This is a genomic window from Guptibacillus hwajinpoensis (assembly GCF_020524165.1).
In the GTDB taxonomy this organism is placed as follows: Bacteria; Bacillota; Bacilli; order Bacillales; family Guptibacillaceae; genus Guptibacillus; species Guptibacillus hwajinpoensis_D.
The window spans coordinates 575,037-805,103 of sequence record NZ_JAIVKU010000005.1 but is presented as its reverse complement, the minus strand read 5'-3'; the positions used below and the strand labels follow the sequence as shown (position 1 = coordinate 805,103).

The following is a 230,067-nucleotide window of genomic DNA, read 5'->3' as shown; positions in this document are numbered from 1 at the left end:
TACGATTTCATTTCCTCCAGCATACTTCGAATCCAACAGCTTTTGTTCATTGAGAATGGGGGTTTCGATCGGTAGACAGTTATATCGAATAAACGTATTTTCAAGCGTTCGCCTTACTATACGACGGATCTGCTCATCTTCAGGCAAATAATCCATTGTTCCTTTTACATTTTGATTTTTAAGCTTTTTCATAGCGCTCATCCTTTCGATTTTTGAATACAAAAAAACCGCATGAATGGGAGAAGATTTCTTCTCAATTCATGCGGTTACGAGTAATAGCCTTCCTATGCGCGATTTTTTATTTCAATCGGATAGCAAGGCTAATTGTGATGATGAAGTTGTACGATGCATAACTGTCTCATATCGCTCACCTCTTATTTCTCAATATAGTAGCACACGAAAATTGTTGAGGCAATCTTTCTTTTCTTCTGAATATTTGGTAGGATAATATTTCCTTTAGAAAGGGGAGGAAGAAATGCAAAACCTTACAGAAGAGAAAATGAACACTTTGATCCCTGAATTGACTGAAGCGACACTCATTCCAATTACAAAAGGGTATTCGTTTGATTTAAAATACGTAACCCAATGGAATGGAAAACGAGTATTGCTTCGAATATATGAATTAGCTTTAAGTGGACGAGTACAAGAAAAAGTAGCAAAGATGCATGCGTTCAGAGAGATGGGTGTTCGATGTCAGGAAGTCTTTGCTTTTGGTATCCTTCCAGAAGAAAACTTCTGTTATACAATCTTTTCTTTTCTTGAAGGAGAAGATGGGGAGGTGGCTTTACCACGCTTAACAGTCGACGAACAATACGCAGCTGGGTATGAGGCAGGAGTAGATCTTTGCAAAATGCATGATATGTCCATTGAGGCCTCTAAATCTCAACATATGAATTTTGTGAAAACTAAATTTGAGAAAGCGGTGGAGCGGTATTCGAAGCTTGGAACACGCATTCCAAATGATCATAAGATCATTGATTATGTCAGGAGAAACTTGCTACTTATTGGAGAGAGTAAGCTTGTATTTGCGCATCATGATTATCATGCAGGAAACCTGATTATTCAGCATGGAAAGTATGCTGGAGTCATTGATTTTAACCGATGTGGAGTCAACACGGCTTATTCTGAGTTTGATAAGCTTGAATTGTTTTCGAGTCGCTTGAGCATTCCTTTTTCACAAGGGATGATTCAAGGCTACTTTTCTGATGAAGTTCCTGATCTTTTCTGGAAAATTCGTTCGGTCCACATGGCCCAGCTCCTGATCTATCATATGAACTGGGTTACGGATTACTTTCCGGATGACCTTCCGCATGCTAAAGAGGCAATCGCGTATGTATGGGAAATGTACGAAGGGTTTAATCGAACAACTCCAAAATGGTATGAAGAAAGCCAGGCATAGGCCTGACTTATCACATTGCTTCTTTTATCCCTTTTTTAACTAGCCACCAATTCGCAGGGTAGCTTGTCGCAAATCCGAGAATCATGGCAATTTGCATCATAAACCAATAGACAGCTGAGTCAGGTTTGGGTGGCTCAGTAAATAATACAAAATGAACAATCGCCATCCATCCAAACATACCGACTTCAAATGCAATTAAAGAAAGCGTGTCTGCTTTCGCAGCTTCTTTAATTGCATTCCATGCCCCTTGATCTTTGTTCATCGGATAAATCGCATAGAATTGGAAAAGGATACCAAACCCATACGCGAGTAAGAATTCAACTAGGTAATGGGTATAGAGAATAGATCCAAGAAGCGCAAATCCGGTTAATGCCACAATTGGAACGCCAACAGCATCTCCTAATGTGCAGCCAGCTGAGCAATGACTTGTAGACATAAACACTTTTGCTGGTTTTCCTCGATTGTCTTCATAGTCGAGGTTTTTGGCTTTTAATCGCCCCCATTTAAAATACGCCCAAATAGCAAAGGGTCCGAGGAACCACCCGTTTATTGGCCAGACCACATTCATGATCTTCATCATTTGGGGATGACGTATGATGTCAATAAGTATGACGAGTGAGGAGAGCAAACCAATTGAAAGTGCGAAAATAGAAATAAGCTGTAAGGTTGTCAAGAAAATCACCCCTGTCTTTAATGTATGTACTTATGCTTTACCCACTAGGGGTATTTCTAAAACAGGAGTAACTTTTCTCAATAAAAAGAACCGCTCTATTGAGAGCGGTCCTAACAAGCTATTCGCTAATTTTAGTCACAATTTTACCAGTCACATGGCGCTCAGAAAGCTCAATTAACGCTTGTGGCACCTCTTCAAGTGCAATGGTTTTTGTAATCATCGGATCGAGATTCCCACCTAGAAGAAGTTGAATCATTTCATCGCCCATCATCGCCAGGTCCGCTTGTTCTGCTAAGTTGGACGATTGATACACGCCTCCAAGAGCGATCTGGTGGAAAGAAAGTGGTCGAGCGAAAGAGACACCTTGTTGAAAGTCTGGGGCACCCGCAATATAGGCAATTTGCCCGTTAAATGTAAGGGTATCTAGTGATTTTGTTGCATTATCTCCGCTAACAGCATCAAGAACGGCGTGAACGCCAATTCCATTTGTTAGTTGAAGCGTTCGTTCAACGAAATCCTCTTCTTTGTAATCAATCGCATAGTCAGCACCAAGTTTTTTTACGAAATCATGGTTATGACTTGAAGCGGTCGTAATGACGGTTAGACCCATGTACTTCGCCATCTGAATTGCAAAGCCACCAACACCTCCAGCACCAGCGTGAATAAGTATGGTTTGCCCACGATGAATATGAAGCTTGCGGAAAAGGGCTTGATAAGCAGTATAGCCTGCTGTTGGAAGCGCAGCGGCATCAACGAAGGAAATAGCTTCAGGAAGTTTTGAAATCGTATGAGCTTGTGCAATGGCATATTCAGCAAATGTTCCCTTTTTCATTAGATCGCCATGGTATACAACTCGATCCCCGGGTTTCCAATCGATCACTTCTTCTCCAACTTGTTCGATCACACCAGCACCATCAAGTCCAAGGATATGCGGATACTCCCAATTAGGGTTACCGTTCGTTGCGGTTTTATAATCAACAGGGTTTAATCCTGCGGCGTGAATCTTTACTAGAACTTCTCCTTTTTTTGGAGAAGGGGTTTCGATCTCTTGTACTTCCATGGAACCCCATTGATTTTTTTCTTTAAGTAACAAAGCTTTCATTTTGGCTCCTCCTTTAATATGAATGAATATGGATATGATTCACTTCGATACGTTTTTATAAACCTACTCGTTTTGACATTATAAAATAAATTATTTTTTTTAATAAGTAGGCACTTTTTAGTAACTATGTGAAACAAAACAGCTTCCAAAATCGTAGAAGGAGTAGAACATTTAAATAAGGAGTGAGTAGATGACTCTAATTGGATGGTTTTTTTGGGGATCGATTTTCGCGATTCTCATGATTGGTTTTCTATTTCAAAAAGTGTTTGGAACGAAACCACCAATTCGACCGACTAATGAATTAGCGGAAGAAGAAGTGAAAAGTCATACAAGTCAATACGTTCATAATGATTGAAATAAAAGGGTGAATGATTATGCAGGAATGGATTGGGGCAGCGGCAGTTTGTACGAATGATCAGGGGGATTTGCTGATGATTCAAAATGAGAAGGAGGAATGGGCCGTACCCTCTGGAGAAATTGAAAAAGGTGAAACGCCTGAGATGTGCTGCATTCGTGAAGTGAAAGAAGAAACAGGCTATGACGTTGCGATTGAAAAGCCATTATTTGTGAAAGATCAAAATGTAAATGGTTTTCATGTCACCACGTATTATTATGAAGTGAATGTCGTCGGAGGAATGATTTCCCTTCCACAGGCTGATAACGAAGTAAAGGAAATTGAGTGGAAGACCATCAATCAAGTAGAAAATATCTCTCATGCCTATCCTGAAGATGCTTCCTATTTAACGAATTACTTATATGAAAAGACTCCGTAGGTAGCGCTTACGGAGTCTTTTCTCATTATTTTACGACCATGACTGGGCGGTTAGATTTGTGGATGACCTGATGGCTAACGCTTCCCAGCACCAATTCTTGAAGAGCATTCACGCCTCGGTTTCCCATGACAATGACATCCATGTTTTGCGTTTGGGCATAATCACAAATTGTTTTTGCAGGAGAGCCGTGGAGCATGCTCACTTCATATGGAACTGCTGTCTTTCTAGCCAACTCTTCAGTCGAGCGAAGTTTGCCTCTTCGTTCGAGCTCGATCTCAGGGGAATTAGCGTGACGTAGCACATCATGCTTTGACGTTTCACCATCAATGACGTATACAATTTCTACACGACCTCCGGATAATTTCGCCAGCTCAAATGCTTTTTCTGCTGCTTTTACTGCGTTATCGGTTCCATCTGAAGCAAGCAGTATTTGTTGATACATTGTCTAAAACCTCCATTGCCATTTAACAGTAGATGCTAGTTATCATTACCCTTATAACAGGGGATTAAATCAAGTTTCCATTAGTGAAAGTTGAAAGGAGAATGAGGGAGAATAAATCTTGAAAAAAGGGTGTGAAGCGAATTTGAAGCGAATGATCATTTTAGTTTCTGTTTTCCTGATGCTTGATCTTGTCTCAAAACGATGGATGGATCATGTGTTAGAACGAAATGACCGAGTTGAAGTGATTGATGGCTTCGGGCTTCAGCTCTATTATAATGCTGGAGCTACTATGGGGTTGTTAGAAGGATATACGAGCTTATTACTTTTTTTACAAGCGAGTATCGTCCTTCTTTTGATCTATGGGTACAAACTGGCGACACCAAAACGTTTTGCAATGCAGCTTGCTTTTAGTTTGCTCATTAGTGGCGGAATTGGCAATTTGGTGGATCGGATTCAATATGGTTACGTCATTGATTTTCTTTCGGTGAAATGGAGTTCAGGGATTTTTAACGTAGCTGATATGGAGATTCGATACGGTTTTATCTTAGTCGTTCTTCTTTATTTTATGAAAAAATTTACGGTGCCTGGTTTGGATGAAAATTCAAATCATAAGCTACAAAAAAGCGAGAGAGGATAACTCCTCTCTCGCTTTCATTTTATTGTGCTTCTTGAAGAATCTGTTCAAGCTGAAATGCACGTACTTTTCTCGGTAGAAAGCTTCTTATTTCATCTTCATGAAAACCAACCTGAAGGCGTTTGGTATCAAGTAGGATCGGTCGTTTCAAAATGCCTGGGTTTTCTTTAATCAGACTGTACAGTTCCTGAAGGGTTAGCTCATCAAGTTCTTTATCGAGTGCTTCAAATGCTTTTGAGCGCTTAGAGATGATTTCTTCTGTTCCTTTTTCAGTCATACGTATAATCGCTTTAATTTCATCTTCAGATAGTGGTTTAGCAAACATGTTGCGCTGTTCATACGGAAGATTGTGTTCCTCAAGCCATGCTTTAGCCTTTCTGCAAGATGTACAGCTTGGTGACGTATAAAGTGTAATCATGTGTTTGACCTCCAAACGGATTTTACATGGTTCATCTCCATGTTAAGTATACTAAAAAAAGTGTTTCGCTGACTGTAAGCTATGTTACACATTTTTGACGATTATCTATGTTTGATTTGCGAAAGTCGCAAATAGTGAAAGTGGTCGTGTTAGATTGAGATAGCCAGGTTTTACTAAGGTATACCCACAAACGAGTGCAGGCAAACTAGAGATGAAGTGCAGATGTTAATGGAGGATGCTCATGGACGATAAAAAAAAGTGGGATTTGATTTCTCTTGCTTCAATTCCACTTGTAATGACTCTTGGAAATTCAATGCTTATTCCAGTTCTACCACTCATTGAAAAAAAGCTTGGCATCACATCCTTTAAAGTATCGATGATAATCACAGTTTACTCAATCGCCGCTATCTTGCTAATTCCAATCGCCGGCTATTTATCTGATCGGTATGGAAGAAAAAAAGTCATTATTCCCAGTTTATTTATTGCAGGAGTTGGTGGGCTTGTGACGGGATGGGCATCATGGTCTTTAAAGGATCCTTACATGATGATTCTAATTGGAAGGGTTCTGCAAGGGATAGGGTCTTCAGGAGCAGCACCAGTTGTTCTTCCGCTTGTAGGAGATTTATTTAAAAGTGATAAGGACGTAAGCGCAGGATTAGGATTAATCGAAACTTCAAACACTATCGGAAAAGTTCTTAGTCCAATTTTGGGGGCGCTTCTTGCATCTTTTCTATGGTACTTACCGTTCTTATCCATTCCGGTTTTCTCTCTTATTTCAATCATTCTTGTCATTTTCCTTGTTGAGTCACCAGAAAAAAAAGAAGAGCCGCAAACTTTTTCATGTTTTTTGTCGTGTTTAAAAAACATTTTCCATAAAGATGGGAAATGGCTGACGGCGATATTTGCAATTGGTGGCGTCATTATGTTCGTTCTTTTTGGTATTCTTTTCTACCTCGCTGGTTTTTTGGAAAAGGAGTTTCAAATTGTAGGGGTTAAAAAAGGGGCGATCATTGCGATTCCGCTCGTTGCTCTCTCTTTGACGTCCTATATCGCAGGAAAACGAATTGGCGAAAACAAAACGATAATGAAATGGTGTATCTTTGCGGGTCTTTCTTTGCTTGCTGTTGCCACAATAGGTGTATCTTTTACCGAAAGACTTTGGTTCATGTTACTCATATTGTTTGTAGCAGGGATAGGGATTGGCATGTCCTTGCCGTGCCTTGATGCGCTTATAACAGAAGGGGTTAAAAAAGAAGAGCGTGGTACGATCACATCGCTTTACAGTTCAACACGTTTCCTTGGTGTAGCAGCAGGACCACCAATCTATGCCATTCTGATGAAACAATCCCACGAAACTGTATTTTATACGTCAGCAGCTGTGACTGCTGTAGCTATTCTTCTTTGTTTTGTTTCGATTAAACCAGAATCGGATGTTTAGAGTATCGAAATAACGGGTAACTATGTACTCCCCCCAGTAAAGATTGACAAGGGAACCGAAAAAGAGTTTAAAGAGAGGAATGAAAGAATGTCTTTCGAATTAATTTTACAATTTTTAATGTTAAGTATAGGCTTTATTGCCGTTGCAGCACTGTTTCTTAATGTGGATAAAAAACGAACTCAGAAACGATTGGAAGTTGAGTTAGCGGAATATAAACAGCATCAGCTTCAAAAATACGAGAACAACAAATAAGGTGGAGACTCTGAAACGGGTTTTCATCTTTTTTTTGTGCTTTTAGAAGTGATTTTGATTTCAAGAAAGTTTGATATTTGAACAGGGTGGAATGTAAAGGTTAGCTAATTCATTCCGCATCGGAACAACTTAATGACAAAGGAGAGTATTCGCCATGATCGATATAGACCATTATTTTGCAAAAAATTACGTAGAATCGCGTGAGGCTTTTCGCAGTCATCTCGATAACATTCAGAAGAAGTGGCCTCAAGCAACCTTAACGACAAAAAGCATAGGAAAAGAAGAGGATAATACGATTGATATGATCTATTCAGAAGCACTGTCTTCGAACGATCGCGTGCTTTTTTTTACGACAGGTGAACATGGAATTGAAGGGTATGCAGGGGCAGCGGTGGTCCAGTATTTTGTGGAAAACTACTTAGATCAAATCGATCCATCAACAACTGGAATTTGCCTCATTCATGCCCTTAACCCATGGGGCATGCGCCACTTTCGTCGAGTAACTGAAAACAATGTCGATCTTAACCGTAACTATTTCTATGATGAAAATTCAGTTCGAAAAGATGTGAATAAAAATTACGCGAAGGAAAGTGATTTGTTTTTACCTAATGGAAAAATAACAAATTTGAAAGAAGAAAGGCATAAGCTTTATGCCCAGCTAATTAAAGGACTCGCAAAAGAAGGATACGCGGGACTTAAGAAAGCAAAAGGAATGGGGCAATTTCAATTTGAGCGAGGGGTCTATTATGGAGGGGATACGGCTGAAGAATCCGCTGAGTTCTTAAAAGGAATTCAAAAAAAATTGTTAGGAACGTATCCAAACGTGATTCATATGGATTGGCATACGGCTCTTGGACCAACAAATGAGGTCACAATGGTCATCTCTGAACATGATGGTAGAAGTGTTGATGAATTAAAAGAAGCCTACCATCTTAAGAATGTCGAGAAATATACCCCTGAAAAAGTAAAAGGAGACTCCACGAATCATTTTTATAAATTAAAAGAAGAAGCGTATCCAGAAACCTATCTTCTGTCCGCCTTATTTGAGTTTGGGACGTTTGGAACAGACAAACAGGCAGAACTGCGGGAATTTATGACGATTATTTTAGAGAATCATTTGTATCACGAAGGAGCAGAATCTGTCGATGATATCCAATGGATTCTTGGAGAATTTGAAGCGATGTTTTATCCGAATGATTCAGAGTGGAAGCAGTCCGTATTAAACGAAGCCCGTACTGGAATAGAAGGTGTATTAAAGCACGAAAGAATCTTAAAGTGAAAACAGGAGGTAGCGCTACATGCGCTACCTCCTTCTTAGTGACTATCCAATTGAACTTCGTACTTCATTTACCTGGCCATTAATTGTAAGCGCTTTGTCTTCACGATCTTCAATTTTAATGTTTGTTATCACGCGATCACTCCCTTTCCGAAGAGCACTCGTGTGAATGTCTCTTGCTAATTCAAAAAGTTCATCTACATTTCCTTCAAAGACAGTAGAGGTAGGTCCTATATGATAGGTAAAGCCTTCTTTTTCAGCGAGTCGAACGGCCTCTGTGACAAAATGACTCATGCTCGTTTGACTTGTCCCAACGGGTGTTACGCTGATTTCTAATAAAGCCATAAACAATCTCCTCCAGTTTATTCATGATAGTAGTCTATTGACTGTTCTTGCTTTTTCCAAACGTGCAATAACTGAACTTACTTCGAAAGTACTAATCGAAATTCCTTATTTTACAAAAAGTGAAACGTGATAGAGCCTTTCATCGTATTAAGAATATAAGCTGCTGGAGGGATGCTATGTGCTGAATTTTTTCCTTATGATTGCTGTTATCGTTGCCTCTTTAACTGGATTTAATTGGCTAATGGGGTATCGGAAAAACCATATTCAGATTGATTTGGACGATCGCTATATTGATTACAATGAGTATGTGAGAGCCTTGAAAGGTGAATTGCGCGCACAGGGGAGAGAGGTCGACTACTTAGGGGATCGTAGATTTAAAATCGATGGCAAAACGTACATGTTTATTGAACGGAATGTAACGATGAGTGGAGTGCCACTGCAGCGAACGATTTTAAAACCAGTAAAGTCATAAGCATATAAATTGCTTTGATAAGATCATGCTTCTATGCTTATCCTATTCGTAAACAAGCATTGGAGGTAGAAACAAATGGATCAAATCGCTGTTAATGCTATTTTGAAGCCAAAAAAGGGACAAGAGGAAGACGTACTGCGTGTTCTTCAGGAAGTGCTCAGAGGGTCACGTAAGGAAGAGGGGAATATTCAGTATGATGTTCACCAGTCGATAGAAGATACGACGTTTGTGATCTATGAAGTGTGGAAAGATCAGCAGGCGATCGAGACGCATATTCATTCGGAGCACTATGAAAAATATCGCCAGGATATAGGCTCTTTGATTGATAGTAGAGAAGTTTACAAAATGAAGAAGCTGGATTAACTTGATTGTAGATCGCTCTTCATTTCCGCGGAAATAACTGTGGAATCGTGGGTAAAATACGATTTTCGCGGAAAAAATCTCGAGATTCGCAGAATAATCTCGACGATCGCGTAAATAACAAAAAATGGGTTAGAAAAAGGCACGCTGGATGACTATCCACCGTGCCTTTTTCCTGTATTAGCGTCCTTCTTTCGCAAAACGTGCAATACGCTCTTCAATTTCATCGCGTACACGCTGGAAGAAAGCCCATTTTTCTTCTTCTGATCCTTCTGCTTTCGCAGGGTCATCAAATCCCCAATGATCGCGTTTAACATGAGGAGGTGTAACAGGACATTTGTCATTGGCATCGCCACAAAGCGTGACAACAAAATCTGCGTTGTTTAAAAGCTCCATGTCAATCTTATCAGAAGTCTGGTTAGAGATATCGATCCCAGATTCCTTCATCGCTTTCACGGCATTTGGATTAAGACCATGAGCCTCAATTCCTGCAGAATAAACATCGTATGTTTCTCCGAGGTGTTTTTTTCCAAAACCTTCAGCCATTTGGCTTCGGCATGAATTTCCTGTACATAAGAAATAAATTGATTTTTTATTAGACATAATGTGCTCCTTTTGAATCGAATTTTAGAGGATAAGTAGCCAGATATAGAGACCAAGTAACGTAATAAGCAACGTTGGTACAGTTAAGATGATCCCGATTTTGAAATAGTATCCCCACGAGATTTTAACGCCTTTTTGTGAAAGGACATGAAGCCATAACAAAGTGGCAAGGGATCCGATTGGGGTGATTTTTGGTCCTAAATCAGAGCCAATAATATTCGCATAAATGAGCGCTTCTCGAAGCGTACCAGAGGTAGTTGTTGCTTCAATAGCAAGCGCATCTATCATAACCGTTGGCATATTGTTCATGATTGATGACAAGATTGCAGCAATAAAGCCCATTGAAATTGTTCCAACGAGTAATCCCTGGTTGGCTGCAGCTTGAATCACATTTGCAAGAATATCCGTTAGTCCTTGGTTCCGAAGACCATATACAACGACATACATGCCAATTGAGAAGAAAACAATAGCCCAGGGTGCCCCTTTAATCACTTTCTTCGTTTCAACAGCGCTACTGCGTCTTGCCATTAATAGGAAGAAAATAGCAACGATGCCAGCGATTATGGAAACAGGAACACCAATAAACTCACTTGCAAAGTAACCAATCAGAAGCACGGCAAGAACAATCCATGAAAGTTTGAACATGCGTCGGTCCTTAATCGCCTCAGTTGGAACACGGAGTTCATGAACATTATAGTTTCCCGGAATATCTTTACGGAAGAAGAGATAGAGCACGAGAATGCTTGCCCCTAGTGAAAAGAAGTTCGGGACAATCATCCGTGAAGCATATTCAACGAATCCAATGTTAAAGAAATCAGCCGAAACGATATTGACCAGGTTACTAACGACAAGTGGAAGCGAGGTTGTATCGGCAATAAAACCACTCGCCATAATAAACGGAAAAATCATTTTTTCCTTAAAGTTAAGGTTTCGCACCATGGCGAGTACAATTGGTGTTAAAATTAGTGCGGCTCCATCATTGGCGAATAACGCAGCGACAACAGCTCCAAGTAAGGATACGTAAATAAACATCCGTAGGCCGTTTCCTTTTGCAGCTTTCGCCATATGAAGAGCGGCCCATTCAAAGAAACCAATTTCATCGAGAATGAGTGAAATGAGGATGATGGCAATAAATGCAAACGTGGCATTCCAAACAATCCCTGTCACTGTCAGGACATCCTGAAAGTCTACCACCCCAACAAGTAAAGCAAGAATCGCTCCCCCACAGGCAGACCAGCCGATGCCGAGGTTCTTAGGTTGCCAGATAACAAGCACTAAGGTAAGTACAAAGATAAGTATAGCTAGTGTAACGGTCAAACAAATTCCCCCATTAATCGCAACAAATGCGCAATCCTTTTTTTTCTAGCTCACTGAGTTTTTCCTTTTGTTCAGGAATGAAGGTTAAAATTTCTTCAATCATTAGAAAGGCGTCATGATCTGAATTTAATGAATAGAATACCCACTGTCCTTTTTTTCGTTCCTTCACTAGCTCGGCGTCTCTCAATTTCCTTAAATGTTGACTAACCGATGGTTGACTCATTTGAAGAACTTCGACAAACTCGCAAACGCAACATTCGCCATCTTTTAGAAGTCCAATGATCGTTAAGCGGGTTTTGTCTCCAAGCAATTTTAAAACAGAAGCTGCAGGTTCTATATCAATAACTGTTTTCTCCATCATGTCACCTCCAGACATCATTATATAAGCATGCACTTATGTATGCAAGGGGATGAAATGAATTCCAAGACAAAAGGGAGAAGATTGGACTCATAATGAACAGAAGGAATTGAAAAGTATCTAACAAAACTAAACAATCGCCCATCCATCAAATTGTTTTTTGCATAGTATGTATTAAATCCATGATGGAAAGGAGGTCATACTCCATGGGATACGGTTACGGCAGTGGGTTTGCTCTAATTGTAGTGCTGTTTATTCTCCTTATCATCGTAGGTGCAGCTTTTGTTGGAGGAGGCTACTAATTCTCAAAACATAAGCTGTATTCAGCAGACGAAGTCTGCTGAAAGAGCATGGGTTGAATAATAAACGCGCAAGAAGGCTGACATCCGTAGATTCAGCCTTTTCTTGTAGGTTTATGTAGGACAGACTTCTTTATGGAATCGCTGTTCCGTGAAATATAGTTCAGGTTATTACCAAGAGAGCCGTACGTTTTTTTGTTTTTTGGATCAATGAGGTTTGTCTGCTTTTGATAAACTCGAGGTGTTTGCCAGAGTGCATGTAAGGCTTTCATCATCGGCATTTCATGGTAACGTTCAGGCCACATCGCTTTGATATGCTGTTTCACACTTGGATAATATTTGGGGTTCATTCCAGGGAATAGATGATGTTCCGTGTGATATGAGAAATTAAAGTGAAGAATATCAACGATTTTCGGCACTGTTACTGTCAGGCTGTTTGCAAGGGGGTCATTGACTGGTGTTAACGGATTTAATCGATGATTGGTTGAAATGTAAGCCATGACAATAAAGTTCGCGATCAAAAGTGGAATGAGATAAGCAAAAACCCACTTGCGAAACCCGATTGCAAAGATGAGGCTTAGCCAGGAAACCCACGGTAAAATCATTTGTAGCCAGAGGTCTCTTTGTTTCTTACGATTGAATTCTTTTACATAAGTAAAAAACATTTTCATAGAATGAGCGCTAAATTGTACAGTAAGTGATGCAAAAGCAAAGAATGAGCGGATAAACAAGGGAAGGCCGTAGATCCATTTAAACCAGCTCAATTTTGAAATGCGTTCCAGTGTTGGCCAAGCGTCAGGATCGTTTTCGTCATGCTGTGTATGTACGTGGTGATTTAGATTGTGCCATTTTCTCCAAAGTGTCGGTCCCGTATTTAAAGGCCAAAAAGCAATTGCGCCTAATAGATCACGAAGCCATGCTTTTCGTATGACGGTACCATGCAAAATCTCATGTCCGAGAAACCCAAGGCCTGCAAAACACGCGCCAAGGATAGCTGAGAAAAACAGCAAAATAATCGGGTGAAAATCGTTGAAGTAAATCAGCAAAAAAGCGGTGATCGTGATAAAGAGATAGGTAAGTCCGCCATATAGTCTAGCTGGGACGGGCTTAAAGGCTTCAGGTGGAAGGTGTTTTTTTAGTTTAGCAGCATACCAGCTAAATGAGTGTAGGTCGTCCATCTTATTCCTCCTTATAGTTGAAAAAGTAGTGTTGTCCTAATGTAGGAGCAAAAAGTAAAAATGAGTGAGATAAACTCACATTCTCCGGGAATGTGCTTTCTATCTTTTACATTTATTAAGCATGCCCAATTTATTTTGAAATAGCCTTATCTCCTTCAGTTTATGGGAGACTCCTCCAGTAAAAGGCGATCATTTACATTAAATTTTGGTATATGAATGATTTTAAAGAAGAAAAAGATCGAAAAATCATACTTTTTCGCAAATTTCAATATTGTTATTATAAAAGCGTTGTGTATAATTTAAAATATTAGAATATTAAAAAAATAGAGCTGGGGGGATTTTTAATGAAAATGTTCACGAAAGGGTTATTGATTACTGTATTAGCCTGTTTATTGGCACTTACGACTGGGTGCGGTCAGAATCAAAGCAGTTCATCAAGCAGTTCTGATGCCGATAGTGAAAAGAAAGAAAAATTAATTGTTGGAACAGATGCAGCATTCGCTCCATTTGAATACATGGATAAAGGTGAAATCGTTGGATTTGATATGGATTTTCTGGATGCTGTTATGAAGGAAGCAGGATATGAATGGGAACCGAAAAACATAGGGTGGGACCCGTTATTTGAAGCTGTGCGTCAAGGGAAAGAAGTAGACATGGCTATTTCAGGAATTACGATTAATGACGACAGAGAGAAAACATTTGATTTCTCAAACCCTTATTTTGAGTCAACACATATGGTGATGTTTAAAGAGGGGACAGATATTCAAACGGCAAAAGATATCGAAGGCTTGACAGTTGGGGTTCAAAACGGAACAACTGGACAGGCGGCGGCAGAGAAAATTATGGGAGACAAAAGTTCAAATATTAAGAAGTTCGAAAACAATGTGGTAGCCATTATGGCATTGAAGAACAATGATGTTGAAGCGGTAGTAACAGATAACACGGTCGTCAATGAGTATGTGAAGAATAACCCGGAAGATAATTTCCAAACAATTGAGGATCCGGAGAATTTTGAATCTGAGTTTTACGGATTAATGTTTCCTAAGGATAGTGAGTTGAAATCAGAATTTGATGCAGCAATCAAAGAAGTGATCGAAAGTGGAGAGTACGCTAAGATTTATGAAGACTGGTTTGGAAAAGAGCCCAATACAGATAATTTGCTTGAGCAAGCAAAATAAACAAATAAACCGACTTACTACGGTCTAAGCGATACAACGGTCGTCGTTCATCGTCGGTTAACCATCGTAGAAAATCAAAAAGGAGATCGAATATGGGCGTATTTTCAATTGAAATTGTTCGTGAGTATCTTCCTTTCTTTCTAAAGGGAGCTATGGTTACGGTTGGGGCTTCGTTAGCTGGGATTCTAATTGGAAGCATTTTAGGGTTATTTATGGGAATTGGACGAATTTCAAAATCATGGTGGATTCGCTATCCGTTTATCTGGTATATCAATGCATTTAGGGGAACACCGTTATTTGTACAAATCCTTCTGATTCACTTTGGATTAATCCCATTAATGATGGAATCCGTTAATCCGCTTGTTTCACTTATTGTCACGTTATCCTTAAATGCCACGGCGTATATTGCTGAAATCTTCCGTGCTGGGATTCAATCGATAGATCGAGGGCAAATGGAAGCAGCTCGATCGCTTGGAATGACGCATGTACAGGCAATGCGTCACGTGATACTGCCACAAGCGTTTAAACGAATGATTCCTCCACTTGGAAATGAATTTATTGTGCTATTAAAGGACTCTTCTCTTGGAGCGATTATTGCTGCACCGGAATTAATGTATTGGGGAAGAGCGGCTCAAGGCCAATATTATCGTGTTTGGGAACCGTATTTAACCGTAGCCATTATCTACCTTATCCTAACCCTTTCGTTAACGTATTTATTGAATTACATCGAGAGGAGATTGGATACAGCATGATAAAAGTCGAGAGTCTTAAGAAATCATTCGGTGATTTAGAAGTCTTGAAAGAGATCAGTGTCGAAATTAAACCACAGGAAGTTGTGGTTGTTATCGGACCTTCTGGTTCAGGGAAGTCTACCTTTCTAAGGTGTTTAAATCTTTTAGAATCGATCACTGGTGGAAAAGTGATGATTAAAGATCAGGACTTAACAGCAAAGGGAACGAATATTAATCAGGTTCGAACAAATGTAGGAATGGTTTTTCAACAGTTTAATTTATTTCCTCATAAAACCGTTCTTCAAAATATTATGTTGTCCCCTATGAAAGTAAGAAAGTGGCAGCGGAAGCAAGCAGAGGAAAAGGGACTCGAGCTTTTACGTAAGGTGGGGTTATATGAAAAAGCGCATGTCTATCCAGACTCCTTATCTGGAGGACAAAAGCAGCGTGTTGCCATAGCGAGAGCACTTGCAATGGAGCCTGAAATTATGTTGTTTGATGAACCAACTTCTGCTTTGGATCCGGAAATGGTGGGAGAAGTTCTTGAAGTGATGAAAGATCTAGCCAAAGAGGGCATGACAATGGTAGTGGTTACGCACGAAATGGGATTCGCGAAAGAAGTAGGAGACCGCGTTTTGTTTATGGACGGTGGATACATTGTCGAGGAAAATGCGCCAATCGCGTTATTTGAAAATCCACAGCAAGAGAGAACAAAAGCTTTTTTGAGCAAGGTGCTGTAACATTCATTGAGAAACTCTTGCTCTTTTTCATCTAAACAAGTAAGATAAGAAAAAATAACCTGGCAATGAGGAAGAAAAGTAATCTTGCGTGGCACTTCAGAGAGCTGATGGTGGGTGAGAATCAGCGTGCGCGAATGATGAATGGGCTTCTGAGCTTCCGGAACTGAACCATTTAGTAGGATTCGGCGGAGCGTCTTACCGATACAAGAGACACCTTATTGAATTTTGTAAGGGGTAAGTGCGTTTACGTTTGTAAACGAATAAAGGTGGCACCACGGGGTCTCTCGTCCTTTTTTAGAGGATGAGAGGCCTTTTTGGTTGTCTAAAAACTGGAGGGGAATTATGAAGACGATCGTAACGGGAATTAAGCCAACAGGACGAGTTCATCTGGGGAATTATATTGGTGCCATTAAACCCGCGTTAGATCAAGCAAAAAATAAAGAGCTAGAAGCTGTTTATTTTGTTGCCGATTATCATGGATTAACAAAAGTTCGAGATCAGAAAGAGATGCAAGAACTATCCTACGGAATTGCGGCCACGTGGCTTGCACTTGGTCTCGATCCAGACCATTCGATCTTCTATCGCCAGTCAGATGTACCTGAAATCTTTGAATTATCATGGATTCTAGCCTGCTTTAGCCCAAAAGGATTGATGAATCGAGCTCACGCCTATAAAGCGATTGTTGAAAAGAATCGTATGGAGAATCGCGAAGAAGACGAAGGGGTGAATATGGGGTTATTTACTTATCCGATCTTAATGGCCTCAGATATTTTGTTATTTCAATCCAATTACGTTCCTGTTGGGAAAGACCAAATTCAGCATGTAGAAATTGCGCGGGATTTGGCATCAGCTTTTAATCATCAGTTTGGAAGAACATTTACGCTGCCGGAACACATAGTTGATGAAAACACGCCCATACTGCCAGGATTAGACGGTCGGAAAATGAGTAAAAGTTATCATAATACGATTCCACTGTTTGAAGAGCCGGATAAGTTAAAGAAATTGATTAATCGCATTACAACGGATTCCTCTGGTCCTAAAGAGGCGAAAGATCCGAATCATTCCACTGTGTTTGCGTTTTATAAAGCATTTGCAAGTGAAGAGCAAACGATTGAAATGAGAAGGAAATTCCAGGAAGGGATTGGATGGGGCGATGCGAAAGAAGAGCTTTTTCATGTAATGAATGATTTCTTCGCTGAACCACGTGAAACGTTTCACTACTATTTATCTCATACAGAAGAACTTGATCGCATTCTTGAAGCAGGAGCAAAGAAAGCAAGGGCAAAAGCGATACCTTTATTAAAAGAAGTAAAAAGAAAGCTTGGTATTCTGGTGCACCCTTAATTTCTTTTTCATTTATGCCGATAAAGAGACTATACTGATTTTCTAACGTCGGAGGCACAGAATCATGATTGAAATGTCAGGACAGTACAATTGGTGGATTGTTTTACTGTCGTTAATTATAGCGATCTTTGCATCTTATAGTGCATTAGATCTTGCAGGACGGGTCGCCTATTCAAAAGGGATACGGAAATGGATATGGGTAGTTGGAGGGGCCGGTACAATGGGAATTGGTATCTGGTCGATGCATTTTATTGGCATGCTGGCTTTTTCAATGTCGATGCCAATGACTTACAACATTCCGCTTGTCTTCTTATCGATAGGAGCTGCGTTCTTGGGTTCATTGATTGCTCTTGTGGCTGTTGGGGGAAAACAACTATCCATAAGAAGACTAATTGTTGGAACAATTTTTATGTCAGGCGCTATTATCGCGATGCACTATATTGGGATGGAAGCGATGGAAATGGTCGAGATTACCTATAATCCCTGGTTGCTAAGTCTATCGGCTCTCATTGCGATTGTTGCCTCATTTGGCGCACTGAAATTATCATTTACCTTTTCAAGACCAAAGAAAATTCGTCATATCATCTTATTGAAATTAGGTAGTGCAAGTGTGATGGGAATGGCGATTGCAGGCATGCATTATGTTGGGCTAGAAGCTGCCAGCTTTTACATGGCACAATATCACAATCCTCTCATTAACGGATTAGATACGTCGGCCCTATCGATTGTGATTGCGATTGGCACACTTTGTATCCAGGCTATTTTAATTTTCGGGATTGTCACTGAACGTAAGTTTATTAAGCAGGAAACGGAGTTGAAGGGAAATGACTACCGCTTACGTTCTCTTTTAACTCATAGCATCGATGCGATCTTAACGCTTACAGTAGACGGTAGAATTCGTTCGCTAAATCCTGCTGGAGAAGCGTTGTTTCAAGTGAAACGGAATCAGCTTAGTCATATCAATCCCATTGATTTTTTTGGAGAAGAGGAACTTGAACGTGTACGTGAATACTTTCTCACTGTTCATAGAACGAGGCAGGCAGTGAGTTTTAATACAAAGGTTGTGACGCTTGATAAAGAGATGAGTGAGCTAAATGTCACGTTTGTTCCGATTTATTTAAATGAAAAACTCGATCGGATTTATGCGATGACAAAGGATATTACTAGACAACAAAAAGCCGAAAGACAAACGCATCACATGGCTTATTACGATGCCTTAACTTCCTTACCGAATCGTCGTTCGTTTGTTGAGCATTTAGAAAGCTTTCTTCAAGATGATAAAGGTGATGACCTGGCTGTCATGATGCTTGATTTGGATCGATTTAAAGTAATTAATGATGCACTTGGTCACAATACAGGTGATTTGTTTCTCTGTGCAGTAGCAGAGCGTTTGCAAGCGTGTATTTCTCCTTATGGTTTTCTTGCTCGCCTTGGAGGAGACGAATTTGTCATTGTATTAAGTCACTTTGATCACATTTATCCCGATGAATTGGCGAACCAAATTATTGAGGCTTTTGATACACCATTTCAAGTAGGTTCACACGACCTCTCAACTTCTGCAAGTATCGGAATTGCTGTAACTCCATCTGATGGGAACGATGTGGAATCATTAATGAAACACGCTGATATTGCCATGTATTCAGCAAAAGGACGCAACCGTAAGAAATACCAATTCTATTCGAAGTCGATGGGGCAAAAAAGTGAATTACGACTCGTAGAAGAAAGCTCATTGAGAAATGCTCTTGTTAATCAGGAATTTATTTTACATTATCAGCCTCAAGTGAACTGTCAGGATGGCTCCCTATCCGGGGTCGAAGCACTTGTGCGCTGGCAGGTAGGGGAAGGGGAACTTCGCTATCCTGGTGACTTTATTTCTCTTGCAGAAGAGACTGGACTTATCGTAGAACTTGGGAGACAAGTTTTGGATATGGCCTGTCAGCAGGCAAAGAAATGGAGTGATCGAGGACACCCACTGCGCGTTTCAGTGAATCTTTCTCCCAAACAGTTTCAAAGTGATGAACTGATTACTACTGTTAAAGAAATGTTAGAGTTATACAAGCTTGATCCAGCTTTAATTGAGCTTGAAGTGACTGAAAGTATGACGATGGAAAATTCAACACGCTCATCTTGGATGATTACGTCGCTTCGAGACCTTGGCGTTAGTATTTCAATTGATGACTTTGGGACCGGACATAGCTCTTTAAGTTATTTAAAAGACTTTTCGATTAATCAGGTGAAAATCGATAAATCCTTTATTGATGAACTGACGCAAAATGTGAAATCAGATCAAATTACGAGTGCGATTATCGCAATGAGCAAGCAGTTGAAGTTGCACGTCATTGCGGAAGGCGTTGAGACGAGTGAGCAAGTTGATTTTCTTTCGGAAAAAGGCTGTGATAGTATACAAGGCTATTTCTACAGCAAACCCGTTTCTTCTCAACAAATTGAAGAAAACTATCTAACATTCGACCAGGCACCCGCATAACTCATTATGACCTCTCAGTAAACCATACGATGAATCGTGTGGTTTTTTCTTTCTCCTATTCTATTATTGACAGTTTGTTAACCTGGTGATAGTTTAATGTTAACTGATTATTTATTTTAGTTAACATATTAGCGGGAGGCGTATGATGCAAAAAGTAAAGGAAGGTACAGTGGTGAACTGGGCGTATTTTGCTGATTTAGCACTTGCGGGAAAGCCCTTAACAAGGGAACAGGCAATAACGGTTCTATCATCACCGGATGATCAATTATTACCGCTCTTATATGCTGCTTTTAAAGTAAGAAAGCATTACTATGGTAAGAAAGTGAAGTTAAATATGATTATCAACGCAAAGAGTGGGTTATGTCCTGAGGATTGTGGATACTGTGCTCAATCTGCATTCGCTCATACAAACGTAAGTAAGTACCCTCTACTGGATCAGGAAACGTTGATTAATGGAGCAAGAGAAGCGATGGCTCGTAAAGCAGGTACATACTGTATTGTGATGAGCGGGAGAGGGGCAACAAATCGAGAACTAGATAAAGTGATTGATGCTGTGGAGCATATAAAGTCAGAAATGCCGTTGAAGATTTGTGCCTGCCTCGGTATTCTTTCTGAAGACCAAACGAATCGCTTAAAGGAGGCAGGGGTAGATCGCTATAATCATAACGTAAATACGAGTAAAAGCTTTCATGAGAAGGTAACCTCCACACATACATATGAACATCGTGTGAGTACAGTAGAAAATGTGAAAAGATCCGGGATCTCACCATGTTCTGGTTGTATCATCGGCATGGGAGAATCTTATGAAGATGTGTATGAAATGGCAGAAGAGCTTCGTCAAATGGATGCTGATTCAATTCCAGTTAATTTCCTCTACTCTGTCCCAGGGACAAAACTCGAGAAGATGGATGAATTGAACCCGCGCTATTGTTTAAAAGTATTAGCGCTTTTCCGCTTCATGAACCCAACAAAAGAAATTCGGGTTTCAGGGGGACGAGAAGTGAATCTCCGCTCTCTTCAAGTGATGGGGCTTTATGCTGCAAATTCTATTTTTGTTGGAGACTACTTAACAACGGATGGTGCAGATGCGACAGCTGATCACCAAATGATAGAAGATCTTGGCTTTGAAATAGAGTCATAACCAAAAGAAAGGACCGCAGCTGCGGTCCTTTCTTTTAGTTTTTAACGAGCCTATACCCAATCCAGTTCAAAGCCTGTTGTAAATTTGATTTTACGACAATTTGATCGAAATCATTTGTGGCATGAACAGCTTTCATCGCAAGGTCGGGACGAATGCCGGTTATAATCATTTGAACACCGATCAGTTTAAGGGATTGGCCAATTTTCAAAAGGTTATTAGCACTTTCACTATGGATATTTACCAACCCTGAAAGATCAAAAATCAGATAATCAAGCTGATTCTTAGCACTTTCAGCTAGCGCTGTCTCCATAAGTTGTTCCGTTCGTAACTCACTTACATTACCGATAATTGGAAGGATGGCGACTTCATTTGAAATAGGAACGATGGGAACTGAAAGAGATTCAATTTCTGAATTGGCACGTTCTAATTCAAGGACATTTCCTAACAGGTTAGCCATTGCTTTAAATAAGTCAATATGGTTCTGAGTATAATGAAATGGCTTTGTATCAAGGCCACATAGCGTACCATAATTATCACCGTTTCGGTAATGGATTGGTGCACCGATTAACGATCCTCCACCGAGGTTTTTGGTAACTTCCATATCCTTAGTAGAATGGTGAGTAGCTAAATTATCAATGATAAGGGGTTCACGACCGCCTTTAACAATGAATTGTCAGTAAGAGTCTCGATACAGGGTTTCAAAACCAGATTCGAGTAGGATTTCATCTCGATTAAAAGAAGAAATAATGTCGACATCGGTTTTATCATTTTTCGCGATAAAAAATGTATTGACTCCAACGAATTTACTGATAACTTCAAGTACATCCTTTGAAGCATCCTCAATTGACGTATAGGTCGGGATAGTTGATTGAATCAATTCATTCACCTCTTTTTAAAACGACATTAAAACCATTCTATCTCTATAGTATCGTATCATTGAACGGATAGATATGAAAAAATAAACCATTATAGAAGAAGAGAGTTTATAAATGAAGAGAAAAGAGAGAAGGAATCGACTTGAAAAAAATTTTCATTCTTTTAAAATTTATAGCTTAAATCTTTTTGATTAGGGTAAATGAAGAAAAGGGATTTTGAACTTATTTACATAAGGAAAGAAAAAGTAGTTACAAATGTGAAGGGAGATCGAGATCGTTTCATACTACATATAGAAAAAAGTGAAATTTTTAAGAGGTGAGTTAATGAAAAATGCAACACTCGTTTTTTGGTACAGTCTTATTATTTGTGGATTCGTAGTATTATGGGGGGCAATATGGCCAGAGCACTTACAGTCAGTAACCTCCACAGCGACAACGTTTATATCGAGTCGATTTGGATGGTATTATCTTCTCCTCATTATGGGGATTCTTGTTTTTTGTGTTTACTTGATTTTTTCAAGATTTAAAGATATTAAGCTGGGTGGAAAAGACGATAAACCCGAGTTCAGCTTGCCAACCTGGTTTGCCATGCTTTTCAGTGCAGGGATGGGAATGGGTATGGTATTTTGGACGACAGCAGAGCCCATTTCGCACGCTTTCAAAAGTAGTCCGAGTGGAGAATTAGGAACAGATAAAGCGATAGAAGAATCGCTGCAATATTCCTTTTTCCATTGGGGTGTTCATGCATGGGCAGTTTATGCCCTTGTTGCCCTTGTGTTAGCATATTTTAAATTTCATAAAGGTTATCCAGGGTTAATTAGTGCGACGCTAACCCCGTTGTTTGGAGAAAAACGAATGCAGGGAACACTTGGATATATGATTGACACGCTTGCTGTTGTTGCAACAGTGGTAGGGGTTGCGGCAACACTTGGGTTCGGATCGGCTCAAATTAATCAGGGACTTAAGTTTTTGTTTGATACGCCAGCGAACTTCTCTGTTCAACTGCTTATTCTCGTTATCTCAACTGTCTTGTTTATTGCATCTGCATGGTCAGGGTTGAAAAGAGGCATTAAATATTTAAGTAATATTAATATGATTCTCGGATTTGCCCTTATGATTCTGCTTCTTATAGTAGGGCCGACGCTTTACATTATGAATATGTTTACTGGATCTTTAGGAGGCTATATTTCAAACTTTTTCGATATGAGTTTTCATATTGAGCCAATAAATAATGATCAAAGATCTTGGGTTGATAGCTGGACGATTTTCTACTGGGCATGGTGGATCTCTTGGTCACCATTTGTTGGTATTTTTATTGCTAGAATTTCAAGAGGTCGAACAATTAAAGAGTTTATGCTTGGTGTTTTATTTGTTCCATCAATTGTTTGTTTCATCTTTTTTGCAGTCTTTGGTGTATCGGCTCTCGATTTACAGCAAAGTGGCATTGCGACGATTTCGGATTATTCGATCGAAACAGCTACCTTTGCAGTTTTACAAGAATATCCTCTTGGTACCCTGATGTCTTTTATCACGATTTTCGTTATCGCCATTTTCTTTATCACATCAGCTGATTCAGCAACGTTTGTATTAGGAATGCTGAGTACAACAGGATCATTGAATCCTTCAGCACTGATTAAGATTGTATGGGGGTTAGCTCTTTCTGCGATGGCAGCCATCATCGTCTACTTTGGAGGAACACAGGGGCTGCAAAATATGTTAATTCTCGCAGCTTTACCATTTTCAGTCGTCGTGCTTTTAATGGGGTACTCCTTCTATCGAGCAGCAAGTAAAGAGGTATTATCGAAAAGAAAAAGAACGAAAGCACAACAAAAAGCGGTTTAATGAGATGGAGAGCTGTGTCCCGATGAGGGGCACAGCTTTTTTTGCAGGAAAAAAAGAAGTGGTAGGGAATTGCTAATGGAAGAGGAAAGGGGATGAGTGAAAGGTGAAACAGATTATTGCAATGGGTGGTGGAGGGTTTTCGATGGAACCTGACAACCCGTTATTAGATCGTTACATCTTAAATCAAGCAAGCAGCAAAGAACCAAAAATCTGTTTCATTCCAACTGCGAGTGGAGATGCAGAAGGATACATAGCGAAATACTATGCTTTTTTTGAAAAACAATTATGTGTGCCATCGCATCTGTCGCTTTTTAAACCACATGTACAAGATATTGAAGCCTTTTTGTTAAGTCAGGATATTCTCTATGTAGGTGGAGGAAACACCAAAAATCTCCTCGTGCTTTGGAAAGAGTGGGGACTTGATGGAATTATGAAAAAAGCATGGGAACAGGGCATTATTTTAGCAGGAATTAGCGCAGGGGCAATCTGCTGGTTTGAAGAAGGAGTCACCGATTCATTTGGAGATGAGCTTCATGCTCTTAAGTGTCTTGGGTTTCTTTCAGGCAGTAGCTGTCCTCATTTTGATGGTGAAGAAAAGAGGAAATCTGCTTATCATCAATTGATCGATTCAGGTCAACTGCAACCGGGGATTGCGCTCGATGATGGGGCTGCTGTTCATTACATTGGTGAGACGATGAAGCGGATTGTGAGTTCGCGTAAAGAGGCATATGCCTATAAAGTTGAGAGAAATCATGTAGGAGAAGAGCGGTTGGAAACGATTTATCTTGGAGATGAAGAGGTGCCAACATAAAATGAAATTCCTTACAACACAAGCTGTGTCAGAGCTTGACTTGATTAATCAAGCTTTAATAAATGAAGGGTTACATCCCCTTTCGGATCAATCAGAAGTTCTCCTTTTAGGAGAAGGTGCCTGGCACTTCGCTTTTTTGCTAGAGAAGGAACAGCTTGTCCTTCGTTTGCCAAAGAAAATTGCCTATGAAAAAGAGATTCCATTTCATCGGAACGAGTTAACGACAGAGTATGCTGCAACAAAGGCGTTTTATGCTCATGCTAATAGGGCGAAAGAAGGCGTCTGCCCCGAATATTTCACATTTTCAGTTCAAGAAGAATTAACTTATACACTAGAATCGTATTTAGGGAAATCTAGTGAAATTGGCGATCTGTCAACAAACGAATCATTTCACTATGGAGTTGAAATAGGAGACTTTTTTCTTGCCTTAGAAACAATGGAATCTCCTTATAAAGGAATTGGATACCTAAAGGGTGATGAGAATGGTAAGTTAAAAGGTGAGCTAGATATGAACCAAAAAGAGTTCATGTCTGAAGAGACGAAGGAGTATGGTGAGGTGTTAACTCGTTTACTTGCGAGCGGTTATGAATTTGATAAGGAAAGGGTGGAAGCAGTTGGGAGAAAGCTCATCTCTGCTCGTTCCCTGGAGGGTGAGAGAATAACGTTTACGAATCAAGATACCTCTCCCGAGAACCTGATCTTTTCAGAACGGGGCTTTAAAATGATCGATCCTTATCCGCTTCTTTCTCCCGGAGTTTCGCTAGCTGCCAATCACGTCTTTAATTATACCTATCTGTTTCCTTTGTTTTATAATACGATCAGATACCAGAAAGGACATTATCAACAATCTCTTCTGCAATTAAAAGCAAACGCTACAGGATTCGTAAAAGCATATTCTGCTCATTCAAGGAAGAAGGAAATTGATTTACACATTGAAGTGTACTTAAAGCTTCTTACGATGACGCATGATCATCATCAATTAATAAACGCCAAAACATTGAGCCGTGAACAGATGATCCGATATGGGACGAGAGAGCAAATTGAAGAACGTTTCTTTCATTTTCTAAAAAATCTAGCACAATATTCAGTTGAAAGCCCTTCTGTTTGTTATTAAATCTGTAAGAAAAAGAACCACACTGAAATGTGGTTCTTCGTCATCCTTCTATCATGCCGAGAGACTTTAATGCTCCTTCTAAATTCTGTTTAATTGTAAGGGATTGCAAATCGAGACCTAAGGAAACAACGCCGATGGCAACTTCAGAACTTACGCCTGTGACAATGATGTCTACACCCATGACCTCAAGGGAATCGACAATCTTAAAGAGGTGCTGGGTCATCATTGTATCAAGTGTAGCCACACCCGATAGGTCAAGAATGAGGGTGCGAATCTTCTTGGCGCTTGACTCCATCACGGTACGTTCAAGAATGAGATCGGCACGCCTCTCATCAATTTCTCCGATAATTGGACAAATCGCTACACGTGATGAAAGCTTAATAATGGGTACGGATGAAGCATCATCCTGGTAATTTTCAGATTGAATGAGAAGTGTTTTTTGCTTCAAATAGCTTTCTGTATAAAAATGAATGTAATGATCAACTAACGGATCGGTTAATTTTGTGACGGTCAGAACGTCCGAAGCAGTTAGCGAGAGGGTATGCTGCTTCTCTCCGATGTAGCTAAGCAGAGACTGTTTGATGGCTGAAACGCTCATTAACATTGTATCTAAATAACCAGGTATCACATCTTTTTCGTTAACCTTCGGAAGTTCCTCAGTTGGATAAGAAATTTCACCCGCTTCAATCGATTCACCGAGTATTTTGATGAACGTTTCAATGAAATGAACAGGCACAATGGCTGGGAGATTTTGTTCTTTGACGGAAATTTCGATATGATGTCGCGCGTTTGCTGTAATTTGATCGATGTTTTGTATGATGGATTGCCCTAAAAGTTGGACAGTGTGTGAAATGTTTTCGGACATAGAAACTCCCCTCTAACTTTGTAGTCTACTTATGATAATATAAGAGTATTATATGCTTATCTTACTACAATGCACGTTTTTGTGAAGAAGTATATTACTATATACCTGGAGGTGCAGGGGAAATTTGAATAAATCCGTAGAGGATATGAAAACGACGCTTGATGTTGTCTGTGGGAAGTGGAAAGCTGTTTTGTTGCTAGAATTAGTGGAGACGCCTCTTCGATTTAGCGAGATCAAAAAGGCGATTCCGCGCATTCCTCATCAAACGTTAATTAAACATTTGAAAGAACTCGAGCAGGATGGGTTGATTAACCGGATCGAATCGGATGATGTACCGCCGAAAGTCGAGTATTCGTTAACTTCATATGGTTATGCTCTTGAACCATTGCTTCATGAAATGGAAAATTGGGGCAGAAGTCACCGCTCTCGTTCAGAAGAAACGATTGCAAACTAAAAGGAACGTGCATCTGCACGTTCCTTTTTGTATATTTATCTTGACTCTCTTAGTGGAATATCTGGATTTTTATCCTGGAACCATCGTAGCGCAAAGTCATTTTGGAAAAGAAGGACGGGACGCTTCAGCTGATCATAAACAAGCATATTACGAACGCTGTCTACTTTCTCTTCTGGGTTATCTGTCTCAATCCAGCGCGCATGCTGGTGTGGCATTGTGTCGAATTGAATATCAACATTGTATTCACCTTTCATGCGATATTCAAAGATTTCAAATTGAAGGCGTCCAACGACGCCGATGACAATTTCATCCCAGTGAGCAGTACGGTAAACTTGGATCGCGCCTTCTTCTGAAAGTTGTTGCACTCCTTTGTAGAAGTGCTTCTGCTTCATCGCTTTTTGGGCACGTACCTTCGCGAAATGCTCTGGTGGGAAAGTTGGTAAAGCACCAAAGGAATAAACGTTTTTCGAACCAACAAGCGTGTCACCAATTTGATACGTTCCTGAATCATAGAGGCCAACAATATCACCAGGGTATGCTTTTTCTACATTGCCTCGAGAGGATGCGAAGAAAAGCTGACCTTGAGATAACTTCAAACTCTTACCTGTACGCTCAAGCCATGCTTCCATTCCTTTTTCGAATGTACCTGATACGATACGTAAGAATGCTACGCGGTCACGGTGAGCTGGGTTCATGTTTGCTTGAATTTTAAAGATAAAGCCTGAAAACGTTTCTTCATCTGGTTTCACTTCCCCTTCAGAGCTCTGTCGAGGTGCTGGGGATGGAGCTAAATCAAGAAAGTGGTTTAGAAATGTCGGTACACCAAAGCTTGAAATGGCACTTCCGAAGAAGACTGGCGTTTGCTTACCAGATTGCAGGGCTTCTTCACTATAAGTAGCTCCGGCTTCATCAAGTAGCATCACGTCTTCTTGAAGCTGGTTCACTAGGTCTTCACCAGCTTTTTCTTTTAGAACAGGATCATCAAGATCTGAAATTTGCATCGCCTGCTTGTTATCGCCTTCAGTATCATAGAATTCAACAGCTTTTTGATGACGATCGTAAACGCCCTGGAACGATTGACCGATACCAATTGGCCAGTTCATTGGATACGATTCAATCCCTAGAACATCTTCAATTTCTTCTAGAAGTTCAAGTGGTTCACGACCCTGGCGATCCATCTTATTAATAAAGGTGAAAATCGGAATGCCATGCTCACTAACAACTTTAAAGAGCTTTTTCGTTTGTGACTCGACCCCTTTAGCAGCATCGATAATCATGACAACACTGTCAACAGCAAGGAGCGTACGGTACGTATCTTCACTGAAATCTTCATGTCCAGGTGTATCAAGAATGTTAATCGTATGTCCTTTGTAGTTAAAGTTCATCACACTGGAGGTTACGGAAATTCCACGCTGCTTCTCGATTTCCATCCAGTCAGATGTGGCGTACTTGGAGGATTTACGAGATTTAACGGTTCCAGTGGAACGAATCTGGCCACCGAGGAACAACAGTTTTTCAGTTAATGTCGTTTTACCAGCATCGGGGTGAGAGATGATCGCAAAGGTCCGTCTTTTCTTTATTTCTTCTTGTAATTCTTTATGGTTACTCATTATGTCATTTAGTCCTTTCAATATCACTTCTTATGTAATATAACATATTCTTACGGTTGTTCCTATTGCGTAAAGGGCAGGAAAAGTATGAGAAGGAATTACTTGAACGGATCTAGAAATGGAAAGAGAAAGGAGAGAGATAGCTATGAGCGGATTTCAAGAATTTTTAGATGATTTTCTAACGAGTTGGCAGAACTCTTCGTTAGATGAGATAAAGGTTAGAATAAGCGATACGTATCAGGCTAGAGAGATCTCAAGTCAATCAGAATTATACGATTTTGGATATGAGGAATCAATTCAAGGCTGGGATCAAGCGTTTACCTCTTTTCAAAAAGATGGGACGAAATGGATCTTAAAGAAGCTTACTGTTACACCGCTTCGACGAAATGAAATGCTTGCCATTATATTTGCTTCTATTGAAGTAGATGGGAAACAAAGTGAAACAGGGAATGTCTTTTTTAATACGTTTCGAAAAGAGGTTCAGGGCAATTGGAAGCTTATTAGAAGTTATATTGAAGCTGGAATTCCGAGTGACCATGTTGAAACCCTCTCTTTTAAAAAAGAATAAAAGTGGTATTCCAAACTCCCGCTAAACGATAGCGGGAGTTTTTTTGTGTGTAAAGCTATTGATGTGACCCATTAGGCACTTGTAGGTGCCTATATTACGGCAAAGTGCGTACTTTTCAGATAGACTGAACGAGCGCATAATCAGAGTCAGCTTGTTCCTATTGGTTTTAACTGATGGGATGGGCACTAATAAGTACCTATCGTACTTTTTAGGTACTGCGTTACAAAAAAGTACGTACTTCCAATATTGTCTAGAAGGATGCATAATCAGTTGTACCGCCGAATGGGGAGGCGCCTCCCTTTCATTTCGGTACTAAAAAAATTTCAAGGAGGAATTCGCTTTATGAGTTCTCAAACACATACAATGTCAAAATCGAAAGAAAAATCAAGCGGTACTCTCGCTCTTTTAGCACTTGCGATTAGTGCATTTGGAATTGGGACAACCGAATTTGTTCCTGTAGGACTTCTATCTTCTATTGCAGATGACTTATCGATTTCAATTACACTGGCTGGGCTGCTGATTTCAGGCTACGCCATTGGGGTAGCGATTGGTGCTCCGATACTAACGGCTTTAACTGGAAAGATGAATCGGAAAACGCTCTTGATGTCATTAATGGTCGTTTTTATTATTGGTAACCTTGTTGCAGGAATATCGACATCATTTGGCTTGTTGCTTGTTGCGAGATTTATTACGGCTTTCTCACACGGTATTTTCTTCTCAATCGGTTCAACGATTGCGGCAGATCTCGTTCCGGAAAATAAACGAGCAAGTGCGATTGCCTTTATGTTTACAGGATTAACCGTTGCTACCGTAACAGGTGTTCCGCTTGGTACATTTATTGGACAAGCGTTTGGTTGGAGAGCAACATTTCTTGGGGTCGCCATTCTTGGTGTCATTGGTATTATCGCAAGTGCGATTCTCGTGCCAAAAGATTTGAAAGAAGCACCACCAGCCAAATTTAGTGAACAGTTGAAGATTTTAAAGAATGGAAAATTACTCTTAGCATTTGCCATTACAGCACTAGGTTATGGTGGTACGTTTGTTGCTTTTACGTATTTAGCACCGCTTCTTGAAGATGTAACAGGTCTGAGTGCCAAATTTGTTAGTGTCATTTTACTTGTTTATGGTGTGGCCGTTGCGATTGGGAATGTGATTGGCGGTAAAGCATCGGATAAAAATCCATTAAAAGCGTTGTTCTGGATGTTTGTCCTGCAAGCGATCATTCTGTTCGTGATGACATTTGCCATCCCGTTTAAAGTGGCAGGTATTATGACAATCTTCTTTATGGGATTGTTTGCTTTCATGAATGTTCCTGGTTTGCAAGTACTAGTCGTTAATCTTGCTGAAAAATATGTACCATCAGCGGTAAACGTAGCATCAGCTTTAAACATTGCCGCGTTTAATGTGGGAATTGCCATTGGCTCTTTTGTTGGTGGTGTGATCGTAGATTCCATTGGTCTTATTCACACTCCTTGGATTGGTGCGATTATGGTCGTAGGAGCCGTTGCCCTTACAGGCTGGCTTCGTGCGATGGAAAGAAAAGCGTAGGAGGCTCTGAATATGACTGTATTTGAAAAGCATTATGCCTACAATAGAACGTATCAAAAAGATGAACTAACGCTTGGTCTTCATATTCCGCTTGAAAATTATCAGTTCAGTACACCGACGATGGAAAAGCAGGTAGAGCTCGCTCAGGCTGCAGAGGAGTATGGCTTCACGGCATTGTGGCTACGTGATGTACTTCTCAAGGATCCGCAATTCGGTGATCCCGCGACCGGTCAAATTTACGATATGATGATCTATTTAACCTATCTCGCATCAAACACAACAAAGATTGGTCTTGGTACTGCAGCGGCTGTACTGCCGCTGCGTCATCCATTGCGGGTAGCAAAGGAAGTAGCGACAATCGATCAACTTTTCCCTGAAAGACTGTTTCTTGGTGTATCGTCAGGAGACAGGCAATCTGATTTTCGTGGGTTAAATGCTTCCCATGCCAATCGTGGTCAAAGCTTTGTGGAAGCTTTCCATTATTTAAATGATGCCCTTTATCAAGAATTTCCGTCGATTCACTCTGAACAAGGAACGATTCATGGTGGGAATTTGGTACCGAAACCGGCTCAACGAGTACCCACATTTATTACAGGATTTGCGCAACAATCGATGGAGTGGTTCGCGGAACATGGTGATGGATGGATGTACTACCCTCGAGGTCCAGTTCAACAAAGAGAAGCGATTTCAGCTTGGAGAGAGCTCTCAGAAAAATATCATCCCGGTGTTTTTAAACCATTTAGCCAACCGATGCACCTGGATTTGGCGGAAGATCCGAATGAACAGCCAACACCAATTCGATTAGGTTTTCGTATTGGAAGGAACGTGCTGATCGATCTTCTGAATATTTATAAAGAAGCTGGAGTTAATCATCTCTTCTTTGCGCTCTTTGATAGCAACCGTCCCGCAGACGAAGTGATTCAAGAGCTCGGGGAAGAAGTTGTCCCTCATTTTCCAGCCCGATAAAACGAAAGCCGTTAGGGAAGTTCCCTAGCGGCTTTTTCGTGTGATAGTAGCTGAGCTAAATACTGCTCACCTTCCAATGTAATTTGTGTGCCTGCGCGTCCACGTCCTTTTACAACATATCCTTTGTTTTCAAGATCGTTTAAGCGTAATCGGATTTGCTGTGGGGAAAGCTCATGTGAAAAAGTGGCACTTTCCTTTGAAAGAAAATCACGACTTGCTGGTTTCCCTTCATCATTTCGGGTTTTCATGATCTGCAGAATCACGTAATGATCCTTTGCATCGATGCTACTTACCGGGAGGGGGATCTCTTGTGTTCTGGATTGAAGTCGCTGGTGTGGGAGGTCATCCATTGTAATCGTAGAACCACTTGCGACGACAAGCGCATAGTCGATCATGCTTTTTAGTTCTCGTATATTCCCTGGCCATTGATGCTTGATAAACGCTTCAATGACTTGTGGATCTACTTTCATCCAGGTTCCGCTTTTTGTCACAAAATAGTTTGTCAGTAATTGAATGTCGCTTTTACGATCACGTAGTGGGGGAATGGAAAGTTGGAGAACATTTAACCGATAAAATAAATCAGAGCGAAACGTGCCTTCGATGATTTTTTGTTCAAGGTTTTTGTTCGTCGCAGCAATGACTCTCACGTTAATCGGAGTAATTTTCCTTCCCCCAATTCTTCTAATTTCTTTTTCTTGAAGAACGCGTAATAAGTGCGCTTGAACGGTTGCGCTAATATCGCCAATTTCATCTAAGAAGATCGTACCGTTATCCGCAAGTTCAAACAATCCTTTCTTTCCGCCGCGCTGTGCTCCTGTAAAGGTGCCTTCTTCATATCCGAACAGTTCACTTTCTAAAAGCGTTTCGGTTAAAGCGCTGCAATTAATCGCAATAAACGGCCCATTCTTACGAAGAGATGACCGGTGAATGGCGTGTGCGAAAAGCTCTTTGCCAACACCTGTTTCACCATTTATGAGCACTGGATGCTCAGCGATGGCAAGTTTTTTTGCGATGCGAACGCGTTCGAGAAGAAGTGGATGTTCACCGAGAATGTCATCAAAATCATATTTGGCAGCAAAACCTTTTTTATGTTGCTCTCGCTGGGCAGTTTTTTCAATTTCGAATGCTTGGTTTACGCTCTTAAAAGTGACAACGGTCGATACTTCATTTGGGATCGATTGACGAAAAGCGACCACATCTACTCCGTTCATGGAGACAAATTTATTTTCTTCTGCTCCATTTATCATAAATTCTTGAAGATCTTGATCGACTACATTCGAAATGGGGAGGCCAATCACATCGTTCGCCTGAAGTTGGAACAGGGCTTCAAGCCTCTGGTTAAATAAAGTGATCTTCTTTTCTTTATTAATTGCTAATATGCCATCGTCCACGGTATTCACAACGTTCTGGTAATGCTCCGTTGTTCGTAATGCCTCTTGCTCAGCGACTAGAATCTTCCGATGTAAGGCAATCATACTTCTGATATAGCGCTCTGAAACTTTGGAAGAAACAGAGTCGTCTAGTTGAAAATAATCCATCACATTAATGATGGTCGCCATATCAAAAGGTCTTACCCCGATATCAAGGATCGTTGGGATATAGGAGGGACATAAGTGCGTTTCGCCTGGAGAAACGGCAACTTCAATATTATCGTAATACATTTGCCCTCGTTTAAATGGAAGAAACGTCACATGATTAATCCCCAGTTGGTAAAGAGATTCGATCACATCAATGGTAGAGGGATCATCATCATTTACCATTAATACTCTTTCCCCTTGTGGAATCGTAAGAAGGCGATCGATGTAGTCATGACGGATTGTTCGTTTTCCAACAATGGATTCGACTCCTGTTATGACGCTTAGTGAAGCAGCTTCCTTTTTGGTTGTTTCCGAAGAGTATAAAATAACATGATCATCAATCTGATGAGGTAATGTTTCGTCGATCGCAAAAGCTCTTACGGCTATGTAGTCGCCTGCTAATTGTTGCAATTGATCATAAAGCACTGTTTTCGTTTGCGTGCTCCCGGCTATGAGCGTTAAGGTCGGTCGTTTCAAGTTATTCACACCTTTTTCAATCTTATTGGTTCTATATTAACACCAAAAAAAACTTAATAGAACCAATTGGTTGTTTATTATCATGATTTTTCGGACAATTCGAGTGTTGGTAGAGTTGGCATGAAACTTGCGTGTTTATTAGATAGGAAATCATGATTAAAACGGAAGGAAGGGGAAAAATGGAACAAGAAAAGAGAAAAAGAGAAATGAAAATGCCTCATACGTTTGTGATTGTGTTTTTTGTTGTATTGGCTGCAGCCGCTCTAACGTACTTTATTCCAAAAGGAACGTTTGAAACAGAGGATGTCACCTACGTCCAGCAAGGGGAGGAACAAACGAAAACCGTTCTTATTCCGGACAGCTTTAAATATGTAACGGATGATGGTGGAGATGCAGTTCGTGAAGGGATTTCATTATTTGAACCTTATGGTGGAACAGGTTTTCTGAATTATGTTTTTGAAGGATTAGTATCCGGTGATAAATGGGGATCTGCTGTCGGGGTTGTCGCCTTTATCTTAATTATTGGTGGGGCTTTTGGGATAATTATGCGCACAAAGGCTATCGATCAAGGGATCCTCTCCATTATTGATAAAACCAAGGGCAGAGAAGTACTCATTATTCCCATTATGTTCTTTTTATTTTCACTCGGTGGAGCTGTTTTTGGAATGGGAGAGGAAGCGATTGCGTTTGCAATGATTCTGATCCCACTTGTCGTAGCGCTCGGGTATGATGCCATTACTGGCGTGATGATCACCTATGTTGCGACGCAAATTGGATTCGCAACTTCGTGGATGAACCCGTTTAGTGTAGCGATTGCTCAGGGAGTATCGGGTATTCCTGTATTATCAGGGGCACCATTCCGAATGGTGATGTGGATTGTTTTCACGATCATTGGAATTGCTTATACGATGTGGTATGCGAATGGTGTTCGGAAAGATCCGAGAAAATCCCTTAGTACAGATGCGAATCGCTACTTCAAAGAGTACAATCAGAACCAGGATTTAGAAAGCAAATTCACGCTTGGCCATGGATTGGTTGTTTTAACCCTTGTAGCGGGAATCGGATGGATTATTTGGGGTGTGATTGAGCATGCTTACTATATTCCAGAGATCGCCACTCAGTTCTTTACGATTGGGCTTGTTGCAGGTTTAATTGCCGTTATTTTTAAACTAAACGGCATGAAGGTAAATGATATTGCGGAAGGTTTTACAGAGGGTGCAAAAGATTTATTACCTGCAGCATTAATTGTTGGGATGGCCAAGGGAATCGTCATTATTCTTGGTGGTGATGCAGCAGGTGAACCTTCAGTCTTAAATACAATGTTATATAGTGCGGGAAATTTAGTTGATGATTTCCCGGCTGCTATGTCAGCGTGGTTTATGTTTGTTTTTCAGTCTGTCTTTAATTTCTTTGTCGTTTCTGGAAGTGGGCAGGCAGCCCTCACAATGCCGCTAATGGCCCCGCTTTCTGACATCGCTGGCGTCACGCGTCAGGTTGCCGTACTTGCGTTCCAGCTTGGTGACGGGCTTACAAATATTATTGTGCCGACATCAGCTGCTCTTATGGGGACGCTTGGGGCAGCTAGAATGGATTGGGGCACATGGTTTAAATTTATTATCAAGTTTCAAATATTGCTGTTTGTTCTTGCGTCTGTTTTTGTGATTACAGCGTCGCTCATGAGCTTTCAGTAACAACCGTTTGGAGGAAAGACAATGCTTACAGTCATCAGAAATGCCGAAATCTATAATCCTGATTATTTAGGGAAGAAAGATCTATTACTAGCTTTTGATAAAATCGCGCTGATCGAGGAGGGAATTGAACTACCTGATACCCTTCCGCATGAGGTGATTGATGCGAATGGGAAGATCATTTTTCCAGGATTCATTGATTCTCACGTTCATATTACAGGGGGTGGTGGTGAAGGTAGCTATCGCACCAGAACGCCAGAATTGATGTTATCGAAAGCGACGCGTGCTGGGGTAACGACGATTGTTGGGGTAATCGGGACAGATGGCACAACACGTACAATGCCTGACCTCATTGCCAAAGCCCGCGGACTAGAAGAAGAAGGCATTACGTGTTATGTGCATACAGGGAGTTATCAAGTACCGGTAAAAACGTTAACAGGGAAAATTGAAGATGACATTATTTTAATTGATCGCGTCATTGGAGCGGGCGAGATCGCGATCAGTGATCATCGTTCTTCTCAGCCAACGGTAGAAGAGATGGCCAAGATCGCTTCCGCTGCAAGGATTGGTGGGATGCTTTCAGGAAAAGCAGGCATTGTTAATGTTCATTTAGGAGACAGTCCTTCCAAACTGTCGCTCCTTGAGCGAGTAGTTGAAACAACCGATATCCCGATTAAGACGTTTCATCCAACTCATATTAATCGGACGGAAGAGCTTTTCAATGCCGGAGTCGCTTATGCGAAAAAAGGTGGGAACATTGATTTTACAACAAGTACGATTCCTCAATTTCTTGAAGAAGGGGAAGTGAAGTGCAGTACCGGACTAAAGCTTGCTCTTGCAGCGGGTGTCCCGGTGGAACGAATCACCTTTACTTCTGATGGGCAGGCGAGCTTACCTGCTTTCAATGCTTCAGGTGAGTTTGAAGGATTACAGATCGGTTCTGTTGCTTCGCTATATAAAGAAGTGCGAGATGCAATCGTTGAAGATGGGGTACCGATTTCGGATGCTGTTAAAGTGATAACGAAAAACCCAGCGTCGTTATTAAGGTTAGGTCAAAAAGGCGAGATTGCAGTCGAGAAGGATGCAGATCTGGTCATTGTAGACTCAGATTTTCAGATTGATACCGTGTTTGCTCGAGGAAGAAAGATGGTAGAAGCTAGAGAGTGTCTTGTGAAAGGAACGTTTGAATAGGATCGAAATGAATCCCCGTCACTTCAAAAGTAACGGGGATCTTTATTTTCTTCATTGATACTGACTTAACCCTTTCTTAAATGCAGCAAGATGGTTTTTTGAAGCGTCTCCAAGCCTGACCATGACGGTTCGTACATCCTCTGGGAGATCAGGCAAATCAGCTAACTTTTGATACATCGCAATGTTATCAATTTCCCCTTGTACGCCAGCTTCGAACGCTTCTTTTAGCGTTTTTGGTGTGGTTGTATACTGACTAGCATTATTTTCTGGAACGCTAATGTTGTATCTTGTAAATAAGGGAAGAAGGGCAGTGATGTGCCTTTGTTCGGCTATTTTGATTTGAGAGAATGGCCTGATCTCACCAAATTCTTTCATAATCGCATCGTACCTTGCCTGAGCGAGGTATTCATCCTCTATGGCGTAGGTTAAGGCTTCCTTTAATGAAATGGAGGTGTCTTGAAGTGCGCCTTTTGCTCCATAGTCTTCGGGAGGTGCTTCGGCTTTCACTTCAATGTGACTAAAGTTGAGAAAAATGAAGCTGATAATCGCAATAATGATCCCTTTTTTCAATGTGCTCATCCCTTCTTTTCTTTATGTTGATTAAGCTTCCTAAAAAGGGAGAGTTTTATGTGAATTTTTTCTCGAGTCATTTTGTTTGATTTCACTTTAAGAACCGATTATGATTTAAACTGTAAAGTAAATAATTACAGTAGGAGGAACAGTCATGAGCAAACGAATATTAATGGTTGTCACAACCGCAGATACAATGAAAGAAGGACATAAAACGGGTCTATGGTTATCCGAATTTGGAGAAGCGTATATTGAATTTGAAAAGAGTGGCTATCAAATTACAGTAGCAAGCCCACTAGGAGGAAAAGCACCAGTAGATGAACGGAGTCTAGAAGGTGGAGAAACGCCTCAGGAAATTCTTGATACGGCGAAGTACCTCGAAGATACAGAAAAGCTAGAAAAGATTGTGGGTGCAATGACATTTGATGCGATCTTTATACCTGGTGGCCATGGAACGATGTTTGATCTTCCAGAAAACGATAAACTTCAGCACCTGATTCGTGAATTTTATGAGTCCAATAAAATTGTTGCTTCTGTCTGCCACGGTCCTGCTGGACTTGTTGGCGTAACGCTTTCAAACGGAACACCGCTTGTTTCCGGTAAAAGGGTTACGGCTTTCACAGATGATGAAGAAAGAGAGACAACACTTGATCAATTTATGCCTTTCTTACTTGAATCCCGTCTTCGTGAACTTGGGGCAGAGTTTGTAACGAAAGAGAACTGGTCAGAGCATATGCAGGTTGATGGAAAGTTAATTACTGGTCAAAATCCTCAATCCACAACAATCGTTGCGAAGGAAGTTACAAAAATTCTTGGCTAATCATCAGTTAACTGATGATTAGACCTTTCAGAAGTGACAGAAAAGAAAAGGACTCCGAATTCGGAGTCCTTTTCTTTTATTCCTACTCTTTCTCTTTTTTCTTTCCAAAAACCTTTTTAGAGGCTCCTTTAAGTACGTTCGAAGCTGTATCCACAGATTTCCCAACCACTTTATTTCCTGTTTTACTTACATTTTTCACAAAATCTGTTGAAGCATCAGCGGCTTTACCGACAAGACCGCCTTCTCCGCTAACTGACTTTACAATATCGTTCGCTGTGTCAGCGGATTTATTCACAAGGTCACTTGCGGTTTTTGATGTATTCTTTACGATGTTATCTTCTTTCGTTGAGTTTTTTTCAGACATCGCAATCCCCTCCTTAGCGAATTTTAATACACCACTATGCTTATGAGAGGATTGGTTAGATTATGAATTGGACCCAAACTGAAGTTTGTTTCTAGGGCTAATTGTTGATGAACTTGCAGATGGTAGTCTGCAGATGATGGTTTTAAAATGAGAGGTTTTGTCCGTCTTTTGGAACAAGAATTTTAGTGGATAGCTGTTTCTTCTCAATAAACTGTTTTAACTCCTCACGTGTTAAAAGACAGTGGTTGAGTGCTTCCATATGAATGGCGACAATAGTCGCATTTGGTGCCTCTTGATAAGTTTGTACGACATTTTCCTTAGTCATTGTAATTGGTCCGCCTTCAAGAAATTGAGCAGCACCAGCATTCACCACAATGACCTCAGGGTGATGTTTCTGGATCGCTTCCTGAACATCCTCATTGAAAAGGGTATCTCCAGCGATATAGAGTGTTTTTTCATGGGGATGAGATAAGGCAATACCTGAAACTTTCCCTGTTTGCTTTAAGATTTCACCTTCTCCGTGCTTCCCTTCTGTTCGGGATAACGTAACATCTGCAAAGGAGGACTGTTTCTCAAGCGAAATGACATTCTGAAAACCTTCTCCTTTTATCACTTCTACATCTTCCTGGTTTTGTGCGAAGATGGTGATCTCTTTAGAAAGAACCTCTTTCGCCTTCTCATCAAAGTGGTCAGGATGGAGATGAGTGACAATGACCGCGTCCACATCAATGATTTTCTGGATTGAGGTTGATAATCCAACAGTCGGGTTGGAGAGATGTTGATTTGTGGTATTTGGGAAAGGGGGCATCGCTCCTTTTTCGGATAGAAATGGATCGATTAGAAACTTCTTATCTGCATATTCAAGAACGAGTGTTGCGTTACGAATAAAATGAATATTCATTGTTTTCCTCCCTTTGATCTGATTCATCTATAGGATAATATAAATGATAAGAAGAAATACAGGGATGAAATCAAGTGTTTTGGGGAATACGCTTGAATTGTGAAAGGAAATGGTCACATGTTAGATAAAACCGATCGAAAAATCATTGAAGAGCTAACGAACAATGGACGAATGACGATGAAAGAGCTAGGTGAAAAGGTGCACTTAACAGGTCAGGCAGCCTCCTCTCGAGTAGCTCGTTTAGAAGATGAAGGGATCTTAGAAGGCTATACAATTAAGGTTAACAAGCAAAAAATAGGATATTCTGTTCACTGTTTTATTAACATTTACACACGAAATATTCAGCATCAACCTTATCTTTCTTTTCTGGAGGGGGAAGGCGAATATGTGCTAAATAACTATAAAATTAGTGGCGATGGTTGTTATTTACTAGAATGCCGTTTTCCTTCTAATAAAGAGCTGGATGCGTTTCTTGTTCAATTAAATGCGTACGTGAATTATAAGCTTTCAATAGTGATAAATACAAAGTAAGTTTGAAAGTTGCTAACTAGTAGTCCTTTTTTTTTATGAAGTTAGTGGGCGTTTTTGGTTGTTTAAATCAACCCATTCTCAAATAGCTAAGTCTATTTCCCTTGTTCTCACGTCTTTTCTTAGTTGGAACGAAACTTGCATAATAGTTTGACAACTATTGAAAAAGGGAGTGTAGGAGATGGGGAAATGGAAATATGCTTTAGGTGTTACAGCTATGCTGGTGTTATGCGTGGGGGTGCTCTTTCAGGAGATGCAGGTCGAACCGAGGACAACTGCTGAAAATGAAATAAAAGGATCGCTGGTTATTGTTGGAGGAGCGTTAAATCCAGATAATGAAGAAGTGTACGATTCCTTTCTCTCGTTAGCGATGGATTATCGCAACAGGAAGAAAGAAGAAGTGAAAATAGCCATCATGCCAACAGCGAGTGCGACGCCTGTTCAAAGCGCATCTTCTTACAAAAAAGATTTTATTCATTATGGAGCTAATGAGGAGAATGTTGATATCCTGCCGATTGCCGTAAGCGACGATCCCTCTACTGAAGAAGATGAATCAAAGTGGGTGGATGGGGCTAATAATGAAAAACTCGCTGAAAAAGTGAAGCGGTATGATGCGATCTGGTTTGTTGGAGGCAATCAGTTAGATTATACGGCAACCCTTTTAAATAATGGCAAGGATACGCCAGTTTTAGCATCCATTCGAGAAAATTATACGAACGGAGCCGTTTTAGGTGGGTCTAGTGCTGGGGCTGCGATTATGAGTGACCCGATGATCGGTGCAGGGACGAGCATCGGTGCGTTGAGTCAGGGTGTGACGTATGAAGATAATTACGGTGATGCAGATGATAATCGCGTCTTCCTTACTGAAGGACTTGGCTTTTTTGAAGATGGTATGGTTGATCAGCACTTTGTGAAGCGTGGCCGTTTTGGTAGACTGGTTGTTGGGGCATGGGAGTCTGGTAATGAAATGGGATATGGCATAGATGAGAATAGCGCGATGGTTGTACACAATGACGATCAATCAATAGAAGTGATTGGCGAAAGTGGGCTTGTGATCGTTGACCTTTCAAATGCAAAGAAAACAACAGCGTTTCCGACAGCGATGAAAGATGTTAACATTAGCTACATTGAAAAAGGAGATCGGTATTTCTGGGAGTCGAAAACCTATCAGATCACAGACGACAAACCTCTGATAGAGCAACCTTACTATCCTGAAAGTTCGACGAATACAGGGGTGTTTGGTGAGGATGCGCTTAAACAAGTTCTGACGTATGATCTTGTAGATAGTGACTCCAATGAAGCAGTAGGTCTCGCATATGAACTGACCGACGAGAAAAAAGGAGAAGGATTTAAGTTGGTTTTCTCCGAAACGGATCATACAAAAGGATATTGGGGCAAGATCGACGGCCTTGAATCGTACGCAGCGATTAACGTTTCGCTTGATGTCACCCCAATGGAAGTGAAGTTGAAAATTGATAAAGTAAACGAAAAGAAAATGGAAACATTCTAGTCGTTAGATCATGAAAAGAAGGGTGTGCACAAGGCACATCCTTCTTTAGTATTCTACACGGTCTCCATATTTGTGCCAGTCTTGAAAAGGCTCGTTCTTTTCTTTCATCTCAATATGATGGAAAGGAATCTTTCTTTGTTCAGACTTTTTCTCAATTTCTTCATAAATGACTGCATCGTCAAAGCCCGCATCGGCTGCTTCATGCCTTGAAGCTGCGAAGTATACGCGATCAGGCCGTGACCAGTAAATGGCGCCAAGGCACATTGGGCATGGCTCACAGCTTGCGTAAATGACACACCCGTCAAGCTGATGCGTTCCGAGTTTTTGGCAGGCATTTCGAATCGCAACCACTTCTGCATGGGCGGTAGGATCATGATCACTCGTGACTTGATTAAAGCCTTCTCCGATGACGACATCATCCTTTACAACAATTGCCCCAAAGGGACCACCGTTATAGTCTGTCACACTTTTTGATGCCAACTGAATGGCATGTGTTAGCCAATCTTTCTCTGTCATTTCACCACACTCCTATGTAGTAGTAATTAGACATCTCTATCATCATTCCCTATCATCAGGAAAAATTTCGCGGATGGAAAAGGATCGGGTGACAGGCACCACCCGGTTTAGATCGAATGATGTCGAATTAGCTGTAGTGTATGCTAAAATCAGTTCTATGCATAGAACAACACTTAACCGGGAGGCTCATATGATTTCGTTTCTGCTTACATTAAAGAGAATGCTATCCGCATTATGGCGGGCGATTAAAGATAAAGAATTTCAGGTGCTCTTCTTTCTAACAACAATCACACTTATCTCAGGAACGATTTTCTACCATACTGTGGAGCGTTGGTCCGTGTTAGATTCACTCTATTTTAGTGTTGTCACGTTAACAACCGTTGGATTTGGTGATTTTAGTCCGCAAACCGATTTTGGTAAGATTTTTACCATCATCTATTTGTTCACTGGAGTTGGATTAATACTAGGCTTTATCAATAAGCTTGCTTTGCATATGGGAAGAAGTAAAACTAGGAAAAAAGCTGATCGCGAAGGAAAGAGCTCAACATAAACAAAAGTTGAGCTTTTGTTTATGTTTGAAGTTCGATTTCTTGCGTTATAACGAATGGGAGTTTATAATACAAAACGTAACAATTACGATTTGTGTCGAAGAAGCTTCCTTGATAGCTTGTGGATAAGTGCTTAATGCACGCTGAAAAAATAAATCGCATAGAGTAAAATAGATGAAGGGATTGAATTCATTTGGCTAAGAAGTCGAAAGTAGTAAAAGAACAAAAGCGCCAGGAGCTCGTTATGAAGTATGCCGATTTACGTCAAGAGTTGAAAGCGAAGGGCGATGTTGAAGCATTACGGAAATTACCGCGTGATTCTTCGCCAACTCGCCTGAACAATCGTTGTGAAGTGACGGGACGACCTAAAGGGTACTTACGAAAATTTAAGATGTCTAGAATTGCGTTTCGTGAATATGCTCATAAGGGGCAGATCCCTGGAGTGAAGAAGTCAAGTTGGTAAAAGGGTAGGGGAAGATGGATGGAGTGCAATGAACATTTATTGAAGATGCTCATTCGTGATTGTGTGGCAAAGCTCCCAGAGAAGGAGAAAGCCCTTTATCAGTTCATTGATGAACTGGAAGTAAGATTAATTGAATCATCAGCCACACCTGATCAATACTTGAACCTTTTAAAAAAGTATTCTCCTTATCATGAAGCAGCGAAGAAATTTGATATCTCTCCATATAAGGCGAGAACAATGATGCATCGAATTGAATGGAAAGTTGCTGCGAAATTAGAAGAAAAGCTTCAGCAGATGAAGTGGTTGGAGCAACCTTCTCATGGAAAAAGAGTGAAAAAAGGGTATCTAGTCTTTAGATAAAAATAGCTGCGAATGTTCATTCGCAGCTATTTTTATGTTCAAAATCACGCTTTTTCATTTTCCGCAGCTATTTTCTCTTCTCAATATCTTTATATCAACATGAACGAATCTAAAAAAGAGAAGTATAACGTTCTACTGTACAGTTTGTGTATTTTAACTTAGAATGAATGATGAGGTGATGAATCTTGGGGTGTTGTTAAAAATAGGTGAGTTAGCTGAAGCGTGCCATGTTTCAAAACGGACAGTTGACTATTATACAAAAATGGGATTATTGCAGTGTGAGCGCTCTGAAACGAATTATCGCTTCTATGGGGAAGATGCGATTGATGATATTAAATTCATTGAACAATGCAAAGAAATGCAAATGACGTTAAGTCAAATCCACCAACGTCTAACAGTAAAAAAGGCTGAACAAGTTGATACCGAAATGATTCATAGTCAGGTGAAACAAGTAATCGATAAAATGGAATATTTAGGGGCGGAATTAAAGGATATTCACGAAAGTGTTGAGAAATTAGATGAAGAAACTCAAACGAAGATTAAGAAAAACCTTTCGCCTCAAACTGTCGCACTTATTCAATCGTTACTTCTTTACTCAATTTGACCAGGTGAAAAGTAGAAATGCAATTTTAAAAAAAAGCTAGGATAAACAACAACTCAGGAGAGTGAAATTTTTTGAATGATATACCACTGGATTCGATTCTTTTATTAGGTTCCTTAATACTGTTATCTGCTTTTTTCTCATCAGCTGAAACAGCCTATTCGAGTGTTAACAAGATTAGGTTAAGAAATTTCGCAGATGAAGGAAGGCGTGGAAGTAAAAGAGCTTTAGCCATTGCTGAAAACTTTGATAAAGCCTTATCAACGATTCTTATCGGAAACAATATCGTCAATATTGCTGCTGCAAGTATTTCAGCTGCTTTAGCAACTGATTTATTTGGCGGAAACACCGGGCTGGTTGTTAGTACGGTGTTCATGACTATATTAATCTTGATTTTTGGTGAAATACTTCCTAAATCGTTAGCAAAGGAACATGCAGAGTCTTATTCATTAATGATCGCAACAGTGTTATATGTTCTCATCAAGCTGCTTGCACCTATCAATTTCTTTTTTGTTAAATTGAAAGTGTGGGTATCAAGTCTTTTTGCGAAAAACAGCACAATGCCATCTGTTACAGAAGAAGAATTAAAAGTGATGTTAGACATTAGTGAAGAAGAGGGTGTTATCGATAAAGAGGAAAGAGACCTCATTCATCGCTCGATGGATTTCGATGATACGCTTGCAGGCGAGGTTTTAACTCCGCGAATTGACATCGTAGCCATTGATATTGATCAATCCGTAGAAGAAATGAAAGAAATCTTCTTTGAAGAGAGGTTTTCAAGAATACCTGTCTATCAAGACAGTATTGATAATATTATTGGGATTTTGACGGAGAAAGAATTTTTTACTCACTTGATTAAATATCAAACGGTTGATATTAAAGAATTAATTCGAGAGCCTCTGTTTGTAGTAGAGTCAATGAAGATTTCCACTCTGTTGCCTAAATTGCAAAAGGAAAAGGTTCACATGGCTATTGTGTTAGATGAATTTGGTGGTACGTCAGGAATCGTTACATTAGAAGACGTACTAGAAGAGATTGTGGGAGAGATCTGGGATGAGCAAGATGAGAAATTCAGTACCATGCAGCGAATCTCTGATAGTAACTATCGTTTTGATGCTCAATTCCAGCTAGATGATTTCTTTGACTTAATGGAGGCCGATGCACCTGAAAGTTCTTATCACACGATAGGTGGATGGGTCATTGAGAATCTCGGAACCGTTCCTAATAACGGGGATTCTTTCTATTATGAAAATCTTAAAATTATCGTCGAACAAGTGGAAGAGCGTCGCGTCAGAAAAATACTAGTAGAAGTGCTTCCGAAAGATCAAACGTATGACGATATGATGGTTAGAGCTTAAAGACTCTTTCATTGATCACATAGAAAACAACGGAAGCAGCTGATACGAATGGCTGCTTCTTTTATATGAATAAGAGAAACGAGTATTGAAGAAGAACATTAGCAGAAATGACCTTCCATGGAAAGAAGAACGAACCATTTATCTGGTGAGGGAACATTTTATTAAGAGTAAATGCCATCTGCAAATATACTAAGAAAAAAGGCAAGCAGTTGATCAATTAATCTAGTGCTAGCCTTCTTTTATCTTCATAATGAAATTCCTATTACAGCGACTTAAAATACGTACAAACCGTTTCAATTCCTTTTGTGAAATTTTCGATATGAAAATGTTCATTTGGCGCATGTAAGTTCTCTGAAGGGAGTCCGAAGCCCATGAGCACAACAGGTGTTTCTAGAACGCGCGCAAATACTTCAACGATGGGAATCGAGCCACCTTCTTTAGGGAAAAGAGCACGAACGCCATATACCTTTTCATACGCATCAGCCGCCTTTTGAATCATCGGATCGTTTGAATCAAGTGAGACGGGACGGGCCTGAATAAATTGATTCACGGTCATCGTTGTCCCTGCTGGTTGATGGTCGAGAAGGTGCTTTTCAATTTTTTCATAGATTTCTTGAGGGTTTTGATCACCAACAAGACGGCAGCTAATTTTACCTGTTGCTTCCGATGGTACGATCGTTTTAATGCCATCACCTTGATAGCCACCAGAAATTCCATTTAGTTCAAGCGTTGGGCGAATTCCCGTTTGCTCTTTAAAAGTGAACCCTTTTTCTCCGAATAAAGAAGTTAACCCGAGCTCTTGTTTCATTGCCTCTTCATCAGAAGGAATGCGGGCAATTTCTTCTCTTAATTCTTCTGTTAGTTCGGGTACCCCTTCGTAAAAACCATCAACCGTGATCTCGCCATCTTCACCATGAAGGCTATCAAGTAGACGAACGAGAGCATGAACGGCGTTTGGAACACCGCCACCATACACGCCAGAATGAAGGTCGGTATTCGCTGTTTTCACGTTGACCTCCATAGCAAGTGCCCCGCGTAACGATGTACAAATCGCAGGTAAGCCTTCTTTAATAAAGGAAGTATCTGAAATCACAACAGCGTCAGCAGCGAGTTTCTCTGTATTTTTTTCAATAAATGGTCCAAGATGTGGACTCGCGATTTCTTCTTCACCCTCAATACAGAATTTCACATTAACGGGGAGCTTGCCATCTTCTAGCATCAAAAGTTCTATGGCCTTGATATGAATAAAAAGCTGTCCTTTATCATCCGTTGCGCCGCGAGCAAAGATCTTGTTATCACGAATAACGGGTTCAAATGGGGGCGTTTCCCAGAGATCGAGTGGATCAGCTGGCTGTACATCATAATGGCCATAGATGAGAACTGTCGGCTTACCGTCTGCATGAAGCCAATCAGCGTAAACGATCGGATGTCCGTCTGTTTCGATGACTTCAATGTTTTCCATGCCGGCCTTTTTTAAAGAGCTGGCTACCCACTTAGCCCCTTTTTGAACGTCCGACTTATGCGTAGGAACGGCTGAAATGCTTTCGATTTTCAAGAATTCTTCTAGTTCTTTAAGGTAAGAATCTTTATGTATTTCGATGATGTTTTTCATAAGTGTAACCTCCTTAGTTAGGTTGTCTTTATTATAATCCAGAGACGTAAATTTGCACATTAATCGAACAATTGGTAGTGGAAAAATAAGGGGGTTTAATAACAGAGCATTAACTTTTGTATTAAAATTATGACATTACAGTTAAGGGTCCGTCATATTAGATAGGTCTAAATCCCCTCATGTGGAATCGATTCCTGATTCTAAAGAACCATTTATTTTTGCATTGAAAGCCTTTTCGAAAACCGTTTGATAAACGCTTTCTTGATTGATTGAATAAGGTTTCCCTATCTAAAGACCTGTAAAATATCTGCTTTTTCAGACGTCTTGACGGGTTCACATATTTTCCATAAGGTTATGGCGAACAAAACATTTTACTAAATTTTAAGGAGTGTGGCAGATGGGGAACGTGAAAAAGTCTTCTGTTTTTAAGGGGATTGCACTATCGACAATTATGCTTGTAAGTGGATTTGCAGGTATGCCGTTATCTACGAACGCAGCGGAGGAAGCTGAGACAGCAGTTTGGTCTCGTCAAGATGCACAGGGTTATGATTTATCGAAAGACAACACGGCACCTAACATCGACAACGTAGATGAAGTGGCTCCAGATTATTGGGTTTGGGACACATGGCCACTCCGTAATCGTGACGGATCGATTGCACAGGTAAATGGTTACCAGGTTGTCTTTGCTCTTACCGCTTCTAAAGAATATACATGGAGCGGTCGTCACGACGAAGCTCAAATTCGCTACTTCTACTCGAAGAACGGAAAAGACTGGGAGCTGGGCGGACTTGCTTATGAACCAGAAGATGCACTTGGCGCTCGCCAATGGGCTGGATCAGCCATGATGGATGAAGATGATAAAGTTCACCTTTTCTATACAGCAACTGGACGTAAAGGCGAAGAGCAAACAACATTTGAGCAACGTCTTGCGAAAACAACGTTTGATATCGAAGCAGATAAGAAGTCGAAATCTGTTGAGCTAAGCAATTTTGGAAAGCATGAAATTCTTGCTGAAGCTGACGGTGAGTACTATGAAACACAAGCACAAAAAACAGGAAATATTATTTATTCATTCCGTGACCCATGGTTCTTCCAGGATCCTAAGACAGGAAAAGAATACTTAATCTTTGAAGGAAATACGGCAGGAGACGACAAGTCACTAGATCCAGAAAACATCGGTGATGCTGATTTCCGTGCAACTCATGATGTACCAGCTGACGCTGAAGATTACAACGGTAACGTTGGGATTGCTGAAGCACAGAATGAAGATCTAACAGACTTTGAATTGCTTCCACCACTACTTGAAGCAAATGGTGTCAATCAGCAGCTTGAGCGTCCACACATCCTTGTAAAAGGTGGAGATTACTACCTCTTTACAATCACACATAAATTTACGTTCGCTCCTGGATTAACAGGTCCTGATGGTCTTTATGGCTTCACGAATGATTCTCTTCGGGGTGATTACGAGCCACTAAACGGCAACGGTCTTGTTGTAGCAAACCCTGAAGATGATCCATTTATGACATACTCTCACGCAGTTATGCCGAATGGTACAGTGATCAGCTTTGTGAACGAGTATCGTGATGAGAACGGTGAACTTCAATTTGGCGGTACGTTTGCCCCGACGCTTAAACTTTCGATTCATGGTGATGAAACAAAAGTAACTGGCGCACTTAAGCCAGGCCAAATCATGCCTTCACACTAAAACTGGGAAACCAGACTAAAGGAGACTTACCCACATGAATAAGTTTTCAAAAACAGTAGCGACTTCCGTTCTCGGATTCGCTACCCTGTTTTCAAGTTTTGCTCCGACAAGTTTTGCAGCAGAAAGTGAAACGTCGAACTGGACAAGAGAAGATGCTTCTAAGATTGTTCAAAATAAAGATAATACAGCTCCAGAAATTAACACAAAAGACCTTGAACAAATTGCGCCAGAGTACCATATCTGGGATACGTGGCCGTTAAGAAACAAGGACGGTTCAATCGCTACAGTTAATGGTTATAAAGTGATTTTCTCGCTAACAGCACCAAGTGATGTATTGCCTGGTAAGCGTCATGATATTGCTGAAATTCGCTACTTCGTTTCAAAGAACGGGAAAGACTGGAAACTTGGCGGTACCGTTTTTAATGAAGAGCAGGCACTGGGTTCGCGTCAGTGGGCGGGTTCAGCGATGATTGAAGATGGCGAAATACATTTCTTCTATACGGCAACAGGTCGTAAAGGCGAAGAACAGCTAACTTATGAGCAGCGTCTTGTAAAAGCTTCTGCTGATGTTATTGCATCAAAAAAGGGAATCGAATTCAACAACTGGTCTGATCATGAAGTGATTCTTGAGCCAGATGGCGAATACTACGAGACAATGGAACAAAGTAAGCAAGGAGACATTGCTTATGCATTCCGTGATCCGTGGTTCTTTGAAGATCCTAAAACAGGCGAAGATTACATCTTGTTTGAAGGAAACTCTGGCGGCACACCTGCAGAACGTTCGGTTGAACAAGAGCACATCGGTTCTGAAGACTTCGCTACAGTAGATGAAGTACCTGAAGAATCTAAACTCTTTAACGGTAGTATTGGAATTGCAAAAGCTGAAAATGATGACTACACAGAATTTGACATCATGCCTCCACTGATGGAAGCGAACAGCCTCAATCAGGAGCTCGAACGTCCGCATATCGTGACAAAAGGAAATAAATACTATCTTTTCACAGATACGCACAAAAACAAATTTGCTCCAGGAATAAATGGTCCAGATGGTCTTTATGGCTTTGTCTCCGATTCTCTAACATCAGACTATGAGCCTCTTAACGGAAGTGGTCTTGTTGTAGCAAATCCAGAGAATGAGCCTTATCAAACTTATTCATGGATGGTTATGCCTAATGGAACAGTGATTAGCTTTGCTAACTTCTATGATCTAAACGGTTTAACAATCAATGAACTTGGCGCGCAGTCAGAGGAATATCAATTCGATCACTTTGGCGGCACATTAGCTCCATCTCTTAAACTTTCGATTCACAATGATGAAACGAAGATTTTAAAAGAAATGGATGCTGGCGTATTTAAATAAGAGTGATAGTAACTGTCGGAGATAAGCTTCGACAGTTACTTTTCTATTTAGAGGCATCATTCGTTTGACAGACAGGAGAACTGGATACTATGAGAAAATGGTTGCTAGCTGTAGGCGTTATTGTCGTGCTCGGCATTCTTATCTTTGCGACCTTTAATGATAATAATGAAAAGCCAGATCAAGAAGAAAAAGAGCCTGAGATACCAAAAGAATACAATCAGTCGCTACGTCCCCAGATTCACTATACGCCAGAACAAAATTGGATGAACGACCCAAACGGGATGGTGTATGTTGAAGGGAAATACCATTTATTTTACCAGCATAACCCTACAGAAAATGAATTCGGAAATATGGGGTGGGGCCATGCAGTCAGTGAAGATCTTTATCACTGGGAAGAAAAGCCGATGGCGCTAGAAGCGGATGAGCAGGGGATGATCTTCTCTGGTGGTGCCGTTTATGATCAGTACAATACGAGCGGTCTTTTTGAAGAAGGAAAGGCGGGTCTTGTGGCTTTTTATACAATAGCGGGCGCAGAACAAACGCAGGGTCTCGCTTATAGTGAAGATGGGGGAGAAACATGGAAAAAGTATCGAGGTAACCCGATACTTCCAAATCCAGGTATAAAAGATTTCCGTGATCCTAAAGTAATCTGGCACGAAGAATCTGAGAAGTGGATCATGCTTCTTGCAGCAGGAAATAAAGTGATCTTCTATGGCTCAGATAATTTGATCGACTGGGAGAAATTTAGTGAATTCGGTGTTAATCAGGGTGCCCAGGGTGGCGTTTGGGAGACGCCAGAACTCTTTAAATTACCGGTTGATGGCAATTCTTCTAATCAAAAATGGGTGCTGCAAGTAGACATGAATCCTGGCAGCATTGCTGGTGGGTCCGGTGGACAATATTTTATCGGTGAATTTGACGGAAAAACGTTCACAAGAGAAGGAGCAAAAGAAGACATTAATTGGGTCGATTATGGAACAGATTTTTATGCGGCCCAAGCTTTCAGCAATCATGAGGGCAATCCCATATGGCTCGCCTGGATGAGTAACTGGATGTATGCATCTGATTTACCGACAGATCCATGGAAAGGTGCCATGTCCTTACCACGTCAGGTTTCTTTGAAAGAAGTGAACGGAGAAACGCGTCTTATCCAAGAGCCTGCGGGTGAGATTGAGTCGAATCGTTCTAAGAAGTTAGTTGATTTATCGGATAAAGAAGTGGAAGGTCGAATGCCGCTTGATGATTTCAAGGCAGATACGTATGAAGTTGTTGCCGAATTCGACATAGATACGTCAGGTGAATTCGGCTTCCGCGTTCGAAAGGGAGACGAAGAAGAAACAATTGTAGGATATGACTCAAAAAATAATGTTGCATTTATTGATCGCCAGAATAGTGGCGATATCGATTTTCATGAACAATTTCCTGGCGTGTATCGAGCTCCGCTTGAACCAACGGAAGATGGCAAAGTGAAACTCCATCTTTTTGTTGATCGCTCTTCCGTTGAATTGTTTGCGAATGATGGAAAGCGTGTCATGACCAATCGGATCTTCCCATCAGAGGATAGTGATGGTTTTGAGATCTATGCGATGAATGGAAAGGTGACGCTTGATTTTCTAGAAGTGTATGAGCTTGATTCTTCTTGGAAAACGGGTGAAAGAGAGTAAGGTTTTTATATTGAGAGCGGTCTTCTGAGAGAAAGATGACCGCTTTTTCCTATTGAACATCTTTTTTTAACAGGGATCCTGTTATTTCCGCGAATTTCTGGATATATCCGCGATAATTTTATTTATTCCGCGAAAACCATGATATATCCGCGATATTCTCAATAATTCCGCGAAATGCTCCTAATTCGAAAATAAATAGGTCCTTAGATGTGGTTTCCTTTTCCTGGATTGGGGTACAAATAGCTATCTTGTAAATAATGGGGGATGTATGGAAATGGAAACATCATTTTCAAATTCAGAACAGCAAAAGTTTGTCAGGACTCTTCAGTCATTCAAGGAAAACCGCCAGAATCCCGTTGTGTTAGAAGAATTGTTATCAGACGCTGCCGTTCTCATTGACCAGAATAAATTGGAGGCTCTCTATCAGCTTGCAGGTGATTATGATCAAGCTGGCATTTTTGAAGGTGGACCGTGGGAAGAACCTCGTAAATTACAGCCGCCTCTTGTAGGAGGATCGTTTAAAATAGACGGAAACTATTCGATTTTTGAAGTGCTAAGTGAACTTCGTATGCTTGCGATTGCTAAAGGTGAGTATAACCATCCAAACGTGACATCTGATCAAGCACGCACCTTTTTAAATAAAGTCATGTCTCTTAACCTTGATATGATTTTTCCAGCCGAGACGGAGGAATCGAGAATTAACCAGGGACAGGAACAAAAGAGGGGAATCATCTTATTTCAATTCCTAGCTGAAAAGCTGTCGCTTGGATCACTATCCGCAACGTTTGTCGATGAAATCGATCGACTAACTGCTCAGCGCCCGATTATGGTAAAGCGAATTAAAGAAATGATCGGTTATGCTGAAAACCTCTTATCTTCAGACGACATCAGTCCGGAGGGGCGAGAAAGCATTCAGCGTTATCTTGATAGCGTTCATGCACCAACAGAACTAAGCAAGAAATACCCTAACTTTGCTGACTACCAAAGTCAATTTAATGAGCTATCTGAGATGGAAAAAGAGTTAGAAGCAGAAAGATTTGCAGACGTCATGCGCGATACTGGGCTAGTTTCGCCAGTTCATGCGAATCTTGCGCGTTTTCTTGCAGAAGAAGATGCTTCTCAATTACTGGTGTTAACGCTCGGATTAACTGAAAAGGGTGAAGCAAATTTAAATGAGCACTTTACTTTAGTGAAAGAACTTATCTCGTTAGCGATTTACCCTATCACCGCTCAATCGCTGTATGGCCTTGCGCGCATGCTTGAGCGTGGCGTTTTATCTTCTCCACCAGTGATTCCAGGACTTGAGCGCATCATTGAAATCGAGATGCTCCCAGAAGTCGAAAAGGATCTACTCGCTTCACGGGATCATCCAGATGACATCGCTCCAGTAGGAATTTTATTATCAGGACTTTTAAGCGTATTGGGGCAGCCGCTTGGCATAGGTCAGGGAATGAATCCAACCTGTCAATCAGCTCGAGGCATCAGTCTCTGGTCACAGCACGATCCTGGATTTTTGCTCGAGCTTGTCGCGAGAGCCTGTCGAGACGGGGAAATTGATATCTCATTTGAAGGCGCTGAAATTAATTCGTCGCTTATCGCTGGTGGGCTTGCGCCAGATCTTCACAAAGAACTTGACGCTGTTTCGCTCATTCTCGTTCCCCATCTGGATCGCGTCTATGATGAAATGATGAAGCGAAGCGCTCTACGTGGTGAAGATGGACATAAATTTGTGAATCCTGAATTTTATGGTCAGTGGATTTCAAAAGAATTCTCGTCTGTGATTAATCCTGTAACGGGAGCCGTTACAAATTATGAGCAGTTTGCCCGACTCTTTTATGCAACGCATCATCCTGATTACAATGAAGGACATCAGCTGATTTATCCAAATCCAGTAGGAATCTTCGTTACAACCGCAAATGCTGATTTACTCGGTCTTCATGCGATTAGCATTCAGCGCATTGCTGCTGATTCGTCAGGTGAAACGAGAGTCTACTTTTATAATCCGAATAATGATAGTGGACAGGATTGGGGTCAAGGCATTAAGTCAACGGTTCGAAATCACGGAGAAGAGGAAGGTGAAGCTTCGCTACCGTTTGATCAGTTTTTATCTCGTGTGTATGCGTATCATTATAACCCGAATGAAATGGGAGACCTCGAAACGGTTCCACAGGAGACTATTGATCGTGTAACCACGCTCGCAAAAGAAAGCTGGGGACAAAAATACCAGTGGACAGATCTAGCAAATCCATTTTTAATTTAAATAATGAACGGGTTCCCTTCTTATACTTTAGAAGGTGGACCCTTTTCTTATTAAGCGTTAAAGTAGAGAGAATAGATGAATCACTAATCAGGAGGTACAGTTTATGGAAGCAAAACTAGTCATTGATGCACGCGCGATACTCGGGGAAGGACCCTGCTGGGATGATCAGAGTCAGCTTCTTTATTGGGTTGATATCGAAGGGAAGAAGGTTCATGCCTACAACCCGATGACGGCAGGAAATATCGAAATGAAGCAGGAGCAAATGGTTGGGACTATTGCGCCGCGTGAATCAGGTGGTCTTGTGATGGCGATGGCTGGTGGGTTTTTCGCTATGAATCTTTCAACTGAGAATGTGGAGCCGATCACCGATCCTGAAAGTCATTTGCCTGAAAATCGCTTTAATGATGGAAAGTGCGATCCTGCGGGACGATTCTGGGCAGGGACAACGCATTTAGAAGGGTTAAAAGGCGAAGGTGCACTCTATTGCCTTGATGAAAATCTTGAAGTGACGAAAAAAGTAGATCATGTGAGTACGTCCAATGGACTTGCCTGGTCACCAGATACGCGATACATGTATTTTATTGATACGCCAACGAAAAAAGTGGTGCGCTATGATTATGATTTTTCCACCGGTGAGATACGCAATCCCGTGGAAGTGATTACGATTCCTGATGGAGAGGGGATGCCGGATGGAATGACGAGTGATGAAGAGGGAAATCTATGGATTGCCCATTGGGGTGGCTCAAAGGTTACAAGATGGAACCCGGATACTGGTGAGAGATTACAAGAAGTGAGCGTGCCTGCAGTTAATGTGACGTCTTGTGTTTTCGGTGGAAAAGAGCGAAATGAGCTCTATATTACTACCGCAAGAACGAATACGAGTGAAGAAGAACTCAAGCAGTTCCCGTACGCGGGTGGCGTGTTTCGGGTGAAAACAAATGTGAAAGGAAGTCGCACTTACGCATTTAAAGGATAATTCTTTTTCCTTCCTTCCTGTCTTAAAGTCTTTTATAATAGTAGGAAAATAATTGAAAAAGAGGGACCGAGTGTGAAACTAAAATCAATCATGGCAGTGGGGCTCTTTTTGCTGCTTCTTGCAGGCTGTTCGGATCAGCCATCGGCCGTGGATGCATTCGATACATACGTGAAAGACTGGAACAAACAAGAGTTTAGTAGCATGTATGAGCAATTATCTCCAGCAACACAAAAATCGATTTCGAAAGAGCAATTCGTCGAGCGGTATAAGTCCATCTATGGAGATGTGGAAGTTGAGGATTTAAACGTTACTTTTAAGAAACCTGAAGAAGAGCCAGAGCCAAATGATAATGGAGAAGTGACGTTTCCTTTTTCAGTGTCGATGCAGACACTAGCAGGGGAAGTTGCGTTTGATAACAAAGCAACCCTTATCTTAACCGAAGGAGAAGATGCTGATTCTTACAGCGTAAACTGGGACCCCTCGTTTATTTTTAAAGAATTAGAAGAAGGCGATGAGGTGGCAATCCGTTCAGCCGTTCCGATGCGTGGAGAAATTACCGATCGGAATGGGGAAGATTTAGCCGTCAATGGGACGGTAAAACAAATTGGAATTGTGCCGCAAGCGATTGAATCCGATCAAGATAAAATTGTGAATGAGCTTAGTGACGTTTTAAAAATGAGCGTAGAGGATATTGAGAAAGAGCTTAATCAGGGGTGGGTGCAGTCTGATCCCACCCAGTTCGTTCCGTTAAAAAGCGTAATGGAATCAGAGGAAGAGTTGATTGCTGATGCTCAAGAAATCACGGGTGTGCAGATTAATGATACGACTGAAAGAATCTATCCTTTTGGTGAGAGTGCTGCTCATTTAACGGGTTATATTCGCCAAATGCAGAAAGAAGATCTAGAGACGTATGCAGGAAAAGGCTATTCCAGCTATGAGAGCATTGGAAAAGCTGGTCTTGAGCAAGTATATGAAGATGAGCTTCATGGTGTAACAGGGTGGTCGATTGAAGTAAAGGGAGCCGATCCTGAGAAGGTGATTGCTAGGAAGGATAAGGTCGACGGCGAAAACATTCAAGTCACGATCGATGCCTCTATTCAAAAGAAGTTGTTTGAAGAGCTAGGGAAAGATCCTGGTACAGCGGTGGCCCTTCATCCGACAACGGGTGAAACGCTCGCGTTAACAAGCTCCCCTTCTTATAACCCAAATGATTTTACACTTGGTTTTGACGAAGGTGAGTATGCCAAGTTAGCTGATAATGAAAATCGTCCATTTTCAGCAAAGTTTAATAAAACGTATTCGCCTGGCTCAACGATTAAACCACTTACTGCTTCAATCGCACTTCGGGATGGTGACTTAGACCCCAATGCAGTTGAGAAAATTGATGGTTTGAAGTGGGGGGCTGATTCAAGTTGGGGCGGATATAAAGTGACGCGGGTAAAGCCGGCAGATCCAGAAGTCACACTTGAAGAAGCACTCATGCATTCAGATAATATTTATTTTGCACGAAAAGCGCTTGATCTTGGCGCTGAAAAGTTCCAGAAAGGTTTGGAATCGTTTCAAATTGGTCAGGAAGTCGCGTTTCCTTTTCCAACTGAAAACTCATCGATCTCGAACGGTGGGCTCGGTGAAAATGACATTCTTTTAGCTGATTCTGGATACGGACAGGGCGAATTACAAATTTCCCCTTATCAGCTTGCCATGACGTATACGACGTTCGCAAACGACGGCGTGATGCTGAAACCAACGCTTCGAGTGGGCAAAGAGTCTGCTGAAGAGTATGAAGTGATCTCATCTGAAATTGCCTCGATTGTGAGCGATGATCTTGCGAAGGTGGTTTCGGATCCTGAGGGAACAGCTTATGATCCTGTGGTAAAAGGCATTTCGCTCGCTGGTAAGACGGGAACGGCCGAGTTAAAGGCGGCAGGTGAAGAGGAAGGTCCAGAAAATGGACTGTTTGTCGCGTATAATACGGATAAGAAAGACTTACTCGTCGCCATGATGGTTGAAGGTGCCTCAAGTCATGATATTACAGGCAAAGTGAAGGACGTTTTCGCAGAGATGCAGTGATTGCTTTAAAGGGTGAGGCGGCGGATAGCCGTTTATAGGCCACCCCCCGATTTTATTGGCCAAATATACAAAAGCCCTCGATTCTAGCATAGAATCGAGGGCTTTTTCTGGAAAAGGAAGGAACTTAAGAGGACTTTTCATCACTCCTATGGAAAGTAGTAAGAATGAGCTAACTGAAAGGAGGATGTCGAACGATGTTACAAAATGAACTCTGCATGATTGACCGAAAAGAAGGCTTCACGCCAGAGATAGGGCGACTCGTTTCAATGATGGATTATGCCCGGTCTACAACCGAAGAGGCAATTAGAGGTTTAACAATCGAACAGCTGGATTTCCAATTAGACGAACAGAGCAATTCAATTGGGATGCTCCTTCATCATATGTCTTCAATAGAAAGAGCATTTCAAATCATGACGTTTCAAGAGCGGGAATTACATGACGCGGAGTGGGAGGAACTTGAAACAGGCATTGAGCTTGGGGAAAAAGCGAAAGCGGTCATTCAGGGGCGTGATCTTGATTACTATTGGAGTGAGCTTAGTCTTGTTCGTGCCAAAACGCTTGATGCTTTAAGAGAAAAAGACGACGCATGGCTTGAAAAAGTGACGCCTTACGGCTGGGATGAAAAGGCGAATCATTATTTTAAATGGTTCCATGTGATGGAAGATGAAATTAGTCATCGAGGACAAATCCGAATGATCAAAAGAAGATTGACGACTTAGAGGTGAAAGAAAGTGCACAATGGAAAACTGATAACCATACGAGACAAAGCGTTATATATTGAAGTTCACGGGTCAATGAATAACCCGCCTCTCCTTTATTTACATGGAGGACCGGGTGAAAGCTGTTTTGATTTCTCTTACCATCAAACCGATCGACTAAAAGAGCATTTTAGTATCATTGCGATTGATCAGCGTGGCGTTTGTCGATCTGAAGCGGTGAATGAGGAAGAAGAATTTGGTTTGTTGGATTTGGTAGAAGATTGTGAAGCTATTCGGAAGCATTTTGAATTAACATCTTGGTCTGTGCTTGGTCACTCGTTTGGGGGATATCTTGGTGTGCTTTATGCCAGTCTCTATCCTGCATCAATTGATCACTTACTGCTTGAATGTCCGACGTTTGATTTTACGTTAACGTCGAGAAGCTTATTGAAAAAAACGAGTTCGCTTTTAGAGAAATATGAGAAGCATCAGAAAGCAGAAGAGAGCTTAGAAATCGCCCAGGATCCTACTATTAAAGATCGTGAGCTAGCCGAACTTTATGGACAATACAGTGATTACCTTGAAGAGAACCGAATGGAAATTTACATTCACAATACGAACGATCCCACAGATTATCGTTATTATAGTGAGGCGAAATGGGATGAGCTTTATGATAAATCAGAAGTTCACTACAACTTGTTAAGAGAAGAAGGGGAAATCTTTCATTCGCTCATTCCACAACTATCAAAGCTTACGATGCCAACTCTCTTATTAACAGGCGAGCATGATCCTGTGACATCATTAGAACAGATCGACGCTTTCAAAAAGTACGTCGAAAATGGGGCAATCTATCATTTTGCAAACAGTGGCCATACACCCCATGACGAGGAAGCCGCTCACTTTGCTCAAGTTATAACCCAATACATAGGTAATAAAAGAGGAGAATAGACACATGTTTACATATCAAATTAATGAGGATCTATACCTAAGAATGTATACGATAGACGATGCAGAAGCGCTTTATCATTTAATCGATGAATCAAGAGATTACTTGAAAGAATGGTTAGCGTGGGTGGACTACAATACGGATATTGAGTCTTCTCGCGATTTTATCCAACGGACGTTACAAGGGGTTAGTGAAACAGGGGGCTATCCGAAAACGCTTGGTATGTTTTATAAAGGCGAACTTACTGGTACGATTGGATTTAATGAAGTGAATCGAACACACCGGTACGCGACAATCGGATACTGGCTGAGCGAAAAGCATCAAAAGAAAGGGATCGTAACGGAGGCGTGTCGTGGGATTATGAATCTAGGATTTAACGATATTGGACTCAACCGGATTGAAATTCGGGCAGCCTCAGGAAATAAGAAAAGCCAGGCCATCCCGGAACGTCTAGGGTTTACGAAAGAAGCGGTGCTTCGGGAGGCGGAGCTCGTTAACGGACAATTTTATGATCACATTGTGTACAGTATGCTAGCGAGAGAGTGGTTAACAAAAGAAAAAGAGGCATAAATAAACTCCAGGGGATGAAATCCTCTGGAGGTATTAGGGTAGATCTACTTTTCTCATTAAATACTCTAGTTCTTCGATTGTGCATTCATAGAGCTGCTTATCTTTTAATTTATAAATTCCACTGTCTAATAGACGTTGAATGAATGATTGTTTTTGTATGGGATCTTGCTCGGATGTGATGAGATGTGACATGTTACATTCCTCCAGTTAAGTATATCCAGGTAATATGTTCCACTTAGATAACGGAATCAAACCTTATTTTGCACATTTTCAAAAAGGGATAAAGCGCTTTCGTGACGAATGCTACATGATAACGATTAGGAGGGATACGATATGGCGAAATATGACGTATTACAAGAGGCAGAGCCGTTTTATTTTGAAGGAAATCACATTGGCGTGCTGGTTATCCACGGTTTTACAGGTTCGACGCAAAGCATGCGTTATCTTGGCGAGCAGCTGGCTTCGGAAGGATATACTGTTTGCGGTCCAAGGTTGAAAGGTCACGGTACCCACTACGAAGACATGGAGCAGAGTACATATGAAGAGTGGATCCAGTCTGTTGAAGAAGGCTACCAATGGTTGAACGAACGTTGTGATACCTTTTTCATCACGGGGCTATCGATGGGCGGAACACTAACGCTTTATTTAGCTGAAAAACACCCTGAAGTAAAAGGCATTATGCCGATTAATGCCGCAATTGACTTGCCTGGTCTAGAACAAATGAGGGGGAAAACAGAGCCGCGCTTCCTTGATGCGATTGGTTCAGATATTAAAGCAGAAGGCGTTGACGAACTGGCTTATGAGAAAACCCCGACAAAGTCAATCCAGGAGATTCTAAAGCTAACTGAGCTTACACGAGGTGATCTTTCTTCTATTAAAATGCCCGCGTTGATTTTTAAATCAATTGAGGATCACGTCGTGCCGCCAGAAAATTCGACGCTCATCTATAAAGATATTGCTTCAACGAATAAAGAAGTGATTGAATTGAATGACAGCTATCATGTGGCTACACTCGATCATGATAAAGAATTAATTGCAGAAAAGTGTAAAGCATTTATAAAAGGACTCTTGTAAGTTTAGGAGGTTTTGACATGGAAGTAAGACAGCTAACAGCAAATGATGCTGAAGCTTACTGGGCGCTTCGGTTAGAAGCATTAAAGAAAAATCCTGAAGCGTTCGCGTCAAGTTACGAAGAAGCGATTCTAAAGGATGACCCGATTCAAAGCACAGCGAGAAACATGGAATCTGGCGCTACTTTTGGCGCTTTTGATAACGAAATGTTAATTGGTGTGATTACATTTGTCAGAGGGTCTGGGATTAAGGTTCGGCACAAAGCGGATTTATTTGCTGTCTACGTAACACCGGAATATCGTGGCAAAGGGACAGGCAGAGCGCTTCTCTCTCGCGTCATTGATTATGCAAAGAACCAGGATGCGCTTATTAAATTAAGTGTATCTGTCGTATCAACGAATGAACGAGCAAAGCACCTGTACAAGAGCTTCGGTTTTAAAACGGTTTATATTGAAGAGAAAGCTCTCTATGTGCAGGGGCAGTTTCTGAACGAAGAGCATATGGTTCAATATTTTTAATCAAAAGCAGACGTCTACGAGGCGTCTGCTTTTGATTGAGCACCCCTGAAGCTAACGTGGTGAGAAAGTATCGTTATAAAGGGCAACGCTATAAGGATAAAGTTCTGCTGTCATGATCCCTTCTCGTACGGCAGGATCACTGTTCATTAGTGCTTCAGCATCATCTTCTGATGGGACTTGAATCACAACAATTCCGAAAGCAGAAGGGTCATTGTTTAGGGTGCGTCCTGCCATGATAAGCGTATCATTTTTCAGGAGCTGTTGGAGAGCGTGGAAGTGCTCGGAAACGATATGGTTTTCCTTTTCCGTCCAGTTGCTTTCTTCGAGTAGTTCAGGGATTAATGTTAGCTTGTATAGAAATTGCTTCATGTGAAAACCTCCAATTGATCATACCTAACTACTTCTACATTCAATGAATAATACCTTTTTAGAAGAGGATAAGATAACTGTGGAACATTGTAGATCTTTATAGTTCAACATTTGGGCATAACATAACAAAGTCGCTTCCTGATTAAGAGGAGCGACTTTGTTATGTTATGGTTAGAAAAGTTGATGTATGGCCAATTCTGGTTCATACACGTGATTTTGTATATAATGAAACCTGAAACAAATCGTACGATTGAAAAAAACTGACAGAAAATGGAGGGGAGAACGAAATGGATGAACTACTATATTTAAGCGTTTTCCTCCTTTATACCATAGCCATTCTTATTCTAGGAAAGCATGGTTTTGATAAGACGGATGAATTAAAGGGGTACTTTCTAGCAGGAAGAAATCTTCCTTTATTTCCGAGCGTGGCCTCTTTCTGTGCAACCTGGTTTAGTGCGGCCTCTCTACTGGGTTTACCAGGCCTGATATATGAAGGCGGGGTTTCGGTCATTTGGACCACTGCCATCGCCTGGTTACTTGGAATTATTGGGCTATTTTTTCTAGCCTCCAAACTTTATACCTATAACGTGGTGACCGTTCCAGAATTTTTTCTCGTCCGCTATGATTCAAAACTGCTACAAATATGGGTTGGCATCATTTTGAGCGTGAGCTACCTCCTCTATGTTGTGATTCAAATCAGAGGGTTTGGGATCGTTGTTAGTCAGATGCTTGAGATTCCGTATACGGTTAGTGTGTTTTTAATTTATCTTTTTGTACTCTATACAACGTTTGGTGGATTGCATTCTGTTGCGCGAACCGATATTTTTCATTTTTGCTTAATTCTCTTTGGGTCCATCTTAGGCGGCGTCTTTATTGTGAAAGAAATTGGCGGAATAGGAGAACTTGCGACAGGGCTTTCGATTCTAGATGATGGTGAAACCGCTTCTTATTTAGCGCTCTTTCCTGAAGGTGGCTTATCGTTCTGGGGATTGTTAAGTGCGTTCTTCTCACTCGGACTTGGCGTTGCGGCAAATCCTCAATACGCTGTTCGTATTCTTTCCTCACGCTCTAAACAGGTTGCGCTAAAAATGGTTGGCACCAGTACCATTTTTCTCGTGCTCATTTATTTTTCTATTTTCGTGATTGGCATCGGTTCTCGCGTGCTTGATCCGAACGTTCCCTTTACGAGTACAGATGAAATCTACCCGTTCATTATCGCGTATTTACTTGAAACGCCGTTAAAAGGGGTGTTGTTAATTAGCGTTGTCGCTGCCGCGATCTCGACAGCAAATTCGCAGCTATTGATCATGGCGACGAGCTTTGTGTATGATATCACGCTTCCAATTCGAAATAAGAATGCAGTCGATCTAAAAGTGATTTCCTGGACACGGTGGATGATCTTTATCTTTGCTACCTTTTCTCTTGTGATTGCCTTTACGCCACCACAAGGAATTGTGCCATTTAGTGGACACATTTGGGGGATTATTGCGGTCTCGTTGTTCTTTCCGCTATATGGTGGACTCTATACGAACGTTGATTATCGCCATGCGCTTTTTTCAACATTTGGCGGATTAATGACGTATGTGCTCGCTTTCTTCTTTATCCCGAATGAGGTACAGACAGTGTATCATCCTGTTCTCCCTTCTCTTGCAGTTGCAGGTATACTTTTTTTCATTAAAGGGAGGGGGCGAGCGGATGCGTCACTCCATTGAACGAAAAATTTTAGTCCCCTTTTTAATTATCGTGCTCGTGCCTATCTTTATTATTGGAGCCGTCTCGATGTGGTCAAGTTACCAGTCAGAAAAACAGTTAAAGCAGGCGACAGTTCAAGAACATTTAACAAGTCTTGATCGGTATGCGGCGAAGCTTGATGATCGTGTGAAAAGCGGTAGGATGAGCGAAGAAGAAGCAAAATCATTAATCAAAATCATGATTAATGAAACGAAAGGTTTGTACGTAGAAGAAGCAGATGGCACGCTTTCATCTGAAGGAAAGGTCGTTCAAGCAAGTCAACTTGATTGGTACAATGGAGAAGCCACTAACAGCTTATTAACAGAGAGTGTTGTGCTCACAGAACAAATCAAGCAGTGGAACTGGACGCTTTATCAGCCAATGTCCTTTTCCTTTTACTCGGGTTCGCTTCCAGATATTCAAAAATACACGTTGTTAATCAGCATTTTTACTGGTGTCATTGCGGTTCAATTTACGATTATTCTTTCTTACCATCTTTCAAAGCCAATTAAGAATTTAGCCGCTTTTTGTAAGCGGATTGCGTTAGGCGAAAGAACAAAAGGCATAGAGATGAACGATAATCGAAAAGATGAAATCGGTGTCCTGTCGTCCTCATTGAAAGATATGGTTGAAACACTTGATGAGCGAAACGCTCAAATTGATAAAATTAAGAAGCTGAATGAGACGATCTTAAATAGCGTTCATGTTGGCATGGTGCTTGTCATCGAAGGAGCCAATTCCGTTTATAATGAAGCAGCTCAGACGATGATGAAAGAAGATCCGCTATTACAAGAACGGCTTGGGAAGTTAACGATTCATGAAACAAAAAGAAGAAGTGAGGAAATTTGGGATCATAAGCGGAAGGAAGAGAAAGTTTTCTATGCGGTAAGTTACAAAGTATTGGGGACGTCAGAGAAGCAGCGTTCCATTATTACCTTTGAAGATATTACGCACCGAAGAAAATTAGAGCAGCGCGTGGAAAGAATGTCTCGTCTTGCTTCATTAGGTGAGATGGCTTCAGGTATTGCTCATGAAATTCGTAACCCACTTGCAGGTATAAAAACGACGACGGAATTATTAACACGCAGGCTTGAGCTAACGAAGGATCAGCTTACCTTAACGGAAAATATGTTGTTGGACATTGATCGCGTTAATAAGATCATCACCAATATTCTGCAATTTTCTAGACCGATGGAAACCAATCCTTCTTTGTTAAAAGTTGACGATACCCTTAACTCACTTGTACTACTCATGAAAACGATCGCGGATGAAAAAAATGTGATTCTTCATCATATCGAAAACAACACGGAAATCTTTGTGGATCGCGATCATCTTCGTCAAATCCTGTTAAATCTTATTCTAAATGGAATAAATGCGATGCCCGATGGAGGAGAGCTGATTCTATCAAGTTTCCAACGAGAGAATGATGTGACGATCATGATCTCTGACACAGGTGTTGGAATGGAGGATGCCGTCATGGAGAAAATTTTTGATCCTTTTTATACAACACGTGCAGAGGGAACGGGACTTGGATTATCAATTGTTCATCAGTTAGTTGTACAAAACAATGGGGAGATTGACGTGAATAGTATACGTGGAAAAGGAACGGAGTTTTCGATCACGTTTCCAACGGGAAGGGAGGAGAAATAAATGGCTGTGAAAGTAAGCATCATTGACGATGAAACCACGCTTCGTCTTACGCTGCAAATGTTTCTAGAAGACGAAGGATACGATGTGAGAGCAGCATCATCACTTGAAGAAGGGTGGCGCATGCTCGATGAATTTAGTCCACACGTGCTGTTATTAGATATTCGCTTACCAGATGGAAATGGGCTTGATTCGCTCCATGAATTTAGAGAACACTATCCTGAAATGGCTGTGATGATGTTAACAGCCTATGGGGATGCAAAAACAGCCGTTCGTTCGATTAAAGAAGGCGCCTTTGATTATTTAACGAAGCCTTTTGAGCTAGAGGAGCTAAAGATCACACTTCAGAAATGGATCAAACAGCATCACCTCGAGAAGGAAGTCGAGCGCTATCGAGAAGAAGAGCGACGGACGAAACTTGTACAGATGATCGGTGAAAGTAAGCAAATGCATGAGTTAAAAGGTAAGATTTCATTGATCTCTGAAAGCAATGATACGACGGTATTAGTTCGTGGCGAGACAGGTACCGGGAAAGAGCTTGTTGCAAGAAGTATTCATCAGCAAAGTAAACGTCACGAAGGACCGTTTGTGGCCGTAAACTGTGCAAGCATTCCAGCGGACTCCATTGAGATTGAGCTTTTTGGTCGAGAAAAGAATAGCGTGACGGAGCAAGCGAACCCGAAAGTTGGCTTAATGGAGTGGGCCGATGGAGGGACGTTGTTTCTTGATGAAATTGGGGATCTTTCACTCGATATTCAAGTAAAGCTTCTTCGCTTTCTTGAAGATAAGAAGATCAAGCGACTTGGTAGTGTGCATGATATAGAGATCGATGTGCGCGTCATTGCCGCAACCAATCGATCGCTCGAGGAAATGATTCAAGAAAAGACGTTTCGATCCGACCTCTACTATCGCTTGAACGTTGTCCCGGTAAAGTTAACGCCTCTACGTGAAAGAGGCGATGATATCATCATGCTAACAGAACATTTTCTGCACGAATTCTGTCAGCAAATGAGAAAAGAAAAACCGTCCTTACGTGCTGATGCGAAAAAGCGTTTAGTGAGTTATGACTGGCCGGGAAATGTCAGAGAGCTAAAAAATACGATTGAACGAATCGCGATACTGCATCAAGAGAAAGAGCTTGCGGCGTATCACTTTGATTTTCTAAATCCCGTTGAGGGGAACGTGGAAGGTGCTAAACCAATTGATGACGTTGTTTTTGATGAGCAATTTTCATTAGAAGATCATATTGAGGCTATTGAAAAGAAATACATCGAGAAAGCCATTCAAGAGTCGAAATGGAATATTACGCAGGCAAGTAAGCTTTTAGGGATGAGCCGCTATGCCCTTCAGCGTCGAATTGATAAATACGAGATAACATGAGCGAAATCGCCCGAAATGGGCGGTTTTTTTGTGCGGAATCTCATAAAAATATCTGAAAATTACGTGATATCGTAGAGGTAAGAGAAAAAACGCATCGATTCATGTAAAGAATGAATCATATAGAAAAAGGGGGAATTTGATGGGTATTGAAAAACAAAAACCAACAGAGCTTGAAAACGGTCCAACAAAAAGCAAGTGGGGCGTCATTCTCGGTGCTGCCTTCTTAATGGGGTCATCTGCCATCGGGCCAGGGTTTCTAACACAAACGGCCGTCTTTACTGAGCAGTTACTGGCAAGCTTTGGATTTGTTATTTTAATGTCAATTATTTTAGATATTGGGGTTCAAGCAAACATTTGGCGTATCATTGCCGTCTCTAAAAGAAAAGGACAGGATATCGCGAACATGGTTGTTCCTGGGCTAGGATACTTCCTGGCATTCGCGGTAGCACTTGGTGGACTTGCTTTTAATATCGGTAACGTCGGTGGGGCCGGACTTGGTATGAACGTGCTTTTCGGCATTGATCCACGAATTGGTGCGGCGATTACAGGTGTCATCACAATTGGGATTTTCCTTTCAAAAGAAGCAGGGGTAGCGATGGATAAAATCGCACGAATCCTCGGTGGAATCATGATATTACTCACATTGTACGTGGCTTTTCAAAGTAATCCGCCAGTCGGCGATGCGATTGTTCATACATTCGCTCCAGATAAAATCGATGTCTTTGCAATTATTACACTCGTAGGTGGAACGGTAGGTGGGTACATTACGTTTGCTGGAGGACATCGTTTACTTGATGCGGGCATTTCAGGTAAAGAAAATTTACATCAGGTAACGAAAAGCTCGGTTTCAGGCATTCTCATTGCTTCGATTATGCGCGTCTTTTTATTCCTAGCGGTGTTAGGGGTCGTCGCAACAGGATTTAAACTAGATCCAGCTAACCCACCCGCTTCTGTTTTCCAACAAGCAGCAGGTGCGATCGGCTATAAAATGTTTGGTGTTGTTCTATGGGCTGCAGGAATTACGTCAGTCGTCGGAGCGGCCTATACATCTGTTTCATTCTTACGAACGTTATCCAAAAAAGTTGATCGACACCATTCAGGAGTTACCATTGGCTTTATTGCCGTATCAACAATCATTTTCGCATTTATCGGTAAGCCGGTTCTGTTACTGATTCTTGCTGGAGCATTTAACGGATTGATTTTGCCGGTCGCTCTCGGAACGCTTCTTGTAGCGGCTTATAAGAAATCCATTGTCGGTGATTACAAGCATCCACTATGGTTAACGATCTTTGGCGGAGTTGTTTTCCTGATTACAGCTTATTTAGCCATCGTAACGCTAATTGATAAAGTACCACAGCTTTTTTCTTAATGGTTAGGAGGAACATGTGTGAAACTTGATTATTATCCTCTTGGGGATACAGGCATTCAGCTTGTATTTGGTACCGAGATTTCAGAAGAAACGAATCAGAAAATCAGAATGTTTGCCAATGAGTTAGCGCAACACCCGATTGATGGTGTTGTGGAATGGGTTCCAGCCTATACAACGCTAACAATCTATTATCTTCCAAATAAAATTTCTTTCAATACATTGAAAGAAAAGTTGGAAGAGAGGAACGAACAACAACATGGAAGAGAAGCAGATGCTGCTTCTCTTGTTTATATCATTCCAACTTATTATGCTGGGCCAGACTTAGAATTTGTAGCCGAACATAATGGGATGAGCCAAGAAGAAGTGATCGACATTCATGCTAATAAAGATTACCTCATTTATATGATGGGCTTTGTTCCCGGCTTCCCTTATCTAGGTGGGATGCCAGAACAAATTGCAACGCCAAGACGGGAAAATCCACGTGCTGAAATTGAGCCGGGTTCCGTTGGAATAGCCGGAGCGCAAACGGGTATTTATCCACTTGAATCGCCAGGAGGCTGGCAAATTATTGGACAAACCCCAGTGAAATTATATGACCCAACAGGAGAGCGACCAATCTTACTTGAGTCAGGTCATTATTTGCGATTTGTTTCTGTTAGTAAAGATGAATTCATTAATATAAAAGAAGCGATCAAACGTGGGGAGTATGAAGTCGAAACCGAAGAAAAGAAGGTGAGCGTTCATGAAGTCGGTTGATTTAAATAGCGATTTGGGAGAAAGCTTTGGGGCTTACAAGATTGGAAATGATGAGAACGTACTAGAATATATCTCATCAGCAAACATTGCCTGCGGCTATCATGCAGGAGACCATAATGTGATGATGAAGACAGTCGTATTAGCGAAGAAGCTTGGCGTTAGTATTGGTGCACATCCGGGATTTCCTGACCTTGGGGGATTCGGCAGGCGTGAGATGAAGCTATCGCCTGATGAAGTGTTCAACCTGGTTGCTTATCAGATTGGGGCAATTCAGGGTGTTGCGAATGTTCACCAAACAAAAGTGCACCATGTGAAACCACACGGAGCTCTTTATAATCTGGCAGCGAAAGATCCAGCCATTGCAAACGCCATTGCAAACGCTGTCTATGCAGTGAACCCTGAGCTTACCCTTTATGGTTTAGCAGGGAGTGAATTGATTAAGGCAGGACGAGAGCGTGGACTAACGGTTGCTCAGGAAGTTTTCGCAGATCGTACGTATCAGCCTGACGGGACCCTCACCCCACGCTCAGAGCCGAACGCCATGATTCACAATGCAGATCAAGCTGTCGCGCGTGTCGTTCGTATGATCGATGAGCAGCAGGTAAAGGCAGTAAATGGAGAAGATATTGCTATTCAGGCCGATACGATTTGTGTACACGGCGATGAGCCCGAAGCACTGCAGTTTGTTCAGCAATTAAGGGAGCGCCTTTTGAATGAAGGGATTCGTATTCAGCGGGTTGGAGTGAATGCCCATGTCTAAATCAATTTTCAAAGTTCGAAAATCTGGATTGCTTTCGACGATTCAGGATAGTGGAAGAAAAGGTTACCAACAATACGGGATTGTTGTATCTGGAGCGATGGATCCTTTTGCAATGAACGTGGCGAACTTCCTCGTAGGAAACAAAGGAAACGAAGCCGTTCTTGAAATCACGGTTATGGGACCAGCCTTCGAGGTACTTGATGAAGCCGTTATTGCCATTTGCGGTGGGGACCTTTCCCCAAAAGTGAATGGAGAAAAAGCGCCAATGTGGAAAAGCTTTTCTGTGAAGGAAGGCGATCGTCTGGAGTTTGGTCAGCCTCTCTCGGGTGCTCGTTCGTATATTAGTGTTGCTGGTGGTTATGATGTACCGCTTGTGATGGGAAGTAAGTCAACGTATCTGAAAGCTGGAATTGGTGGAGTTGAAGGACGAGCGCTTGAAAAAGGAGATGTGCTTCAAACGTCTGGAAAGATAAAAGGAATCAGTGGACGTTCACTCCATCCGGATGAAGTTCCTTCTTATAAAAAAGAATTAACCATCCGTGTCGTACTTGGACCGCACCACCATGCATTTACGGAAGATGGGATCCAAACATTCCTATCAACTCCATATGAGGTAACGCCTCAGTCCGATCGAATGGGCTTTCGCTTAAAAGGGGACAAGGTGGAGCACGCAACGTCTGCTGATATTATTTCGGAAGCGATTCCGCTTGGTGGGATTCAGGTTCCAGCAAATGGTGATCCGATTATTCTGATGTCAGATCGGCAAACGACAGGTGGCTATACGCGAATTGCCACGGTCATCTCAAGCGATATTCCATACTTAGCGCAAGCGATGCCTGGCTGTACGATCCACTTTCGTGAAGTAACCGTGGAGCAAGCGCAAGAAGTTTATGAAACGAATGATCGCTTTCTTCGCACGTTAGAAAAAGTATCTGTGAGATAAAGGGAGGACACAGCATGTTAAGTTCAAAAGAAATCATTGAGATTATCAAATATGTTGATGGTTCAACAGTAGATGAAGTCCATTATGAGCATGATAGCTTTGTCGTTAAGGTGAAAAACCAGAATCCAGAGAGTGAGAAAAGCGAACAGCAGGAAGCGAAAGCACAGGTTCCGACCGCTGTTGCTGAGCGGGGGCAGGAGGATCTAACTCCTGAGCCGGAAGAACGAGAAACCCATACAGTGAAAGCGCCTATGGTTGGCATGTTCTATTCCTCACCTTCTCCGGATGATCCTGCATTTATTCAGGTTGGAGATAAGGTCGAAGAAGAAACAGTCGTTTGTTGTCTAGAAGCAATGAAGATGTTTAATGATGTTCCAGCAGATGTGAAAGGTGAAATTACTGAGATTCTTGTGGAAAATGGCGATCTTGTTGAATTTGGCCAACCGCTCTTTACTGTAAAACCAGCATAGGAGGGAATCAGATGGGAATCAAAAAAGTACTGATCGCAAATCGCGGTGAAATTGCTGTACGTATTATTCGCGCCTGTCATGAGCTTGATTTAACCGCTGTCGCCGTCTATTCTGAAGCGGATCGGGATGCTCTACATGTGCAATTGGCGGATGAACATTATTGTATCGGCCCTACGTCCTCTAGCGATAGCTATTTAAACGTAGGGAATATCATGACGATTGCGACGAATAGCGGCGTGGATGCGATTCACCCTGGCTATGGTTTTCTTGCTGAAAATGCCGACTTCGCGGAGATGTGTGAGGACTGTAACATTGCTTTTATCGGTCCAAGCAAAGAATCCATTCGTCAAATGGGAATCAAAGATGTGGCGAGAAAGACGATGCAAGATGCGAACGTCCCGGTGGTTCCAGGTTCAAAAGGCATTATTCAAAGCAAAGAAGAAGCGCTTGAACTAGCAAATGATATGGGGTTCCCTATCATCATTAAGGCCACAGCCGGCGGAGGCGGGAAAGGGATTCGTGTTGTAAGAGAAGAAGAGGAATTAATCAAAGCCATTAATATGACCCAGCAGGAAGCGGAAAAGGCATTCGGCAACCCAGGTGTGTATATGGAAAAGTTTATCGAAGACTTTCGTCATATCGAAATTCAAGTTCTCGCGGATCTTTATGGCAACGTGATCCATCTCGGCGAACGCGATTGCTCCATTCAAAGACGGATGCAAAAGCTTGTGGAAGAAACACCGTCCCCTGCTTTAACGCAATCCATTCGTTCCGAAATGGGTGAAGCCGCGGTTCGAGCAGCTAAGGCCGTTGATTATGCCGGTGCCGGTACAGTCGAATTTATTTATGACCAGGATGGAAACTATTATTTTATGGAAATGAATACGCGGATTCAGGTGGAGCATCCTGTTACAGAAATGGTGACGGGTGTTGATTTAATTAAAGAACAAATCAAAATCGCTGACCGTGAGCGACTTTCACTCACACAAGAGGAAGTAGAGATGAGCGGTTGGGCGATTGAATGTCGAATTAACGCGGAAGATCCGGATAACGGTTTTATGCCTTCACCAGGAACAGTCGAAACGTATCTCCCACCCGGAGGCTTCGGGGTTCGAGTGGATTCGGCCGTTTATCCAGGTTATGTCATCCCGCCATTTTATGATTCGATGGTTGCAAAGCTGATTACATACGGTTCGACGCGTACAGAAGCCATGCAGCGGATGAAGCGAGCGCTCAGTGAATTCAAGATCGAAGGCGTGAAAACAACGATTCCGTTTCATCAGAGGTTATTCAACCATGAGAAGTTTGTAGAAGGCGATTTTAACACAAAGTTTCTTGAAATCTATGAACTTAAGGAGATGGTCTAATGGAAACTCCTTCTACACAGCGACGAAAGTATCGCGACAATCTTGAGAGTGGAACAACATCAGGCGTATGTGATGGCTACTTGCAGGCGAATATGATTACACTTCCCTCAAAATACGCTTTCGAGTTCCTCCTGTTTTGTCAGCGAAATCCGAAGCCCTGTCCGATCGTTGATGTTCTTGAAGCGGGACAGGTAAAGCCTCGCATTGCTGATGCAGATATTCGCACAGATCTTCCAAAATACCGCATTTACAAAAACGGAGAGTTGGAGAAGGAGACACTTGACCTTAAGGACGTGTGGGAAGATGACTATGTCACATTTCTATTAGGATGTAGCTTTACATTTGAAAAAGCGCTCGTGGAAAGCGGCATTAGCTTATTGCATCAGGAAATGAATCTCGTTGTGCCAATGTATCAAACCAACATCCCTTGCGAAGAAGCGGGTCAGTTTAACGGGAATATGGTGGTCAGCATGAGAGCGATTCGAAAAGAAGAGCTTGATGAAACAATTGCCATCACATCAAAGTTTCCGCATGCGCACGGGGCTCCCATTCACGTTGGTCATCCATCTGAAATTGGCATTAAGGATATTGAAAAACCGGATTACGGAGAATTCCCTCCTTTCGATGAAGAAGAACGCATTCCCGTGTTCTGGGCGTGCGGGGTAACACCTCAGTATGTTGGGTTGAACGTAAAACCTGAGATTATGATCACGCATGCGCCGGGGCATATGCTGATTACGGATCAAAAAGAATAGAGTGTGAAAGTCGTTTAGTCGAGAACCGCTTCTGACTGAACGGCTTTTTTTGTTGAGAATAAGCCCTTATGACGTATGATAAAATGAAGGGAATAACCGAGTTGAAATAAGTAGGAGGAAGGTAGATCATGACAATCGTTAGCTTCTTACTTATTGCCTGGATTTTAAGCTGGTTTAAGTTTGAAAAGCTGTTTATTCAAGCGTTTCAAGAGCTTTTTAATAAAACGATCACAGAAGCAAGCTATTACTTTATCTTCTTTTGTATCGGTGCCCTTGGAGATATTGTACTGCTGCTGAATGGGACGTTTTACGATAAGTTGTAATGGTAAAGGCTGAAGATGCTAGTATCTTTAGCTTTTTTTTTCGTTAACTGGAGAATCATTTTCAAAAACAGATGACAAAATCTACCGGAAGTGAAAAAATGGAAATAGATGCTGAGTGAAAGAGAGGCGCGCTAAAAATGAAAAAAGCAAATCGACTGTCAGTGCTTTTATTTAGTTTTACGCTAGTGAGTTTAGGCGTTATGGCTTACTCAGTGTATTGGAATGATACTTACCCATATGCACCAGAAGTGATTATTGGATGTTTAGCTTACTTTTTTCTGTCCATTTTTTACTTCATCCTTATGGCAGTTTGGAATACGAGAAAGTTGAACAAGTATGAACGAAAGGAGCGAGTCGGTACATTCATCAAATGGTTTGCCGGACTGAGCGCCATTCATGTGCTTGTCTCATTACTCACTTTTTCCAGTATTGATGGGTATCAATTGTTTACTTCCTTTGGGTTAGCAGTTGGGATTGCTTTTAGCGATATGATTTTTCAAAAGAAGAGATCTTTTTGAATCACATTCAAAAAATCATAAAAGGAAGTGTGCAATATTGGGTAGTGAAAGTAAAATCATTATTTTTCCATTAAATAATGCGTTAATTAAGGATATCAATGAGACAAATGATTATTTTAAGTTATATGGTAGAGTTGTCCCCAGTTTACAATCAGGAAAGTGGTCTTATCAAGAGGTTCTTTTCGATGAAACGAGAGAAACACGTTTTCCAGATGACAAACTTGATTGGAGCCAATATATAAACCGAGAGGATAAAACCTTGTTATTAGCTTATATGAATAACACTTGCATAGGACAAATTAGAATAATTAAGGAATGGAATCGCTTCTGTTATATTGAAAACATTGCTACTAAAAAAGATTATAGAGGCAGTGGAGTCGGAAAGTTGCTCTTAAATAAAGCGGAAGAGTGGGCAAAACAAAGAAAACTTATAGGGATGTCCTTGGAAGCACAAGATGATAATCTTGGTGCATGCAGATTTTATGTGAAACAAGGATTTATACTAGGTGGAGTTGACACACTAAAGCAGTCATATAATCCTAATATTGAAACCACTTTGTACTGGTATAAGTTATTCAAGTAATGGGTGCTTATCTGTAATAAGATAGGCTCTTTTTCATGTACAAGAAAAATTGAGTTGTTAGAAAAAATGGAAGTAATTGGTATGGCAGATGTAGTAGCGATTGCTAAATAGAATATTCAATAAATGCATTAACCTTGTAAGAGGGAATATGACTTATTTAGGAGGGTTAAAATGACGAATAGAATAGTTGTTGCACTAATAGGTAGCTTTCTTATGTTTGCGGTAGGTTTGTTTAGATTATTGACTGAAACGCTATCTTTAACACCTTTGTTTATTGCTTCTGTATTTATTATAACAGGGGTAATTGGTGTTGTTGCTAATGGATTAGGATTAGGAAAAACACCTAATACCTAATTATCACAGGTTTTTAGTATCTTGAAATCAAGTATTCCACTATTTAGCTATTCATTAACAATGGTATGTAACTATGCGGATGAAACAATTAAACTACCGGAGCAGTTCCGGTTAATTTACCCTACAAAATGGTGCACAAAATGTCGGATGAATAAAGTAAATTCCTGTTATTCTATTGATGAAAGGAGGTCAAATTAATGGATTTGCTTAAGGACATGAATACTGCAATGAAGTATATCGAAGAAAACCTTACTAACGAAATAGACTACAAAGTCGTGGCAAGTTTAGCTTATTGTTCCGAATATCACTTTAAGAGAATGTTTTCTTTTCTTGCAGGAATGACGTTAGCAGAGTATATACGGCGTAGACGACTTAGTTTGGCAGCATTTGAGCTTCAAAATAGTAATGTAAAAGTTATCGATGTTGCGATGAAATATGGATACAATTCACCGGACTCCTTTACGAGAGCTTTTCTTAATTTACATGGCGTCACACCAACAGAAGCAAGAAACAAAGGTCAGCATTTAAAAGCATATCCATTTATGACCTTCCAATTGTCAATTAGAGGAGGAACTGAAATGAACTATCGAATCGAACAAAAAGAAGCATTTACCATCGTTGGTATTATGAAACGAGTTCCAATTGTTTTTGAAGGAGAAAATCCGGAAATAGCTGGGATGTGGCAATCCTTGACTATGAATAAAATAGAACGATTAAAAAAACTTTCAAATGTTGAACCGAAAGGGATGATTCAAGCATCTAGTAACTTTTCAGAAGGGCGTATGGAAGAAAAAGGGGAACTTGATCAATATATAGGAGTAGCAACAACCCAAGAATGCCCCGAAGATTTTACTAAACTTGAAGTACCTGCACTAACCTGGGCAATCTTCGAATCAACCGGAACATTCCCTAATACATTACAAGAAACATGGGGGAAGATTTATTCAGAGTGGTTTCCATCTTCCACTTATCAAGTAACAGAAGGCCCTGAGATCTTGTCAATTAAAAGTAAAGATTTAACTTCTACCTCTGTAAAAAGTGAGATTTGGATTCCCGTTAAGAAGAATAATTAATAAAATATTACGGAGCTGTTTTAGACAGCTCTTTTTCTTATGAAAAAAATGCAAAAGTTTTCAAAGTGATTTTTGAATTTCTGCCTTTAATGGTTATTGGAATATTGGTAGCAACCTTTATCTATAGAATATATTTTGATATCAAGTCTTCCACAATCTCGGAGCTAATTAGTAATTAACTAGTCGACATTTTTCCTTAGCGTAAGGGGGGAACAATGAATTTAGGAATAGTATCTGTAAAAGGAGAAACCTAATAAAGTATGAGTGTTATCATACCTTATTAGGTTTCTCCTTAATCGGTTATGCTTATAAACATTAATGATTGAAAGTTTTATTCTCAGTTATTCGAGGCTTATGCTTTTTACTAGTCCAGTTGACTAAGAAAATTCCAATAAGAATAAAAAGTCCTCCAGTAAGAGTCGTGAGGTGTAGTTTCTCACCTAACAAAAGCCAACCAAAAAGCACACCAAAGAATGGGGCTAGAAATAAGAATGCACTGGTCTTCCCAGGATCCCCGTTTTGAAGAAGGTAGAACCAAATAGTAAATTGGACGACGGAAGCCATAATAGCTAACCATAGTGTAAGACCTACCGATTCAATTGAGACAATCATGACTTGTAGTTCGAATAAAAAACTGAATAGCAACAAGAAGAGACCACCAAATAACATCTGGTAACCTGTTAAAACCCATACGTCAAATCTCTTTCCATAAGTGTTAATAAGTAAAGTAGAGGTAGCCCATGAAATCGAAGGGAATAAACTTAATAAGGTACCGATTTGCAAGTTAAGTTGGCCACCTAATGTAATGAAGACTCCTATCATGCCCAGGCATACTCCGAACCATTGACTTCTATTGTATTGTTTTTTTAGGAAAATTGTACTTGAAACAATGACAAGGAGTGGATTGGTAAACGTTAATATAGAAGATTCACTGGCAGAAATGGTTCTTAAACTAATAAAGATAAAACCCAAAACGCCAGTCGTTTGAAAGAGGCCGATGAGAGCGATTAACAACCAGTTTTTCATAAGCACCAGCTACGATAAATCTAAGGGCGTTTAATAACAACGGTGAGATATAAGTAATGGCGATTTTACCTATAGCAAACGAAGAACCCATGAGAGCGGTTGTGATCATAACGAGAATCCCGAACGTTAACCTATTCATGAATATACCCCTTTTATTCTTTTATAAATAATAAAAAAGGGTAAGTGACTTACCCTTTTTCTGCTGTTTAAATTCTTTTTTTATTTTTTAATTGCATTAAAACTTCTCTAGGTTCAGCTCGGTACATATAGTCGACATTTGCACTTGACGTCATAATTGTACCATCTTGACTGATAACAACCGTTCCTGCTACAGGGAGTCTCCAAGGATCTTCTTTGCTATTGAAATCACTTAAGTCAATATTGAAATCATCTCTATACGTTTTAATAAGATAATCAGGCATTTCAAATAGCAAGTTGTAATTTTTTATAACCTCTTGGGAAGTGTCACTTAATACTTCATAAGAAAGGTTGTTTTTCTCCTGTGTCGTTAAAGATTGATCTGGAGTTTGAGGAGAAATAGCGATTAATTGTGCTCCCTCTGCTTTAATATCATTAAGAATTTCTTCATAAGCTCTCAATTCAAGATTGCAGTAGGGACACCAACCACCTCTATAGAAATTCAAAATGACGGGTCCTTTTTTTAATTCCTCAGATAAAGTGATGAATTTTCCATTGGCGTTTTTCAGCGTGAAATCAGGAGCTTGATCTCCTTCGGTCAAGCCAGTTGCTATTCCAGAGTCAAGCAACTCGTTAGTTGCCTGGGTTACATTATTGGTCACGTGATTTGGAGCATTTGAGAAAAACTTTTCACGTACTGTTATTAGTTCATCTTTTAACATGTTGCTCACCTCAATATTAATTTCGGATTTTTCTATCGAAAAGTTTATATTACTATTTTAGAACGAATTAAACGTCAAAAACTTCTTTCAAATGTGCACGAAGTTCTGTTAGGTATTTATCAATGTCAGGATTTTTCATAACGTCGTGAGCTCCAAAACTCTTTAGTGGTTCAAGTCCAACGTACTTGTTCATATTATGCAAGTGATCAAGTGACCCTTCGAGATCTTGACCTTTAAAGAATTTATCCTCATCGTTATAGGCATATTCTGGTGCATTCCATGTTGTGGAAAGCATGTATTTTCTTCCACCTAACATACCGTTGTGACCGTATTCTGCATCTCCGCCGAAGAAGAGTCCAGGTTCATATACAGCATCGATATAAGACTTGAAAGCGCCGGGTAAGCTAAACCAATTGATAGGTGTTTGGAAAATGATTGTGTCTGCCCACATAAATTTATCCTGTTCTTCCTTTACATCGTACCCATCTTGAACGACAGTTGTTTTAATGTTGTAGGAGTCTTTCAAATTGTTGATGATTTCATCAAATAGTGTTTGATTCAATCTCCCTGGTGCAAATGACCAGTATTCGTGTCCATTAATAACTAATATATTTTTCATTTTTAATTTCCCCCTGATTGTTTTATGGTTCGAAAACCATCGAACTGATAAAAATAATAACACCATTTATTTGTTAATGCAATTCTTTCGTTTATTTGATAAAAATGTTTTATTTCATTGTAGAATAAAAAAAAGAGCCGCTAGGGGCTCTTTCGATTTTAAATATCTTCTTCTTTAAGTTGCGTAACGGTTTTTAGTAAACCTGGAAATTTCTCGTCAATTTCTTCTCTTCTTAGAGAGTAAATATGCTCCTTTCCTTCTATTCTAGCTTTAATCAGTCCTGCCTCACGAAGCACTTTAATGTGATGGGAGACGGTGGATTTTGGTAACTGTAATTCAAGAGAATAGGCCGTACAATTATTTTCAAAGCTTTCATTTAAACAACGGATGATCTTCACTCTATTTGGTTCACTTAATGCGTGAAGAACTTTTGTAAAAAGGACACTTTCGATTGGTGGTTGGTATGGTGTTTTCATAGTAGCCATTCTAATACGTTTTTTTTATAAAAGCAATTATCATCGATATAAGGCTTTTAATTAAGGAGTATCATAACTCCATTAATTTCTTAAGAACTGAGAGTGAGAAGATGTTGCTCCATTATATCGGTGCTACTGTGTAATAAAGAGTGGGAACTTTATGTAGGATGATGGAAAAGCAATAAGAGAAACTAAAACCTATTAAAGGAAGAATAGAATGTATAACGTTATAAAAGCCAATAGGACAAACTTAGAAGAAATCGTACACGTTGACAATTAGGTTAGGTTGAGGTACGCCAAGTAATTTGAAATGATTAGGAATAAGGTTTATTGATTAACGTAAAGAACGGGAGTTGAATAGAAAATTAAAAAACTCGAACATTCTGAGTGGCGATTTAGTGTGATCATTCTGGCCGGCCTTCTTGGGACGTTTCTTGCTATTTCGGTCGTCCAACAGGAACTGCACCTGACATATGCGTTAGGGTACCTGGCCGTGTGGTTATTAGCGGTGAGTAGTAATGCGATTTACGTGCTTTATAAGAGAAATAAAAATAAGCGGGGTTAGAAGAATCATAACCTGGATGAGTTTGTACGAAATAGAATGTCCGAACATGCCCCTTCATAGACTTAGAGAAAAGAAGGGAAGTGATCTCAATGTTTGGATGGAGTGCTGTTGTTGTAGCTGCCGCGTTTGTGATTCTCGTTGTCTATTTGATTTTAACTTTACGAAAAGTGATGACAACACTGGCAGAAACAAAGGAGACGTTGTCTGGTGTCCGGAATTCGGTTAACGGTATTACAGATGAAGCAGAAGAATTGATCCATACCGCCAACCAAATTTCGGATGATGTAAAAGGGAAAATGGAAGCCGTGGATCCTTTAATCGAGTCTGCTCATGATGTGGGGGACATGATACACGATGTAACGAGCTCCATTAAAAAAACCGCTTTGCAAAAGAATAGTAGGAAAACCATTCGTACACAAGAAAGCAAACCGGTACAAGTGAGATTGAAGTAAGAAAAGAGTTTCGTTGAAGGAAATTTTTATTAATGTGTTGAGCATAAGTAGAAAAGGAAGCCTAGCAGGCTTTCTTTTTTCGTGTATCCCAATTATTTTAATCGTAGCTGCCATCCTTTTTCTTATGAGAAATAGAAGATCCTGTTTTGAAAACAGATAATTTCATGCATTGCCCGGAACCAAACAGCCACCTAACTCGTAAATCAATAAAAGACATCGGGAGGTGTATGGATGAAGCAACTTTATATAAAGCAGAAGGTCTTCAGTCTTAGTGGGAAATATACAGTAAAGGACCAGCAAGAGAACGATCGGTATTATGTGGAGGGAAGTTTTATGCAAGTGCCAAAGACTTTCTCCATAATGAATACGGGTAGAGATGAAGTAGCCCTTATTGAGAAACAGGTCTTCAGCTTTTTCCCGAAATTTTTAGTTGAAGTGAATGGTCGAGAGATTTTAACCATTAAGAAGGAATTTTCTTTCTTAAAAGCACGCTATACCATTGATGCAGCAGGTATTGAAGTGAATGGTAATTGGTGGGATATGGATTTCCAAGTCGTGCAGAAAGGAAAACTCATAGCGGAAGTGGGCAAGGAATGGTTCACCTGGGGCGATAGTTACAAGGTTCAAATCCTAGATGACGAGATGGAAACGATGATCATTGCGCTCGTTGTGGCCATCGATTGTGTCAAGGCTGACCAGGCAGCTGCTGCATCAGCATCGATGTAGTAGGCAGAATTAAAGTGAGGAGCTTATCCGTAATAAGCTTCTTTTTATATGTATAAGAAATGAAAAGTGAATTTAAAATGAAAATGAAGGAGGAGTTAGATGAAGCAAAAACTAAAAAAAGCGATCTTACCTGTTCTGCTAGTATCTTTAGCTTTGAATATCTTTCTCACTACTCACTATTTTTACGAAAAGAAGAGAGAAGAGGAAAGTTTAGGCCAGGCGATAAATTACATCATGTTTAATCTGAATGAAACGGTCAAACAATTAAATGATCTTGATCAAAGCAGCCCAGATTATAAGGACCGTCTGATCTTAGCTCAGAGTAAGATTGCAGAAAATGAAGGATGGATTAATGCACATATAAAGGATATGCCACAAAATCTCGTTTCCTGGAATGGTGGAATAGGAGTCGGGTTGGGTAACGGAATATATGGAGTAAGTGAAGATGGTGCAAAAGAAGCAGTAGAGGATATTTTGAATTTTAAAAAGGGATATGATAAGGAGATTGTACACGTTAATCCGGAAGACCGGCCTTATGAAGCGATACAAGTTATTGGAAATGTTCTAAGTAGCAAGAAATATATGGGGGAGCGTTTTATTTATAAATAAAGGAAGTGTTCTTTTCGTAAACTTGGTATGGAAAAGATAGGGACAGAATTAGATGGCAAAGTGATCAGAATGAGAGGATTTCTCTAACTTCATATTGCTGAAGTCATTATTAAACTTTATAGTGCAAATGTAGGGAAGGAGCTCAATAATGAGGCTCCCTTTTTTAGTAAAGCTCTTGATTAGCTTTCTTTTATCATATGGCGAAACATAAATGGAGCGAATAAAGAGAAAAGAAGCACACTTAGCGTGATCCACCACCCGATTGATTGAAAGATTTCTTCTGGGCTGAAAAACGTGTATCCTAGATAGGATATAAACAAAATCCCTTGCAGTACCTTCAAGGTTTTCGCTTCGGCTTCATGCTTCTCAGCTACAAGTCTTTCATCAGTCTCAGATACAATCAATTGAGGATTCTTTCTTATTTTCATCAGTTTAAGGAAGCCTGTTAGTGCTACACTGAAAGGAATCAGCGATAGGGCTAAGAACGCTCTGTTGTTAATAAAAACGGTGTCCGATGTTTCCAAAACTACCCAGGTTAGAAAAAGGGCTAAACTAACAAATAACGTGACCCAAATGGTCAATTTCGTTTCCTTAACGAATTTTTCAACACTCACGGATCATTCCTCCCAGAATAAATCATCTAACGTTTTATTTAAGGCTTTGCATATAGCTGTACACAATTTAAGACTTGGATTATAGTTACCACCTTCAATTAAATTAATTGTTTGCCGGGTCACACCAACCATAGCTGCTAATTTTTCTTGAGAAACATCGGCTTCAGCCCGAGCGATCTTTATTTTTTTATTTTTCAATAAACATCAGCTCCTCCTCTTGTTCACATTATATTATGCAGCACCTTACAAAATGTCATTTATAAATGACATTTTGTAAGGTGCTTTTTATTAGGAAGATCGTTTCTGCAGATAGTTTAAAGGAGGGTTCGTGTCTTAGGGTGTTGAATATACATTATGAGTCTATTTATTGGGGAAAGCAGTTGTCGATTGAAAATGGCTCAAATGATCTTGATGATATTTGGGGGACAGACATGATAAAGTTCGAATTAGAAGATTGCATCACGAATAAGGAAGAGTTGAGAGGGCTAGTCGGAGAGCCAAGTGAAAGGGCAAAGAATAAAGTGATTTCACATATAGATGAAAACTGTAAAAATTTTTTAGCGATGTCACCATTTCTAATGATGTCAACATCAGATTCGGAAGGAAATTGCGATAGTTCACCAAGGGGAGATGCTCCGGGGTTTGTTCATGTTATGGATGATCATTGGCTCGTTATTCCTGAACGGCCTGGGAATAAGCGACTGGATTCGATCATGAACATTCTCTCAAATCCAAGCGTTGGATTAATCTTTTTGATTCCTGGGTTAGAAGAAACCTTACGAATAAACGGGCAGGCGACGATCATTAAAGATGAAAAAGTGCTTAAGGAAATGCACGTAGGTGGAAAAGTTCCACTCATCGGTATCGCTGTAAAAGTGGAAGAGTGCTTTATTCATTGTGCAAAAGCATTTATGCGATCCAAACTTTGGGATCGCGAGTCATGGCCATCTAAAGAGGCACGACCAAAAGCTGCGAAGATTTTAGCAGAGCATACGAATTTACCAGGAGTGACTGAAGAAAAGGTTGCAGCAGGTTTAAGAGAGAGTTATAGCAAGAGAATGTATTAGTCCTGTAGGCAAATGATGAGTAGTTGAGATCGATGGCAACTACTCTCTGATCAATAGTTGACTTTGACTCGATGTTAATCCTTTGGGGAACAAGCATGATGATCCTGTCAATGGGGAGGAGGTTGCTTAGAATGTCCCAAAATGATAAAAACCACAGGACGAAACAAGAGGAGAGGGATTCAGTGAAAGACTGAATCCCTCTCCTCTTGTTAAAGGTATTTTCTAATCGGGCCGCGTGTTAAACAACGCTGTTTTTAATGGAGTTTGAATCACTGACATCGGCATCGACGACGTAGCTGATTGGAATGTACACAGCGGTCACATCGCCATTTTCCTCTCCAAACCCTTGGTTTCGTTTAGTTGATAAGAACACGTCTGCCTGTTGCGTTGGAGCAAAGTTGATCATTGAATTCCGCTCTAGGATATTCACTTTAAAGCCTAACAAGTTGATGACCGTAGGTGCAAAGATCATGATGTCTCATCCCCTTCGTCTTACAGGTATTTGGTCGCGTTCGGATCCATAATGCTTGGCATGTCGATCCCGTCCCGATCATCGACAACACTTCTTGTTCCAAAGAAGCCACTGTCATCGCCAAAGTTTTGTCCATAGCCTTGATTCTTTTTATCTGTGTTATTCCAGTCTGCCAAGAAGTTTTGCCCTACATTGACCGCCGAAGCATTTTCAAAGGAATTAATCTTAAACATGAAAATATTAATAACTATAGAAGGTGAACTCAATTTTTAACCCCTCCTCTGGTTAGAAATATATGTTTCCCTCTTCACTTTATGAGCTTCGAATCGATTGGGAGGTGAGAATGTTGGATCCTGAACGCCTCAAACAATGGATGGAAATGGCGAAAAGCTTTCAAGGAAATGATTTTTGGTCGAGTATATTTGATAATGATCAGCCTGGAAACATGATGAATCCGTTTACTGACATGGGGAAAGGAAACCAATCCAAGCCTGCCCATCCTTTGCAGCCTTCAACGAAAAGTGTATTTCCAAAAGTGGATATTTATATGAGTAATTATGAAATCGTATTAGTGTTTGAGCTACCAGGTGTAAGAAAAGGGGATCTTGACCTGGCGATTTCTGGACGACATATCATCATTAAAGGAATCGTAAAGTCAGATAACAAAGATATTCGTGTCGTTCAGACGGAAAGGTTCTATGGACAGTTTGAACGAACCATTGAATTGCCAGAACCAGCTGATGAAACGAGTGTTAGCGCTGTTTTTCAGGAAGGGCTTTTAGAAGTGACGTACCCACGAATTCAGAGGGAACAAAATAAGATTACGATTAAGTAGGTTTCCTTTCTTTCTTGATGGCTGTTGCATCATCCAAATCAGAATCATTCACAATATAACCTGGATTCACGAAAACGCCCTGATCTGCATTATGAGCGCCAAACCCCTGGTTTTTTTTCACTGAAGAATAGACCCCAATTCGTTGAGTAGAAGAGAACGATAGGTTAGACAGGTTATTGATCTGGTTGATTTTTAGATAAGGCATGTTAATTTGGGTGGACTTAAACTTCATCTTCTTTCCTCCTTTTGATTCATTTTTGGACAACCCCATCATAGGTATTGAAGTAGGGGGTTCATTTAACCTATATGCGAAGAGGGAATAGGCCATTCATAAGTGATAAAGAATAGGGTGTTACTATGGCGATTAAATCCTTTTTTAAATTTATGATCACAGGAAGTAAAGAAATGGATGCGATGAAGCAAAAAGTCGCTCAACTCGAGGAAGAAGTGAAAGATAAAGAAGAGGGAGAATCGCTTCATGTTGAGCATTTAACGATTGAGAAACTCATTATTGAAAAGCTAGAATATCAAAATAACTTTGGTGCGCTCGGGATCAAAGAGTTGAGTGGTAAGTTGAATATAGGAGCGAACTATGATCATTTACCACTTAAAAATTTACCAGGGATGCCTGAAGAATTCACTCCTATTGAAATAAAGGATCAAAAAGGTGCCCCGTCACAAAAAGAGGCTCCCTCACCGACACCGAAATATGAGATTAGGGGAAGGAAGTAGTGAGTATTTGCGTCGAATTCCCTTTTCTTAGGTTATTTAACGAGGATCAAGTTTATTTACCTAAATTTCGTTATATTGTCTAAAATAGAAAAACATTGGCCAAATCCGGAATTTATTGTCCAAACTCAATTTATATTAGCTAAACATAAAAAAAGTCGAACGCGAAACAGTTGCGTTCGACTTTGGATAACGTTGTACTAGGGGATGGTTCCCTCTTGATATATTAAAGGAAACGCTGAGCGATTTCGTAAACTAATGAATGGTGATGTTCCTGAGCAGGATCTCAGGATTTTACTTCAGCATGTCTGAAACCTAAAAGTGAGGTTCAACTAACCCATATTGAGATAAAAATGAAAAAGGGAGACCGCTTGGGTCTCCCTTCACGTATATCATTTTCCCTCAGCATAAGCAGCTAAAACAACAGCGATTTCATCTTCAATGTCCTTAATGTCATCCTCTTCAACAAATTGATTCAACATAATTGAGAAGACGAGGCCGTTGTTCTGATCCACATACCCTGAAAGAGAAGAGACGCCAGTTAAGGAACCGGTTTTCGCATGAACAATTTGTTCTGCAGCGGTATCTCTCATGCGATAACGAAGGGTACCCCCTTCAAAGCGATCGGCATCACCGGCAACGGGGAGAGAATCGTAAAATGCATCAAACCAGCTTTTATCTTGTATGCGATACAGGTAATTGGAAAGCTGATTTGGTTTAATTAATGAAACGTGAGATATGCCCGATCCATCTCTTAGTCGCATTTCAGCTGTATCGAGTCCAGTCTCTTCCAGGAAATCGTTTATGACTTCCAATCCAGCCTCCCAGCTGCCTTCCTTTTTCTTCACTTTTCCCATTTCTTTTACTAATATTTCTGCATGACCGTTATTGCTTAGCTTCATGAATGGGATAAGGAGCTCCGATAGTGGCATGGATTTCTTTTCAACGAGCAGAGTAGCCTCTTCAGGTGTCGTGCGCAGCACCATGTCGCCTTTAAATTGAATCCCAGCTTCCTTGAGGGATTGCTTCATTAAGCTAAGCACATATTCCGCTGGATTCCATACCGCAATCCAATCGCGCTTACGTGTTGCATCCACAGATATTTCCCCTTCGACTAAGATGGTATTTGAACCATGTTCACGTGTGATGCTTAATTCCGCATCCTCTTCAGCACTGACCGTTTTCGCTCGGTTCTGTACTTCAATTACATCTGAAGACGGTGAAAGTCGAACATCAACTGGATCGCCAGGATGTTTGCCTGGATAGGCTTCTACAATGACAGTACCGGCATCATAATCTTCATTAGGTGAAGCGGTTAAAGCAGAAACCTTGGCCCCATAGTAGTTATCTTCATCTGACCAGGAGAGGTCCTGAGAAAGAGCTTCATCTTTATACCAGCTGTTATCCCCAATTAGATCGCCTTTAATTTTATGTACACCTTTTTCTTTTAGTGAGTTAGCGAGTTCATCGAAGTCTTCTTTCAGGAGAGTGGGATCGCCTTTTCCTTTAAGGTAAAGGTTCCCTTTCAAAAATTTGTTTTTCAAATTGCCATCCGTTAGAAGTTCAGTCGTGAAACGGTAATCAGGTCCTAACGCTTCAAGGGCAGCACCAGCCGTAAATAATTTCATATTCGAGGCGGGAGTTAGGCGGGTCTGGCCGTAGTTCTCATAAATCATTTCTCCAGAGTTCGCTGATCGGACGCTTATTCCGGCGATAGCACCATCAAGGCGTTCATCGGAGAGGATCTCATTAAGTTGTGTGGATAAACTACTATTTGTTTTGTCGGCACTTACATTCTGGTTTGATGATAAAGGGGGTAGGACTAGGAGAATTAGCAGCAGGATGACTAGGCCGTTTTTCAAAGTTTGTTTCAATTCATCATCTCCTCTTTGTTTAGTATGGTCCATTAACGTATTGCCTAAAAGATGTAGAAGAAGTTTAGAATGACACATTCACCTCCCAGAGTATTAACTGAATATTCACTCTAAATGAACCTTTCGTGTATATCGTTCAAATCCCCTTTGATTTCAAGAAAGTTGAATCTTTTTACACATGGGAATAGCAGAGAAGTAGTTCATTAAGCCTATGCGCACATGACATAAAAAAGCAGCTGCATGATCGCAGCTGCGCTTCTTAATAGACTTTATCACCATTAAAAATGGAGTTCTTTACAACAACGTAATCCACTGTGCGAATGGACTCAAGCTTGTCTCCGCCAGAGTAAGAAATGGCCGATTGGAGATCTTGTTCCATTTCCGTAAGCGTGTCTTGAAGGCTTCCTTTATGTTCAACAAACATTTTCTTACCTTCCACATTTTTCTTCTCGCCCTTTTGGAACTCAGACGCTGATCCAAAGTATTCTTTGTATCGCTTGCCATCGCGTTCAACCGTTTCTCCGGGTGATTCTTCATGTCCTGCAAACAATGAGCCGATCATGACCATGGAAGCACCAAAGCGTACGGATTTTGCGATATCGCCATGTGTGCGAATGCCGCCATCTGCGATAATTGGCTTTGTTGCTGCCTTTGCACACCAGCGAAGTGCTGCTAGCTGCCAACCGCCAGTTCCAAAACCGGTTTTGATTTTTGTAATACACACTTTTCCTGGACCGATCCCAACTTTTGTTGCGTCCGCTCCAGCGTGTTCGAGCTCACGGACTGCTTCCGGTGTTCCAACATTTCCTGCAATCACAAAGCTGTCAGGCAAGTGCTTTTTAATGTGGCCAATCATTTCGATAACCGCATTTGAATGACCGTGCGCAATATCAATCGTAATATAATCGGGTGTAAGCCCTTGTTCTTTAAGCTGTTCGATAAACGTGTATTCCTCGTCTTTAACGCCGACGCTAATCGATGTGATCAGCTCACGTGCGTTCATATCTTGAAGAAAAGCGATTCGCTTTTCTGGCTCAAAACGATGCATCACGTAGAAATAGCCTTTTTCTGCTAGTGAAACGGCAATGGTTTCATCAATAATCGTCTGCATGTTTGCGGGTACGACTGGTAATTTAAATGTATGCTTGCCAAGTGTAACGGAAGTATCACACTCTGATCGACTGTTTACGACACATTTAGCGGGAATTAGTTGAATATCTTCATAATCAAATACGTTTTCCATGAGAATCACTCCTAAAAACGAATAATCCGTTTTGTTTTTGTAATAAATGTTCGTCCATTTGATAATTTACAGTAATTCCTCATTGTTGTCAAAGTATTTTTTAAAACCTTCTTCTTTACTTAGATCAAAAATGGAAGGGATTTCATCCATGCATATGGAAAAGTACATAAGGAAGAATGAAGGAGATGATGTGATGAAGCAGTCACTGCTTCGAATCGGTTCTACGTATCTACCTGTTTCAAATGTTAAACGAGCCACAGATTGGTATGTATCAAATTTAAATGCCGAGCTTAGCTATCAAGATCAGGATAAAGCGATTTTGAATATGGCGAATCAGAGTTTCTTTCTAGTAAAAGCAAAAGAAAAGGAATGTGCCAACTTCTATGATAGTGAAGGAAAAGAACGCTTTTCTTTAACATTTGAAGTGGATGGTATTCGGGAGCTTGAAATGCTTCGAGATGAATTCGTGGCGAAAAATATGAAGGTCGGTGAACTAGAAAACAGAGGACATGCTGGGAGAAACTTTGTCTTCTATGATCTAGATGGCAATATGTTTGATGTGTGGAGTGAAATCAGTCCGGAATTCAAAGAGCGTTATCTTGTTCCAGATCCGATTAGCGAGGAGTCAGCAGATTGATGGGAGAGCATGACGTTCACATTGAAACCGTGGAGCAACTTCAGCTTGTCGGTATTAGAGTTCGCTGCCCGGAAGAGGAGTACGTCCTGCAAATTCCGATAGCAGCCAATGAATTGGTTGAAAGACAAAATGAGATTGCTAATGTGTTGAACCATTCTTATCAGTTTGGTGCCTTTGTTGTAGACGCTTCTTCTGAAGAAGAGGAAGGGTATTGGGTTTGCCAGCAAGTGAAGAAAGTAGAGCATGTTCCTGAAGGAATGGTTTCGTTAACAATTCCTACTCAAACTTATGCGGTTATGAAGCATACGGGTTCGAATAAGACAATTTTACAAACGTATGATGAACTGCACAACTGGATTGAAAAGAGCGATTCAAAGAGGAGATTAGATGCCTGGCACCTCGAGCGCTTTTATCACTTTAAGAACATAAATCAGATTGAGGTTGATCTGATGGACACTATTCAGGATGAAGCAAAGGAGAGGATTTGATGATTCGTATTGGTAGCGTATTTATTCCGGTGACAAATCTTGAAAAGGCAACTTCATGGTATGAAGAGCATCTTGGCGTTAAGAAGATCGAGGAGTGGGGAGAAGGCGTTGGTAAGGGAGCAGGCTTTTACTTTCCGCATGGTCCTACTCAACTCGGTCTAGTTCAGGTTGAAACGAGTCAACCGTCTGAGTTTCGCGTACGGAATGAACAGAAGAATAGTTACTTTAATTTTCTGGTAGATGATATCTATGCGTTTTATCATGAATTAAAATGTGAAGGGGTTAAAACGTCTGATATTGAAAAGTTCGGAGGCATGACCAGCTTTGACTTTTATGATCTTGATGGAAATCCATTTAGTGTCGTCAATGAGGTCAAAGACTCTCCGTTTCATTCAGATGAAATTAAGAAACGTCAGGAGAAGGAACGTTAATGGCAACGGAGCTATGGATGAACTTGCCCGTGAAGGATTTGGAAAAGTCGAAAGCTTTCTTTCACAACATTGGTTTTTCGGTACAGTCTATTGGAGATGGTGTTCAAGTTGCCGTCGAGGGATCGAAAGTGATGCTCTTTCCAGCGTCAAGGTTTGAAACATTCGCGCATCATCAAGTAGCAGATTCTCAGAATGGGACAGAAGTACTTTTCTCAATCGGAGCGGAGACTCGTGAAGAGGTGGATGAATTGGTCGACAAGGTTGAAAAAGCTGGAGGAGTTATTTTCGCAAAACCAGGATTAACGGATGGATGGCTCTATGGGATGGGGTTTATTGATTTAGATGGTCATCGATGGAATGCCCTGCATATGGATATGGAGAAAATGCCGTAAGGGTAGCTCGAGCTACCTTTTTTACATTATTTGAATCTTATCGCTTTATTTTTCGTAGATAGTAGTGAATAAATAAGTAAGAAACGGAGGGATTAGATGAAGAAAAGTAAATGGCTAGCGTTTGTGTTCCTTCTTCTCTTAGCAACTGGCTGTTCGAGCGGAAAAGCGAGCGATCAAGCGATTAAAACGGTTGGCGACGTTCAGTCATCATCTCTTTTAAACGATAGCGGTACATACGTAGGGAACAATTCGGATGTTCTTGCACTATTGAGTCACTTACCAGGCGGGGAAACTGTAAAGAAGTTAAATCTATCAGATGAAAGGATAGCCGTTACTTACGAAGCAAAAGGCACCATTTCAGATGAAGAATTTCAAAACTATTGGTTTTCGGGCGACCAAAATAGGAACAAAACGCTGTTGTATAATGCGATTCATCTAAGTTTACTTGTACCAAATGCAAGAGGTTATGAGTTTTATGTTCAAGGAAAAAGTATGAGTATGACGAGAGATGAGATGAGGAAGATTCTATCAGATGAATTTGCTGATCTTCCAAGTGAGGATGAGCTTATGAACGAGGAGACAGCCAGTGAGTTTCTGACAACCCATGAGGGGAAGTTAGAAAAGATGGCAAACGATTATGAGGACTATTTTGATGAAAAGTAGAAAAGATACTAGGAAAATAGTTTCTTTATTGCTTCTGCTACCACTTGGAATTTCATTTCTAATAGGGGTGCCCTCCTATTTTAATCACCAAGCGATTGAATCGGCAGTTGATGGGTGTGAAAAAATAGGGGGAGAAGTTAATTTGGAAAAGGATATTCTTGCTTTTAATTGGAGCTTTTCGTGTGAAAATTAATAGAATGAGGAGAATTGAGCATGCCAACCTGTAAGAATTGTGGCTATACGTGGCGGTGGAGAGAAGCCATGCGACTCCATTACCGCCAAAAAGCTGCATGTCCTAACTGTCATGAAAGACAGTTTAATCAGCAAAATCGAGAAAAAGATCACGTTATATGTCAATGCTCGTTTTAATTCCATTAGGGATTACGTCGATCTAGAAGCTATCATTATGGTCTTATTTGGGTTTTTCAATTGGCCTTATTGTGCTGATTCTCCTTCTTTTTTCATATTACGATTCGTTAAGTAATGAAGAAGAACCGCTGTGGTGAAGTGCATACCAAAATCACGCTATACATAAGAGAGAGGTCGTCAACAAAAAATGGCGACCTTTTTTGTTGACGAACTTTTTTCCTATGAAGAGATACAATCTGTATAATCACTGTTTTTTCTTTCACACTAGTAAGTAGATGAAAATAGGGTAGTTTATAAACAAAAGAAACGAATACAAAGAGTTAGAGGGGAGGGCCAAGTGAAAAAACACTTATACCGAGGAATGATCAGTATGCTGAATTCCAGGAGTTTGGGGCGGATCCTTAGTAAAATGAGCCAAACGCGATTCAGCAGACGGCTGATTCCTCTATACGTGAAATTATTTAACGTCCAAACAGACGAGCTCGATCAACAGCTGAAGGAGTTTCCGTCATTAGAAGCGTTTTTTGTCAGAAAACTTAAATCCGGCTCGCGTTCTTTTAAAGGAAAAGATATTGCCAGTCCAGTTGATGGGAAATTGGAACAATTTGGTGAAGTAGATGACACGTTAATTGAGGTGAAAGGGATTGTCTATTCCATTGAGGACTTTTTACAGGATGATGAAATGATTGCTCGTTACAGGCATGGAAAGTTCCTTGTGTTGTATCTTAGTCCGAAAGATTATCATCGAATTCACGCTCCTGCTGATGCTGTTGTAGGAAAACAGTATGAGCTTGGTGGAAAGTCTACTCCAGTCAATAAGTTAGGTATGACTTTAGGAAAGTCACCACTCTCGACAAACTACCGCATTGTGTCTGAATTAAAACAAGAAGATGAGACGTTTATGGCTCTCGTGAAAGTGGGAGCAATGTGGGTGAACACAATCGAATTAACGCACCCCAGCTCACATTTAAGAAAGGGAGAAGAAATTGGCTTCTTTCGTTTTGGTTCCACTGTGGTACTCTTGTTTGAAAAAGATAAGGTCCATTTACATCCAAAATTAAAAAGACAAGCTGCTATAAAAGCAGGGGAAATATTAGCAATGAAAACGAAAGCTGAAGATGAGAAGGGTTCTTTGGATGACTAAAGGGAGTCTTAGGGATCGTTCACATGTTTTCACTAAATGATCAAAAATAGTAAATCATATTTCCAAATTTCTTCTATCCTTTTTTTACAAAATATAGTAAACTATAACATGGACTGTTTTACATGAACGACTTTAATCGCGTTGGATACATAAGTTGATCAATGATTTGTAGGGTTGAAGGTTTTTACGCTTAGCATAATCATTTTCACCCACCCCTTATTATCCAATTATAGAACACTGTTAAATTCTACTTCTATTTCTACTACATTCATGAAGGAAGGGAAGCGTTGAAATTGCCTATACAATGTTACACACGATCAAATCTTCTAGCTCTCATTGATCAGAAAAAAGTTGTTTTAACATCTAAAGTGTTAGCACATGGATTTACACATAAACAAACGATTATGGCTAGTCAAGAGCTTGATAAGCTCCTAAACCGCTATCAATTTGGACAGTATGAAGGAAGTCAATCGAGGTACTTGGCTTAATGGCACAGTGTCTATTTTACCAACTTCATTGATTTCTTCAATAGAAAAGAGCCAGGAAGCATTCTAAGCTTCCTGGCTCTTTATAGTATAACGGTCTAAGCATGAGCTCCAAGCAGTGCATCGGTTGCTGAAACGTACTCATAACCAAGATCTTTTGCGACAGCTTCATACGTGATCGAACCGTTAGCTACGTTCAATCCTTTTTCAAGAGCAGGATTGCTTTGAATCGCAGCTACTGCGCCTTTATTGGCAATTTGAAGTGCATAAGGAATCGTTACGTTTGTTAAAGCGATTGTTGATGTTCTTGGAACGGCTCCTGGCATGTTTGCAACTGCGTAATGAACAACTCCGTGCTTTTCGTATGTTGGGTTATCGTGGGTAGTAATGTGATCAACCGTTTCGATGATTCCACCCTGATCAATCGCAACATCTACAAGAACAGATCCCGGTGTCATGCTCTTCACCATTTCTTCTGTCACAAGCTTCGGTGCTTTTGCTCCTGGAATTAAGACAGCGCCAACCACAAGGTCCGAATCCTTAACCGCTTGAGCGATGTTAAGTGGATTGGACATAAGCGTGTTAATCGCATTTCCGAAAATGTCATCAAGCTGACGAAGGCGCTCAGCGCTTAAGTCGAGAATTGTTACGTCTGCGCCAAGACCCATTGCGATTTTTGCTGCGTTTGTACCAACAACGCCACCGCCGATAATCGTTACTTTGCCCCGTTTCACTCCAGGAACGCCGCCAAGGAGAATTCCTTTTCCACCTTTAGGTTTTTCAAGAATTTGTGCGCCGATTTGTGAAGCCATGCGGCCAGCTACTTCACTCATAGGAGTAAGAAGTGGGAGCGTTCCACGATCCACAACGGTTTCATAAGCAATTGCCGTTACGCCGCTATCTTTAAGAGCTTTCGTTAATTCAGGCTCTGCTGCTAAGTGGAGGTAAGTGAAAAGAATCAGTCCTTCACGGAAATAAGCATATTCAGAAGAAAGTGGTTCTTTTACTTTCATCACCATTTCTTGATTCCAAACTGTTGCCGCGTCTGTCGCAATCGTTGCGCCTGCTTCACGATAGTCGACATCCTCGAAACCGCTTCCAATTCCTGCTTCTGTTTCAACTGTTACGTGATGACCAGCCTTTGTTAGTGCGATAACGCCTGCTGGTGTAATGGCTACACGGTTTTCATTATTTTTAATTTCTTTTGGAATACCAATATACATGATTTCATCCCCTTAGACAGTGTTTTATGATCAAGTACCTCCGATTATAGACGTCCTCTTTTCATTTCACATTGTGTAAATTAGAGAAAAGGAAAGAGGGTGTTTGTGTAATTACACAAACACCCTATGATTTCAATTGTTCAATTTTTAAATCGAGAAAAAGCGTTACTTTTTGATTGGCGTCTTTTAAGTCAAGGTTCGCCACTTCAGCAATGCGTTTGAGGCGATAGTTCAACGTATTTGTATGAACATGTAGGACTTGAGCGGCAACTTTCACGTTGCTATCGTGTTGCAGATAAGTCTGTAGCGTCTCGAGTAGCTGCGTATGATGAATGCTATCATATTTCTTTAGTTTTTCGATATAAATGTTTTGGACATGCTGACGCTCTTTATAGAGGAGGTCAATGAATTGATAAATGCCGAGCTCTTGATAGCTGTAGATGGCTGTCACTTCTTCTTTAAAACGTTCCTTAATCGATAGCACATGCAGGGCTTCCCGATAGCTGTCTTTGATCGAGAGAGGGCTTTGATAGAGCGTTCCGGCTCCACCTTTTAACGTATCAACTCCAAGGCGATTACTAATTTTCTCAACAAAAATTTGGACAAAACTACTAAGCTGGTCAGCTGTATTGTGCTGGTCTGAAGGACGAACAAGTAAAATGAGCTGATTTTGATCAAGGGTACTATAAATGAATTCGATTTGGTGAGAAGCCTGGATGTAATAATTCATATGTCGCTCAAGCGATTGCTGAATTTCTTCACTAAACTCAAAGATTACGATCGCCATCTCGCCCTTCAATTTTAACTGATATGTGGCTGCCTGCTTCTGAAGAGCCTCTTCTTTCGTATAATGCCCAGTGAGCAATTTCCAGAAAAACTCGCGATGTCCTTCTTCTGAATGACGCTTCTTGATTTCCAATTTCAGAATTTGGTTTTTAACGACTTTTGCGGCTTTCTTTAGAAGAGTCAACTCATCCTGGGTTACTTCCCAATTTAATTGAGCCCAGATGAAACCGAGAAGTTCTTCATTTTTTCGAACCGAAATGGCGACTCTTTGGCCAAGTCCTACCTCTGGGATTGCTGGGATAATAACAGGATCATCACTTTCAAATAGTTGTGGAATGACCCCTTTTTTCCAGAGACTTTTGATTACTTCTTCCGGTACTTTCCGCTTCATGATGGTGGCAATACGTGCAGGATCCACATTTTCATCATGTGAACTATAGGCAAGAATTCGATGATCCGAATCTTCAATCGTAACAGGACAGCCGAGGTTTTCTCGGATGCAGTCGGCTAAATCTTCTAATGTTCGGAATGGCCCCTGAAAAGGGTTGTGACTTTCACGATCGGTATGCATCTTTTACCACTCCTTTCTTAATCTCAGTACTTGTTTCTTACCGTCTGCTTAAAAGTATACAAGAAAATCAGGGTGTTTGTGACATTTCACAAAGAGAAGTTAAGAAATTGTTAAGGTTTCCAAAGGAAAGCAGCGTCGTTTTTCGCTTGAATGAGAAATAATGACGAAAATAAAAACTAAAAATCGCTAAAGTTCATCATTAATAAACTTTTTGAAATAAATAGTATGACATAATTAAATTAATGTGTTATTCTAAAGGTCGAATCTAGTAGGGAGGCGATAGGTAAATGGTTGAGCAAAGTGCGATTCGTTGGTTTCATGAAATAGGAAAAGAGGAAATTGCCCTCGTTGGTGGCAAAGGAGCTAATCTTGGAGAGCTGACGCAGAACGGTGTACATGTACCACCTGGTTTTTGTGTAACGGCTGAAGCCTATACAGCTTTTATTACTGAAAGAGAACTCGATCAATCCATTCTTCAAAAGATGAAGACCCTTGATTATGAGAATAACGATCAGCTCAATGAAGTGAGTGCTGAAATCAGGGAATGGATTCTGCAGACAGATATGCTTGAGTCTCTTGAAGTAGAAATTCGTAATGCTTACGCTGCGTTTAGTCAGGATCTCAACGTAACAGATCCGTTCGTAGCTGTTCGAAGCTCGGCAACGGCTGAAGATCTTCCTGAAGCGTCTTTTGCAGGGCAGCAAGATACATATCTAGAGATTTCCGGAATCACAGAGCTTCTTTATCACATTAAGAAATGCTGGGCATCACTCTGGACAGCACGAGCCATTTACTATCGCGAAAAACAGCAGTTCAACCATTTTGATGTCTCTCTTTGTGCGGTCGTTCAATTGATGGTGAATAGTGAAAAGTCAGGTGTGATTTTTACAGCGAATCCGATTACAGGTGAACGCGAGCAGATGATGATTAATGCGAGCTGGGGACTTGGAGAAGCGGTTGTTTCTGGGATGGTTTCACCAGATGAGTACATCGTCGATAAGAGATCGTTTAAATTAATCGAAAAGCACGTAGCCGAAAAGAAAGTGCTTGTCGTAAAGAAAGCTAATGCAATCGGAACGGATACGGTTGCGGTGAAAGAATATTTAAGTGAGAAACATGTGAACCAACAGTGCTTATCACAAGCTGAAATCGCTCAGCTTTCACGTGACGCTGTTCGGATTGAAGAACTTTATCAAACTCCTCAAGATATTGAGTGGGGACTTGATTGCCAAACGAACGAACTTTACATTCTACAAGCTCGTCCAATTACAACGCTTAAAGAGGAGGAAACAAAAGTGGTTGAAAAGGTAGAAACGCCAAAGAAGATGCTCGTTAGAGGATTAGCTGCCTCTCCTGGGTCTGCTAGCGGAAAAGTCCGCAAGATCAAAGATATTAGTGAAGTTTCCCTTGTAGAAGAAGGCGACATTCTAGTGACCATTATGACGAATCCGGATATGATTCCTGCTATGAAAAAAGCGGCAGCACTCGTTACAGATGAAGGTGGACGGACGTGTCATGCGGCGATCGTTTCACGTGAATTCGGTATTCCGTGTATTGTTGGGTCTTCGATAGCGACAGATGTATTAATGGATGGAATGGAAGTAACGGTTGATGCGACTCGTGGAGTTGTATATGAAGGGATTCTAAATGACGCTAAGCCAGCGAGTAAGAAAGAAGCGGCTAATGAAGCGACGAACACCAACGAAGGATTTAACGAAGCACTTCTTCATCAGCTTGCACCGATTACAGGAACTAAAATTTACATGAATCTTGGAGAGCCTGATCTAATCAATAAATACAAACACCTGCCATTTGACGGCATTGGCTTAATGCGAACGGAATTTATCTTTTCAAATATCGGTATTCACCCGATGCATTTGTTAAAAACCGGACAGGAAGAGATGTTTATTGAAAAAATGTCCGAAGGAATCACGCAGGTGGCCCAGGATATCTATCCAAAGCCAATGGTTGTTCGCTTGAGTGACTTCCGCTCAAATGAATTTCGTGGACTCATTGGTGGCGATGAAGTAGAGCCAGTTGAAGCGAATCCGATGATCGGCTGGCGAGGTGTCTCACGCTATATTTCTCCTCAGTACGAAGAAGGCTTCCGTTTAGAGTGTCGAGCGATTAAAAAAGTTCGTGATGAATATGGCTTAATTAACGTTTGGACGATGCTTCCGTTCGTTCGCACTACGTGGGAAGTTGAGAAAGTGAAGAAGATTATGGCAGAAGAAGGGCTGATTCAAAATCAAGAATTCAAAATTTGGATTATGGCGGAAGTGCCGTCAGTCATTTTTGAAGCGGAGGAGTTCGCGCAGCTTGTTGATGGATTCAGTATTGGAAGCAATGATTTAACACAGCTCATTTTAGGATCTGACCGTGACTCTGGCATTCTAAACAGCATGGGTTACTTTGATGAGCGTAACCCTTCCGTGAAACGAGCGATTAAACAGCTGATTCATGGAGCGCATAAATATGGCAAAACTGTCTCCATTTGTGGCCAGGGACCATCGACTTACCCTGAGTTCACCGAGTTTCTCATTCAAGAGGGGATCGATAGCGTGAGCATTAATCCAGATACGGTGGCAGCGACAAGAAGATCGGTTGCGTCTGTTGAGCAGCGTATGATTTTAAATAAAGTTAGAGGATTATAAATTAGTATTTACATGGTGTAACCTTACTGGTATTATATAACAAAATCAAGAGCGATGATGAGAAGAGTAGATGATGGGATCTTACACAGAGAGCTCCGGTAGCTGAAAAGGAGAGAGGAAACCATGATCGAACCAAACCTCTAAGCTGTACATCGGAACCGAACGTGGGGATGGTGTAACGGGAGCTCCCGTTAACGAGCTATGGTATACGCAGCTTCTGCCGTACCTGATAAGAGTCATGTGGCGACACATGACTGAACCGGGGTGGCACCGCGATAAGCAATCTCGCCCCCGGGACAATACGTCCTGGGGGTGAGATTTTTTTATTTGTTCAAAAACTTATCGCGATTGGAGCTGCTGTACATGAACAGAGGTAAACGAAACAAGCATAATCAACTGATCTTCCTTGCGAGTACGGGGATGGCGAATATTGGTGAATGGGTCTATCACATTGCGATCAACTTGATGATTTTCAACCAAACTGGTTCAGCTCTCGCGGTGACAGTTCTTTATTTACTTAAACCGCTCGCAACGCTTTTGACAAACGGATGGTCAGGAAGCGTCGTTGATCGGGTGAACAAGCGAAAGTTCATGATGTTGCTGCTCTTCTTGCAAGCGACCGTTCTTTCGATATTGCCTTTATTTATGTCCCTGTGGTCGATTTACTGTCTCGTTCTAATTGTAAATATGGGACATGCTCTGTACCATCCGGCATCGATTATTTACATGACAAAGCTTGTACCTGTTCATGAACGGAAACAGTTCAATTCTTTTCGAAGTTTAATGGATTCAGGAGCTTTTGTTATAGGACCTGCGATCGCCGGGCTTCTTTTTATGATAAGTACGCCTGTGACAGCGATTTATGTAAATGCAATCACATTGGTTGTGGCTGGATTGTTGATTTACTTATTACCAACCCTTGAGACATTCAAATCACCAGAAGCCCCAACTTTTACATTAACGGAGCTAAGAAAAGACTGGCGAATTGTTTATGAGTTTAGTAAAAAATCTCGTTCTGTTGTCTTCATTTACTTTCTGTTTAGTGCCGTTATCGTGATGACCGCGGGAGTGGATTCTCTTGAAGCGGCGTTTGCGAAGGACGTGCTGAATTTATCGAACACCGAGTATGGGTTTCTCGTTAGTATAGCTGGAGGAGGCATTCTGCTAGGCGCCATTATGAACACGTTCCTTGTGAAAAGACTCTCTACTTCGATGTTGATGGGGGCGGGATCCCTCTTGCTAGCTTTAGGTTATGTTATATTTGCGACGTCAACTGGGTTGACAATGGCGGCAGTTGGCTGCTTCATCCTTTCGTTTTCCCTCGCATTTGCAAATACAGGATTTCTGACGTTTTACCAAGACCATATCCCAGTTGAGGTAATGGGTCGAATTGTGAGTTTGTTTGGGGTTGCTGAAGCGATTGCGATTATCGTTGTAACTGTCTCATGTGGCGTGCTGGCAGAGATTTATTCCATTCAATTCAGTGTTCTCGCGGGTGTCCTCGTGATGGTAGGAATGGCGATGGTGGTGTTTCTTCATCTCCTTGTTCCATTAAAAAACTGGAAAGCAAGGAGAGCTTAAGGATATGAGAAAGCGTTGAACCAAATGAAGGTTCAACGCTTTTTATGAATACGAACTAGATCTTAAATTGTTGGTTTTGTAACGTGAGCACTTTTTCTGTTGTTTGATGCGCCTGTTTTTTCGTATGCTCAACAAGTTCGTAAATGAGGGGACTGCATTTTTTTGCTCCTTTGATTAAAAGGGGTACGCCGAGTGCGTCTAAGCCAAGTCCACGAGAAAGGCCACCCCCAATCGACATGACGAATGGAACGGTTGGAGACGTATTAGACAAGATCATCTGATCATCTACCTGGAAATGATCAAAAAGCATGGTGGTTACGTCTTGTATAGCTGGAACAATTAGTTTCGACGACTTTTTGCCGATTGTAAAAACTTTATGCCCATCTGCATCTTTGCCGTGGAAAAGGAGATGCCCTGCATCCTTTTTTGTTAATTTGTTAAAAAAAGGCACGGCTAGGACTTCTTCACTCGTTAATGGAAGAGAAGAGGGCTTCAAAAGCTGTAAATGAAAAGCAGCTGCTAGTGATGTGGTGTGTGTTCCGCCATAATCATGGTATATGTAAATCATAGACTCATCCCTGTAATTGAATTTACTAACAAGTATGACCTAATTACTTGGGAAACATTCGGCGAAAGAGATTTAAGCAGCTCCAACTAACCATAATACTAAAGGTACCGTAATAATACTGGCGAGAGTCGTTAAAAGTGTACTATATGAAACAAGCTGTGGTTCTGTATTGAACTCAAGAGAATACATCGTTGTGTTAGCGGCAGTTGGCATGGATGAAAGGACAACTAAAATGCTACTAAGTAAAGGGTTTAAACCAAGTATCATTGTGAGAAACAGAGCAATGATTGGAGAAGCAATCATTCTGATGGAAAAAATCGTAGATAAATCACGCCATCTGACACTTCCTTTAGTGAGAGATGCAAGTTGCATCCCTAGTACAATCATGATTGTTGGAATCGTAGCATTTGCAACCAGATTGACGGCCTGCATAACAAACTCTGGGACCTTGAAGCCAGTCATTTTTACAACAATGCCGAGAAGGACAGCATGATTAATGGGCATTCGAGAAATTTTTAGAAGAGAATCCTTAAGGCTATGCGTTGCGGTGCTACTCCCTTTCGATGCATAATAAAGTCCGACCGTATTCATGAGTAATGACTGAATGACCATCATAATAATGGCATAGTGAACGCCTTCTTCACCGTATGCGAATAAAATAATCGGTACCCCATAGTTACCGCTATTCATAAAAACGGAAGAAAGAATCATGGCAGCAGATTTTGTGCGTTTCAGTGCTTTGATTCTAGAGATGATCGTAACAATAAGAATTAATAGGATCATTAATAGCAAGCAGAATATTAGGATATAAGCATAGTCCATAGTTATATCGTTCGTATAAAAGGTTTGAAAAGCCAGAAACGGATACATCAAATAGAGAGCAGAAGTCGAAATCGATTTACGATCAAATCCGATTTTCTTTTGTCCAATGTAGCCAATCGCAAAAATGATAAAAGCTGGTATAACAATTAAAATAACGTCTATGATTCTCACCACATTTGCTGTTTAGTTTAGTGTTAAATGAACGAAGTGAACTCCCACTATCGATTACGGATAGTGGGAGTTCTTCACAGTATGCCCTGTTCAAGCGAGAAAGGGTATGATTAACCCGGCTAACAAGAGAATTAAGGCTCCACCGAGGCGGGATGATATCTGAGCAAATGGCATGAGTTCCATTCTTCTTGAAGCGGATAGAACGGCTACATCGCCTGTTCCGCCCATATTTGCCATACATAATCCTGCTGTGATCGCAGCCTCAATCGGATAGAACCCAACCAACTTACCGATTAAACCGGCACCGATAATGGCACCAAGAACAACACCGAATACGGTAAGAATGTATTGCAGGGTAAGAGCTTCAAGTACCGTGTTTAGATCAGTATAAGCAATTCCAATGCCAAACAGTAGCGCAAGTGTCCAGTTACTTGCAACAAATTTATACCACTGACTTGCTCCATCGATGACATTCTTTGGGATGATGTCTGCTATTTTAGCGATAGCAACGACAATAATCATGAGAGCATATGGGTGTAGAGGAATGAAGTCTCCAAGTAATCCGCCAATCGCAAAGAAGGTAATGGCGGCTAGTAATCCTATTCCCATCTTTTGAATATCGTAAGTTTGTTTCTCTTCCTTATATTGAAACCCTTTTATCAATTGACCGTTCCCTGTAAGAGAAGGGAATTTGTTACCGAGTAGGTTAAGCATGCTAGCGAGTACAATCGCAAATACGTTACCCAGTGCAAGGGCAGGGACGAGCATGGAAATATAATAGGCAGGGTCATTGCCCATTAACTCGGAATAAACCTGACTCATCGGTACTGCACCAGCGCCCATGCCGCCACCCATGATTGGCATGGTGATCACAAGAATCGCATCTTTTAAAGAAAAGCCTACAAGGGAGCCGAGTAAACCAGCTACAACAACTGCACCGACAACGGCGCCCATAATGGGTAAGAAATAGCGGAGCCCAACTTTTACAAGGATTTTCTTATTCATTCCAAGGATACTCCCGGTAATGAGCGCAGCGATATAAAAGTTTAAAAACGCGCCATCTTTCATGAATGTTGTCATCGTTGTTACAGACGATTCAGGTAACCAGCCTTCATAAACAAGGAAAGCGGCACCGAAGATGGCGATAATGGCGCCTCCCCCAAGGTATGTTTTAACGATTGGAGTATGATCACCAATCCAACCTAGTAATTCGCCAAGCATAATCATAAGAAGCAAACTTCCGATCATACCGCCTGGAAGATTTCCGGTATAGAGGCTAGTCAGTGTTATAGCCGTAAATATTCCAAACCATAGCACTGGGAGACCAAAAATTTGTAAGGATTTCTTTTCCTGACTTATGTTTTCGGACGAGGGATCATGTTGATTCTCATACTTTAACTCTTTAGCAGCTTGCGCCAATTTGTTCACTCCTTTTTTCATACGTGATCAGTATCCTAGTAAAATAGTAAACGCTTACATCTGGTGTTTTTATCATAAAACAATTAACAGAAAATTCACATGTTATGTAACTATTAATAGTTATGTAATTAAAAAAAGCAACTAGTGTCGTTGCTTTTAAAGGTAATGCTGAATGGTAGATTGTTTGTCAGGATTTATCGCATATTGGTAAATGGGACGCCCCACACCATAAGTTAAGGTTTCTTTTAAATAGCCAATACTACTTAGAAACTTTAAATATTTTCGAACAGACACTCTTGAGATATTAGTCGTTGTTGCAATCTCATCTGTGGAAAAAGGAGTCGTTTTAAGTGAGAGAATGGTCGTATAGATCGTTTCAAGGGTGTTTTTTGTTAAACCTTTAGGTAATGAATGATCTTCTGAAGGAAGTTGAACTTCATTAGGAACTGGATGTGTGGACCGAAGCATGTGATCAAGTTCTTTTTGGTTCATCTGTTCTTTATGATTAAGTTTGTAGTAATTCCGCTTATAGTTCAGAAGGGCTTCTTGAAACCGATCAAATTCAAAAGGCTTAATGAGATAATCAATGGCACCAAGTCTTAATGCTTGTTGAATATGAGTGATTTCTGAAGCAGCCGTTACTAAAATAACATCCACATCCCGATTTTGTTCCCGCACTAACTTCAAAAACTTAATACCGTCATCACCTGGCATATAAACATCTAGAAGAACGAGGTCAATGTTTGTAGAAGCTAATGTTGCTAACGCTTCTTTTGCTGATTTTGCAAGGTGGCTTGGCATAAAATCATCCATTTGCTCAATGTAACGCTTGTTCAATTGTGCAACCATTGGATCATCTTCTACTATCATAACTTGAATCATTACGAATCCTCTCCTTGATCAAAAGGAACAATGATCGTAAATGTCGTTCCTTCATCTAAAACTGAATCTACGTCGATTGAACCATCTAATTTATCAATGCTTTGTCTCGTAAGAAATAGGCCAAATCCCCTGTGTTTGCCGTCTTTCGAAGTATGTCCTTTCAAAAAAATGTCTTCCAGTTTGTCTTCAGGAATCCCTTCTCCAGTATCCATTATCGTCATACTGAATAAGTCATCAATATAAGAGAAGATCATGCGGATTTCTTGCTTTTCACATGTAGAAACACTATCGATCGCATTATCGATCACGTTACCCAGGATGGTAATCAGTTCATGCGTGATTTTAGGATGACCTGCCTGTGGAATTTCAGTTTCAAAGTCAATTGTCATGGTAACATGTGATTCTCGAGCGTAGCTCATTTTCCCTATGATAAACCCTGCAAGTATTGGATCTTTCATATACTTTGTCACACTACCAATTTCGTCTGCTTGATGATCAACCAATTTGCTAATAAAGTGAGTAACCTCTTCATAATCTTCCATCTTGATTAAACCGAGTAGGACTTGCAATTGATTCTTAAATTCGTGAGATTGCGCTCGTAATGTATCAGCGTACATCTGTACACCAGTCAGTTGCTCTGCTAATTGATTTACTTCTGTCTTATCTCTAAAAGTGGCGATGGCCCCAACAACATGACCATTCACAATGAGAGGAACACGGTTTGTAATAATCGAGACACCATTAATCAACTGTTCTTGATCTAATTCTGCTTCTCGCGACATTAGAATATCTTCAAGTCTTGTCCCTGGCAGGAAATCACTAATTTTCATCCCTAAAGGATCAGATTTCTTCAAACTAGCCTGTTTAAAAATGCGTTGGGCTGACTTATTTACGAGAATAATCGTCCCAGTTCGATCAATGGCGATAATCCCTTCATGTACAGAATGTAACATGGTATTTCGCTCTTCGTGTATACGAGCAATCGCGTATGGTTCTAATCCGAACAGGCTGTTTTTTATATAGCGTGCTAATAAAAATGCGCCAATAATGCCTATGAGTAATCCAACAGTTGAACCGATAAGAATTTTTCTGTGACTCTGTTGGATGGATGCCGTGACAGCTTCTAAGGAAATACCTACTGCTACGGCACCAATCTGGTTCTCATTACTGTCGTAAATTGGTGTGAACGCACGTAATGATTTACCTAACGTACCAGTTGATCTGGATATGTATTCTTCTCCATTAAGTGCCCTGAGTTCATCTCCACCTACAAAATGTTTTCCTATTTTTTGAGCATCAGGATGGGATTTGCGTATACCATCCATATCCATCACAACCACAAATAGGACATCAGAAGCTTGTTGAATGTTTGTCGTGTATTCCTGAATGCTTATTTCTTCATCGGGTACATTTGTTAACCCATCTTTCACAATTTTTGATTCCGCAATCGTTCTAGAAACGGTAATCGCTTTATCCTCTAATTGCTTTTCAATCGTTTCACTAGTCGTATTTGTAACTAATAGATCTGTTATCAAGAGCGACATGGTGACAACCGTACAAACAAATAAAATGATAATGGTGCTTAATTTAAAACGGTATTTTTGCATCTTTTTCACCTCTAAAGTAAACAAAGGGCTCTCACTCTAGTGTAGTCGTTTCTGGAGAAGATGAACATAGTAGATGCCATACAAAATAAAAACCGCTCAGGCAAGAGACTGAGCGGTTGAAGGCGAAGGTTCGTTTACACATTAACTGATTTAGGTTGATTGCGATTGTTTCGAAATGGCGCTTCATTCGTTTTCTTGTATTCTTGTTCAGATGCGTTCTTTTTAATAAAGAACGAAAGCCCAAGAGCGAAAATGGACAGAACGAGAATGACGAGGAAGGCAATATTTACGCCATGAATATCTGGTCGTGAGATCGACGGCTGCTGCTGTGCCGTTTGAGCTGTCGTCGTCATAACGGTCACGAGTATTGCCGTACCTACGGATGCCGCTATTTGGCGCATCGTATTGTTCATGGCCGCTCCGTGTGGTATAAGGTGCTTCGGCATTTGATTCAAACCAGCCGTTGTGACCGGCATCATGACCATTGATAAACCAAACATACGTATCGCGTACATCACCGTTAAGAATGTAATGGTTGTTGACGTGTCAAGAAATGAGAAACCGAGCGTTGCGCCGGTGACAATTGTTAATCCAACAATTGCAAGGAGACGCGCACCGATTTTATCAAAAATTCGTCCGGTAATCGGGGACATAAGCGCTGTAATAACGGCCCCTGGAAGGAGGACAAGTCCTGACTCAAAAGCGGTGAAGTTTCTCATATTTTGCATATAAAGTGGGATCAGCGTTTCGGATCCAATTAATCCAAGAAACATCATCATCCCAATAATGGTCGTAATCGTGAATGTCTTATCTTTAAAGACTCGAAACTCAAGCATCGGCTGTGAAAGGCGTAGCTGTCTTAAAATGAACGTCGTTAGCGTGACAACACCAATGATTAGAACAAGGATCGTTCTCATGTTGCCCCATCCGAGGTTTCCTGCGCTCGTAAACGCATAAAGCAACCCACCGAATCCGATCGATGAAAGAATAATTGAGATCGGATCGACTTTTGGAAACGTGAGCTCTGTTACATTTTTCATAACGAAATGGGCAACTGCAATGATCATAATAGCAAGTGGTAGCATCGCCCAGAATAGTAGGCGCCATGAATAGCTTGCTGTAATCCAACCGGATAAAGCAGGACCAATAGCAGGCGCAAAGGAGATAACAAGTCCAATATACCCCATCGCAGCGCCGCGTTTATTCACAGGAAAGATCATGAGAAAGACGGTTTGCATAAGGGGCATCATCACCCCAGCGCCGGCTGATTGAATGACACGCCCAATTAACAAGACGCCGAAGTTCGGCGCGAATCCACCAATGATCGTTCCTACTGAGAAAATACTCATCGCAGAAATAAAAAGTTGTCTTGTTGTAAATCGTTCAAGAAGAAAAGCGCTGATCGGGATCATAATTCCGTTTACGAGCATAAAGACAGTTGTCAGCCATTGTGCTGTATTCGCGGTAATGTTCATTTCCTCCATGATCGGTGGAATCGCCGTAATCATAAGGGTCTGATTTAAAATTGTTATAAACGCTCCAGCTAGTAGAAGTGTAGCAATTAACACTTTGTTATAAGGTTTGGTGGTCACGATAGGACTCCTCTCGTAATCTCAAATAATCGGTTGTCATCTTTTACGTTAAATGGTTTTCCTCTCAATCAATTACCAAATTATACGCTCATCCTTGCCTCGTGACAAACGTCTTGTTTATAAAATTTGAGGAGGGATAGTTCCATATAATGGAATAATTATGGTGTGGGCGAGGGAGGAAGCGGCAAAAAAGCAATTGCATGTGAATTTTATTGAAGAGAATCTATTTACACTTTCACTCACTCCTCATACATACGATTTTGTTTATGACTCGGGCTGCTTTCATCACATCGCACCGCATCGCCGGATGAACTACATTGCGCTTGTGAAGCAAGCCTTAAAAGCAGGAGGGGAGTTCGCGCTAACGTGTTTTATTGAGAATGGTGAATTAGGAGGTTCCTCGCTTTCGGATCTAGAAGTATATCAAAAGCGGAGTCTTCAGGGAGGTCTCGGATTTACAGAAGAGAAGCTGCTTGCCATTTTTCATCAAGATTTCAAGGCGATTGAAATGAAAGAAATGAACCAGGTCGATACTGAAAGTGGCAAGTTTGGCGTTCGTGGTCTTTGGACGGCACGATTTAGACTTCGGAGTACATGAAGAGGTAAGAAGGGGAGAAAAACATGAGGAAAGTGGAAGTGCAGGAATTTAAAGAGATCTGGCGTGAACTTTTCTTGTTAGAAGCGAAGAAGATCGAGCACGTGTTTGGCGAAAATATGATTGAAATCCATCATATTGGAAGTACAGCAGTTGAAGGATTGAAAGCTAAGCCGATTATCGATCTGTTGCCTGTTGTGAAAAATCTCAGTCTGGTGGATCACAAAAATGATGATATGAAAGCTCTTGGCTATGAAGCACTTGGGGAAAATGGTCTATCCGGACGCCGCTTTTTTCGAAAAGGTGGAGATCAGCGTTCGCATCATGTGCACCTCTATGAAAAAGGACACCCGGATATTGATCGTCACTTAGCGTTTCGAGACTATTTAAGTGCGCATGATGAAGATCGCTTACGCTATGGTGAGAAGAAAGCTGAGTTAGCGGAGCGGTTCCCGTATGAGATGGAGGCTTATATTGAAGGAAAAAATCCACTTGTTAAGGAAATTGAAGCCAAAGCGCTTGAGTGGTATGTAGAGTAGAAGCGAAATAAAGAAAGAACGCCAGATATAGCCGGCGTTCTTTCTTTATTTAAGGCTGATAAACTTTTCCATTGGCATCCATATAAATCGTGTGAAGGATGGTACGCTCAAACGATGCGCCCTTCGTGGTTTTACCATTTACATCAAGCATAATGTGATAAACTCCTTCTCCTGCATGTTTAATTGGGAAGGATGATAATGAGTTAAATTCTTCTTGTGATAGTTTCTTTTGCTTCGATTTTCCGTTTTGACTATATTGAATCACGATCGATCCTTCAATGGATTTCTGATTAATCTTTGTTTTGTCCACTTGCAGCTTCACTTCTTTCGCATGAACCATCTCCATCTGAAGATCCTCGTTCAGCTCACTTTCATAAGCGACCTGCATGAGATAACTTTCTTTCTTGGGCTGTTTCACCTTCAGTTTCCATGTACCTGCCGTCGGTGTGTTCACTTTCATTTGATGATGAAACGCTCCTTCAAACATGCCATTATCTTGGGATGTGTTTGTGATTGAATAGGTTTTTTGATCAGGTCCTTGAAGGGTAATGACGGAATCTTTGTTTTGACTCATCCAATCAATGGCGATACTTTTTGTGTTTGGTTCGATTTGGATCCTTTCTACTTTTGTCCCGCTAAATTCGCCACCCCTAATGAGGACACTAGCCTCATCAGGTTCAGCCACTTCATTTAATGAAAGTGGGGCCATAGCAGGAAGTGATTGGGTTAAATAGGGTTCAAATAAGTTAAACGTAGCGCTTCCTGTTCGAATGGAGGAATGATCCCAATTACCAACGCGAATTTCATTTCCATAAGAGAGCCGTGAACTATTCACGGTAACAGCCCCGTCATTGGGACCATACGGCCTCAAATACAATCCTCCCCAGTAGAGCGCGCCTCCAAAGCTACCCCAACTCGTGCCTCCAAATGTGTAATAAGGCGTGGCAGAAATGTTTGGTTTCGAGTCGGTAACGGAGCGGAAGTAGCTCATGTAGCCAGTCTGAAGCGAATAGGTTGCGTCATTCCGATTCCCGATGATGGCAGCTAACCACCCGGCCCAGCTGCTGTGAGCAAGATCAGCAAGCTGCGATCCCTGATGTGGCGTGGAGAGCGTAATGACTTTATCAACATACTGCTGGGCATTTGCGTGAACAATCGCAGCCTGGGCATCCACTCCGCCTTTGCTGTGTGTGACAAGAATGAGTTTCTTTCCAAAGTAAGCGTTCATTTCTTTCAGTTTACTAGCAAGCAGCTGTCCGTTATCCCACATGTTTTTTGTAGGATATAAATCAATATAAGCTGTTTGATAGTTCTTGCTGTATGTAAGTTCGTCCATGTCGTTTTGATCAATCCAGGTCTTCGAAGAGCTGTTTAATCCGTGGACAAATACGAGTGGAAGGGAGCCAGACTTAATGGACGTGGGTTCATCGCCAATGTACCATTCCCCGGGTGTACCCGTTGCATCACCTTTTCCTATAATACCGGCCTGTGCGTCTTGAGCAAAAGGGGGAGCAAGCAAGAACAGAAACACCAAAAGGGATACGAAACACTTTTTCATAAAACCCTCCTATATTAGAATGTGTCTTGTCACCCTTCAACTATAAGAAGATTCAGATCATTTAACAAGGAACCTTTTCACTAACTTCCTTATTCCTAAAATAGGTAAATGGACTGGAAATCGTTGTGGATTCGACTCGTTTCTATGAAGTTCTCACAAGTGGAACCTACCACTTTGAAAAGTAGTGTCAAAGGTACTAAGAGCTATACACAACATATAAAAAAACGATTCAGACTTTTAACTGTCTGAATCGCCAATTCTTTCGTTCCTACTCGTTCACTCCTTAAGCCCATTCTTTTCAATAATCGCATCCGAAAGGCGAAGTTCTTCAGCCACCTTTTGGATTTGACCTTCACAATTTTCAAATGCTACTTTCTCCTCGCTAGAAACGTCATAGCACGTTCCATTCCCAGCTTCTTCCGTCAAATCAGCTTCGTAATAGAAATCTTGATAGCGGAAAGACCCATCTCGGAAGACAGTTAGATTTGGCTGATCATCAAGAAGAGAGTTTCCCATCATATACGGCATATCCATATTTAAAATATCTAGGATGGTTGGTGCAATGTCAATTTGCCCTCCGTTTTCACTGATTACTTTACCATTCTCTTCTTTTGGCTTCTTAATGAAAAGTGGTACCTGACGATCAAGTTCAAAAGCATCTACGGCACTTTCAACATTCGCTTCTTTTCTCATTTCACTACCTTCGTTCGTCAGCCCGCTATCATGGTCACCGTAGAAAATGATGAGGGCGTCTTCCCATATGCCTTTCTGCTTTAACTCGTCAACCATTAGCCCCACAGCCTGATCCACATAATAGATCGTTTGATAATACCGTTTTAACATCGGATCATCATATCCTGATAAATCCAGTTCTCGTTCATCTTCAGGTATCTCATAAGGCGTGTGACTCGTTATGGCCACCATGAAAGTGAAGTAAGGTTCTTTTAACGTTTCCATATGTTCAATAGATGTCGTGAGAAAGTTTTTATCGTTTAAAGCCATTCCAATTTTTTTCTGGTCTGGGTAGTCTTTGTTGCTAAAAAAATGATTGAATCCAATATTTTCGTACACCTTATCTCGATTCCAAAATCCTTTATCATACGCATGCATGGCTGCTGTATCATAGCCATTCTCTTTCAATAGTTCAGGTAATGAACCGAATTCATTTTCAGGAAAACGTGTATAAACCGATCCAGATTTCAATGGGTATAGAGATGTATTTGTGATAAATTCAGCATCGGACGTTCTCCCTTCGTGTGTTTGATGATAAAACGAAGAAAAGTACAGGGTTTCTTCTTTGAGCTGATTTAAATTTGGGGTAAGCTCTTTTCCATTGATTTTCTGTCCAATGAGGGATTCTTGAAACGATTCCAATTGAATCAAAAGGATATTTGGTTTTTTAGGAGAACCTTCTGTGTTTTCTAAAGCATTTTTCTCGAGCATCTTTTGTTGCTTCGCGTTTAAATCATCATCAGGATCAAGGACTCCAATTACTCCTCGCCAAAGATCAACGCTATGATAACCCCAAAAGCCAAGCTGGTAGTAATCACGCATATCGGAAATGGAGTGCGTAACAAGCCATTGATCATTCTTAATAGCGCTATAAGTTAATGGTGTTGCAAAAAGCACGATCCCGATAAGGAATGCTACAGCTGCCGTCATTCTTCGTTTCTTCTTCGTTACTTCAAGTGTTTTGTTTCTCGTAATAAAGAGGATTGAAAGGAAGACTACAACATCAGCGAAAAGAAAGAAGTCTTGGTATCGAATAAGAGCCATAAAGCCCCCGCCGACATCATTCATCTGAAGCATCTGTGAAAGAAGGGAGATGGAAAGCATATCTTCAAAGTATCGGTAGTACCAGAGATCGGATATAAGAAGTAGACTATGTAAAAACAAGAGCGTCAGCCATATCCAACGGCGTTTTCTCCACTGAATTAAAAGCGTCCAGCTTGATAATAGCAGCATCCCGGCAAGATTCATCAGGAGAAATTCCATTGGAAAAGCCGTATGGGTATAGAAGCTGAATAGCACAAATTTTAGGATGCCTAAAAGTAAATAAAATGCATAACCGAAAAATATCATGGGATCCCTCCTAACGTTTGGCATCATTGTCGACTAATCTTTACCCTGAAATGCATAGGAATGAACGTTAGAATGTGTTAGTTGTGTATTTTTTCCAACATGTGTAAAGAGCTTACGTCTTTTTAAAAAAGTTTCATTATAATAGAAAGTAACAAGACGGGAGGGGATCATATGACACTTTCTTTACCGTTACAAGATATCGCCTGGAAACGAATTGTTTTCTTTTTGGTGATCATCATTGTGCCGAATTATCTAGTGATGCAAACACAAATGGTTGGTCCTGTGGATGATCGGGTGGGGATTGGAACAGCTCTTGACCTTGGCGTGATTTTACCATTGTTGCTTTATTTCTTCGGGTTTCGAAAAAGAGAATCATGGATTTTATTGTGTGGATTCATGTTCTTTGGGGTATTGCTTGCCAATTGGATGATCCCCTCTCATGCGGATGCTCACCTTACGTATTTTAACGCTATGGTCGTCGTTCTCGAAATAGGTGTGATCGCTTTTGAACTCGTTCTTTTTCTTATCATTCTTAAAAGGATCCCCTTATTCATTCAAAACTATCAAACGGAGAAAGCGATCCATCATCATTTCCTGCTTCGTTTCTCGCGAGCGATTCAGGAAACATTCGCTTTTCAGAATAAAAAATGGAATCAGTTCAGTTTATTCCTTCGAGTGTTAGCGACGGATATTGCCGCCATCTATTACAGTTTAGTTAGCTGGAGAAGGAAAAGAGAGGTAGCACCTGATTCCTTTACGTTCCATAAAGATGGAGGCTATCTCGGTGTTTTCTACATGCTTGTGCATGCAATGGTGATTGAAGTGATTGCCGTCCACGTGATGGTGGCACAGTACAGTCATATTGGCGCCTGGATCGTGACAATTCTTGATGTCTATGCTTTACTCTTCATTATCTCAGATTACCAGGCAATTCGCCTGTCTCCTGTTATTCTTAGTGACAAAGGCATTCATTTTCAAAAGGGTATTCGGCAATATGGATTTATCGAGTGGAATGCGGTGAAGGGAATAATGGAAAACAAGAAATCTCCTGAAGAAGTGAAGCGGGATCGAGCAAGCGTTGAGCTTGCCCTTCACGGACTTGAAAGAGAGCAGGTTCCTCATGTGATTGAACTGAAACGACCAGTGGAGATTAACCAGGTTTTGGGTTTGAAAAAACGTATTGAGAGCGTGTATGTGAAGGTGGATGAACCTGACGCGTTTCAAGATAAAATGGAGCAATACCTTGTAAAGCAGAGAGGCTGAATAAGCCTCTTTTGTTTACGATAAGCAGCATACTGGGAATACCCTCCAAAAAGGAGGGGTATCGGTGGCTTTTGACTATGATCTCGATTTTGACAACATTAACTTTCGGGAACAACCTGAGAAGTACCGCGTTGGCCGCGGGGAACAGGGAGTTCTCATGGTAGAACCTTATAAAAGTGAAATTCTCCCGCACTGGCGCTTCAAAACGCCTGATATCGCGAAAGAATCTTCAGAGAAAATTTATCAAATGTTTCGTGAGTATCAGGAAAACGATGATTTTGTGGGAATGGACATGGCACGTAAATTTATTCAGATGGGCTACACAAGAGCTCGCCGCTATGCGAATTACAAAGGCGGTAAGAAGTATGATAGCGACGGAGATGTGAATGAGCGGGATATTGATGAAGAAAAGGCCGAATCAGCGAGGATTTTTGAAGAGAAATGGAAGATCGTACGTACGGATGAAGCTTATTTAGAGAAGAAAAAGGAGCATCAGAAGAAGTATGGGTGAGTGGCATCCGGTTTCGCGGAATTATTTTAAATATCGCGGAAAAAACACTTAAATTCGCGGAATTAATGTGAAAAGCGCGGAATTAATCTGGTTTTCGCGGAAATCTCGACTAATAATAAGCTCTTTTAGTTAACTCAGCTCACGGCAGCTGAGTTTTTTCTGTGTTTAAACCATTTTCTTAAGAGATTTCCATTCCTATATTGTATCAATATGGAAAATAAGGTATTGTATATGGAAATATCTGAAAAAGGGAGGTAATGATCGACTCGAACGAGTTGCATTCACACGACACATTGATACCGTATATGGAATAGGAGAGACAGAAATGAGATTCAGAGATTTTCACAAAAACATTAAAATTCGTTTGATTGAAAACTTTATTAGCCGTTTTATTGGTAGTATGATTTTTCCGTTTATGTCGATTTACTTGGCGGTTCACTTTGGAGCAAAGGTCGCAGGACTTCTTCTGTTAGTGAATGTGTTTATCGGAATTGGCATTAACTTTATCGGGGGTTATTTTGCAGACCAATTTGGTCGAAAGAAAGTGATGCTGTTTGCGGAAACGCTTCGTTTCCTTGCTTTTTTTACGATGATGATCTTCAATTCACCGTGGTTTGAATCAGCAGCCATTACGTTTGCAATGATGACCGTGAATAGCATTTGTTGGGGACTCGCGGGTCCAGCGAACCAGGCGATGCTGATCGATGTCAGCACACCGCCACAGCGGAAGCTCATGTATTCCATTTCCTATTGGGCAAACAACCTATCCATCGCCGTTGGTGGAATACTAGGCGCTTTTCTATTTAAAGATTACTTATTTGAACTTTTCCTTTCTCTTAGTATAGCAGCGGCAGTCACAGCCTTCTTAGTTGCCTTCTTCATTGATGAAAGTTATAAGCCAGTGGTGGAGGAGCTAAAACCAGCTCAACATGTGCTGCAATTGTTTTCTACCTATAAACGCGTATTCAAAGATCGGTTATTCGTGCTCTTCACCCTTGCAGGTGTCCTTATTCTATCAATGGAATTTCAGCTTACGAATTACATAGGCATTCGCCTAAGTGAGGAAATGCCAACTCAGCAATTTCTGCTTTGGGAGTTCGATGGGGTGCAAACAATGGGATTCTTAAGAAGTGAGAATACGATTATGGTTGTCATTCTCATGCTATTTGTCACAAGAATTCCGCATTCATTAAAAGATAAATCGGTCCTCGTTTGGAGCTGTTTTTTCTTTACAATCGGGTATGGGGTACTCGCGTATTCGAATAGCTTAACGCTACTTTTTCTGATGATGGCAGTGCTCACAATAGGAGAGGTTTTCCGCGTTCCTGTGGAACAATCTTATATGGCAGCTATTCCACCGGATGATGCAAGGAGTTCTTACATGGCATTTGGCGGATTAAAGTTCAACCTTTCGATGCTCGTTGCATCCGTTACGGTTTCGCTAGGTGCAATCTTTTCTTCGATGTTGATGGCCATCTTGATTACGAGTATTGGTTTAATTGGCACGCTGATCTTCTTCATGATCTCTCCTGAATTAGATGTACGGAAAGAGCAGGCGGAATTGAAACAAGCTGGGTAAACGTCGGTTAGAATTCTTTTTGTAAAAAACACTGACATTCATTTCCTGGAAAATTTATAATAAAGTTATCAAATCCAAGGAGATGATGAAGCTGACGAAAAGACCTGAAGTGATCATCAATGTATTTGCATCAATGGACGGAAGAATGACGACAGCACCGGGGCATAATGTGATGGAATGGACGTCACATGGTGTTGATGGCAAGGCGAATGATGAAGCCCATAAGCTGTATGATGCTTTGAATTGCGATGCACTCGTATCCGGCAGTGAAAGTTTAATTGTTTGGAGTTCAGATTGGGTGGAGCTAGAAAATGCGATTACAACACCTGAGAAATCGAAGGCGTATATTGTTTTTGATGGAAGAGGGCGGATGGAATGGGCGCAGACAGAAGGTTTAATTGTTGTTACGCGAGAGAATGTCAGTCCCTCTTATATTGAGCAGTTAGAGAACAAAGGAATTACATACCTTAAAGCAGGTTCTGGAGAGAAAATCGATGTAAAGCTTGCTCTCAAACAGCTCTATGACCTGGGATTTAGACGTCTTGGCATAAGCGGAGGCGGAACAATGAATGGCGCTTTCTTAAGAGCTGGCGTTGTGGATGAAATTAGCGTTGTTCTTGCACCATTAGCGATTGGAGGAAAGACGACACCAACGATCTTTGACGGTGAGAATTTGGATTCCATTCAACAAGCTGTTCCCCTTGAACTGATCGAGACAAAGGCAATCGGTGATGCTGTTTGGCTTTATTATCGTGTGAAAAAATAGGTAATGGTACAAAAATGTTTTAACCTGAGTCCTCGAAGTAAACGCGAGGATTTTTTTATTTACACCTTTAGAGAAAATGTAAATGATGGCAATATATGTGAATGGGTCGGTTCTAAATAAAATGCTAGTTAGAATGGAGGTTATCGATGCTTTCTACCTACTCTGATCTACGTATGAAAGAAGAATTCCTCTTGAAGAGTCAAAGCAAAGAATACAGCCTTTTAGCTCGATCAGCAACATTAAAAGATTCCTCGTTTTCTGGTGGGGAGTATCACCTTCAACATACCAAACCTCCCAATCCAGTAGAGCAAATCATCCTTATTGGAATGGCTGTCGTTTTAAATAATCAATTACATAATGCTTAGATGATGAGATAAATTTAGTTAAAAAATGGAGATTTTCTCATGACCAAAACAAAATGGGTATTGGTGCTTCTAGCAGCAATGGACCTCCTTCTGATTGCAATGGCTCTTATGAACTACTTTTTTCTATTTTTGAAACCAACGGGGCTACTCATCCCTCTCATCATGCATATGGTCGCATTCACAGTGATTGGCTTTCGCTCGCCTCGTATCCCGCGGTGGCTTACCATTCTTGTCCTCATGATTGGGGTGTTTTTTATGCTGATTTCTAGTGTGATGCTCTTGTTAACGCATTACAATTACACGACGATTAAGTCACAATCACATCAGTCGCTTACCATCGAATATCGAGATTTTACGCTTGGTGAAACGACGTATCTTTACCACTTTTATAAAACCAACTTCGGTATCATTGGCAAACGTTTAGATGATGAATCCATTCGCATGGTTTTTCAGAGTGTAAATAACCCGGGATTCGATCCGGAAGCTGCGCTCGGTTTAGACAATGCTGTATGGATTGGAGATCACACTGTACGTTTTCCAACAGTGGAAGGAACAAAGGAAGTTCACCTCAAATCTTCTGCTTCCTCTGACTCGCCAGAAATGACTGCTACTGATATCGAAGCGTTCATTCAAAAGGTGGAAAACAAAGAGGATGGCCACACGATAACAGTAAATGGGTACAAATTAATCGTACGCTATGATGAGTCGTCTGATCAAAGCTGGATTGATGTATCAAGTGATGACAGTGAGGGGCTCATCCCTAACCAGCAATGTTCGCGAATTGTGCCAAATGTAGAACAGGGCTATTACATGTTAGAAGAGTGTACACATCGATGGGAATATAAGTTATATCCTTTAGAGGAGTTACCATGACATGTATCTAAGTTAACATAGAAGGTGTTCTGCTTCGTATTCCTTTTACTGATCGCACCTTTTTTCCTATCGGTACTGACAGAAAGCAAAGCGTATGAGGAAGCTGTCCATGCTTTTCTCACACCGCTTGCCTTCCTGCTTTGGGCAGAAAGTGATTGACTAATCATTCTCGAAATAAAATAGAAAAAAGCCACATCATCCAAGTTGATGATGTGGCTTTGTTTCGTTATCGTCTCAATTTTTGTAGTAAATGAAGGATCTCGATATAGAGCCATACGAGGGTTACCATTAATCCAAAAGCGCCATACCATTCCAGATGTTTAGGGGCTCCTCGGTTTGCGCCGTTTTCAATAAAATCAAAATCAAGCACGAGGTTGAGCGCTGCGATCGCTACAATGAACAAGCTAATGCCGATTCCGACAAGCCCGTTTGAATGCAGGTATGGAACGTTGGCATTTAAGAAAAGGTTAAGACCGAGATCAATGATGTATACCACAAAAATCGCAAGGGTAGCGGAGACGATCATTAATCGGAAATTTTTCGTTACCTTGATAATTCGAGCGGCATATAAGAAAAGGAGCACGCCCATAACGGAGAAGGTCAGGGCCGCGGCCTGAATCACGATACCCGGGTATCGTGATTCTAAAATAGCGGATATACCTCCGATCGCAAAGCCTTCAAGCGTTGCATAGATTGGCCCGGTAATCGGAGCAGCTCGATGAAAGAACGTTGTAATAAGAGCAAAGATTAATCCACCGATAGCACCAATGACCATCATCGTATACACATCTTCTCCTTGTGCATAGCGGTACCATGTATAAATTGAAGACCCAAGCAAGAAGAGAAATAAGAAGAATGTTTTTGCAACAGTTCCTCCAATCGTCATCGCCTCTCCTTGATCACGCGTTCTGTTAAATGTATTGTTCTTTAAAACGGGATTTCCGCTTCGCATCATATAAACTTCATCCTTTTTTCGTTTAATAGGTTCATGCTCATAAGTATGTTCCCATTTTTGATTCTAATCTAACTTACGATGTAGTGTTTGTAAAAGTTTCAGGAAGTTTCTTCCTCATAAGAACATGAGGGATGCCATCTTCCATAAAAACGTCTGAACACGTTTCGTACCCAAGCTTATGATAAAAGCCTTCTGCTTGAACCTGGCCGTGGAGCTTCACACTCGTTATGCCAGTTTTATACGCGAGGTCTTCAAGCTTATGTACGATTAAATTCCCAATTCCAAGTTTACGATGGGAGGCTAGAATACAAATTCGTTCAAATTTCCCTTCGCCTTCTACAATCCTCCATCTAGCTGTACCAACTGCTTTGTTTTCATCTAGAACGAGAATGTGTTCGGCTGACTCAAGCGTATCGAATTCATCATATTCTTCATCCTCTGGGGTACCTTGTTCATCAATGAAAACGTCTTTTCGAATGCTAAAAGCCTTTTCTAACGCTTCTTGGGTTTCAATTCTTACTGCAATCATGATTATGTGCCTCCTTGATTGGATCAACTCTATAGATTGAGTATAATCATTCAAGAGGTTTTCTGTAAATGCAGAGGATAGGACTTTACTTTCAAAATGGAAACCATCAGAATAGATAGAAGTAGCAAAGAGGTGAAAAGAATGGCAGATTACGGATCAAGTACGCGATGGTTTGGGATGGCGCTTCAAGCCCTTATCGTTCTTGCTGATCATGATGGACTATGTCCAAGCGGTAAACTAGCAGAAAAACTCGAGTCTCAGTCCGCTTTCTTAAGAAAAATTTTGACCCATCTCGTAAAAGGTGGATTAATTCAGGCGAAAGAAGGACGCGATGGTGGGTATTCGTTAATAAAAGACCCGGCTGATCTGACTTTAGCTGAAGTATATGAAGCGATGAAAGCAGAGCCTTTTCCAAAGGGATTTCTTGATGTCGCTACAAAAGAATGTTTTGCTCCGCCCACAAGAGATGCTTTGTTTGAGCTAAGAGATGAGATGGAAAGCTGGCTTGTCGATGGATTAAAACAAAAAACAATCGCTGATTTATTAGTGAAAAAGAAATAAAAAGCGAAATGAAAGAATGCGATTTAAAGGTCGCATTCTTTTTTGTTAGGCAGTTAACCAATCGTGTATAAATCGTGCTAAATTCGTGCATTCCTTATATAAGGAGTGTGAATTATGGTCTTTAATATCGTTGCTGCGTTTGTCATACCGTGGCTTGCTGGCATTTTTCTTGTGAAAAAAGATTTTAGACTTTTTCTTCTGATTGCCCCTTTTGCCGCATTTGTAGCAGTTATTTTTGATGTGCTCGGTTTTCATTTTGATTTCTGGCGAATTGATCCTGAATATGAAACGGAAGCCATTGCAGCAATGCCAATGTATTTTGGGATTTATCCCATTTTAGCGGGTTATTTGTTTCTAACAATCGAAAGGACAGATCTAAAGCATTTTGTCATCATTTTAATTTATTCATTCATCACAACGGTTATTGAAGGGATTGGCGTTCTCATTCACCTGGTGCATTATTCAAATGGCTGGACGATTTACTGGACATTTGTTTCTTATTTACTGGCATACATTGTCTGTTATGGATACTATCGAATGATCAGAAACGTATGTTAAATGACTGATTTAAAAAAGAATGTGATCACAGTGTGAATTCAATAGCACAAGTCTTGACTGATTAACGTCAAGGCTTTTTTGATCTTTCTTCCTTAAACGTCATTATCTTGCAATAAAGGAGTTTTTCTTGTAAGATAACAGAATATTACCAAAAATATAATAATTATTTTTGGAATGGAAAATATCACAGTACATAGGGGGAAATGGGATGGGGAATGTGTTTAAAGGTTTGCTTGCTGTTATTGCGGTATTCACGCTAGCTTTGATGAGTGCATGTGGCGGAAATAGTGAAACTTCCGGTGAACAGTCAGATGGTTCTGGTGATGGAACTGTTGATGTAAAGGTTGGAGTTATCTCCTGGTTGACTGGAGCAGGTGCAGGATACGGTGAAGCAATTACGAACGGTTTCGAGCTTGCGAATACAGAAATTAAAGAAGAAGGAAAAGTAAACATCGAATTAATAACAGAGGATTCGGCAGGTAAGCAGGAACAAGCCCTATCATCTGCTCAAAAACTGATGAATTCTGAAAACGTTTCCATGATACTGGGTCCTACGTTAAGTACAGAAATGAAGGTTGTCGCACCAGAAGCAGATTTAAACGGTGTTCCAATTATGGGGACATCCACAACTGCCTCTGGCATTCCACAAATCGGTGACTATGTCTTTCGAAATTCCATCCCTGAATCATTAGCTATTCCGGCTGCTGTTTCAAGTGCTGTAGAAAAGTACGATGCGAAAAAAGTGGCCATCTTATATGGAAATGATGATGTTTTCACGAAATCTGGATACGACACGATGAAGAAGGTAGCTGAAGAACAAGGGCTTGAGGTCCTAACAACAGAAACATTCCAAAAAGGGCAGGCTGATTATAATGCTCAGTTAACTAAGATTAAAGATACAAAGCCTGACTTAATTCTTTGTTCAGCCCTATATAATGAAGGCGCTGTCATTATGGATCAAGCAAGAAAAATGGGGATTGATGTTCCGTTTGTAGGAGGTAACGGCTTTAACTCTCCTGAAGTAATCAAGATTGCTGGGGATGCAGCTAATGGGTTAATCGTTGCAACACCTTGGTTTGGTGGAAGTGAAGATGAAAAGGTACAAACATTTGTTGATAAATATAAAGAAGAGTATGGCAATGAGCCTGACCAATTTGCTGCTCAAGCTTATGACGCGCTATACATTTTAGCGGATGCGATTGAAAGAGCTGGTAGCGATGACCGAGACGCTATTCGTGATGCTTTAGCCGAAACGGAAGGTTTTGAAGGAGTCCTTGGAGAGATGTCTTTTGATGAAGAAGGCGATATTGTAATGGAACCTACTGTTCTTACGATTAAAGATGGGAAGTTTCAACCTTTCGAATAAAGAATTGGATTTGAGAGAGTATCGATACTCTCTCAATCTTTCTTTTTCTTAGAAAAGGACAGTAATAAATTAACCTGTTTTTAAAATCTCGATACATAATGAAGAGGTGAGAATTCCTTGTTATTAGAACAATTAATTAATGGCTTAACGCTGGGGAGTATTTATGCAATCGTTGCTTTAGGTTATACATTAGTATTCGGTGTATTAGGAATTATTAACATGGCTCATGGGGAGATCTTTATGTTTGGAGCCTTTATGGGAGTAGTCGTTACTCACACGTTGCAACTGCCACTGGCACTTGCATTTCTAGTTGCTATTGCTGTTACTGCGATGCTTGGTCTTTTTCTAGAATTAATCGCGTTAAGACCTTTAAGAGGTAAAAAAGGAGTATCCCACCTTGCACCACTCATTAGTACGATAGGCGTTTCGATTTTCCTTGAAAATCTAGCTCATCACTTCTTTGGTGCAGGGAATCGTCCTTTTAATACATCTTTTTCGCAACTTAGCATCCAGATTGGTTCAGTAACAATCTATGCTGTACAACTTGTGATATTTGCCATTGCTATTTTATTAATGATTAGCCTTTCATTCTGGTTATCCAAAACGAAAGCTGGTAAAGCTCTCCGTGCCTGTGCGGAGAATCTAGAAGCAGCAAGTTTGCTCGGTGTCAATACGAAGAAAATGATCATGCTAACGGTCATTATCGCCTCTGTTATCGGAGGGATTGCTGGAGTCTTAGTAGGAATGGCATTTAACTCGGTCACACCCCAAATGGGATTATCGATGGGGTTAAAAGGATTAGCTATCATTATCCTCGGTGGAATGGGAAGTGTTCGAGGTGCGATGGTCGGGGGGTTAATCCTTGGTCTTTCTGAAACAATGATCGTTGTATTCGGAGAATCAGGATATCGAGATGCGATTGCCTTTATAGCCATTATCATTATTCTTCTCGTTCGACCTCAAGGACTGTTTGGTCAACCAGTAACAGAGGCAAGGCGGTGATTAACAGATGCTAGCTGAATTAATTAATCCATATTATTTGCAAGTTCTATCGTTTATTCTCATCAATATCATTCTTGGAATCAGTATCTATATTACGTTATCAACCGGCCAACTCTCATTAGGTCATGCTGGATTTATGGGAATTGGTGCTTATACCTCCGCTATCGTAACAATCAATTATGATTTACCACTCATTGTTGGAATTTTACTTGGAGCAATCGTTGCTGGCCTAACAGGAATATTAATTGGACTACCTACTTTACGATTACAGGGTGTTTATCTGGCAATTGCCACTCTAGGGTTTGGCGAAGTGGTCAGGGTGCTCTTCATTAACTGGGAAGGAATGACGCAGGGGGCAGTCGGAATCTCGTCTATTCCTCATATTGGCAGAGAGTTAGTAACGGGCTTAAGAGATACAGGCTTTACAGCCGATATGATTGGAATTAGGAGTAATCAGCTTATTAGTGTTCTCGTGTTTTTGATTCTACTCGTTGTAACCATCCTATTAATCTCCTTTTTTGTTAGACAGCATCGTTCTAGAGTAGGAAGAGCATTCGCAGCTATTAAGATGGACGAAAGCGCGGCAGAAGCAATGGGAATTAATATTACCTATTATAAAGTGTTGGCTTTTGCACAGGGTGCTCTAGTAGCAGGCTTTGCAGGCGCACTTTATGCGCACATTACAGCATATATCAGCCCGTCAGACTTCTCTTACCATCGCGCGGTAGAAATCCTCATCTTTGCTGTTTTCGGGGGGAGTGAGGTTATAGCAGGTCCAATTTTTGGTGCGATCTTCTTAACGTCAATGCCTGAATTACTTCGTGATGTAAGTGAATACCGTTATATGATTTATGGCGTTATTCTGGTGGCAATGATGGCTTTTAGACCTCAGGGACTAATCGACTATAACATGATACATAAGTTGAAAAGGTTACGTAAGAAAAAGGATCAGAAGACCATAGATGAAAAGGAGAGTAAACGTCATGATATTGGAAGTTAAGGAGATCACAAAAAAGTTTGGTGGAATCCAAGCCTTGACTGATGTATCATTTCGGGTCAATCAAGGCGAAGTATTTGGACTCATTGGACCGAACGGGGCGGGAAAAACAACAATGTTCAATATTATTACTTCGATGTTTCCTCCAACAACAGGCGAGGTCGTTTTTATAAAGAAACGGCTGACCGGTAAGAAGCCTTATCAAATCACAAAGGAAGGCGTATGTCGAACGTTTCAGAACATTCGCCTGTTCCCAGATATGACAGTACTAGAAAATGTCACAGTCGGCCAACACTGTAGGACATCTTCAGGCGTATGGTCAGGTGTATTAAAACTCAAGTCTCAGAGGATGGAAGAAGAGAGTATCAAACGTAAAGCGCGTGATCTTCTGCGCTTAGTCGGACTTGAGGAATTGGAAGATTCATTTGCAGATAATTTGGCATATGGTCAGCAGCGCCGTCTCGAAATCGCACGAGCCCTTGCGAGTGACCCGAAATTATTATTGCTTGATGAGCCTGCAGCAGGGATGAATGAGAAAGAGACGAATGATTTATTCGAGCTTATTCAAAAAATAAAAAAGCTGAACATGACCATTTTACTCATTGAGCATGACATGCCGCTTGTCATGAAAGTGTGTGATCGGATGGCGGTTCTTAATTTCGGAAAGAAAATTGCCCAGGGAACCCCTGAAGAGATTCGAAATAATCCTGCCGTCATTGAAGCGTATCTTGGTCGAGAGGAGGAAGATGAGCTTGCTTAGCGTAAACAACATACATACCTATTATGGAAATATCCTCGCGTTAAAAGGGATCAGTATCGATGTTCCTGAAGGAAGCATCGTCACCATTCTGGGTGCTAACGGTGCTGGGAAAACAACGACAATGAAAACGATTGCTGGAGTATTAAAACCTAAAAAAGGGGACATTACGTTTCTAAATGAAGATATTACCGGAAATACACCGGATATGCTTGTTAGCAAAGGGATATCGCTCGTTCCAGAAGGGCGGGCCATCCTTTCAGGCATGACAGTATTGGAGAATTTAGAAATGGGAGCGTTTCGTCGAAAGGGTTCCATAAAAAAAGATCTCCAAAAGGTAATGGAGCGGTTTCCGATATTAGAAGAACGTAAATCGCAATTAGGTGGCACTCTATCAGGAGGACAGCAGCAAATGCTTGCCATCGCACGAGCGTTAATGTCTAAGCCAAAGCTTCTCTTACTTGATGAACCCTCTATGGGGTTAGCTCCCTTAATCGTTAAAGATATCTTTCAAATTGTGAAAGAAATCAACGAAGAAGGTACAACTGTTTTGCTAGTAGAACAAAATGCGCGACAGGCTTTAAAGGTTGCGCATCATGCCTATGTCCTTGAAACAGGAAAAGTTGTCAAAAGTGGTTTGGCAAGGGACTTATTGAAAGACTCCAGTATAAAGGAAGCTTACTTAGGCCATTAAAGAGATGATCGTTGTCCTTCGTTAAGAAGGGCATCTTTCATTTACATTTAGGAAGGAGGGGAAGGTAATGAAAGTTTCATTGTTTCTTACTTGTCTAATCGACGTGTTTTCTTCAGAAATAGGTAAGGATACGGTAGAGCTTTTAGAAAAGCTTGGCTGCGAGGTTGATTTTCCTGAAGGGCAGACATGTTGTGGACAACCTGCGTATAACAGCGGCTACATAAAAGAGGCGAAGGAGACCATGAAGCACATGATCAATACATTCCGACACGCGGATTATGTTGTTTCTCCTTCTGGTTCCTGCATGACCATGTTGAAAGAATACGAGAATTTATTTATGGATGAACCTGAATGGGCAAACAAAGCGGAAGAGCTCTCTAATAAGTCGTATGAGTTAACACAATTTATCGTCGAAGTTCTAGATATAGAAGACGTTGGTGCCCGTTATGAAGGAACGGCTACCTATCATACCTCATGCCATATGAGCCGTTTGCTTGGAGTAGATGAAAGTCCTTTGACGTTATTAAAGCACGTCAAGGGACTGCATGTTGTCCCATTACCGTTTAAACAAGACTGTTGTGGATTTGGGGGCACTTTTTCAGTGAAGATGGCACGTATCTCAGAGCAAATGGTGGATGAAAAAGTTCATCATATTAAAAGTACAGAGGCAAATGTGCTCATAGGAGCAGATTGTGGTTGTTTGATGAATATAGGAGGACGGATCAATAGACTCGGAAATCCAATTGAAGTGAAGCATATTGCTCAGATCCTAAATCATTCTTAAGAGAGGAGGTCCGCTAATGAGTATGAAAATAGGTCAGGCGCCATTTACTAAACGGGTTTCAACTAGTTTGCAAGACTCATTTATGAGAGAAGCCGTGTCGTCTGCTCAAGGTCGTTTAACAGGAGTGAGAGAACAAATTATCGACGAGCTTGGAAATTGGGAGGAGTGGAGAGAGCTATCAGCAGCTATAAGAAAGCATACCATTGACCATTTAGATTATTATCTGTATGAGCTCAGTGAGAATGTGATAAAACGAGGAGGGAATGTCTACTTCGCCGAGACTCCTGAGGAAGCTAATCAGTATATTAGTTCAATTATCACGAAAAAGAATGCAAAAAAGGTCGTTAAATCGAAATCAATGGTGACAGAAGAAATCGGTTTAAACCATGCTCTTAAAGCAAGTGGTTGTGAGGTTGTTGAAACGGACTTAGGAGAATACATCATTCAATTAGCAGAAGATCCTCCATCCCATTTCCTTGCTCCAGCACTTCATAAAAACAGGGACCAGATTCAGGAAGTATTTCGAACGAAGCGTGGATATGCCAATTCCTCTAATCCAGAAGAACTGACGGCATTTGCACGGGAACAGTTGCGGAATGAATTTTTGTCAGCCGATATCGGCATAACTGGATGTAATTTTGCCATTGCTGATTCTGGAACGATATCCCTTGTAACGAATGAAGGGAATGCGGAAATGGTCACAACGTTTCCTAAAACACAAATATCAGTCATGGGAATGGAGCGGATTGTTCCTACATGGAAAGAGTTTGACATTGTCGTAAGTATGCTTGCGAGAAGTGCGGTCGGTCAAAAGCTTTCGACCTATGTATCCACTTTAACAGGCCCAAAAGCAAAGGATGAAATGGATGGTCCTGAGGAGTTTCATTTAGTGATTCTTGATAACGGACGCTCTAAGATGATTGGTAGTGAATTTCAGTCGGCACTTCATTGCATTCGTTGCTCTGCCTGCTTGAATGTCTGTCCAGTATACCGTCACATTGGTGGTCATGCTTATGGGTCTATTTATTCAGGACCAATCGGAGCTGTTATTTCTCCAATTCTTGGTGGGTATGAAGAATACAAAGAGCTCCCTTATGCCTCAACCTTATGTTCAGCTTGTACGGATGCCTGTCCGGTCAAAATTCCTCTTCACGAACTGTTATTAAAGCATCGTCAAAACATTGTGGAAAAGGAAGGGGGAGCACCTTTGCCAGAAAAGATGGTGATGAGAGCATTCAAACTGGTTACGTCTTCAGCTAAGATGTATCAATTTAGTGTAAAGTCTGCTTCCTTTGTATCACGCTCCTTTCTTAAAGGTGAAAATATGACAAGCGGACCGTTTTCATTAAAGGAATGGACCAGGACGAGAGATTTTCCTGCCCCTTCAAATGATTCATTCCGTGATTGGTTTAAAAACAGAAGTAAAGGAGGGAGTGCATTTTAATGGTTGGTCATGGAAGTGTTAAGAACCGTGAAGACTTTTTGAAGAAATTATCTGGAAAACTGGGAAGAAATAAAATCGAAAACGAGGTAAAAGTGCCGAAATGGGAGCTTCGTCCACAATATCAAATTTTACAATATGCAACGCAAGATGATCTTGTTCATGTTTTTAAAAAAGCAGCTGAAAAAATCAATACAAACGTCGTTGAAACAACGCTACAAGATCTCCCTCTAGCCTTAAAAGAAGAAATAGGTGTGGGCGTCCCTTCAATCATTTCATGGTCAGATCCACGATTTGAAGAGTATAAGTTGAACACGGTGCTTAATGATTATCATCATCACACCTGGGATACTGATACTGGTAAAAAAAACATAGTCGCGGCAAGAGATGCAGATATTGGCATCACATTCAGTGATTATACACTTGCTGAATCTGCTACCGTTGTCTTAACAACATCAGCTGAAAAAGGAAGATCGGTAAGTTTATTGCCTAAGACATATATTGCCCTTGTACCCAAAAGTACAATTGTTCCACGTCTTACTCAGGTTACAGATAAGATTGAGAAAAATTTGGAAAATCAACAACCTGTTTCCTCCTGTATCAAGTTCATCTCTGGTCCTAGTAACAGCGCAGATATTGAATTAAGCTTTGTGGAAGGGGTACATGGGCCTGTTAAAGCGAGTTATATTGTTATCAGTGATTGTTAACCTTCTTCATTTATCTATTGCGTAGAAGTTGGGAATAGGATCAGTCAACATAAAGCTGCTTCCACAATCTTGTGGAAGCAGCTTTTCTACTATAGCTTCACTTTAAGCCCCTCAAGTCCACGCAGTAAAAACATATTTCGCCATTTTGGATCTTCAGCCAGCTGAATGGAAGGGAAGGCGGCGAGTAACTTTTGATAAGCAATTTTTCCTTCCAATCTAGCAAGTGGAGCGCCGAGGCAGAAGTGGATGCCGTATCCAAAGGCAATGTGCGGATTTGGCTTACGAGTAATATCGAACTGATTGGGGTTTTCAAATTTCTTTTCATCGCGGTTGGCAGATGAAATGGACGCGAGAACCATATCCCCTTTTTTAAGCTGAACCCCTTTAAATTCAAAGTCCTCTTCAGCCCAGCGAGCGGTAGAGAAGTCAACGGGACTATAATAGCGAAGCGCTTCTTCGATGGCCCCTTCTGTTAACGAAAAGTCATTTTGCAGTAACTTTAGCTGATCGGGATGTTCGAAGAGCGCAAGCATGCCATTTCCAATCAAGTTAACCGTTGTTTCATGACCGGCAATAATCAAGAGAAACACCATTGAATAGAGCTCATCTGAACTTAATTTCTCTCCATCTTCCTCATGTTTAATGAGATTGGAGATTAAATCATCTTGTGGATCCGCTTTTCTCTTTTCAAAAAGAGAGGTGAGGTACTCGGTAAACTCCCGAACATCGTTCATGAATTCCCCTTCCATGTTATCAGACGCTGAAACAATGGAGTTTGACCACTTTCTAAATTTATTTCGGTCTTCTGGGGGAACACCCAGCAATTCAGAGATCACGATAATCGGCAGTGGAAAGGCGAAATCATCGATCAAGTCAGCCTCCTCTTTGTGCTTCATCTCCTCAATTAATTGATCAGCGATCGCTTCAATTCGAGGGGTTAGTTCTTTAATCGCTTTTGGATTAAAACCAGGTTGTACCAGTTTTCGTAACCGCGTGTGATCAGGTGGGTCAACATCGAGCATCATGTGATGAAAAATTTTTGTTTCAAGAGGCTCATCCTCAATACGAGCGCTTCTTGAAAACAATTTCGATTGATCTTTAATAAAGGAAGGGCGTTTTAGCAATTCGAGAACATCATCATAGGATGCCACAAGCCAGGTGGTGTTTCCATTCGAATTCCCGAGTGACGTAATAGGCTCGCTTTGGCGCAGGTTTTCATAATAGTCATATGCGCCTTCTTTAAAGTTCGATTGATAGACGGCTTCAACTGATTGCATACGATGTTCCTCCTTTAAAGTTCCAGTGAATAACTGACTGGTCAGTCAATACATTTAGTATAGAGGAAAAGGAAATGTTTCTCAACAAACAGTATGAAAGGTCACACTTTCTTACGGTTTCATATAGAAGACGTTTTCATTGTGTCTGAAATGAAACAGTCAATTGGAATGGGTTGTTGAAGGAGGAGAGTAGTTTTACACTATAACTATAAAATGTGAAGTATTGAACATGAGATTGGAGCTGGAGGAGATGGAAAAGGAAACGATTGAGAAAATCTGCGAGAGTGCGGTATCTAAGCGAGACTTGCTTTCGACGAGTATGCCGCATTATTTGCTTCGCGCCATGTTAGCAGGAGCATATATAGGGTTTGCTTTAGTATTAAGCTTTACAGTTGGACAGTTTTTCTATGAAGTCCATTCACCGGCGACCTATGTGATGACGGCGCTGTTTTTTGGAATCGCGTTTATCCTTATTGTGTATGGAGGAGGGGAATTGTTCACATCCAATACGATGTATCTGACAATAAGCTCTATGAAAAAAGCAACGTCTTGGAAAGATACGCTGCTCGTATGGGTAACATGCTATGGTGGGAATTTTCTTGGCATCCTCTTATTTACCCTATTGCTTTATTTTAGCGGTGTTTTTCAGACGATTAGAGCGGATCATTTACTATTAACTGTCGCAGAAAAGAAAATGACGCTTCCAACTTCTTACTTGTTTTTTAGGGCCATTTTCGCCAATTGGCTCGTGTGCTTGGCGGTATGGTTACCTCTTCGTGTGAAAGGAGACACGGCAAGGATGCTCATCATGATGCTTCTCGTTTTCACTTTTTTTACATCAGGATACGAACACAGCATTGCGAATCTCGCTGTTTTTCTTATTTCATTCACTTCTCCACATTCTGAGGTGATCAACCTGGCTGGTTTTTTTCACAATCTTATTCCCGTTACACTTGGTAACATTGTAGGAGGAGGATTCTTTGTTGGGGTGCTATTTTTCTTCTTGAATGAACCTATAAAAAGGAAGGAAACCCAAACAAAACCAGTTTTAATCGCTTCCACAAAAGTTTTTCATAATAAATTGTAAAAATTCAGTCATTCGTGTTGGAACGTGACGATAAGAGTGGTAGGTTAATGTATAAGGGAGAGATGCTCCTCTCTTCTCTCATCCAGGAGAGGAAGTGGCCGACGCTCAATGAGTCAACAGCTATTAAGCAAATACACAAAAGTTTTGTATCAAGCAATGGTAGCGATTCAATTCATTAAGCAGCACCAAAAAAAGGCATGTGACATACGACAAATCTCCATTCTGACAGGCTTTTCTGAAGAAGCCATATTGGAGGCGATGGAATTTGGAGAATATGAACAGCATAATCGGCACGGAAAAGCTCTTTAACAAACGATCAGGATGAGGAAGAGAGTGAGCGTCCTCCTATTGGAGGGAATGTTTTCTGCCAATACGTATAAGCTAATGGAAGGGGGAGTTACTATCAGAAAATGATTGTAACTCTTTTTTTGATGCGGAAGAGGTGAAGAACTCAATGAAAACGCATATCTTTTCGACAGAGCGAGTGATTTTACGAAAAATGGTGCCAGAAGATGAGGATGCTCTTCTCGAATTATTTTCAGATAAAGCAGTGATGGCGTATTACCCGTCCTGTAAAAATCGACATGATACGGTGAAGTGGATCGAGTGGACGTTGCATCACTATAAAGTCTATGGCTTTGGGATGTGGATCGTTGAAGACAAAGAAACTGGTCAATTTCTAGGTCAGTGCGGACTCGTTCTTCAAAAATTGGTTCTCGGTGTTGAGGTGGAACTAGGCTATCTTTTTGCGAAACGATATTGGGGGAATGGCTATGCAACGGAAGCAGCATTTGCATGTAAAAAGTATGCCTTCAAAGAGTTAGGTCTTTCCAGGCTAATTTCATTAATTGATCCACGAAATAAAGCTTCGCTAAAGGTAGCGAAGCGAATTGGCATGACATATAACCGTACGATTACGAAATGGGAGAAACAACTTGATTTATACGCAAGTGAAAAGAGGAGCGAAGGGGAGAATGAATTCTAGCCTCTTCCAGCCTGGAAAGCAGGATAAAGCTTCATCCCGCCGTCAGCAAATAGCGTAATACCTGTGACATAGCTCGCTTCATCCGAGGCTAAAAAAGCAGCGATGGAGGCGATTTGAGCTGGCTCACCGATTTCTTTCATTGGGATCATAGAGAGCACGTCTTTCTTTGTCTTGGGATCTGAAAATTTCTCTGCATTAATAGGCGTGTTAATGGCCCCTGGTCCAATGTTATTTACACGAATCCCGTAAGGTGCGTATTCAAGAGCAAGCGTTTGAGTTAGCATCTTCATTCCGCCTTTACTTGAGGCGTAATGGACAAAGTGAGGCCATGGCACAACCTCATGAACGCTCGACATGTTAATGATAGCACCTTTAATTTTATGCTCGATCATGTAATTAATCGCTTTGGTAGAGCCGAGGAACGTTCCCGAAAGGTTAACGGAAATCACCTTATTCCAATCGTCTAACGTCATTTTATGAGAAGGAATTTCCTTCTGGATTCCTGCATTGTTCATCATCACATTTAAGGTTCCGAAATGCTCATGAGCAGCAGTGATTAACTTTTCAACATCAACTTCTTTCGAAACATCTGCTTGCACAGCGATTGCCTCTCCGCCAGAGCGTTTGATCTCTTCCACGACTTTTGCAGCCTCGTCTTCTTTTGATAAATAGTTGACGACGACTTTCATCCCTTCCGAACCAAAACGAATGGCAATCGCTTTCCCAAGACCAGAAGCAGCTCCAGTAACGATTGCCACTTTTCCCTTTAATTCCTTATAGACCATTTAAGAAACCTCCCTATTTTTTGGTGAACCCGAGCATTACGCCACCGATAATAATTAAGATCGATCCTAGAATAACAAAGACAAGTTGTTTCTTCGTTTTTCGTTCGCCTAAGAGAAAAATCCCTCCGAGAGTTGAGATGATAATTCCAGTCTGGGAGAGCGAAAAGCTCGTTGCCGTTCCGACACGAGGAATTGAGAGAAGAAGTGCAAGATTTCCACTTGCCCACATTAGGCCTGGTATGCCGTTTCGAAGCGTGTATTTGTTAAATGGTTTGTGATGAAGGCTTTGAGCGAGTGCGCCAACAACCATACCGACTGCTTGCGGAAGAATCGCCGTCCATCCATCAATGGAAAACCACCTGATGATGACGACATAGCCTACATATCCAGCAGTCGATAATAGCAAAATTGTAAATCCCTTAGCTAGATCACTTTTTCCTTCTGCTTCACTTTCTTCTGATTTCTCATAAGAAGTGAAGATCACCCCGGCTACAATAAGAATGAGAGCGCCAATTCCAATCGTGAGTTTCGTGGTGGAAGACCACTCGCCAAATGCAATCACGCCGAATAATGATGTACCGACAAGTTGAAGTCCTGTGGAGATTGGAAGTGTTTTTGATACGCCAAGAAAAGCAACGGCTTTAAATTGATTCATCTGGCCAACAGACCAGAATAGTCCCGAAATAAAGCCCACAATCAACGCAGCCGTTGTAAAGTGCGGTGTCGTGAAAAAGTACACCACAATTGAAAAGAGAAGGGCCCCAATGGTTGTTCCGACGACCTGGTTGTAAGGCTCACCACCAAGCTTCGTGCTAACGAGCAGAATACTTCCCCACATGACAGCGGGAATGAGCGCGATTAGTATTTCGATCATTTAACCACCTGCTTATTTACAATAGGATGGGATAACACTCTTAACGTATCTCTTTTTTAGTCTTTTTATCCGTTTCCAATTTGACAGATAAGCGGCCTTAAACAATGGAAATAAAATACATGTGGGAAATAAAGAGGACTTAGGACATAAAAAAAAGAATTTTTACTATGACTAACTTACTAATTTCAAAAGTGTGGTGATGCTTTAAATGCTGTTAACTGCAAAAAATCTACTTCTAAATCTATTACTTGTTTTCGCTCCGCTCAGTATTATTCAGATTCTATACTTGCTGAAGCACACAAACTTTTTGAAAAAATCTTCTGGATGGTTGTTAACGTTATTTCCTGGCATAGCCATTATTTTGTGTATGGTTTATCCCGTTGTCGTGGATGATAATTTTATATTGGATTTTAGAAGAATTCCTTTTATTCTTGGTGCCCTTTACGGGGGAAAGTGGGTAGCGATTGTTTATCTAATTGTTACTCTTGGGTATCGTTTTACTTTGGGTGGAACGGGATTCTACTCGACCCTGTTATCCTTTACTCTCCTAACAATTGTGGCCTCAATGGTCTCCTCAAGGTTTCTTGAATACAGCTTAAAGCAAAAACTTCTTGTGGCCGCAAGTATTGATTTAATGGTAGGAGTTTCATCTACCGTCATCTCCTTAACGTTTTTTGAAACGCAAATTCATACGTCTTCATGGATCCTATTTAACGTAACAAGTCTGCTTGGAGTACTACTTGCCACACTTGTCTACGAAGTATTTCTTAATCAGTTTAAATTGCTGCAATCAGTGATGGAAGGTCAGAAATTAGAAGTTGTTAGTCATCTCGCAGCAAGTATTTCACACGAAGTTCGTAATCCTCTTACCGTTAGTCGAGGGTTCCTTCAATTAATTGATAGTGATCTCAAAAGCAAGCAGACGAAAGAGTATATGGGACTCGCGATTCAAGAACTCGATCGAGCGACGGAAATTATTAATGATTATTTAACTTTCGCAAAACCATTTCCAGAAGATGTTGAGGAAATCGATGTTGCAGGTGAAATTGCTTATAGTGTCAGTGTCATTACACCCCTTGCTACCCTAAAAGATGTGACCATTACTACGAAAATCGATCTTCCATCAACCTTCATTCAATCGGAAAAGCGCAAGTTCCAGCAGTGTTTAATGAACATTTTTAAAAATGCGATTGAAGCTATGCCTGACGGGGGAACGTTAGAAGTCGTAGCGGTGTTAGAGGGTCAAAAACTAAAAATTAGTATAAAGGATACGGGAATTGGAATGACAGAAGATCAGTTAACGCGAATGGGGCAGCCGTTTTTTACAACGAAAGAAAAGGGGACAGGCCTTGGAATGATGGTTTCTCATAGCATCGTTCAAGCCATGAATGGGGAAATCATTTATGCGAGTACGCCGGGTGTGGGAACGACCGTACATCTTTTATTTGAAATATAAAAAACGAAATGAGCATAAATGTGAAACCTTCTAGTAAGGGATTCGTAAACAATAGAAGAAACGATTGGAGGCTAAATTCATGAAAAAGTTTTATAAGTCCACAACAAACAAGCAACTTTCTGGTGTTCTCGGAGGAGCAAGCGAAATCTTTAACATTGATGCAAGCATTCTCAGAATTGCCTACTTTGCTTTATCACTTTTTACTTCAGGATTATTTGTGCTCATCTATATCGCGGCTGCGATCATTTTACCAACGGATCAAGAAGTGCAAAATAACCAGTAGAGGTAAGGAGGTAGAGATGAAGAGAAATGGATTTTACAATGTTGTAGCCATGATTAGTTCCTTTTTTCTTTTTTGCATGGGGCTAATCTCGCTATTTGGGTGGATGGCGTTATTTTCAACAACGCTTTCTGCCATTTTTGCGACGACTGGGTTTGTGGGGGTTCTGACCAATAGCTGGCAGTTGAAGAAGTATTTGAAGGAAAGTAAGTTGTATAGCTAGTGAAACGAAAGATTAATTTATTGATGTAATGAAAGAAAGGAACTCCTATCTCGAAGGAGTTCCTTTTGTATGAATAGCGTTTATTCTTTCGTTGATAAAGTGGCTTCCGAAGAAATAGCCTGCGCAAGGTTAGAAGTAATGCGTATTTCACCAAAATCAATACCAAGTTGAACGGCAGTCTGAGCAATTTCAGGGCGAATACCGGATAAGGTTGTCGTAACCCCGATTAACTTAAGACCTGTAATCAACTGGAAAATTTGTTGCGCAACTCTTGTATCAACGAGATAGACGCCAGATAAATCAATAAAAAGGTGATCGACTCGTTTCGTTGTACATCCTTCGAGCGTATTCTCGAAAATAGCAGTTGCTCGATCGGAATCAATATCACCAACAAGAGGGAGAAGCGCTTTTCCGTCTGGTAGATCGATAAGCGGTGAGCTAAGTTCATTGATGGTTTGCTGCTGTTCTTCAATGCGAGCATTTAAATGCATGGATTTTTCTTCGACTACTCGCGTCATGACGACATCAATCGCTTCAATAATCGCATGTTTCCAAATATCAAGGCTTTTTTGTGAAACGAGGTCTTCGGTCGTTCTGGAATACTCCTCGATGAAATCCATGTATTGTTCGCGTACACGCTGGAATTCTCTCATGATAAGGTGGGTAGGTGTATTCAAATGCTCAGGATCACGTCCGATCTCCTTAACCCAATCATCGAATTCGTTAAAAAAGGCGCTTTTTTCCATAATAAATATTTTGCATAAGTGCTGGTGAAACTCGAGATTTTGTGACTTTAACTCCCGAATAACCTCTGGATCAGTAGAGGCATAGACACCAGTGCCGCTCTTGTCGAGTGACGCATACCAATCTTCCGTTAGCTGTTCAGCTTTTGTTAATAAAAATTGATGAAGTTCCTTGTTACGTTGCATGCAAATATGCTCCTCTCGATACCTGAATTCGTTCTTTATTTCGTAGTGTGTATCATTTCATCCACTCGTATCACGGAAGTATCCATAATGTTGGCATCTTTTGAATCGGAACAATATGATGGTAATAGGTAGGTAATTGACTTTACAACTATTATAAAACTATTATAACAAGGTTTTACAAAATCCACGAACTTAATTGCTTTTTTAAACATAACAATTGTGTAACATCCCGATAAGAGAAGAAGTGAACGAAAGACGATAAACGCTGAAAGGATGAGAGGAAAAAAAGATAAAAAAACTTCACCTGTATTTTTAACAATAGATAGATGAAGTCGAGAATTAAGAAGCGCTGGTATAGGGGCCTTTGATCAATTTAAGGCAGAGTTTTGTTAGTGCGACAGAAAGGTGTTTGTCCTTAGTGAGAATCGTAGGGGATGACCATATTAAACAAAAAAGCTTCGTCATGATTTTCTCATGATCGCTAGAATCAGTTCCTGTATTTGTGAGAAGGTGTGAGAGGTGACGATGATACGTATCGTACAATTCTTTTAAAGAATCTTCGTCTTTCTCGATTAGCCGTTGAATAATCGTTTCTCGATTGGGCATGCCGTTTCTCCTTATTTTGGTAGTCGTATCTTTTTTCCACTACGATAAATATTTTAAACTCATAATTCTCGAATTAAAGATATTAATCTTCAAAAGCTGATTGACAATTCCTAATAGTTTGGGTATCTAACTGAATTTTCTTGCATTTAAAAGTATCGCTTTGATATAGTTGAAAATGGAGATGAAAGGAAAGGGATTATGGACATGTGTGGAGAAACCTTGTCATGGTTTAACAGAAAAGTCTATTTTGAATGAGGGAATAGATCTGTAAATGAAGCTAGTGCAGGTTCACCACGTTCATAATTGATAGATAATTGGGACAGGTGCTTGGCTCTGTCCTTTTTTGCCATCCCCTTTCATAAGTGTACGGGGGTTTCTTCAAAAGGGAGGAAGTCAAAATGAATCATACTAAGAATATTGCCATTGTAACAGGTGCAAGCCGTCCGCGTGGGATTGGAGCTGCGATCTGTCGGGAGTTAGCTCGGGAAGGCTTCCAATTGTTTTTCACTCATTTTTCGTCATATGATTTTAAAACGGGCTACGAAGATGCAGAAAAGAACTGGGCTGAGCGATTTGAAAATGAACTAAGAGAGCATGGTGTGAATGTTGAATCAATGGAACTGGATTTAAGTAAAAAGGATGCACCTGAGCAACTTTTGGAACGTGTTCAACAAATGCAAGGCCAGTTTTCGATTCTAGTGAATAACGCGACACACTGTGTGGAAATGAGTCATGAAGAATTAACATCAGATGTGCTTGATGAGCATTATGCGGTGAATGTGAGAGGGACGTGCATGCTATCTGTTGCATTTGCGAAGTACCTTAAGAAAAATGCTTTTGGTGGACGAATCATCAATTTCGTTTCCGGACAGGATAAAAGTCCTCAGCCTGGGAACCTGCCATATATTACGACCAAGGGTGCGATCTCTGCTTTTACCACTTCATTTGCAACTGAGGTCGCTTCCAATCATATTACGGTTAATGCCATTGACCCGGGTCCGACGAATTCAGGCTATATGGATGATGCAACACAGAACTTCTTAAAACCGAAATTTCCTACGGGTCGAATTGGAATGCCGGAGGATGCAGCACGCTTAGTGAGTTTCCTAGCGAGTGATGCAGCGAGTTGGATAACAGGACAGATTATTCATTCGGATGGTGGTTTTCGCGATTAAAAGAAGAATGGAAGAAAGCGTGCTGACATGATGTCAGCACGCTTTCTTTACTAGAATAAAACGTAGGAAACAACGACATAGAGCAAAGCCATGACAAGTGATGGGGCAGCATAGCGCCATGAACTACGCACAGTTGATGGTCGAAGGAGCAAGTACATGATCACAATCGTCATCAACAATCCTAGACAAGCGATAAAGATATGAGACAGATCAACCGCAGCAAGGATCGGACCTTCTCTATATAGCACATCAGTGAGTACTAGAAGTTGGATATTGAACAGGTTACTACCAAGAATCGAACCAATCGCCATATTGTAGTTTGCTAGTTTAAAAGCTGCGAGAACTGTGACAAGTTCTGGTAGAGAAGTAGACGCGGCAATTAGAAAGCTACCGACAAAGCTTGCATTCATACCCGTCACTTCAGCTAGGCGGTCACCTGCAATGGATAGAATGCTACCTGAAACAAAAACAATCAACGCGGCAACAATAAATCCGATCACTGCGGTACGAAGCGAAATATCTTTTGTAGGGATGTCTTCTTCTTTACCGTCATCCTCCGAAATAGTTTTCATCGAAAGCACATACAGGAGAACAATAATGACCATTTCGATTCCAACACCAAAGATGGAAATCGTGCCTGGTAATACTAACGCGACAATGAGAATGGCAAGAAAAAGAAGACCAACCAGAGCAGAAGGCACATGCGCTTTCGTGTTCACCTTCTGATACAATCTCCGTCTTCGATAAATAACATCAACCACCGCTAGAATTAATAGATTAAAGACATTGCTTCCGAGCATATTACCGACTGCAATATCTGGATTATCAATATAGACAGCTGTTAGACTCGTTGTTAACTCAGGCAAAGACGTTGCCCCTGCAATCAGAAATGTTCCAACAACGGCTCCGCTTAAAGATGACTTCTTGCTAATCACATCACCGAACTGATTCAGGTAAATAGCGGCCCCGACAACAACGGCTGCTGCAAGAAGGAAGATCAAAATAATCATGTGTAACTCCTCTCCGCCAGCGCATACAAAAAAAACCCTGGCACAACAAAATTGTACCAAGGTCTTGCGTACTAAAAATTTAGCCCGATGAACCAGGTATATACATACCGTATTGATGATTCATCAGCCGTTACCGGTCGCTACTCCCCTTGTTAAGTTAACTATAGCTTGGTTTAAATTTAAAGTCAATTAGAAGGGGATGGGAAATGTATATGCTTCACTTAAGATAACTGTCTCCCTTTTGTTAATAAGGATCAGAAGGAAGGCTTTTTTTCTCCGCCTCCTGAACAGCTCCATCCATTTTCTTCTCAGTAGAAGTGTGAAGTGACTTCAATTGCTCACTGACATGGTTTCCATATTCTTTATCGCATTCCGTTAACATCGAAATCATCCGCTTCTGAATTTCTTCGCGGCAGTCTGCAAGCGCAATGGCGAGATTTGAGATCAAATCATCTCGTTCCCAATCCTTCATTCTTCGGTACGTTTCACCAGCCTGTCCGAAATTGTTTTCTCTTGAGATTTTCTTGCGTTGTAGCTTACCCTCCACGTATGGCTCGTATTCTTTTCCAGGGTTGACCGCTTCTTTTAATCCTCCAATTATGGATGGCTCATAGTTGACATGAGGGTTTTGATGCTTCCCGTAATCTTGCCTGAAATCCATTTGGCCAGCACTTTCATTAGTGGCAACGTGCTTTGCGGGCTTATTGATCGGTAACTGCAAATAGTTTGACCCAACTCGATAGCGCTGCGTGTCGGAATACGAGTAGGTTCTTCCTTGCAAAAGCTTATCATCTGAGAAATCAAGACCATCGACAAGTACGCCAGTACCAAAGGCTGCTTGCTCGACTTCAGCGAAATAATTTTCAGGATTTTTATTGAGCACCATTTTACCTACTTTGTGCCAGGGGACATCCTCTTTATACCAGAGTTTTGTCGGGTCTAACGGGTCAAAGTCCAATTCAGGATGTTCGCCATCTTCCATAATCTGAACGTAAAGCTCCCATTCAGGGAAATCTCCATTTTCAATCGCTTCATAGAGGTCCTGTGTTGCATGGTTAAAGTTCGTTGATTGAATGTGATCGGCTTCTTTTTGAGTCAGGTTACGAATTCCCTGAACAGGTTCCCAGTGGTACTTGACGAGAACGGCTTTTCCATCTTTATTTACCCATTTGTAGGCGTGTACACCAGATCCCTGCATATGCCGGAAGTTTGCTGGGATGCCCCAAGGTGAAAATAGGAAGGTTACCATCTGCATGGATTCAGGTGTCTGGCATAGAAAATCAAACATCCGCTCCATGTCTTGCCTGTTCGTCACAGGATCTGGTTTAAACGAATGTACCATGTCAGGGAATTTAAGAGGATCACGAATAAAAAAGATTTTCAAGTTGTTGCCAACCAAATCCCAGTTGCCGTCTTCCGTGTAGAACTTTACTGCAAATCCCCTTGGATCACGCAGTGTTTCAGGTGAATGAGTCCCGTGAACGACAGTAGAGAATCTGACGAAGACAGGGGTTTGTTTGCCAACTTCAGTGAATACCTTTGCGCGTGTATAGTTTGAAATCGGCTCATCCCCAACTTTTCCGTAGGATTCAAAATAACCGTGCGCCCCTGCGCCTCGTGCATGGACAACCCGTTCAGGCGTACGTTCACGATCGAAATGACTAATTTTTTCAAGGAAATCGTAATTCTCTAGCGTAGTGGGGCCACGATTTCCAACCGTTCTTACATTTTGATTATCCGTGACAGGGTGACCTTGACGATTTGTCAGCGTTTCGTCAGATGAATATTCATTCTTAGATTGATTTGGCTCTTTGTTCAATGGAAATCCTCCTTCTCTCTCGTTCAAATTATCCCCAACCTCTAGTTCCTTATACTGTTTATATAGTTAAATTTTGGTTGTGAGGTTCGTTGATTATTTGCTTTCTTAAGGAGTGAAACTTTAGCGTCTTCTGAGTCGTAAAGAAAGAAAGCGATTTTATGGGAAAGGAGTATAAGCAATGATTGAAATCGTCTTAACGATTGTTTTCGTAATCGTTTTTCTGATAGGAATCTATGTTCAGATAAAAAGAAGAAAACGAGCAGGCTTAACGGGAATGAAATCAGCCATCTCACCCATTTGTTTCATGATTAGTGCGGCCCTTAATCCAGTAGGGTACTGGTTCGGATTTATCGGATTGTATAGTTTGCTAGGATCAATGCTGTTTCTATTACTTGGCGCTTACTTTCTTAAAGAGATGCAAACCGCTGATGAAAAAGCTTCTTAAGGAGAAAGAGGATTAAATGAAGATGAAAGGTTTTTTGTGGCATTAATTAACTTGGTTGTTAAACAGAAACGGTGCTGGAGTTGACTACGGCGTAATCGTTTCAATGAGTGTAGGAGGAATGTTTATCTGTCTAGCTTAAGAGAAAGACGTAAAGGAGAGGGATGGTAATGAAGTACATAAGAGCATTGATCTTACTCATAGCGATTATGGCCATAAGCAGCATCATTTGGCTTGGATTTACAGGGGAACATGAATCTCTGTTTCGCCTTTGCATCAGTATTGCCGTATTCGCCTCACTTTATTTCGTTTATAACGAAGAGAAAACGAAGAAGCAGAAGAAGATTACGCTGCTTTTTTGGGGACTTAGCGTGATTTCAATAACAGCAGGACTCGTTCAGTTTTTCCACTAACGTGGGCCATCAACCTAAAAAACGGATTACATGTGATGAAAAAAACATCTTCAGTAAGAAGATGTTTTTTTGCGTTTGAAGTTCACCTTTTTTCGCCAAATAATGAGATGAATTGTTTAAGTGGTTCCGACATCCATTTTCGCTGTTGATAGACGATTTGCGTATAAATGGGAATAGGATGCTGAAATGGAATGATAGCGACTCGATCATTTTGGACGTCTCGTTCGACTGCAATTCTAGGTAGAAGTGCAATTCCAAGGCTATCTGCCACGCATTGTTTAATGGCCTCAAGACTACTGAATGAGATGACAGACTTTGCTTGTATGTTTTCCTCCTTTAAGATTTGTTCGAAAAGCACGCGATAAGAACAACCTTCCTCCGTTAGAATCAGTGTTTCCTCTGCTAATTTCTCGAGCTCCAACGTAGCAAGCATCGTGAAAGGATGGTGAGGAGGAGCAATCATCACCATTTCTTCTTGATGAATTGGGATCGTTTTTAAGTCAGGATGTTTCTGTAAGCGATCCAATAAAATCGTAATATCATAGGTGCCATCGATCGTGCCGCCGATTAAGTTTTGACATTGACCTGATTCAAGGCGGATTTGTAATTCAGGATGTTTTTCTTTAAGGGCTTTAATATAAGGAGTGATGTAATAGGCTGCAACGGTCTCACCGGTTCCGATCCGAATCGTTCCCTTTAAGTTGGTATCTGTTCGAAGCTCTGCATCGGCTTCATCTAGGAGCTTGATGATATCGATGACATAGGCATGCAGTTGCTCTCCGGGTTGAGTTAATCTCATTTTCCTTCCGACTCGTTCAAATAACTTCACTTGATAATGTTTTTCTAGCTTTTTAATCTGAGCCGTAACGCTAGACTGGGCATAACCAAGTTCTTCAGCCGTTTGTGTATAGCTTCCTGATTTGGCGACTTCATTAAACGTATAAAAGTAGCTTAAATCCATTCAATACCTCCATTGAAAATTTCGATCGATAGTATCGAATATTATAGATAACATTGATGGTTGATGCAATGTTATACTTCCATTATCTGAATAAAATCATTAAGAAGTAGGCTATGGTGAAAGCTTTACTTTTATAAAGGAGATAGACTATGAAGATTTTAGCGTTATTAGGAAGTACGCGTAAAAATGGAAATTCGCAGTATCTAACTGAAACCATTCTGGAAGGGACGGATCACACAATCGTGTCTCTTGCGGATAAACAAATCAATGCCATAATGGATGAGCGGCATTCAGAAGCTGGTTTTTCGAAAGTAGAAGATGATTATGAAGAAGTGCTTGATCTTTTGTTAACTCATGATGTTCTCATCTTTTCAACGCCTCTTTATTGGTATGGCATGAGTGGACCGATGAAGAACTTCTTTGATCGCTGGTCGCAATACCTTCGTGATGAAAAACTAAATTTAAAAGAAGAGCTTACAAAGAAAAAGGCGTATGTGGTTGTCACAGGTGGAAGCAGTGCAAAAGTAAAAGCCCTTCCTCTGATCCAACAATTCAGCTATATTTTTGAATTTGTGAATATGGAGTTTGTGGATTATGTCATCGGTACGGGTGTTAAACCAGGTGAGGTAAAGGATGACAGGTTCGCATTAGAAAAAGCAAAGCAGTGGCGAGAAGAATTTCAAGCTTATGTAGCGAAGTAATTTCATCATACAAAAAGGACGAGACCCATTTGGTTTCGTCCTTTTTCAACTACTATTGTCCGTTTTGAAACTGTTGATCGATCTCTCTCAATTGATCATACGATTCTTTTAAATCGTCAGGAATCAATTTCCGCCCTTGTTCCCAAGCATTTTCTTCGATTTCAGCAAGAAGTTCTTGCTGAACTTCTTCATCCTCATACATTAAAATACGAAGGTCGTGTCTGTGCTTCTTAAAATCTAAATAATACCCTATTTCATGATATAGCAGGATCAACGCGATGTTTTCTTCCGTCTCTTTAAGCTTAAAGTTCACTTTTGCTTGATAGCCGTTCATTTGTAAGTAATTAAACTTAATCGTATTGGTTGATACGTTATAGCTCATTGGAGCGGTTAGCTCGTTGTTGAATTCATAGTTTATTGATAACTGATGCTCTTCTAGCGTGTCTTTAATGATTTTTTCAACGTCCCATATATATAACATGTTTTTTATCACTACCTTTGTGTGAAGCTTTCGTTAATGCCCTATTTTAAACTATCCAACGTAATACTACCACTATTTATAATAGATCAAACAGATGAAGGGACATTTCAGCTGAAATGTCCCTTCAAAATGTTAGAGAAAGATGAAATAAAGAATAAATAAGCCACCGAGCGTATACATAATCGGATGAACTTGCTTCCATTCTTTTTTCGCGATCATCGCAAAAGGATAGAGAATAAAGCCTAGAGCGATACCTGTGGCAACGCTGAACGTCAGAGGCATCATGATAATCGTCACAAAAGCTGGAATGACTACTTCTAAACGGCTCCAATCAATCTGCTTGACCTCAGTTGCCATAAGGGCACCGACAATAATTAAAGCGGGAGCTGTTACTTCTGGTGTAATGACACCAAGAATTGGTGAGAAGAACAGCGCAATGAAGAAGCAGGCTGAGATAATAACGGATGTGAAGCCAGTTCGGCCACCAACGGCAACGCCTGCAGATGATTCTACGAAAGAGGCGGTAGTTGATGTCCCGAAGATCGCTCCAACAACACCAGACGTTGAGTCAGCAAGTAGCGCGCGACCCGCATTTGGAATTTGATTGTCTTTCATAAGACCAGCCTGACTGGCAACGGCGATAAGGGCACCCGCCGTGTCGAAGAAGGCAACGAATAGGAACGTAAAAATAACGGCTAGAATCTCAGGTGTGAAAATATCTCCTAAATGCTGAAAAACAACGCCAAATGTTGGTTCAAGGCTTGGTACCTGTCCGACAACTGAAGTAGGAACTTGAACAAGACCGATGATCATCCCAATGATCGTTGTAATCACAATTCCATAGAAGATGCCGCCGCGAATGCCGCGGATTAGCATCATGAGCGTAATAATAAATCCGAAAGCAGCTAGTGCCGTTGTTGGCGTTGTCAGCTGTCCGATTGAAATAAAGGTGGCTTCATTTCCAACGACAATTCCTGCATTTTTAAGACCAACGAAGGCAATAAAGAATCCAATCCCGGCGGCGATCGCATGTTTCAGATCTTTCGGAATCACGTTAATAATTTTCTCGCGAATTTTAAGTAAGCTAAGAATCATAAAGATAATACCGGCAATAAACACGCCTGTTAAGGCAATTTCCCAATCAATCCCCATCCCAATAACGACAGAGAAGGTGAAGAAAGAATTTAATCCCATACTTGGTGCGATGCCAACAGGGAAGTTTGCGAGTAGCCCAATTAGTAAGGAGCCGACGATCGCGGATAAGGCGGTTGCAGTGAAAAGTGCGCCTTTATCAATACCCGCTTCACTTAAAATAATGGGGTTCACAACTAATATATAAGCCATAGATAAAAACGTTGTTATCCCGGCTAACGTTTCTTTTCGATAATTCGTTTCCCGTTCTGTGAACTGGAAAAAGTTTTTCATGGTAGACCCTCCTGATTCAAATAAAAAAACTCTGGCCAGAAACCAGAGCATCATCACAAGGAAATATGAAAAACTTCATAATTCCTTGTAGACAAGCCATTCTCGGTAGCTGGTAGAAACGTTCAGGCCCTATTCCTGAACTTATACAAGGTTTAGTCATATGATAAATTTATAACGAGAATCATAACAATGAAGGAAAGACGGGTCAATCGTTTTCGTTAATGTCTTAGTATTCATTGTTTTCTAATTTGCATTACAAATATAAAAATAAATAGGGAAATGTTAAAAATTATGTAATTTGTAAGAATACAAAACATTGAAGCCTATTATATGGTAATGTAAATATAAGACAAATATAGAGGGAGAGCGCTATGTTGCTGCAGAATCTAGAAAACGAAATTCAGACGTTGCGATTGGTGCTTTATGATCTAGGACAAGAAGTAGATGACTACTCAAGCGGGAAAATTCTCCTTTTGAGTAAACGATTAGACGAGAAAATTATTCAGTATCAGAAGCTGAAAAAATACAAGTGCCATCATTAATAAACTTTCCAGAAAACGCGAAAAGGAGCACCCTCTACTATGAGGATGCTCCTTTTTGTATTGTTCTATTTATTCATGTAGCGATCAACTTCCCATTGGCTTACCATTAGGGAATATTCAATCCATTCTTTTTCTTTTTCTTCGATATACACTTTAGAAGTATGGTCACCTAGCGCTTCCATAACAACTTTATCTTCACGAAGTGACTTAATTGCTTCCTTCAAGTTTGTTGGAAGTGTTGGCACATCATCTGTGTCGACTTCATAAAGGTTACGTGTTTCTGGCGCACCAGCATCAAGATCGTGACGAATACCTTCAAGACCTGCATGAATAACAGCAGCAAGTGTAAGGTAAGGATTTGCTGTTGGATCCGGGTTACGAATCTCAAAGCGAGTACCCATTCCACGCGTTGTCGGAACGCGAATCATACAGCTACGGTTAGAGTGAGACCAAGCCACACTAACAGGTGCTTCGTAACCAGGAACAAGACGCTTATAAGAGTTCACGTTCGGATTCGTGATTGCTGCAAGACCATTAGCATGAGAAAGAATCCCAGCCATAAATTGCTTCATTGTTTTAGAAATGCCGTCTGGATCGTTTTCATCGAAAAATGCACTTTTGCCTTCAGTGAAGAGGGAAAGGTGACAGTGCATACCAGATCCATTTTCACCAGCGATTGGCTTCGGCATAAACGTAGCGTGGTAATCATGGCTCGTTGCAACGTCTTTTACAACGTTTTTAAACGTTTGAATGTTGTCAGCCGCTTTAATGACGCTATCGAAACGGAAGTTAATTTCGTGCTGTCCTTGCGCAACTTCGTGGTGAGAAGCTTCCATTTCAAAACCGAATTTCTTAAGCGTACGAACAATATCACGACGTACCTGATCACCTTTATCTTTAGGTGAAGCATCGAAATAACCTGCGCGGTCATTCATCTTGCGAATTGGATAACCGTCTTTATCTAGTTTGAAAAGGAAGAATTCTGGTTCTGGACCAACGTTAACGGTATAGCCCATATCTTCTGCTTCCTTCATGGCTCTTTTCAAAATGAAACGTGGGTCTCCTTCGAATGGTTCACCATCGGGTGTATGAATGTCGCAAATAAAGCGAGCGATGCAATCCTGATCAACAGCGTCCGGTAGGACTTTGAACGTTTCAAGATCAGGGAAGAGATACATATCACTTTCCTGGATATCAGAGAAACCAGCAATGGAAGAGCTGTCAAACATGGCTTCATTGTTCATAACGCTTTCCAATTCTTCAATTGGAAGTTCAACGTTCTTTGTTTCACCAAGCATGTCCGTAAATTCAAGACGAATAAATTCGACTTTCTTTTCTTTTGCTTCCTTCATGATGTCCTGTTGAATACTATTCTTTGTTAATGTCATGGATTCAATAACCTCACCTTTAATTTTTTTGTTAGTGTTCATTCTAATGATATTTACAGATAATTGTGTTTTTATGTAAGGATTCCTAACATAAAAGTTAAACACGAAATGATGACTTGAATATGTGTGTATTAATAACCTTAGTGAGAATGGAATAAACCACTTTTTCTTTTGTAACTTTTTCTAAAAAGGTTTGAAAACGCTAACAAAACCGTGAGAATAGCGGTTTAAGCAATCGGAAATTCATGATATGAGATAGACAAGTAGGAAGGAAGGTGCTATCATTCTAAATGATAATGAATCTCAATATCATTTAGGGGGTACATAAAATGAAAAACAAAAAGAGCATTTCTCTTATTCTGATGCTAATGCTCGTTCTTATACTTGCTGCTTGCGGTAATGAGAATGAAAAGAGTGAATCAAGTGAAAGCAGTGAAGAGATGAAAACCTTCACATTACCTGATGGACAGGAGTTTGACATTCCTAAAAACCCAGAGCGAATCGTGGCAACAGACTACGTTGGTTATTTCCTGGCGCTTGGTATTACGCCAGTAGGAGCACCAGATCAATTTGTTTTGGATAATCCTTATTTTACAGAAGAGCAGATTGCAGATATTGAGGATATTGGTACGCCACCTTCAGTCGAGAAAGTCACGTCACTGGATCCAGACTTAATTGTCGTAACAGATCAAGAACAATATGATTTGCTGTCAAAAATTGCGCCAACTGTGCTAATGCCGTTTGGAACATACGATTCTCTAGATGAAGAAGTTACTGCTATGGGCGAAATTGCTGGGAAAGATGAAGCCGCGGATGAGTGGATCAACCAATTTGATGAAAAAGCAGAAGCAGCAAAGGAAGAATTAGACGGTGTTATCGGTGAAGATGAGACAGTTGGGATTTATGAAGTTCAAACAAAAGATTTCTATGTGTTTGGAGATAATTTTGGACGCGGGGGTCAAGTCATCTATGATGCACTTGAGCTAAAAGCACCTGAGAAGATTCAAAAAGACGTGATCGAAGGCGACAACTGGAAAAAGATCTCACTTGAAGTCTTACCTGAATACGCGGCTGATCATATGTTTTATACCGAGTATGCCGCTCGGGACAATCAAGATGTTCTGAAGGAAACGAAAGAAAGTGCGCTCTGGCAAAACTTAGACGCAGTGAAGAACGGTCACCTCTATGAAATGAAGTTTGAAGACATGTATTATTATGACCCAATCGCCGTTGAAGGTCAGCTTGATTTGATCGTCAACACACTAAAAGAAAATAACAAGTAAATAAGAAGTCCTAGTGCCAGGCACCGGGACTATTTTTCAATACATAAAGCAAGGAGTCATCCTATGTCAAAGAAAGCTGAACCGACGGCAAAACCAATAGAAAATCAGCTCGCTGTTCAATCGCGACCTGTCACAGCGATGCTCATTCTTGTTGCAGGTAGTGCTGCCCTCGTCTTGAGCCTGGGACTATCGGTCGCACTTGGAGCCGCAGATATAAAATTAATGACAGTCTGGCAGTCGATTTTTCAATTCGACCCAAAATCAACCGAACATTCCATCATTCGTGAGTTTCGAATGCCTCGCTCGGTTGCCGACATCTTAATTGGCGCAAGTTTTGCCGTTGCCGGTGCAATCATGCAGGGGGTGACTCGAAACCCTCTTGCCGATTCAGGATTACTTGGATTGAACGCCGGGGCAACCTTGATGATTGCGATTAGTTTTGCTTTCTTCCCGGGTCTTTCCTATACTAGTCTGATGATATTTTCTTTCATTGGTGCTGGGATTGGGGCCGCACTAGTTTTCGGTATCGGTTCGCTCTCACGAAATGGTTTATCACCGATTCGTCTAGTCTTAGCAGGGGCTGCGGTTAGTGCCCTTTTTACAGCAGTTAGTGAAGGCGTGGCCATTCATTTTCAACTCTCACAGAATCTTGCCTTTTGGTTTGCAGGAGGCACAGCTGGTTTGAAATGGCCACAAATCCAAATTTTATTGCCGTGGATCGTGATCGCGCTTATTGTGGCACTGTTTCTTTCGAAGTCTATTTCGCTACTCAGCCTTGGGGAAGATGTAGCTGTAGGTCTTGGGCAGCGCACAAAATGGATTAAAGCACTTGCTGCAGTTGTTGTACTTGTACTTGCGGGAGCTGCCGTATCAGCAGTTGGTCCAATTGGGTTTGTAGGTCTTGTGATTCCTCATATTGCGAGGTTTCTTGTCGGTGTGGATTACAGGTGGATTGTTCCATGCTCAGCGGTTCTAGGAGGACTATTTATGATTGTTGCTGACATGGGAGCAAGGCTGATTAATGCCCCATATGAAACGCCGATTGGGGCGATTTTCGCTCTTGTCGGTGTCCCTTTCTTTCTATACGTAGCGAGACGTGAAGGGAGGGAGTTGTGATGAATATCGACTCTTTATTTCATGTACTGCGGAAAAGAAACCGCAGACGCTATGTGATGATGGGCATTTTTCTTTTTCTCATCATTGCGACCTTTTTTATTAGCTTAAATACAGGGTTAACGAAATTAAGTCCTAGCGAGGTCGTGAAAACGTTGTTTGGCAGTGGTACAGAGAAGCAGTCGTTAATCTTATTTGAATTTCGCTTGCCTCGAATCGTTATTGCCATTCTTGTTGGCGCAGGGCTAGCGGTATCTGGCTGTATCCTTCAAGGGATTTCACGTAATGCTCTTGCAGATCCGGGTATACTCGGAATCAATAGTGGGGCCGCTTTAATGGTTGTTCTATTTATCTCCTTTTTTCCTAAAACGACGGATGCTCCTATTCTCTTTATGCCGTTTCTAGCGTTAATTGGCGGGTGTGTCACGGCAATCGTCATTTATGCGCTTTCGTACAGCAAAAGAGAAGGGTTAATGCCTCAGCGATTGATATTAAATGGGATTGCGGTTGCAGCAGGAATCAGTGCCCTTATCACCATTTTAACCCTTCGCATGGATCCGTTTGATTATCAATTGATTGCTGTTTGGCTGGCCGGTAAGATTTGGGGAACAACCTGGGTACATGTTCTCACACTATTCCCCTGGATCATCATTTTATTTGCGTTGATCTTTTATAAAGCAAGAACGCTAAATGGACTAAATTTTGGAGAAAAGCTCGCGACTGGGATGGGCGTGAAAGTAGAGAGAGAGAGGTTCTTACTTCTTGGCGCTTCTGTTGCCCTTGCGTCTGCATGTGTGTCAGTCAGTGGAGGAATTGGTTTCGTTGGTCTTGTTGGCCCCCATCTTGCACGACAGCTAGTCGGAAATGATCACCGATTTCTGTTGCCGTTGTCGGCTCTTGCCGGTGGACTTGTTCTTTTAGTGGCTGATACGGTTGGCCGAACGATTCTAGCCCCATCTGAAATTCATGCTGGTATTATGGTGGCAATCATCGGAGCACCGTACTTTTTATATTTACTTGCGAGATCAAAAGCTTAGGAGGAGATCGATGTGAAGAATGAAAGATATGACGTGACAATCATTGGTGGAGGTCCAATCGGATTATTTACCGCTTTTTATAGCGGCATGCGTGAGCTTAAGACAAAAGTCATAGAATACCTTCCGCAAGTTGGTGGGAAAGTAACCTACTTCTATCCACAGAAAATTCTACGTGATATCGGAGCGATACCTGGTGTCTCCGGGGCTGATTTGATTAAGCAACTTGAAGAACAGGCAAGCACATTTGATCCAACAATGGTTTTTGGACAACGAGTGGACGATCTTGAGCGAGCAGAAGACGGCACGTTTATCCTGACGAGTCATAATGGGGAACGTCACTACACTCGAACAGTTATCCTGGCGATTGGTCACGGTACGCTTGGAGTGAAAAAGCTACCGGTTGGTGGTGCGGAGCATTTTGAAGGGAGGAATCTTCATTATGCAGTTGATCGTGTCGAGGATTTCCGAGGAAAGCACGTGATGATATCTGGTGGAGGCGACTCAGCGATTGATTGGGCGAATCGACTCGAACCAATCGCTGAGAAAGTAACGATTGTCCATCGGCGTGAGGCTTTTAGTGGTCATGAAAGTAGCATTACAGAAATGAATCATTCAGAAACGCACGTGAAATGTTCGTGCTACGTATCTGATTTGATTGGTAAGGATCAAATCGATCAGGTCGTTCTGACTCATGTTGATACTGGGGAAAAAGAAGTAGTTGAGATCGATGCCCTTCTTGTCAATCATGGCTTTAACCTCGACTTAGGTGGCATTCAAAACTGGGGAATGACCACAAGCGATGGAAAAGTTGTGACCGATGGAAAAATGGAAACAAGTATTCCGGGTGTTTTTGCCGCAGGAGATATTGTCACTTACCCTCATCGCTTAACGCTTATTGCTGGGGGACTTGCGGAAGGACCTAAAGCATTGAATAGCGCGAAGGCCTATCTTGATCCTGAGGCAGAAGCCATGGCGATGTATTCGACGCACCATAAAGATTTTGTGGAAGTTTAATTGAAAGGAGTGAGCGTGGTGATTCAAACAGAAAATCTTAAAATCGGTTATCAGGAAAACATTATTGTGGATCAATTGAATCTATTAATACCTGAAGGCGAGATTACGGCTCTTGTTGGGGCGAATGGATCAGGGAAGTCGACCATTCTTAAAACACTATCCAGGTTAATGAAGCCGAAAAGTGGGACGGTTTATTTGGATGGACGGGCGATGCATGAACAAAAAACGCGCGAGCTCGCAAAGGAGTTAGCCATTCTTCCTCAAAACCCCACAGCGCCAGAGGGATTAACGGTTCTTGAACTTGTCACCTACGGCCGCTTTCCGCATCAAAAAGGCTTGAAAGCTCTCACGATGGAAGACAAAGAGAAGATTGCCTGGGCAATTGAAATGACGGGGATTGGGGAATATGCGAACCGTCCGATTGATCAACTATCAGGGGGGCAACGCCAGCGCGCCTGGATTGCGATGGCTCTTGCTCAGGATACGAAAATTCTATTTCTTGATGAACCAACTACTTTCCTCGATATGGCGCATCAGCTTGAGGTTCTTGAGCTTTTGCAAAAGTTAAATGTTCAGGAAAAGCGAACGATCGTCATGGTGGTGCATGATTTAAATCACGCCAGTCGGTACGCCGGTCATATAGTAGCAATTAAAAAAGGAAAAGTGATGAAAACGGGAACACCGATTGAAGTGATGAAGTCAGACACTTTAGAAGAAGTGTTTGGGGTTCGAAGTGATATCATTTATGATCCTCGCTCGGGGCAGCCACTTTGCTTACCATATGGATTATGTGCAGACCAAGCTCATGCTCTATCGAATTAACCTGTTCCTTATGATGGAGCAGTTTTTTTTGAAAGGATCCTCTTCTTTTCTATCGAATACCTAAATAAAACTCGTCTCGATCATTCAAAGGAGGACCTTATGATTAAGGAAATGAGAACGAAAGACCAGTGGCGTGAAGCATTTCAAGTGATGCAAGAGCTTCGCCATCATTTGGATGAAAAAACTTATCTTGCTTTAGTAGAAGAAGCTCACCTGAAAGACATGTATCGACTCTATGCGCTTTATGATGGAGGTGAACTTGTAGCGGTTACTGGATTTAAGCCAATGATTACACTCTACTATGGAAGGTTTGTCTGGGTTTGTGATCTCGTCACAAGCGAACAGCACCGTTCAAAAGGATATGGCGAAAAGCTTCTTGCTTTTGTTGAAAACTGGGCAGTGGAGAACGGGTATCAATCTGTGGCTCTGTCTTCTGGTGTTCAAAAGAAAGACGCCCACCGTTTCTACAAAGAAAAGATGTCTTATGATCAGGTTAGCTTTGTATTCAAAAAGGGATTAACTCCGTAGAAGCATGATCTTAACCTATAGCTGTCGCCTGGTGCTATACTTAGTCCAAGACAAACGAAGGATGTGGCGTAACGGTGAGAAAACTAGGTAAAACAGATTATGAGATTTCGCCAATCGGACTTGGAACATGGCAATTTAGTCAGGGAAGTGGCATGATTGGAAGTTATTTTTCGACGATTTCAGAAAAAGACATGGATGCCATTGTGAAAATGAGTCTTGAGGGCGGGATTAACTGGTTTGATACAGCAGAAGCTTATGGAAAAGGGAAATCAGAGGAAGCTCTATCTGGCGCGTTAAAACGACTCGGCGTTGAAGAAAAGGATGCGCTTATCGCAACAAAGTGGTGGCCCCTTCTTCGAACAGCTGGTTCCATTTCTAGTACGATCCAAAAGCGAAAAGATGCTCTAAATGGTCGTAGAATTGATCTTTATCAGGTGCACCAGCCATTTTCTTTTTCATCTCCAGAAAAAGAAATGAAGGAAATGGCATCGCTTGTCAAAAAAGGCGAAATTGGCGCAGTGGGTGTGAGTAATTTTAATCGAGATAAAATGGATCGGGCCATTCAAGAGCTAAAGCGTCATGATGTGGTTCTTGCATCCAATCAAATGAAATACAGTTTGCTTGATCGACGGATTGAAACGAATGGAGTGCTTGACCTAGCTAGACAAAATGGTGTGACGATTATTGCTTATTCCCCACTTGAACAGGGGATTTTAACAGGGAAATTCCATCAAAATCCTGAGCTTGTCGCAAACCTCTCAGGTCCACGGAAGCACATGTCTCAATTTAAACCACAAGGGTTAGCTAAAACGTTGCCATTGATAAATTTATTAAAAGAAATCGGTCATTCTTACGGTGTAGGAGCTGGTCAAGTTGCGTTAAACTGGCTCGTTCATTTTCACGATCAAACGGTTGTGGCAATTCCGGGCGCATCCAAGTTAAAACATGCCGAAGATAATGTGAAGGTACTTGGGTTTAAGCTTACGCATGAGGAAATGAAGCGAATTGATGAGGAGTCAAGGAAAGTAGCGAAAATGTAAAACCAGATAAAGCCGCCATCATATGTGATGGCGGCTTTATCTGGTTATTCTTTTTCCACTAATTCGAATCCAATGTAATCAAGAGCGGATTCAAGATTTTGAACGGTTTTAAAGTGAGGAAGCTGCTCGTTTGCTACTTCTTGTAGCGCAATCGCTGGGGTGACCCCTGTTACGACCGTCTCTATCCCCATTAGTTGAATGGACTTGAAAAGATCACCAAGAATCATTGGGAAATAGCCATCAACAATTTTTAAGCCTGATAAATCCGCAATAAAATAATTGATCTGTTGGTTGGCTCCATATTGAAGCACTTGCTGAATAACGGTCTCTGCCCTTCGTTCATCAACCACACCCTGCAAGGTGAGAATGGAAATTCCTTTTGTAATCGGAACAATTGGAACGCTCAAGAAATCCAAATTATACTTGGTTTGATCTAGCTCGATGAGATACGAAAGTATTTCCGCCATTGATTTTAAATAGGTGATATCATCTTGACTGAATACCTTTTCTTGCTTATCCATAACGCATAAGGTGCCAAAAAGCTTTCCGCTCGTATCCGTAAGTGAAACGCCAAGAAATCCTTTTACTTTTAGTTGAGAAGTTACTTCTAATTGTTTAGTAAACTCATCCTCTTCTAAGTTAGCCGTATGCATGACGCTATGATCATTGGTAATAATTAATCGGCAGTATGTACCACTGTACTCAACTGAGTATCCTTCTGGAATGATTTCTTCCTGTTCATTGTAAGAGCTTACAACGGTCATAGCAGTTTCTCCGCGTTTCGTTACATAAGCGGTATTCACATTTAAACGTTCACTAATTAATCTAAATAATCGCTTTGAAGCCGTTTTTAGTGAATTAAACTCCGTAGAGTCTAAATTATATTCATTATGCATGGAAAACAACTCTCCTTAAAACGATTATTTATGACTCTATCGTCTCATTCTATTCTATTATAGGGAGCGAGGAACAATCAAACTGTGGGAACTTTCTTTTAGTTGTAACGTATGATTACTAAATGAAAGGGGGGAACTCATATGGAACAAAGACCAAGAATTCGTATTGCAAAAAGCGTGGTTCAGAGAGGATTTGATGGTGTAGGCGTTTTGTTACTATTTCTTAGTCTCGTATACCTTTTGTTAGAATGGTCTAGTGTGCCGGATCGTGTACCAATCCACTTTGCTGCTAGAGGAGAGGTTGATACGTGGGGACCCAAAATATCACTTATCTTACTCCCGATAGTAGGTTTAATTCTCTGGTCAGCATTAGCTATTCTAGAGCGTTATCCACACGTCTACAATTATATAGTAAACATCACGAAAGGTAATGCAGAGCTTCAGTATCGAAGTGCCGTGTTATTCATTCATTTTCTTAAAAATACCATTGCCATGCTCTTCGCTTATTTAACTGTTGAAAGCATTCAGATTGCAAAGGGTGTGGACAAAGGCTTGGCTGGATGGGTGATGCCTCTCTTTCTTACAATGATTTTTGGTGCGATTATCATCTACATGGTGCATTCCTTTAAGTGGAGATAGAGTAGAATAAGAGAAAACGTTTCCTAATAAGAAGTAAAGCGCATTCAGTTGATAGTGGTGAAAATTTCGATCATTGTTCACTAGAATTCCAAAAAAAATCTACAGAAATTGCCCTTCTGTGTATGGTATAGTGGAGTAGAAGTTTAAACTAATTACATACGTATGAAATTCATACAGCTGATCATGTGCGGTTTTTATTCCCGTACCAATTGTGAGATAAACGAAAGATAAAGGAGCTACGCTATGCTACGCCAGGAAGAAGATGTGAAAGTGTTCGCTTTGAACTCAAATCCAGAATTAGCTCAAGAAATTGTTGAGACTCTTGGAATTCAAGTTGGAAATTGTTCCGTTAAGCGGTTTAGTGACGGTGAAATCCACATGAATGTTGAGGAAAGCATCCGTGGTTGCGATACCTATTTAGTTCAATCAATCGCAGGCTCAGGTAACGACTACCTAATGGAACTCTTGATCATGATTGATGCACTAAAACGTGCCTCAGCTCGAACAATTAATGTTGTTTTACCGTATTACGGGTATGCAAGACAGGATCGCAAAACAGGACCTAGACAGCCCATTACGGCAAAGTTGATCGCCAACATGTTGGAGCGTTCAGGCGCAACGCGCGTACTAACGATTGATCTTCATGCAAATCAAATTGAAGGGTTCTTTAATATTCCAGTGGATCAGGTTTCTGGCATTCCGATCTTAGCTGAATATTTTGAGAAGAAGAATTTTGAAGATGTGGTGGTCGTGGCACCAGACAACAGTAGTGCGCTTCGTGCTCGTAAGCTCGGATCCTTGCTTGATGCCCCAATCGCCTTAATTGATCGTCGTTCCTATGATACAGGCGAACCATCGACAGTAAACGTCATTGGGGATGTTCGTGGAAAAACAGCGATTATCATTGACGATATGATTGATACTGGTAAAAATGTCACGTTCACTTCACGTATTTTGGAAGAAAACGGCGTGAAAGAAGTTTACGCTACCTTTACACACCCTGTTCTTTCTGGTCATGCAACGGAAGAAATTGCAGAGTCAACGATTAAAGAAGTGGTTGTAACCAATACGATTGCTCTTCCAGAAGCAGAAGATCTTGAGAAAATCACGGTTCTTTCAATCGCTCCTCTGTTGGCGGAAGCGATTCGCATTGTTCAAGAAAAACTATCCATTAGTCAAATTCGATAACATGTTAAAGGGAACTGTTGATTCAGTTCTCTTTTTTTTATGGATGGAGAACATTTCGAATATGGAGTGACTCAGGAGCGTGAGTCACTTCCGTCATCGATTTGAATTAAGCTTGCTTCAATGATGTATCGATCTGGTGCTGAGCCGAGGTAATCAAATGGGTAACATGTAGTGAGTGTGAGCGTGGGAGAATTCTTTTTGACAATAACGCTACGATCATGTTCGTCCGTAATCCAGGTTTTACGAATTTGGTATTCATAGGTTGTCTGATCGAATGTAACGTATAGCCGATCACCTTTTTTGAGTTGATCAAGACCGTCAAAGACGGTATCTCGATGCCCTGCAAGTGCCGTGTGGCCAGCTTCACCAGGTAAGGTTGTGAAATCCGTGTCATACATGCCAACTCCCTGTTTAAGCGTTTGTTCATCCGTTCCCCAGTAGATCGGGTAAAGGTATCCTAATTGAGGAATCGTTAATTCTCCAATGTTTTCTCCTGTTATGAAATCGACTGGTGTTTTCGGGGAGATAACATCACTCGTTTGAATCACTTCTCGATTCACTGTTTTTTGATAATCAGTCTCTTTCCAGTTATTAGAAATTGCCTGCGCTTTGTTAGGTTGGAAAGTGGCGGCATTTTTTTGACTCCACCATTCATAACCGCTCCAGCCTGAAAGAAGGATGCCAATGACAATGAGGAGTAAGCTGAGTTTCTTTATCACCATTCATCACCTTCTTTAAAAATGGAGATAGGCGCAGAACGCCTATCTCGTTGGGATGGTATGTGTCTTAAGAATGAACGCGTTTTTTTAATAGAAGAAGCGAGCCAAACGCAGCGATTGCAAGTCCAAGTACCATATACAATGGGTAACTTGTAGCAGTTTCTGCCATTTCAGCGCCTTCTTCTGTAGTGCTTGAAGAGCTATCTTCTTCGCTTGTCGTCTCTTCGTCAGATGAAGAGCTATCGTCACTGGATGCTTCTTCATCAGAGGAAGAGGCACCACTGTAAGAAGAGTTTTCACATGCCTGTCCATCATCATCACGGTCAAGGTCACTTGGATCAGCGTCTGGGTCATTATTTTCATAATACGTTTGCGCTTCTTCTTGAGAAGAGAAGTCATCGCAATTCTTATCATCATCCGCATACCCTACGTTTGAAAAACCGAATACCAACAAGAACGTTGCCAATAAAGATACGAGCTTTTTCATCTTCTTCCTCCCCGGATTAAGTATTTTTTTGCCATCCCTTGTTATATGGTAACAGCTACCAATTCGAACGTCATGCATTTTGTCAGAATAAATAGAATAAAGAGAATATTTTACTACGGTTAGAAACTAAGTTTCATAAGTGAGGCAGAGGGAAGGTTTTTTTATTTTTGAAGGAGAGAGTGATCCATGAGAAGAGATTTACCGTTAGCTTCGTATAAAGAGAAGAAGTGGATGGGAGAGAGAGCAGATGAAAAAAAGCTCAGTTGCCGTAGGGATTGCCTGTTTTTTAGCGCTTGGCGCGTGTTCCTCCGGAGGGGATCATGTTGCAAATGGATCGGAGAAATCAAGTAAGGAAGAGATGAGCAGTACAAGCGTTAACAACAATAAGGCAGGCAGTGCGGTAGAGAAGGAAGGAGACGGGGCAGAAGAAACGGCTGATGCTGGGATTAAGATTATGATTTCGGAAGATCAGTCAGACGAGAGTGAACATGAGGAAGGTCATGGTCATGGAGGTCATGTAAGCATCTCACTTAAGAATAATGAGATGGACCCAGCTGTTCTTATGACGACCGTCACCGAAGAGGAGCAGCCACTTACTGAAGCAAATGTGCGTTTTGAATACTGGAAAGAGGGAGAGGAGAAGCATACCTACACAGATGCGGAAGAGAACAGTGAGGGGATGTATGAGGGAATCACAGAAATTTCCGATCCAGGAACGTACAAGCTGAAAGTTCATGTAGAGATGGGGGAAGAGCTTCATACACATAAACCATATGTGCTTGAAGTCGCGGAGAAATAGAGATATCGAAAAAAGGCGCAGTGGAGTTTCTCCACTGCGCCTTTTTTCGACATTTAGTGAGCTTTATCGGGTGGTGACAGGCACCATTAAAGCACGTGATCAATGGCGTGAGCGACGCCGTGTTCGGTGTAGTCTTTCGTAACCCAGTTTGCCGCTTCTTTGACGCGGTCTTGTGCATTGCCCATCGCAACACCGAAGCCTGCTTCGCGAATCATCGCGATGTCATTCATGCTATCGCCAACGGCCATCACGTTTTCCATCGAAAGATCAAGCCATTCGCATACTTTCATCAAGGCTGCGGCTTTGTTTACGCCTGCCGGGTTGATTTCAAGGTTCGTTGGGCTTGAGTTCGTCACTTCAAATGCCTCGTTTGCCATCACTTCATCTGTAACCACTTTGCGGATATGATCATCTTTAATATCAAACCCAAATTTCAACCAATTGTAATCATTGATTTCACGTTCAAATGGCTTTTGGAAATTAAATACCCCTTCCGTCGTAGAAGACCAGAAATAGACGTCATGCTTTTCTTTTAGTTCCCATAAACGCTCGACAAGCTGATGATCCAGGTGTGTGCTGTCGACAAGGTTAAGTTCTTGATCATAGATTTGTCCGCCATTTACCGTAACAAGGTAAGCAGAATGACCCAGCTGTTCGGCGATATCACGACAGAAAGGCAAAGAACGTCCAGTGCTTAACACAACATGAATGCCTTTTTCTTTTGCTCGCTGAACAGCAGCTTCGTTTTCCTCTGACACTTCACCGTCATGATTAACGAGAGTGCCATCCATATCTAATGCGATTAGTTTAATTTCTTTTTCCATCTCTACCACTCCTATTTTTCGCTCTCTCTATTTTAAACTAAATTAATGTCGAACTGTAGTATTTGCAACTTGGTACATTTTTCAGATTTACCGATTATATCACACATTCTAAGAATCAGTTTCTGTCGATAGTAAGTGAAAGTGAGGAGCCTCCCATTCGCAGACAATATGATCTAAAAAAAGTGAAAAGAAATTTCCCAAAATAAGTTTTACCGTTTTTCATGCGAGGAAGGAAAAGGAGTGGACCGCATCACCAATTTGGTGATGCGCCTCATGAGTTGAGGAATTATTGAAACCAAAGAGGTGAAAGATCATGAATCCAGAACAAATCGGATTCGCATTGTTATATATCGGGGTTTTTCTTCTGATAGGGAAAATCATCCGATTAAAAGTAAAAGTACTACAGAACTTATTTCTTCCTTCATCCATAATAGGTGGGTTTGTTGCATTACTTCTCGGGCCCCAGGTACTCGGGAAAATCATGTTAAATTTCGTCTCAGAAGACCATTTTTTAGCAAATGGAATCATGACAGGAACCATTATTGAAGTATGGTCTGCACTGCCTGGATTAATGATTAATGTTGTCTTTGCATCCCTATTTCTTGGCGCAACGATGCCAAAGTTACGTGATATTTGGACGTTTGGTGGACCTCAGTTAGCATTCGGCTGGGCAATTGGTTGGGGGCAATATGTGATCGGTTTACTTGTCGCTATTCTGATTTTGACGCCATTTTTTGATATACCAGCGATGGCTGGTGCTTTGATTGAAGTAGCGTTTGAGGGTGGACACGGTACAGCAGCAGGGATGGCAAGTACATTTGAAGAGCTCGGCTTTGAAGAAGCCTTTGACCTGGCAATCGGTCTAGCCACAGTAGGAGTCTTATCAGGTGTTGTTTTCGGTATTATTCTTATTAACTGGGCGGTGCGTAGAGGGAAAACGAAAGTCATTAAAGACGTGAATGGCTTCTCTGATCTTCGGAAACAGGGAATCATGGAATACCAAAATCGTGAACCAGCGGGTAAAATGACGACTCGTCCCGAATCGATTGAACCGCTCTCGTTTCATCTCGCTATTGTGATGCTTGCCATTCTAATCGGTTGGTTGATCCTTCAAGGGTTAATCGGGCTAGAAAGCATCACGATTACAAGCTGGACTGGCTCAAGCTTTATGAAGTATATTCCGCTATTCCCAATCGCGATGTTCGGTGGTATTATTCTTCAAGTCTTTTTCAGTAAGAAAGATAAATACAACCTTGTCGATCGCCGCATGATCAATCGGATTCAAGGACTAGCCCTTGATGTGTTAATCATCACTGCTATTGCGACGGTATCGCTCGACGTGATTGGTGAGTATCTTGTGCCATTCCTTATTCTTGCAGTCGCAGGAATCAGCTGGAATTTATTCGGATTCCTTGTGCTTGCGCCGAAGATCATTCCTGACTACTGGTTTGAAAGAGGGATTGGTGACTTTGGTCAATCGATGGGCGTGACGGCAACAGGTTTGCTTCTCATGCGGATCGTCGACCCTGATAATGAATCGCCAGCATTTGAAGCGTTTGGTTACAAACAGCTTGTTTATGAACCATTCTTAGGAGGAGGGTTAGTTACGGCACTATCCGTTCCGTTTATTGTGCAGTTTGGTGCGGTAGCAGGACTAATCTTCGCTGCAGTCATGGTTATCCTCGGGATTGTGTCGGGAATCTATTACTTCGGTAAAGGAAAGCATATAAAAAATAACTAACAGATGTCGCCATTTCTGACTACAGGAATGGCGTTTTTTAAAAAATAGAAGACGTTAGTGTTTTTTTAGGAAAGCAGAAGGGAAATACCGTTATGAAAAGAAAATGGTATAAGGGATAGAGTATGATAGGACTTGGATGTCGTAGGGAGGGATTATTTGGGTACACCGGAACTTAGTCGTGAGGACTTGAAACTCACGGAATTAAGCTATGTAAAAATAAATGCGTTAATTTTATTGATGATTTTGCCCTTGTCAATGATTGGGTATCAATTTGCTGTTTCGAACGAAGAGATGTTCTTCGTCTATGAATGGTCACTTGTTGCTCTGCTTTTGATTTCTTTTATACTTGCAGGAGCTACAAGCGTCATTTACAACAGTTCTAATAAATGGCTTTCTTATGCCATTCTTAGTTTTGACCTTCAATTTGCAGTGTTTGGTTTATTTATGGGGCGCTACACATCTTATGAACTCTTTTTTGTTTATTATCTTTGTTCAGCGATTGCACTAATTGTTTTTTTCATGACATTCAAAAAGGTGAAGGTATTTCGATACCTTATTATCATTTTTATCATTGTAACGGTTCTTTTAACGAGTTACATGGTCCTGCTTCAAAGCTTGTGGGGGACGAATTGGGTGTAAGAACGAAGATAAGAAAGGGTGGTCAAAAATGGCGACAGCAAAGGAAAACTTTCTAAGGGCGTTCAATGAAGCGTTTATTAGCGGCGATCGTGACGTTGTGCTCGCAAGTGTGACGGATGATGTCCAATGGCATCTGATTGGTATGGAGAAGATCGAAGGGAAGATCGCGTTTGAAAAGGCATGGAACCGTATGCCAACCGGTGTGAACCTGACGATCGATACGATCATCACCCATGGCGTTACTGCAGCAGTGGAAGGGAAAATGCAGGTGGGTGAAAAAAACTTCGCCTTTTGCGATACGTATCGTTTTAATAAATTTAAAGATGGGATGATTAAGCAAATTCATTCTTTTATCATTGAAGAGCGGGAGGGGATCTGAAGCTTGTATTGTCGGTAAACTTTATGATCGGGTACTTCATGATTCTTTCATCCGCAAGTTATTTAGATTCGCTCATTTATAAAGGATACGAAATGTTGGGGGTTAATATCCTTTCGTTTATCGCATGTCTACTAGCGGGCTTCTATTCCTTCTATGAAGGATGTTATTTTCATAAGAAAAAGTGCGATAAAACGATGTGAGAAAAGGCGATTCATCAGTCTAGTAAAATAGTACAAAATTCGACCTTATTTATTAGAATCTTCTAAACTATTGTTTAAACTTCGTAAAAATCGGTTAAACTGTAATTAATCGCATAGAAAACGTCGAAGCGTTTCTATCAATATGAATGGAGGATTGGATGATGGAGAATCGAAAAGTCTACCAAAATCAGATTTCGGAAAAGAGACAGGAAATGGTTGCGCAACTACTCGAACACATCAATGCTTCCAGTATCGAACAAAAACAGGAGATCCTAAAGAAAGAAATTGATGAGGCGCTCGATTGTCGCGACCGTGAAACGTTTATGCAGTTAACTGATCGTCTTAATTCACTCACATAATGAAAAAGTTGGCATATATGTTAAACCGCTCGCTTATAATCTAGTATTCAAACACTCAGGAGGAGATGTTGATGCTAGATTTAGCGGCGGTTTTTTATGTTGTGATGGATTGGGTTAGTGAAAACAAAGGGTACAAGCTCCAATCCGTTTTTCTTTTCGGTGGGCTCGGTCTATCATTTGCGACGTATTTTCTCTGGTTCATAAAAAAGGGCTATAAAACGGTTGGTAGCGTCAAGAATGGATGAGTTGAGTGCATATTTCGTCTTGTGAGAGCGTTCGAATTCCGCGATATTTTCAATAATTCCGCGAAACGGACGATGAATTCCGCGAAAACATCCAGTAATTCCGCGAAAAACAATTTTATTCCGCGAAACGAAAAAAGACACCCCGAGGGGCATCTTTAAAAAGGGACGGTGATGGATTTGCCCTTCGTGAGCGTTTCTCCAGTTGGATCGAACACATCACTTGTATGAATCGTGATGGATTCAAGTTGCTTCAAGTCGGTTGTGTTCAGAACAAAACCAAGCTGACCAATTCTTTCTTCGCCAGGCTCAAAATCTCCGTATAGGTTCTCCAGGTAAAAGTCATCGTCGAACCCTTTTTTCTCACCATCACTTGTTTCAAGCGCTGAAACGGGCGCGAAATTAACCGCTTGATCTGATGTATTCTTCACGTTGACGCGAATCTTTACATAGTTAAATGTGGTTTCATCGTTGGAATAGCCATGAAAAAAGTCGATTAAGTCAGGAGAAGGAGAATAGGACATTACCTTTACGTCTGAAACGGTCAATTCCACATCCCCAATCACCGTTTTCTCATGATAATCAGAGTTTGCTTTTAATGTAATGGATCCGTCTGCATCCTGATAAGATTGGCCAACTTCAGTAAGAGAGCTGTCGTCAGGAGCCTGAGGACTATCGATTACTTCTGTTTGTTCTTTTTGATCTACATTTGTGTCTGAAGTTTTCTTAACAGTAGCTGAGTTCTCCGTTTGTGAACTCGCCTGCTGATTTGTATTGTTAGCAGCACAGCCACCTAGAAAAAGTGACGCTGAGAGTAAGCTGATCGTGATGAGATGTTTCATGGGGAATTTCCTCCTATTAAAGAAAAGTCCCGCTGCTCATTGAAGCAACGGGGAACTATAACTTACTTGTCTTTTTTGTTCTCTTTATCGTGGTCTTTTCCGCTAAGAAGGTCCATCACTAGTTGACCTGTTTCATTGTTATCATGCAGGCCAGCAAATTTCTCTGATTGTGGACCGTATGCATAGACATTCACGTCAACGCCAGTGTGTCCGCCAGTTGTCCAGCCCGTTCCTGAACGAAGGTCGAAGATTTTTTCAATGGCGTTGTCAATTTCAACCACGTCGTCTGTTTCAGTGGCTTTCTCGACAGAAGCAATTTCTTCAGACGTTAACTCAAGATCGATGTTTTCAGTCAGTGTTTTCTCTACATCAGCGCCATCAGCGATCTGTGCTGCCATGTAATCAGGCGTCTTTTTAGCCGCTTTAAGTGGTGCCGGATCCCATTTGTACTCACCGTCGCGACCCATAGCGAAACCACCAGTAGAATGGTCAGCAGTTGTAACAACGAGTGTATGCTTGTCCTTTTTCGCAAATTCAATTGCTGCAGCGTATGCTTTCTCGAAATCTTCCATCTCACTCATTGCTGCGACAGCATCGTTATCATGACCAGCCCAGTCAATTTGGCTACCTTCTACCATAAGGAAGAAGCCGTCTTTGTTGTCACTAAGGCGCTCAAGCGCAGCATCCGTCATATCTTCAAGAGAAGGTGTATCTTCTGTACGATCGATCGCTTTATCCATTCCTTTTGGAGCGAAGAGGCCAAGGATTTGTTCGTTATCGTCTTTTTTAAGTTCTTCCTTTGAAGTTACATAGCTATAGCCGTCTTCTTGGAATTCTTCCGTTAGGTTGCGATCAGAGCGCTCAAAGTAAGAAGTTCCTCCACCAAGTAGAACATCCACTTTATGCTCTCCATTAATCATTTCATCATAGTAATCGTCAGCGATGTCATTGTAGTTATTGCGTGACTCATCATGAGCACCGAAAGATGCTGGTGTTGCATGGTTAATCTGCGAAGTGGAAACAAGTCCTGTTGCTTTTTCCTTTTCCTTTGCTTCTTCAAGCACTGTCTTTACTTCGTTTTTATCCATATCGACTGAAATTGCGCCGTTATATGTTTTGATTCCTGCCGCCATCGCAGTTCCTGCTGCTGCAGAATCCGTTACGCTTTCTTCAGGGTCCCAAGAATACGTTTCTTGTGCGCCTACTAAATCCTCATCGAAAGCTGTTTTTTCCATATATGGTGTGCTCTTATCATCCATATAAGAACGGTAGGCTGTTGTATAGCTCGGCCCCATGCCATCCCCAATTAAGAAGATCACGTTTTCGATTTCGTTTTTTTCGTGTTTGCTTTTTTCCGATTTTGCTTCTGTATCAGTACCCAGCCCTGCAAAACCTGCCACGGTTAATGATGAAATGACAGCGAATGGAATCAGCTTCTTTTTCGCATTTTTACTAAACAAAATAAGTTCCCCCTTGGTTGTTTTTTTCTCACAAATCAAAGTCTAACGGATAGATTTGAAGTGAGTGTTAATAGATTGTAAGGATACTTTTAAGATAAAAGGGTCGATTGTCACAGTCAAAAATAGTAATCTTTCGCGAAAAAATATCTGTTTAATAAAGAGGCTCGTGGATTGATTCTATTACTGATCGTAATGATACCGCCTTCATTCTGCAAGTGATTTAGGTGAAAATAGGTAAAAAGGAGCGAGGAGAAGAGCTTAGCTTTGTGAATCTCATAATAATGGCCTATATCATAAGACCTTTTTCATAGAAAGAAAAGAAGCGTGTCGTGAGAAGACATTCATTCTATTAAACTGTTAAAATTATCAGTATAGTACGAAAAAAGGGGAGATTCGATTGGACTTACTAATGAATCATTCGGTCATTTATGAATTTAACAAAGCTCATCGACCTGTAAAAATTGTTCCTTCGGGGACTAGTATTGAAATCGTGACGTATGATTGCTTTGAAAATCAGCTTCAGACGGAGAAAGATGAAATTACGGGAATTGACTGGAATCGAGTCAATCCGGCAACCGGGCCCATTTATGTGAAGGGTGCAGAGCCGGGTGATGTATTAAAAGTTTCGATTGAAAAGCTTGAAATTGGAGATCAGGGTGTCATGGTTGTTGGACCGGATCTTGGTGTCATGGGGCATCGCCTCGAGGAAATGGAGTCTAAAATCATTCCAATTCAAGAAGGTGTGGCTCGTTTTAATGATATTCGTATACCGTTAAATCCGATGATCGGGGTGATTGGCGTCGCACCAGAAGGCGATGGCGTTTCGTGTGGTACACCGGGTGCGCACGGCGGGAATATGGATAACAAGATGATCACGGAGGGAGCTGTGCTCTATTTTCCAGTCTTTGCGGAAGGGGCTCTGTTCGGATTGGGTGATTTCCATGCAGCAATGGGTGACGGTGAAGTGAGCGTTTCAGGTATTGAAGTACCAGGCAAAGCGACCGTTAAGCTTGAAGTGATAAAGGGGGAGTCTCTCGTTCAGCCGATTCTCGAAAATGAAGAAGTTGTTACCCAAATTGCGTCAGCTGCCACGCTTGATGAAGCAGCGAAACTTGCGACAGAGCTGATGGTTGATCGCGTGGTTAAGAAAACTGGTATGACTGTTGCGGAGGCAACGATGCTTATGAGTGCCGTTGGTCAAGTGGAAGTCTGTCAAATCGTGGATCCACTTATGACGGCCAGGTTCATTGTACCGAAATGGCTAGAGAAGCAGCTAGGTGTGCGTCTCATCTAATTCGACATATGCTGACATCGTTCGGGTGGTGCCTGTCACTTGCATGAGATATACTTGGTAACACGGTGCCTGTCACTTGTCGAACTTGTTGAATTAATTGGAGGAATACTAGCATGATTCGTTTTGGAGTTGTTGGAACAAATAAGATTACGGATAATTTTCTTGAGGGGGCGACGGAACTTAGTGATTTTAAGCTTACGGCCGTTTATTCCCGTACTGAGGAGAAAGCGAACGCATTTGCTGAGAAGCATGGTGCAGAAGCAACGTTTACAAGTCTTGAGGAAATGGCGAACAGCGAACGAATTGATGCTGTTTATATCGCGAGCCCCAATTCGCTTCACGCAGAGCAGTCGATCATTTTCATGAACGCTGGAAAACACGTACTTTGCGAGAAACCGATGGCGTCAAATAAGCATGAGGTGGCCCAAATGGTTGAGGCTGCTTCAAAAAACGGCGTTCTTCTAATGGAAGCGATGAAATCTACTGTCATGCCAAACATGCAAATGGTACGAGAGAACCTTCATAAGATCGGTCAGATCCGCCGTTTTGTAGCGAATTATGGTCAGTATTCTTCGCGCTATGATGCTTACAAAGAAGGCACAGTATTGAACGCTTTTAACCCTAAATTCTCAAATGGATCACTAATGGACATCGGTGTATATGGCGTCTATCCTGTCGTGTCCATGCTTGGGATGCCACAATCGATTAAGGCAGAAGGCGTGATGCTGGAGTCTGGCGTTGATGGAGAAGGGAGTATTTTGCTTAAGTATGAAGACAAAGAAGCGGTGATCATGTACTCAAAGATTACGGATTCTCACCTACCGTCAGAAATTCAAGGGGAAAACGGCAGTATCTTAATCGATAAAATTGGTTCACCGATGGATGTGAAAATCCACTATCGGGATGGATCAATTGAAGACCTATCGCAATCGCAGTCTCATACGATGATGTATGAAGCAAAAGAATTTATTAAACTCATTCAGGAAGGGAAGAGTCAGTCTGCGATTAACTCGCATGAGAATTCTCTCCGTTCTATTGAAGTAATCGATGAAGCGCGAAAGCAAATCGGTGTGACTTTTCCAGCAGATCATCGTTAAAAAAAGAAATATCCTAGCCGTCACATCTTATCCATGTGACGGCTTTTTTGAATCCTCTCTTATGAAAAGAAAAAGTAAGCCTTTCCATCTAGACTGTTTGAACTAGTTTCAAACGGGTACGATATTAATAGAATAGCAAAAAAATGGAGGGATGAAATTGGCTAGTAAATATGGAGAAGTTGTACAGGAATCGTTAAATGCACTACTTGAGGATGAATCGTTTTTACCAAATTTCAAGGATGAAGATCGAGAGAATGCGTTCAAATCACTTGAATCGATTCTCTCAACACCGAATCAAATTCAAAAATCATTTCTCCGCGTTCCACTAGAAAACGGGAAAATTCTACGAATTCCTGCTTTTCGTGTTCAACATAATAATGCGGTTGGCCCTTACAAAGGGGGGATCCGCTTTCACGAATCGGTGGAGGAAGATGAAGTGATCAATCTAGCAACGTTAATGACGCTAAAGAATGCGCTTCATGACGTGCCATTTGGTGGAGGTAAAGGCGGCGTCGTTATTAATCCACGCGAGTTTTCGGAGAAAGAACTACATACGATTTCAAAAACGTACGTTCAAAATTTTTGTGATATTCTTGGCCCGGATAAAGATATTCCAGCACCAGATGTAGGAACTGGCGAACGAGAGATGGACTGGATGATGGGGGAATATAAAAGCATCCATCAAGGACGTCCTTACCGCGGAAGTTTTACTGGAAAAAGTCAGGTGAACGGTGGCTCACTTGGTCGTAGGGAAGCAACAGGAAAAGGCGTTTACTATACGCTTCGCTACATGCTTCATAATTTCGTCAAGGAGAATGAAGAGTGGTTTAAGAAAAACGACAATCGCTTTGCGAAAACAGCACTCGAGCATTCGAACCGTCAGTTAACAATCGGAATTCAAGGATTTGGGAATGTTGGCTCCGTTGCGGCGCTTGAATCTTATAGCTGCAACTACCTGGATACAAAAGTAGTGGCGGTAAGTGATCGCAACGTGACGCTCTACAATGGTGATGGTCTTGATATAAAGGCGCTGATTGAGTTTACGTCTAATCATGAAGGTGACTTGCCCACTACGGAAGAAGCCCTGAGCGAGCATAACATCAAGGCAGACATTCAGGACCGGGCAGATGTCCTTTATTTGGATACGGACGTGCTCATTCTGGCGGCTCTTGAAGATCAAATTCATGAGGACAATGTCGACCAAGTGAAAGCGCGTATGATTGTGGAAGGTGCGAACGGCCCGATTACACTTGGAGCGGACCGGAAGTTAAGTGAAGATGGGGTACTCGTTATTCCGGATATCCTCGCAAACGCAGGTGGTGTCATCGTATCTTATTTCGAGTGGCTTCAAGGAAGGGAAACTCAGTTTTATAGTGAAGAAGAAGTCTTTTCACTTCTATTTAAAAAAATGAAGGAGACGATGGACGAGATTTATCCTCAATTTTTCAGTGATCCTTTTGCGCTCAGACAGAATTGCTATATCCATACGGTGATGAAGCTTTCAAATATTCTTTATCGTCATGGTAAGCTCTATTAAACGAAAAGCCCTCTCCCAACGGGAGAGGGCTTTCTTTATGAATGTTAAGAGGCAGGAAGCTTTTCTTTAAACTCCGTCATCTTCAGGACGGTTTCATCGATTAACTCGTTCATTTTACCCGTATCAGGCTCATCTTTCTTTCCTTCATCGATGAGTGGATAAAGGCTTTCTTCAATGTCTTTGTATTCATCCGGGAATTCTTGCTCTACTTGAGCTTCCATCTTGTCCCAATTTTCCTCAAGGGTCATGGTCTGTTCATTAATGGCGCCGATATCGTCGCTACTGTTCTCGAGCGTCGCTTTAAGTTCATCAAGGTTGGTTAAAGCTGTATCCACTCCAACATCAAGGTCGATGGTTTCCTCTGAACCGCTGTCTGAGCTAGAATCGTTCATTCCTTCGTTTGTACCACCATTTTCTGAACCGCTGTTCTCTTCCATGCTCGAGTTATTTGAGGTTTGTGTACTATTGTTATCCTCAGAACCGTTTGATTCACAACCTGCTAGAAGAGATCCTGATAGAAGGCAGGAAGCAAGAAGAATAGGGAATTTCTTTTCCAACATTATCCACTCCTTTCTGTTACAATTATCGGTTCCCAGAAAGCATTTTATTCAAACGAAGGCAAAAGTCATGTTTTTCTAAAAAAAGAGGGGAAGGAGGCAAATTGACTTAGGACCTTTTAAACTGTCTGATTGTTGAATCAACGTGTTTTTCTAACGAAGAGATATGAAACAAAGATGGTTGCCATCACCCCGAAACTAATAAATAATCCGATGCGTTCACTTTCTTGAAAAGCAGCTCCGCTAATGGCCAGGAAGATAAGGACAATGCCAAGATAGGAGGTGAAGGGTGCACCAATCATTTTAAAATATCGTTTCTTTGAAGTGGTCCCGATATATTGCTTGCGATTTTTGATCTGAGAAGCTAGGATGACGACCCAGTTTAGAATTAACATAATCCCTGCAGCAGTTGTTAAATACTCATACACTTTATCAGGTAATACATAGGAAACAACGATCATGAGACTAAGGGCGATCGCATTCACGCCTAATGCACGTATCGCGACTCCCTTTTTCGTGTGATGGTCTAGGACGTTAGGGGCGTCACCTGCGTGACTAAGAGAAACCAATACTTTTGTAATTGAAAAGAGAGCGCCAACCATGGTAGAAAAAGCGGCAGTGATTAAGATGATTGTAAAAATCGATCCGAGTAACGGGAGCTGAAATTGAGAAAGCGCCGTTACAAATGGGCTTTCGTCTTCGCTAATGATCGACCACGAAACCATATAGAGTATAAAGAAAATGGATAAGAGGTAAAGTGTGGTCAGCGCGATAACGGTGGTGAGCCCTGCTTTTGGTGTTTCATCTTTATGTTTTAATTCATTTGACATCAGTCCAACAACGGCTATGCCGCCAAATGAAAACAGAACAAAAATCATGGCGGACCATGTGCCCATCAGCCCGTTCGGAAAGAATGGAATGAGACTTGATTCTGTTTGTCCGGCTGAAGCGGGAGTAGCGATACCGAATAAGAAGAGTATTCCAAATCCAATAAATCCAATGAGTGTGGCTAATTTCACTACAGCAAACAATGATTCTAACGTGCTGAAATTATTTACACCTAGGAGATTAATCCCGAGCCCAAGTGCTGAATAGAGAATCATGAAGAGCCAGAGCGGGACTTCCGGGAACCAGTATTGGGTGAAGAGACCAAGCGCTGTAATTTCACTTGCCATGATGAGGAGGCCAGAAACCCAGTACATCCATCCACTCATAAAGCCCATTGAATGACCAAATGCCATTTGCGCATACTTTCTAAATGAGCCTGTTTCCTGGTCATGAACAGACATCTCTGCAAGTGCACTAAATACGAGAAAGGCGATCAGACCAGCTAGAAGATAATTGAGAAGAACAGACGGACCCGCTCGCTCGATGGATAGTCCCGTCCCGAGAAAGAAACCGGCTCCAATAATCGATCCGATTCCAATCAGTGTTAACTGCCACCAATGAAGCTTATGATCTTCTCCTTTCTTTGCTTTCTTCTCCTGAGTGCGCTGAACGGATTGCTGGACAATGTGTTCATTTCTCATACAAGCTCACCATCTTTCTTCATTCTCATGTTCAAGCCTTTACCTACTATCTTGAGAAGGAAACTGATATAATATCCAACAAGGTGACAATTTGCGACAAATAACGGGAGGTGACAGGCACCATGAAAGCAGTTCAAGTAATGGGGTATGGTGACGTAGATCAATTAGAAGTTGTCGAACGAGAGATTCCTGTTCCGAATGAGAATGAGGTACTTGTTAAGGTAAAGGCATGCGCGATTAATAATACGGAAATTTGGATGCGTGAAGGGGCGTATGGAACCGGCAAGAAATCAGGATGGCGCCCAGAAGGCGTGCAATTTCCGAGAACGCCTGGTTCAGATATTACCGGTACGATTGTAAAGGCCGGTGAACAAGTGGACGAGGAGATGATCGGAAAGAATGTCGTGCTCTTTCCGTTTACTTCAAGCGGAGAAGCAGGATCTGAACATATTTCAGAAGATATGTCTTTCATTGGATCGGAGTATGACGGTGGGTATGCCGAATATGTGGTGTGGCCAGCGGAACTTTGCTACGACATGCCTCTACAAGATTTCACACAAAGCGCCGTGTTCTCTGTAAGTGGGATGACAGCGTGGCATATGGTGGAACAAATACAGCCAAAGGCTGGCGAGACCGTTATGGTAACAGGAGCGAACGGCGGAGTAGGATCTTTAAATGTTCAAATTGCTTCACGCGTATTTGGAGCCAAGGTGATTGCCATTGTAGGGGATCTTGCTTTGGAGGATCAGTTGAAGGAGCTTGGTGCTTCCCACGTACTCTCTTATAAATCCGATCAGCTTTCTGAAGAGATACTTGAAGCAAACGGTGGACCGATTGACTCTGTGTTAGATGTCGTCGGTGATGCGCTGTTTTCAACATCGCTTCATGTTTTAAAGAAAGGCGGCAAGTTTTGCACGTCTGGCTCTGCTGGAGGACAGAAAACAGAGCTTGATTTTAGAACGATGTACTTAAAACACATTACGCTCTATGGCTCTGTATTAGGCACAAGAGCAGAATTCAAACGAATGCTTGATGCAATCGCTGAAGGAAAAATTACACCAGTGATTGATCGGACCTTTCCATTAGAACAAGCGAGAGAGGCGCAACTTTATTTTAAAAAAGCGGGTAAATTAGGGAAAATTGTGCTGCTTCCTGAAGAATGAGTTTATCACCAATTGAAACACCTATTTCCTAGCCGGAAATAGGTGTTTTTTATGAGCAAAAGAATTTCACCATTTTCAGGGAAATACAGGAATAAGACCTGCTCCTAGCGAATAAGTAAGGTATAAAATCATAGAGGTGATGGTGTGAAGAAAAGGGGTTTCTTCAAACTTTACTCGTTGCTCTGTCTAGTGAGTGTTTTTGGGTATTCCTACTGGGCCACTTCTTGGACGGCGAGTCAATTGCCTACTTTGCCGGATTGGAAAAGCCATCTTATTTTTACACCGGGCACGGTTGTTGCTTCTAAAGATATTTATGAAATTGATATGTTCTTGTATGCATTTAAAGTTGCTCCCCTTATGACAGGTGTTTGTCTGTTATCGTTCTGTTTCATTGTTGGCCTAATGGTTTACTCTGTGAAAAAACAGCTGTCTTATGTTGGTGGAAAAAAGATAACGAGTTCTTAACAGGGAAGAGCAAGTCCGCGCTTTCTATAAAACCAGCTACAAAAAGGAGAAGCACGCCCGCTGTGTCAAGGGGCGTGCTTCTTATTTTGAAAGGACTTGTTATACCCAGCCCATTCCTCTGACCAATTGAGCGACGGCAAACGTAACGCCAATGGCAATCACAGTTGGAATCAGGAAGGCGACAAACGTCCACTTGTAACTTTTTGTTTCTTTATAGATGTTGATCAATGTCGTACCACACGGATAGTGAAGCAACGAAAATAACATCATATTAAGCGCGGTTAACCACGTCCATCCTTGATCGAGGAAGATGTTTTTTAAGTCAGCCAGATTATCGACTTCGAGCATGGATCCAGTGGATAAATATCCCATGAGCAGGATCGGTAGAACGACTTCATTTGCTGGTAAACCGAGAATAAACGCAAGCATAATGTAACCATCTAACCCTAGTGATTGAGCGAACGGATCCAGAAAATTCACACCGTACATAAAGATGCTCGTGTCACCAATATAGATATTGGCAAATACCCAGGTCAGGATACCAGCAGGTGCTGCGATTTTGATCGCTCTCATAAGAACCGCATACGATTTATTTAGGGAAGAGCGGACTACCGTATCAAAAAACTTTGGTCGACGGTATGGTGGTAGCTCTAACGTATAGTGCGTCGGGACGCCTTTTAGCATTGTTTTAGAAAGCACCCATGACACCACAAACGTAACGAATATACCGAAAATGACAATCCCAACAATGACGCCAGACGAGACAAGTGTTTTCATTCCACCTGTAAAACCAGCTGCCATAAAGAGTGAGGCAAGCACGATGAGTGTGCCCCAGCGACCATTACACGGAACAAAATTATTCGTTAGAATCGCAAGCATCCGTTCTCGAGGTGATTCAATGATGCGAGTAGATAGTACAGCTGCTGCATTACATCCAAAGCCCATGGCCATCGTAAGCGACTGTTTTCCGTGGGCACCAACTTTTTTAAAAAGGCGGTCCATATTAAAGGCGACCCTTGGTAAATATCCGTAGCTTTCAAGTAAAGCAAACGTTGGGAAGAAAATCGCCATAGGGGGTAACATGACACTGATGACCCAGGTTGTTCCCCGATAAAGTCCTAGAACAAGCACACCGTGGAGCCAGTCTGGTGAATTCAGTGCAAAGAAGGCCATGGAAATATAGTCTTCTAACCACGTAAAGAAGCTTGCAAGCATAGAAGAAGGTACGTTAGCACCAGCGATTGTGAGATAGAAAATAAGGCCAAGCATCGCGAGCATAATCGGAAAGCCCCAGATTGGTGAGGTGAAAACAGCGTCCAATCGTTCCGTTTTCTTATCTTCTTTGCTTTTCGTAAAACGAACTGTTCTACTACATATTTGTTGACTTGTTTGATATAAACTTGAGACCACTTCATCTCTGAGGGAAGAAGTTGAAAGCTCATTGGCTTGATTTAGAAGTTCTCTAAATGACTGCCGCTCGTTTTCTGAACTGTATTCCACGTTGATTCCTCCTCCTGATGCATTCTCTTTTGTATTTCATCTAATAAAGAAGTATCGCCGTCAAGAAGTCTGAGTGCGATCCACCTTGATGGAAAGCGATCTCCCACAAGTTTTTTCACATTAGGTACAAGCTCGCTAATTTTCCCTTCGATTTCATCATTGTATTGAATGGCGTAGGGAGAGGTAGTGATTTCGCCTCGAATCATTCGATCAATCGTATCTAATAGAGCTGGGAAACCTGTTTTATTTCGCGCTGATATTTTTAATACAGGAACCCCAAGCTGCCGCATAAGTTTCAGTTCATCAATTTCAATTCCACGTTTTTTTGCTTCATCGATTAAATTTACACAAACGATCACATTTGATGTCATTTCCATCACCTGTAGAGCAAGGTTTAAATTACGTTCAAGTGAGGTGGCGTCAAGTACGACAAGGGTTACATGAGGTTTCTCAAACACAATGTAATTCCTCGCAACCTCTTCATCGGTTGAATTTGAATACAAAGAGTAGGTTCCTGGTAAGTCGATTAATCGATACGTGCTTTTCTTATAGTGAACAGATCCTTCAGCGAGGCTAACTGTTTTACCGGCCCAGTTGCCTGTATGCTGTTTTAGTCCCGTCAGAGCATTAAATAGTGTGCTTTTACCTGTATTCGGATTTCCAGCGAGCGCGATTCGATATACCTCATTCGTTGTCATGTTGTATCAACTCCCCGGTGATTTTTATGCTTTCTTCTTTTCGAAGTGCAATGGTTGTATGGCTCACGCGAAAGGCAATCGGATCACCTAGTGGACTTTTCTTTAATACATCAACGATGGCGCCAGGAACAAATCCTAAATCCAGAAGTCTTCTTCTCATAACTCCCTCAATGGCAACCTCTTTAATGCGGATGCGATCTCCTTTATTCCCTTCATATAAATTCATTAGTTGTCCTCCGTTTACTCTTTTAGCTCTTGTCTACACTTTTTCCTTAGGGCAAAATTGATAATTACATCGTATGTAACAACCGGGGCATTTGTCAATGGTTTTTATTTGATCTAAAAGAATAGTTTGATCTTTCTTACTTTTATGAATGTCATTCGTTAAAAGTGAAAAGCATTAATTTGCGTTTCACCTTTAAAGCAAACGGGTATCATCATTCGAGTGAATTCGAGTAAATACGAGTGGTGACAGGCACTCGCAAGTCGGCTTTTGTCGATTTAGATTTGCCAGGATTGGACATAGTAAGACAGACAGAAGATTTATGAGGAGGCAAATCAGCTATGATTAGTATTATTGTTGGTCTCGCTCTCTTAATGCTCCTCGCTTACCTTGGGTGGTCGATTATTTGGATTGCGCCATTGGTATCTGGGGTTGTAGCATTGTTGAGCGGAATGAATATTCTCGAATCCTATACAGGAACGTATATGGAAGGCTTTGTTGATTTCGCGAAAGCGTATTTCCCGATTTTCTTATTTGGAGCGATTTTTGGGAAATTAATGGAGGACACAGGGGCAGCGCAGTCCGTTGCTTATAAAATCTCAAACTTAATTGGAGAGAAACGTGCGATTCTAGGGATGCTGATCTCTGCAGCGATTCTTACATATGGAGGCGTGAGTCTCTTCGTAGTTGTATTCGCCGTTTATCCATTAGCAGTGGCGATGTTCCGCCAAGCAAACGTATCAAGGAAGTTACTCCCATCTACGTTTGTTTTGGGAGCTTTTACATTTACGATGACGGCTCTCCCAGGAACACCACAGATTCAAAACATCATCCCAATTAATACGTTTAAAACGTCGACCATGGCAGCGCCGATTCTCGGAATTGTCGCTGGTTTAATTATGGCAGTTGGGGGTTATTTTTATCTGAAGTTCCGTGAGAAGCAGCTCACAAAAAATGGTGAGGAATTTACAGAACCTAAAGGTTCAAACGAAGTAAAGAGCATAAATGAAGATGAACTTCCGAACTGGATTCTATCTGTGATTCCGCTAATCGCTGTTGTGGTGACACTGAATGCGTTTGAAAACTTAAGCATTTTAATTGCACTTGGTATCGGAATCTTGCTCATCATGCTCTTTAATATTAAAAATTACAAGCAATTCATTAAAGCGATTAATGGAGGCGCATCTGGCTCTGTTATGGCGACGATTAATACGAGTGCTGCCGTTGGTTTTGGTTCTGTCGTTACAGCATCACCTGGTTTTGAAGCTGTGAAAGACCTGATCTTTGCGATTCCACTTAGCCCGTATTTTTCAGAAGCCTTTGCTGTTCAACTATTAGCCATGATTACAGGTTCAGCTTCTGGTGGAATGGGAATTGCGCTTGAAGCACTTGGTAGTGAATACTACGACATTGCCATTAGTAACAACCTTAGCTTAGAGGCGTTTCACCGCATTACAGCCGTTGCTTCAGGGGCATCCATTCTCCCCCATAATGGCGCGCTTTTAACGCTATTTACGGTAACGGGCCTAACGCACAAAGATTCTTATAAAGACGTGTTCGTGGTCGGACTAATCATTCCGATGATCGCAACGATCGCCATTATCTTCTTGGCGATGATGGGAATCAACTAAGTTACCATACGAAAATCCCCGGCTCTTCCTTAGTAAAAGGATGAGACGGGGATTTTTTTATTGAGCAGTATAACCACCATCGATGACAGCGGCTTGACCTGTAATACTTTTCGCTTTCTCGCTAACAAGGAAAATGGAGTAGTCGGCCACTTCTTGCACCTGGATTAAACGCTTCTGAGGAACAAGTGGATAAATGACTTGTTCTAGTGCTTTCTCTTTTTCGATATTGCGCGTTTTCGCAAGGTCCTCGAGCTGATTCTGAACAAGAGGAGTGTCAACGTAACCCGGGCAGATGGCATTGACGGTAATGCCGTAATCTGCGCCTTCAAGTGCGGCTACCTTTGTAAGACCAATAACCCCGTGCTTTGCGCTGTTATACCCGGCTTTGCCAGCAAAACCAATGAGTCCATTGATGGAAGCCATGTTCAGAATACGACCATATCCTTGTTCCTTCATAATTGGAAAAGCATATTTGATCCCATAGAATGGTCCCTTTAGCATAATATCAAGGATCAGCCCGTACTTCTCACTTGGAAACTCTTCAATAGGAGCCACATGCTGAATTCCTGCATTGTTAACAAGAATATCAATTCGTCCAAACTTCTTAACCGTTTCTTCAATGGCGTTCTTCACATCTTCTTCTTTCGCAACGTTCGCTACAACGCCTTCAACGGTAAAGCCTTGAGACGTTAAGCTTTCCACTGACTCCTTAAGCGTGTCTTCATTAATGTCATTGAGCATGACCTTCGCGCCAGCCTTCGCAAACTCTGTTGCAATCTCAAGTCCGATTCCCTGACCAGAGCCGGTTATTAATGCACATTTACCTTCAAGCATCGTTGTTTCCTCCTTAAGTATAAGTAACTCAGCTCTTAGGATACCCAATTATGCTCAAGATATTTCGACTTTATTCGCCCTATATCGGGTGGTGACAGGCACCCCCAACCACCAAAAAAAGCCCTCTCCCAAAGGGGAGAGGGCCAGATGCGTTATTTGATGATTTTCTGATCTCTTGCCATTTCTTTCGCTACTTTTGGTGCGAGCCAAATCATTGGCAGGAGGATAAGCGAGACTGGTACGGCTGTTACAACAATAAAGTTCTGAAGTTGCGTAATACCACTGTCTCCTGTAATAAGAAGAATGACTGCGACAGTTCCCATAAGAATTGCCCAGAAGACGCGAAGCCATCTTTGTGGATCGCCTTCCCCCGTAACGGCCATTGCAATGGTATAAGACATGGAATCACTTGTTGTGACAACGAAAAGAATCGTTAAAATCAAGAACAGTGGTGAAACAATGCTTGCAAGCGGGAATTGTTCTGTAATGGCAAACATAGCCGCTGGATTACCAGCTGCATTCAATGCTTCTGAAATAGAACCTGGATTTGAAAGTTCAAAGAAAATTCCAGATCCGCCTAGTACGGTAAACCAGAACGTTGAAATAACTGGTGCAAAAATCGAAACGGCAATAATAATGTCTCGAATGGTACGTCCTCTTGAAATACGACTAACGAGAATCGCCATCATTGGACCGTATCCGATGAACCAGCCCCAGAAGAAGACTGTCCAGAATGAAAGCCAACCAGTGTCTCCACGGAAGGTGCTCATCGTAACAAATTGATCAACATAGACACCAAATCCAGAGATAAAGTGGTCAAAGATAAAGCCGCCAGGACCGAAGATCACGATAAAGATCATTAATCCAATCGCTAGACGAACGTTGAAGCTACTTAAATATTGAATTCCTTTATACAATCCCGTAACTGCTGAAATGGTTGAAACAACCACGACAGCTAAAATGATCGAGAACTGCGTGCTGAATTGATTCGGTATGCCGAAGATTTCTTGCAAACCGTAGCTTGCTTGTAAGCCAAGGAAACCGATTGGTCCAATTGTACCTGCAGCAACTGCAATAACGGAGAATGCATCAATCAGGGTACCAAACCAGCTGTGACGAAGCTTTTCACCGAAAATTGGATAGAGAAGCGTACGTGGCTTCATTGGCATACCTTTATGGTAATGACCGTACATCATCACGACGGCACTAATTGTACCTAGAATCGCCCAGGCCAAGAAACCCCAGTGCATGAAGCTTTGAGCAAGAGCAGTATCAATCGCACCCTGTGTTCCTGCTTCAATGCCTTTTCCATCTTGAGAAGGGGGAACGGTTAAGAAATGATACATCGGTTCAGCCGCTGCCCAAAACACACCGCCACCAGCAAGTAGTGTCGCCATGATAATGGATAACCATTTATAGAGGCTAAGCTCTGGTTTATCCATCCCACCTAATTTTATTTTTCCGTATTTAGAGAAAGCCAATCCAATCCCTACAAAGAATGTCGCTAACATCAAGACTTGCCAGAATGCTCCGAAATACTTCGCAGACCAGGCAAAGCTTGAACTAACCAAGTTTTCCACTAATGAAATATCAAAAAGTGCAAGAATAACGAAGAGAATTAATACCCCACCGCTTATACCAAAGACGGGCCAATCAATACGCCCAGTTTCTTTATTGTCCATACAAGACTCCTTTAATCGCTTTTTAAACACAATTACTTACTCTATCACTACCGTTAGTATGGTGTAAAGGAAGAAATTTTAATCTAGTTCATTCCTGAATATTTTTAGGATAAATTACCAGGTAATCGATTCCATCAGCCCCCTTTTTTGTAAAATAAAATCGAAATGAGTCGAAACTATGTTTTCAGTTCATAAATACCCCTAGAAATTAAAACGAAACCGGAAAGAAATTGTGAGTCTTTTCGGTCTCGAATTCGCGATATTCGATTTTTAAAATCGTTTAAATGGGTCTTCAAAAATGGTGAATAGAGGGGTGGAATCGCCGTTTGCTAGTGTGTCATAAAGCGGGACGGACAGTGCATGAGGATGAACGAGGAGGGGTTCCTCACATAAAGGGTAGTTATTTCGACCAGTAACCATCTTCCAAATGATACTCAAGCCGCTTCATTCTAAAGTAATAAAGGCCGAGAAGAAGGACAAAACTAAAGAAAAAGTTAATGAGGGTGAGAACGAGCGTTGTGATTAAATCCCAATCGTCACGAGCATAATTGCTTATGAAGAAAAAAATAAACGCAGGAACGCCCAAAAGCCATGGATGTTTTTTCATGTTAAATTTCCGATCAGTTGGGGTGAGAAAGTTTTCATCTGATTGTTTAATGGTTCGTCTTGAAATAGAGGCGACAAGGATGAAAAGAATCAGGAAGATGGGAAAACCGATGTTAAACCCTAAATAATAAAAAGCAAGGAACGCACCACCAAAAAGTATCACCATAAAAAGAGCCCCAAGAAGAAATTCCTTGCCGGGTGAGCGAACTTTTTTCTTCAACATGAAAATGCCTCCTCATCATTAAAAATGTTTTTGTCGTTTCTGCTTCTTCTTCAAAAAAAGTACAAAACCGTCAGCCCAAACAAAACCCCAAAAGTAAATTCTTTCTACGTGGTTGTCATGAGTAATGATCCATACCTGTTATGCGACGTTGGTAAACCAAATTTTTACATGAAAAAAACGCCTGCATGTGTCATGCAGGACGCCTTTTAAACGAAAGGATCATGGAAATCTAGTCTGAGCGAGAGAAACACCTTCTCAAAGAAAGACATCAGCTCCACTTCTTAAACGGTGAATCCAGGCGTTTACTGATTAAACGCGACATAAAAAGGATGATGTTCTTCATTCAAACAATATTCCATTCGCTGACGAAAATTTTTCCACTTTACCATTTCAAGGGCTTTTTCAATAGGAAAGAACCCAACTTCAAGACTTTCTGAAGATGTTGTGAGTTCTCCTCCAATATATTTAGCTAGAAATAGCGTATTTGAAATAGACGCTTTCACATTTTGAAAAACGCCGCAGAATTTAACGATTTCAATATCAGCACCGGATTCTTCTTTCGCTTCTCGAATCGCTGCGTCAGGTAATGATTCGCCTTCTTCCACCTGACCTCCAGGGAATTCCCAGCCTCTGCGCGGTCCTTTAATTAAAAGGATCTCCTTTTCTTCATTTAAAATAATCGTAGCTGCTGAAACGATATGCTTTGGAGGATGATAAGAGTGTGGTTCGGCAGTTGATGCGAGAAAATCCTGGCTACTTCTAAGATAAAGATTGCCTAGTTCTTCTCTACGTTCCTTCGCCTTCTGGTGCAGTGTGCTTTTTCGAATCTGTTTTTCGATCTCTTCATAGTGATCAAGACTTTCATATTGCCAGGTCGCAGTAATTTCATTCTTGTTCTCATTGACCCAACGCCCCACCAATTTCGCACCGTGTTTTAGTTGATTTGGATAAAGATAAGTATGAAAAAATTCGTTGAATTCATCTAGTTTTTCAGGTTGAATCATGTAGGTTTTTCTTCGATAAATCATGTGTGATCTCTCTCCATTTCAAAAAATTTACTTCTCACGCTATTATGACAAATTATTAATATTTTGACAATTCATGTTTCAATCCGCTTTAATGGCGGTTTCGAAGTCGCACCTGTAAGCTGAACCTATCTTAATAAGAAAACGAAGGAGAGAATAACATGCCAGACTTACATGGCCGAGTCATCTTAATCACCGGAGGGAATCGTGGGCAGGGAAAAGCGATTGGCGAGCATCTTGCTTCTTTAGGAGCAAAAGTGGTCATTGGTGCACGTCAATATAAAGATGCAGAGAAAGTGTCAGGAGTGATCGGAGCCTACCCTGTGCAACTAGATGTGACGAAAGAAGGTCATTGGAAAACAGCGCTTGCGGAGATTCAATCTGAATTTGGTCAATTGGATGCACTGGTGAACAATGCCGGAATCCTAAAAAGAAAACCATTTACTGATTTATCAAAAGCCGAGTATCAAGAATTAATTGAGGTGAACCAGCTAGGCGTGTTTTTAGGGATGCAAGCAGTGGTTCCATTAATGGAGAGGCAGCGGAAAGGGGCGATTGTGAATAATGTATCGATCTCAGCATTTGCCCCCATTGGTCAGTCGGCTGCATATGCCGCTACGAAAGCAGCTGTTGTAGCAATGTCAAAGGCAGCAGCAATCGAGTTAGGTCCGAAAGGCATACGTGTGAATATGATTCATCCGGGAGGGGTAGAGACAGAGATGGCGACGCAGGGAGAGGGTGTTCCAGATTTCTATCAGACGATTCCGCTAGGCCGTATTGGACAGCCTGTGGAAATTGCGCGAGCTGTGGCCTTTCTTGTTTCTGATGAAAGCTCCTATTGTACCGGAACGGAAATGGTGATTGATGGAGGAATGACGCTTGGATCCGCTGATGTATAAATGTTTCATGTGAGGAAAAATGAGAGGGAGCAGGAGAGGTAACTTTCCCCAGTCCTTTTATTTCTTTGCATTTGTGTAAGGGTAGAGGTTACAATGAGAAACCGAGACTGGAATAAAAAGTTCGGTCTTCTAATGTTCAAAACGATCGATCTCTTGAAATAACTATGAATAGTTGAATTGATCGTTCACCATGCGATCAGGTAAGAAGCTCATCACTTTCAAGACAGAAGTACTGAAAAACCATATACAAGGTAGCAATGATCTGAACAATTAGCGTCAGACATAAGCCGAAAAGGAGAAAGATTCCTTTTCGGCTTTTTTTATGTCTTTATACCTGGCATGAGTGAAAACTGGAAAAATAACTGGAGGTTTGCGATGTTTACTTTAAGTGATATCCCTATGTTTTTTGTGAATTTCTTTTTTATTCTACCAATCGTGACATTGGTGCATGAGGCAGGACATGTACTTGTAGCAAGACTATTTGGAGGAAGAATAAAATTCTGCATCGGGACAGGGAAAAAAATGTTTAATATTGGTCCATTGGAAGTGAGAAAGAAGTACTTCATGGAAGGATGGTGTCAGTATGATAAGTTGACTTACGATAAAACGTGGGCTCATGTGTCGATTTATTTAGCGGGTAGTTTTTTCAATCTGATTCTTATTCTGATCATAAACTATCTCATTCTCACAGAAGTCTTACCTGAAGCGCTTGTCTTTAGACAGTTTGTGTATTTCTCGTTCTACTTTATTTTCTTTTCCTTAATGCCTTACAAAAATGAGGATGGGAAACCAAGCGACGGCATGGCAATCTATGACGTTATTCGCTACGGGAAAGCAGAAGACCCAATTGACTAAGTTCGACAAAAAGCGGGCGGTGACAGGCACCGCTGTACCGCCCTACCGCTCACTTCTCTTCGTAGAATGTAATCCGATTTAGAAAGGGGTCTGTAACAGTCATTTCAATGGTTTTCCAGGAGGTGTGTCTCATTCCTGGGTTCGCATAGGCATACTCTTTCTGTGATAACGTATGATGATAGTCTTCGACGTTATCAAGCTTTACTCGTATAGAGCTTCCTGGTGAAGCGTCTCCGTGATGTTCGGTTAAGTGAATTAGAGCGTTGTGAAAAGAAACTTGAATGTATTCAGGCATATTTTCTTCGTACTGATGGCGCCAATCAATCGTAAACCCTAAGAAATCGCGATAAAAGTCAGTGGCTTTTTCCGTGTCAAAGATTCGAAAAATCGGTGTAATCATGAGTAGAAAGAACCTGCCTTTCCTTCATAGTTTTCGACCTTTTTCATTTGTGAAGTGATCCGACAAACATGAGCATCGTACCCTTATCATATAACGAATCCGCACCTTAAAAAAGGGCATGTCAAAAAAAGGGTCCATAAGATTAGGACCCTGATGCAAATAAACATGTGACATAAAGAAAGAGTCCAGGCGAGCCCGGACTCTTCTAGATCTTTGTTAGCCGACAGCTTCTTCTTTTTCAGCTGCTTCATCGTTTATTTCATCATTAACCCAGGCATCCGCATTCTGAATGCCGAGTTTAGTAGGGTTGAAAACGGGGTTTTTCCCTTGTTTTCGCTGCTTCTCATAGTCTTTTAATACTTTGAAGGCAATCTTTCCTAACAATCCGATCGCAATCAAATTAATCACTGTCATTAGAGCCATAAACAAGTCCGCCATCTTCCAAACTAGACTTAAGCTCGAGATCGAGCCGATAAGCACAAAAGCCATCGTTGCAAGACGAAAGACGAACAGCGCTAACTTGCTTTCTTTAATAAACGCAATATTGGTTTCACCATAGTAGTATGAGCCAATAATGGAACTGAAAGCGAACAAGAAAATCGCTACGGAGATAAAGATACCCGACCATCCACCAATATGCGTGTTCAGTGAATTTTGAAGTAATTCAATTCCTGTGACTTCACCTGTTTTAAATACAGGGGCTAATAAGATAATGAAGGCAGTGGATGAACAAACTAAAATTGTATCAACAAATACACCGAGTGATTGAATGAGCCCTTGTTTCGCTGGGTGTGAGGTAGTAGAAGTAGCTGCCGCATTTGGCGCACTTCCCATACCGGCTTCATTCGAGAACAACCCTCGCTTCACCCCATTCATAATGGCAGCACCAATGGCACCACCTACAGCTTGTTCAACTCCAAAAGCACTTCCAACAATCAACGCTACAATGGATGGGAGCTCTGCAAAATTTAATATTAGTACAAATAAAGCAATGACAATGTACAGAATAGCCATAACGGGTACAATGACACTTGATAAGTTTGCGATCCGATGAACTCCTCCAAAAATCACAATCCCTGTAATGACGGTAATCACTAAGCCAATCACTAACCGATTCACACCAAATGCATTTTCAAACGCTAATGCGATGGTGTTACTCTGAACTGAATTGAAGATCAGACCAAACGTAATGGCAATCAGAACGGCAAAAACAATTCCCAACCATCTTGCTTTCAGACCTTTTTCAATATAATAAGCTGGACCTCCACGGAAGGCATGTGAATCTTTCACCTTATATACCTGAGCAAGTGTGCTTTCAATGAAAGCTGTTGCTCCGCCAAGCAGGGCAACCATCCACATCCAGAAAACGGCTCCTGGACCACCAAGAGTAATGGCCACGGCAACGCCTGCTAAGTTCCCTGTACCAATTCGCGTAGCGGCACCGACGCAGAATGATTTAAAAGGTGAGATGTTTTTCTCTCCATTCTTATAGTCAGGTTTTTCTCCTAATACGCGAAACATCTCGCCAAAAAATCGGAATTGAACAAATCGGGAAGCAATCGTGAAATAAATTCCGATCCCAAGTAATCCTGCAATTAGTACATAACTCCAAAGAATGTTGTTTGTTTGATCGATCATGCTTGTTAGAAATCCATTCATAAGCTGATAGCTCCTCTAGTTGTCATTAGACTTATTTTTCTGAAAATTTTATCTTGTTATTTATTATACATGGGTTCGACAAATTATCAATACATTTCGACAAATTGCAACATTTATACAATTTGTAGTAAACCTTACCAGTAACTCTTTCTTTCACCAAAAGAAAAAAGAACCATCTCAATTTCTTGAAACGGTTCTCTTAGAAAGTCCACTCTAGTGTGACCCATTTAGCTGATTCACCTCATAAGCAGCCCGTAGCCCGGATTCAATCGCACCTTCCATCCACCCGTGAAAGGAGGAAGTATGTTCTCCTGCAAAATGAAGCTTTCCTTCAGGCTGTTTAATTATTTCACCAAGGTTGTTTTCTTGACCGGGGGTGAAAAGGGTGAAGCAGCCGGCAGAATAAGGGTTTTTATTCCAATTAAAAGGAACGACTTTAATGAATTCCGTGTACACTTCGTCTCCATAGATTTTGGCTAGATCTTTAAGCAGGATACGAGTCAGTTCTTCTTTCGGTAGACTGCCCCACAGCACGGCATCCTCTCCCCAGCTATAGCTTGCTAATAGGACAGCTGATCCACCCGACCCAATTCCTTCTCCAGGTACATAACTAAACCGAACCGGTAAATCTGTGAGGGCATTTCCAACGTTGTTTTTTTCCCAAAAACGATGGCGAAATTCAATTCCAATTTTAACAGCAGGCACGTTAATGAGCTCACGAATCGCCTGCCATTTTTTGAATGAGACGGAATGATAGGGAGCAATGTCGATAAATTGAAGAACAGAAAAAGGAATGGCAATAATGGCAACATCCCCTTTAATGCGATACCGCTCATTTGTTTTTGGATTCAGTGTTGCAACAGAAATGCCGCGATCTGATTGTTTGATTTTAATCACTTTTTGATTAAGGAAAATGTTGTGCTTTAATTCTTCAACAAATGAATAAGGGAGCCGATCGTTGCCACCATCAATTTGATAGAACTTCACTTCTTTGCTGAAAATCGGATAAATAATGTCCGTTAAAATATCGGTAAAAGCAAACTCTGGGAATCCCTCGATCCCAAGCATGACGCCGATCGAGCGAATCGCATTAAGTGATAATGGCTTCCCAAGCGGATTGTATTGTAGAAATTCTCCCATTGAATATTCCCCGTATTTTTCAACAAGCTTTTCTTGTTCTTCTTCTGAGCTCGATTGATAAAGGTCGATAAAAGGTTGGGTTGCTTCAAGAAAAAGTTCTGTCGCCGTTCTTCCTTTTTCGTTTTCTTCTACTGGGAATCTGAGTATGTCCGGGTTTCGCTCATATTCTCCTTTTGTCGTGAGCACGTTGTTGATGAAAAGAAGGTCCTTCGATGACCCATTTAAAAAAGCATGGGTGGGGAGTTGGAAATGACGAATGTATTCATGAACAAGAGCGTGATTATCGGGAATTCTCATTGCACCAGCGTCCATATATTGATTCTGCGAAAACGGTTTTCGTAACGTAAATACGCGACCACCAATGCGATCATTGCCTTCTAAAATGGTGACGTGATGCCCACTCCTTTTTAACAATGACCCCGCTACTAGTCCAGAGAGTCCGCTTCCAATGATGATGACATGTTTAGGAGGACTTTTATCCGGTAACCCATTTCGAATTAGAGAGAGTAAATCTTCTGGATAGCGTAACGACGAGAATGGTTTAGTCATGAATAGTCAAAGCCCCCTTTGTTAGTCAACAACCATTTATAAATACGCCAGCGGTAATGTCCATAACGGCAGAAATTTGATTAATCATTCCCCTTATTAATCTATGTATGACAAAAAAAGGTTATGAAATGTAAATCTCTCTTAAGAGAGTGAAAGTTTCCCTTTTAAAAAGGAAAGAATGGTTAGGAAGAAGAACCGTTTCTTGGGCTCTTACATAAACTACAAAAAACAAACCAGTGGCGGTCGTTGTATTTGAAGGAGGAACGGAATGAAACCTCAAAAACCTCAAACTTCACTATTTACGAAGCGGTGCCAAAAACCAAATTTTCTTATCCTAATGGTTGATCAGCAACGTTATCCGTCAATCTATGAATCGAATGAAGTGAGAGCGTGGCAGAAGGAAAATCTTTTAACACAAGAATTGTTACGAGAAAATGGATTCGAATTTAAAAATCATTATGCTGGAAGTACCGCCTGTTCTCCAAGTAGGACGACACTTTATACAGGGCAGTATCCTTCTCTTCATGGCGTCACACAAACGAGCGGCGCAGCAAAGACGCCATTTGATCCGGATATTTTCTGGCTTGATCCAAATACCGTTCCAACAATTGGGGATTACTTGCGGAAAGCAGGGTATCAAACCTACTGGAAAGGGAAATGGCACGCATCGGACGAGGATATCATGATTCCAGGCACGAATAGTGCCTTACCGAGTTATACGTCTACTGGTGTACCGGATAAGGAAAATGTTCAGGAGTACCTTGAGGCGAGTCGATTGAATGGATTTGGTTTTAATGGTTGGATTGGCCCAGAGCCGCACGGCGCCAATCCGCGCAATTCTGGTTCATCAGCTGCTGTTGGAATGAGTGGTCGTGATATTGTGTATGCTGCTGAAGTCGTTGAGCTACTTCAAAAGCTTGAAAGAGAAGAGACGGTAGAATCGCCGCCATGGATGATTATGAGTTCTTTTATTAACCCCCATGACATCGCACTTTATGGGGTGATTTCTGAACAGAGTCCGCTTTTTAACTTTGAAATCGATCCATCTGTTCCATTTGTTCCTGAAGCACCTACGGCAGATGAAGATCTGACGACAAAACCAGCGGCACAACGTAGCTATAAAGAGGTGTATCCTAAAGCCTTACAGCCTTTAATCGATACCCCTTATTACCGGAAACTCTACTATTCGCTTCAGAAGCAGGCCGACAATGAGATGATGAAAGTGTTTCGGGCATTAAAGGAGTCGAAGTTTTATCAGGATACAATCGTTCTGTTTCTTTCTGATCACGGAGAGCTACTGGGAGCACATGGAGAACTTTATCAAAAATGGTATAACGTCTATGAAGAATCGATTCATGTGCCCTTGATTATTCATAGCCCGGCCCTTTTTAGCGGCAAAAAGAGTACAACGATGCTGACAAGTCATGTTGATGTGCTACCAACGATGCTAGGGCTTGCTGGAATTGATGAGGAAGAGGTTCAAGAACTCCTGAGTCTTGATCACACGGAAGTTCGTCCGCTTGTAGGAAGAGATCTTACCCCGCTACTGTCTGGTAGAAAGCGGTTTTACCGGGCAAATGAGCCTCTTTACTTAATGACGGATGATGACGTAACACGAGGGCTTAATCAGGTAAGCGCGACAGGGAAACCGTATGAATCAGTTGTGCAGCCGAATCATATTGAAGCAGTGATCACAACTCTTCAAACTGGAAGCGAGGGTAGGAAAGAAGTGTGGAAATACGCGAGGTATTATGACAATCCCCAGTTTTGGAGTAACCCCGGTGTGTCAGACGTAATCGTATCGCAAACAGACCCCGTTCCAACTGATGCTGATGAACAATTTTCGATATGCGTTACCACAACCAAGACCACGCCCGTCCCTGATGAATTTGAAATGTATAATTTAACTCTCGATCCGTTAGAAGAGAAGAATCTAGCTCACCCTCACTTTGAAACACAGGAATCAAAAGCAGTTCAGAAGATCTTAAATTTGGTATTAGAAGAGCAGTGCCGTCAAAAGCGCTTGTCACCAACGAGCGGAGCGGTTCCGGGCATGCCACGATGCGAGTTTACATGAGGGGAGAAGGGGAATAGTCAGAACGGTGTGAACAGCAGAAAGAAGCATTTAGAAACGTCGAAAGCGGAAGCGCATGCGCGCTTCCGCTTTCGACGTTTTGTGACACATAACGGGTGGTGACAGGCACCGCTACCAGCTATACTAAAAGATTGAAAATAATATTACTGCTAGAATAACTCCCAAGATCGGGACAATAACGGTTAGTGCTCCAAAGGCAGGATAGGCATCTTTATGCTCTTCTCCAGCAATCGCTCTAATTGTGGTTACAACGTATCCCCCATGAGGAAGAGAATCGATTGATCCAGATGAAATAGCGACAACTCTGTGTAATTCCTCTGGTACAACTCCTATGTCTAAGTAGTGAGGAGCAAGGAGAGGCAATGCAATTGATTGACCGCCTGATGCTGAACCCGTTAAACCAGCGATGACAGAGACTGCAAGCGCGCCTCCAATAAGGGGGCTACCAGGAATATCTGTCATAAATTGGACAGCGCTTTCGAAAGCCGGAGTAGCTTTAGCAACGCCTCCAAAACCAACAACAGCTGAAGTATTCGCGATCGCTATAAGGGCACCTACCGTACCTTCTGAAACCGCTTTCCAAACATTTTGGAAATAAGTTCTACTTAAAATGTATGTGGCGATGCATCCTCCAAGTAGAGCTAAAATGAGAGCGGACTGTGCAAGCATGTCATGAAAAATGTATGAAATTACCAGAACAATAATAAGAGGGATCATACTTAAGATAGGATTAGGTAATGAAGTTCTTTTTAGAGCAGGATCATTGTCTCGAGCTTCGAATTGCTCCCCATTTTTCACGGCTCGAGTAAGCATTTTCTTTAACCACCAATATCCGAAGACCATCATGAAAATGGCGACTAGTAAACTTACTTCCCAACCTGCATATGGGGATGTACCAAGATATTCAATTGGAATCCAGTTCTGAATTTCGGGAGATCCAGCTGATGTCATTGTGAATGTCGTCGAACCGAAAGCGAGGGCTGCAGGTATAAACCTTCGTGGTAAATTCGCCTCCTTAAATAGACTAAGAGCCATTGGATAAACGGAGAATGCTACAACGAATAAGCTAACTCCGCCATAAGTGAGGACGGCACAAGCAAGTACAACAGCTAGTGCAGCTTGTTTCATTCCTATTTTATCAATGATCCATTTGGATACACTATCAGCTGCTCCGCTATCTTCCATAAGTTTCCCAAAAATAGCCCCAAAAAGGAACATTAAATACCATGACATGATAAATCCAGAAAAACCAGTCATATAATTTGTTAGAAAACTTGCTTCACCTTCTTCAGCTAACTGGGGAAAAATCGGTATCTGACTAAAAATTGCAACAATAAAAGCCGAAAAGGGGGCTGCTAAGAGTAAATTCATCCCCTTCATGGTTAAGACAATAAGCAGGATGATACCTCCAAGTAAACCAATCATACTAACCATATGTTCACCCTATATCACAAACCTTATGACTTTTCATTCTTCCTTGTAGCGACGGAATTTCTTTCCACGAGATGTCCTTCTACAGTTTTGATTTGTGACTGGTCAAGCGAGCCATCGATAAGTTTAAATAAAAACTGGATTGTAGCCTCTACCATCTCGTTTATAGGTTGGTGCCAGGTTGTTAAAGAGTAGGAGGGCCAATTTGCCATTTTTACATTATCAAATCCAATGACTGAGATCTCCTCTGGAATGCTAATGCTTTGCTTTTTTAAATAATCCATCGCCCCAAAAGCTGAAATATCATTCGCGACAAATATAGCATCGATCCTCTTCTTTTGAGCGAGTAGATTCTTTGCAGCGTTAAACCCGCCTTCATAAGTATACTTACCGTTTTCAATTAAAAAAGAGTCAATTCCAGATTCTTTCAATGACTCAGCAAAACCAAGTTGACGGTCAATACTCGTAGAAGTATTTTCGTGTCCAGATATAAAAGCCAGGTGTTTGTGTCCTTTCTTTAATAAATATTGGCCAATTTCCTTACCAGCAACAAAATTATCACAAACGACTGCATTGCTTTTTGTATGAGTTGCATAACGGTTGAAAAGCACGACAGAAATCCCATTACGACTGAATTTTTCCACGGCCTTTGAGGTTAATAGAGCATCAGTAATGATGATACCTTCTACACTGTATTCGATTAAGTGCTGAACTTCATTTTCCTGAATTTCATCATTTCGTGAATGAATAAACATTACTTGATAACCCTTGCTAGCTAACATTTCATGAAATAATTTTAAAATCTCAGGATAGAAAGGATTTTCAATATCTCTCATAACGATTCCAATTATACGAGATTGGTTTGTAATGAGGCCTCTAGCTATGGCATTAGGCTGATAGCCTAATTTTTCAGCTGTTTCTAATATTAACTGCTTCTTTTTAGAAGAAATACTAGTATTCTTACTGAAAGCTCTGGATACGCTCGATTGTGATACCCCAGCTAATCGAGCGACGTCCATAGCTGTTACCTTTTTGTTTTTCATTTGACATCCTCCTGCCTGTATAGCGACAGGGAAATTATATCAAATATTATTCTTTATTGCTGTTTATTACCGTAGCGTTTTACCCGTAGATCCGCCTGAGCTTTGTGACCTTTAAATCCTTCAAGATCACAAAGACGTGAAGCATATTCTCCAATTTGAGCACTTGCTTCAGGAGTGACTCTTTGATAAGTACATGTTTTAAGGAATTTTCCAACCCACAACCCACCTGTATAACGTGCTGCTTGTTTCGTTGGTAGAGTATGGTTGGTACCGATCACTTTGTCTCCATATGCAACGTTTGTCTCTGGACCAAGGAACAACGCGCCATAGTTTGTCATGTTATCAAGGAAGTATTCCGGATCCTCTGTTAGTACTTCTACATGCTCGTAAGCTAATTTATCCGCTTCTACTACTGCTTCTTCTAAAGTATCAACAAGTAAGATTGATCCATAATCTTTCCATGCTGCCCCAGCCACATCCGCTGTTGGAAGAACCTGTAGTTGACGTTCAATTTCCTTTTCTGTTTCATTTGCTAATTTCCTTGAGGTGGTAATCAGTGCTGCAGGAGAATTTGGACCATGTTCTGCTTGGCCGAGAAGATCTGTTGCAACAATTTCTGCATCCGATGATTCATCCGCAATAACAAGAACTTCTGTCGGTCCTGCAAAAAGATCGATGCCAACACGGCCGAATAGTTGTCGCTTCGCTTCTGCGACAAAAGCATTACCAGGTCCGACAAGCATATCTACCGGTTCAATTGTTTCTGTTCCAATTGCCATACCCCCCATTGCTTGAATACCGCCTAAAATATATATTTCGTCTGCTCCAGCTAGATGCATAGCAGTTACTGTAGCCGCAGGAATCTCTCCTTTAATCGGTGGGGTACAAGCAATTACGCGTTTCACTCCTGCAACTTTAGCCGTTAAAATGCTCATATGGGAGGAAGCAACCATTGGATATCGACCACCTGGGATATAGCAGCCAACACTGTTAACCGGAATGTTTTTATGTCCAAGAAACACGCCAGGTTGAGTTTGAACTTCAACATTACGAAGGGAATCTTTTTGGTGTTCAGCGAAGTTTTTTATTTGTTCTTGTGCAAATTTAATATCATTAACAACTTGTTCTGGAACAGAGTTTACAATTTCGTTAATTTTTTCATCAGAAAGTCTAAAACGCTTAGGGGACCACTTATCGAATTTCTCAGATAAGTTTCGAACTTCTTCATCACCTTTGGCCTCAATATCAGCAATTACTTTACTAACGGATTCTCTTACTTTTGTATCCGCTTCTTGTACGTCTTGAGGATTTCTACCTTCTTTAAGAAAAATAGCCAATTATCTCACTCCATTTCAAGTAGTTGAATCTATTTTTGCATACGTATGCAAAAATGACGAAAAATAAAAGTCTCTTAGACTTGTAAATTAATTTTCTATAAATATGGAAAAATTTATTTACATGACTTGAGAAAATAAATTTGAATACGTATGCAAAAACTATTATAGAATGTAAGCGCTGTTTTTTCAACCGGTAAATTCAGAATAGTTTAAAGTTTTATTTTTGTTTTTTACTTTATTCTATATATTGTGACAAATAACGGGTGGTGACAGGCACCACGATAGACCACGATAGCGCAAATTGAATTAGGTCTTTGTGCTTATCTTTTGTTTATAATTAATACACTTTAGAAACAACATAAGGTACATTAATTAATACTTAAGAACTATAAAAATGTTTATTTTTGTATTTTATGCATGAGGATAGACACGCACTGAAAAGTTCCATACGCACCGCCAAGTAATAATTTTATCGCTTTCATATTCGATTGCACTGGATCTATACTGTGAAAGTACAAAACAGCTAGAAAGGTGTGACCGCATATGAAGAACATTTTATTGATTAATGGACACGAGTATTTTCCGAAGTCTAAAGGTGAGTTAAACCAAACAATTTTTAATGAATGGAACGAGGTTCTCTCCTCAGACTATGAAGTGAAAACAACGATCGTTGATGAAGAGTATGATGTCGATCAAGAAATTGAGAAGTGGCAGTGGGCTGATGTGATCATTATGCAAACACCGATTTACTGGTTTAGCATTCCAGGTAACTTCAAGAAATACATTGATCGTGTTTACATGGACAAGATTTTCTTCATCGGCTCCGATCGCTATGGTCAGGGCGGCATGTTTACTAACAAGAAATACATGTTCTCTCTAACATGGAACGCACCTGAAGCAGCGTTTGGAAATGAAACGAGTTTCTTTGAAGGACGAGATCTTGATCAAGCCATCGATCACCTTCACAAGATGAATCAATACATCGGTATGCGCCCACTACCGACATACTCCATTCATAATGTGATGAAGGAAACCAATATGGCGCACTATAAAACAAAACTTCACGATCATTATCGAGAAGTGTTTGGAAAATAACACAACACCAGGAGAAGGTTTAAAATTAGATTTTCGGGAAAACCAATAAAGGATTATTGAAAGGAGCTATTCATAATGACTGTTCAAACAAAAACACTAAACAATAACATCGAAATGCCTGAACTAGGTTATGGCGTATTTCGAGTCGAGCAAGGTCAAGAGTTGGTTGAAGCTGTGAAAACAGCAATTAAGAAAGGCTACCGCAGCATTGATACAGCAGCAATCTACGGTAACGAGGAGAGTGTCGGTCAAGGAGTGAATGAAGCCATTAAAGAGGGGCTTGTTACAAGAGAAGAGCTTTTCATTACTTCAAAAGTATGGAATGACGGCCTATCTTACGATGAAACGATTGAAGCGTATGAAACAAGCCTATCTAAGCTAGGTCTTGAATACCTCGATCTTTACTTGATTCACTGGCCTGGTGATAACAAGTACCAGGAGCCGTGGAAAGCACTTGAAACACTTTATAAAGAAAAACGCGTACGTTCCATTGGGGTAAGTAACTTCCAGGTCAATCACCTTGAAGATCTTCGCAAAAACTTTGAGATTACACCTGTGATTAACCAAATCGAATTCCACCCACGTTTAACACAGGAAGAAGTAAGAACATATTGCGAAGAGCACAACATTCAAGTGGAAGCATGGTCACCACTTATGGCTGGTGAATTGTTAAATAATGAAACAATCGCTGGTATTGCGGAAAAGCATAATAAGTCAGTAGCGCAGGTTATCCTTCGTTGGGATCTGCAGCATAACGTCATTACGATTCCGAAATCAATGAATGAGAAGCGCATTGAAGCGAATATCGACCTCTTTGACTTTGAACTCACTTCAGAGGAAATGAAGCAACTTGATGCGTTGAACGACAATGCTCGTAGTGGCCCACACCCTGATGAATTTGATTTTAAAATGTAATATCTGTGAAGAAGGGCTGCATCCTGATGCAGTCCTTCTTTTTTGATACTCAACCTTCAAAGTAGCCGGTCCCATGGTGGGACCGGCTTTTTCTCGTTCTAAAAAATTTATTTTATCCGCAATGCCCCTTTTTCTACTTTTCAAACGATATATAGGGTGAAAGGAGGTGATCAACATGGCAACCTCATCCCTTATGGATACGCAACTTCGCATGGTACTTGAAGTAGGCGTGGATGAAAACGGTAAATCGATTTTCCGCAGCAAGAACTTCAATAACGTGAAAACATCCGCTACGCCTGATGCGCTTTTTGCAGTTGCACTAGCGCTAGCACCACTTCAGCAACACAATTTGTTTGCAGTGGAGCGCAATGACTCATCGGATCTTCAAGCGTAACAAGGCAGCCAATTTTTAAGAAAGGAGGAGATCTGACATGGCGAAAACACTCGAGCTACAGTTCAACACCCGTGACAATAAACCGTTCTCGATCACATTGAGCGATCCAGTCGAGCCTGTGAATCCAGCTGCTATTGCAGCTGCGATGGATACGCTTCTTGCGCAAAACTGTTTTACAACGAGCGGAGGCGATCTTGTATCGAAAAAAGGTGCTCGTATCATTGAGCGCAATGAGAACGACATTATCATCGGTTAATGGATAGAAAAGAGGAAGGGCACATGTCCTTCCTTTTTAGCAAGTCCATTAAACGAACAGGGAGGGAGAAGGAATGGAGTCCTGGATGTCTCTGATCAGCGATGTTGGCTTTCCAGTGGTGGTGACGCTTTACTTGCTGCACCGCATTGAGCAGAAGCTCGATACGCTGAACGATACAATTCTACAGCTGCCAGATCATTTAAACACTCGAAGTTCGAATCAGAAAACAGGGTGATTTCTGTGAAAAAGGAGAGAAGGTTCACTTTTGTGACCTCTCTCTATGCATGAATTACATAAGGAACGATCTAACTTCATATCGAACAGCGGCTTCCCATTCTCTTTTTAAATTCGGAGATGGTGAGGTTTCTTCAAGTGCGCCGCTGATCAGAACGTGGAATGCCTACCACACGTTTGAAAACAAAACTTGTCAGGTAAGCTGGAGCCGATGCAGAAAATTCAGCGTTCTCAAAGAGACACAGTTCCCGGTTTCTGTGGTGAGAAGCTATGGCGAGAACGGCCGTTAACGGTTCGGTTAGGTAACCAGGCGTACTACGGTACGGGTAGCAGCGCGCAGATGGCGCACATTGGACTGGTTTAATGTGTAGAAAGCGTGCTGTTGAAGAAATTCAAGCGTTCAAATCGGGTGATACGGTGGAAACCTCAGAAGGTCTCAGTATACTTCAGTAAAAAAGGACGGCTACATTTACAGCGCTGATGTCTTTTGTCAGCGCTGTAAAGGTAGTCTTTCTCTGCCCAATGTTTCCTATCAGATCTAGTGCCTTCAGTGGTTGAAGGGCACTAAAGCACTTGAGCTCAAGGGAAGATAAAGACGAAGAAAGAGAAGGATGAGGAAAGTGATAGGGGGTTGGGGAGAGCGGGTCAGAGTTTGACGTTAGGGTTTGATACGAAGAGTACGCGATCGGGTACCTTATAAAGCTTGGCATACCGTTCGACATCAAATAACAATATTCGGGTGGTGACAGGCACTATTTAAAAAACGGTTCTACCATTTCTGTAAACACTTCCGCAATCTCTTTATTCGCACTATAATAAAACGTATTTCGCTCATCTCGAATATGAATATTTACTAATCCAGCCCCTCTTAAAATGGAAAGGTGATGGTGAATATTACCTTTTGCCATCTCAATTTCAGAAACAATGTCAGTGAAAGTATGGGACTCGTGAGACAAATATTCCAGGATCCTTAATCTCTTTTCATCACCAAGAGCTTTCGCAAAACGAAGAAGTTCATTCCGCTTATTATTAGAATCCTTCACAGAATAAGTAATATAAAGGGTATCTTTTAAGTGATCGATCAATGCCATCGGTTGAATGTGCAGAGAGGGGATCAAGCAGACGTTCTGAACTGTTTCTGACTCAACGATAAAACGGCTAGCTTGCAAAACCACTTTTTCTCCTGCTTCTTCTTCCAGCATCTTTCGTTTACTCTCTGCATCAGCCGTTAATCGCTCCAAAACTCCCTCCCGATGAAACTGAAAATATTCCTTGTTCCATTCCTTTAACAGCTTAAGCGACCGATCTCGCTGCTCTAATAAATTTGTAGGCAACGTCATTTGATTGTCGAGCGAAGAGGCGAGCCGCTCAAACAATTCCCCAGCTGACATCTGTACTAACCATTCAAAAAAAGATTCAATTTCATGTTTATAAGGAGATGGTTCAATGAACAGCACGAGTAAATCTTCAAAGAACAGGTTCTCTTTTGAAGCAATCGCTTCTTTCAATTCAGGGGATAGCGATTCTTCCACTTCGCCTGGCCAATTAGAACCAAGAGCTAAATATTTCATAAGCGTTTGTCTTTTATATAAAGAAAAGCTTACTAATAGCTCATGTACTGGGGAGGCTAGCACGCTAACGTTATAGGACATTGATGTTCCTCCGATCATTTCACTTTCTTATTAGCTTATCATAATCGGTTCTAAATGATAATAATCGAAAAATTTTTAATTAACCCATTGACCGATAAAATCAGTTCAATTAATATTGAACTAATTAAAACGGTGGGAGGTTTTTACAATAACGTTCTTGGAACTGCAAAGACAGGTGATTGATCTTGTTGATAAAAAAGCCAATCAAGAAGCTTTTTCATTGATGGAACAAGCAAAAGAAAGGTTCCCCGAAAAACGTGACCGATTAGGCCATTGGATCGCAAGTTTGTATGTGTTAGAAGGAAAACATCAGGAGGCGCTAGCCGAGCTGCAAGATGTAATCGAGCATGGCTTATGGTGGAATCCGGAAATTTTATCAACAGACCCAGATTTAAGCACACTGAAACCCTATGCTGAATTCAATACGATTTTGATAGAATGCAAACGGATGTATGAAGCCGAAAAAGAATCTGCCCATGCTTATTACAGTACTCTGGGTAACAATGAGGCGGAAACGGTGCTCTTCCCACTGCACTGGAAAGGATCGAATATCGACGACTTTTCGAAGCAGTGGTCTGATCCGAAAATAATGAGAGATTACTTTATGGGTTTTCCTCAATCCTCTCAACTTTTCAGCTATCAGTGCTATTCATGGGATGATCTAACCACGGCAATGAATGATGTGAAAAAAACTTATCAAACATTCACTCAACAGCATCATCTTTCTGAAAAAGTTCACATCATGGCAGGAGCCTCTCAAGGTGGAAATATCGCTACTCAAATGAGTTTGCGAGCTGACGTGGAAGAATTTCATGATTTTATCGCCATCGTTCCAGCTTTCGATCTAAAGTCACTTAAAGAAACGCTCACAAACCAGCGAGATCCTCATGCAAGAGGGTGCATCATTACGGGAGATCAAGATCCTTACTATGAAACTGTATTGGAAGCAGTTCAACTGTTTCAAACGTATCAGATTCCTTGCAAACTCATTGTAAAAGAAGGGATGGGTCACGTCTTTCCAGCTGATTTTCCAGATGTGTTAGACGAGGCAGTTCGTTATGTGACAGACTAGATACGCTCAGAGATAACGATGCTGGAAAATGAAACCACATCACTGGCAAGTCTTACTAGTAAGAGACAGTGAAAAATCGATAAGGAGAGATAGGAAATGGAGTCTAACGAAAAGCTATTTTCAAAACCCTACTGGATGATGAATACGCTCGGCCTCTTACTTTTTGTCCTTATAGGTGTATTCCTTGTTTTGAACGCTCGTCTCACTGCTTTCACAATCGTTGCAGTTTGCTATGGATTTGTCATGCTAATTGGCAATTCACTGTACCGTTCTTATTGAAATGAATGGAAAAAGGAAAGAAATCATAAACGGAGAGCGCTTAAGGAGAAAAGCTAATTTGAATCTCCTTAAGGGTTATTTTTTTGCCCTGATGTTAGGCAAGGATGCAGTTCAATCGGTCATGTTTTTAGAAAATGTGATAAATAGGTTCATGATAGGAGAAAGTAAATGTATCATAGGTTCGTTAAGAGGATGGACTTTTCGTGGACAATTATAAAAGCGATAATACCGCAAGAAGATTTAAGGCTCATGTGAGTATTCTTGGTACGACCCAAATCCATTTAAGGAATCCTTATATCATAGCCTGGTGGTCTGTCTCGTTTCCGGGGTTTGGGCATTTGCTGCTATCGAAATATTTAAGAGGATTTTTGTTACTAGCCTGGGAAGTCGTGATCAATTTAAAGGCTCACGTAAATCTTGCGATGATTTATTCTTTTCAGGGAAATATTTCAATGGCTAAAGAGGTTTTAGATACCCGTTGGCTTCTCATTTACATACCCGTTTACATCTTTGGAATTTGGGACAGCTATCGCACAACGGTTGATATGAACAATGTGTATATCCTGGCTGAGCGAGAAGATCATGAGATTAACTCCTTTAGTATAGGAGCGTTGGAAATTAATTATTTAGACAAAAGAAGCCCTTATTTAGCGGCACTGTGGTCATTTTTCATGCCGGGACTCGGGCAACTTTACATTCATAGAATTGTTACCGCATTTGTGGTCATCATATGGAGCGTCATTTTCTTTTATTACTCCCACATGCTAGAAGGCGTCTCTTTGCTATTTTTAGGAGAGATTAAGAAGGCGACTAGTGTTCTAGAACCCGAGTGGCTACTCATGTTTCCCTCTTTATATGGGTTCGCTATCTTTGATGCTTACATGAATACGGTGGAAAATAATAAGTTGTATGAAAAAGAGCAAAGGCGTTTTCTTAAGAATCATTATCAAGCTAAGACGTTTCGCGTCTTGAGAAGGAAAGAGCGTATATGAGTATGCAGATATTTTCAACCTTTGAAAATCATATCTTTTTAGAAATTGCGATTTCGAATTTAGAGAAAATGGGGATTAAAAGAGAAAATATCTACGCTGTTCCGCTTGATAACCGCGAAGAAAACAGAAAAATCTTTGACACATTACATCGATCAGATGGGATCTCTCTCATTGACATTGCGATGCCATTGGCCACAGCATTTTCCGTTATTACTGCTAGCCTCGGTTTTGAACTGAAATGGGGACCAATCTATTGGGGGTTAATCGGGGCCATCGGTGGCTTTATGATTGGATTCGCAATCCGCTTGTTGATTGTCATGATAACGAATAAGAAAAAACAACGCTTAAAAGGAAAACAGTCGGAAGTTATTTTAATCATCGAGTGTGAAAATGAAAAGGGTGAGGTGGTAGAAAAAATCCTATGGGAACACTTGGCGATTGGTTTAGCAAAGGTCATGAAATAGGTGATGAACGCAAGTGGAAAAATACATAGAAAGAGCGTTTTGAAATGCATTTACTGTCATTCTTCTGATTAATACGAGATGAATTCCTTTAAGGGATTCATCTTTTTTTATGTCTTCTTACTCATAAATAGCTTGTGATCTTCTTCTAATAAAGCCAACTCATCAAAGAAGAATGGATGAAAAGAAGGGGGTTTCTTCTATATATCGAAAAAGTATAGTGGCCTAATCTTAGAGGACACCAAAAGGAGACAAAGATGAAATCAAATCGTGCACTACTCATTGTTGATGTTCAGAAAGCATTTGAAAATGAAAAATGGGGCGAGCGAAACAATCATCAAGCAGAAGAAAATATACGGCAGCTGCTAGACGCTTGGAGAGCGAGCGGGGATCACGTCATTTTTATTCAGCACCGTTCAGATGACCCAGCCTCTGTTTTCTACCACGGTCAGCCAGGTTACGAATTTAAGGACATCGTTAAGCCTGAGTCCGGAGAAGTCATTTTCACGAAAAAAGTGAATAGTGCTTTTATCGGCACGAATTTAGAAAACTACCTTCATGAACATTCTTTATCTGAAGTGGTCATTACTGGTTTAACGACCCCGCACTGCGTGTCTACCACAACAAGAATGAGTGGGAATTTGGGATTTGATACCTACCTGATCTCAGACGCGACGGCAGCGTATGGACTAACAGATCAAAATGGTCATTATTATGATCCTGAACAAGTTCATGCGCTTACGTTAGCGACATTACATGAAGAATTTTCCACTGTATTAACGACGGAGGCGCTTTTGCGGCTATTGAAATGATGATCACACACTCTCAACAAGGAAGTTTAACGGCTTAGCGGGATATTGAGAATATGCTCTACCAATATAACCTCAGTCACTTCCCAGAAGATTTGCATAATCGATACGAAGAGTTGAATTTGTATTTGCGAGATGAGCAAAGCGTTGTTCGTGGCGGGCTACTTGCCGAGATTTGTTGGAACTGGCTTGAAATCCATACGCTTATGGTGGATGAGGAGCTTAGGAATAAAGGCTATGGTCATAAGCTCTTGAAACAGGCAGAAAAAATCGCTCTTCAGAGAGAGTGTGATTTTATTAAAGTCGATACATTAAGCTTTCAGGCACTCTCATTCTATGAAAAACATGGGTATAAGGTATACGGTTGTCTTGATGGAGTCGGTCGAGAATTTAAACACTACTATTTGAAGAAAGACTTGTAGAGGTGAAACGACGTGAATGCTTTTCCAATTGAAACACCTTATTTTACGTTTAGTAGGATTGACAATGGCGTATATGTGGCAATCGCAAAAGAGGGGAAGGGGGCCTGGAGCAATGCAGGTGTAGTGGATCTTGGAGAAGAACTGCTTGTGTTTGATTCCTTCTCGACGCCTTCAGCTGCTCGAGAATTAAGAGTTCTAGCAGAGCGTCTCACAGGGAAGAAAACGCGCTATCTCATAAACAGCCACTATCATGGCGATCACGTTTTCGGAAATCAGGTATTTGAGGATATCGCGATTATTTCAACAAACGCAACGCGGGAATTAAGCGAAACCCATCACGTCATCGGTGAACTTGAAGCCGAGCAAGAAGAGACGAGGCAGTATTTGCGGGAGTTAAAGAAACAAATGAACGTGGCCCAAACACGTGCGCTACAAATAAGTTTGTCTAACCAATATGATGAAATGACGAAAGTGCTTACATCGCTACCTGAGCTCAAAATCGTTTTACCATCCATTATCTTTGAAAAGAAACTTACCCTCTATGGGTCTGATCGAAAGGTTGAGTTAATGTGTTGGGGCGGTGGCCACACAGCAAGTGACACATTTTTGTACTTACCAGATGAGAAAATAGCTTTTATGGGAGATCTTGCGACAGAAGATCTCCACGTTCCAATTTATAATCCAGATCGTTTTGTATCCATTTTAAACGAGGTAATGGCGTTAGAAATAAACACAGTCATCCCTGGTCACGGAAATATAAGTGGGAGATCATTGTTAGAAACACAGAAAAGTTACGTCTCTTATTTGATTGGCGAAACAAAAAAAGCGCTTAAGGAAGAGATTAAATTAGACGATTTCAAGTTTCATTTTCAACTCTTTCCTCACTATCAAAATTGGAAAGGCATAAAGGGAGTCGAAGGGAATTTGTCAGGCCTCTATCACTACTATAACGATTTAGAAAGGTGTTTCCATGATTAAGGGTATCAATCATTTTTTATTTTCAGTATCAAACCTTGAGCGATCCATCGCCTTTTATCGAAATGTGTTTGATGCTAAGTTGCTTGTGAAAGGAAAACGAACGGCTTACTTTGATTTGAATGGACTATGGCTTGCACTTAATGAGGAGAAGGACCGCGTTTACGATTGAAAAAGAAGATATGGAGAAGATCATACACAAACTAAAGGATCTTAATGTGAACATTCTCCCAGGTCGGGAGCGAGATGAGCGTGACAAGCAGTCGATTTATTTTACGGATCCAGATGGTCACAAGTTTGAGTTTCATACGGGGTCTTTGGAAGATCGGATAAATTATTATAAGCAAGAAAAACAACATATGGTATTTTACGAATGATCATAGCGTGTAGAAGGAGAGGTGGTGTTAACGTATGAAGGCTGATGCCATTCCGAATATCCCTCGAATCCAAAAAGGAGATAACATTGGCCAGATCATTGCCGATGCTGTTTTACATTCTCACGTTCCACTTAAAAAAGGTGATATTCTATGCGTAGCTTCAAAAGTCATTTCAACAGCAGAAGGACGAGAAGTGGCGCTCAGTGATATGACGGCTGGTGAAGTCGCCAAACGTATACACAAGGAAGTTCCTCGGAAAGACCCGAGAGTAATTCAAAAAATGATTGATGTAACGGGTGATCCATCTGGTCGTAGATTAGAAGTTTCTCATAACTATATCGGAGCCTGGCTACCAAATGGCATGCGCTTAACGAGTGCAGGGATCGATAAAATCGATGATGATTCTATAATGCTTTTACCTGAAGATGCTGATAAGAGTGCCAAGGAAATTGGCGAAACGATACAAAGAATGTGTAACGTGACGGTAGGTGTCGTTGTCACAGATAGTGATGGCCGAATTGAAAAGAAGGGTGCCACTCAGATTGCGATTGGTTTGTATGGGGTCCCGGCTTTAAGAAAAAGTGAAACAATTGATTCAAAGACAGGTGAGGTTAAGCAATCTTTTGAAACGTTTTGTGACCTACTGGCCGCATCAGCCGCTCTCATTATGGGACAGCGTGGAACAAACAGGCCGGTTGTCAAAATTAGCGGCGTATCCTATCAATTTAACGCGAATAGCGGGATTCGAGATTCGCTTAGTCGGTCACCGAAATAGACCTAGGTGAGTGCAAGCTTTTTGTAAAATAAAGCCGACAAGCAGTGTTGGCACTTGTAGTATTTACAGGTTTAGTAAATGTTTGAAGAGGAATACATAATACATGGAACAGGACGTTCGAGTGACGGCTAGTTACTCCAAGATAACTCAGGAGGCAAAACAATGAACGTATTAAAAGAGCAATATGATTTCATCAAACATACTCGAAAAGTTCTCTTTCATTTTTGTGAAAAGATTGATCAAGAGGATTATAGAAAAGAAGTGGATGGATATGGATGGGGCTCGATTCGAAATCTCCATGTTCACATCGCTGAGTGCTATCAGAGCTGGATCGGCCGATTTGCTCTTGAAACCGGCAAACCTGCTGTGGAAGCGTCAAAAGTGACAGATGTAAATGAAATGAGAACGGTATTTGAAAGCGTGGATCAGCTAGTTTACCGTTTTCTAGAAAATTACGAGAATCGATTGGATGAGAAAATTAGTCGGAAAGTATCCTGGCAAGAGGAGGAACAAGAACTCTCTCCACTATGGCTATTCACGCATACGATCACACATGAATTTCATCACAAGGGACAGATTGTCACGTTAACACGAGCTCTCGGTTATGAGCCCGTCGACACGGATTTACTAACCCCATCTGATATTAATCGGTATTTAGACTATCCTGAGAAAGGATAGTTTTCAGTTGATCATAAGGAAAGACGACTTGTAAAAGACCACTTTTACGAGTTGTCTTTTTTTTTTGATCCTAAACCTTGTTAAGAATATATAGCTCATATTGGAAAAAAAGGGAAACAAACTACAAAATAAATGGTAAAATCAAGGTGGAGCATAAGGAGGGGTATTTTGAAAATCATAGCGGTTGTTCTATTTGCTTTGGTCGGTAGCATTTTACTAGGGTTATCTGTTGAGAGCTTTGGAGAAGGTGGCCATTGGTTCCTGCGATTTGTTGGGATTATGAGTCTCATCGCAAGTTTTCGTCTTGCCACGCATCATAAAAAATTCGCGTAAGGAGAAATCGGATGATCATAGGGGCGAGTGTGCATATAGGCGATATCCTCTTTCAGCTTGTTTCATTTGTACTAATGTTTGGGCTAGTAGTGGGGATTTTGTTTTTAATCGTGAGCTTAAAAAAGAGAAGTTCGAAATTAGATCGCGTCGAACAAAAGGTCGATCAGCTACTTGAGAGAGAAGAGTCAAAGTCTGACTAGTAGAGGGGAATCACTGATTTTACATAAAAGTTTAGAGGGTTTATTTCTGATTGTGGTGACATTGTTACTAATCTATGATTACTTTCCAACGAGTGGTTTAACAGAAGTTCTCCCTCAAAGGGTCCTTTTCTGGTTCTTAATTGGTACAGTTGTCATGATTGCCATGGTTAAAACTACGGCTAACGCTACTGAAAAAAGCTCTTTTCAGTGGCAGCTTTTTATCCTCATCTATGCATTTCTCCTTATCGCGTGCCTGGGGTGGGCTGGCGGTGAATCGACAGTAGGGATTTCATTTGAAGATCCACTTTTCTGGCTGGTCTCCTTTATCGCACTGGTTCAACTAGGATTTCAGTGGAAAAGGATGAGGCGGGAAAAATGGCAAAACGAAGAAGTGAACGGATTGGATTAAGGCGTTTTGAGGAGGATTTACATGAAAAAAGCACAAATCCTCATGGCGATTTCTTCAAGTCCTTTACTCCTCTACTCACTTTTAACCAGCTATAAAGCGGGGTTTGTTATCGCGATGGCTGGTCTTTTTATTGCCCTTTTGCTGAGACAAATTCGACTATGGAAGTATCGTGCCATTCTTGACCATCCGAGTCGGCGGTACGAGAGGGACGTGGAAGAGGAGCTTGGTGGAGGAGATTCGGAGGAATAGGCTAGAGAGATGGAGCAGGATTGCAGCGAGGGTCACTTATTTGATCGGTTTTTAGTGCGAAAAGGTGGTGACTAATCCATTCTTACCCTTTTCTGTTTGGTTTCGCTTACAAATGTTTACACTTTTTTCTTCCGTGGTATCTCAATAAAACACCATCAATGAACTAACCATTAGTGAAGAAAAAGGAGAGATACACCGTGAACAATCAAAACGGACAACCAAAACAAACGCAGTCAGAGCAACCCGGTATTGAATCGCAAATGACGCCAAGACCGGATCAACCGCATGAGTACATAGGCAGTCACAAGCTTGAGAACAAAGTGGCGCTCATCACCGGTGGGGACAGTGGGATTGGTCGCGCGGTTGCGATCGCCTATGCGAAAGAAGGCGCAAATGTCGCAATTAACTATCTTGAGAAAGAACAAAGTGATGCGGACGAAACGAAAAAGCTCATTGAAAATGAAGGAGTGAAGTGCCTTCAGATTCCTGGCGATGTATCAGAAGAGAAAGAATGTAAGGATCTGATTGATAAGACACTCGATCACTTTGGAAAGCTTGATATTCTCGTTAATAATGCGGCCATCCAGTTTCCAACGGAAAACATTGAGGACATTTCATACGAGCAGTGGGATCAGACGTTTAAAACAAATGTGTATTCCGTTTTTAATATGACGAAATACGCGGTTCCTCACCTGCAAAAAGGTAGCTCGATTATTAATACAACATCTATTAATCCATACACAGGAAATAAAGTTTTAATTGACTATACGTCAACAAAAGGCGCAATCGTTGCGTTTACCCGTAGTATGGCAGCGAACTTGGTTGATAAAGGCATTCGCGTAAACATGGTGGCGCCTGGGCCAATCTGGACACCGCTTATCCCATCTACTTTTGATGAAGATTCCGTTGCAGAATTTGGAACGGATAACCCAATGGGACGTCCGGGGCAGCCGTCTGAACTGTTCGGTCCATACGTTTTATTAGCCTCTGATGACGGTTCTTACATGACAGGCCAGTGCATTCACGTTAATGGCGGAGACTATATGTCCTCGTAATCGCTTTAGACGGGCAGATTGGTCGTTTATTGACCAAATCGCTATTCCGTCATAAAGCCGCTCGCGCCTGAATCAACAGTCAGGAGCGAGCGGCTTTTTCAGGTGAAGAAAAGATTGTCTTCCTTCTCATTAAACTCTATAATTGATAATGGATCTCAATTGTGGTGTGTGTGGTTCATTCAATTATGGAATGGGGAGGTTATGATTTGCTCAAACGCTTCTTTTCTTATTACAGGCCATACAAGTGGCTGTTTATTCTTGATTTTGTCTCTGCCATCATTGTTGGCGTGCTGGAGTTAGCTTTTCCGCTTGCAGTTAATCAGGTGATTGATCGGCTCCTGCCTGAGGGAGATTGGGGAATTATTCTTCTTGCCTGTGCGGGTTTGCTGCTTATTTATTTAATAAACACCGGGCTACATTTCATCGTCACGTACTGGGGACATAAGCTTGGGATTAACATTGAAACAGATATGCGCCAAAAGCTGTTTACCCATATGCAAAAGCTATCATTTGGCTATTATGATAATAGTAAAACTGGTCACAGCATCTCGCGACTGACGAAAGACCTTGAGGAAATTGGCGAAGTTGCTCATCACGGGCCAGAGGATGTTTTTGTTGCCGTCATGACGCTCTTTGGGTCATTTGGTTTAATGCTGATGATCAACTGGAAGCTTGCTGTTCTCTCGTTCATTGTCATTCCGCTGCTTATTATTCTCGCTATCTATTTTAATAAAAAGATGACAAAAACGTTTAGGCGCATGTTTCAGGATGTTGCTGAAATTAATTCCAGAGTAGAGGATAGTATCGGCGGTATTCGAGTCGTTCAGGCGTTTGCAAATGAACGCCACGAGCAAGAGAAGTTCCGTCAAAATAATGAAAGCTATCGCTCAACGAAGCTTCAATCGTATAAAATTATGGCGCAAAACGTGATGTCGAACTATCTCCTCATGCGAGTCGTCACACTGTTTACGCTCTTGTTTGGAACCTTTTTCGTTATTTCTGGAGAGCTCACGTACGGTGAATTCGTTGCGTTTATATTATTATCAAATATCCTGATTGGACCGATTCAGAAGATTAACGCCGTCATTGAAAGCTATCCTAAAGGTATTGCTGGGTTTAAGAGATATACTGAAATCATTGATACTGATCCCGACATTCAGGATGCTGAAGATGCGATTGAGATGGCGCTCAGCGGTGAAATTCGCTATCGAAATGTCTCCTTTGGGTATGAAGGCTATGAACCGGTTTTAAACGAGATTAGTTTATCGATTCAGCCCGGGGAAACCGTTGCGTTCGTTGGACCGTCTGGTGCTGGGAAGACGACGCTATGTAGCTTGCTTCCTCGTTTCTATGAAATTCAAGACGGTACAATTACCATTAACGGGATTGATATCAGAGAGCTAAAGCTTTCTGCTCTTAGAAGTCAGATTGGAATCGTTCAGCAGGATGTTTTTCTTTTCTCTGGAACGTTCCGCGAGAACATTGCTTACGGAAATCTGTTAGCAAGCGACGAAGAGATCCTAGAAGCGGCAAAGAAAGCAAAACTCGATGAATTTATATACAGTCAGCCAGAAGGATTGGATACGGTGATTGGAGAAAGAGGCGTGAAGCTTTCGGGCGGACAAAAGCAAAGGCTTGCGATTGCGCGCATGTTCTTGAAAAATCCACCGATCCTGATTCTTGATGAAGCGACTTCTGCACTTGATACCGAAACTGAGGTAGCGATTCAAAAATCACTTGAAGAGTTAACAGAAGGGCGTACCACGCTTGTGATCGCGCATCGTCTTGCTACCATTAAGAATGCCGATCGCATTATGGTTGTCACGAAAGACGGGATTGCTGAGCAAGGCAATCATGCTGAACTGATTGAATCGAGCGGCATTTATAGTCGGTTGCATAAAGCACAGTTTGGTTGATGAATAAAACGATTCCTTTTCGAAAAGGAATCGTTTTTAATTTTCCAAAAGAAATCATATCGATTGTATTGGGTATGATGGTTTGCTAGAATCAAATGAACGTGTAACTAGAGAACAGAAAGGTGTCACCATTTATGCTTCATAACCCAACAGGAAAAGAACGATTTGGACTCGCTTTACTGTTAGGAATGCTTGGGATCATGGGTCCATTAAATATTGATATGTACCTTCCGAGTTTTCCGGGAATTGCGAGTGATTTAAATGCGAGCGCATCGCTCGTACAGCTTAGTTTAACAACCTGTCTCATTGGCCTTGCGGTTGGGCAGATTGTAATCGGTCCATATAGTGATGCACAGGGAAGGCGTAAGCCATTATTGATTTTTATTTTCTTATTTGCTGTTGCCTCTATTCTTTGTGCAGTGGCACCGAACATTCTAACACTCATTATTGCCCGTTTCCTTCAGGGCTTTACAGCTTCAGCGGGAGTGGTGCTCTCGCGTGCAGTTGTTCGCGATGTATTCAGCGGACGAGAGCTAACAAAGTTTTTTGCGCTTCTAATGGTTATCAATGCGACAGCGCCGATGATTGCGCCGATCGCAGGTGGAGCGATTTTACTTCTGCCATTTGCGACATGGAATACGATCTTTTATTTCCTCGGAATTCTTGGATTGATTATCGTAACAGTGATTGGCCTCCGACTTCCAGAAACACTACCACCTGAGAAAAGATTACCAAGCACAATCAACCAATCGGTTCGCACAATGGGCAGTCTTCTAAAAGACCGCTCCTTTATCGGATACGCGCTAACGATTGGGTTTGTTCACGGCGGTAGTTTTGCCTACGTTTCCGGAACGCCTTTCGTTTATCAAGGTATTTATAACGTATCGCCACAGGTGTTTAGTATTTTATTTGGAATCAACGGGCTTGCGATCATTTCAGGTAGCTTTATGATCGGTAAGTTAAGTGCTTATTTTCATGAAAGAAGCTTGCTTCGTACCGCGGTCATCACAGCGGTATCAGCTACGTCCTTCTTACTTGTCATGACAATCATTGAAGGGCCGCTCGCGACGCTTGTGATTCCAATCTTCATTTACATGACCGCAATGGGAATGGTGCTTACAAGTACATTCACGCTTGCGATGGAAAAGCAGGGACGCAGGGCAGGCAGTGCCAGTGCCGTACTCGGCATGCTGCCGCTGTTATTCGGCTCGATGGTGTCACCGCTAGTCGGACTTGATGAGTCAACGGCTGTACCAATGGGGGCGATTCTGTTTACAACGTCTTCAATCGGTGCCATTACTTTCTTTACCTTAACGAAAAAGAATAACGTTGCTGCGAAGTGACTTCCCTGTTGGGAGGTCACTTTTTTAAATGGAAAAATAGATTCTCTGCAACCATCCCCTGTTCTTTTCGTCATAACTAATAAAGGGCATGGGAGGAGCTTCATGAAAAAAATTCTTCATTTGATTACGATCGGATTTAGCATCATTTTGATTGGTAGCGCTGCAAGTATGTTTCAAAATGGAATGAACTTCAGCTTCACCTTGTTTCTTGAACTGGTTTTTGAAAATGGAAAAAGCCTGATCAACTTCACTCACTTAACTTATGAATCTCCAGTCGGCAGTGGAGTGGAACGTTCGATTTTCCCGCTTATTTTTGAATACTATGGCTACTCGCTTTTCATTTTGCTTGGTGGTTTTAGTTTATCGCTTCTTTCAGCACTGCTGCTAACCTATATTACCTTTTTCGTTCCACCCTCCATTCGAATCGGAATGAAAAGGACAGTTGGCCTTCTAGAAGCCATACCAGACATGTTCATAATTGTGATCGTACAGTTAGGCTTTATTGCATTTTATCGAGAGACTGGCATTCTCTTATTTGAGGTGGTCGGTGCATTTAAACGACCAATCGTGTTACCGCTCCTCACCTTTGCGATTTTACCGTGTTTCTTTTTCTACCGCATGATGCTTCTGATGTTTGAAGATGAATTAACGAAACCTTACATTGAACTTGCGATGGGCAAAGGGTTATCGCGTGGGAAAATCTTATGGAAGCATGTGACAAGGAACTGTCTTTTAAGCGTGGTGAATCACTCGAAAGCGGTTATTCTGCTATTACTAACAAATCTTGTGATGCTTGAAGTGATTTATAATTTGTATGGCATGACGTGGTTTATGATTAATCACATTACGGGGCAAATTGTCACCTTTAGTATATTAATGATCTTTCTACCTTTGTACTTCTTAGAAGCCACAGCGAAGCGATGGATTACCCACCTAACGGGAGAGGAGGTGCCGGGTTAAATGGTGCGAGCATTTCTGAAAAATAAGCGATTCGTGTTGGGTGGAAGCTTTATTCTTCTTCTTTTAATCTCCAGTATCGTGTATAGCGTATTATTCGATAACCATATCCCAGTTGCGAGCATTATGACTGATGAGAATGGAACGATCGTCGGAAAACCACCTTATTCTCCCTGGGTTCATCCACCGTTTGGTACCGATCACGTTTCAAGAGATTTGTTTTTTATTATTTTAATAGGAGCGAAATACACCCTTGGACTTGCATTAGGTATTGCACTCATTCGTTTTGTTTTCTCAAGTGTAGCTGGTATTCTTCTGCAGCTTTATTTTCCCTCCTTCCTCAAAAAAGGGAAACCGTGGTTTGAAGGGTTTTATTACTTTCCGGCTTCGATCTTAGCGTATCTCTTTCTATTCTTTATTCTACGAGAAGATGGTTATGGCGACGGCTTTTCCACAACGTTTACGGAGCGAGTGATCTTTGAAATGATTGTCCTCATTATCATTGGGATCCCCATTATCTTAATCAACGTTTCGAAAGAAGTGGCGATTCTCCAAAGAAAGGAATTTATCGATAGTGTAAAAGTATTAGGAGGAAGCAGGTGGCATCTCTTAACGATTCATCTTATGCCCTATCTTCATCCACAGCTATTCCTGTTGTTTGTTCGTGAAGTGATACAAGTGTTGCTTCTTCTTGCGCATCTAGGAATCTTAAATCTTTTATTTGGAGGAGCTCTACTAAAAACAGACATGTTTGATAAAGCGGCATTTGTCTCGTTATCGAGTGAATGGTCGGGTCTGATTGGTACAAATTTTCGTTTCCTTTACACGAGTTATTACTGGATTCCGCTTGTTCCCATTCTTTGTTTTACGCTTGCCATATTGGCCTTTAAGCTGATGGTGGAAGGAATGGAATACGTGCTAGACACAAAGCAGATCGTAAGAAATCAAGTAGAAGAAAAAGGGGAGAAAATCGCGGAAGTTCCTAGTAAAAAGGAAGCGTTTGACTATCTATGACCGTACCGGTTACCTTTTTGGTTTCACAAAAGAAAAAGGCAAATCAGATGGCGACAATCACCTTTCTGTCTTTGCCTTGTTAGCGTTCATTTTAGTCGGGAAAAGGGTTTGCTCTTGTTGTGAACCCTTCTCCTCCTTGGCTTGATTAAACTTCTTCATCTTCAAGTGCAGAACCGAGCGCGCCAATAATAATGGAGATACTAGTGGTCAACATAATCAAGGTGGTAATGTGCTTTTAACCACTGTGTCACTGGGATCTGTGTTCGGCCATCGATGCAATTTAAAGCAGTTCCAAATCGTTTGTTCATTCTGCACCTTCACTTATGTTCAAAGTGGTTTCTTTTTTGGATCAATGGTACACACTGTGATGAAAGTGATGTTGTTGCGAATTTGTTCCATGACGATACCTATAGCCCGGATAATAACTGGCATGCCCATGATAGAAGCTATAACCGGGAAAGTCGCTGCCATGTCGATGATAGGAGCGGCAGCCGGGATCGCTCCCTTGCCCAGAATGATAAAATGACTTTTGCAACGTCTCTTCCCTCCTCGCTGTACGATAGTGTATGAGCAGGAGGAGAGGGACGTATAGGCGAGCAACTGTGTTAAAATGAAGCAAGCAAATGAAAAAGGACCGGGATAACATGGAGCGTAAAATCAACAACAACCTCATAAAAGAAATGTGCGGTGATCTCTCTTTTAAAAAAGGGGAGGCTTATTTTCATTCAGATAAAGTGTCGTTTCATCACAAATCATCACGCGAATATGAGGCGACTGTTCATGGGGTAGAAGACTTTCATGTCACCATCAAAACAGATCGCAATGGACATCTTCAGGCAGCATGTAGTTGCCCGTCGCTTGCTACTTTCCAAAAAGATTGTCAGCATATTGCGGCCGTCTTAATTGCTATTCAGCATTTTCAACAAAATGAAACGGTAGGGCAGAATGATCATCTAGGTGAGAACTTTATGACGCTCTTCACCGACAAGCCTGCTCAAAGGAGTGGCCAGCAACGCTATTTTGAAAAGCGAAAGGTGCTAGATGTGATCTTTACGTTTAAATCCGTCTCGATTAGCGATCAGAATTTGCTGGGGGTTGAGCTCGCGGTTGAACAAGTAAAGGTACCGTTTATTCGTGACTTTTTACATGATGTGAATGAAAGGCGAATCAGTGAGGACTCACCGTGGGTGACGTATAATCCAGAGATTCACTGTTTTTCAAACCAAGCAGATGCCATTCTTCATCATCTCATCCGCGTCGCTCGTGATGAATCAGCTTTTCTAGAGTCGATTTCTTTATCGCTCGCTGAAAGAGATCGATCTGTTATGTTAATGATTTCGCCATCTTCCTGGAGCAGTTTGCTTCCTTTAGTAACAGGCACGGCTCGTGTGGAACATAAAGGAACGCTGTACGATCACTTAAAGGTAGGAGACGAATCACTCCCACTTCGATTTCTGATCGACAGAGGGGACGAAGAGAACTGTCATATTACGATCAAAGGATTTGATCGCTTGACGGTTTTGAACGCGTATCAATCGATTTTATTTCAGGGTATGGTTTTCCAATTAGAACCACGCGAGTTCAATCGCATCGTTGAATTAAAGCGAATGCTTCCGTCGGGGACCAATCAAATCCCAATTCCATACGCTCAAATGGATCATTTTCTGGAAAAGGTCGTACCGGATTTGAAACGAATGGGACATGTGGAGCTTTCAAGAGCGTTTCGTGAAACATATATGAAAACGCCGCTAAAAGCTCGTCTTTATCTTGATCGGTTAAAAAACAGGCTGCTCGCAGGGCTTGAATTTCAATATGATGAAGTGGTCATCCAGCCGTTAGAACGGCGAGATGTCCCTGGTTCGACGATCATTCGAGATATCGAGAAAGAAGAAGAAATTTTAAACTTGATGGAAGAAAGCGGATTTTCAAAAACGGACGGCGGCTATATGATGCAAAATGAAGCGCTTGAATATGAATTTCTTTATCATACCGTTCCAAAACTTGAATCGATCTTGAAGCTTTACGCTACTACAGCTGTTCGAAATCGTCTCGTTCGGAAAAAGCACTATCCGAAAATCAACGTGAAGCTGAAGAAACGAGAGCGGACGAATTGGTTAGAATTTAAATTTGACATGGATGGGATATCTGACAATCAAGTTCGTGAAATTTTAGCCGCGTTAGAAGAAAAGCGCAAATATTACCGTCTTCGAAACGGCTCGCTCTTATCGCTTGAAACGAAAGAAATGGAAGAGATGCATGAGTTTCTCACAAATGTTCCGCCGCAGGAACCGTTTGAGCCTTATTTCTCTGTTCCGGTTACGAAAAGTGCCAGTCTCATGGGTACCATTGAAACGAACAGTATGTTTCAAGCAGACGAATCGTTTCGCGCTTTTCTAGATACCCTTCGCCATCCGGATCCAGAAGCGTTTCAGGTGCCAACTTCGTTAGAACATGTGCTGCGCGATTACCAGGTAGAGGGCTATCAGTGGATGAAGACACTAGCGAGCTACGGATTTGGTGGGGTACTAGCTGATGATATGGGACTCGGTAAAACGCTACAAAGCCTGACATTTATCGTATCGGAGCTTGAAACCATACGCGCCCAGGATAAACCAGTGTTGATTGTTTGTCCTTCCTCGCTTTCCTATAACTGGTTCAATGAGATAAAAAAGTTTGCGCCTGAGCTCCAGGCACTGATCATCGATGGCAACCAGTCAACGCGCGAAAAGCTTCAAAAGAGGAGCAACGAGATGGATGTGATCATCACCTCCTATCCACTGCTTCGGCGTGATAGTAACTGGTATGAAAAGCAAAGGTTCCATACAGCATTTTTTGATGAGGCTCAAGCGTTCAAGAACCCTTCCACGCAAACGGCTCGTTCTGTTAAGAAAATCAAAGCAGACTACCGATTTGGTTTAACGGGCACCCCCGTTGAAAATGCCATTGAAGAGCTTTGGTCCATTTATCATGTTGTTTTTCCAGAGCTTTTTAAAGACATGAAAGCATACAGCAACTTAACGAAGAAAACAATCGCCAGAAGAGTTCAACCTTTTCTTCTGAGAAGAATGAAAGAAGATGTGCTAGCAGAACTTCCAGAAAAGCTTGAGTCACTTGAGTTAACGGACCTTTTACCGGAGCAGAAGAAGCTATACGCAGCATACCTGGCGAAACTAAGAACCGATACATTAAAGCATCTTGATCGTGATACCATTCGCAAAAATCGTATTAAGATTCTAGCAGGATTAACGCGACTTCGACAGATTTGCTGTCATCCGTCGCTCTTCGTTGAGGGCTACAAAGGAAGCTCGGCTAAATTCGAACAGCTACTTCAAATTATTGAGGATTCAAGACGCTCTGGGAGAAGAATGCTGATCTTTTCTCAATTTACGAAAATGCTTGATCTGATTGGAAGAGAGCTCGCCGCAAGAGGACAAAGTTTTTTCTACCTTGATGGAGAGACGCCTGCTGAAGAAAGGGTCGAGACGTGCGATCGGTTTAACGAGGGAGAACGTGATGTGTTTCTGATTTCTCTAAAAGCTGGTGGAACCGGTCTTAATTTAACGGGAGCTGATACGGTTGTTCTTTATGATCTCTGGTGGAATCCAGCTGTGGAAGAGCAAGCGGCAGACCGTACGCACCGCATTGGCCAGGAGAACGTGGTCAACGTAATGAAGCTAGTCGCACGCGGTACGATTGAAGAAAAGATGAACGAGCTTCAGGAGAAAAAGCGCGAGCTCATTTCAGCTTTAATTGATTCGGAAGAAAAAGCAAAGACTTCCTTAACGGAAGAGGATATTCGTGAGATTTTAACTGACTCTTAGTTGAAAGAGATTGAAAAGAGCCTGAAGTCGTTGCTGCTTCAGGCTTTTTTTAAACCCATCATGGCTTTTCACGTAAGTAAAAAAACAATTTTTTCCTCTAGGTTTTACGTTTGGAATGAGAGGGAATTGAGGATTTAAAATGTGAGAAATGGTGGAGGTTAAAGTAATGAACGGAGTCGCCGTTGGTCAAAAAATTCAATGCAAGTCCGAATATACACGTCTCAAAAATGTACTGGTTGTAAAGCCATCCTATATGAGAATTACAGAAATTATTAATGAAACACAAAAGCATTATGTAAATAGCAATATCAATATTCCTCTTGCCTTAGCGCAACACGAGGCGTTTGTGAAGGTGTTAGAGGGAAATGGAGTTACTGTTAGTGAACTTCAAGCGGACGCGAGTCTTCCTGAACAAGTGTTTACGCGGGACATCGGCTTTACGATTCACGACGAACTATTTGTCGCTACGATGAATGAACAAGTACGACAATCAGAAGTGAATCACTTAATCACTTATCTTGATGAGAACGGAGTCACGTATCAGCAAGGTTTACCAGATTCAATCGAAGGTGGGGATGTCGTCGTAGATGGTTCAACCGTTTGGGTTGGAAAGAGCGGCCGAACATCACAAGAAGCCATTCAAGACCTCCAAATGCGTCTACCATCTTACAAAGTGGAAGGCTTATCGTTAAGAAAGGATATTCTTCACCTTGATTGTGTGTTTAATATCATCAGTGAGAAAGTTGCGCTCGTCTATCCTTCTGCTTTTACAAAGGATGATTTAAGAAAATTGGAAGCTTGTTTTCAGTTGATCTATGTTTCGGAAGAAGAGCAGTTCGATATGGGTCCAAATGTGCTTTCAATAGGGGACAGTAAAATTGTCAGTCTTTCACAGAATAAACGGTTGAACCGCATCTTAACTGCACAGGGATTCCAAGTCTTTCCGGTAGATTTCTCGGAAATTATTAAATCTGGAGGATCCTTTCGCTGTTGTACGCTTCCGCTAGAAAGAAGCTGAATTTCTATTGGCGCATCCTGAATCGACTTGTTATGAGCATTTTAGTTATTAAAAGGAGACGAGAAGATGTTAAAAACAGAAAGTCGTTACTTGTTAACGAAAGAGGATATCGAAACGCGTGAAGATCTTCCCGCGTGGTTAAAGACGGAATATGAGACTTTCAGTGAATTAGTAACCGATCCAACATTTCCTTGTTTCTTTGGTCGAACTGCTCAGCTTAAGGGTGAGTTGCGCTATGCTTACATTGAGCACAACGATTGGTCTCATTTACCTGAAGCTGTCGAGAGCTTTCTCAGTTTATTTCAGAAACCAACAAAAATCAGACATGGCTTATTTATTTTCGTAGAGCCAGAAAGCAGCGAAAAGTCGATTGAAGACTATCGCTCGTCTTTCTGGGATATCCTTCAATATCTACATAATCACGATCGCTTTCCATGGCCGAGCGAAGCGCCTAAAGATCCAGAGCACTACTTATGGGATTTTCACTTTGCTGGAGAACCGATTTTTACCTTTGGAAATGCGCCAGCTTACAAGCAGCGTAAAACAAGAAACCTTGGAAATAGCCTCATTCTAGGTTTTCAACCTCGCGCTATTTTTCAGGGGCTCGAAGGTACCGAAAAAGGCGGCATCATGTCACGCGAAAAAGTTCGGGCTCGTGTGGAGACTTGGGATCAGCTTCCAAAGCACCCGGATATCAGTCACTTCGGAGATCCCGATCACAATGAATGGAAGCAATCGTTCATTGGAGATGACGTCACACCAATTGAAGGGAAGTGTCCTTTCCTTCATCATAATCGCTGAAGCTAAAAATCGTATAGGAGATAAAAACTAGCCAACTGAAACCTGAGTGGGAAAATTCCTGCTCAGGTTTATTTACTTGCGCAGGAAAATAGCTTCTAAGACTGCTCAAGAAAAAACGCCGTTCCTTTTCGTGTGGAATATTATGTTAAAATGAAACGGAATCGCGCACCATTGCGAAACATGATTGAACGGTTTCTAAAAAATGCTCCTGGCTGTAAGGTAAAAAAAATATGGTTTTTCCCTGGGAATGGGCAAAGGATCAAAGCATTCATCACATTTTTCTAGGAACGACTGCACCGTTTCCTGTCATGAAAGTAGATACCTATTTTTATCGCTTAGATTTATAGAGTAGGAAAGGAGGCTTTTTAGTTGAGAGAATTAATGAAAGGGTTACCACATTTTGAAACAAAGCATCTTTATTTACGCAAAATTAACGAAGAAGACCTTTCTGACATGTTTGAATATGGCTCGAATGCTAACGTTTCGAAGCACGTGAGCTGGGAAACGCACCAGTCGCTAGCAGATACGAGAACATTCTTGGAGATGATTTTAGAAGGATATCAACAGGGAACCAAAGCCCTGTGGGGCTTAGAGTTAAAATCGACTGGTAAACTTGTGGGGACAATTGATTTTGTCACGATTCAAGAACGGCATCGAAAAGCAGAAATCGGCTATGTGCTTTCAGAGAAATGCTGGGGAAAAGGTTATATGAGGGAAGCAGCCGAGCGGATCATGGCATTTGGATTTGAACAGCTTCAGTTAGAACGAATTCAGGCTCGTTGTTTTGTGGAGAATCAAGGTTCAGAGCGTGTCATGGAAAAGGTCGGCATGTCGTTCGAAGGAATCATGAGAAACGCCATGTTTGCGAAGGGAAAATTTCATGACTTGAAGATGTATGCGATTGTTTCTGGGGACTATTTTAGTAAGTAGGGGATACTCTAGAATCTGGCAGTTTCATTGAAGAAGGGTTTTCTAAGTAAGGTGAAGAAAAGAATCATAGATCGATATGGTTAAGGTAGGTGAATAAATGATTCATTATTTAGGTACGCCAATGATAGAAACAGATCGGTTAGTTCTAAGAAAGGTTGGACTTTCAGATGCTCAAAGTGTATATGACCATTGGCTTTGTGATGATCGCGTAATGGAAAATCTTATAAAAGGTGCACACAAGTCTGTATCGGAAACAATTGAGAGAGTAACAGAAATCGTAAGTAATTATGAGTCACAAGAGTTCTGTTATTGGGGGATAGAACTAAAAACAAGTGGTGAATTGATTGGAGCGATTGATCTCTTCAATTTTGATAGCAGGACAGAAAATTGTGAAGTAGGTTATTCAATCGGTTATAAATGGTGGAATAAGGGGTATGGAACTGAGGCCTTGAGAGCTGTTCTGGATTTTGGCTTTAGACATATGAACATTCACAAAATATCAGCAGCCCATAATATAGACAATCCTGCCTCTGGTAAGATTATGCGGAAAAATGGAATGGAACAAGAAGGCACGATGAAGCATATGATTCGCAATGCTAAGAATCAGTATAAGGATTGTGCTGTATATGGGCTTCTTCAGGAAGATTATTTAAAAGTGTGAAGTGATTATTTAATGTCTTTCATAATTCTACAAACTCGGAGCGTTAATCTAAAAGGATTACGCTTCTTTTTGTTTAAGTTAAGAACAGGGCAGTTTGGTTGAATAATCGATTAAGATTTAAATTATAGTCAGTTCACATCAGAAAATAGGGGGATTACAAATGTTTGATAAGTTCAATTTTGACTTCATTTATCGTGATCGAGATGATTCAACCCCTCTCGTAGTAATGATGTGTGGGATTGCTGGTTCTGGGAAAACGACATTTTCACAAGTATTAGAACAGGAAGGGTTTGTACGTCTTTCGGTTGATGAAGAAATATGGGCTACACATGGTCGCTGGGGAATAGATTTCCCAATGGAAAAGTTTGATGAATATAGGAAAATTGCTGAAAGCAAATTACGTATCCGTTTAATAAAGTTAATTCACGATAAGCAACAGGTGGTTATTGACTTTAGTTTTTGGGACCGTGTAAGAAGGAACCAGTATAAAAAACTTATAGAGGATTCTGGTGGTAAATGGAAACTTATTTACTTAAAAGTTCATCCTGATGATTTGCGTGAACGACTTAAGTTACGTACTAAACGTTTTGATGCAAATTCGTTTCCTATTTCAGAAGAACGTTTAAATTCTTACCTTTTTGGTTTCGAAATACCTAAAGGTGAAGGAGAAATTGTAATTGAAAATTAGACCCATCAGATAAAAATCACTAAGCCTTACATCTAATAGATTAATGCTTTATTCTACTTCAACAAACTCGGAGCAATTCTGCAATAGCCTGGCAAGGTACTTTTAGGTAAATAAGTCACTCGTTTTATCGCTTTTTTTAACGAATACGACGATCCAAACGGTTGCAGCACCTAAAAAAGGAACTAATATTGCAACAAGTGTATGGTAGTCGATGGTTAACAACTCCTTATGAGTAAGTTGTATGGATAAGAATATTACCATGGCATATGTGTCTTTTTTATACAATCGAGTTTTTCTCCGTGCTAAAAAAAAACAGAGGTATAGCAGCCAACTTATTGAATAGATAAAAGAACAATAATTTCTTATCTAAGGGGAGTATCTCGTGTATAACAATATCAGTTCAGTTCAAGAAGCACTTGAAAGATACAAAGAAGCTGTCATTGAGCAGGATGTTGAGAAACTTTTGTCTGCCTATTCTTCTGACATACATATTTATGATTGCTGGGGAAGATGGGAATGCAAAGGGAAAAACGCTTGGAGTGAGAGCGTGACAGAATGGTTCAATGGCTTAAAAGAAGAAGGGGTCAAACTCCAGGTAGTTTTTAACGATTTAGTTATTGAAGAAGGGGAGAACACCGCTTTTTCTCATTGTGCCCTCACTTACGCAGCTTACAACGTTGAAAGGGAAGAAAAGCTTCGTCAAATAACCAACAGGTTTACATTTTGTCTGAAGAAAGCAAACGGGTTCTGGCTCATTACTCATGAACATTCTTCATTGCCAATCGACATGCAAAATGGAAAGGGTATGTTCAATTTAAGGTAAAAAAGTATTCTAATTCAGTGCTGTTTTTAAAAGTACTTTGACTGGCTAAATGACCTTTATGGAGTTTCGTGTCATTTTGTTAGACTAATAATAAAAAGCAAAAATTGCTAAACTAGGGGCTATTCTTCAAGAAGGAGAATAGCTTATTTTATTGAAGTAAAGAAGCCGAAATGCGGAATAATAATAACTTTCATTATTAACTTTTTAGTAAACCTATTCTGTGCAGCATAAAATTTCATCTTAGTCGAGTTTGAGAAGCTTGTACTTGCTGTGCGGGACAGGTTAGGGGACAAGTTATCAAAAAGTTATATAGCATTTCTTTATATGAGAGATGCTTTTTTTTATGTCTTGCACCAGGATAGGAATAAATATTTATTGTAAATCGATAATTTTTTGTTTAAAATTAATATAATGAATAAGAAGCGAGATGCTGTTTAAGAAAAAAGTAACTACATTATTTTTAAAAACAGCTGTGATTTTTTTGAGAGTCCCAGTCCTTGCTCTTTACTTTCAATGTGATGCTGGCTAAAAGGAAAATGAGCGTAACGGAACTTTCTGAGAAGATTGGAATACCGAAGTGATGAAGATCGTTAAGCATTGTATAACATACTTAATTTAATAATGATTTGGGAGGCATGAAGATGGATAGTAACAATTTGGTTCTTAAACATATTGCTGATCCACATGAGCTGGAGAGGATGTATCGAACAGACCCGAAAGCTTTTAAAAAGTCATTCTCATACGCATGGGAACAACAACCCGATTCGCAGATTCTTGGTGTTTGGCATGAAAGATTGCACTTCAAGGAGACAGCAAATACAGTGAAACCTTCTTTATTTCAAAAAGGTTTCTTAGTCATGGGCCTTTTAGCTATTCTAGCAGGGATAAGCACCAGGATCATTTTCCATTTTGTCGAGCAGGAAGCAATCGCTCCGATTAACCTCGCTTTTGGTATCATTCCCTTTATGGCTGCCTACTTTATATATCGTAATAAGCCGAAAAGAAGCATTATTTATTCCCTTTCAGCATTGTTCATCGTTTCCGGATTTTATCTTAATATGCTGCCATTAAATTTTAAAGACAGTATTATCCTTGTTTATTTACACCTCCCTATTTTCTTATGGGTATTGCTAGGAGTTGCCTTTACAGGAAACGGCTACCTAAAAGGCACTGAAAGGTTAGCATATATTAAATTTAATCTGGAATATGGTATACTCTACGCCAGCATGGCAGTCAGCGGAATGGTGCTAGCCTTATTAACTATGCAGTTATTCAGCTTTGTCGGCCTGGATATAGAAGATTTCTATTTTAGTAATATTGTTTTATTTGGTGCTGCCGCTCTGGCAATCGTGGCTACCTACTTAGTATCAATGAATCTTAAACTTGCGAAAAATATCACCCCATATCTAGCGAAAATTTTTAGCCCTCTTGTCCTGATCACATTGTTGGCCTATCTTGTAACGGTTTTAGGAGTGGGGGAAAACCCATTCGTGGACCGTGATTTCTTAATCGCTTTCAACGGAATTCTCCTTGGTGTATTAGCCGTTACCCTATTTTCCATTACTGAAAGAGATTCAGATGAGAAAAAGAACATTTCAGATTATCTTAATGTTGCCTTGATTGTGCTTGCGCTCATCATCGACAGTGTGGCTTTGTCAGCAATTGTATTCAGACTTTCTTCGTTTGGAATTACTCCCAATAGACTTGCTGTTTTAGGTGTAAACATTCTGATCTGGGCTAATCTAATTTGGATTATGTTCTCCTATATTCGCTTTTTACAAAACAAATCCGGACTTTCCACTATCCAAGATGCCGTTACGAAGTATTTGCCGGTCTATGGACTTTGGGCAGCCTTCGTTACATTTACTTTTCCAATAATCTTTCTTTAGACAGCGCTGCATGGAGTCGATTATGAAAAAATAGTATTTGTAAGAAATGATGAAGTGATTATTACTTGTAACGAATGATCACAGTCATATAAAAAAGGGTGAATCGTAGCTACCACTCTCAAAAATCTCTTAGCTTATCTTTCATAAGATAGGCTTTTTTTAAAAGATTGCAATCACTCTTCAAGGATTTAAATGAACTGGAAATCTAAAAAGGTGGAATGAAGGTGAAAGAATTACTCATTTCGATCGTTACTTTTATAATCGTTTGGATTTTATTTGGAATGTTTTTTCATGAGTTTGATGAAGCTGTTTTATTTCTAACAATCGTAGGGATTCTTACTGGTTACAACATAGGTAAAAGACAGCAATATGGAAAGAGGTAATGAAAGTTCGTATAAATCAGTGCCATTGAAGCAAAAAGCTATAGCTTGTTGGGCAAACGGAGTAAGGTGTGGCAATCACGACTAAATGAAGGGTGAGGGTTCAAATTATGAATCAATCGGGGACGCTCTACTTTTTCTGTGGGAAAATGGGCGCAGGAAAAACAACGAAATCCAAACAAGTGGCGATCGATCAACATGCGGTACTATTGTCTGAAGATGAATGGCTTTCTTCTCTTTATCCTAATCAGATTGCCTCATTTGAGGACTATCTAAAATTCTCGGCTCAACTTAAGCCGTTGATGAAAAAGCTTGTTCAAAACATATTAAGTGTCGGGTCAAATGTAGTCATGGATTTTCCAGCTAACACGCAAAAACAGCGCAAGTGGTTTTTAAATATGGCGTCAGAGGTAAAGGCAAGCCACCAACTCATTTTCCTAAATGTCACGAACGAACAATGCTTAAGTCAAATTGCACAAAGGCGTAACGAACAGCCTGAACGAGCAGCTTTTGACACGGAAGAGGGGTTTAATCACGTTACTAAATTTTTTGAAGCACCAGAAGCTTATGAAGGTTTAACTATTAGAGAGGTTAGAGGAAAAGAATAACAAGGAATTTAGCACAGCGTAACCAATTTAAAGAGTCGTCATATATAAGTGAGGGACAAGCGATTTCGATTTAGTTTGCGGGAGTGGTTTAATGATTTGTTCTGACCTTTTTTAAAAAAATAGTTTATCAAGTTATAGAATAAAAGAGCTTATCCGTCATAAGCTCTTTTCATGATGGAATAAAAATTGAATTATTCGCACTAATTTGAAATAATTGGATATAAAGGAATAGAGAAATTACGCGCCAATCTGGCACTGTGATGTTTGCGAGGTGAAGCATGAGTGAAGAAAGTTTAAGGAAAGTAAGGCGTTTCCTGGTCTATCTCGCCTTTCTAATGATGGCAGTTGCTTTGTCTTATATCCTGGCGTACCCACTCGGATATTCGCCGCTCGGTTATGAAACGATTAACACAAAAGACGACTTAGTCGTTTTGCAGTCTGATAACTTAATAGGGCTAGAAGAAGAACGAGTGACCTATGTACCGCAAGAAGGGGAAGAATGGACCATCGGGTATCTGAAGGATCTCATTCAGCAACAACGAACTCAGTATTTTTTCTTTTTTACCTCCTTGTTAATAGCCCTATTATGGGGAGTATGCGATCTCATGAGAGAAAAATCATGGCGGCGCGTTTTGATTCAGGGCTGTCTATACGTTTTTGTTCCGACAGTATCATTAGTAACACAAGTGAATAACATAAAAGACGTTTTGCAACATGCTATGTAAAGGAAATCAGGCGTGTCCCTTAGTGAGGGGTTATTAAATTAAACGTAATGATAAGAGCCAGACACTGCCCGGCGTTAGAAGTTTCGGAGGAGAGGATTTTTTGAAAAAAGATATCGGTAAATCGATCGTTGCATCTCTTTTGATCGGACTAATTGTATGGGCAGCTAGTGCCTTTTTTTCTTTTTCGTATGTTAATTGGAGTTTCCTAATTGGAATTGGATTATCAGTGATCCTTTATTTATTTAATAGTAGTGGAGGAGTTCTATCAAATGCAACAAACTTTGAAGCGAGTCAAGCGGGATGGAAAATTCAAAGTGAACGTGATATGAAAGTGAATGTCGGAGCCGTGTTTTATGGTGTCGTCCTCTATACCATGATTAGTTTGATTTTGACGATCATTGCTTTCTATTAAACATTCTCATCATCGATCTCATGATAAGGCTGGCTGGGACCAACCAACTTTAATATAGGACTTGCATAACTTGAGGCAACTTGAATTAGGGCTGTTAAAAGAAAGACTGAAAAGGAGGCGGAAGATGAAGCGGATTATGGTTCTGTTAGGCGTTGCGTTGTTGCTTACAGCTTGTGGGATTGAAGAAAGTGGTGGAGCTAAAGGCGAGAATTCGCTTGTGATTGAACCTGCTGATCTATCTGAGCGGGAGCAAATGATCGTCAATCAAATGGGAGTCGACTATCAAACCTTTTATACCCTTGATGGTGAAGTGAAGGAGGGAGAGGTGTTGGAGACTTCGATTGATGTGTACGAAAATGGAGAAGGAAGAAGTGTGATTTCTTCTGTTTCGAACCCAGACGATAACGAATTCAATCAGTCCCTTCACTCTTTTCAGCTCCTAATGGAAGAAAAAGAGGCTTTCCTTACGCTTGGAGAACCGAGCGGATATGCGAGAGGAACCGAGTTTTTTCCTGATGATCTTGGAAGTTTTAGCTTTGTTAGTCTAGAAGATAAAGTCACAATGAAGAAAGGCGAACCCGTATACTTGGCTTACCTCGTTGGAACAAGTCAAAATGAGTTATCAACAGAGGTTAATGAAAATAAGACCGCGTTACCGAAAACGGTTCAAGAGGCAGAATATGCTGTTGTGTTTAAGCTGGAAATAAAGAATGAACAATAGAAAGACGGTGAGAGCTTATCTGTAACGAGATAGGCTTTTTTTAGTGAAGATTTATTGAAAGTGAGAACTAAACGTACTTTAAACGATTCATTGTCATGGAGCATGGCTGAAGCTCATGTATTTTTACCTATAGATGGAAACACTAAGATTCAGGTTAATCTCCTTCTTTTCAGGGTAGGAATTAGAAGTACGAAAAACTCTTAAGAATAGAATGGTGATGAAATGGGGCTCCTTTACTATATAAAGAAATATTTGAAAATGTCGAGACGTCAACGGAAAAGTGAGCTGAAATCAACCATTTGGTTTATGCCATTTTGGTATATCGTTGGAGCGGTTTGTTTATCCCTTTTGACCTATTATCTCGATTATGTCATTGATGTTAGCTTGTATTTGCCAATTGGAATTGGCTTCAGTGGCCAGACCCTACAGGTGCTTCTAAGTGCACTCGTAGGCGGGGTGCTCACCTTAAGTGCCTTTACGCTGAACTCTCTGCTCGTTGCTTTGACTACGTTTAGCGGGCAGTTCTCTTCTAAAATGCTTGTAAACTTTGTCAGTGACCGAGCGACCCAGCATGTCCTTGGTATTTTTAACGGCAGTTTCATTTATGTGCTCTTGAACTTCTTATACGTGACGCATGGAGAAGAGGAATATGTGGTGGCGACACCGGTCTTATCCATTCTGACCGCGATTACAGCTGCGATCACGTTTATTTATTTCATCAACCACACAGCCACTTGGATGCAAGTCCATAACATCAGCTTTAATATGAATACTAAGTCAAAATTGGTGCAAGCGTCTTTAGAGGAAGAATTAAAACCCTATCACCTTGAGAAGAAGGTAGCGAAGGATGATATCCCTTCAGAATCTGATGGGAAGGTTATCAAAACCAACCAATCCGGTTATCTGCAAGTCGCTGACTTTTCAAGATTGATGAAGCAAGCAAATAAAGACGATGTCCTTTTAAGGTTCGATGTTAGAATTGGCGATTTTGTGATCGCAGGCACTCCCCTAATTACTTATTGGGAACGCGGACAGGCCATGAACCCTGATTATTACCTAAAGTCCATTGAAATTGGAGTGAAGCAAACAGAAATTCAAGATCTTGAGTACGGGCTAATTAAGCTTGCTGAAGTAGCGATTAAGGCGTTAGGGCATAATGATCCACTAACCGTTACAAATACGATCCATCAGATTGCAGATTTATTGAAAAGCATTGGCCAATCTAAAAATTTCTCACCCTATTTGTTTGACCAGGAACAGGAGCTTCGAATCATTTTAAATCAAAAGGATTTTGGTTATTACCTTCATAGAGGATTTGCCTCGATTCGAGAGTATGCAAACCAGAACTCAATCATTATCACGGCGCTTTTAACAATGGTAGCTCAGCTAAGTAAGACAATGGATCAGGAGGCACACAAAGACCTGTGGGAGTTTGCTCGTCAGACGATTTTAGGGTTTGATAACTATAGCTTGTACGAAAATGATTGTTTGTCTATATTAGAACCGTTATCCGACCTTGCGAAAATGACGGGTAATGAGGAGGATTATCTTTTCCTACTTGAATATATGTTACAGCGCGTTAGTTCGAAAAGTGCTTCAAAGTTGCCCTCTTCTTAAGTTGAAATTGAATGATCAAGCAAAAGAGCCTATCTTCAGAAAATAGGCTCTTTTTTATGACAGAAAAGATTGAGTTCTTCCCACTTCTTTGAAATAATTGGCAACGGGAGCTTCGAGTTATTTTAGGTAGGCTCCTTATTATTTGGAGGAGCTTTTGTACATAGGGAGGACGAAGGATGAACGAGATTCTCATCATTGCTCTCATTCTTATTTTGGGTTTCTATCTTACTAACAGTCATCTCAACAGTCTTTATCATCACATATTACTCGGAGTGCTGCTCCTCTACATCTACACAAATGATGAGAAACACCAATCTCTTTATTGAAGGCTCAGGACGGGGATTAATCATGAACAAAATTGCAATAATTGGCTCTGGTGGCTCAGGAAAATCGACGCTGGCAAGACAAATGGGAGAAATGCTCAACATCAAGGTGTGGCATTTAGACAGTTTACTTTGGAAACCGAATTGGACACCGACGACGAAAGAAGAGCAGATTTCCATTCAAACATCATTAGTGAAGCAAGAGCAATGGATCATTGATGGAAATTACAATGGCACGATGGGAATGAGGTTAGAAGCTGCTGACACCATTATCTTTCTTGATCAATGGAGGGTGATGTGTGTGTATCGCGTTTTCAAAAGGATGTTGAAATACCATAATAAAACAAGACCAGATATGAAAGAAGGATGCATGGAGAGTCTGGATTTCAAGTTCTTAAAATGGATTTGGGACTACCCTAAAACGAAGAAGCCAATGGTTTTAGCGAAGCTTGAAAAACTCCCTAAGGGAAAGAACATTTTTGTTCTGCGTACCCAACAGGAAGTGGAACGTTTTTTGGAAAGTCTACAGAAATAGCAATACCTGAATACGGATAGAAAGTTGGTCGTTGTATGAAAAAGAATCGTAAACTTATCATCGGAATGGTAACGGGTGTATTACTATTGTCCGCTTGTGGAAATACATCTGATGATGCCAGTTCTACCGCTGCAGAGGAAAATCAATCACAAAATCAGCAATCAGCCACAAACGAAGATTCAGTTAACGCTGATTCGACTGAGAATGCTTCTGATAATACCGGAACCACTACTGAAAGCCCGGATAAAGAAGAAAGTGAATCGAGTGAACAAGTCGAGGCAGACACGGAATCAAAGAAGGAAACTTCTTCAGAAAATCCAGCAAGTTTGAAGGAAGAATACCTTGAGAAGTTGAATCAAGCTACAAAGGAATTAGAAGAAAAGAAAAATCACCTAGAAGATGATTCTACCTATGCGTTGAAAAATATGGAGGGAGAGCGCTTTGAGGTTTTAGATGGATTATTAAATGAAATCTATGGCGTTCTAGAGAAGCAGCTTCCGGCTGACGAAATGGAAGCGTTAAGGAAGGAACAGCGTGAATGGATCGAGTACCGTGACAAGACTGCCAAAAAGGCTTCCTTAAAATACGAGGGCGGTACGATGGAGCAATTAGAATATGTTGCGGTCGAGAATGATCTAACAGAAAAAAGATGTTATGAGTTAGTAAAAAACTATATGAAGTAAAGTGAAGGAGGACTCAGATGATGAGTAACCAAGGAAGCACTGAACGATCACAAGAGGAAAGGGAAACTTTGCTCCAAACACTGAAGAAGCGTTTTGAGAAGAACATGGACCGCCATAAAGAGATTGAATGGGCGAGTGTTGAGGATAAGCTGTTGAATCATCCAGAAAAATTGTGGTCGCTTCATGAGATGGAGAAAACGGGTGGAGAGCCGGATGTGGTTGGGTCTAGTGAGAACGGGGAAATTGTTTTTTATGACTGTTCACCGGAAAGTCCAAAAGGACGGAGAAGTGTGTGCTACGACCTGGAAGCACTGGAATCAAGAAAAAAGTTTAAGCCTGAAAACAACGCGATGGATCTGGCATCTTCCATGGGAATCGCGATATTAACAGAAGAGGAATACCGAGCGTTACAGAAACTTGGCGAGTTTGATTTAAAAACGTCAAGTTGGGTGCAAACACCTGCAGATATCCGAAAGCTTGGCGGTGCGCTTTTTGGCGATCGGCGCTTTGGGCATGTTTTCATCTATCATAATGGAGCAGAATCCTACTATGCTGCCAGAGGGTTTCGTGGCTCGCTAAGAGTTTAAAGAAATGAGCCAAATCATTTGGTAGGAACGACAAGGAGATCAAGATGACAATCATTGAAAAGTCTAATATAGGGGCGACACCTTTTCAACAATTATTAGGACATCATCCAGAGGCGATGGAGACATGGGTGAGATTAGGAGACGTATTGGAAAGGGACCAGTCGCTCACTTCGACGCTCAAGGAGCAGGTAAGAAGAACGTTGGCGCAGAGTAACGGATGCGCGTATTGTAAAGCCAAAGGGAAGCCTGATTCCAGTGTGTTTGATGCGAAAACCTCAGTCGCAGTGGGCTTTGCGGAAGCGTACATAAAGCTGAATGGAGACGTACCTTCTTCCATTAGTAACGTATTAAAAGAATCGTTTACGGATCAAGAAATTAGTGAACTTTTTGCCTTCATTTGTTTTACAACCGCACAGCAACACTTTGGCGCTCTCATGAAGCTTGAACCAGAGGCTTCTTTCGTAAGGAAGGAGAAAGCTGATGAGTAAGACACTGTTACATATGGAAGGACTAGCCGTTTTAGCAGGTTCTGTTTATTTCTATGCCTCGATCGATGGAAGCTGGTGGCTGTTCTTTCTTTGTTTATTCGTACCTGATCTATTTATGGTGGGGTACTTATTTAACAAAGGAACGGGTGCGATGATCTATAATCTCGGGCACACCTACGTCATTCCGCTTCTTCTCCTTATCGTAAGTGTCGGTTTGAAACAGGAGTTACTTCTCGCATTAAGCCTTATTTGGATGGCGCATATTGGAATGGATCGAACGTTAGGCTATGGCTTAAAATATCCAACAAACTTTAAAGATACGCACCTACAAAAGGTTTAATTTTCACTTGCATCAATTTGTTGGAGTAACCAGTCTTCATCTCGTTTAGAGATTTATGGTTAAGTTGACCATCCTCGATCAAGGGGGCAGAGCATAGCTTATTTTTTGAGGTGATGCCCTGATCTCCTTTGGTAAGAGGTTGCGCCTAATGTGCCAAGCACAATCGAGGAAACGAAGTTAAAAGGTCATTCGCAAACTTTCATTTCTCCCTCCCCCATAGCCCTCGTTAATAAAAGCAAAGCAATAAATGATAAAGCAAGACGTAATAACCATTCAACAACCTCCATTAGTGCGCACCTTCCTATAAATCCATGATGTCTTTTTTCGGGTTTCTTCATTTTGGAAATGCATTCAGATTTCCCTAATGAAACTTATCTCATTTCCCATTCGTATATAAGTTAAATGGAAGAAAAAGAATTTTATGTAAAATATCTACGACGACGGAGAGATAAGTATGGACGGTTTAGCCTTGATTGGAGGATTACTTGCTTCTGGAATGGCGATCGTCGCGACTGTATTCTTCGCCTTTAAAGCATATGATCGGTTTCTACCTGTAAACAAAGGACTAAATCCAAACACTTCTTTCGTGAAATGTCCCCATTGTGGCACGTTGAATAAAAGGCACGATGATCAACAGTGCAAGGAATGCTTCATTTCGTTCTAAGCTGGCTTGATAGGAGGATAGAAGTGAAAAAGAAACGAACGATTTTAACGTATAGTGGGACCGTTTTGTCTGTCCTTTTCTTTATTGCTTTAACCGTAGATCCATTTCGAGAATGGATTTTTCAATTCCTTTCAGAACGAGAAGTGAATTATTCGAACATGCTGTACAACCCATTTACTTACTTGTTGCTTGCCTTAATGTTTTCCTTTGGAGTAAGTATCGCAAGTCTTTCAAGAAAAACGCCCACGGCCATTAAATACTTATGTGTTGCGGTAAATACAGTAGGCATGATCGTTGTAGGGTTTATCGTATTTATTGGCATTGTTTTGTAAATTCAACGCAGGGGAGAGGAAGCTACATGCAGCTATTTCATTACCACTGGTGGACACCAAAAGTAGAGGAAATGGAGAAGGTTTATCACGATCTAGGGTTCGAAACCGTTCAACGAGTTGGACGAATGAATGGAGAAATGCAAACGTTTAACCCTCCAATGCAGTGGGAGAATTTTAGAGGAAAAGACATCACGTTTCGCATTATTGAAATGGTGAAGGGGCAAACCAACATCACATTTGGACATGGAAAACGAGATCAATTTGACCATATAGGAATCCTTTTAGATGAAGAAGAGTATGCTGAAGTGGTTCAAAGAGCGGAAGAACTAAAGTGGCGAGTAAGTGAAGGAGAGAGAAGAACGTTTATTTTAACCCCATGGAAATTTAGAGTTGAATTGCAAACAAGAAGCGATGTGGTGAAGGATCAAATGCAGACGATCATCAAATCCATCAAGATTCATCTCCCTTTCAATGATCACCCAGAGCAAATCGGTACGCTATTAAACCTGCCTACGCTTCACAACGATTCGGAAAAAGTAATCGTTGGAAATGGTCAGTGGAACATCGAATTCTGTACTAACGAACAAACTCGGTTAGTTACAGCTTCTTTTTATAAAGATCATTTCCAATTCGTTGATCCAGTTGGTACAAAGCTCATTGGCAACTAGTGTTTGTTCCTCGTTATTTCGCTTACGTTACATTCTGTACTAATAAGGGGGGCATTTGAAATGAGAGGACTATCATGGATAGGAATGATGAATATTATGGTTGGTGCTATTCTGTTCATCATTGGAATGATCTTGCTCGTGATCGATCGTTCTAGTGATTCGATGAGTTTTGATCAGCCAATCGTCATTGCCTTTCTATTTTCAGGAATAGCGATTCTATTACTAGCCTTTTTCTATAAAAAAGGAAAACGAGATTAACGAATTCATAAGAAAAATTTTTCGTTTTACCGAGGTGACTGTCATGAAGAAAATAATACTCATCGTCTCTGTCCTGTTTCTCTTTTTAATACTACTTACTTTAGGCCCCTACAACCCGTTCTTAGAATTCAATGAAGAACAGGGTCTAAGAGATTTCATTAAGAATGACCATCAATTCAAAGGCGAAGAAATTGTTGAGATTGATTATAAAGGTTCCGATACGTATTACCTCCAAACAAAAGAAGGCGATCAACTGAATGACTATATTGTGATGAGGTACGCCACATCCATGATGAATGGTCATTGGAAAGTATTTGAGCAAACATCCATTGAAAATTTCTATTAACCTTCGTTTGAAAGGAATGCGTTATTGGACACGTATTGGCTGAAGGTCATTTTGATGCTACTTCTTTTCTGGGTGGCCTTACATTATAGCAACAAGGGTTTGCGGAAGTGGCTTCAGGTAGATAAGAAAAAAATGTTTTCTTATCATCATGTGAATGCAACGCATCGTACGATTGATGGGATCATTCGGATTTGTGTCATGTTGCTATTGATTATTAGTTTATTTATTAACATAGAGCGT

257 protein-coding genes, 3 pseudogenes, 1 riboswitch and 2 other annotated features (2 of these 263 running past the window's edge) are annotated in these 230,067 nt (G+C 41.1%); of the genes and pseudogenes, 180 read left to right on the top strand and 80 right to left on the bottom strand.

The annotated features are described in order from the left end of the window. A protein-coding gene (locus tag LC090_RS17270) for a histidine--tRNA ligase (RefSeq protein ID WP_226659247.1) crosses the window boundary here: on the bottom strand, window positions 1–192 show its beginning. It extends 1,089 nt beyond the left edge of the window; the window shows 192 of its 1,281 coding nt (coding positions 1–192); its start codon is at window positions 190–192; its stop codon lies beyond the left edge, outside the window. 283 nt (window positions 193–475) lie between these two features. Here LC090_RS17270 and LC090_RS17265 point away from each other — a divergent pair, with 283 nt between their 5' ends. Beyond that, window positions 476–1,399, top strand: a complete 924-nt coding sequence (locus tag LC090_RS17265) for an aminoglycoside phosphotransferase family protein (RefSeq protein ID WP_226659246.1) — start codon at window positions 476–478, stop codon at window positions 1,397–1,399. Between the two features lie 10 nt (window positions 1,400–1,409). Here LC090_RS17265 and LC090_RS17260 read toward each other — a convergent pair whose 3' ends face one another. Further along, complete coding sequence (locus tag LC090_RS17260; protein ID WP_226659245.1) at window positions 1,410–2,081, bottom strand: DUF4396 domain-containing protein; 672 nt, start codon at window positions 2,079–2,081, stop codon at window positions 1,410–1,412. A 109-nt stretch (window positions 2,082–2,190) separates the two neighbouring features. Continuing rightward, entirely contained in the window at window positions 2,191–3,174 is a 984-nt protein-coding gene (locus tag LC090_RS17255) for a zinc-binding dehydrogenase (RefSeq protein ID WP_226659244.1), read from the bottom strand. A 190-nt stretch (window positions 3,175–3,364) separates the two neighbouring features. Between LC090_RS17255 and LC090_RS17250 the strand changes: the two genes are divergently transcribed. Further along, the gene (locus LC090_RS17250; RefSeq protein ID WP_226659243.1) at window positions 3,365–3,529 is read left to right on the top strand and encodes a hypothetical protein; all 165 of its coding nucleotides are present in this window, start codon (window positions 3,365–3,367) and stop codon (window positions 3,527–3,529) included. A 19-nt stretch (window positions 3,530–3,548) separates the two neighbouring features. After that, complete coding sequence (locus LC090_RS17245) at window positions 3,549–3,947, top strand: NUDIX hydrolase (protein WP_226659242.1); 399 nt, start codon at window positions 3,549–3,551, stop codon at window positions 3,945–3,947. Window positions 3,948–3,972: 25 nt separating this feature from the next. Here the strand turns inward: LC090_RS17245 and LC090_RS17240 are convergent, their stop codons facing one another. Continuing rightward, window positions 3,973–4,389 carry a universal stress protein gene (locus tag LC090_RS17240; protein WP_226659241.1) on the bottom strand — a complete coding sequence of 139 codons (417 nt, stop codon included), beginning with the start codon at window positions 4,387–4,389 and terminating at the stop codon, window positions 3,973–3,975. A 118-nt stretch (window positions 4,390–4,507) separates the two neighbouring features. Between LC090_RS17240 and lspA the strand changes: the two genes are divergently transcribed. Continuing rightward, complete coding sequence (gene lspA / locus LC090_RS17235) at window positions 4,508–5,026, top strand: signal peptidase II (protein ID WP_226659240.1); 519 nt, start codon at window positions 4,508–4,510, stop codon at window positions 5,024–5,026. Between the two features lie 19 nt (window positions 5,027–5,045). Here the strand turns inward: lspA and spx are convergent, their stop codons facing one another. Next, entirely contained in the window at window positions 5,046–5,441 is a 396-nt protein-coding gene (spx, locus tag LC090_RS17230; RefSeq protein WP_159781425.1) for a transcriptional regulator Spx, read from the bottom strand. A gap of 241 nt (window positions 5,442–5,682) precedes the next feature. On the opposite strand from spx, the gene LC090_RS17225 reads away from it, so the two are divergent. From LC090_RS17225 to LC090_RS17215, 3 genes are all read left to right on the top strand, one after another. After that, window positions 5,683–6,879 carry an MFS transporter gene (locus tag LC090_RS17225; protein ID WP_226659239.1) on the top strand — a complete coding sequence of 399 codons (1,197 nt, stop codon included), beginning with the start codon at window positions 5,683–5,685 and terminating at the stop codon, window positions 6,877–6,879. A gap of 87 nt (window positions 6,880–6,966) precedes the next feature. Next, the gene (locus LC090_RS17220; RefSeq protein ID WP_226659238.1) at window positions 6,967–7,131 is read left to right on the top strand and encodes a hypothetical protein; all 165 of its coding nucleotides are present in this window, start codon (window positions 6,967–6,969) and stop codon (window positions 7,129–7,131) included. 154 nt (window positions 7,132–7,285) lie between these two features. Next, window positions 7,286–8,410 carry a M14 family metallopeptidase gene (locus tag LC090_RS17215; protein WP_226659237.1) on the top strand — a complete coding sequence of 375 codons (1,125 nt, stop codon included), beginning with the start codon at window positions 7,286–7,288 and terminating at the stop codon, window positions 8,408–8,410. 42 nt (window positions 8,411–8,452) lie between these two features. Here the strand turns inward: LC090_RS17215 and LC090_RS17210 are convergent, their stop codons facing one another. Beyond that, window positions 8,453–8,752 carry an MTH1187 family thiamine-binding protein gene (locus LC090_RS17210; protein WP_226659236.1) on the bottom strand — a complete coding sequence of 100 codons (300 nt, stop codon included), beginning with the start codon at window positions 8,750–8,752 and terminating at the stop codon, window positions 8,453–8,455. Window positions 8,753–8,930: 178 nt separating this feature from the next. Here LC090_RS17210 and LC090_RS17205 point away from each other — a divergent pair, with 178 nt between their 5' ends. Together LC090_RS17205 and LC090_RS17200 are read left to right on the top strand one after the other, a co-directional pair. Continuing rightward, the gene (locus LC090_RS17205) at window positions 8,931–9,224 is read left to right on the top strand and encodes a hypothetical protein (RefSeq protein ID WP_369522765.1); all 294 of its coding nucleotides are present in this window, start codon (window positions 8,931–8,933) and stop codon (window positions 9,222–9,224) included. 75 nt (window positions 9,225–9,299) lie between these two features. Beyond that, window positions 9,300–9,587, top strand: a complete 288-nt coding sequence (locus LC090_RS17200; protein WP_226659235.1) for a putative quinol monooxygenase — start codon at window positions 9,300–9,302, stop codon at window positions 9,585–9,587. 177 nt (window positions 9,588–9,764) lie between these two features. Here LC090_RS17200 and arsC read toward each other — a convergent pair whose 3' ends face one another. The 3 genes from arsC to LC090_RS17185 are packed head-to-tail and all read right to left on the bottom strand — an operon-like array spanning window position 9,765 to window position 11,865. After that, window positions 9,765–10,187 (bottom strand): arsenate reductase (thioredoxin), encoded by a 423-nt coding sequence (gene arsC, locus LC090_RS17195; protein WP_226659234.1) that lies wholly within the window; start codon window positions 10,185–10,187, stop codon window positions 9,765–9,767. Between the two features lie 24 nt (window positions 10,188–10,211). Next, window positions 10,212–11,504 (bottom strand): arsenic transporter, encoded by a 1,293-nt coding sequence (locus LC090_RS17190; RefSeq protein WP_255648139.1) that lies wholly within the window; start codon window positions 11,502–11,504, stop codon window positions 10,212–10,214. Window positions 11,505–11,517: 13 nt separating this feature from the next. Next, on the bottom strand, window positions 11,518–11,865 hold the full coding sequence (locus tag LC090_RS17185; protein ID WP_226659233.1) for an ArsR/SmtB family transcription factor: 348 nt from the start codon (window positions 11,863–11,865) through the stop codon (window positions 11,518–11,520). Between the two features lie 203 nt (window positions 11,866–12,068). Between LC090_RS17185 and LC090_RS17180 the strand changes: the two genes are divergently transcribed. Continuing rightward, window positions 12,069–12,164, top strand: a complete 96-nt coding sequence (locus LC090_RS17180; protein WP_142329528.1) for a YjcZ family sporulation protein — start codon at window positions 12,069–12,071, stop codon at window positions 12,162–12,164. Between the two features lie 92 nt (window positions 12,165–12,256). Here LC090_RS17180 and LC090_RS17175 read toward each other — a convergent pair whose 3' ends face one another. After that, a complete protein-coding gene (locus LC090_RS17175) occupies window positions 12,257–13,339 on the bottom strand; it encodes a fatty acid desaturase family protein (RefSeq protein WP_226659232.1) in 1,083 nt (360 codons plus the stop codon). Between the two features lie 344 nt (window positions 13,340–13,683). On the opposite strand from LC090_RS17175, the gene LC090_RS17170 reads away from it, so the two are divergent. The 6 genes from LC090_RS17170 to bioB all read left to right on the top strand — a co-directional run bounded on the left by LC090_RS17170 (window position 13,684) and on the right by bioB (window position 20,958). Continuing rightward, window positions 13,684–14,517, top strand: a complete 834-nt coding sequence (locus LC090_RS17170) for a basic amino acid ABC transporter substrate-binding protein (RefSeq protein ID WP_425590666.1) — start codon at window positions 13,684–13,686, stop codon at window positions 14,515–14,517. A 92-nt stretch (window positions 14,518–14,609) separates the two neighbouring features. After that, window positions 14,610–15,269, top strand: coding sequence for an amino acid ABC transporter permease (locus tag LC090_RS17165; protein WP_226659231.1), 660 nt, complete (start codon window positions 14,610–14,612; stop codon window positions 15,267–15,269). Further along, on the top strand, window positions 15,266–15,988 hold the full coding sequence (locus LC090_RS17160) for an amino acid ABC transporter ATP-binding protein (RefSeq protein ID WP_226659230.1): 723 nt from the start codon (window positions 15,266–15,268) through the stop codon (window positions 15,986–15,988). Before LC090_RS17165 ends, LC090_RS17160 begins: the two co-directional genes overlap by 4 nt. 56 nt (window positions 15,989–16,044) lie before the next feature. Beyond that, window positions 16,045–16,283: a binding site (T-box leader), on the top strand. A 47-nt stretch (window positions 16,284–16,330) separates the two neighbouring features. Further along, a complete protein-coding gene (locus LC090_RS17155) occupies window positions 16,331–17,332 on the top strand; it encodes a tryptophan--tRNA ligase (RefSeq protein ID WP_226659229.1) in 1,002 nt (333 codons plus the stop codon). Window positions 17,333–17,396: 64 nt separating this feature from the next. Then, window positions 17,397–19,817, top strand: a complete 2,421-nt coding sequence (locus LC090_RS17150) for a bifunctional diguanylate cyclase/phosphodiesterase (protein WP_226659228.1) — start codon at window positions 17,397–17,399, stop codon at window positions 19,815–19,817. 142 nt (window positions 19,818–19,959) lie between these two features. Next, on the top strand, window positions 19,960–20,958 hold the full coding sequence (bioB, locus tag LC090_RS17145) for a biotin synthase BioB (RefSeq protein ID WP_425590665.1): 999 nt from the start codon (window positions 19,960–19,962) through the stop codon (window positions 20,956–20,958). Between the two features lie 34 nt (window positions 20,959–20,992). Here the strand turns inward: bioB and LC090_RS17140 are convergent, their stop codons facing one another. Both LC090_RS17140 and LC090_RS17135 read right to left on the bottom strand, forming a co-directional pair. After that, a complete protein-coding gene (locus tag LC090_RS17140; RefSeq protein ID WP_369522767.1) occupies window positions 20,993–21,598 on the bottom strand; it encodes an STAS domain-containing protein in 606 nt (201 codons plus the stop codon). A 33-nt stretch (window positions 21,599–21,631) separates the two neighbouring features. After that, window positions 21,632–21,835, bottom strand: coding sequence for a hypothetical protein (locus LC090_RS17135; protein ID WP_226659226.1), 204 nt, complete (start codon window positions 21,833–21,835; stop codon window positions 21,632–21,634). A 322-nt stretch (window positions 21,836–22,157) separates the two neighbouring features. Between LC090_RS17135 and LC090_RS17130 the strand changes: the two genes are divergently transcribed. The 3 genes from LC090_RS17130 to LC090_RS17120 all read left to right on the top strand — a co-directional run bounded on the left by LC090_RS17130 (window position 22,158) and on the right by LC090_RS17120 (window position 25,600). After that, on the top strand, window positions 22,158–23,675 hold the full coding sequence (locus LC090_RS17130; RefSeq protein ID WP_226659225.1) for a BCCT family transporter: 1,518 nt from the start codon (window positions 22,158–22,160) through the stop codon (window positions 23,673–23,675). 103 nt (window positions 23,676–23,778) lie between these two features. Beyond that, window positions 23,779–24,486 carry a Type 1 glutamine amidotransferase-like domain-containing protein gene (locus tag LC090_RS17125; protein ID WP_226659224.1) on the top strand — a complete coding sequence of 236 codons (708 nt, stop codon included), beginning with the start codon at window positions 23,779–23,781 and terminating at the stop codon, window positions 24,484–24,486. A gap of 1 nt (window position 24,487) precedes the next feature. Further along, a complete protein-coding gene (locus tag LC090_RS17120) occupies window positions 24,488–25,600 on the top strand; it encodes a hypothetical protein (protein ID WP_226659223.1) in 1,113 nt (370 codons plus the stop codon). Between the two features lie 40 nt (window positions 25,601–25,640). Here the strand turns inward: LC090_RS17120 and LC090_RS17115 are convergent, their stop codons facing one another. Continuing rightward, window positions 25,641–26,465: an STAS domain-containing protein gene (locus LC090_RS17115; protein ID WP_226659222.1), complete on the bottom strand. Its 825-nt coding sequence runs from the start codon at window positions 26,463–26,465 to the stop codon at window positions 25,641–25,643. 124 nt (window positions 26,466–26,589) lie between these two features. Between LC090_RS17115 and LC090_RS17110 the strand changes: the two genes are divergently transcribed. Next, on the top strand, window positions 26,590–26,919 hold the full coding sequence (locus tag LC090_RS17110) for a winged helix-turn-helix transcriptional regulator (RefSeq protein WP_226659221.1): 330 nt from the start codon (window positions 26,590–26,592) through the stop codon (window positions 26,917–26,919). Window positions 26,920–26,954: 35 nt separating this feature from the next. Here the strand turns inward: LC090_RS17110 and LC090_RS17105 are convergent, their stop codons facing one another. After that, window positions 26,955–28,529 (bottom strand): peptide chain release factor 3, encoded by a 1,575-nt coding sequence (locus tag LC090_RS17105; RefSeq protein WP_226659220.1) that lies wholly within the window; start codon window positions 28,527–28,529, stop codon window positions 26,955–26,957. A 145-nt stretch (window positions 28,530–28,674) separates the two neighbouring features. Here LC090_RS17105 and LC090_RS17100 point away from each other — a divergent pair, with 145 nt between their 5' ends. From LC090_RS17100 to LC090_RS17090, 3 genes are all read left to right on the top strand, one after another. Then, window positions 28,675–29,097, top strand: coding sequence for a flavoprotein (locus LC090_RS17100; RefSeq protein ID WP_226659219.1), 423 nt, complete (start codon window positions 28,675–28,677; stop codon window positions 29,095–29,097). 342 nt (window positions 29,098–29,439) lie between these two features. Then, entirely contained in the window at window positions 29,440–30,645 is a 1,206-nt protein-coding gene (locus tag LC090_RS17095) for an MFS transporter (protein ID WP_226659218.1), read from the top strand. 12 nt (window positions 30,646–30,657) lie between these two features. Continuing rightward, window positions 30,658–31,611, top strand: coding sequence for an LLM class oxidoreductase (locus LC090_RS17090; RefSeq protein ID WP_226659217.1), 954 nt, complete (start codon window positions 30,658–30,660; stop codon window positions 31,609–31,611). Between the two features lie 11 nt (window positions 31,612–31,622). Here LC090_RS17090 and LC090_RS17085 read toward each other — a convergent pair whose 3' ends face one another. Next, window positions 31,623–33,665: a sigma-54 interaction domain-containing protein gene (locus LC090_RS17085; protein WP_226659216.1), complete on the bottom strand. Its 2,043-nt coding sequence runs from the start codon at window positions 33,663–33,665 to the stop codon at window positions 31,623–31,625. A 179-nt stretch (window positions 33,666–33,844) separates the two neighbouring features. Between LC090_RS17085 and yfcC the strand changes: the two genes are divergently transcribed. Together yfcC and iadA are read left to right on the top strand one after the other, a co-directional pair. Continuing rightward, on the top strand, window positions 33,845–35,356 hold the full coding sequence (gene yfcC / locus LC090_RS17080) for a putative basic amino acid antiporter YfcC (RefSeq protein WP_226659215.1): 1,512 nt from the start codon (window positions 33,845–33,847) through the stop codon (window positions 35,354–35,356). 21 nt (window positions 35,357–35,377) lie between these two features. Continuing rightward, window positions 35,378–36,544, top strand: a complete 1,167-nt coding sequence (gene iadA / locus LC090_RS17075; RefSeq protein ID WP_226659214.1) for a beta-aspartyl-peptidase — start codon at window positions 35,378–35,380, stop codon at window positions 36,542–36,544. A 51-nt stretch (window positions 36,545–36,595) separates the two neighbouring features. Here the strand turns inward: iadA and LC090_RS17070 are convergent, their stop codons facing one another. Further along, window positions 36,596–37,114, bottom strand: coding sequence for a ferritin-like domain-containing protein (locus LC090_RS17070; RefSeq protein WP_226659213.1), 519 nt, complete (start codon window positions 37,112–37,114; stop codon window positions 36,596–36,598). Window positions 37,115–37,268: 154 nt separating this feature from the next. Between LC090_RS17070 and LC090_RS17065 the strand changes: the two genes are divergently transcribed. Further along, a complete protein-coding gene (locus LC090_RS17065) occupies window positions 37,269–37,934 on the top strand; it encodes a type 1 glutamine amidotransferase domain-containing protein (protein WP_226659212.1) in 666 nt (221 codons plus the stop codon). A gap of 82 nt (window positions 37,935–38,016) precedes the next feature. Here LC090_RS17065 and LC090_RS17060 read toward each other — a convergent pair whose 3' ends face one another. Together LC090_RS17060 and LC090_RS17055 are read right to left on the bottom strand one after the other, a co-directional pair. Beyond that, on the bottom strand, window positions 38,017–38,298 hold the full coding sequence (locus LC090_RS17060; protein ID WP_226659211.1) for a hypothetical protein: 282 nt from the start codon (window positions 38,296–38,298) through the stop codon (window positions 38,017–38,019). Window positions 38,299–38,440: 142 nt separating this feature from the next. Continuing rightward, on the bottom strand, window positions 38,441–39,199 hold the full coding sequence (locus LC090_RS17055; RefSeq protein ID WP_226659210.1) for an MBL fold metallo-hydrolase: 759 nt from the start codon (window positions 39,197–39,199) through the stop codon (window positions 38,441–38,443). A gap of 117 nt (window positions 39,200–39,316) precedes the next feature. On the opposite strand from LC090_RS17055, the gene LC090_RS17050 reads away from it, so the two are divergent. Then, entirely contained in the window at window positions 39,317–39,730 is a 414-nt protein-coding gene (locus LC090_RS17050) for an Lrp/AsnC family transcriptional regulator (protein WP_226659209.1), read from the top strand. Window positions 39,731–39,908: 178 nt separating this feature from the next. Continuing rightward, window positions 39,909–41,237, top strand: coding sequence for a cyanophycinase (locus LC090_RS17045; RefSeq protein WP_226659208.1), 1,329 nt, complete (start codon window positions 39,909–39,911; stop codon window positions 41,235–41,237). Window positions 41,238–41,282: 45 nt separating this feature from the next. Here the strand turns inward: LC090_RS17045 and LC090_RS17040 are convergent, their stop codons facing one another. Continuing rightward, window positions 41,283–41,753 carry a nucleoside deaminase gene (locus tag LC090_RS17040; protein WP_226659207.1) on the bottom strand — a complete coding sequence of 157 codons (471 nt, stop codon included), beginning with the start codon at window positions 41,751–41,753 and terminating at the stop codon, window positions 41,283–41,285. A gap of 190 nt (window positions 41,754–41,943) precedes the next feature. On the opposite strand from LC090_RS17040, the gene LC090_RS17035 reads away from it, so the two are divergent. The 5 genes from LC090_RS17035 to LC090_RS17015 all read left to right on the top strand — a co-directional run bounded on the left by LC090_RS17035 (window position 41,944) and on the right by LC090_RS17015 (window position 45,083). After that, on the top strand, window positions 41,944–42,303 hold the full coding sequence (locus tag LC090_RS17035; protein WP_226659206.1) for a potassium channel family protein: 360 nt from the start codon (window positions 41,944–41,946) through the stop codon (window positions 42,301–42,303). Between the two features lie 191 nt (window positions 42,304–42,494). After that, entirely contained in the window at window positions 42,495–42,764 is a 270-nt protein-coding gene (gene rpsN / locus LC090_RS17030) for a 30S ribosomal protein S14 (RefSeq protein WP_226659205.1), read from the top strand. Window positions 42,765–42,782: 18 nt separating this feature from the next. Beyond that, complete coding sequence (locus LC090_RS17025; RefSeq protein WP_226659204.1) at window positions 42,783–43,124, top strand: hypothetical protein; 342 nt, start codon at window positions 42,783–42,785, stop codon at window positions 43,122–43,124. A gap of 178 nt (window positions 43,125–43,302) precedes the next feature. Beyond that, window positions 43,303–43,728: a MerR family transcriptional regulator gene (locus tag LC090_RS17020; protein ID WP_226659400.1), complete on the top strand. Its 426-nt coding sequence runs from the start codon at window positions 43,303–43,305 to the stop codon at window positions 43,726–43,728. 71 nt (window positions 43,729–43,799) lie between these two features. Further along, the gene (locus tag LC090_RS17015) at window positions 43,800–45,083 is read left to right on the top strand and encodes a hemolysin family protein (protein WP_226659203.1); all 1,284 of its coding nucleotides are present in this window, start codon (window positions 43,800–43,802) and stop codon (window positions 45,081–45,083) included. Between the two features lie 262 nt (window positions 45,084–45,345). On the opposite strand, the gene LC090_RS17010 is transcribed toward LC090_RS17015, so the two are convergent. After that, window positions 45,346–46,695, bottom strand: a complete 1,350-nt coding sequence (locus tag LC090_RS17010; RefSeq protein ID WP_226659202.1) for a dipeptidase — start codon at window positions 46,693–46,695, stop codon at window positions 45,346–45,348. Window positions 46,696–47,092: 397 nt separating this feature from the next. Between LC090_RS17010 and LC090_RS17005 the strand changes: the two genes are divergently transcribed. The 9 genes from LC090_RS17005 to LC090_RS16965 all read left to right on the top strand — a co-directional run bounded on the left by LC090_RS17005 (window position 47,093) and on the right by LC090_RS16965 (window position 58,944). Then, entirely contained in the window at window positions 47,093–48,400 is a 1,308-nt protein-coding gene (locus LC090_RS17005; RefSeq protein ID WP_226659201.1) for a glycoside hydrolase family 68 protein, read from the top strand. Window positions 48,401–48,434: 34 nt separating this feature from the next. Beyond that, window positions 48,435–49,760 carry a glycoside hydrolase family 68 protein gene (locus LC090_RS17000; protein WP_226659200.1) on the top strand — a complete coding sequence of 442 codons (1,326 nt, stop codon included), beginning with the start codon at window positions 48,435–48,437 and terminating at the stop codon, window positions 49,758–49,760. Window positions 49,761–49,849: 89 nt separating this feature from the next. Next, window positions 49,850–51,424 carry a glycoside hydrolase family 32 protein gene (locus LC090_RS16995; protein WP_226659199.1) on the top strand — a complete coding sequence of 525 codons (1,575 nt, stop codon included), beginning with the start codon at window positions 49,850–49,852 and terminating at the stop codon, window positions 51,422–51,424. Window positions 51,425–51,698: 274 nt separating this feature from the next. Beyond that, window positions 51,699–53,684, top strand: a complete 1,986-nt coding sequence (locus tag LC090_RS16990; protein WP_226659198.1) for a hypothetical protein — start codon at window positions 51,699–51,701, stop codon at window positions 53,682–53,684. 103 nt (window positions 53,685–53,787) lie between these two features. Further along, complete coding sequence (locus LC090_RS16985; protein ID WP_226659197.1) at window positions 53,788–54,660, top strand: SMP-30/gluconolactonase/LRE family protein; 873 nt, start codon at window positions 53,788–53,790, stop codon at window positions 54,658–54,660. 72 nt (window positions 54,661–54,732) lie between these two features. Further along, entirely contained in the window at window positions 54,733–56,730 is a 1,998-nt protein-coding gene (locus LC090_RS16980; protein ID WP_226659196.1) for a penicillin-binding transpeptidase domain-containing protein, read from the top strand. A gap of 194 nt (window positions 56,731–56,924) precedes the next feature. Beyond that, window positions 56,925–57,449, top strand: coding sequence for a DinB family protein (locus tag LC090_RS16975; RefSeq protein WP_226659195.1), 525 nt, complete (start codon window positions 56,925–56,927; stop codon window positions 57,447–57,449). Between the two features lie 75 nt (window positions 57,450–57,524). Next, window positions 57,525–58,376, top strand: coding sequence for an alpha/beta fold hydrolase (locus LC090_RS16970; RefSeq protein WP_226659399.1), 852 nt, complete (start codon window positions 57,525–57,527; stop codon window positions 58,374–58,376). Window positions 58,377–58,380: 4 nt separating this feature from the next. Continuing rightward, entirely contained in the window at window positions 58,381–58,944 is a 564-nt protein-coding gene (locus LC090_RS16965) for a GNAT family N-acetyltransferase (protein ID WP_226659194.1), read from the top strand. 33 nt (window positions 58,945–58,977) lie between these two features. Here the strand turns inward: LC090_RS16965 and LC090_RS16960 are convergent, their stop codons facing one another. Further along, window positions 58,978–59,136, bottom strand: coding sequence for a Fur-regulated basic protein FbpA (locus LC090_RS16960; RefSeq protein ID WP_226659193.1), 159 nt, complete (start codon window positions 59,134–59,136; stop codon window positions 58,978–58,980). A 141-nt stretch (window positions 59,137–59,277) separates the two neighbouring features. Between LC090_RS16960 and LC090_RS16955 the strand changes: the two genes are divergently transcribed. Together LC090_RS16955 and LC090_RS16950 are read left to right on the top strand one after the other, a co-directional pair. Further along, on the top strand, window positions 59,278–60,018 hold the full coding sequence (locus LC090_RS16955; protein WP_226659192.1) for an alpha/beta hydrolase: 741 nt from the start codon (window positions 59,278–59,280) through the stop codon (window positions 60,016–60,018). A gap of 17 nt (window positions 60,019–60,035) precedes the next feature. Next, window positions 60,036–60,533, top strand: a complete 498-nt coding sequence (locus LC090_RS16950; protein ID WP_226659191.1) for a GNAT family N-acetyltransferase — start codon at window positions 60,036–60,038, stop codon at window positions 60,531–60,533. A 51-nt stretch (window positions 60,534–60,584) separates the two neighbouring features. On the opposite strand, the gene LC090_RS16945 is transcribed toward LC090_RS16950, so the two are convergent. Beyond that, window positions 60,585–60,902 carry a YciI family protein gene (locus tag LC090_RS16945; RefSeq protein WP_226659190.1) on the bottom strand — a complete coding sequence of 106 codons (318 nt, stop codon included), beginning with the start codon at window positions 60,900–60,902 and terminating at the stop codon, window positions 60,585–60,587. A gap of 287 nt (window positions 60,903–61,189) precedes the next feature. On the opposite strand from LC090_RS16945, the gene LC090_RS16940 reads away from it, so the two are divergent. From LC090_RS16940 to LC090_RS16870, 15 genes are all read left to right on the top strand, one after another. Next, window positions 61,190–62,614 carry a sodium:solute symporter family protein gene (locus LC090_RS16940; protein WP_226659189.1) on the top strand — a complete coding sequence of 475 codons (1,425 nt, stop codon included), beginning with the start codon at window positions 61,190–61,192 and terminating at the stop codon, window positions 62,612–62,614. Then, window positions 62,598–64,283: a sensor histidine kinase gene (locus LC090_RS16935; protein ID WP_226659188.1), complete on the top strand. Its 1,686-nt coding sequence runs from the start codon at window positions 62,598–62,600 to the stop codon at window positions 64,281–64,283. Before LC090_RS16940 ends, LC090_RS16935 begins: the two co-directional genes overlap by 17 nt. After that, the gene (locus LC090_RS16930; RefSeq protein ID WP_226659187.1) at window positions 64,284–65,660 is read left to right on the top strand and encodes a sigma-54-dependent transcriptional regulator; all 1,377 of its coding nucleotides are present in this window, start codon (window positions 64,284–64,286) and stop codon (window positions 65,658–65,660) included. 139 nt (window positions 65,661–65,799) lie between these two features. Next, on the top strand, window positions 65,800–67,029 hold the full coding sequence (locus LC090_RS16925; RefSeq protein ID WP_226659186.1) for an NRAMP family divalent metal transporter: 1,230 nt from the start codon (window positions 65,800–65,802) through the stop codon (window positions 67,027–67,029). Window positions 67,030–67,047: 18 nt separating this feature from the next. Next, the gene (gene pxpB, locus LC090_RS16920) at window positions 67,048–67,785 is read left to right on the top strand and encodes a 5-oxoprolinase subunit PxpB (protein WP_226659185.1); all 738 of its coding nucleotides are present in this window, start codon (window positions 67,048–67,050) and stop codon (window positions 67,783–67,785) included. Beyond that, window positions 67,772–68,545 carry a LamB/YcsF family protein gene (locus LC090_RS16915; protein WP_226659184.1) on the top strand — a complete coding sequence of 258 codons (774 nt, stop codon included), beginning with the start codon at window positions 67,772–67,774 and terminating at the stop codon, window positions 68,543–68,545. The genes pxpB and LC090_RS16915 overlap by 14 nt, the downstream gene beginning before the upstream one ends. Beyond that, a complete protein-coding gene (locus LC090_RS16910) occupies window positions 68,538–69,488 on the top strand; it encodes a biotin-dependent carboxyltransferase family protein (RefSeq protein WP_226659183.1) in 951 nt (316 codons plus the stop codon). Before LC090_RS16915 ends, LC090_RS16910 begins: the two co-directional genes overlap by 8 nt. Window positions 69,489–69,502: 14 nt before the next feature. Continuing rightward, window positions 69,503–69,958 carry an acetyl-CoA carboxylase biotin carboxyl carrier protein gene (gene accB / locus LC090_RS16905; RefSeq protein ID WP_226659182.1) on the top strand — a complete coding sequence of 152 codons (456 nt, stop codon included), beginning with the start codon at window positions 69,503–69,505 and terminating at the stop codon, window positions 69,956–69,958. Between the two features lie 11 nt (window positions 69,959–69,969). Further along, window positions 69,970–71,325 carry an acetyl-CoA carboxylase biotin carboxylase subunit gene (gene accC / locus LC090_RS16900; protein WP_226659181.1) on the top strand — a complete coding sequence of 452 codons (1,356 nt, stop codon included), beginning with the start codon at window positions 69,970–69,972 and terminating at the stop codon, window positions 71,323–71,325. Beyond that, window positions 71,325–72,080 (top strand): putative hydro-lyase, encoded by a 756-nt coding sequence (locus LC090_RS16895; protein WP_226659180.1) that lies wholly within the window; start codon window positions 71,325–71,327, stop codon window positions 72,078–72,080. The genes accC and LC090_RS16895 overlap by 1 nt, the downstream gene beginning before the upstream one ends. Before the next feature lie 128 nt (window positions 72,081–72,208). Continuing rightward, a complete protein-coding gene (locus tag LC090_RS16890) occupies window positions 72,209–72,403 on the top strand; it encodes a hypothetical protein (protein WP_226659179.1) in 195 nt (64 codons plus the stop codon). Window positions 72,404–72,540: 137 nt separating this feature from the next. Next, on the top strand, window positions 72,541–72,921 hold the full coding sequence (locus tag LC090_RS16885; protein WP_226659178.1) for a hypothetical protein: 381 nt from the start codon (window positions 72,541–72,543) through the stop codon (window positions 72,919–72,921). A gap of 37 nt (window positions 72,922–72,958) precedes the next feature. After that, a complete protein-coding gene (locus tag LC090_RS16880) occupies window positions 72,959–73,504 on the top strand; it encodes a GNAT family N-acetyltransferase (protein WP_226659177.1) in 546 nt (181 codons plus the stop codon). Between the two features lie 171 nt (window positions 73,505–73,675). After that, window positions 73,676–73,858, top strand: coding sequence for a hypothetical protein (locus tag LC090_RS16875; protein ID WP_226659176.1), 183 nt, complete (start codon window positions 73,676–73,678; stop codon window positions 73,856–73,858). Window positions 73,859–74,055: 197 nt separating this feature from the next. Beyond that, window positions 74,056–74,931: an AraC family transcriptional regulator gene (locus tag LC090_RS16870; protein WP_226659175.1), complete on the top strand. Its 876-nt coding sequence runs from the start codon at window positions 74,056–74,058 to the stop codon at window positions 74,929–74,931. A gap of 315 nt (window positions 74,932–75,246) precedes the next feature. Here LC090_RS16870 and LC090_RS16865 read toward each other — a convergent pair. From LC090_RS16865 to LC090_RS16850, 4 genes and pseudogenes are all read right to left on the bottom strand, one after another. Beyond that, window positions 75,247–76,096 (bottom strand): annotated as a pseudogene (locus LC090_RS16865) (DMT family transporter). Window positions 76,097–76,163: 67 nt separating this feature from the next. Beyond that, complete coding sequence (locus LC090_RS16860) at window positions 76,164–76,817, bottom strand: peroxiredoxin-like family protein (RefSeq protein WP_226659174.1); 654 nt, start codon at window positions 76,815–76,817, stop codon at window positions 76,164–76,166. 67 nt (window positions 76,818–76,884) lie between these two features. Next, window positions 76,885–77,436 (bottom strand): NAD(P)H-dependent oxidoreductase, encoded by a 552-nt coding sequence (locus LC090_RS16855; RefSeq protein WP_226659173.1) that lies wholly within the window; start codon window positions 77,434–77,436, stop codon window positions 76,885–76,887. Between the two features lie 158 nt (window positions 77,437–77,594). Beyond that, window positions 77,595–77,912 (bottom strand): ArsR/SmtB family transcription factor, encoded by a 318-nt coding sequence (locus LC090_RS16850; RefSeq protein WP_226659172.1) that lies wholly within the window; start codon window positions 77,910–77,912, stop codon window positions 77,595–77,597. A 654-nt stretch (window positions 77,913–78,566) separates the two neighbouring features. Between LC090_RS16850 and LC090_RS16845 the strand changes: the two genes are divergently transcribed. The 3 genes from LC090_RS16845 (at window position 78,567) to LC090_RS16835 (ending at window position 80,264) form a co-directional block, all read left to right on the top strand. Beyond that, entirely contained in the window at window positions 78,567–78,929 is a 363-nt protein-coding gene (locus LC090_RS16845) for a DUF948 domain-containing protein (protein ID WP_226659171.1), read from the top strand. Between the two features lie 231 nt (window positions 78,930–79,160). Further along, window positions 79,161–79,655: an LURP-one-related/scramblase family protein gene (locus LC090_RS16840; protein ID WP_226659170.1), complete on the top strand. Its 495-nt coding sequence runs from the start codon at window positions 79,161–79,163 to the stop codon at window positions 79,653–79,655. A gap of 99 nt (window positions 79,656–79,754) precedes the next feature. Continuing rightward, the gene (locus LC090_RS16835) at window positions 79,755–80,264 is read left to right on the top strand and encodes a hypothetical protein (protein ID WP_226659169.1); all 510 of its coding nucleotides are present in this window, start codon (window positions 79,755–79,757) and stop codon (window positions 80,262–80,264) included. Window positions 80,265–80,443: 179 nt separating this feature from the next. On the opposite strand, the gene LC090_RS16830 is transcribed toward LC090_RS16835, so the two are convergent. Then, complete coding sequence (locus tag LC090_RS16830) at window positions 80,444–80,878, bottom strand: hypothetical protein (protein ID WP_226659168.1); 435 nt, start codon at window positions 80,876–80,878, stop codon at window positions 80,444–80,446. A 3-nt stretch (window positions 80,879–80,881) separates the two neighbouring features. After that, on the bottom strand, window positions 80,882–81,076 hold the full coding sequence (locus LC090_RS16825; protein ID WP_226659167.1) for a helix-turn-helix transcriptional regulator: 195 nt from the start codon (window positions 81,074–81,076) through the stop codon (window positions 80,882–80,884). A gap of 233 nt (window positions 81,077–81,309) precedes the next feature. On the opposite strand from LC090_RS16825, the gene LC090_RS16820 reads away from it, so the two are divergent. Beyond that, a complete protein-coding gene (locus LC090_RS16820) occupies window positions 81,310–81,945 on the top strand; it encodes a pyridoxamine 5'-phosphate oxidase family protein (RefSeq protein WP_226659398.1) in 636 nt (211 codons plus the stop codon). Between the two features lie 238 nt (window positions 81,946–82,183). Here the strand turns inward: LC090_RS16820 and LC090_RS16815 are convergent, their stop codons facing one another. Together LC090_RS16815 and LC090_RS16810 are read right to left on the bottom strand one after the other, a co-directional pair. Beyond that, window positions 82,184–82,417, bottom strand: a complete 234-nt coding sequence (locus LC090_RS16815) for a hypothetical protein (RefSeq protein WP_226659166.1) — start codon at window positions 82,415–82,417, stop codon at window positions 82,184–82,186. 20 nt (window positions 82,418–82,437) lie between these two features. Continuing rightward, window positions 82,438–82,650: a hypothetical protein gene (locus tag LC090_RS16810; RefSeq protein WP_226659397.1), complete on the bottom strand. Its 213-nt coding sequence runs from the start codon at window positions 82,648–82,650 to the stop codon at window positions 82,438–82,440. 110 nt (window positions 82,651–82,760) lie between these two features. Between LC090_RS16810 and LC090_RS16805 the strand changes: the two genes are divergently transcribed. Beyond that, window positions 82,761–83,252 carry an Hsp20/alpha crystallin family protein gene (locus LC090_RS16805; RefSeq protein ID WP_226659165.1) on the top strand — a complete coding sequence of 164 codons (492 nt, stop codon included), beginning with the start codon at window positions 82,761–82,763 and terminating at the stop codon, window positions 83,250–83,252. On the opposite strand, the gene LC090_RS16800 is transcribed toward LC090_RS16805, so the two are convergent. Next, window positions 83,245–83,484, bottom strand: a complete 240-nt coding sequence (locus LC090_RS16800) for a hypothetical protein (RefSeq protein WP_226659164.1) — start codon at window positions 83,482–83,484, stop codon at window positions 83,245–83,247. The genes LC090_RS16805 and LC090_RS16800 overlap by 8 nt on opposite strands. A 125-nt stretch (window positions 83,485–83,609) precedes the next feature. Between LC090_RS16800 and LC090_RS16795 the strand changes: the two genes are divergently transcribed. Further along, entirely contained in the window at window positions 83,610–83,984 is a 375-nt protein-coding gene (locus LC090_RS16795; protein ID WP_226659163.1) for a hypothetical protein, read from the top strand. A 389-nt stretch (window positions 83,985–84,373) separates the two neighbouring features. Here the strand turns inward: LC090_RS16795 and dacB are convergent, their stop codons facing one another. Next, window positions 84,374–85,855, bottom strand: coding sequence for a D-alanyl-D-alanine carboxypeptidase/D-alanyl-D-alanine endopeptidase (gene dacB, locus LC090_RS16790; RefSeq protein ID WP_226659162.1), 1,482 nt, complete (start codon window positions 85,853–85,855; stop codon window positions 84,374–84,376). A gap of 259 nt (window positions 85,856–86,114) precedes the next feature. Then, window positions 86,115–87,098 carry a GMP reductase gene (guaC, locus tag LC090_RS16785; protein WP_226659161.1) on the bottom strand — a complete coding sequence of 328 codons (984 nt, stop codon included), beginning with the start codon at window positions 87,096–87,098 and terminating at the stop codon, window positions 86,115–86,117. Between the two features lie 193 nt (window positions 87,099–87,291). On the opposite strand from guaC, the gene LC090_RS16780 reads away from it, so the two are divergent. The 9 genes from LC090_RS16780 (at window position 87,292) to LC090_RS16740 (ending at window position 91,710) form a co-directional block, all read left to right on the top strand. Further along, window positions 87,292–87,735, top strand: coding sequence for a VOC family protein (locus LC090_RS16780; RefSeq protein ID WP_226659160.1), 444 nt, complete (start codon window positions 87,292–87,294; stop codon window positions 87,733–87,735). Next, a complete protein-coding gene (locus LC090_RS16775; RefSeq protein ID WP_226659396.1) occupies window positions 87,735–88,223 on the top strand; it encodes a GyrI-like domain-containing protein in 489 nt (162 codons plus the stop codon). Before LC090_RS16780 ends, LC090_RS16775 begins: the two co-directional genes overlap by 1 nt. Next, a complete protein-coding gene (locus LC090_RS16770; protein ID WP_226659159.1) occupies window positions 88,223–88,654 on the top strand; it encodes a VOC family protein in 432 nt (143 codons plus the stop codon). Before LC090_RS16775 ends, LC090_RS16770 begins: the two co-directional genes overlap by 1 nt. Further along, entirely contained in the window at window positions 88,654–89,046 is a 393-nt protein-coding gene (locus tag LC090_RS16765) for a VOC family protein (protein ID WP_226659158.1), read from the top strand. The genes LC090_RS16770 and LC090_RS16765 overlap by 1 nt, the downstream gene beginning before the upstream one ends. A gap of 96 nt (window positions 89,047–89,142) precedes the next feature. Then, the gene (locus tag LC090_RS16760; protein WP_226659157.1) at window positions 89,143–89,709 is read left to right on the top strand and encodes a DUF4825 domain-containing protein; all 567 of its coding nucleotides are present in this window, start codon (window positions 89,143–89,145) and stop codon (window positions 89,707–89,709) included. Next, window positions 89,699–89,902 (top strand): hypothetical protein, encoded by a 204-nt coding sequence (locus LC090_RS16755; RefSeq protein WP_226659156.1) that lies wholly within the window; start codon window positions 89,699–89,701, stop codon window positions 89,900–89,902. Before LC090_RS16760 ends, LC090_RS16755 begins: the two co-directional genes overlap by 11 nt. A gap of 20 nt (window positions 89,903–89,922) precedes the next feature. Continuing rightward, window positions 89,923–90,078: a hypothetical protein gene (locus LC090_RS16750; RefSeq protein WP_226659155.1), complete on the top strand. Its 156-nt coding sequence runs from the start codon at window positions 89,923–89,925 to the stop codon at window positions 90,076–90,078. Between the two features lie 337 nt (window positions 90,079–90,415). Continuing rightward, a complete protein-coding gene (gene asd / locus LC090_RS16745) occupies window positions 90,416–91,222 on the top strand; it encodes an archaetidylserine decarboxylase (RefSeq protein WP_226659154.1) in 807 nt (268 codons plus the stop codon). A 287-nt stretch (window positions 91,223–91,509) separates the two neighbouring features. Further along, entirely contained in the window at window positions 91,510–91,710 is a 201-nt protein-coding gene (locus LC090_RS16740; protein WP_226659153.1) for an aspartyl-phosphate phosphatase Spo0E family protein, read from the top strand. 95 nt (window positions 91,711–91,805) lie between these two features. On the opposite strand, the gene ald is transcribed toward LC090_RS16740, so the two are convergent. Then, on the bottom strand, window positions 91,806–92,930 hold the full coding sequence (gene ald, locus LC090_RS16735; RefSeq protein WP_226659152.1) for an alanine dehydrogenase: 1,125 nt from the start codon (window positions 92,928–92,930) through the stop codon (window positions 91,806–91,808). Window positions 92,931–93,054: 124 nt separating this feature from the next. Continuing rightward, a complete protein-coding gene (locus LC090_RS16730) occupies window positions 93,055–94,287 on the bottom strand; it encodes a PucR family transcriptional regulator (RefSeq protein ID WP_226659151.1) in 1,233 nt (410 codons plus the stop codon). 287 nt (window positions 94,288–94,574) lie between these two features. Here LC090_RS16730 and ppsA point away from each other — a divergent pair, with 287 nt between their 5' ends. Then, complete coding sequence (ppsA, locus tag LC090_RS16725) at window positions 94,575–96,941, top strand: phosphoenolpyruvate synthase (protein WP_226659150.1); 2,367 nt, start codon at window positions 94,575–94,577, stop codon at window positions 96,939–96,941. Window positions 96,942–96,986: 45 nt separating this feature from the next. Continuing rightward, window positions 96,987–97,237, top strand: a binding site (T-box leader). Window positions 97,238–97,304: 67 nt separating this feature from the next. Then, a complete protein-coding gene (locus LC090_RS16720; RefSeq protein ID WP_226659149.1) occupies window positions 97,305–98,522 on the top strand; it encodes an MFS transporter in 1,218 nt (405 codons plus the stop codon). Between the two features lie 55 nt (window positions 98,523–98,577). On the opposite strand, the gene LC090_RS16715 is transcribed toward LC090_RS16720, so the two are convergent. The 6 genes from LC090_RS16715 to LC090_RS16690 all read right to left on the bottom strand — a co-directional run bounded on the left by LC090_RS16715 (window position 98,578) and on the right by LC090_RS16690 (window position 105,583). Then, entirely contained in the window at window positions 98,578–99,090 is a 513-nt protein-coding gene (locus tag LC090_RS16715; RefSeq protein ID WP_226659148.1) for a DUF3189 family protein, read from the bottom strand. Between the two features lie 72 nt (window positions 99,091–99,162). After that, window positions 99,163–100,083 carry an AEC family transporter gene (locus tag LC090_RS22215; RefSeq protein WP_226659147.1) on the bottom strand — a complete coding sequence of 307 codons (921 nt, stop codon included), beginning with the start codon at window positions 100,081–100,083 and terminating at the stop codon, window positions 99,163–99,165. Between the two features lie 90 nt (window positions 100,084–100,173). Then, window positions 100,174–101,442: a 2-hydroxycarboxylate transporter family protein gene (locus LC090_RS16705; RefSeq protein WP_226659395.1), complete on the bottom strand. Its 1,269-nt coding sequence runs from the start codon at window positions 101,440–101,442 to the stop codon at window positions 100,174–100,176. A gap of 216 nt (window positions 101,443–101,658) precedes the next feature. After that, the gene (locus tag LC090_RS16700) at window positions 101,659–102,384 is read right to left on the bottom strand and encodes a response regulator (protein ID WP_226659146.1); all 726 of its coding nucleotides are present in this window, start codon (window positions 102,382–102,384) and stop codon (window positions 101,659–101,661) included. Beyond that, window positions 102,384–103,991, bottom strand: coding sequence for a DcuS/MalK family sensor histidine kinase (gene dcuS / locus LC090_RS16695; RefSeq protein WP_226659145.1), 1,608 nt, complete (start codon window positions 103,989–103,991; stop codon window positions 102,384–102,386). The genes LC090_RS16700 and dcuS overlap by 1 nt, the downstream gene beginning before the upstream one ends. Window positions 103,992–104,125: 134 nt before the next feature. Continuing rightward, entirely contained in the window at window positions 104,126–105,583 is a 1,458-nt protein-coding gene (locus LC090_RS16690; protein ID WP_226659144.1) for an MDR family MFS transporter, read from the bottom strand. Between the two features lie 160 nt (window positions 105,584–105,743). Here LC090_RS16690 and LC090_RS16685 point away from each other — a divergent pair, with 160 nt between their 5' ends. Both LC090_RS16685 and LC090_RS16680 read left to right on the top strand, forming a co-directional pair. Beyond that, complete coding sequence (locus tag LC090_RS16685; protein WP_226659143.1) at window positions 105,744–106,181, top strand: class I SAM-dependent methyltransferase; 438 nt, start codon at window positions 105,744–105,746, stop codon at window positions 106,179–106,181. A 23-nt stretch (window positions 106,182–106,204) separates the two neighbouring features. Further along, window positions 106,205–106,717: a GrpB family protein gene (locus LC090_RS16680; protein WP_226659142.1), complete on the top strand. Its 513-nt coding sequence runs from the start codon at window positions 106,205–106,207 to the stop codon at window positions 106,715–106,717. Window positions 106,718–106,766: 49 nt separating this feature from the next. Here LC090_RS16680 and LC090_RS16675 read toward each other — a convergent pair whose 3' ends face one another. Continuing rightward, a complete protein-coding gene (locus LC090_RS16675; RefSeq protein ID WP_226659141.1) occupies window positions 106,767–108,275 on the bottom strand; it encodes an esterase/lipase family protein in 1,509 nt (502 codons plus the stop codon). Window positions 108,276–108,551: 276 nt separating this feature from the next. Then, window positions 108,552–110,357 carry an LTA synthase family protein gene (locus LC090_RS16670; RefSeq protein WP_226659140.1) on the bottom strand — a complete coding sequence of 602 codons (1,806 nt, stop codon included), beginning with the start codon at window positions 110,355–110,357 and terminating at the stop codon, window positions 108,552–108,554. Between the two features lie 171 nt (window positions 110,358–110,528). On the opposite strand from LC090_RS16670, the gene LC090_RS16665 reads away from it, so the two are divergent. The 6 genes from LC090_RS16665 to LC090_RS16640 all read left to right on the top strand — a co-directional run bounded on the left by LC090_RS16665 (window position 110,529) and on the right by LC090_RS16640 (window position 115,714). Further along, window positions 110,529–111,620 carry a hypothetical protein gene (locus LC090_RS16665; RefSeq protein WP_226659139.1) on the top strand — a complete coding sequence of 364 codons (1,092 nt, stop codon included), beginning with the start codon at window positions 110,529–110,531 and terminating at the stop codon, window positions 111,618–111,620. Between the two features lie 64 nt (window positions 111,621–111,684). Continuing rightward, window positions 111,685–112,131 (top strand): DUF4385 domain-containing protein, encoded by a 447-nt coding sequence (locus LC090_RS16660; protein WP_226659138.1) that lies wholly within the window; start codon window positions 111,685–111,687, stop codon window positions 112,129–112,131. Between the two features lie 325 nt (window positions 112,132–112,456). Then, window positions 112,457–113,710: an MDR family MFS transporter gene (locus LC090_RS16655; protein ID WP_226659137.1), complete on the top strand. Its 1,254-nt coding sequence runs from the start codon at window positions 112,457–112,459 to the stop codon at window positions 113,708–113,710. Between the two features lie 85 nt (window positions 113,711–113,795). Beyond that, window positions 113,796–114,476, top strand: coding sequence for a RibD family protein (locus tag LC090_RS16650; RefSeq protein WP_226659136.1), 681 nt, complete (start codon window positions 113,796–113,798; stop codon window positions 114,474–114,476). Window positions 114,477–114,622: 146 nt separating this feature from the next. Next, entirely contained in the window at window positions 114,623–114,841 is a 219-nt protein-coding gene (locus tag LC090_RS16645; protein ID WP_226659135.1) for a hypothetical protein, read from the top strand. A 39-nt stretch (window positions 114,842–114,880) separates the two neighbouring features. Then, window positions 114,881–115,714 carry a DUF4386 domain-containing protein gene (locus LC090_RS16640; protein ID WP_226659134.1) on the top strand — a complete coding sequence of 278 codons (834 nt, stop codon included), beginning with the start codon at window positions 114,881–114,883 and terminating at the stop codon, window positions 115,712–115,714. A 226-nt stretch (window positions 115,715–115,940) separates the two neighbouring features. Here LC090_RS16640 and LC090_RS16635 read toward each other — a convergent pair whose 3' ends face one another. Beyond that, window positions 115,941–116,666, bottom strand: coding sequence for a Bax inhibitor-1/YccA family protein (locus tag LC090_RS16635; protein ID WP_098445673.1), 726 nt, complete (start codon window positions 116,664–116,666; stop codon window positions 115,941–115,943). Between the two features lie 76 nt (window positions 116,667–116,742). Then, entirely contained in the window at window positions 116,743–117,198 is a 456-nt protein-coding gene (locus LC090_RS16630; protein ID WP_226659133.1) for a GNAT family N-acetyltransferase, read from the bottom strand. A gap of 141 nt (window positions 117,199–117,339) precedes the next feature. Here LC090_RS16630 and LC090_RS16625 point away from each other — a divergent pair, with 141 nt between their 5' ends. From LC090_RS16625 to LC090_RS16580, 10 genes are all read left to right on the top strand, one after another. Beyond that, a complete protein-coding gene (locus LC090_RS16625) occupies window positions 117,340–117,759 on the top strand; it encodes an RrF2 family transcriptional regulator (protein ID WP_226659132.1) in 420 nt (139 codons plus the stop codon). A 114-nt stretch (window positions 117,760–117,873) separates the two neighbouring features. Further along, window positions 117,874–118,317: a CBO0543 family protein gene (locus LC090_RS16620; protein ID WP_226659131.1), complete on the top strand. Its 444-nt coding sequence runs from the start codon at window positions 117,874–117,876 to the stop codon at window positions 118,315–118,317. A gap of 208 nt (window positions 118,318–118,525) precedes the next feature. Further along, window positions 118,526–119,683 carry an ABC transporter substrate-binding protein gene (locus LC090_RS16615; protein WP_226659130.1) on the top strand — a complete coding sequence of 386 codons (1,158 nt, stop codon included), beginning with the start codon at window positions 118,526–118,528 and terminating at the stop codon, window positions 119,681–119,683. A gap of 117 nt (window positions 119,684–119,800) precedes the next feature. Further along, complete coding sequence (locus tag LC090_RS16610; protein WP_226659129.1) at window positions 119,801–120,685, top strand: branched-chain amino acid ABC transporter permease; 885 nt, start codon at window positions 119,801–119,803, stop codon at window positions 120,683–120,685. 7 nt (window positions 120,686–120,692) lie between these two features. Continuing rightward, the gene (locus LC090_RS16605; RefSeq protein ID WP_226659128.1) at window positions 120,693–121,685 is read left to right on the top strand and encodes a branched-chain amino acid ABC transporter permease; all 993 of its coding nucleotides are present in this window, start codon (window positions 120,693–120,695) and stop codon (window positions 121,683–121,685) included. Then, a complete protein-coding gene (locus LC090_RS16600) occupies window positions 121,669–122,442 on the top strand; it encodes an ABC transporter ATP-binding protein (RefSeq protein ID WP_226659127.1) in 774 nt (257 codons plus the stop codon). Before LC090_RS16605 ends, LC090_RS16600 begins: the two co-directional genes overlap by 17 nt. Continuing rightward, on the top strand, window positions 122,435–123,133 hold the full coding sequence (locus tag LC090_RS16595; RefSeq protein WP_226659126.1) for an ABC transporter ATP-binding protein: 699 nt from the start codon (window positions 122,435–122,437) through the stop codon (window positions 123,131–123,133). The genes LC090_RS16600 and LC090_RS16595 overlap by 8 nt, the downstream gene beginning before the upstream one ends. Window positions 123,134–123,200: 67 nt before the next feature. After that, complete coding sequence (locus LC090_RS16590; RefSeq protein ID WP_226659125.1) at window positions 123,201–123,917, top strand: (Fe-S)-binding protein; 717 nt, start codon at window positions 123,201–123,203, stop codon at window positions 123,915–123,917. A 16-nt stretch (window positions 123,918–123,933) separates the two neighbouring features. Beyond that, window positions 123,934–125,361: a LutB/LldF family L-lactate oxidation iron-sulfur protein gene (locus LC090_RS16585; protein WP_226659124.1), complete on the top strand. Its 1,428-nt coding sequence runs from the start codon at window positions 123,934–123,936 to the stop codon at window positions 125,359–125,361. Continuing rightward, window positions 125,361–126,065, top strand: a complete 705-nt coding sequence (locus LC090_RS16580) for a LutC/YkgG family protein (RefSeq protein ID WP_226659123.1) — start codon at window positions 125,361–125,363, stop codon at window positions 126,063–126,065. Before LC090_RS16585 ends, LC090_RS16580 begins: the two co-directional genes overlap by 1 nt. A gap of 89 nt (window positions 126,066–126,154) precedes the next feature. On the opposite strand, the gene LC090_RS16575 is transcribed toward LC090_RS16580, so the two are convergent. Next, window positions 126,155–127,342, bottom strand: a complete 1,188-nt coding sequence (locus LC090_RS16575; RefSeq protein ID WP_226659122.1) for a cytochrome P450 family protein — start codon at window positions 127,340–127,342, stop codon at window positions 126,155–126,157. Window positions 127,343–127,592: 250 nt separating this feature from the next. Between LC090_RS16575 and LC090_RS16570 the strand changes: the two genes are divergently transcribed. From LC090_RS16570 to LC090_RS16560, 3 genes are all read left to right on the top strand, one after another. Continuing rightward, on the top strand, window positions 127,593–128,429 hold the full coding sequence (locus LC090_RS16570; RefSeq protein ID WP_226659121.1) for a formate/nitrite transporter family protein: 837 nt from the start codon (window positions 127,593–127,595) through the stop codon (window positions 128,427–128,429). A gap of 108 nt (window positions 128,430–128,537) precedes the next feature. Further along, window positions 128,538–128,738: a hypothetical protein gene (locus LC090_RS16565; RefSeq protein ID WP_226659120.1), complete on the top strand. Its 201-nt coding sequence runs from the start codon at window positions 128,538–128,540 to the stop codon at window positions 128,736–128,738. 145 nt (window positions 128,739–128,883) lie between these two features. After that, a complete protein-coding gene (locus LC090_RS16560) occupies window positions 128,884–129,414 on the top strand; it encodes a GNAT family N-acetyltransferase (RefSeq protein ID WP_226659119.1) in 531 nt (176 codons plus the stop codon). Here the strand turns inward: LC090_RS16560 and LC090_RS16555 are convergent. Next, the gene (locus LC090_RS16555) at window positions 129,411–130,199 is read right to left on the bottom strand and encodes a glucose-1-dehydrogenase (protein WP_226659118.1); all 789 of its coding nucleotides are present in this window, start codon (window positions 130,197–130,199) and stop codon (window positions 129,411–129,413) included. The two genes, LC090_RS16560 and LC090_RS16555, sit on opposite strands and share 4 nt — an antisense overlap. 13 nt (window positions 130,200–130,212) lie before the next feature. Next, window positions 130,213–131,070, bottom strand: coding sequence for a GRP family sugar transporter (locus LC090_RS16550; RefSeq protein WP_226659394.1), 858 nt, complete (start codon window positions 131,068–131,070; stop codon window positions 130,213–130,215). A gap of 211 nt (window positions 131,071–131,281) precedes the next feature. Between LC090_RS16550 and LC090_RS16545 the strand changes: the two genes are divergently transcribed. The 3 genes from LC090_RS16545 to LC090_RS16535 all read left to right on the top strand — a co-directional run bounded on the left by LC090_RS16545 (window position 131,282) and on the right by LC090_RS16535 (window position 133,032). Next, window positions 131,282–132,529: an ATP-binding protein gene (locus LC090_RS16545; protein ID WP_226659117.1), complete on the top strand. Its 1,248-nt coding sequence runs from the start codon at window positions 131,282–131,284 to the stop codon at window positions 132,527–132,529. Window positions 132,530–132,608: 79 nt separating this feature from the next. Then, complete coding sequence (locus tag LC090_RS16540) at window positions 132,609–132,812, top strand: PspC domain-containing protein (RefSeq protein ID WP_226659116.1); 204 nt, start codon at window positions 132,609–132,611, stop codon at window positions 132,810–132,812. 16 nt (window positions 132,813–132,828) lie between these two features. Beyond that, window positions 132,829–133,032, top strand: a complete 204-nt coding sequence (locus tag LC090_RS16535) for a hypothetical protein (protein ID WP_226659115.1) — start codon at window positions 132,829–132,831, stop codon at window positions 133,030–133,032. Window positions 133,033–133,112: 80 nt separating this feature from the next. On the opposite strand, the gene LC090_RS16530 is transcribed toward LC090_RS16535, so the two are convergent. After that, window positions 133,113–133,961 (bottom strand): STAS domain-containing protein, encoded by an 849-nt coding sequence (locus LC090_RS16530; protein WP_226659114.1) that lies wholly within the window; start codon window positions 133,959–133,961, stop codon window positions 133,113–133,115. 339 nt (window positions 133,962–134,300) lie between these two features. Further along, a complete protein-coding gene (locus LC090_RS16525) occupies window positions 134,301–134,567 on the bottom strand; it encodes a hypothetical protein (RefSeq protein ID WP_226659113.1) in 267 nt (88 codons plus the stop codon). 398 nt (window positions 134,568–134,965) lie between these two features. Here LC090_RS16525 and LC090_RS16520 point away from each other — a divergent pair, with 398 nt between their 5' ends. Then, complete coding sequence (locus LC090_RS16520) at window positions 134,966–135,742, top strand: SDR family oxidoreductase (protein ID WP_226659112.1); 777 nt, start codon at window positions 134,966–134,968, stop codon at window positions 135,740–135,742. A 50-nt stretch (window positions 135,743–135,792) separates the two neighbouring features. Here the strand turns inward: LC090_RS16520 and LC090_RS16515 are convergent, their stop codons facing one another. Further along, window positions 135,793–136,752, bottom strand: a complete 960-nt coding sequence (locus LC090_RS16515; RefSeq protein ID WP_226659111.1) for a sodium:calcium antiporter — start codon at window positions 136,750–136,752, stop codon at window positions 135,793–135,795. 244 nt (window positions 136,753–136,996) lie between these two features. Then, window positions 136,997–138,571, bottom strand: coding sequence for a catalase (locus LC090_RS16510; protein WP_226659110.1), 1,575 nt, complete (start codon window positions 138,569–138,571; stop codon window positions 136,997–136,999). Between the two features lie 178 nt (window positions 138,572–138,749). Between LC090_RS16510 and LC090_RS16505 the strand changes: the two genes are divergently transcribed. Together LC090_RS16505 and LC090_RS16500 are read left to right on the top strand one after the other, a co-directional pair. Continuing rightward, entirely contained in the window at window positions 138,750–139,016 is a 267-nt protein-coding gene (locus LC090_RS16505; protein ID WP_226659109.1) for a hypothetical protein, read from the top strand. Between the two features lie 167 nt (window positions 139,017–139,183). Beyond that, the gene (locus tag LC090_RS16500) at window positions 139,184–139,426 is read left to right on the top strand and encodes a hypothetical protein (protein ID WP_226659108.1); all 243 of its coding nucleotides are present in this window, start codon (window positions 139,184–139,186) and stop codon (window positions 139,424–139,426) included. An 82-nt stretch (window positions 139,427–139,508) separates the two neighbouring features. Here the strand turns inward: LC090_RS16500 and LC090_RS16495 are convergent, their stop codons facing one another. Continuing rightward, window positions 139,509–140,387, bottom strand: coding sequence for a LysR family transcriptional regulator (locus LC090_RS16495; protein ID WP_226659107.1), 879 nt, complete (start codon window positions 140,385–140,387; stop codon window positions 139,509–139,511). Between the two features lie 149 nt (window positions 140,388–140,536). Here LC090_RS16495 and LC090_RS16490 point away from each other — a divergent pair, with 149 nt between their 5' ends. Next, entirely contained in the window at window positions 140,537–141,088 is a 552-nt protein-coding gene (locus tag LC090_RS16490) for a flavodoxin family protein (protein ID WP_226659106.1), read from the top strand. A 52-nt stretch (window positions 141,089–141,140) separates the two neighbouring features. On the opposite strand, the gene LC090_RS16485 is transcribed toward LC090_RS16490, so the two are convergent. Continuing rightward, window positions 141,141–141,569: a hypothetical protein gene (locus tag LC090_RS16485; protein ID WP_226659105.1), complete on the bottom strand. Its 429-nt coding sequence runs from the start codon at window positions 141,567–141,569 to the stop codon at window positions 141,141–141,143. 132 nt (window positions 141,570–141,701) lie between these two features. Then, entirely contained in the window at window positions 141,702–142,994 is a 1,293-nt protein-coding gene (locus tag LC090_RS16480; protein ID WP_226659104.1) for an NCS2 family permease, read from the bottom strand. 68 nt (window positions 142,995–143,062) lie between these two features. Then, window positions 143,063–143,163, bottom strand: a riboswitch (purine riboswitch). A 202-nt stretch (window positions 143,164–143,365) separates the two neighbouring features. On the opposite strand from LC090_RS16480, the gene LC090_RS16475 reads away from it, so the two are divergent. Next, a complete protein-coding gene (locus LC090_RS16475; protein ID WP_226659103.1) occupies window positions 143,366–143,536 on the top strand; it encodes an aspartyl-phosphate phosphatase Spo0E family protein in 171 nt (56 codons plus the stop codon). A 65-nt stretch (window positions 143,537–143,601) separates the two neighbouring features. Here LC090_RS16475 and glnA read toward each other — a convergent pair whose 3' ends face one another. Further along, a complete protein-coding gene (glnA, locus tag LC090_RS16470) occupies window positions 143,602–144,924 on the bottom strand; it encodes a type I glutamate--ammonia ligase (protein ID WP_226659102.1) in 1,323 nt (440 codons plus the stop codon). Window positions 144,925–145,253: 329 nt separating this feature from the next. On the opposite strand from glnA, the gene LC090_RS16465 reads away from it, so the two are divergent. The 7 genes from LC090_RS16465 to LC090_RS16435 all read left to right on the top strand — a co-directional run bounded on the left by LC090_RS16465 (window position 145,254) and on the right by LC090_RS16435 (window position 151,761). After that, the gene (locus LC090_RS16465; RefSeq protein ID WP_226659101.1) at window positions 145,254–146,207 is read left to right on the top strand and encodes an iron-hydroxamate ABC transporter substrate-binding protein; all 954 of its coding nucleotides are present in this window, start codon (window positions 145,254–145,256) and stop codon (window positions 146,205–146,207) included. A 63-nt stretch (window positions 146,208–146,270) separates the two neighbouring features. Continuing rightward, the gene (locus LC090_RS16460; RefSeq protein WP_226659100.1) at window positions 146,271–147,323 is read left to right on the top strand and encodes a FecCD family ABC transporter permease; all 1,053 of its coding nucleotides are present in this window, start codon (window positions 146,271–146,273) and stop codon (window positions 147,321–147,323) included. After that, window positions 147,323–148,357, top strand: a complete 1,035-nt coding sequence (locus LC090_RS16455) for a FecCD family ABC transporter permease (RefSeq protein WP_226659099.1) — start codon at window positions 147,323–147,325, stop codon at window positions 148,355–148,357. The genes LC090_RS16460 and LC090_RS16455 overlap by 1 nt, the downstream gene beginning before the upstream one ends. 12 nt (window positions 148,358–148,369) lie before the next feature. After that, complete coding sequence (locus LC090_RS16450; RefSeq protein WP_425590664.1) at window positions 148,370–149,371, top strand: NAD(P)/FAD-dependent oxidoreductase; 1,002 nt, start codon at window positions 148,370–148,372, stop codon at window positions 149,369–149,371. A gap of 15 nt (window positions 149,372–149,386) precedes the next feature. Then, window positions 149,387–150,193, top strand: a complete 807-nt coding sequence (locus tag LC090_RS16445) for an ABC transporter ATP-binding protein (protein WP_226659098.1) — start codon at window positions 149,387–149,389, stop codon at window positions 150,191–150,193. Between the two features lie 99 nt (window positions 150,194–150,292). After that, complete coding sequence (locus LC090_RS16440) at window positions 150,293–150,721, top strand: GNAT family N-acetyltransferase (protein WP_226659097.1); 429 nt, start codon at window positions 150,293–150,295, stop codon at window positions 150,719–150,721. 74 nt (window positions 150,722–150,795) lie between these two features. Continuing rightward, window positions 150,796–151,761 carry an aldo/keto reductase gene (locus LC090_RS16435; RefSeq protein ID WP_226659096.1) on the top strand — a complete coding sequence of 322 codons (966 nt, stop codon included), beginning with the start codon at window positions 150,796–150,798 and terminating at the stop codon, window positions 151,759–151,761. A gap of 44 nt (window positions 151,762–151,805) precedes the next feature. Here LC090_RS16435 and LC090_RS16430 read toward each other — a convergent pair whose 3' ends face one another. Continuing rightward, window positions 151,806–152,657 (bottom strand): GAF domain-containing protein, encoded by an 852-nt coding sequence (locus LC090_RS16430; RefSeq protein WP_226659095.1) that lies wholly within the window; start codon window positions 152,655–152,657, stop codon window positions 151,806–151,808. A gap of 141 nt (window positions 152,658–152,798) precedes the next feature. On the opposite strand from LC090_RS16430, the gene LC090_RS16425 reads away from it, so the two are divergent. Next, on the top strand, window positions 152,799–153,296 hold the full coding sequence (locus LC090_RS16425) for a DUF1648 domain-containing protein (RefSeq protein WP_226659094.1): 498 nt from the start codon (window positions 152,799–152,801) through the stop codon (window positions 153,294–153,296). A gap of 243 nt (window positions 153,297–153,539) precedes the next feature. Continuing rightward, a complete protein-coding gene (locus LC090_RS16420; protein WP_226659093.1) occupies window positions 153,540–154,484 on the top strand; it encodes a ribose-phosphate diphosphokinase in 945 nt (314 codons plus the stop codon). 71 nt (window positions 154,485–154,555) lie between these two features. Here LC090_RS16420 and LC090_RS16415 read toward each other — a convergent pair whose 3' ends face one another. Both LC090_RS16415 and LC090_RS16410 read right to left on the bottom strand, forming a co-directional pair. Next, window positions 154,556–155,206, bottom strand: coding sequence for a class D sortase (locus tag LC090_RS16415; RefSeq protein WP_226659092.1), 651 nt, complete (start codon window positions 155,204–155,206; stop codon window positions 154,556–154,558). A 64-nt stretch (window positions 155,207–155,270) separates the two neighbouring features. After that, on the bottom strand, window positions 155,271–155,690 hold the full coding sequence (locus LC090_RS16410; protein ID WP_226659091.1) for an excalibur calcium-binding domain-containing protein: 420 nt from the start codon (window positions 155,688–155,690) through the stop codon (window positions 155,271–155,273). A gap of 247 nt (window positions 155,691–155,937) precedes the next feature. On the opposite strand from LC090_RS16410, the gene LC090_RS16405 reads away from it, so the two are divergent. Beyond that, on the top strand, window positions 155,938–156,489 hold the full coding sequence (locus LC090_RS16405) for a FixH family protein (RefSeq protein WP_226659090.1): 552 nt from the start codon (window positions 155,938–155,940) through the stop codon (window positions 156,487–156,489). An 86-nt stretch (window positions 156,490–156,575) separates the two neighbouring features. Here the strand turns inward: LC090_RS16405 and LC090_RS16400 are convergent, their stop codons facing one another. Then, window positions 156,576–157,328, bottom strand: a complete 753-nt coding sequence (locus tag LC090_RS16400; RefSeq protein ID WP_425590670.1) for a Cof-type HAD-IIB family hydrolase — start codon at window positions 157,326–157,328, stop codon at window positions 156,576–156,578. A 298-nt stretch (window positions 157,329–157,626) separates the two neighbouring features. Between LC090_RS16400 and LC090_RS16395 the strand changes: the two genes are divergently transcribed. The 5 genes from LC090_RS16395 (at window position 157,627) to LC090_RS16375 (ending at window position 160,876) form a co-directional block, all read left to right on the top strand. Next, a complete protein-coding gene (locus LC090_RS16395; RefSeq protein ID WP_226659088.1) occupies window positions 157,627–159,054 on the top strand; it encodes a sodium/glutamate symporter in 1,428 nt (475 codons plus the stop codon). Between the two features lie 156 nt (window positions 159,055–159,210). Continuing rightward, complete coding sequence (locus LC090_RS16390) at window positions 159,211–159,693, top strand: hypothetical protein (protein ID WP_226659087.1); 483 nt, start codon at window positions 159,211–159,213, stop codon at window positions 159,691–159,693. Between the two features lie 28 nt (window positions 159,694–159,721). Next, window positions 159,722–160,072, top strand: a complete 351-nt coding sequence (locus LC090_RS16385; RefSeq protein WP_226659086.1) for a nuclear transport factor 2 family protein — start codon at window positions 159,722–159,724, stop codon at window positions 160,070–160,072. 358 nt (window positions 160,073–160,430) lie between these two features. After that, window positions 160,431–160,631, top strand: coding sequence for an IDEAL domain-containing protein (locus LC090_RS16380; protein WP_226659085.1), 201 nt, complete (start codon window positions 160,431–160,433; stop codon window positions 160,629–160,631). 71 nt (window positions 160,632–160,702) lie between these two features. Further along, window positions 160,703–160,876 carry a hypothetical protein gene (locus LC090_RS16375; protein ID WP_226659084.1) on the top strand — a complete coding sequence of 58 codons (174 nt, stop codon included), beginning with the start codon at window positions 160,703–160,705 and terminating at the stop codon, window positions 160,874–160,876. Window positions 160,877–161,031: 155 nt separating this feature from the next. On the opposite strand, the gene LC090_RS16370 is transcribed toward LC090_RS16375, so the two are convergent. Beyond that, window positions 161,032–161,715, bottom strand: coding sequence for a DUF4352 domain-containing protein (locus LC090_RS16370; RefSeq protein ID WP_226659083.1), 684 nt, complete (start codon window positions 161,713–161,715; stop codon window positions 161,032–161,034). Between the two features lie 62 nt (window positions 161,716–161,777). Continuing rightward, window positions 161,778–163,175: an alkaline phosphatase gene (locus LC090_RS16365; RefSeq protein ID WP_226659082.1), complete on the bottom strand. Its 1,398-nt coding sequence runs from the start codon at window positions 163,173–163,175 to the stop codon at window positions 161,778–161,780. 409 nt (window positions 163,176–163,584) lie between these two features. Here LC090_RS16365 and LC090_RS16360 point away from each other — a divergent pair, with 409 nt between their 5' ends. From LC090_RS16360 to LC090_RS16350, 3 genes are all read left to right on the top strand, one after another. Continuing rightward, window positions 163,585–164,469: an acetamidase/formamidase family protein gene (locus LC090_RS16360; RefSeq protein WP_226659392.1), complete on the top strand. Its 885-nt coding sequence runs from the start codon at window positions 163,585–163,587 to the stop codon at window positions 164,467–164,469. A 113-nt stretch (window positions 164,470–164,582) separates the two neighbouring features. Further along, window positions 164,583–165,566 (top strand): Gfo/Idh/MocA family protein, encoded by a 984-nt coding sequence (locus LC090_RS16355; RefSeq protein WP_226659081.1) that lies wholly within the window; start codon window positions 164,583–164,585, stop codon window positions 165,564–165,566. A 157-nt stretch (window positions 165,567–165,723) separates the two neighbouring features. Beyond that, the gene (locus LC090_RS16350) at window positions 165,724–167,103 is read left to right on the top strand and encodes a Glu/Leu/Phe/Val family dehydrogenase (RefSeq protein WP_226659080.1); all 1,380 of its coding nucleotides are present in this window, start codon (window positions 165,724–165,726) and stop codon (window positions 167,101–167,103) included. A gap of 44 nt (window positions 167,104–167,147) precedes the next feature. On the opposite strand, the gene LC090_RS16345 is transcribed toward LC090_RS16350, so the two are convergent. Together LC090_RS16345 and LC090_RS16340 are read right to left on the bottom strand one after the other, a co-directional pair. Further along, the gene (locus LC090_RS16345) at window positions 167,148–167,663 is read right to left on the bottom strand and encodes a hypothetical protein (protein WP_226659079.1); all 516 of its coding nucleotides are present in this window, start codon (window positions 167,661–167,663) and stop codon (window positions 167,148–167,150) included. 137 nt (window positions 167,664–167,800) lie between these two features. Further along, the gene (locus LC090_RS16340) at window positions 167,801–169,189 is read right to left on the bottom strand and encodes an amino acid permease (protein WP_226659078.1); all 1,389 of its coding nucleotides are present in this window, start codon (window positions 169,187–169,189) and stop codon (window positions 167,801–167,803) included. A gap of 122 nt (window positions 169,190–169,311) precedes the next feature. Here LC090_RS16340 and LC090_RS16335 point away from each other — a divergent pair, with 122 nt between their 5' ends. Beyond that, on the top strand, window positions 169,312–170,352 hold the full coding sequence (locus LC090_RS16335; protein ID WP_226659077.1) for a zinc-binding dehydrogenase: 1,041 nt from the start codon (window positions 169,312–169,314) through the stop codon (window positions 170,350–170,352). Between the two features lie 144 nt (window positions 170,353–170,496). Beyond that, window positions 170,497–170,817: a DUF4306 domain-containing protein gene (locus tag LC090_RS16330; RefSeq protein ID WP_226659076.1), complete on the top strand. Its 321-nt coding sequence runs from the start codon at window positions 170,497–170,499 to the stop codon at window positions 170,815–170,817. Window positions 170,818–170,916: 99 nt separating this feature from the next. On the opposite strand, the gene LC090_RS16325 is transcribed toward LC090_RS16330, so the two are convergent. Genes LC090_RS16325 through LC090_RS16315 form a run of 3 tightly spaced genes read right to left on the bottom strand, consistent with a single transcriptional unit; the run spans window position 170,917 to window position 173,241 of the window. Beyond that, window positions 170,917–172,317 carry a nucleoside recognition domain-containing protein gene (locus tag LC090_RS16325; protein ID WP_226659075.1) on the bottom strand — a complete coding sequence of 467 codons (1,401 nt, stop codon included), beginning with the start codon at window positions 172,315–172,317 and terminating at the stop codon, window positions 170,917–170,919. After that, window positions 172,269–173,015, bottom strand: a complete 747-nt coding sequence (locus LC090_RS16320) for a FeoB small GTPase domain-containing protein (RefSeq protein ID WP_226659074.1) — start codon at window positions 173,013–173,015, stop codon at window positions 172,269–172,271. The genes LC090_RS16325 and LC090_RS16320 overlap by 49 nt, the downstream gene beginning before the upstream one ends. Next, window positions 173,002–173,241, bottom strand: coding sequence for a FeoA family protein (locus LC090_RS16315; protein WP_226659073.1), 240 nt, complete (start codon window positions 173,239–173,241; stop codon window positions 173,002–173,004). The genes LC090_RS16320 and LC090_RS16315 overlap by 14 nt, the downstream gene beginning before the upstream one ends. 338 nt (window positions 173,242–173,579) lie before the next feature. On the opposite strand from LC090_RS16315, the gene LC090_RS16310 reads away from it, so the two are divergent. After that, window positions 173,580–174,869 carry a GntP family permease gene (locus tag LC090_RS16310; RefSeq protein WP_226659072.1) on the top strand — a complete coding sequence of 430 codons (1,290 nt, stop codon included), beginning with the start codon at window positions 173,580–173,582 and terminating at the stop codon, window positions 174,867–174,869. Window positions 174,870–174,926: 57 nt separating this feature from the next. On the opposite strand, the gene LC090_RS16305 is transcribed toward LC090_RS16310, so the two are convergent. The 5 genes and pseudogenes from LC090_RS16305 to LC090_RS16285 all read right to left on the bottom strand — a co-directional run. Beyond that, window positions 174,927–175,703 carry a 3-hydroxybutyrate dehydrogenase gene (locus tag LC090_RS16305; protein ID WP_098442638.1) on the bottom strand — a complete coding sequence of 259 codons (777 nt, stop codon included), beginning with the start codon at window positions 175,701–175,703 and terminating at the stop codon, window positions 174,927–174,929. Window positions 175,704–175,855: 152 nt separating this feature from the next. Next, entirely contained in the window at window positions 175,856–177,385 is a 1,530-nt protein-coding gene (locus tag LC090_RS16300) for a BCCT family transporter (protein WP_226659071.1), read from the bottom strand. 400 nt (window positions 177,386–177,785) lie between these two features. Then, window positions 177,786–178,214: a hypothetical protein gene (locus LC090_RS16295; RefSeq protein WP_226659070.1), complete on the bottom strand. Its 429-nt coding sequence runs from the start codon at window positions 178,212–178,214 to the stop codon at window positions 177,786–177,788. Between the two features lie 302 nt (window positions 178,215–178,516). Continuing rightward, window positions 178,517–178,912, bottom strand: a complete 396-nt coding sequence (locus LC090_RS16290; RefSeq protein ID WP_226659391.1) for an NUDIX hydrolase — start codon at window positions 178,910–178,912, stop codon at window positions 178,517–178,519. Window positions 178,913–179,005: 93 nt separating this feature from the next. Next, window positions 179,006–179,218, bottom strand: a pseudogene (locus LC090_RS16285) (NIPSNAP family protein); the annotation flags it as partial. Between the two features lie 182 nt (window positions 179,219–179,400). Between LC090_RS16285 and LC090_RS16280 the strand changes: the two are divergent. After that, entirely contained in the window at window positions 179,401–180,138 is a 738-nt protein-coding gene (locus LC090_RS16280; protein WP_226659069.1) for an SDR family NAD(P)-dependent oxidoreductase, read from the top strand. 375 nt (window positions 180,139–180,513) lie between these two features. Beyond that, window positions 180,514–180,993 carry a site-2 protease family protein gene (locus LC090_RS16275; protein WP_226659068.1) on the top strand — a complete coding sequence of 160 codons (480 nt, stop codon included), beginning with the start codon at window positions 180,514–180,516 and terminating at the stop codon, window positions 180,991–180,993. A 49-nt stretch (window positions 180,994–181,042) separates the two neighbouring features. Here the strand turns inward: LC090_RS16275 and LC090_RS16270 are convergent, their stop codons facing one another. The 3 genes from LC090_RS16270 to LC090_RS16260 all read right to left on the bottom strand — a co-directional run bounded on the left by LC090_RS16270 (window position 181,043) and on the right by LC090_RS16260 (window position 184,741). Beyond that, complete coding sequence (locus LC090_RS16270) at window positions 181,043–181,393, bottom strand: glyoxalase superfamily protein (RefSeq protein ID WP_224599754.1); 351 nt, start codon at window positions 181,391–181,393, stop codon at window positions 181,043–181,045. A 216-nt stretch (window positions 181,394–181,609) separates the two neighbouring features. Then, on the bottom strand, window positions 181,610–183,052 hold the full coding sequence (locus LC090_RS16265; protein ID WP_226659067.1) for an alanine/glycine:cation symporter family protein: 1,443 nt from the start codon (window positions 183,050–183,052) through the stop codon (window positions 181,610–181,612). Between the two features lie 213 nt (window positions 183,053–183,265). After that, complete coding sequence (locus tag LC090_RS16260) at window positions 183,266–184,741, bottom strand: flavin monoamine oxidase family protein (RefSeq protein ID WP_226659066.1); 1,476 nt, start codon at window positions 184,739–184,741, stop codon at window positions 183,266–183,268. Window positions 184,742–185,009: 268 nt separating this feature from the next. Between LC090_RS16260 and LC090_RS16255 the strand changes: the two genes are divergently transcribed. Beyond that, entirely contained in the window at window positions 185,010–186,818 is a 1,809-nt protein-coding gene (locus tag LC090_RS16255; protein WP_226659065.1) for a sulfatase-like hydrolase/transferase, read from the top strand. Between the two features lie 141 nt (window positions 186,819–186,959). Here LC090_RS16255 and LC090_RS16250 read toward each other — a convergent pair whose 3' ends face one another. The 3 genes from LC090_RS16250 to hisD are packed head-to-tail and all read right to left on the bottom strand — an operon-like array spanning window position 186,960 to window position 190,647. Beyond that, window positions 186,960–188,270, bottom strand: coding sequence for a GntP family permease (locus tag LC090_RS16250; protein WP_226659064.1), 1,311 nt, complete (start codon window positions 188,268–188,270; stop codon window positions 186,960–186,962). A 23-nt stretch (window positions 188,271–188,293) separates the two neighbouring features. Continuing rightward, window positions 188,294–189,310, bottom strand: coding sequence for a LacI family DNA-binding transcriptional regulator (locus LC090_RS16245; protein ID WP_226659063.1), 1,017 nt, complete (start codon window positions 189,308–189,310; stop codon window positions 188,294–188,296). 53 nt (window positions 189,311–189,363) lie between these two features. After that, entirely contained in the window at window positions 189,364–190,647 is a 1,284-nt protein-coding gene (gene hisD, locus LC090_RS16240) for a histidinol dehydrogenase (RefSeq protein ID WP_226659062.1), read from the bottom strand. 543 nt (window positions 190,648–191,190) lie between these two features. Between hisD and LC090_RS16235 the strand changes: the two genes are divergently transcribed. From LC090_RS16235 to LC090_RS16210, 6 genes are all read left to right on the top strand, one after another. After that, window positions 191,191–191,742 carry an NAD(P)H-dependent oxidoreductase gene (locus LC090_RS16235; protein ID WP_226659061.1) on the top strand — a complete coding sequence of 184 codons (552 nt, stop codon included), beginning with the start codon at window positions 191,191–191,193 and terminating at the stop codon, window positions 191,740–191,742. A 75-nt stretch (window positions 191,743–191,817) separates the two neighbouring features. Continuing rightward, the gene (locus tag LC090_RS16230; protein ID WP_226659060.1) at window positions 191,818–192,657 is read left to right on the top strand and encodes an aldo/keto reductase; all 840 of its coding nucleotides are present in this window, start codon (window positions 191,818–191,820) and stop codon (window positions 192,655–192,657) included. A 175-nt stretch (window positions 192,658–192,832) separates the two neighbouring features. Next, a complete protein-coding gene (locus LC090_RS16225; protein ID WP_098442650.1) occupies window positions 192,833–193,051 on the top strand; it encodes a DUF1659 domain-containing protein in 219 nt (72 codons plus the stop codon). Window positions 193,052–193,088: 37 nt separating this feature from the next. Then, window positions 193,089–193,307 carry a DUF2922 domain-containing protein gene (locus tag LC090_RS16220; RefSeq protein WP_166000532.1) on the top strand — a complete coding sequence of 73 codons (219 nt, stop codon included), beginning with the start codon at window positions 193,089–193,091 and terminating at the stop codon, window positions 193,305–193,307. Between the two features lie 73 nt (window positions 193,308–193,380). Beyond that, window positions 193,381–193,542, top strand: coding sequence for a YvrJ family protein (locus tag LC090_RS16215; RefSeq protein WP_226659059.1), 162 nt, complete (start codon window positions 193,381–193,383; stop codon window positions 193,540–193,542). 210 nt (window positions 193,543–193,752) lie between these two features. Then, window positions 193,753–193,905, top strand: a complete 153-nt coding sequence (locus tag LC090_RS16210; protein WP_226659058.1) for a hypothetical protein — start codon at window positions 193,753–193,755, stop codon at window positions 193,903–193,905. A gap of 388 nt (window positions 193,906–194,293) precedes the next feature. On the opposite strand, the gene LC090_RS16205 is transcribed toward LC090_RS16210, so the two are convergent. Then, window positions 194,294–195,193: an ArsR/SmtB family transcription factor gene (locus LC090_RS16205; RefSeq protein WP_226659057.1), complete on the bottom strand. Its 900-nt coding sequence runs from the start codon at window positions 195,191–195,193 to the stop codon at window positions 194,294–194,296. A 157-nt stretch (window positions 195,194–195,350) separates the two neighbouring features. On the opposite strand from LC090_RS16205, the gene LC090_RS16200 reads away from it, so the two are divergent. From LC090_RS16200 to LC090_RS16110, 19 genes and pseudogenes are all read left to right on the top strand, one after another. After that, entirely contained in the window at window positions 195,351–196,265 is a 915-nt protein-coding gene (locus LC090_RS16200) for a hypothetical protein (RefSeq protein ID WP_226659056.1), read from the top strand. 96 nt (window positions 196,266–196,361) lie between these two features. Next, window positions 196,362–196,544, top strand: coding sequence for a hypothetical protein (locus LC090_RS16195; protein ID WP_226659055.1), 183 nt, complete (start codon window positions 196,362–196,364; stop codon window positions 196,542–196,544). A 203-nt stretch (window positions 196,545–196,747) separates the two neighbouring features. Then, on the top strand, window positions 196,748–197,536 hold the full coding sequence (locus LC090_RS16190; protein WP_226659054.1) for a hypothetical protein: 789 nt from the start codon (window positions 196,748–196,750) through the stop codon (window positions 197,534–197,536). A 2-nt stretch (window positions 197,537–197,538) separates the two neighbouring features. After that, a complete protein-coding gene (locus LC090_RS16185) occupies window positions 197,539–198,000 on the top strand; it encodes a hypothetical protein (RefSeq protein WP_226659390.1) in 462 nt (153 codons plus the stop codon). A gap of 254 nt (window positions 198,001–198,254) precedes the next feature. Next, the gene (locus LC090_RS16180; protein ID WP_226659053.1) at window positions 198,255–198,809 is read left to right on the top strand and encodes a cysteine hydrolase family protein; all 555 of its coding nucleotides are present in this window, start codon (window positions 198,255–198,257) and stop codon (window positions 198,807–198,809) included. Between the two features lie 53 nt (window positions 198,810–198,862). Continuing rightward, on the top strand, window positions 198,863–199,228 hold the full coding sequence (locus LC090_RS16175; protein ID WP_226659052.1) for a GNAT family N-acetyltransferase: 366 nt from the start codon (window positions 198,863–198,865) through the stop codon (window positions 199,226–199,228). A gap of 12 nt (window positions 199,229–199,240) precedes the next feature. Continuing rightward, window positions 199,241–200,206 (top strand): MBL fold metallo-hydrolase, encoded by a 966-nt coding sequence (locus tag LC090_RS16170; protein WP_226659051.1) that lies wholly within the window; start codon window positions 199,241–199,243, stop codon window positions 200,204–200,206. Then, window positions 200,199–200,580, top strand: a pseudogene (gene fosB / locus LC090_RS16165) (metallothiol transferase FosB). Before LC090_RS16170 ends, fosB begins: the two are co-directional and overlap by 8 nt. Window positions 200,581–200,614: 34 nt before the next feature. Beyond that, window positions 200,615–201,355 (top strand): coenzyme F420-0:L-glutamate ligase, encoded by a 741-nt coding sequence (locus tag LC090_RS16160; protein ID WP_226659050.1) that lies wholly within the window; start codon window positions 200,615–200,617, stop codon window positions 201,353–201,355. A 162-nt stretch (window positions 201,356–201,517) separates the two neighbouring features. After that, entirely contained in the window at window positions 201,518–202,033 is a 516-nt protein-coding gene (locus LC090_RS16155; protein WP_226659049.1) for a DinB family protein, read from the top strand. Window positions 202,034–202,201: 168 nt separating this feature from the next. Beyond that, window positions 202,202–202,366 carry a hypothetical protein gene (locus LC090_RS16150; protein ID WP_226659048.1) on the top strand — a complete coding sequence of 55 codons (165 nt, stop codon included), beginning with the start codon at window positions 202,202–202,204 and terminating at the stop codon, window positions 202,364–202,366. A gap of 11 nt (window positions 202,367–202,377) precedes the next feature. After that, window positions 202,378–202,566, top strand: coding sequence for a DUF4083 family protein (locus LC090_RS16145; protein ID WP_226659047.1), 189 nt, complete (start codon window positions 202,378–202,380; stop codon window positions 202,564–202,566). A gap of 61 nt (window positions 202,567–202,627) precedes the next feature. After that, window positions 202,628–202,975: a hypothetical protein gene (locus tag LC090_RS16140; RefSeq protein ID WP_226659046.1), complete on the top strand. Its 348-nt coding sequence runs from the start codon at window positions 202,628–202,630 to the stop codon at window positions 202,973–202,975. A gap of 21 nt (window positions 202,976–202,996) precedes the next feature. After that, on the top strand, window positions 202,997–203,224 hold the full coding sequence (locus tag LC090_RS16135) for a hypothetical protein (RefSeq protein WP_226659045.1): 228 nt from the start codon (window positions 202,997–202,999) through the stop codon (window positions 203,222–203,224). 197 nt (window positions 203,225–203,421) lie between these two features. Beyond that, window positions 203,422–204,279: an SDR family oxidoreductase gene (locus LC090_RS16130; protein ID WP_226659044.1), complete on the top strand. Its 858-nt coding sequence runs from the start codon at window positions 203,422–203,424 to the stop codon at window positions 204,277–204,279. A gap of 206 nt (window positions 204,280–204,485) precedes the next feature. Continuing rightward, on the top strand, window positions 204,486–206,195 hold the full coding sequence (locus LC090_RS16125) for an ABC transporter ATP-binding protein (protein ID WP_226659043.1): 1,710 nt from the start codon (window positions 204,486–204,488) through the stop codon (window positions 206,193–206,195). A 134-nt stretch (window positions 206,196–206,329) separates the two neighbouring features. Next, window positions 206,330–207,538 (top strand): Bcr/CflA family efflux MFS transporter, encoded by a 1,209-nt coding sequence (locus tag LC090_RS16120; RefSeq protein WP_226659042.1) that lies wholly within the window; start codon window positions 206,330–206,332, stop codon window positions 207,536–207,538. A gap of 102 nt (window positions 207,539–207,640) precedes the next feature. Further along, window positions 207,641–208,498, top strand: coding sequence for an ABC transporter permease subunit (locus LC090_RS16115; protein WP_226659041.1), 858 nt, complete (start codon window positions 207,641–207,643; stop codon window positions 208,496–208,498). After that, complete coding sequence (locus tag LC090_RS16110; protein ID WP_226659040.1) at window positions 208,499–209,509, top strand: hypothetical protein; 1,011 nt, start codon at window positions 208,499–208,501, stop codon at window positions 209,507–209,509. A 200-nt stretch (window positions 209,510–209,709) separates the two neighbouring features. On the opposite strand, the gene LC090_RS22210 is transcribed toward LC090_RS16110, so the two are convergent. Further along, the gene (locus LC090_RS22210) at window positions 209,710–209,817 is read right to left on the bottom strand and encodes a carbonic anhydrase (protein WP_369522760.1); all 108 of its coding nucleotides are present in this window, start codon (window positions 209,815–209,817) and stop codon (window positions 209,710–209,712) included. A gap of 336 nt (window positions 209,818–210,153) precedes the next feature. Here LC090_RS22210 and LC090_RS16105 point away from each other — a divergent pair, with 336 nt between their 5' ends. The 26 genes from LC090_RS16105 to LC090_RS15980 all read left to right on the top strand — a co-directional run. Next, window positions 210,154–213,330, top strand: coding sequence for an SNF2 helicase associated domain-containing protein (locus LC090_RS16105; protein WP_226659039.1), 3,177 nt, complete (start codon window positions 210,154–210,156; stop codon window positions 213,328–213,330). A 166-nt stretch (window positions 213,331–213,496) separates the two neighbouring features. Next, a complete protein-coding gene (locus LC090_RS16100) occupies window positions 213,497–214,348 on the top strand; it encodes a dimethylarginine dimethylaminohydrolase family protein (protein ID WP_226659038.1) in 852 nt (283 codons plus the stop codon). Window positions 214,349–214,414: 66 nt separating this feature from the next. Then, window positions 214,415–215,149, top strand: coding sequence for a YqcI/YcgG family protein (locus tag LC090_RS16095; RefSeq protein ID WP_226659037.1), 735 nt, complete (start codon window positions 214,415–214,417; stop codon window positions 215,147–215,149). A gap of 369 nt (window positions 215,150–215,518) precedes the next feature. Beyond that, entirely contained in the window at window positions 215,519–216,079 is a 561-nt protein-coding gene (locus LC090_RS16090; protein WP_369522759.1) for a GNAT family N-acetyltransferase, read from the top strand. Between the two features lie 97 nt (window positions 216,080–216,176). After that, on the top strand, window positions 216,177–216,740 hold the full coding sequence (locus LC090_RS16085; protein ID WP_226659036.1) for a GNAT family N-acetyltransferase: 564 nt from the start codon (window positions 216,177–216,179) through the stop codon (window positions 216,738–216,740). A 160-nt stretch (window positions 216,741–216,900) separates the two neighbouring features. Next, a complete protein-coding gene (locus tag LC090_RS16080) occupies window positions 216,901–217,428 on the top strand; it encodes an AAA family ATPase (protein ID WP_226659035.1) in 528 nt (175 codons plus the stop codon). A gap of 382 nt (window positions 217,429–217,810) precedes the next feature. Further along, window positions 217,811–218,251 carry a YybH family protein gene (locus tag LC090_RS16075; RefSeq protein ID WP_226659034.1) on the top strand — a complete coding sequence of 147 codons (441 nt, stop codon included), beginning with the start codon at window positions 217,811–217,813 and terminating at the stop codon, window positions 218,249–218,251. Window positions 218,252–218,892: 641 nt separating this feature from the next. Beyond that, a complete protein-coding gene (locus LC090_RS16070; protein WP_226659033.1) occupies window positions 218,893–220,140 on the top strand; it encodes a DUF4153 domain-containing protein in 1,248 nt (415 codons plus the stop codon). A gap of 224 nt (window positions 220,141–220,364) precedes the next feature. After that, window positions 220,365–220,523, top strand: coding sequence for a hypothetical protein (locus LC090_RS16065; RefSeq protein ID WP_226659032.1), 159 nt, complete (start codon window positions 220,365–220,367; stop codon window positions 220,521–220,523). A gap of 107 nt (window positions 220,524–220,630) precedes the next feature. Then, entirely contained in the window at window positions 220,631–221,128 is a 498-nt protein-coding gene (locus LC090_RS16060; RefSeq protein WP_226659031.1) for an AAA family ATPase, read from the top strand. A 278-nt stretch (window positions 221,129–221,406) separates the two neighbouring features. After that, entirely contained in the window at window positions 221,407–221,853 is a 447-nt protein-coding gene (locus LC090_RS16055; protein WP_226659030.1) for a hypothetical protein, read from the top strand. A gap of 100 nt (window positions 221,854–221,953) precedes the next feature. Next, entirely contained in the window at window positions 221,954–222,265 is a 312-nt protein-coding gene (locus tag LC090_RS16050) for a hypothetical protein (protein ID WP_226659029.1), read from the top strand. 124 nt (window positions 222,266–222,389) lie between these two features. After that, complete coding sequence (locus LC090_RS16045) at window positions 222,390–222,986, top strand: hypothetical protein (protein ID WP_226659028.1); 597 nt, start codon at window positions 222,390–222,392, stop codon at window positions 222,984–222,986. A gap of 258 nt (window positions 222,987–223,244) precedes the next feature. After that, the gene (locus LC090_RS16040) at window positions 223,245–224,603 is read left to right on the top strand and encodes a DUF2254 domain-containing protein (RefSeq protein WP_226659027.1); all 1,359 of its coding nucleotides are present in this window, start codon (window positions 223,245–223,247) and stop codon (window positions 224,601–224,603) included. Between the two features lie 176 nt (window positions 224,604–224,779). Further along, window positions 224,780–224,929, top strand: a complete 150-nt coding sequence (locus LC090_RS16035) for a hypothetical protein (protein WP_226659026.1) — start codon at window positions 224,780–224,782, stop codon at window positions 224,927–224,929. A gap of 22 nt (window positions 224,930–224,951) precedes the next feature. Continuing rightward, entirely contained in the window at window positions 224,952–225,461 is a 510-nt protein-coding gene (locus tag LC090_RS16030) for a DNA topology modulation protein (RefSeq protein ID WP_226659025.1), read from the top strand. A 35-nt stretch (window positions 225,462–225,496) separates the two neighbouring features. After that, the gene (locus LC090_RS16025) at window positions 225,497–226,144 is read left to right on the top strand and encodes a lysozyme inhibitor LprI family protein (protein WP_226659024.1); all 648 of its coding nucleotides are present in this window, start codon (window positions 225,497–225,499) and stop codon (window positions 226,142–226,144) included. Between the two features lie 20 nt (window positions 226,145–226,164). Beyond that, window positions 226,165–226,731 (top strand): DUF4256 domain-containing protein, encoded by a 567-nt coding sequence (locus LC090_RS16020; RefSeq protein WP_226659388.1) that lies wholly within the window; start codon window positions 226,165–226,167, stop codon window positions 226,729–226,731. A gap of 44 nt (window positions 226,732–226,775) precedes the next feature. Then, complete coding sequence (locus tag LC090_RS16015; protein WP_226659023.1) at window positions 226,776–227,219, top strand: carboxymuconolactone decarboxylase family protein; 444 nt, start codon at window positions 226,776–226,778, stop codon at window positions 227,217–227,219. Beyond that, complete coding sequence (locus tag LC090_RS16010) at window positions 227,212–227,559, top strand: DUF4260 domain-containing protein (RefSeq protein ID WP_226659022.1); 348 nt, start codon at window positions 227,212–227,214, stop codon at window positions 227,557–227,559. Before LC090_RS16015 ends, LC090_RS16010 begins: the two co-directional genes overlap by 8 nt. Window positions 227,560–228,013: 454 nt before the next feature. Then, window positions 228,014–228,223, top strand: coding sequence for a hypothetical protein (locus LC090_RS16005; RefSeq protein WP_226659021.1), 210 nt, complete (start codon window positions 228,014–228,016; stop codon window positions 228,221–228,223). Between the two features lie 23 nt (window positions 228,224–228,246). Beyond that, window positions 228,247–228,555, top strand: coding sequence for a hypothetical protein (locus LC090_RS16000; protein WP_226659020.1), 309 nt, complete (start codon window positions 228,247–228,249; stop codon window positions 228,553–228,555). A gap of 26 nt (window positions 228,556–228,581) precedes the next feature. Further along, the gene (locus LC090_RS15995; RefSeq protein WP_226659019.1) at window positions 228,582–229,223 is read left to right on the top strand and encodes a hypothetical protein; all 642 of its coding nucleotides are present in this window, start codon (window positions 228,582–228,584) and stop codon (window positions 229,221–229,223) included. A gap of 60 nt (window positions 229,224–229,283) precedes the next feature. After that, window positions 229,284–229,481, top strand: a complete 198-nt coding sequence (locus LC090_RS15990) for a hypothetical protein (RefSeq protein WP_226659018.1) — start codon at window positions 229,284–229,286, stop codon at window positions 229,479–229,481. 43 nt (window positions 229,482–229,524) lie between these two features. Beyond that, the gene (locus LC090_RS15985; RefSeq protein WP_226659017.1) at window positions 229,525–229,827 is read left to right on the top strand and encodes a hypothetical protein; all 303 of its coding nucleotides are present in this window, start codon (window positions 229,525–229,527) and stop codon (window positions 229,825–229,827) included. A gap of 24 nt (window positions 229,828–229,851) precedes the next feature. After that, window positions 229,852–230,067: the 5' portion of a DUF4181 domain-containing protein gene (locus LC090_RS15980; protein WP_226659016.1), read on the top strand. 201 nt of this gene lie beyond the right edge of the window; only the first 216 of its 417 coding nucleotides appear in the window; the start codon lies at window positions 229,852–229,854; its stop codon lies off the right edge, out of view.

Coding starts and splice junctions, on each gene's coding strand:
- LC090_RS16625 (WP_226659132.1), top strand. CDS start 117,340: ATGGCAGATTACGGATCAAGTACGCGATGGTTTGGGATGGCGCTTCAA.
- arsC (WP_226659234.1), bottom strand. CDS start 10,187: ATGTCTAATAAAAAATCAATTTATTTCTTATGTACAGGAAATTCATGC.
- LC090_RS16990 (WP_226659198.1), top strand. CDS start 51,699: ATGGAAACATCATTTTCAAATTCAGAACAGCAAAAGTTTGTCAGGACT.
- bioB (WP_425590665.1), top strand. CDS start 19,960: ATGATGCAAAAAGTAAAGGAAGGTACAGTGGTGAACTGGGCGTATTTT.
- LC090_RS16370 (WP_226659083.1), bottom strand. CDS start 161,715: ATGAAACATCTCATCACGATCAGCTTACTCTCAGCGTCACTTTTTCTA.
- LC090_RS17100 (WP_226659219.1), top strand. CDS start 28,675: ATGAGCGGATTTCAAGAATTTTTAGATGATTTTCTAACGAGTTGGCAG.
- LC090_RS16430 (WP_226659095.1), bottom strand. CDS start 152,657: ATGCATAATGAATATAATTTAGACTCTACGGAGTTTAATTCACTAAAA.
- LC090_RS16395 (WP_226659088.1), top strand. CDS start 157,627: ATGAATCCAGAACAAATCGGATTCGCATTGTTATATATCGGGGTTTTT.
- LC090_RS17130 (WP_226659225.1), top strand. CDS start 22,158: ATGAAAAATGCAACACTCGTTTTTTGGTACAGTCTTATTATTTGTGGA.
- LC090_RS16970 (WP_226659399.1), top strand. CDS start 57,525: ATGAATAACCCGCCTCTCCTTTATTTACATGGAGGACCGGGTGAAAGC.
- LC090_RS17065 (WP_226659212.1), top strand. CDS start 37,269: ATGAGCAAACGAATATTAATGGTTGTCACAACCGCAGATACAATGAAA.
- LC090_RS16250 (WP_226659064.1), bottom strand. CDS start 188,270: ATGGTTAGTATGATTGGTTTACTTGGAGGTATCATCCTGCTTATTGTC.
- LC090_RS16655 (WP_226659137.1), top strand. CDS start 112,457: ATGAGATTCAGAGATTTTCACAAAAACATTAAAATTCGTTTGATTGAA.
- LC090_RS16605 (WP_226659128.1), top strand. CDS start 120,693: ATGCTAGCTGAATTAATTAATCCATATTATTTGCAAGTTCTATCGTTT.
- LC090_RS16030 (WP_226659025.1), top strand. CDS start 224,952: ATGAACAAAATTGCAATAATTGGCTCTGGTGGCTCAGGAAAATCGACG.
- LC090_RS16870 (WP_226659175.1), top strand. CDS start 74,056: ATGGATTTGCTTAAGGACATGAATACTGCAATGAAGTATATCGAAGAA.
- LC090_RS16135 (WP_226659045.1), top strand. CDS start 202,997: ATGAAAAAAGCACAAATCCTCATGGCGATTTCTTCAAGTCCTTTACTC.
- LC090_RS16580 (WP_226659123.1), top strand. CDS start 125,361: ATGGTTGGTCATGGAAGTGTTAAGAACCGTGAAGACTTTTTGAAGAAA.
- LC090_RS15995 (WP_226659019.1), top strand. CDS start 228,582: ATGCAGCTATTTCATTACCACTGGTGGACACCAAAAGTAGAGGAAATG.
- LC090_RS17160 (WP_226659230.1), top strand. CDS start 15,266: ATGATAAAAGTCGAGAGTCTTAAGAAATCATTCGGTGATTTAGAAGTC.
- LC090_RS16115 (WP_226659041.1), top strand. CDS start 207,641: ATGAAAAAAATTCTTCATTTGATTACGATCGGATTTAGCATCATTTTG.
- LC090_RS16070 (WP_226659033.1), top strand. CDS start 218,893: ATGGATAGTAACAATTTGGTTCTTAAACATATTGCTGATCCACATGAG.
- LC090_RS17040 (WP_226659207.1), bottom strand. CDS start 41,753: ATGACAGAGAAAGATTGGCTAACACATGCCATTCAGTTGGCATCAAAA.
- LC090_RS16640 (WP_226659134.1), top strand. CDS start 114,881: ATGACCAAAACAAAATGGGTATTGGTGCTTCTAGCAGCAATGGACCTC.
- LC090_RS16515 (WP_226659111.1), bottom strand. CDS start 136,752: ATGATTATTTTGATCTTCCTTCTTGCAGCAGCCGTTGTTGTCGGGGCC.
- LC090_RS17035 (WP_226659206.1), top strand. CDS start 41,944: ATGATTTCGTTTCTGCTTACATTAAAGAGAATGCTATCCGCATTATGG.
- LC090_RS16300 (WP_226659071.1), bottom strand. CDS start 177,385: ATGGACAATAAAGAAACTGGGCGTATTGATTGGCCCGTCTTTGGTATA.
- LC090_RS16840 (WP_226659170.1), top strand. CDS start 79,161: ATGAAGCAACTTTATATAAAGCAGAAGGTCTTCAGTCTTAGTGGGAAA.
- LC090_RS16335 (WP_226659077.1), top strand. CDS start 169,312: ATGAAAGCAGTTCAAGTAATGGGGTATGGTGACGTAGATCAATTAGAA.
- LC090_RS16685 (WP_226659143.1), top strand. CDS start 105,744: ATGGTGTGGGCGAGGGAGGAAGCGGCAAAAAAGCAATTGCATGTGAAT.
- LC090_RS16095 (WP_226659037.1), top strand. CDS start 214,415: ATGTTAAAAACAGAAAGTCGTTACTTGTTAACGAAAGAGGATATCGAA.
- LC090_RS17000 (WP_226659200.1), top strand. CDS start 48,435: ATGAATAAGTTTTCAAAAACAGTAGCGACTTCCGTTCTCGGATTCGCT.
- LC090_RS16180 (WP_226659053.1), top strand. CDS start 198,255: ATGAAATCAAATCGTGCACTACTCATTGTTGATGTTCAGAAAGCATTT.
- LC090_RS16730 (WP_226659151.1), bottom strand. CDS start 94,287: ATGCATACCGATCGTGAAAGTCACAACCCTTTTCAGGGGCCATTCCGA.
- LC090_RS16505 (WP_226659109.1), top strand. CDS start 138,750: ATGATTGAAATCGTCTTAACGATTGTTTTCGTAATCGTTTTTCTGATA.
- LC090_RS16525 (WP_226659113.1), bottom strand. CDS start 134,567: ATGCCCAATCGAGAAACGATTATTCAACGGCTAATCGAGAAAGACGAA.
- LC090_RS16020 (WP_226659388.1), top strand. CDS start 226,165: ATGAGTAACCAAGGAAGCACTGAACGATCACAAGAGGAAAGGGAAACT.
- LC090_RS16670 (WP_226659140.1), bottom strand. CDS start 110,357: ATGATATTTTTCGGTTATGCATTTTATTTACTTTTAGGCATCCTAAAA.
- LC090_RS16860 (WP_226659174.1), bottom strand. CDS start 76,817: ATGTTAAAAGATGAACTAATAACAGTACGTGAAAAGTTTTTCTCAAAT.
- LC090_RS16080 (WP_226659035.1), top strand. CDS start 216,901: ATGTTTGATAAGTTCAATTTTGACTTCATTTATCGTGATCGAGATGAT.
- LC090_RS16675 (WP_226659141.1), bottom strand. CDS start 108,275: ATGAAAAAGTGTTTCGTATCCCTTTTGGTGTTTCTGTTCTTGCTTGCT.
- LC090_RS16160 (WP_226659050.1), top strand. CDS start 200,615: ATGAAGGCTGATGCCATTCCGAATATCCCTCGAATCCAAAAAGGAGAT.
- LC090_RS17045 (WP_226659208.1), top strand. CDS start 39,909: ATGGGGAAATGGAAATATGCTTTAGGTGTTACAGCTATGCTGGTGTTA.
- LC090_RS16810 (WP_226659397.1), bottom strand. CDS start 82,650: ATGTTTAAGATTAATTCCTTTGAAAATGCTTCGGCGGTCAATGTAGGG.
- LC090_RS16265 (WP_226659067.1), bottom strand. CDS start 183,052: ATGAATGGATTTCTAACAAGCATGATCGATCAAACAAACAACATTCTT.
- LC090_RS17060 (WP_226659211.1), bottom strand. CDS start 38,298: ATGTCTGAAAAAAACTCAACGAAAGAAGATAACATCGTAAAGAATACA.
- LC090_RS17050 (WP_226659209.1), top strand. CDS start 39,317: ATGTTAGATAAAACCGATCGAAAAATCATTGAAGAGCTAACGAACAAT.
- LC090_RS16915 (WP_226659184.1), top strand. CDS start 67,772: ATGAAGTCGGTTGATTTAAATAGCGATTTGGGAGAAAGCTTTGGGGCT.
- LC090_RS16060 (WP_226659031.1), top strand. CDS start 220,631: ATGAATCAATCGGGGACGCTCTACTTTTTCTGTGGGAAAATGGGCGCA.
- LC090_RS16895 (WP_226659180.1), top strand. CDS start 71,325: ATGGAAACTCCTTCTACACAGCGACGAAAGTATCGCGACAATCTTGAG.
- LC090_RS16835 (WP_226659169.1), top strand. CDS start 79,755: ATGAAGCAAAAACTAAAAAAAGCGATCTTACCTGTTCTGCTAGTATCT.
- LC090_RS16145 (WP_226659047.1), top strand. CDS start 202,378: ATGATCATAGGGGCGAGTGTGCATATAGGCGATATCCTCTTTCAGCTT.
- LC090_RS16910 (WP_226659183.1), top strand. CDS start 68,538: ATGTCTAAATCAATTTTCAAAGTTCGAAAATCTGGATTGCTTTCGACG.
- LC090_RS16255 (WP_226659065.1), top strand. CDS start 185,010: ATGAAACCTCAAAAACCTCAAACTTCACTATTTACGAAGCGGTGCCAA.
- LC090_RS17010 (WP_226659202.1), bottom strand. CDS start 46,695: ATGAAAAACATCATCGAAATACATAAAGATTCTTACCTTAAAGAACTA.
- ald (WP_226659152.1), bottom strand. CDS start 92,930: ATGTATATTGGTATTCCAAAAGAAATTAAAAATAATGAAAACCGTGTA.
- LC090_RS16310 (WP_226659072.1), top strand. CDS start 173,580: ATGATTAGTATTATTGTTGGTCTCGCTCTCTTAATGCTCCTCGCTTAC.
- LC090_RS16885 (WP_226659178.1), top strand. CDS start 72,541: ATGAAAAAAGCAAATCGACTGTCAGTGCTTTTATTTAGTTTTACGCTA.
- LC090_RS16975 (WP_226659195.1), top strand. CDS start 56,925: ATGTTACAAAATGAACTCTGCATGATTGACCGAAAAGAAGGCTTCACG.
- LC090_RS17225 (WP_226659239.1), top strand. CDS start 5,683: ATGGACGATAAAAAAAAGTGGGATTTGATTTCTCTTGCTTCAATTCCA.
- LC090_RS17180 (WP_142329528.1), top strand. CDS start 12,069: ATGGGATACGGTTACGGCAGTGGGTTTGCTCTAATTGTAGTGCTGTTT.
- LC090_RS16760 (WP_226659157.1), top strand. CDS start 89,143: ATGAAGAAAAGTAAATGGCTAGCGTTTGTGTTCCTTCTTCTCTTAGCA.
- LC090_RS16295 (WP_226659070.1), bottom strand. CDS start 178,214: ATGTTGAAGAAAAAAGTTCGCTCACCCGGCAAGGAATTTCTTCTTGGG.
- LC090_RS16560 (WP_226659119.1), top strand. CDS start 128,884: ATGAAAACGCATATCTTTTCGACAGAGCGAGTGATTTTACGAAAAATG.
- LC090_RS16850 (WP_226659172.1), bottom strand. CDS start 77,912: ATGAAAACACCATACCAACCACCAATCGAAAGTGTCCTTTTTACAAAA.
- LC090_RS16230 (WP_226659060.1), top strand. CDS start 191,818: ATGACTGTTCAAACAAAAACACTAAACAATAACATCGAAATGCCTGAA.
- LC090_RS22210 (WP_369522760.1), bottom strand. CDS start 209,817: ATGAACAAACGATTTGGAACTGCTTTAAATTGCATCGATGGCCGAACA.
- LC090_RS16045 (WP_226659028.1), top strand. CDS start 222,390: ATGAAGCGGATTATGGTTCTGTTAGGCGTTGCGTTGTTGCTTACAGCT.
- LC090_RS16375 (WP_226659084.1), top strand. CDS start 160,703: ATGCTAGATTTAGCGGCGGTTTTTTATGTTGTGATGGATTGGGTTAGT.
- LC090_RS17185 (WP_226659233.1), bottom strand. CDS start 11,865: ATGATGGAGAAAACAGTTATTGATATAGAACCTGCAGCTTCTGTTTTA.
- LC090_RS16575 (WP_226659122.1), bottom strand. CDS start 127,342: ATGCAATCAGTTGAAGCCGTCTATCAATCGAACTTTAAAGAAGGCGCA.
- LC090_RS16555 (WP_226659118.1), bottom strand. CDS start 130,199: ATGGTCTATAAGGAATTAAAGGGAAAAGTGGCAATCGTTACTGGAGCT.
- LC090_RS16480 (WP_226659104.1), bottom strand. CDS start 142,994: ATGAAAAACTTTTTCCAGTTCACAGAACGGGAAACGAATTATCGAAAA.
- LC090_RS16925 (WP_226659186.1), top strand. CDS start 65,800: ATGGGTATTGAAAAACAAAAACCAACAGAGCTTGAAAACGGTCCAACA.
- LC090_RS17005 (WP_226659201.1), top strand. CDS start 47,093: ATGGGGAACGTGAAAAAGTCTTCTGTTTTTAAGGGGATTGCACTATCG.
- LC090_RS16410 (WP_226659091.1), bottom strand. CDS start 155,690: ATGAAAAAGCTCGTATCTTTATTGGCAACGTTCTTGTTGGTATTCGGT.
- LC090_RS17175 (WP_226659232.1), bottom strand. CDS start 13,339: ATGGACGACCTACACTCATTTAGCTGGTATGCTGCTAAACTAAAAAAA.
- LC090_RS17245 (WP_226659242.1), top strand. CDS start 3,549: ATGCAGGAATGGATTGGGGCAGCGGCAGTTTGTACGAATGATCAGGGG.
- dcuS (WP_226659145.1), bottom strand. CDS start 103,991: ATGCAAAAATACCGTTTTAAATTAAGCACCATTATCATTTTATTTGTT.
- LC090_RS16280 (WP_226659069.1), top strand. CDS start 179,401: ATGCCAGACTTACATGGCCGAGTCATCTTAATCACCGGAGGGAATCGT.
- LC090_RS16305 (WP_098442638.1), bottom strand. CDS start 175,703: ATGCTTGAAGGTAAATGTGCATTAATAACCGGCTCTGGTCAGGGAATC.
- LC090_RS16770 (WP_226659159.1), top strand. CDS start 88,223: ATGATTCGTATTGGTAGCGTATTTATTCCGGTGACAAATCTTGAAAAG.
- LC090_RS16210 (WP_226659058.1), top strand. CDS start 193,753: ATGCAGAAAATTCAGCGTTCTCAAAGAGACACAGTTCCCGGTTTCTGT.
- LC090_RS16800 (WP_226659164.1), bottom strand. CDS start 83,484: ATGAAGTTTAAGTCCACCCAAATTAACATGCCTTATCTAAAAATCAAC.
- LC090_RS17210 (WP_226659236.1), bottom strand. CDS start 8,752: ATGGCTTTATTAGAAATCAGCGTAACACCCGTTGGGACAAGTCAAACG.
- LC090_RS16855 (WP_226659173.1), bottom strand. CDS start 77,436: ATGAAAAATATATTAGTTATTAATGGACACGAATACTGGTCATTTGCA.
- LC090_RS16960 (WP_226659193.1), bottom strand. CDS start 59,136: ATGTCACATCTCATCACATCCGAGCAAGATCCCATACAAAAACAATCA.
- LC090_RS17240 (WP_226659241.1), bottom strand. CDS start 4,389: ATGTATCAACAAATACTGCTTGCTTCAGATGGAACCGATAACGCAGTA.
- LC090_RS16235 (WP_226659061.1), top strand. CDS start 191,191: ATGAAGAACATTTTATTGATTAATGGACACGAGTATTTTCCGAAGTCT.
- LC090_RS17155 (WP_226659229.1), top strand. CDS start 16,331: ATGAAGACGATCGTAACGGGAATTAAGCCAACAGGACGAGTTCATCTG.
- LC090_RS16565 (WP_226659120.1), top strand. CDS start 128,538: ATGAGTCAACAGCTATTAAGCAAATACACAAAAGTTTTGTATCAAGCA.
- LC090_RS16460 (WP_226659100.1), top strand. CDS start 146,271: ATGTCAAAGAAAGCTGAACCGACGGCAAAACCAATAGAAAATCAGCTC.
- LC090_RS16355 (WP_226659081.1), top strand. CDS start 164,583: ATGATTCGTTTTGGAGTTGTTGGAACAAATAAGATTACGGATAATTTT.
- LC090_RS16205 (WP_226659057.1), bottom strand. CDS start 195,193: ATGTCCTATAACGTTAGCGTGCTAGCCTCCCCAGTACATGAGCTATTA.
- LC090_RS16475 (WP_226659103.1), top strand. CDS start 143,366: ATGTTGCTGCAGAATCTAGAAAACGAAATTCAGACGTTGCGATTGGTG.
- LC090_RS16425 (WP_226659094.1), top strand. CDS start 152,799: ATGGAACAAAGACCAAGAATTCGTATTGCAAAAAGCGTGGTTCAGAGA.
- LC090_RS16105 (WP_226659039.1), top strand. CDS start 210,154: ATGGAGCGTAAAATCAACAACAACCTCATAAAAGAAATGTGCGGTGAT.
- LC090_RS16755 (WP_226659156.1), top strand. CDS start 89,699: ATGAAAAGTAGAAAAGATACTAGGAAAATAGTTTCTTTATTGCTTCTG.
- LC090_RS16175 (WP_226659052.1), top strand. CDS start 198,863: ATGCTCTACCAATATAACCTCAGTCACTTCCCAGAAGATTTGCATAAT.
- LC090_RS16780 (WP_226659160.1), top strand. CDS start 87,292: ATGAAGCAGTCACTGCTTCGAATCGGTTCTACGTATCTACCTGTTTCA.
- LC090_RS16795 (WP_226659163.1), top strand. CDS start 83,610: ATGGCGATTAAATCCTTTTTTAAATTTATGATCACAGGAAGTAAAGAA.
- LC090_RS16055 (WP_226659030.1), top strand. CDS start 221,407: ATGAGTGAAGAAAGTTTAAGGAAAGTAAGGCGTTTCCTGGTCTATCTC.
- LC090_RS17170 (WP_425590666.1), top strand. CDS start 13,684: ATGAAAATGTTCACGAAAGGGTTATTGATTACTGTATTAGCCTGTTTA.
- LC090_RS16645 (WP_226659135.1), top strand. CDS start 114,623: ATGCTTTCTACCTACTCTGATCTACGTATGAAAGAAGAATTCCTCTTG.
- LC090_RS16715 (WP_226659148.1), bottom strand. CDS start 99,090: ATGATTTACATATACCATGATTATGGCGGAACACACACCACATCACTA.
- LC090_RS17120 (WP_226659223.1), top strand. CDS start 24,488: ATGAAATTCCTTACAACACAAGCTGTGTCAGAGCTTGACTTGATTAAT.
- LC090_RS16270 (WP_224599754.1), bottom strand. CDS start 181,393: ATGATTACACCGATTTTTCGAATCTTTGACACGGAAAAAGCCACTGAC.
- LC090_RS16405 (WP_226659090.1), top strand. CDS start 155,938: ATGAAAAAAAGCTCAGTTGCCGTAGGGATTGCCTGTTTTTTAGCGCTT.
- LC090_RS16085 (WP_226659036.1), top strand. CDS start 216,177: ATGATTCATTATTTAGGTACGCCAATGATAGAAACAGATCGGTTAGTT.
- LC090_RS17150 (WP_226659228.1), top strand. CDS start 17,397: ATGATTGAAATGTCAGGACAGTACAATTGGTGGATTGTTTTACTGTCG.
- LC090_RS16570 (WP_226659121.1), top strand. CDS start 127,593: ATGGAAAAGGAAACGATTGAGAAAATCTGCGAGAGTGCGGTATCTAAG.
- yfcC (WP_226659215.1), top strand. CDS start 33,845: ATGGAACAAGAAAAGAGAAAAAGAGAAATGAAAATGCCTCATACGTTT.
- iadA (WP_226659214.1), top strand. CDS start 35,378: ATGCTTACAGTCATCAGAAATGCCGAAATCTATAATCCTGATTATTTA.
- LC090_RS16750 (WP_226659155.1), top strand. CDS start 89,923: ATGCCAACCTGTAAGAATTGTGGCTATACGTGGCGGTGGAGAGAAGCC.
- LC090_RS16185 (WP_226659390.1), top strand. CDS start 197,539: ATGCAGATATTTTCAACCTTTGAAAATCATATCTTTTTAGAAATTGCG.
- LC090_RS16630 (WP_226659133.1), bottom strand. CDS start 117,198: ATGATTGCAGTAAGAATTGAAACCCAAGAAGCGTTAGAAAAGGCTTTT.
- LC090_RS16665 (WP_226659139.1), top strand. CDS start 110,529: ATGACACTTTCTTTACCGTTACAAGATATCGCCTGGAAACGAATTGTT.
- LC090_RS16635 (WP_098445673.1), bottom strand. CDS start 116,666: ATGCGAAGCGGAAATCCCGTTTTAAAGAACAATACATTTAACAGAACG.
- LC090_RS16245 (WP_226659063.1), bottom strand. CDS start 189,310: ATGAAAAACAAAAAGGTAACAGCTATGGACGTCGCTCGATTAGCTGGG.
- LC090_RS17250 (WP_226659243.1), top strand. CDS start 3,365: ATGACTCTAATTGGATGGTTTTTTTGGGGATCGATTTTCGCGATTCTC.
- LC090_RS16040 (WP_226659027.1), top strand. CDS start 223,245: ATGTCGAGACGTCAACGGAAAAGTGAGCTGAAATCAACCATTTGGTTT.
- LC090_RS16195 (WP_226659055.1), top strand. CDS start 196,362: ATGGAGTCTAACGAAAAGCTATTTTCAAAACCCTACTGGATGATGAAT.
- LC090_RS16620 (WP_226659131.1), top strand. CDS start 117,874: ATGGTCTTTAATATCGTTGCTGCGTTTGTCATACCGTGGCTTGCTGGC.
- LC090_RS16650 (WP_226659136.1), top strand. CDS start 113,796: ATGAAGCTGACGAAAAGACCTGAAGTGATCATCAATGTATTTGCATCA.
- LC090_RS16890 (WP_226659179.1), top strand. CDS start 72,209: ATGACAATCGTTAGCTTCTTACTTATTGCCTGGATTTTAAGCTGGTTT.
- accC (WP_226659181.1), top strand. CDS start 69,970: ATGGGAATCAAAAAAGTACTGATCGCAAATCGCGGTGAAATTGCTGTA.
- LC090_RS17105 (WP_226659220.1), bottom strand. CDS start 28,529: ATGAGTAACCATAAAGAATTACAAGAAGAAATAAAGAAAAGACGGACC.
- LC090_RS16955 (WP_226659192.1), top strand. CDS start 59,278: ATGGCGAAATATGACGTATTACAAGAGGCAGAGCCGTTTTATTTTGAA.
- LC090_RS16455 (WP_226659099.1), top strand. CDS start 147,323: ATGAATATCGACTCTTTATTTCATGTACTGCGGAAAAGAAACCGCAGA.
- LC090_RS16500 (WP_226659108.1), top strand. CDS start 139,184: ATGAAGTACATAAGAGCATTGATCTTACTCATAGCGATTATGGCCATA.
- LC090_RS16385 (WP_226659086.1), top strand. CDS start 159,722: ATGGCGACAGCAAAGGAAAACTTTCTAAGGGCGTTCAATGAAGCGTTT.
- spx (WP_159781425.1), bottom strand. CDS start 5,441: ATGATTACACTTTATACGTCACCAAGCTGTACATCTTGCAGAAAGGCT.
- LC090_RS16380 (WP_226659085.1), top strand. CDS start 160,431: ATGATGGAGAATCGAAAAGTCTACCAAAATCAGATTTCGGAAAAGAGA.
- LC090_RS16340 (WP_226659078.1), bottom strand. CDS start 169,189: ATGAGAAATGAACACATTGTCCAGCAATCCGTTCAGCGCACTCAGGAG.
- LC090_RS16495 (WP_226659107.1), bottom strand. CDS start 140,387: ATGGATTTAAGCTACTTTTATACGTTTAATGAAGTCGCCAAATCAGGA.
- LC090_RS16320 (WP_226659074.1), bottom strand. CDS start 173,015: ATGACAACGAATGAGGTATATCGAATCGCGCTCGCTGGAAATCCGAAT.
- LC090_RS17220 (WP_226659238.1), top strand. CDS start 6,967: ATGTCTTTCGAATTAATTTTACAATTTTTAATGTTAAGTATAGGCTTT.
- LC090_RS16100 (WP_226659038.1), top strand. CDS start 213,497: ATGAACGGAGTCGCCGTTGGTCAAAAAATTCAATGCAAGTCCGAATAT.
- LC090_RS16540 (WP_226659116.1), top strand. CDS start 132,609: ATGAAAAAGTTTTATAAGTCCACAACAAACAAGCAACTTTCTGGTGTT.
- LC090_RS17020 (WP_226659400.1), top strand. CDS start 43,303: ATGAATCTTGGGGTGTTGTTAAAAATAGGTGAGTTAGCTGAAGCGTGC.
- LC090_RS16680 (WP_226659142.1), top strand. CDS start 106,205: ATGAGGAAAGTGGAAGTGCAGGAATTTAAAGAGATCTGGCGTGAACTT.
- LC090_RS16420 (WP_226659093.1), top strand. CDS start 153,540: ATGCTACGCCAGGAAGAAGATGTGAAAGTGTTCGCTTTGAACTCAAAT.
- LC090_RS16820 (WP_226659398.1), top strand. CDS start 81,310: ATGATAAAGTTCGAATTAGAAGATTGCATCACGAATAAGGAAGAGTTG.
- LC090_RS16260 (WP_226659066.1), bottom strand. CDS start 184,741: ATGACTAAACCATTCTCGTCGTTACGCTATCCAGAAGATTTACTCTCT.
- LC090_RS16465 (WP_226659101.1), top strand. CDS start 145,254: ATGAAAAACAAAAAGAGCATTTCTCTTATTCTGATGCTAATGCTCGTT.
- LC090_RS17095 (WP_226659218.1), top strand. CDS start 29,440: ATGAGTTCTCAAACACATACAATGTCAAAATCGAAAGAAAAATCAAGC.
- LC090_RS16015 (WP_226659023.1), top strand. CDS start 226,776: ATGACAATCATTGAAAAGTCTAATATAGGGGCGACACCTTTTCAACAA.
- LC090_RS16415 (WP_226659092.1), bottom strand. CDS start 155,206: ATGGTGATAAAGAAACTCAGCTTACTCCTCATTGTCATTGGCATCCTT.
- LC090_RS16775 (WP_226659396.1), top strand. CDS start 87,735: ATGGGAGAGCATGACGTTCACATTGAAACCGTGGAGCAACTTCAGCTT.
- LC090_RS17165 (WP_226659231.1), top strand. CDS start 14,610: ATGGGCGTATTTTCAATTGAAATTGTTCGTGAGTATCTTCCTTTCTTT.
- LC090_RS16275 (WP_226659068.1), top strand. CDS start 180,514: ATGTTTACTTTAAGTGATATCCCTATGTTTTTTGTGAATTTCTTTTTT.
- LC090_RS16530 (WP_226659114.1), bottom strand. CDS start 133,961: ATGCAACGTAACAAGGAACTTCATCAATTTTTATTAACAAAAGCTGAA.
- LC090_RS17090 (WP_226659217.1), top strand. CDS start 30,658: ATGACTGTATTTGAAAAGCATTATGCCTACAATAGAACGTATCAAAAA.
- LC090_RS16360 (WP_226659392.1), top strand. CDS start 163,585: ATGAATCATTCGGTCATTTATGAATTTAACAAAGCTCATCGACCTGTA.
- LC090_RS16985 (WP_226659197.1), top strand. CDS start 53,788: ATGGAAGCAAAACTAGTCATTGATGCACGCGCGATACTCGGGGAAGGA.
- LC090_RS16720 (WP_226659149.1), top strand. CDS start 97,305: ATGAACAGAGGTAAACGAAACAAGCATAATCAACTGATCTTCCTTGCG.
- LC090_RS16845 (WP_226659171.1), top strand. CDS start 78,567: ATGTTTGGATGGAGTGCTGTTGTTGTAGCTGCCGCGTTTGTGATTCTC.
- glnA (WP_226659102.1), bottom strand. CDS start 144,924: ATGACATTAACAAAGAATAGTATTCAACAGGACATCATGAAGGAAGCA.
- ppsA (WP_226659150.1), top strand. CDS start 94,575: ATGGTTGAGCAAAGTGCGATTCGTTGGTTTCATGAAATAGGAAAAGAG.
- LC090_RS16590 (WP_226659125.1), top strand. CDS start 123,201: ATGAAAGTTTCATTGTTTCTTACTTGTCTAATCGACGTGTTTTCTTCA.
- accB (WP_226659182.1), top strand. CDS start 69,503: ATGTTAAGTTCAAAAGAAATCATTGAGATTATCAAATATGTTGATGGT.
- LC090_RS16700 (WP_226659146.1), bottom strand. CDS start 102,384: ATGATTCAAGTTATGATAGTAGAAGATGATCCAATGGTTGCACAATTG.
- LC090_RS16520 (WP_226659112.1), top strand. CDS start 134,966: ATGAATCATACTAAGAATATTGCCATTGTAACAGGTGCAAGCCGTCCG.
- LC090_RS16930 (WP_226659187.1), top strand. CDS start 64,284: ATGGCTGTGAAAGTAAGCATCATTGACGATGAAACCACGCTTCGTCTT.
- LC090_RS16215 (WP_226659059.1), top strand. CDS start 193,381: ATGGAGTCCTGGATGTCTCTGATCAGCGATGTTGGCTTTCCAGTGGTG.
- LC090_RS16010 (WP_226659022.1), top strand. CDS start 227,212: ATGAGTAAGACACTGTTACATATGGAAGGACTAGCCGTTTTAGCAGGT.
- LC090_RS17215 (WP_226659237.1), top strand. CDS start 7,286: ATGATCGATATAGACCATTATTTTGCAAAAAATTACGTAGAATCGCGT.
- LC090_RS17255 (WP_226659244.1), bottom strand. CDS start 3,174: ATGAAAGCTTTGTTACTTAAAGAAAAAAATCAATGGGGTTCCATGGAA.
- LC090_RS17200 (WP_226659235.1), top strand. CDS start 9,300: ATGGATCAAATCGCTGTTAATGCTATTTTGAAGCCAAAAAAGGGACAA.
- LC090_RS16945 (WP_226659190.1), bottom strand. CDS start 60,902: ATGAAGCAATTTCTATACAAGCTAACATTAATCCCTGAACTACTCGAA.
- LC090_RS16940 (WP_226659189.1), top strand. CDS start 61,190: ATGGATGAACTACTATATTTAAGCGTTTTCCTCCTTTATACCATAGCC.
- LC090_RS16220 (WP_166000532.1), top strand. CDS start 193,089: ATGGCGAAAACACTCGAGCTACAGTTCAACACCCGTGACAATAAACCG.
- LC090_RS15985 (WP_226659017.1), top strand. CDS start 229,525: ATGAAGAAAATAATACTCATCGTCTCTGTCCTGTTTCTCTTTTTAATA.
- LC090_RS16025 (WP_226659024.1), top strand. CDS start 225,497: ATGAAAAAGAATCGTAAACTTATCATCGGAATGGTAACGGGTGTATTA.
- LC090_RS16110 (WP_226659040.1), top strand. CDS start 208,499: ATGGTGCGAGCATTTCTGAAAAATAAGCGATTCGTGTTGGGTGGAAGC.
- LC090_RS15990 (WP_226659018.1), top strand. CDS start 229,284: ATGAGAGGACTATCATGGATAGGAATGATGAATATTATGGTTGGTGCT.
- LC090_RS16120 (WP_226659042.1), top strand. CDS start 206,330: ATGCTTCATAACCCAACAGGAAAAGAACGATTTGGACTCGCTTTACTG.
- LC090_RS16615 (WP_226659130.1), top strand. CDS start 118,526: ATGGGGAATGTGTTTAAAGGTTTGCTTGCTGTTATTGCGGTATTCACG.
- LC090_RS16995 (WP_226659199.1), top strand. CDS start 49,850: ATGAGAAAATGGTTGCTAGCTGTAGGCGTTATTGTCGTGCTCGGCATT.
- LC090_RS16535 (WP_226659115.1), top strand. CDS start 132,829: ATGAAGAGAAATGGATTTTACAATGTTGTAGCCATGATTAGTTCCTTT.
- LC090_RS16485 (WP_226659105.1), bottom strand. CDS start 141,569: ATGTTATATATATGGGACGTTGAAAAAATCATTAAAGACACGCTAGAA.
- LC090_RS16225 (WP_098442650.1), top strand. CDS start 192,833: ATGGCAACCTCATCCCTTATGGATACGCAACTTCGCATGGTACTTGAA.
- LC090_RS16875 (WP_226659176.1), top strand. CDS start 73,676: ATGACGAATAGAATAGTTGTTGCACTAATAGGTAGCTTTCTTATGTTT.
- LC090_RS16600 (WP_226659127.1), top strand. CDS start 121,669: ATGATATTGGAAGTTAAGGAGATCACAAAAAAGTTTGGTGGAATCCAA.
- LC090_RS17265 (WP_226659246.1), top strand. CDS start 476: ATGCAAAACCTTACAGAAGAGAAAATGAACACTTTGATCCCTGAATTG.
- LC090_RS16805 (WP_226659165.1), top strand. CDS start 82,761: ATGTTGGATCCTGAACGCCTCAAACAATGGATGGAAATGGCGAAAAGC.
- LC090_RS16935 (WP_226659188.1), top strand. CDS start 62,598: ATGCGTCACTCCATTGAACGAAAAATTTTAGTCCCCTTTTTAATTATC.
- LC090_RS16765 (WP_226659158.1), top strand. CDS start 88,654: ATGGCAACGGAGCTATGGATGAACTTGCCCGTGAAGGATTTGGAAAAG.
- LC090_RS16315 (WP_226659073.1), bottom strand. CDS start 173,241: ATGAATTTATATGAAGGGAATAAAGGAGATCGCATCCGCATTAAAGAG.
- LC090_RS16965 (WP_226659194.1), top strand. CDS start 58,381: ATGTTTACATATCAAATTAATGAGGATCTATACCTAAGAATGTATACG.
- LC090_RS16035 (WP_226659026.1), top strand. CDS start 224,780: ATGAACGAGATTCTCATCATTGCTCTCATTCTTATTTTGGGTTTCTAT.
- LC090_RS16005 (WP_226659021.1), top strand. CDS start 228,014: ATGGACGGTTTAGCCTTGATTGGAGGATTACTTGCTTCTGGAATGGCG.
- LC090_RS17115 (WP_226659222.1), bottom strand. CDS start 26,465: ATGTCCGAAAACATTTCACACACTGTCCAACTTTTAGGGCAATCCATC.
- LC090_RS17025 (WP_226659204.1), top strand. CDS start 42,783: ATGGAGTGCAATGAACATTTATTGAAGATGCTCATTCGTGATTGTGTG.
- LC090_RS16950 (WP_226659191.1), top strand. CDS start 60,036: ATGGAAGTAAGACAGCTAACAGCAAATGATGCTGAAGCTTACTGGGCG.
- LC090_RS16440 (WP_226659097.1), top strand. CDS start 150,293: ATGATTAAGGAAATGAGAACGAAAGACCAGTGGCGTGAAGCATTTCAA.
- LC090_RS17055 (WP_226659210.1), bottom strand. CDS start 39,199: ATGAATATTCATTTTATTCGTAACGCAACACTCGTTCTTGAATATGCA.
- LC090_RS16545 (WP_226659117.1), top strand. CDS start 131,282: ATGCTGTTAACTGCAAAAAATCTACTTCTAAATCTATTACTTGTTTTC.
- guaC (WP_226659161.1), bottom strand. CDS start 87,098: ATGGAAAACGTATTTGATTATGAAGATATTCAACTAATTCCCGCTAAA.
- LC090_RS16490 (WP_226659106.1), top strand. CDS start 140,537: ATGAAGATTTTAGCGTTATTAGGAAGTACGCGTAAAAATGGAAATTCG.
- LC090_RS16815 (WP_226659166.1), bottom strand. CDS start 82,417: ATGATCTTTGCACCTACGGTCATCAACTTGTTAGGCTTTAAAGTGAAT.
- LC090_RS16155 (WP_226659049.1), top strand. CDS start 201,518: ATGAACGTATTAAAAGAGCAATATGATTTCATCAAACATACTCGAAAA.
- LC090_RS16345 (WP_226659079.1), bottom strand. CDS start 167,663: ATGTTGGAAAAGAAATTCCCTATTCTTCTTGCTTCCTGCCTTCTATCA.
- LC090_RS16585 (WP_226659124.1), top strand. CDS start 123,934: ATGAGTATGAAAATAGGTCAGGCGCCATTTACTAAACGGGTTTCAACT.